A 225,889-nucleotide genomic window follows, 5' to 3' on the forward strand; every position below is an offset into this window, starting at 1 on the left:
GCTGCAACGCCAGCTCAACGACCCCTATGTCAAACGCGCCAAGGCCGACGGCTATCGCAGCCGCGCGGCGTATAAATTGATCGAGCTGGACGAGCGATTCGGCTTTCTCAAGGGCAAGAAGCGCGTGCTCGATCTGGGGCTGGCGCCGGGCGGGTGGAGCCAGGTGGTGCGGCGGCAGGCGCCTAAGGCGGCGATCGTCGGGATCGATCTGCTGCCGGTCGATCCGATCGACGGCGTCGTCATCCTGCACATGGATTTCATGGACGATGCCGCGCCCGACCTGCTGATCGCCGAGCTGGGCGGCGCACCGGATCTGGTGCTGTCGGACATGGCGGCGAATACGGTGGGCCATCCGCAGACCGATGCGCTGCGCACGCTGGGGCTGGTCGAGGCGGCCTTGGCGTTCGCCATCGAGGTGCTGGAGCCCGGTGGGGCGTTCGTGTCGAAAGTGTTCGCCGGCGGCGCGGATTCGGAGCTGGTGGCGGAGATGAAGCGCAATTTCACCACGGTGAAGCATGCCAAGCCCCCGGCCAGCCGCAAGGGATCGGTGGAGTGGTTCGTGGTGGCGCAGGGGTTCAAGGGCCGGCGAGCGGTCGTTGAGGCGGAAGCCGACTAGGCTCCTCCCCGGTACGGGGAGGGGGACCATTTGCTCCTTTAGCAAATGGTGGAGGGGGGCCTCCGCATACACCACGGTTGCGTTGCCGGCCCGGCCCCTCCGTCAGCCTTCGGCTGCCACCTCCCCGTGCCGGGGAGGACTAAAAGAAAAGCCCGCCGATTGCTCGGCGGGCTTTTCTTTTGGGGCAGCGCCGCGGCGGAGCCGCGTCGTCGGTCGGGCTTGCAGCCCGCCGGCCGGACTAAGGCCGAGACACGGATTAGCTTGGGCTAATCCGCTGCCTTAGCCTTCATAATCCGCGCCAAGATTCTGGTTCCGCGGCGGGGCGGCGGCGGTGAGGCGCAATGCCTCGGCCGACTGCGCCAGGTTGCCGACGGCATCTGCCTCGTCCTCGTCGTCGACCTGCACGCGCTGTAGGCCGGAAATCACCGATTCCTCGAGATGCGCGGGCTTGACGTTCTGCTCGGCGATCTCGCGCAGCGCGACGACCGGGTTCTTGTCGCGGTCGCGGTCGAGCGTGAGGTCGGCACCGCCGGAGATCTGGCGGGCGCGCTGGGCGGCAAGCAAAACGAGATCGAAGCGGTTGGGAATCTTGTCGACGCAATCTTCGACGGTGACGCGCGCCATGAATGGCTTCCTTCGGTAAACGGCAGGATAGATGAAGCGTCGCGCTGTATGACCGTCGCCTCAAAGAGTCAAGGAATCGCCTTGCGCGCGCTGCCCCGCCCGGCCATCACGCGCGGCGATGACCGAACCCGCCCCGCAGCCGAGCTTCACCATCGACGGCGATCGGCTGACCATGCTCGATACCGGGCCGCGCCGGCTGGCGGCGCTGATCGCGTTGATCGACAGCGCCCAACACTCGCTACGCATCCTCTATTACATCTATGTCGACGATACCGCCGGGATGCGCGTGCGCCAGGCGATGATCGATGCCGCGGCGCGCGGCGTGACCGTGTCGGTGATCCTCGATGGCTTGGGCAGCGGGCCGGCGGCGAACGAGAAATTCTTCGATCCGCTGGTCGCGGCCGGGGCCTCGGTGTGCCGGTTCGAACCGCGGCTCGGGCGGCGTTATCTGCTGCGCAACCACCAGAAGTTCGCGCTGGCCGATGGCGACAGCGAGACGGCACGCGTCATCATCGGCGGGTTCAACATCCAGGATTCCTATTTCGGCACCCCGGCCGAACAAGCGTGGCGCGATCTCGGGCTGCTGGTCGAGGGGCCCTCGGCGGCCGCCCTGACCGGCTATTTCGATACGCTCAAGCGCTGGATCGAGACGCCCAAGGCGCCGATCCGCGCGCTCCGTCGGTTGCTTGGGCAGTGGAGCCAGCATGAGGGTCACACGCGCTGGCTGTTCGGCGGGCCGACGCGGCATCTGAGCCCCTGGGCCAAGGCGGTGCGTGCCGATCTCCGGCGGGCGAAATCGTTCGATCTGATCGCCGGGTATTTCGCGCCCAACCCGGCGATGCTGCGCCGGCTCGACCGGCTCGGGCAGCGCGGGCGGGTGCGCATCGTGCTGCCCTCGAAGAACGATCACGAAGGCGCGATCTGGGCGTCGCGCTTCACCTATGCCGGACTGTTGCGCAAGAAAGTCGCGATCTACGAATATCTGCTGACCAAGCTGCACACCAAGCTCTTCGTGATCGACGACGTCGTCTATGTCGGCTCGGCCAATTTCGATATTCGCAGCATGTTCCTCAATCTCGAGATCATGTTGCGCATCGACGATGCCGCCTTCGCGGCGCATGCACGGGCCTATGTCGAGGGCGAGATCGCGCAGTCCGAGCTGATCACGCCGGCGCTGTACAAAGCGCGCACCACGCCGTGGCGCCGCGTGAAGCAGGCGGCGGCGTATTTCGTGATCACCGTGCTGGATTATAACGTGACCAAGCGGCTGAACTTCGGGCGCGAGCGGCGCTAGCACAAGCCACAACGTCACCCCCGCGGAAGCTGGGGTCTCATGCGGATGGCGCAGGACAGGAGCCGCTTGAGATCCCAGCTTCCGCTGGGATGACGATGGGTCCCGCTCGTGCGTATTATTCTTTCCAGGCCCAATAGAGCTGTGCCGGGGGCACGTTCCACCATTCCATCTGATGCTCGACCTTGGGGATGTAGGGCTCGATGAAATCGCGGCACTTGGGCGAATATTGATAGACCAGGAAGGCGCCGCCCGGGCGCAGCACGTCGGCCGTCGCCTGCCCGATGGCGTCGCCGACCCCGGCGGGGAGCGTCGAGAAAGGCAGGCCCGACAGCACGTAATCAGCTTTTTCATGGCCGTGATCGGCGACGATCTCGATCACGTCGGCGGCCGATCCCAGCACCGCGGAGAAGCGCGGATCGACGATGTCGTGGCGCAGATAGCGGATGAAATCCTCGTTGGTGTCGATCGCGATATAGCTCGCGTCGGCAGGCAGCGCATTGAGGATCGCGCGCGAGAAGGTGCCGACGCCCGGGCCATATTCGACAAACACCTTGGTGTTAGCCCAATCGACCCGGCTGAGCATGCGCTTGACCAGCTGGCCCGACGACGGGACCAAGGCGCCGACCATCACCGGATGCTTGAGGAAGCCCTTCAGGAACATGCCCCAGGGAGAGGGGACACCGGCAGCCTGTCGAAGCTGGCGGCGCTGGCGCCGCGTGGCGAGGGTAGAAACTGGCACTGGTTATCCTTGATCTGGCCCTCGGCCGGGCGTCGCGACGGTGTTTATCAACTCCCGTCGCAAACTTGTAACGAACATTCAAGGATCGGGTTGCGTCGCGGCGTCCGGCGGGTTTGCGCGCGCGCCCAAAACCCGTAAGTCCCGTCCATGGATGAGGAACCAACAGCCGGCGCAAGCCCGGCGACCGCCCCGTCGAGCAAGGGGCGCATCGAGCGCGATTTCCTGCTGCTGTTCGTGGTGATGCTGACCATCGCTGCCGGTAACACCGCGATGCAATCGGTGCTCCCGGCGCTCGGCCGCTCGCTCAACGTGCCGGACAGCGCGGTCGCCGCCGCCTTTTCCGTCTCCGCCCTGCTCTGGGTGATCTCCGCGCCGTTCTGGGCCAATCGCTCTGATCGGCACGGCCGGCGGGCGATGATCCTGCTCGGCATGGGCGGGTTCACCGTCTCGTTGCTGCTGTGCGGGATCGCGCTGACCGCGGGGATCAACGGCTGGATCGGCGGCACCACCGCATTCCTCGCATTCATCCTCGGGCGGCTCGTCTATGGCAGCTTCGGCTCGGCCGCACCGCCGGCGGTGCAAGCCTTGGTCGCTGGGAGCACCAGTCGCGCGGAACGCACGCGCGCGCTCACCCTGCTTGGCTCGGCGTTCGGATTGGGGACGATCTTGGGACCGGCGATCGCGCCCTATCTGACGCTCGGCCATATCGGCGGGCTCGAGATCGGGCTGGCCGGTCCGGCCTTTTTCGCCGCCATCTTCGGCGCGTGCATTTTCGTGGCGGTGCACCGCATGCTGCCCAACGACCGCGTCGCCAAGCTCGGCGCGCCCGATCCCGACAGTCACGGCGCGGCGCAATCCTACCCCTCCGTCGGCGGGCAGTCGTCCGGCGCCAGCGTTACCGCGGCGACGCATCTGGTCGGCGAACGGGTCGGCTATCTCGATCCGCGCATCCGCGGCTGGATGATCATGGGGCTGCTGATGGGCCATGCCCAGGCGATGACCGGGCAGGCGATCGGCTTTCTCGTCATCGATCGCTTGGGCGTGGCGCCGATCGAAGCGCTCAAACCGACCGGGCTGGTGCTGATCATGGGCGCGGGCTCGGCCTTGCTGGTGCAATGGGGGCTGATCCCGATCCTCAAGCTCGATCCCAAACGGCTGGTGCTGGTCGGGTTGGTGCTGTCGGCGATCGGTTGCGCGCTGACCGGGCTGGCCACGTCGCTCTACGGGATCGCATTGGCCTATGCGCTTGCCTCGGCCGGGTTCGGCTTCACCCGCCCTGGCTTCACCGCCGGTTCATCGCTCGCGGTCGGGCCGGCGGCGCAGGGCTCGGTCGCGGGCAAGGTGACCAGCGTCAACGGCGCGAGCTTCGTGCTCGGGCCGTCGATTGGCGTCGGGCTATACGAGGCGCAGCATGCACTGCCCTATCTGGTCGCCAGCGGCGTGTTGGTCGCGTTGATCTTCTACGCCTGGAAAGCGCTCAAGACGCCGGTAATCCAGGCTGATCCGCTACTTTAGCCTGGCGCGCTGCCGCCCGGCTGCCGATCACCATGCCGGTCGCGTAGATTGCCAGCGCGATCCAGATCAGCGCGAACGCCGCCCATTCCACCGGGCGCAGCCGCTCGCCGTAAACCGCGACGGCGAGCACGAGCTGCAGCGTCGGGCCGATATATTGCAACAGGCCCATGTCGCTATAGCGTACGCGCTTGGCCGCCGCCGCAAACAGGACGAGCGGGATTGCCGTGACCACGCCCGCTGCGGGCAGCAACGGCCAGGCCGGGCCGGCGGCGAGCGAGGTGCCGGCGATCAGCAGCCAGGCGAGCGACGGTGGGGACAGGATCGCGGTTTCGACCAGCAGGCCGTCGAGCGCATCGACCGGGGTGAGCTTGCGGATCAGCCCGTAAAAAGCGAACGAAAAGGCTAAGGTCAGCGGGATAACCGGCACGCCACCTTGTTCATAGGCGAGGAAGACAACCCCGAGCGCGGCCAGCGCGATCGCCACCGTCTCGATCCGGCCCAATCGTTCGCGCAGCACGAGCACGCCCAACGCTACGTTGACCAGCGGGTTGATGAAATAACCGAGGCTCGCCTGCGCGACGTTGCCGCTGTTGACCGCAACGATATAGCATAGCCAGTTGACCGCGATCAGCGTCGCTGAGGCGGTCAGCGCGAGCATCAGCCGCGGCGTGGTAACGATGCGTTTGAGCGCGGGGCCATGCTTCAGCGCGATCGCCAGCCCGGCGAGCAGCAGCAGCGACCACAGGATGCGATGCGCCAGGATATCGGGCGCGGGCAGCGGCTTGAGCAGCTTGAGGAACGCCGGGAGCAGGCCCCAGATCGTATAGGCGATGACGGCATAGAGGATGCCGGGGTTGATCCTGCGGGTCATGAGCGCCCCGTGCGGGGTTTGGATGTCACCGTCAATCGCCCACCGCCACAAGCGTCATCCCAGCGCAGGCTGGGATCTCAAGCGGCAAGGGCAGGACAGGAGCCGCTTGAGACCCCAGCCGGCGCTGGGGTGACGATTTCCCCTATTGCTGCTCCCGCCCGCGCAACTGGCCCGGCGAGACGAAACCAATCGGCTGCAGCGCCGCCGCATCCTGCTTCAGCTGCGCGGCAATCTGCTGGTAATCGCGCTCCATGTCGGGCGTCACCGAAGCGCGTGAATCGGTCAGCGCTTCCTCGAAATGCGCCATCGTCACCTGCTCGACCGACAGCGACTGGCGCAGCGCGATCAGGCCCGCGCGGCGCACCAGGTCCTCCAGATCCGCCCCGGTGAAGCGATCTGCGCGGGCTGCCAGCCGTTCAAGATCGACATCGCCCGCCAGCGGCATTTTCGCCGTCTGGATCTTGAGGATGCGCGCGCGGCCCGGCGCATCGGGCAGGCCGACATAGATCAGTTCGTCGAACCGGCCCGGGCGGAGCAATGCCGGATCGATCAGATTGGGCCGGTTGGTCGCGCCGATCACGACGACCGATTGCAATTCCTCCAGCCCGTCCATTTCGGCCAGGATCGTGTTGACCACGCGCTCGGTGACCTGCGGCTCGCCCATCCCGCTGCCCCGCGTGGGCACCAGCGAGTCAAGCTCGTCGATGAACAGCACGCAGGGCGCAACCTGCCGCGCCCGGCTGAACAATCGGGCGATCTGCTGTTCGCTCTCGCCATACCATTTGCTCAGTAGGTCGCTCGATTTGGTGGCGATGAAATTGGCCTTGGCCTCGCGCGCCACTGCTTTGGCGAGCAAGGTCTTGCCGGTGCCGGGCGGGCCATAGAGCAGGAAGCCCTTGGCCGGGCGGATGCCGAGCCGGCGGAACGCATCGGGGTCCTTCAAGGGCAGTTCGACGCCTTCCTTGAGCCGCGCTTGGGCGCTGTCGAGCCCGCCGACATCCTCCCAACGCACCTTGGGCGCCTCGACCATCACTTCGCGCATCGCGCTCGGCTGCACGCGCTTCAGCGCATCGAGGAAATCTTCGCGAGTCACTGCGAGCTCGTCAAGCACCTCCGGCGGAATCGTGCCTTCGGACAGATTGAGCTTGGGCATGATCTTGCGCACCGCCTCGATCGCCGCCTCGCGGGCGAGCGCGGCGAGATCGGCGCCGACGAAGCCGTAGGTCGTGCTGGCCAGCTCATCGAGATCGACCTTGTCGCCCAAGGGCATGCCACGCGTGTGAATGCCCAGGATCTCGCGCCGGCCGCGCTCGTCCGGCACGCCGACGACGATCTCGCGGTCGAACCGGCCGGGGCGGCGCAAGGCTTCGTCGATCGCCTCGGGGCGGTTGGTGGCGGCGATCACGACGACATTGGCGCGCGCCTCCAAGCCATCCATCAAGGTCAGCAATTGCGCGACGAGGCGCTTCTCCGCCTCGCCCGACACTTGCCCCCGCTTGGGGGCGATCGAATCGATCTCGTCGATGAACACGATCGAGGGCGAGGCCTTCTCGGCTTCCTCGAACACCTGGCGCAGCCGTTGTTCCGATTCGCCGTAGGCGGAGCCCATGATTTCGGGCCCGTTGATCAGGAAAAACTCGGCCGCCGATTCGTTGGCCACGGCGCGCGCGAGCCGCGTCTTGCCGGTGCCGGGGGGGCCGTAGAGCAATACGCCCTTGGGCGGATCGACGCCCAAACGCTGGAACAGTTCGGGGTAACGCAGCGGCAGCTCGACCATTTCGCGCAGCTGGTCGATCGTGCCGGCCATGCCGCCGATATCGTCATAGGTCACGTCGGCACGGCGCGCTTCCTTGGGCTCCTCATATTCGGGGCGCAGCTCGATCTCGGTATTTTCGTCGACATGGACGACGCCCTTGGGGGTGGTCGCGATCACCGCGAGGCGAATCTCCTGCAGCGCATAGGCTGGCGCGCGGAGGAACTGCTGCACCCCTGGCGGCATGTCGTCGACGCGCTGCTGGCCCGCCGTCGCGACGACGTCGCCCTGGGTGAGCGGCCGGCCGAAAAAGGTCCGCTTCAGCGCCTGGGAGGAACCCTGCAGCCGCAGGTTTTGCTGCGCCGGGGCGAACACCACGCGTGTCGCGGCCTTGGATTCGACTTTCCGCACCTCGACGAAATCGCCCGAACCGACCCCGGCATTGGCGCGCTGCAGGCCGTCGATGCGAACGATCTCCAGCCCCTCATCCTCGGCATAAGGCGCGACCGCGCGGGCCGGCGTGGAGGATTTGCCGACCACTTCGATGACATCGCCCTCGATAAGCTGCAGTGCCGCCATGAGTGAGCGCGGGACGTGCGCCAGGCCGCGGCCGCTATCTTCGGGGCGCGCATTCGCAACCTGCAATTTCCGCACGGGATTTTCGCTGTCGGCCATCAATTCTCTCTTCAACCGCTGAAGTGTCAGCGCGGGAGATAGGGGGCCGGTGGCGGTTATGCGAGGCGCGGGGCGCCATTCGGTCGGGCTGCAGCCGGCGCCCGAGACAAAAAAAGGGCCAGCCCCGGAGGACTGGCCTGTAAAGTTTTAGGAGAGGATGCCTGAAAGGCACACCCTGATTGCCGCCGAATCGTATATTGTGCAAGTGCGAACGGAACCGTCGCGGTTGCAATTTATGCAACCATCGCCAAAATAGTACGGAAGTGAAATGATCGGTTCGGGTTAGGGGGGATATTGGTGCGGCGCACAAAGCGCCCACGAAGGAGTGACGATGCGCAGACTGCCGCCCCTTACCGCGATCGAAGCGTTCGTGCAGGTTGCGCGCCTGGGCTCGATCAAGGCCGCGTCGCAGGAACTGGCGCTGTCCCCGCCCGCGCTCAGCCGCCGCGTGCAGGCGTTGGAACGCTTTATCGACAAGCCGTTGTTCGAGCGCCGCCACCAGGCGCTGGTGCTCAACATGGACGGCGAACGGCTGCTTGCGCAGATCGCGCCGGCGATCGACGCCTTGTCCGATGCGGTCGAGATGATGACCAGCGGTACCGAAGTGTTGCGGCTGCGGCTCGGCATCCTGCCGCTTTATGCTTCGCAACGACTGTTTCCCAAACTGCCCGAATTGCGCGCGAAACATCCCGAACTGCATCTCGATATCGACACCGCCGGCCACGGCGTGGCGCGGTTGGGTGACGGGCTCGATGCGGTGATCGCGCTGGCGCGCGAGATCGATCCCGGCCTGTATGCCAAGCGACTGGATCGCAATTCGGTCTATGTGATCGGCGCGAAGACGCTGCTGCAGGGGGCCAATCCGGTCACCCGCCCCGAGCAACTCGCCGGGCTGACCGCCTTGGTCCATCGCGAAATGCCCGACACGTTCACCGCGTGGCGCAAGGCGGCGGGCTTGCGCGATCTCGAGCCGCTGGCGATCGACCATTTCGATTCGGGTGCATTGATGCTGGAGGCCGCGGCGCAGGGGCTCGGCGTCGCCTTCATGCACGAAAGCCATTTCGAGGATGCGCATGACGATCGGCTGGTGCGGCTGTTCGATATCCCGGTGGAAAGTCCGTACAGCTATTGGTTCGTCTGCCGCCCGCGTGCGCTGACACAGAAACCGGTCAAGCTGTTCCACGATTGGCTGATCGAGGCGGTGGCGGATCCGGGGGTGTAACCGTGTCTGACGGCGGTAACGAACATCCGCCGACCCCTGTATATCTGTTTGCGGCGGTCGATCAGGCCGTCGATTCAGAGGAGAAAAGCTAATGTCGTTTGGCGACTTGTGCCTTTTCCTTGCGGCGCTGTTCGCCTTTGCCACCTTGATCCTCAAGGTGGTCGAGGTAGCCAGCCGTAAGTAGGCATCGGGAGGGGGTTGGGCTGGCACCCAGCCCCCGAACGCCATTTAAAGTTGAACCCCCGCCACTGGCATGACGGGGGTTCGGATTCAAAGGCAAAAGCCAATGTCGTTTGGCAAATTCTATATACGCGAAACGCGTGTACAATTCAACACTATCGTCGTCAGGCTTACTCAGCCTTGGCGGAGACGATCTTGCCCGGCGTGCGCGGCGGCTCGCCCTTAGGGAGCGCGTCGACTGCGTCCATGCCGTCGGTCACTTCGCCCCATACGGTGTACTGGCCGTCCAGGAAACGCGCGTCATCGAGGCAGATGAAGAACTGGCTGTTGGCCGAATCCGGGCTCTGCGCACGCGCCATCGAGGCGACGCCGCGCTTGTGCGGCTCCTTGGAGAATTCGGCCGGCAGGTTCGGGTGGTTCTTCGAGCCGTGCATGCCGGTGCCGGTGGGATCGCCGCCTTGCGCCATGAAGCCGGCGATCACGCGGTGGAACACCACGCCGTCATAGAAGCCGGCATTGGCCAGCTCGGCGATGCGCGCGACGTGCTGCGGCGCGAGATCGGGGCGCAGCTTGATCTTCACCTCACCGGTGTCGAGCGTCAGGGTCAGCGTTTCGAATGTATCGGCCATGGGGGGCTCCTGGAATGGGGAGGCAGTGAGGTAGCGATGCTGGTCGTCAGTTGCAATGTCGCGTCCCCCGGGGATGACGCGCGCGAAGCGCTGGTCTAGGGCGGGCGTCATACACGACGGCTGGAGGTCCATATCATGAGCGAGACCGACCTGCTCCCCCCCGCGGAAGACGCCACGCAGCTCGATGAAGACGATCGGCTAAAGCCCGAATTCGTCCGCAAAGTGCTCGATGCCGTCGAAGATGGCGACCACGAAGCGGCGCGCGCCTTGGTCGAGCCGCTGCATCCGGCCGATATCGCCGATCTGTTCGAGCTGACGCCGAACGATCGCCGCGCCGATCTGGCCAAGGCGATCACCGACCTGCTCGACGGTGACGTGTTCGCCGAGATGAACGATTATGTCCGCGAGGATCTGATCGACGCGCTCGAGCCGCACGAAGTCGCCGATATCGCCTCCGAACTCGATACCGACGATGCCGTCGCGATCATCGAGGATATGGAGGAGGACGACCAGCGCGCCGTGCTGCGCGCGCTCGACCCCGACGACCGCGCCGCGATCGAGGAAGCGCTGTCCTACCCCGAGGAATCCGCCGGCCGCCTGATGCAGCGCGAGCTGATCGCGGTGCCCGAGCATTGGAAAGTGGGCGACGCGATCGATTATCTGCGCGGGCATGAGGAACTGACGACCGATTTCTGGGAAATCTTCGTCGTCGATCCGACGCACAAGCCGGTCGGCACGGTGCAATTGTCGTGGCTGTTGCGCACCCCGCGCAGCATTCCGATCGGCGATGTGATGCAGCGCGAACAGACCCTGATTCCGGTCGATATGGACCAGGAAGAGGTTGCGCTGCGTTTCCAGAAATACGCTTTGATCTCGGCTGCCGTGGTCGATCCCAATGGCCGGCTGGTCGGGATGATCACGGTCGACGATATCGTCCACATCATTTCCGAGGAAGCGGGCGAGGATACATTGCGCCTGGCCGGCGCCGGCGATGGCGACATCAACGAGCCGCTGCACCTGACCATCCGCACGCGCATCACCTGGCTGGTGGTCAATCTCGGCACGGCGATGATCGCCGCCTCGGTGGTCGGGCTGTTCCAGGGCCAGATCGCGCGCTTCGCCTTGCTTGCGGTGCTGATGCCGATCGTCTCGGGCATGGGTGGCAATGCCGGCACGCAGACGCTGGCGGTGGTGGTGCGCGCCATGGCGACCAACCAGCTGACCAGTAGCAATACGGCCCGCATGATCCTGCGCGAATTCCGCATTGCCGTGGCCAATGGCCTGATGCTGGCATTGTTGATCGGCGGTGGCACCTGGCTGGTGTTCGGCAATGGCGATCTGGCGATCGTCATCGCGCTGGCGATGGTGATCAACAATATGGTCGCCGGGCTGGCCGGGGTGCTGGTGCCGGTGACGCTGGAGCGCGCCGGAGTCGACCCCGCGGTCTCCTCCGCGGTGTTCGTGACGACCAGCACCGATGTGATGGGTTTCCTGTCGTTTCTGGGGCTGGCCAGCCTGTGGGGGCTTGGCGCTTAGCGCCGCCCTCCCCAAATCAGCCGCATGCCGCTTCATCTGACCAAAGTTGCGTTCGGCGCGTTAAGCGTCGAGCATCTCGCCGAGCGATTGCACATGCGGGGGCAGGAAGGCCCCGTGTTCCTCACCACGCGCTATCTGCCAAAGCGGCATGAGGAAGTGGCCGGGCCCAATGTCACCGGGGGCTCGATGTTCTGGATCCTCAAGCACCAATTGGTCGCGCGATCGCCGATCATCGGCTTTGGCGAAGCCGAAGGCGGGCGCGTGGCGATCCATATCGATCCAGCCTTGGTGCTGGTGCAGGGGCGGCCGAAGCGCGCGCATCAGGGCTGGCGTTATCTCGAAGGGGTCGACGCGCCAGGCGATCTCGGCGAGGGCGCGGAGATTGACGAGGCCATGCCCGCGGGGCTGATCAGCCGGCTCTCGGCGCTGGCGTTGCTCTAGCGGCTCAGTGCTGGCCCGGCTTGACCGCCATCAGCATCGCAGCCCGCGCCTTGAACGCGCGCAGCTTTTCGCCGGACAGCACCGCCACGCTGGCAAAACTGAACGCGCGCGGGTTCACCGCGACGCCATTCTTCCACACCTCCCAGTGCAGGTGCGGACCGGTCGACATGCCGGTCGAGCCGACCATGCCGATCTGCTGGCCACGCGCCACGTGTTGGCCAGGGCGCACCAGGATGCGGCTCATATGGCCGTAACCGCTGGCAATGCCGCCGCCATGATCGAGTTTCACGAAATTGCCATAGCCGGCGTTGCGCCCGGCGATCCGCACCACGCCGGCGATCGCGGCATAGATCGGCGCGCCCCAGGGAGCGCCGATATCCAGCCCCTTGTGCATCCGGGCATAACGCAGCAGCGGATGGACGCGCAGCCCGAAGCCCGAGGTGATGCGGCCGCTGACCGGCATGCCCATAAAGCCCTGACGCTGCGTCTGGCCATGAGCGTCATACCAGGTGCCATCGTCCCATTTGACCAATTGCGTCTTTTTGGCCGGCTGGTTGAGCCCGGCGAACATCAATTGCCCAAGCTGGACTTCGCCGGTCGCGGCGCGCGCCTGTTGCAGCACGAAATCGAAACTGTCGGACGGCGCCACCGCGCCGATCGAGACGCGCGAGGCGATCGCCTTGATATAGGCCTCGACCGCTTTGGCGGGCGCGCCGGCGGCGCGCGCGGAACGGTACAGGCTGGAGCCGGCCAGCCCTTGGATGCGCAGTGGCGTATTGTCGATGGCGATCGGCTGGCGCGTCATCGCCAGCGTGTCGCCAGTGCGCGTGAGCGCGAGATTTAGGTCGAAACGGGCGCGGAAGGCGAGATTTTCGAGCGGACGGGCAACCGTACGATTGGGGCGGCGGCCGAGCGTGATATCCATGCGCGTGCCGGGGCGCAGTTGCTCCAGCGGCACCGCGCCGGCGACCAGGCCAGCGGCACGCGAGGCATCGACCGACGACACGCCGGCGCGTTGCAGCAAGCGCGTGAAATCGTCGCCGCTGCCATACGTGGCGGTGAGTTCGATGATCGGGCGTTCGGGTGTCTGCGTGAGCGGCGCCACGAGATCGTTGGCGGCCATGCGGCGCCCGGTATCGGCGCCCCAGGCAAGCGGCGCGATCGATTGCGCATGCGCCTCTTCCCACTGGTCGCCGGCGAGCGGCGCGGCGACGCTACCGGTGATCGTGCGATCGAAGCCCGGCGACAGATAGCAGCTCGCGGCGATCAGCCCGGCGCAGCTGAGCGCGCCGCGCCACCAATCGCGCGATCCGATGCGCGATCCGAGATCAGGCGCCCAATCGGTGCTGGCCATGCGCGCGCGCAGCTTTTCGGCGACAGAAAGCTGAATCGGGGGGGCGATCGCGCGGCCGAACGATATCGTGGCGGTGCCACCCGCCTGGTCGTGTCCATGATCGGTACGCAGGAACAAGGCGAAAAGCCCTCACACAATCGTCGCGCGCCGAAGGCCCTTCGGCGTGGGTCGGAGCAGTGTGGCCGCAAGGTGCTAAAGTCAAATTAACCCCGGGGGCTGGACGGCGATGTTCGGGTGAGGCGGTGCGATGCCAAGGCGAGCCGATAATTCGCGATGGAACCACAAATGATCTGAAGGGTTTGGCGCGAGAATCGTCATCGCACCGGTTGCGCCGGAGGCTGCGCGCGCCGATGTTGCTCACGACATGCCCGTACACGATGAACGCCCGGTCACTGCGGTGTTGGGCCCGACCAACACCGGCAAGACGCATCTCGCGGTCGAGCGGCTGTGCGGCCATTCCAGCGGCATGATCGGCTTCCCGCTGCGGCTGCTGGCGCGGGAAGTTTACGACCGCGTGGTCAAGATCAAGGGCAAGAACCAGGTCGCCTTGATCACCGGCGAAGAGAAGATCGTGCCCAAGGACGCGCGTTGGTTCCTGTGCACGGCGGAGAGCATGTCGCTGGCCAAGGACCTGGCTTTCGTCGCGCTGGACGAAGCGCAATTGGGCGCGGATCGCGAGCGCGGTCATGTCTTCACCGACCGCATCCTGCGCGCCCGCGGTCGCGAGGAAACGATGATCCTCGGCTCCGAGGCGCTGCGCCCGATGCTGAAGGCGATGGTGCCGGGCATCGACATCCTCAATCGGCCGCGTTTCTCGACGCTTTCTTATGCCGGCGCCAAGAAGATCAGCCGGCTGCCCAAACGCTCGGCGATCGTCGCGTTCAGCGCCGAGGAAGTGTATGCCGTGGCCGAGATGCTGCGCCGCTTGCGCGGCGGCGCGGCGGTGGTGATGGGCGCGCTTAGCCCACGCACGCGCAACGCGCAGGTGGCGATGTTCCAGGCCGGCGAGGTCGATTATCTCGTCGCCACCGATGCCATCGGCATGGGTCTCAACATGGATGTGGCGCATGTCGCCTTTGCCAGCCTCAACAAGTTCGATGGCCAGCGTACCCGTCGCCTGACGGTGGCGGAGATGGCGCAGATCGCCGGGCGCGCCGGGCGGCACCAGCGCGACGGCACGTTCGGCGCGCTGGTCGCGGAAGGGCCGGGGGCGTTCACGCCGGAGGAAGTGCTGGCGATCGAGGAGCATCGCTTTCCCAAGCTCGATCATTTGTTCTGGCGCGAGGGCGAGCCCGATTTCTCCAGCGTCGACGATCTGATCGCCAGCCTCGAAGTGCGCCCCGCGGCACGCGAACTGCGTGCCGCGCCGAAAGCGCTCGACCTGCTGGTGCTCAAGCGGCTGGTGGAGGAAGGCTGGGTGCGCGATCGTGCGCGTGGCCCCGCGATGGTCGCGCGGCTGTGGGCGGCGTGCGGCGTGCCCGATTTCCGCAAGGTTGGGCTCGATCCGCATGGGCGCTTCGTGGCCAAGCTGTTCGGCTATCTCAGCGAAGGTCAGGGACATGTGCCGCACACCTGGTTCGCCGAGGAGATTGCGCGGCTCGACAATGTCGCTGGCGATGTCGAGACGCTCGCCGGCCGGATCGCGGCGGCGCGCAGCTGGGCCTATATCGCCAACCGCGCCGACTGGCTGGCCGATCCGGCTTTATGGGCGGCGCGCGCCGGGGCGGTGGAAGAGCGCTTGTCGGACGCCTTGCACCTGAGCCTGACGCAACGCTTCGTCGACAAGCGCACGACGATGCTGTTGCGCCAGATCGGCGCCAACACGCAGGATCTGCCGGTGACGATCGGGGCGGAAGGCGAAGTGATGGTCGAGGATCATGCCATCGGGCATCTCCACGGCTTCGCCTTCACCGTCGCGCCCGATGCGCGTGCCACCGACCGACGCCTGCTGCTCGCCGCCGCCGAACGCCGGCTGGGCGAGGAGCGCGCCAAGCGAGGCACCGCGCTGGCACAAGCCGACGATGCCGCGCTGACCCTGCTGGCCGAGGAAGGGGTGCCGCCGGCCTTGGCGTGGGACGGACTGGTAGTGGCAGCGCTCAAGCAGGGCAGTTCGCTGGCGCGCCCCAAGATCCAGCTCGATCGCGCGCTCGATTGCCTCGAGGTCGCGCTGCGCGACCGGGTCAAGGCGCGGCTGACCGCCTGGCTCGACCGGCAGATGGCCAAACATGTGCCGGCTTTGGTCGCGCTCGATGCCACGACGCGCGAGGCGGCGGCGGGGCCGGCGCTGCGTGCGATCGCTGCCGCCCTGGTCGATCATGGCGGGCTGCTGCCGCGGATCGATCACCAGATCGCGGTCGATGGGCTGGATCCACCCGCGCGCAAACGCTTGCGCGCGATCGGGGTGACGATCGGCGCGCTCGATCTGTTCGATCCGCGGCTGATGAAGCCCGCCGCCGCGCGCTGGCGTCGAGCCTTGGTCGCAGCGCGCCACGGCAGCCCGATCGCCGCGGCACCGGCGGATGGCGCCACCGTGCTGCCGCGCACCGCGCCCGGCGCGCAGCTGGCGCAAGGCTATCGCGCGATCGCGCTGCAAGCGGTGCGCGTCGATCTGGTCGAGCGCATTGCGCGGGCGGCGCACGATGCGCGCGCCGGGCGTAAGCCATTTACGCCCGATCCGGCGCTGGCCATTTCGATCGGCGTGCATCCCGCCACGTTGGAGCGGCTGATGGCCGGGCTCGGCTTCAAGCTTGCCCGGGCGGAGGACGCCACCCCGCGTTGGGTGTGGCGTGGCCGTGCGCCAGTGCGCGCGGTGCCTCCGCCGCGCGACAATGCCTTTGCCGCTTTGGCCGAGCTCGATCTGCGCCATGGTTGAGCAGCGGGGGGGTGAAGGCGCGATGCGGCTCGATCGGTTCCTGTGGTTCGCACGGCTCGCGAAAACCCGTAGCGCCGCGCAGGCCATCGCCACGCATACCCGCCTGCGCATCGACGGCCGCGCGATCGACCGTGCGCACGCCCCGGTCAGGCCGGGCAATGTGCTGACCTTCCTGTGCAATGATCGCGTCCGCGTAATCCGCATCGAGGCACTGCCACCACGCCGCGGGCCGGCGCCGGAAGCGCGCGCTTGCTATTCCGAGCTCGGTGAGAATGTCTCGCAGAGCCCGCATCCGATTGACGCAACGGGCATGCGCGCATAGCAGGCAGGCGTTCGTCGCCTTCAGGAAACTCTTACCATGACCTATGTCGTCACCGACGCCTGCATCAAGTGCAAGTATATGGACTGCGTCGAGGTTTGCCCGGTGGATTGCTTCTACGAGGGCGAGAACATGCTGGTGATCAATCCCAGCGAGTGCATCGATTGCGGCGTGTGCGAGCCCGAATGCCCGGCCGAAGCGATCCTGCCCGATACCGAATCCGGGCTCGAGCAATGGCTCGAACTCAACAATACCTTCTCGGCGCAATGGCCCAACGTGACGCGCAACGCCAACCAGACGCCGGCCGATGCCGATGCGTTCAAGGGCGAAGAGGGCAAGTTCGACAAATACTTTTCGCCGGAGCCCGGCGCTGGGGATTGACGGGGGCAGGCGCGGCCGCGCCCGCGCCGATGCGGCACCGCCGCAGCGCCCGGCACGGCCGGCGGACGGGGTGAAAGCCTAATCCGGCCGACGGCTCTGCCGTCGGCGTTGCTCTGCACCCTGCGCCCATCACAACGCGCTGCCCCGGTGAAGACTGGGGCCCAGCCGCGCTGACCGATGGAACGACGCGCAACGCCCGATAACCGTCGTTCCGCGACTGGACCCCGGCTTTCGCCGGGGAAGCGCTTCAGGGATGAACGGCAGGACATTGTCGCCAGAATCGCGCGCAATCGTCCCATTCTCAGCCCTTAGGCTGCACATAGCATGACGATCCGCTGGTAATTTTATTACGACTCTGCTATACAGGCGAGGACGGAAGCCGCCCCGCGTGGTTTTCGATCTGGAGACGTACCCAAAACCCCAATCCCCGTATCGCGCGCCGCGCCGGCTAGTTCAAGCCTCGCAGCGCTTCCACTGGGGACCAGTTCACGGAAAGGCTCAACGGAATGGCTGCTAAGGCGCTGTCCTTCGACGTCGGCGATTATGTCGTTTACCCCAAGCACGGCGTGGGCCGTGTGATCGAACTGCAAAAGTCGGAAATCGCCGGCATGCAGCTGGAACTCTATGTCCTGCGTTTCGAGAAGGAGCGCATGACGCTCCGTGTCCCGACCAACAAGGCGGAAAGCGTCGGCATGCGCAAGCTGTCGAGCGACAAGACGTTGCGTGAAGCGCTCGACACGTTGACCGGCAAGCCGCGCGTCAAGCGCACCATGTGGTCGCGTCGCGCGCAGGAATATGAAGCCAAGATCAATTCGGGCGACCTGGTGTCGATCGCCGAAGTGGTCCGCGATCTGTTCCGCGCCGAGGACCAGCCCGAGCAGAGCTATTCCGAGCGGCAGATCTTCGAAGGCGCGACCAGCCGTCTGGCCCGCGAACTCGCCGCCATGGAGCAGGTCGACGAACCGGCCGCCCAGGAGAAGATCCTGGACATCCTGCGCAAGGCTGCGGCGATCCACAATAAGGACAAGGTTGCCGTCTGATCGGCGATCCTAGCAGATGAGGGGGCGGCCGGTGACGGTCGCCCCTTTTTCGTTGCGCCGTATGTCACTGTGTGTTATCTATGCAATACACACTGGAGGCTCGTATGCGCACATTCGCTTTGGTCATCGCGGTACCGCTGTTGCTGACGCCGCTGGCTGCCTGTTCGTTCGGCGGATCGGACACGGAGTCGAAACCGGGCCTGCCAGCGTCGGGCAGCGGCACGACGCGGACCTTTGCGGCGGCCGATTTCACCGCGGTCGAGCTGCGCGGCGCGGACGATGTCGATGTGCGCGTCGGCACCGGTTTCTCGGTCCGCGCCGAAGGGCCGGCGGCGGAACTGGACAAGCTCAAGATCGAGCGTGACGGCGATACGCTGAAGATCGGTCGGGTCACGTCGCACGGCATCAGCTGGGGCAGCAAGAACAAGGTCATGGTGTATGTCACCATGCCGCGCATTGCCGAGGGCAGCGTGGCCGGCTCGGGCGACTTGACGATCGATCGCGTCGAGGGCCAGGAATTTGCCGGCAACCTGGCGGGATCCGGCAACATCACGATCGCGGCCTTCAGCGTGCAGAGCGCCAAGTTCGCGATCGCCGGGACGGGCGACACCAAGGTCGCCGGCACCGCCAAGCGGTTGAAAGTCGAGATTGCCGGGACGGGCGATCTCGATGCCGCCGCCCTTAAGGCGGAAAGCGCCGACGTGTCGATTGCGGGCACGGGCAGCGTGCGCGCCGAGGTCAACGGGTCGGCTAACGTCAATATCCTCGGCACGGGCGATGTCGATCTGGGCAAGGGCGCGACATGCTCGACCAGCAAGATGGGCACGGGCGAGGTGCGCTGCGGCTGATCTTGCGTCCCGGCAGCGGAAGGTGGATGCAGGGCGGCATGAAACGCCTCCTCGCATTCCTTTGCCTGTTGCCGCTGGCCGTTCCGGCGCCGGCGGCCGAGCGTAACTATTCGGTGGGCAATTTCGATCGGCTGCGGATCTACGGGCCGTATCGGATCGTGCTGACCACCGGCCAGCCGCCGAGCGCGGTGGCCGAAGGTGACGCGCGCGCCACAGACCTGCTCGATATGCGTGTCGAGGGAGACACGCTGACCGTGCGGGCGGGGCCCAATGCGTGGGGCGAGCAGCCGGCCTCGACCGGCGGCACGCCGGTGATCCGGCTATCCACGCGGACACTGCGCGGCGTGATGCTGATCGGCAGCGGTGATCTGACGATCGTTGGGCCGGTGCGCGGCCAGAAGATCGATCTGGCGCTATCGGGAAGCGGTGCGCTGCGCGCCGACGCGATCGATGCCGATCAGTTCAGCGCGACCACGACTGGATCGGGCCGCATGACGCTGGCCGGCCGCGCCGCCAAAGCGCGGCTGTCGAACAATGGCCCGGGCGGGATGCAGGCCGGCGGGCTGGTCGCCGGCGATCTGGCGCTGAGCGCCGATGGCGGCGGCGACATGGTGGCGCAGGCGAAATTCACCGCCACGGTGGCGGCGCGCGGCATCGGCGCGGTGACGGTATATGGCGCGCCGGCCTGCACCTTGCGCGGCACGCCCAACGGTCCGGTGACGTGCGGCGCAGCGCTTCCGCCGACGCCGTAAGGGCCTAGCGCCCCTGCGAGCGCCAGCGTTTGATGGTGCGTTCGATGATCTCGGGCTCGCCGCCGGTCTGGCGCCACAGATCGGAAAAGAGCGGATCGTCGGAAGCGGGGCGCTTATTGTCGTCGAGGCTATCGAACGACACGCGAATGGGAATCGCCACGCCTTCGCCGCAAATGATGCATTCGCGGTTGCGGAGCGCCGGGATCGAATCGAGGAAGCCGCGCGCGCCTTCCGGCATGGCCGCGCGGACGAAGGCCTGATCGCGATCATTGTTGAGCCGCATGGCCAGGATCGTGCCGCATTGCGACAGCACGCCTTCGGCCAGATCGGACGGGCGCTGCGTGATCAGGCCCAGCGAGACGCCGTATTTGCGGCCTTCCTTGGCGATGCGCCCGAGGATGCGGCCGACCGAGGAGGCGTCGGCATTGCGTTCGTTGGGGATGTAGCGATGCGCTTCCTCGCACACGAGCAGGATCGGGCGCTGCGGTTCGTTGCGGCTCCAGATGGCGAAGTCGAACACCATGCGGCTGAGCATCGCCACCACCACCGAGGTGATCTCGCTCGGCACGCCGGACACGTCGATGATCGAGATCGGTTTGCCGTCGCCGGGCAGGCGAAAGATGCGGGCGAGGAAATCGGCCATCGTATCGGCCACCAGCATGCCGCTGAACATGAAGCCGTAGCGCGGATCGGCCTTGATCTCCTCGATCTTGGTCTTGAGCCGGAGATACGGCGCGGTATCGCCGGCGCGGTCCATCTTGCCCATTTCCAGGCTGATCAAATTGGTCAGGTCGCTGAGCAGATAGGGGATCGGCGCATCGACGGTGAGCTTGCCGATCTCCTGCCCGAGCCGGCCTTTGCCGCGCGCCATGAGCAGGCATTTGGCAAGAATGTCCGAATCGATCTGATTTTCCGAGCCATCGCTGGTGATGAACACCTCGCAATGTTCCTCGAAGTTCATCAGCCAATAGGGCATCTGGAGGTTGCCGACGTCGTAGAGCGCGCCATTGGTCTTGAACGCGGCGCTATATTCGCCGTGCGGATCGATCATCACGATATGGCCCTGCGGCGCCAGCTCGCAGATCTTGTGAAGGATCAGCGCGGCACTGGTCGATTTGCCGGTGCCGGTACTGCCCAATAGGGCGAAATGCTTGCCCAGCATGGCATCGACATACAGCGAGGCGCGGATATCCTTGGTCGGATAGACCGTGCCGATCTCGATATTGGCGCGATCCTCGGCAGCGTAGATCTGCTTCAGGTCGGCGGTCGAGACCGGATAGACCGTGCAGCCCGGGACCGGATAGCGCGTCACGCCGCGGCGGAATTTGTACAGCTTGCCGGTCAGTTTCTCCTCATCGCCTTCGCCGAGGAAATCGACCTGCGCGACGATGCGATCCTCCGCGCCCTCGACCAGCCGCAGCGAACGGATATTGGCGATCAGCCAACTCGCGCCGACGCGTAGCTTGATCTGCGTGCCGACCGATCCGGCGCTGGCCACGACCGGATCGGCATGACCGACCAGCGCGTCGAGCGCTTGCGGATCGAGCACGACCTGGCTGCTCGAGCCGGCAATCTCCAGCACGATGCCGATCGGCGCGCCCGACAGCAACGGCGCCAGCGCGGGCGTCGCGCGGGCGAACGTCTCGCTGCCCTGCATTTCGGTCATTCGGGATCGTCCTTCGGGAAGTGCTGGGCTGCCAACCCTGGACGACAAGCGTAAAGATTGGGTGTGCCGGCGCTTAAAGGCGGCGCGCGACCCAGCCGGCCGCCCAGCCGAACAGCACCGACAGGCCCACCGCGACCAGCCCGTAGAGGATCGAATGATTGTCCGCCGAGCGCGCGACGAAGCGCTCGAAGCCCGATTTGCGGATGTCGATATCGCGCGTCGCCGCTGCCAGCACGCGGCCGTCGCGGATCAGGAAGGTCTCCGCGGTGAAGCGCCCGACCGGCACGCGCGCGGGAATCGTCACGCGCGCGCGGTACAGCACGCCATCGGTGATCTCGACCGCGCCCGGCGCTTCGTAATACAGGCCGGAGCGGCGCTTGAGATCGACCAGCCCGCGCGCGAAGCGGTCCTGATCGGCCGGCGGCGCGTTGCTCGCCGGCGACAATTGCAGCGAATCGAGCCCGATCTCGTAGATCGCCTGGGTGCGATCATCGACCAATTGCTTGATCGGCCGCGACGACGCGATGGCATAGAAACTCGGCGCCGACCGATAGCTCAAACGCGCGGCATTGACCCAGATGCCGGCGACCTTTTCCTTTTCGCGCACCAGGATCGATTGCACCGGGCCCTTGACCACGATCACGACATCGGTCGGTTTGGCGTCGTCGGGCAAGCGCCCGCCGGGATAGAGGATCGCGCCGAACAGCAGCAATTCCGCGCCGGTGAAGCTGTAGGCAATCTCGATTTGGCGCTGCGATACGTCGGGCACCAGCACCGGCTTGGGCGCCGGTTTGCCCTGCGCCATCAGCAATGGCGCGAGCAGCAGCGCCAGATACCGATTCACGACAGTTCAACCGAATAGATTTCGTCCGGCCGCCAGCCCAGGCCGATCGCCACGCGCAAGCCGACCAGCAGCACGATCACGGCAAGCGCGAGGCGCAGATATTCCGGCTTCACCTTGTTGGCGAAACGCGCACCGACCTGCGCGCCGACCACCGAGCCGAGCAGCAGCAACCCCGCCAGCACGATATCCACGGCCTTGGTGGTCAGCGCATGGACCATCGTCGCGCTCGCCGTGACGAACAGGGTCTGGAACAGCGAGGTGCCGACGACGACCTGCGTGCCCATGCCGAGCAGATAGAGCATCGCCGGGATCATCACGAACCCGCCGCCGACACCGAGCAGGATCGTCAGGATACCGGTGAAGAAACCGAGCAGCAGCGGCGCGAGCGGCGAGATGTACAGGCCGGAGGCATAGAATCGCGTGCGGAACGGCAGCGCCGCGACCAACGGATGATGCCGTCGCTTGCGCGGTCGCGGCGGCCGGCCACCGCGCGTGGCGAGTATCGTCGTCACTGATTCGTGCGCCATCAGGGCGCCGATCGAGCCGAGCATCACGACATAGAGGATCGCGATCACCGTATCGATCTGCCCGCTCGCCTGGAGCAGCCGGAACAGCCAGGCGCCGGCCAGCGACCCGACGATGCCACCGGCGACCAGCACGCCGCCCATCTTGAAATCCACCCCCTGCCGCCGGACATGCGCGAACACGCCGGACACGCTGGCCCCGGTCACCTGGCTCGCGCCCGAGGCGGCGGCGACGGTCGGCGGGATGCCGTAGACGATCAGCAGCGGCGTGGTCAGGAACCCGCCGCCAACGCCGAACATGCCCGAGAGCATGCCCACCCCGCCGCCGAGCAGCACGATGACGATCGCGTTGACCGACAGATTGGCGATGGGCAGGTAGATGTCCACAGCCCCGGCGTTACCGCGAAGTCGCGCGGGGCGGAAGCGTTAGCGCGTTGTGGGGGCGGTAGAATCCACGCGCATCGACGGCACCGGCTGTGGCTTGTGGGATCGATCGTGATCGGCCTGAAGTTCGGGAAGTGCGGCCCGCCGGGCTTGATGTCGCATTTGCCATGCTCAACGTCGGAAAGCGGGTGGTTAGCTGCCTTTGGCTGAAGGTGTGTGAACGACGTGGATGTCGAAATAATATCCTGCCAGCAATACCGAGCCTGCGAACAGGAAAGCCAGACACATCATCCGCGTCACACTGCGATCGCCCTCTCCGTTCCGGTTCGTCACTATGTCGGGAAAGAGCGTGCCAAAAGCACCGAAGCCGGCTGCAATCCATGCGGCAAACACGCCTCGCGACGAGTGAACATGACCAGGGCTGCCCTGCTCCAGACACCCGCTCAACAGAACCACGACGAGGACAGCCAAAGCGGATCGCGAAATAATCATCCGGCGACTATAGCTGCAGTCATTGAAGAAACTGGCACACGCTTCGTCCTCTTTTGGGTGTTAGCCGACCGGCATTCGTCAGCCACGTGCCAGGCACAGCGCGGCGGCAATTAGGGTTTCGGTCGGCGCCTGAGAGGGCGGCCGTATCCGTTAAGCCTAACTTGTATGGCGATGGCCGCGATTGGGCGCCTCCTGATCGTCCGCTGGCAGGGTCCGCTCTGCGATCGTGAACGGCATGGTCTTGGTGCTAATTGGACGGGCTTTAGGAGAGAGATCGACGATAGCTGTCTTACTGCAGCCGAGACGTTCGCCTGCAAACGATCCGAAACGAGAGACAGGTCGAACGGATCGTCGCCCTATTTGATAGCCGCCTTCACTGCAGCAAAAGCGCGGTCGGCATATTGACCCACCACTCCCTTTTGGGCGCGGTAGTCGATCCCCTGCACTACACTTACCGTTGTGTTGCCTACGGCGATGCATTGTACAACGAAGGCGCCAGCCCCCGCGCGGCCGCCCTTCACGATCACAAGCTGGCCTGGGAAGCTTTGCATATCGACGCTCAGCTTCGATCGACGCGCAACCTGCGCCACCGTGTTCCCACAGGTCGCGAGGCTAAGCCGCGCCGTCGGTGTTCGCTCAACATGGTATGTAAGGTTGAAGTCGCTGCCCTGCGATAGGGCAGGTGAAGCGAGACCAAGACAGGCAAGGGCAATCGGCAAACTTACTTTCATCTTCGACCTTTCATCGGGCATCGCTTCACGGACTGAACATGGCGAATGCGGCCGAGGGTGACAATTGGCCTCGGGGCCTCTGGCAGCGGTGAAGGGTTATTTCGTCGCGTTCTAAGCTCGCTTCAAGGTCTGCAACGTGTGCTTAGCCAACGTTATAGATCGCGAAGCAGGCCGTACTTCCGACAATTGGCCCTGATGTGTTGCTTACCCAGACGCCGTCAAAGCGCCTCCCCAGAAGCTCGGTGCTGCATCGCGTATATGAAGGCCCGGTTCAGGCAGCGCGAGAGCCAAGCCTAATGACCGACTGTCGGCGATCCCTGAGCCGTCATGCCGGCTTGAGGGGTAACGACTTACGATGGTTCAGCGCCACCGCTCTCGTCCGGCTCTCGCGTCGATTCACCCCAGCGGCTCAAAAATCAGCCCCCATCGTCACCACCGGGCCCGAGCCCGGCGCGGCATTGCCCGCCACGCGCTGGCGCCAGTCCAGCGACACGCGCACCGGCTGCCGGCCAAGCGGCACCGTCGCCGATAGCGAGGGGCCAAGATCGAGCCGCGTCGCGCCCTTCTGCGCCGCCCCCCAGGCGCCGCCGCCGAGATCGAGCCGCGTGCTGCCCAGCCGCACGATCGGCCGTGCCATGCGCACCGCGCCATCGGCATAGCCCTCGCCGCCATCGCGGCCGATGATCCCGGCCTGTGCATAGCTTTCCAGCGTGAACCCCGCCGCTATCGGCACCGGCCCGACCCCGCCGACCGCCGCCAGCGTCGGGCCGCCGCGCCCACCGCCCAGCGCGAACCGGTGTTCGGCGACGAGCCGCACCGGCAGGCGGGTGGGTTGCCATTCCACGCCGAGCGCCAGTTCGCGCATACCGTCGCCAAGCGGCGAGCTCGCGCGCGCGGCCAGCGCCAGGCGCCGGTTTTCGGTCAGCGCATAGGCCAGGCGCAGCCCGGCTTGCGAGCCGCCCAATTGCGCGACGGGGATGCCGTTCGCGGCCCCGCTGCCGCCCCGCACGAACAGCCAGGCGCTGCCGAACAGGCGCGAGCGCGCCGCCGTGGCGGGGGACAGGGTGGCGGGCAGGCCGGCGACGATGCCGGGCGGTGACGCCTCGACGGGACGTTGCATGACCGCCGGCATCCGCGGCGCCGGGGCGAGCCTCGCGACAGCCGACGGCGCGATGGCCGTAGTGACCAGCGCGGGTGGTGTGTGCTGCACGGCTGCTGATCTGGTCGAATAGGCCTGCGGCACAGCAACGCTTGGGGGGCGGAGCAGCTCGGCGGGTGCGGCCGCGATCGATCGCGGAATGACCGCGCGCTCCGCCGCCGCGACGGCATCGTGCGGCCACAGCATGACGGCGCGGACACCGATCCAGCCGCCTATGATGATGGCCAGGAAACGCAGCGGCCGCCCGGCGCCGGTCACCGCACATGCTCCGCGAGATGCTTGGGGAACAGATGGTCGGTCTTGTCCCAGCGCGGCGCGGCGCCCCGCAGCATGCCGACATAGCGCAGCAGCGCGCGCTGCGCCGCGACCATCGCGACGATGTTGCCGACGAACGCGCGCGGCACCGACCAGGCCGCCTGGCGCTTGCCATAGGTCCGCCAGGTAAAGGCCGCGCGCACGCTTAGCCGCCATAGCAACAGGCTGGCATTGACGCTGAGCAAGGTCGGCAAGGGTTCGATGAGCGGCGGGATCGAGACCCCGCTGGCGCCGTGGAGCGCGGCGCTCAGCAGCCACAAGGTCGCCGCAAGATAGGCGGCGACCAGCACCAGCACCGCCAGCGGGGCGCGGCGATCGCGCATGCGCATCCAATGGTCGCGCCAGTCGCGCGCGTGGCTCCAGCCGATACGGTCCCAGCCGGCCAGGGCGATGCCGATCATCCAGCGTGTCTTCTGCCGGATCGCGGCCTCCAGTTGCGCAGGAAAATAGGCGCGCACCGCCACCGGCAGGCCGCCGGGCGTTTCGGCAATGCGCGCGAATATGCCCGTCCCGCCGAGCGCGGCGATCTGCAGGCCGAGTTCGTAATCCTCGGTCAGGCTGACGCCGTCGAACGGCGCGCCGCCCCGCGCGGCAGCGATACGCCCGAGACAAGCGCGCTCGATCGCGCAGCCGACGCCGGCCAGCGGCAGCCCCGCGCCCAATGCCTGGCGCACGACCAGCGACTTGCCATGCATCTCGGCAAACTCGTCGGCATAATGGCCCGAGATCAGCCGCGCCGCGGGATCGACCAGCGGCAAGACGGGCAATTGCACCACCCAATGGTGCTCGATCAAGGCATCGAAGATGCGCAATTCGCCGGCATGCACGACGTCCTCGGCATCGTGCAGCACGATCGCCTTGGCGCGCACGCCGTCCGCCGCTTCGTCGCGCAACAGCGCGCGCCAAATGGCGTTGAGGCAGCCCGCCTTGGTCGTCGGCCCGGGCGCGCTGCCGATCACCAGCCGGATGCGCGCGTCGCTTTCGGCGACCGACGCGACCGCACCGATCGTGGCGGGATCGTTTAGATAGCAGCCGACATAGATGCGGTAATCGGGATGATCGAAGCGCACCAGCGCGGTGCGCAGCATCGCGCCGATCACCGCGGATTCGTCCCACGCGGCGACGAACACGGCGAGGCGACCGGGGCGATCGGCGACCGGATAATCGGCCAGCGTCTCGCCCGGGCCGGCGCGCGTCAGCAGGCGGCGGCCGCGGTGGAGCAGATAGACGAGATCGATCGCAAAATCGTCCAGCCCGCCGATCAGAAAGCCGATCGCGGCGAACAGCATCGCCTCGCGCGAGACGATGTCGACGACGGCAATGACATCCCCCCAGCCGCCCATCGCCATCCCCTGCGAGTCGCGTCGGGCCATTGTTTCGGATGCAGCGGTGTTGCGCAAGGTGGCGCCGCGTGCGGCAAACGGTGCTGGACTTGGGCTACGCAAAGCCTCTAGCCTCGCGCCGTTACGGGGGAGTGATCACATGAAGCTCGCATTGCGTGTGGCGCTGCTCGCGCTGGCCATCGCGCCGGTCGCGGCGTTTGGCGATAATTCCCCGCAAGTGATCATGGCCACGCCCGGCATCGGCGGCGGCGCGATCGAACGTTTTACGGTGCGCTTCAGCCAGCCGATGGTCGCGCTGGGCGATCCGCGCGCGACCGGGCCGTTCGACGTCACCTGTGCAGTGGCGGGCAAAGGTCGTTGGGTCGATCCACAGACCTTCGTGCATGACTTCGATGCGCCGCTGCCCGGGGGCACGGTGTGCGAGTTCAAGATCAAGGACGGGCTGAAGAGCGTCTCGGGTTATGCCGTGACCGGCCAGCAGAGCTTCAAGGTCGATGCCGGCGGGCCGGTGGCGCGCGCGGTGCTGCCGGCGCAATATGATGGCGAGATCGAGGAGGATCAGGTGTTCCTGGTCGCCGCCAATCTGCCGGCCACGCGCGCCTCGATCGCCGCCAACGCCTATTGCGCGGTGGACGGCGTGGGCGAGAAGATCGCCGTCGACGTGCTGCCTGCCGATCTGCCGGGCAAGTTGCTCGGCGAGCTCGGCACGACCAGCTGGAACGTGCGTAGCTTCCTGGAGAGTGGCGGGTTGCCGGCGACCATTCCGGCCTCAGCCGAGGACCGTACGAAGGCGCTGGCCGGCGTTACCGCGCTCAAATGCCGCCGCCCGCTGCCTGCCGGGCGCGAAATGGCCTTGGTGTGGGGCGCGAACATTGCCGGCGCGGGGGGCAAGATCGCCGGCGCCGACCAGCGCTTCGATTATACCGTGCGCAAGCCGTTCACCGCGCGGTTCGAATGTTCGCGCGTCAATGCGCAGGCGGGCTGCTCGCCGGTCGAAAAGGCCTATGTCCGCTTTAACGCGCCGATCGCGCTGAGCGCCGCGCAGGCGATCAGCATCACTACGGCCGACGGCAAGACGATCGCACCGGTGTTCAGCGACGAGGAAAAGAAGAAGGCGACGATCAGCGACATCAGCTTCGCCGCGCCCTTGCCGACCGCGACCACCGCCAAGCTGACGATTCCGGCCGGGATCAAGGATGAGAGCGGCCGCCCGCTGTCCAATGGCGAACGCTTTCCGCTCGATGTGCGCTTCGACGAAGCGCCGCCGCTGGTGAAGTTCGCGGCGAATTTCGGCATCGTCGAGGCCAAGGAAGGCGGCGTGCTGCCGGTTACCGTGCGCAATGTCGAAGAGGCGTTGCAGGGCAATAACCTTGCCATCGACGGCCAGCGCCTGCGCGTCGACGGATCGGACGGTGCGGTCGCGCAGTGGCTGCGCACGGTCGAGAAGGCCGGCGAATATGCCAGCCATACGATCAAGCGCGGCGGCGAAGACGTGACGATCAACGATACCGGATCGAAGCCGATCCTGGGGGCGGGGCAGGGCGGCGGCAATGGCTTCAAGCTCGGCCTGCCGGGCAAAGGCAAGCAGTTCGAAGTGGTCGGCGTGCCGCTGACCAAGCCCGGATTCTATGTCGTCGAACTGGCCAGCCCGGTGCTCGGCCAAGCGTTGCTCGGGCGCAAGGCGCCGCGTTACGTCGCGTCGGCGGCGCTCGTCACCAACATGGCGGTGCATTTCAAATGGGGCCGCGAGCGCAGCCTGGCCTGGGTGACGTCGCTCGATACCGGCAAGCCGGTGCCCAATGCCGAAGTGCGCGTCAGCGATAGCTGCTCCGGCCGCTTGCTGGCCAAGGGCGTGACCGACAAAGCCGGCGGACTGTTCGTGCCGCCGGGCCTACCCGAAGTGCAGACCTATGGCAGCTGCGACGAGGGATCGACCACGCCGCCGCTGATGATTTCCGCGCGCGCCGGCGACGATTTCAGCTTCACGCTGACCAGCTGGAGCGACGGCATCCGGCCGTACGATTTCGATCTGCCCTACGGCTATGACGATCGCAGCGAGATCCTGCACACCGTGTTCGATCGCGCACTGGTCCGCCAGGGCGAGACGATCCACATGAAGCATATCGTGCGCAAACCTTTGGGCGAGGGCTTCGCCATGTCGCCGGCGTTCAGCGGCACATTGCGCCTGTCGCATCGCGGATCGGATACGCAGTTCGACATGCCACTCAATGTCGACGCCAACGGCATCGGCGAATCGACCTGGACCGCGCCGCAAGGCGCGCCGATGGGCGATTACGATGTGCAGGTGATCGTTGGCGAGCGGACCATCTACACGTCGCAATCGTTCAAGGTGGACGAGTATAAATTGCCGACGATGCGTGCCAGCGTCACCGGGCCGAAGGAAGCGGCGATCCGGCCCAAGTCGCTGCCGCTCGACCTGTTCGTCGGATATCTCTCCGGCGGTGGCGCGTCCAATCTCGCGGTGGATCTGCGCGTCGGCTATTTCGGGCGCACGAGCACGCCGGATGGCTATGAAGCCTATACGTTCGGCGGCGATGCGGTGGCCGAGGGGGTTAAGCCGCTCAACGGCGATGGCGAGGAAGACACGACACCCTTGCCGCCGACGCAGACCTTGCCCGCCACGCTTGGCGGAGACGGGACCGCGCGCAGCACGATCGAGGTGCCGCAAGGCATCGACTCCAATGCCGATATGCTGGTCGAGATGGATTATCAGGACGCCAATGGCGAAGTGCTGACCGCCTCGCGGCGCATTCCGATCTTCACCTCGGGCGTGCAATTGGGCGTGAAGACCGATGGCTGGCTGATGAAGCAGGACGATCTGCGGCTGCGCTTCGTCGCGCTTGATACCGAGGGCAAGCCCAAGGCCAATCAGAAGATCTCCGTCGCGCTGTACAGCCGCCAGGTGCTGACCGCACGGCGCCGGCTGATCGGCGGCTTCTATGCCTATGACAATCAGATGCGCACGGCCAAGCTCTCGGGCAGTTGCACCGCCACCACCGACGCGCAGGGCCTAGCGCAATGCGCGGTCGATCCCGGCGTGTCGGGCGAGGTCTACGCCGTGGCCACGACCGAGGACGCCAATGGCAATATCGCGCGCGCGACGCGCAGCGTGTGGCTGGCGGGCGACGACGATTGGTGGTTCGGCGGCGACAATGGCGATCGCATGGACATCGTGCCCGAGAAAACCAGCTACAAGGCCGGCGAAACCGCGCGCTTCCAGGTGCGCATGCCGTTCCGCGATGCCACTGCGCTCGTCACGGTCGAGCGCGAAGGCGTGTTGTCGAGCTTCGTCACCGAACTGTCCGGCACCGATCCGGTGGTCGAAGTGAAGATGCCGGGCAGCTATGCGCCCGACGTGTTCGTCTCGGTCATGGCAGTGCGCGGCCGCGTGCAGAGCGGCTTCTGGAGCTGGATGACCAGTATCGGCCAGAAGATCGGCCTGACCAGCGGCCCGCCGATCAGCGAACCGACCGCGTTGGTCGATCTCGCCAAGCCCGCCTACCGCCTGGGCATCGCCAAGGTGAAGGTCGGCTGGGAAGCGCATCAGCTGCAGGTCGCGGTCAAGGCGGACAAGCAGCGTTACGCCGCGCGCGATACGGCGCAGGTCGATATCCAGGTGAAGGGCCCGGACGGCAAGCCGGCCGCCTCTGCCGATGTCGCCTTCGCCGCGGTTGACGAAGCGCTGTTGCAGCTTGCGCCCAACGAATCGTGGGACGTGCTGACTGCGATGATGGGCGAACGCTCGCTATCCGTGCTGACCTCGACCGCGCAGATGCAGGTCGTCGGCAAGCGCCATTACGGGCGCAAGGCGGTCGAGGCCGGCGGCGGTGGCGGCGGCGATCTCTCCGGGCTGAACCGCGAGAATTTCCAGCCGGTATTGCTGTGGAAGGGCCGCGTCGCGCTCGACGCGCAAGGGCGCGCGCGTGTGCCGGTGGTGCTGTCCGACGCGCTATCGTCGTTCAAGCTGGTGGCGATCGCCACCGATGGCGCGCAATTGTTCGGCACCGGCATGGCCAGCGTGCGCACCGCGCAGGACCTGTCGATCTTCGCCGGCATGCCGACCTTGGTACGCTCGGGCGACTATTATGCCGCCGGCTTCACGCTCAGGAACGGCTCGGACAAGCCGATGAAGGTCACCGCCAGCGTCGACGTCTTCCCGCGCATCGCACAAGGTAAGCCGCTGACCGTGACGATCCCGGCCGGCGGCGCCGCGCCGGTGGCGTGGAACCTGACCGCGCCGGGCAATGTCGCTGCCTTGCGCTGGCAAGTGAAAGCGGTCGCCGATAACGGAAAAGCGAGCGACCAGATCACGGTGAGCCAGGACGTCATCCCGGCGATCCCGGTCGAAGTGTGGGCGGCGACGCTGACGCAAATCGGGCCGAACAGCACGATCCCGATCGCGCGCCCGGCCGGCGCCCTGCCCGGCTGGGGGACGGTGGATATCCGGCTCGACGACACGCTTGCCCCGCCACTTGCCGGCGTGCGCGCCTATATGGCGGCCTATCCCTACACCTGCTTCGAGCAGCGCTTGTCGACCGCGGTGGCGCTGGGCGATGCCGGGGCGTGGACGCGGCTGGCGGGCGAAATGCCGACCTATCAGGCGCCGGACGGGCTGTTGCGCTACTGGCCGTCGGACAGCCTGACCGGATCGGAAGCGCTGACCGCTTACGTCCTGTCGCTGACCGCCGATGCCGGGCTGCCGATCCCCGAGGGACCGCGCGGGCGCATGATCGAGGCGATGAAGGCCGTGATCGACGGGCGGCTGCGCCACGAAGATTATGGCGACGTTCGCCTGCAGCGTGTCGCGGCCTTGGCGGCGCTGGCGCGGCAGGGTGCGGCGACGCCGCAGATGCTCGGCCAGATCGGCATTGCACCGAACGAGATGCCGACCGCGACGCTGGCGGATTACATCGTCGCGCTCGATCGCATCGTCGGCCTCGCCAACGCGCAGGCGTTGAAGACCGCGGCCGAGAATACGTTGCGCACGCGGCTGGTGTATGAAGGCACGCGGCTCGATCTGTCCGACCAGAGCAATGCCAGTTGGTGGCTGATGTCGTCGGGCGACGAGGCGGCGATCAAATCGGTCATCGCCACACTCGGCCGGCCGGGCTGGCAGGACGATGCGCCGAAGATGATGGTCGGCGTCAGCCTGCGCCAGCAGCGCGGTCATTGGGACACGACCACCGCCAATGCCTGGGGCACGATCGCGGCGCGCAAATTCGCCGGCCTGTATCCGGCCAGCGCGATCCAGGGGCCGACGACCTTGTCGCTGGGCGCGCAGACGATCGTGAAGTCATGGCCGCTTGCAGCGGACCAACGCCAGGCGAGCTTCCCGCTGCCCGCTGGTCAGACGCCGCTGCGTTTGTCGCAAGCGAGCGGGCTCGGGCCCTGGGCGATGATCGCGGTGTCCGCCGCAGTGCCGCTGCAGCAGCCGCTGTTCGCCGGCTACAAGATGACTAAGAAGGTCGATGTGGTGCAGGCGCGCAATCCCGGCACGCTGACGCGCGGCGACGTGCTCAAGGTGACGATCACGGTCGAGGCCTCGGCCGAGCGCAATTGGGTGGTGGTCAGCGATCCGATCCCGGCCGGCGCGACGATCGTCGGCGATCTCGGCGGGCAATCGTCGATGCTGGCGCAGGTCACCGGCACGGACGGCGTGCAGCCGAGCTATGTCGAGCGCAAGCGCGAGGCGTGGCGCGGCTATTTCGCCTGGGTGCCACGCGGGTCGTTCACCGTGGCGTACACGATGCGGCTGAACGGTGCCGGGCGGTTCAGCCTGCCGCCGACGCGGGTCGAGGCGATGTATTCGCCGGCGATCCGCGCGCAGGTGCCGAATGCGCCGGTGACGGTGGCGCAACGGTGATGTGTGGACGTGGGTGACTCTTTTCCCGGTGATGAGGGAGCCGCTGCAAAGTCCGTCATCCCAGCGGAAGCTGGGATCTCAGGCGGCAAAGACGGGACAGGAGCCGCACGAGACCCCAGCTTTCGCTGGGGTGACGGATGGGGACGGCTGCAGAATTTTCGCGTCCGTAAGGGGCCGGCGGCGCTTGCGGCTTTAGCGCTGGGCCTGCTCGCCTTCGCCGGCATCGATTACGCAACCCTTCCCCCACCGCTCCCGAGTTACGCACAGACGCGTGCCGGCTGGCATCCATCAGAGGCCTGGCTGTACGACCGCCATGGCCAGCTGATCGATTCCGCGCGCGTCGATTTCGCCGCGCGCCGGCTGGCCTGGACGCCGCTCGATGCGGTCTCGCCGGTCACGCGCGAAACGATCGTGGGCGCGGAGGATCGGCGGTTTTATAGCCATGGCGGGGTCGACACCCTCGCTATGCTCGGTGCGCTGCGCGATCGCATTCGCGGCAAGCGCCATCGCGGCGCGAGCACGCTCTCGATGCAGCTTGCCGGCTTCCTCGCCCCCGATCTTGCCGCGCCGGGTGCGCGTGGCTGGTGGGACAAAATTCGCCAGATGCGCGCCGGCTGGGCGGTGGAACGCGGCTGGAGCAAGGACCAGATCCTCGAAGCCTATCTCAACCTTGCCGGTTTCCGCGGCGAAGCGCAGGGGATCGGGGCGGCGGCCCTGGGCCTGTTCGGCAAGACGCCGGACAGCCTCGCGCGCGACGACGCCGTGTTGCTCGCCGCCTTGCTGCCGGACCCGCAGGCCCCCGCCGCTACCGTCGCGCGCCGCGCCTGCGCGATGTCGCGCAGCCAGGATTGCACGCGCTTCCCCGGCGAGGCGGCGTCGATGCTCGGGCCGGCGCGCAGCCTGGCGCTCGATCCTGGCCTTGCGCCGCATCTTGGGCAGCGGTTGCTGCTCAAGGCGGGCATGAAAGTGACCACCACGCTCGACGCACGGGTGCAGCAGGCGGCGATCGTCGCGCTCAAACGCCAGTTGCAGGGGCTGGGCGGGAGCCGCGCGCGCGATGGCGCGGTGGTGGTGGTAGACAATGCCAGTGGCGACGTGCTGGCCTATGTCGGCGGAATCGGGGGCAATTCCACGGCCGCCGCGGTGGATGGTGCGAACAGCTATCGCCAGGCCGGCTCGACGCTCAAACCCTTCCTCTACGCGCAGGCGATCGAGCGCGGCTATCTCACCCCGGCCTCGATCCTGGACGATTCGCCGGTGCAGCTCGACACGGCGTCGGGCCTGTATGTGCCGCAAAATTACGACCATGCCTTCAAGGGGCTGGTTTCTGCGAGAAGCGCGCTCGCCGGGTCGCTCAACGTGCCCGCGGTGCGCACGCTATTGCTGGTCGGGGTCGAGCCGTTTCGCGACCGACTGTGGGACAGCGGCTATCGAGGCCTTACCGAAGACGGGCAATATTACGGCTTCAGCCTGGCGCTCGGCTCGGCCGAAGTGACCTTGCTCGAACAGGCCGACGCATACCGCGCGCTGGCCAATGGCGGGCAATGGACGCCGCTGCGCCTCACCGCAGACGCGCCGCGTGCCGCGCCACGCCGGGTTACCAGCACGCAGGCGGCCTGGCTCGTCTCCGACATGATCGCCGATCCCAATGCGCGTGCCGCGACGTTCGGGCTGGATAGCGCGCTGCGTCTGCCGTTCTGGGCGGCGGTGAAGACCGGCACGTCGAAGGCGATGCGCGACAATTGGTGCGTCGGCTATTCCGATCGCTACACCGTCGCGGTGTGGGTTGGGAATCTGGAGGGCGATCCGATGCGCGCCGTTTCCGGCACCAGCGGCGCGGCGCCGGTGTGGCGCGATCTGATGCTGGCATTGCATGCCGGGCGGGCCGGCCAAGCGCCCAGGCGGCCGGGCGGGATCGAGCAGCGCCTGGTCAGCTTCGGCGGCGGGATCGAACGCGCGCGGCCGGAATATTTTCTTGCCGGCACCGGTCAGAGCCAGATCGCTGCCGCGCCTGCAGCGGCGCGGCGCCCGCGGATCGTCAATCCCGTATCGGGCAGCGTCTATGCGCTCGATCCGGATATCCCGATCGAGCGGCAACGCTTGGCAATCGGCGTGTCGGGCGAGGTGACGGCGCATCGGCTAATGCTCGACCGCCGCGATCTGGGGCCGGCGGATGCGCACCCGCTGGTGCTGGCGGGGCCGGGCAAGCATCAATTGCGGCTGATCGATCTTGCCGGGCGGGTGATCGACCAGGTCGTGTTCACGATTCGCTAGCGCCTGCCCTTCCCAATCCGTCATCCCAGCGCAGGCTGGGAGCTCAGGCGGCAAGCGCAGGACAGGAGCCGCGACAGACGCCAGCTTGCGCTGGGGTGACGACGTAAAGAGGAAGCGAGGGCAGCAAAAAACCCGGGCGGCTCGCGCCGCCCGGAAGTGACTACCGGGAGCTTACCAGTAGAAGTTGCGGATCACGTCCATAACGATGCCGCGGCGGGTATCGACCAGCAGCACGTCGTTATAGTGGCGCACCCAGCGCTGGTTGTAGCCAACGTTGCGCAGGCGATAGCGACCCGGATCGGTGATGTAGTAACGCGAACCGTAATAACGCGGCGCGATGCGGATGCCGCTGCGGAACTGCGTGTAGCGGAACGGCGCGCGCCAATTGCCGCGGGCATAGACCGCACGGTTGTTGTTGCGATAGCCGCGCCAATCGTCACGCCCGTAATTACGGTTGCGATCGCGCCGGTCTTCGCGCAGCTCCTGCCGCGCTTCACGCACGTCGCCGCGCTCGTCGCGGATGTCGCGCCGGTCGCCGCTGCGCTGGGCGCGGTTCAGCTCGCGCTGTTCCTGGCGCAGGTCCTGTTGGCTACGGCGGACTTCGCCCTGCGATTGCGCGCTGGCGATGGCGGGGAACGCCATGGTCGCCATCAGCGCGGTGATGATCAGTTTACGCATCTTCATCTCCATTCATTGCCCGGTGGCCTTATCGGCCGCCGTTGAATGGTCTTATGGCGCTGCGCTACTGAACGATGCGCGAACGGATCGGTCAGCTAAATGAAAGGCGGGCCTTATGGCTCGTCGCGATTGCCGCCCTGGCCACCCTGGCCACCGATCGCACCGACCGTGCCGATATTGCCGAACAGTTCGTCGAACAGCCCGCGCTTGCGGCCGAGCGTAGGCGTGCTCTTCTTGGAGGGGTTGATCGAGGCGACTTGCGTCTGATCGCCCTTGGCGATGCCAGTGACCACGCCGCGTGGATCGAAGCTGATGCGGATCGTGGTCTGATCGCGCACCTTGGGATTGTTATAGGCGAAATTGCGCGCATCGCGCGAAATATAATACCAGTCGCCCTCGTTGAACTGGCTGGTGAAGCTCGGCTTGCCCAGCACCTGCAGCACCGAGGTGCGGTTATCCACGCCGGGCTGGACCGAATTCACCAGATCGGCATCGATGATATAGCCCTGATGTGATTTGAGCGGGGTGCAAGCGCCCGCAGCGACGCAGGCCAGGGCCAGCGCGGCGGTCGTCAGGAACCGGTTCTGAAATACGCTCATCACATTCTCCCGAGGGCATTGAGATATGCCGCCCGCATTGGCCATCATTGCATCACACGTCGATCGCCTCAATATGCCGAGCTTGATGGCCAAACAAGGGCCGTGCTGGAGCAGATATGGGTTGGCTGGGAAGACTGTTCGGCGAGAAGAGCGACGAGGCGTTGCCATTATACACGGGCGTGGTCGCGCGCGCGCGCCAGCCGCATTGGTATCTGGACGGGCAGGTGCCTGATACGATTGACGGCCGATTCGACATGATCGCCTGCATCCTGGGCTTCGTCGTGCTGCGCTTGGAGGAAGAGGAAGCCGGCGCGGCGCTCAGCGCGGTGCTGACCGAACGCTTCGTCGATGACATGGACGGGCAGCTACGTGAACAGGGCGTCGGCGACGTGGTGGTCGGCAAGCATATCGGCAAGATGATGGGCATGCTCGGCGGGCGTCTCGGCGCCTATCGCGATGGGCTGGCGGGTGAGGGGATCGACGCCGCCTTGGTGCGTAATCTGTATCGTGGTGATAGGCCGGCGCCTGCCGCGCTGGCGCATGTCCGCAATGGCCTGCTGGCGTTCCGCGCGGCGCTGGCCGCCACGCCGATCGCCACCGTGGCCGAAGGAAAAATACCGTGACCCCACCCGAATTCTCCCGCCTGCAGCGCCGCGACACGATCGGATCGACCGAACATACGGTGTCGATCAGCGCGACCGAGGCGGAGCGCGCGGCGCTGGCCAAGCGATTCGGGCTGATCGGCCTTAACAGCCTCGAGGCGACTTTGCGCATCCGCACCGAGGCGGCGGGAATCGTCGCCCGCGGCACGGTTTCCGCAGCAGTGGTGCAGGCCTGTTCGGTGACCGACGAGCCGCTCAAGGTGGCGGTCAACGAAGACATCGCCGTGCGCTTCATCGAAGAGGATGCGGTCAACGAGGAAGAGATCGAACTGTCCGAGGATGCGCTCGATACGATGTTCTATTCGGGCGGCGGGATCGATCTCGGCGAGGCGGCAGCGGAGACGGTGGCGCTGGCGATCGATCCGTTCCTGCGCGGGCCCAATGCCGCGCGGGTACTGAAGGCGGCGGGAGTGATCAGTGAGGACGAGGCCAAGCCGGCGGGCGCGCTGGCGGGACTTAGGGATTTGCTGGGCAAAGGGTGAGGGCTGGCCCACCCCTGTTCGCGTTCCCAGGCGAAGGCCGGGGCCCAGTCGCGATGGCCGAGGTAGTTGCGCGCCACGCTCGCCAACGTCTGCTTCTCGCCTGGGCCCCGGCCGTCGCCGGGGAACGGGTTGACGTTTAGTCCTTGTCCGGGCCCAGCGCCGGATCGAGGTCGCGCGGGCGGATGAAGCGGGTCAGCGTCGCGGCGTTCGCGGCGACATCCGCCCAGGCGCCGTCGAAGGTCATTTGCGCGGTGCTGGCGGTGGGGAATTTTTCTTCGAGCGTGTCGCGCAGACCATCGTCCGCCGCCTCACCCGTCTTGTCGGGCACGAGCATCAGCACGAGATCCTCGAGCCCCGGATTATGCCCGACCATCAAGACATGCTCGGCATCCGCCGGCAGATCGTGGATCACGTCGAGCAAGGTCACCGCCGAGGCGAGATAGATGCGCCGATCCACCACCGGCGCGAGATCGGTGCCATAGCCCGTGACGAGATGCGTGAGCGTCTCGTGCACGCGCACCGCGGGCGAGGCGACGACATGATCGAAAGCGAGGCCGAGCCCACGCCAATGCTTGCCGACGGCAGCGGCGGCGCGCTTGCCCTTGCCGTTGAGCGGCCGATCGACATCGCGCGTGACGGTATCGTCCCAGCCCGATTTGGCGTGGCGGAGCAGCGTCAACGTCTTCATGGGCTCTCCGTCAGGCGTCCAGGCGGCTCTCTTGCACCACTGGCGCGGGCGAAGGAAGACGCGATGCGCGCAGCACCGCCTCGTCGAGCGTGACGCGCTCGATTTTCACGCCTGGCGGAAACGCGCTGAGCAAGCGCGACGGCATCGCCGCCGAGAGCAATACGAACATACCGCGATCGTCGGCGCGGCGTATCAGCCGCCCGAACGCTTGCGCCAGGCGCGCGCGCACGATGCGGTCGTCATAGGCGCTGCCCCCGCCGGCCAAGCGCCGCGCCGCGTGCAGCACGGTCGGCTTGGGCCAGGGCACGCCCTCCATCACCACCAGGCGCAGCGAATCGCCGGGCACGTCGACGCCGTCGCGCAATGCATCGGTGCCGAGCAACGAGGCGCTGGCGTCATCGCGGAAAATGTCGATCAGCGTGCCGGTGTCGATCGGATCGACATGCTGCGCGTAGAGCGGCAGCCCGTCACGCGCGAGCCGATCGGCGATTCGCGCGTGTACGCCGCGCAAGCGCCGGATCGCGGTGAACAGGCCGAGCATGCCGCCATGGCTGGCGCAGCCGAGCCGCGCATAGGCATTGGCTAATGCGCCCATGTCGCCGCGCTTGACGTCGGTGACGATCAGCACTTCGGCCTGGGCGGCATAATCGAACGGCGACAGCGCCTCGAACCGGCTGGCGCCGCGCAGCAGATGGTTGGCGCCGGTGCGCGCCTCGGCGACCTCCCACTCGCCGCCGCCCCGTAAGGTCGCGGAGGTGACCAAAGCGCCGTGTGCCGGCTTCAGCACCGTCTCGGCGAAGGGCTTGCTCGGATCGAGCCAGTGGCGGTGCAGCCCCATGTCATATTCGCGTCCCTCGACGCGATCGACCGCCAGCCAGTCGACGAAATCGGGCGAGGCCGGCCCGCCGACCCGCGCGAGTAGCGAGACCCACGCCGCCACCGTCTCCGCACGCCAGCCGATCGAGGCGATCGCGCCTTCGATTCGGGCCCGCGCCGGCCCGTCCATCCAGTCGGGTGCTTCGGCCAGCACCGCTTCCAGCCGCCGCCCGAGCGTGACCAGCGGCCGGACAAGCGCATCCAGCGCATGCGCCGCCGGGCCCGCCGCCTCGACCAACGCCGGATCGGGCTCGGCGAGCTCGGTTTCCAGGCCATAGCCGGCATCGCCCGCCGCCTCGGCGCGGGCATAGGTCAGGCCGCGCACCGCCGCGAGCAAGGTCTCGATCGGCCCGAACGGTGCGCCTTCGCCGACCCGCTGCAGCCAGCCGTCGGCGGCCAGCGCCTGCGCTGCGATCACCGCCTCGGAAATCGCCCGCGCGCCGCCTTCGTCATAGCTCGCCACATCGGACAGGCGCGCCTGCAGGCCGCGGCGGCGGCCGCGCCCGCCGGATTCGGGGCCGAGGATCCAGCGCCGTATCTCGATCGTCTCCTGCCCGGTAAGCGCGGTGGAGAACATCGAATCCGCCGCGTCGAAGATATGATGGCCTTCGTCGAACACGTAGCGCGTCGGGCGTGTGGTGAGTTCGCGGCCGCGTGCGGCGTTGACCATCACCAAGGCGTGGTTGGCGATGACGATATCCGCTTCGCTGCTTGCCCGCGCGGCGCGCTCGATGAAGCATTTGCGGTAATGCGGGCAGCCGGCATAGACGCATTCGCCGCGCCGGTCGGTCAGCGCGGTCGATCCGTTGCGGCGGAACAAGGTGGGCAACCAGCCGGGCAGATCGCCGCCGACCATGTCGCCATCCGCGCTATACGCCGCCCAGCGCGCGACGAGTTGCGCGAGCACCGCGGCGCGGTTCTGGAAGCCGCCCTGCAGCGCATCCTCGAGATTGAGCAGGCACAGGTAATTCTCGCGGCCTTTGCGCGTCACCACTTTCTGCTTGCGGATCGCGGCATCGGGGAACAGCCGCGCGCTTTCCTGGCCCAATTGGCGCTGCAGCGCCTTGGTGAAGGTCGATACCCATACCGCGCCGCCGGCCTTTTCTGCCCACAGCGACGCCGGGGCGAGATAGCCCAGCGTCTTGCCGATCCCGGTGCCGGCCTCGGCCAGCACCATATTGGGCGATTCGCGCACCATGCGGGGGGAGAAGGCATCCATCGCCGCCTGCGCGAAGGCGCGCTGCCCCGGGCGTTGCTCGGCGGCCGAGCCGGTGAGGTGCGCGAGGCGTGCCTGCGTCTCTTCGCCGTCCAACGTGATCGTGCGCGGCTGCGGGCGCGGCGCGGCTTCGGACCATTCGGGCAGTTTCGAGAACAGCCAGCGCTCGGCCTCGGCTGGCTTGACCAGGTGATCGCCGATCACTGGCGCCCAAGGCCAGCGCAGGCGGAACAGCGACTGCGCGGACATCCACGCGCCTTCCTTTTCCGGCCAGTCCTGCTTGGGCAGATCGAGCAAGGCTTGTGCGGCGGCGCGCAGGAAGGCGGCGACATCCTCGTCGCGCGCCGGCGTCTCCAGCCCCGTTGCGCGCGCCAGCCCGCGCGGCGTCGGCACCATGAAGCGCGCCGGGCACATGAAGGCGAACAGTTCGAGCACGTCGAGCCCGGCCAGATCGGCATAGCCGAGACGTTGCCCAACCAACGCGGCATTGAGCACGATCACCGGCGTGTCGGCGGCGATGCGGATCGCCTCGCCGCGCCCGATCGGGCGCGTGCCGTCGTCACTGGCGATCCAGATGCCGCTATGGCTGGCGTGCAGGGCAGGATAGCGCAGAATCGTCACGCCGCGACAGTGGCGCGCGTGGAACGAAATGGCAACGCCTACAGTGCTCCTGCGCGCCCATTCGTCACCCCAGCGAACGCTGGGGTCTTTACGGGGCGGGTGCAGCACCTGCCCCCTACAGACCCCAGCTTTCGCTGGGGTGACGGTATTGGCTGGGCAACGGCAATGGTTGGGGTGACGAAAACGCCCATTCCCGTTAGAGCCGCCGCATGACGACTGACCTGCGCACCGCCGCCCTCGACTCCAAAGCCTGGCCCTATGAGGAAGCGCGCAAGCTGCTCAAGCGCTATCCTGATGGCGCGCCGGCCAAAGGCCATGTGCTGTTCGAAACGGGCTATGGCCCGTCGGGCCTGCCGCATATCGGCACGTTCAACGAAGTGCTGCGCACGACGATGGTGCGGCGCGCGTTCGAAACCTTGTCCGACATCCCCACCCGGCTGATTGCGTTCAGCGACGATATGGACGGGCTGCGCAAGGTGCCCGACAATGTGCCCAACAAGGAGATGCTGACCGAGCATCTGGGCAAGCCGCTCAGCCGCATTCCCGATCCGTTTGGTACGCATGAGAGCTTTGCCGCGCATAACAATGCCACTTTGCGCGCATTTCTCGATCAATACGGCTTCGACTACGAATTCGCGTCTTCAACCGACTATTACGCCAACGGCACCTTCGACGAGAAGTTGCGCGAAGTGCTGCGTCACTATGATGATATCATGAAGGTGATGTTGCCGACGCTGCGTGGAGAGCGTCAGGCGACTTATTCTCCGGTTCTACCGGTCAGCCCCAAATCGGGGGTCGTCTTACAGGTACCGGTAGAGGTGCTCGACGCCGAAACCGGCCTGATCGCGTTCATGGATGGCGGAGAGCGGATCGAGCAGTCGATCCTCGGCGGCCTCGCCAAATTGCAGTGGAAGCCCGATTGGGGCATGCGCTGGGCTGCGCTCGGCGTGGATTACGAGATGCATGGCAAGGATCTGATCGACTCGGCGCAGCTTGGTGGCCGGATCGCGCAGATCCTCGGCGGTCGCAAGCCCGACGGGCTGATCTATGAACTGTTCCTCGATGAGAACGGCCAGAAGATCTCCAAGTCCAAGGGCAACGGCCTCAGCCTTGAGCAATGGCTGACCTACGGCCCCGAAGACTCGGTCGCTTTCTACGCCTATCGCGAGCCCAAGAAAGCCAAGCAGTTGCACATGGGCGTGATCCCGCGGGCGGTGGACGAATATTGGCAGTTCCGCGAGAAGTATCCGCATCAGCCGGTCGAGCAGCAGCTCGGCAATCCGGTGCATCATATCCATAACGGCCCGCCGCCGGCCGAGACGCTGCCGGTGACGTTCGGGTTGCTGCTTAACCTGGTCGGCGTGATGGGCGATGCGAGCAAGGAGCAGGTATGGGGCTATCTCGCCAATTACGTGCCCGATGCGACACCTGAGGCCTATCCCGCGCTCGACGATCTGATCGGCTATGCGCTGGCTTATGGCCGCGACTTCGTCACCCCGACGCTCAAGCGCCGGGCGCCCGAGGGCATTGAAGTGGCGGCGCTGGAACGGCTGGATGCCGATCTGGCCGGGCTGGCGGCGGATGCCCGGCCCGAGGATATCCAGAACATCGTCTATGAGATCGGCAAGAGCCAGTTCGGAGACGCTGGCGGATTCGAGAATCTGCGCGACTGGTTCAAGGCGCTGTACGAGACGTTGCTGGGGTCCGAGCAGGGGCCGCGCATGGGCAGCTTTATCGCGCTGTACGGGATCGACAATACGCGCAAGCTGATTGCGGAAGCGCTGGGGCGGTAACACCCCCGGCGCTCCCCGGCGCTTTCCCCGGCGCAGGCCGGGGCCCAGTCGCGAAGGTCGACGTAACGGCGCGCAACGCCCGATTACTCATGTGTCGCAACTGGGCCCCGGCCTTCGCCGGGGAAGCGCCTGTGATGGATAGTGTTTACCCCGTCGCCAACCCAGCCAGAAACCCGCGGATCGCGTCGGAAATCGCCACCGGCCGGTGCGTCGCCAGATCGACATTCACGCTGACCATCTGGATCACGCAGTGCAACGCGCCGGTGACCGCATGGCACAGCTCGAACCGCTTGGTGATGCTCGTGCCGCCGACCTTGTCGACGCGCACGAACGCCTCGATCTCGTCGCCCCACACGAAGGGTTTCAGATAATCCACTTCGCTACGCCGCACGTGGAACTCGGTCGTCTGCCACTCGGGCAGCGCGTCTGCGATGCCGGTCCACGACCAGAACTCGCTGACCGCGACATCGGCATATTCGAGATAACGTGAGTTGAAGACGATCTTCTGCCCATCGATCTCGGCATAGCGCACCTTGAACCGCGTCGAGAACGCAAAGCCCTCCCTCACGCGGGCGTTCCTGGTGATCCGGCTTGCGCCGGTTGGCCGGCGGCAAACCGCTCCATGATCCACAGTTCCGCATCGTTCCAGTCGTCGATCCGGGCATGCGCCGCCGGCGCCTTGGGCACGTGCGGGGCGAGCGCCGGTTCGGACACCATGTGCAGCCGGTGTACGCCGGGGGCATGCTCCGCCACCGACTGGTGATGCACCGCGAGATCGTCGACGAACACGGTGACCGGATTGCCGTGCTCGGCGACCAGTTCCGCCACCGGCGTGCCCTTGCCGCCCTGATTGCACTCGACGCGGTGATCGATGCCGAACTTGGCCAATTGTTCGATGCGGGGCTGGCGGCACTGGTCCTGCAAATTGGTCAGGATGACGATGTCGGCAGCTTTGCTCAGCGCGGCCAGCGCCTCGCGCGCATGCGGCACCAAGGTCTGGCGATCCATTTCGCTGGGGAAGAAGCCGTCGAGCATGCCCCACATATCCTCGCGCGTCAGCGCGGCGCCGCCGCCGCGCCGGGTCATGCTGTTGGCGAAATCGCCGCCGGCAATGGCGAAATCGATATCGTGCGTCTCGCCCAGCCACGTGCCGAAATGCCGCACCATGTGCAGCAGCACCTCGTCGCAATCGCAGATCAGCAGCGGCCTCATGCCTCGAACTCCCCGCCGCCCAAAGTACGGGCGGCCGTGACCAACGCTGCGGGAGCGACCTCCAGCCCCTCGGCGCAGGCGATCAGGTCGGGCTCGTAATTCTCCAGAAAGCCGAGCACGGCTCCCAGCACGGCGGGTTCGCCGGCGCGGGCGCGCAGGTCCTGCGGATCGAGCCCGGTCATGTCGAGCAGCCGCTGCGCGCGATCTTGGTCGCCTAGCGTCCAGACCAGCGCGCGCAGCGCCAGCTGTTCCGCGTCTTCATTTGTCTCGCGCGCGCGCATTGCCTATCACTCTTGTCATGACGGTACGGGATGACGCGGACGTGGCGAAAAAGGTGCTCGTTGTCGAGGACAATGAACTCAACCTAAAGCTGTTCTGCGACCTGCTGCGGGCGCACGACTATCTTGCGGAAGGGGTGCGCGACGGCCGCGAAGCGGTGGCCCGCGCGCGCGATTTCGCGCCCGATCTGATCATCATGGACATCCAGCTGCCGCATGTCAGCGGCTTCGAACTGATCGGGCATCTGAAGGCGGACGAGACACTAAACACGATCCCGATTATGGCGGTCACCGCTTATGCCGGCCGCGAGGATGAGGAGCGGATTCGCGCGGTCGGGGCGGATGCCTATGTGTCGAAGCCGATCTCGCTGGCGCGGTTCGTCGAATCGGTGCGGGGGCTGCTCTAACGACGCTGTATCTGCTCCCCTGCGAAAGCAGGGGCCCAGAACCACGAGCGCTGCGGTCGGCGCCACCGTTCTCCTGTGTGCGCAGGAGAACAGTGGCACACATGCTCGAAGGGCTATCTGCCGAACAAGTCCGGGATGCCGCGCGGCGCGGACACGCAAAAAGCCGCGAGGGGTATCCCCTGCGGCGGCTTGCGACCGGCCATGCCGGGATCAGGTAACCCGCAAAAGCGGCTTACTTGATCTTGGTTTCCTTGAAGTCGACATGCTTGCGCACGACGGGGTCGTACTTCTTGAACGACAGCTTCTCGGTCTTGGTGCGCGGGTTCTTCTTCGTGACGTAGAAGAAGCCGGTGTCTGCCGAGCTCAGCAGCTTGATCTTGACGGTTGTTGGCTTGGCCATGAGCCCAGTTCCTGAATCTGTAAAAAAGCAAAGAGCGGCGAACAAGCCGCCGCTCACAAGCCGCGTCCGTTGGCCCAAAGGCTTGGCCAAGTCAAGCAGAAGGCGCATTTAAGCGCCTGTTTACCACTGCGGGCGCACTTTGCCGTATAGCGGAAGGCGGGCCATGGTCGAGGATATCAAGAACGAATTGACCGCGCGACTCGGCCGGATTGCCGGACGTGATAGCATCGACCGACCGTCGGAGCTGGCGCGGGAGATCGATTCGATCCGTGCGCTGGCGCACCGTGCTGGCCTGCGCCCGGCCGTGGCGGTCGCGCAGGCACTGGAAATGGCGCTGGCGCGCGGCGAGCGCGGGCCGCTGGTCCATGCCTGGCTCGATCTGCTGCGCGATGCGGTCGGCGGCGACCGGCACGATGCGGCGGCGTGCGACAGCTATCGTGCCGCCTGCGCCGTGCGGATGTTCGGATAATTCCATGGATGCATTGATGGCGGCCCTGGTCGCGGCGTTGCTGGCCCAGGTCAGCGACCGCACGCCGTGGCTCGCGGCGATTCTCGGCGACCGTTATCGCCCGATCGCCGTGATCCTCGCCACGGCGCTCGCGCTGGCGCTCGGCAACACGATCGCGGCGATCGGCGGCACGCTGATCGCGCACGAAATGTCGCCCAATGCCAAGGACCTGTTCCTGGCGGTGGCCTTGATCTTCGCCGGCATCGCGGCTTTTTCCGCGATCAAGCCGCCCGATCGCCTGACCGGCTGGAAGCTTGGCGGCTTCGTCACCAGCCTGCTTGGCATTTTCGTGCTGGCGCTGGGCGATCGCAGCCAATTCCTTACGGCAGCGATCACCGCGCGCAGCCCGTCGCCGGCCCTGGCCGCGATCGGCGCGACGATCGGTGCGCTGGCCGTGAACGTTCCCGCCATCCTGGCCGGCGAAGCGGCGCGCAAGACACTGCCGATCACCGCGGTGCGCATCGCCATCGGCATCCTGTTCGTGCTGATCGGCAGCTACATGGCGCTTGGCGCAATCAGACTGATCTAGATTTTCGTTGGCGGCGGGCGGAGCGTTTGCGCTACTCGAATCGTTACCGCAACGAACCGCATCAGGAGATATCGCCATGGCCGACCCAGCAGCCCCGCTAAAGACCCCGACCGACATCCAGAGCAATGCCGCCAAGTCGGTTGCCGAGGCCTTGAACGGCATCCTTGCCGACAGCTTCGCGCTGTATTTCAAGACCAAGAATTTCCATTGGCACGTCTCCGGCCCGCATTTCCGCGACTATCACCTGATGCTCGACGACCAGGCGACGCAGATCCTCGATACTACCGATGCCATTGCCGAGCGCGTGCGCAAGACCGGCAACACCACGTTGCGTTCGATCGGCGACATCGCGCGCCATCAGACGATCAAGGATAACGACGCCCCGTTTGTCAGCGCGACCGACATGCTGGTCGAATTGCGCGAGGACAATCTCAAGCTCGTCGAAGCGCTGCGCGAGGCCAAGGATATCGTCGACGAAGCGAAGGACAACGCCACCAGCGGTATCCTCGACGACTGGACCGATCTCGCCGAAGAGCGCGCCTGGTTCCTGTTCGAGGCCAGCCGCAAGGGTTGACCTCGACAAATCACTCCCGCCGTTTCAGCGTGTCGCGAAACGGCGGGGGGGTGATGCGATGTACTATCTGCTTGCGCTGATGATGGCGGTGATGGCCGCGCCGGCGGTAGCGCAGGAAACGCGGCAACTGCCGCCGGGCGGCGTGTCGCCGCCCGCGACGATCGACCAGCTCGCCTGGTTGGCCGGCGAATGGCGTGGCGAGGGGATCGATGCTCCCGCCACCGAAGTCTATTCGACCGCGCAGGGTGGCCAGATCGCCGGCCATTTCGTGCAGACCGACAAGCAAGGTGGCGTCGCCTTTCAGGAACTCGTGCAGATTTTCCCGCGCGGTGGCTCGCTGGTCTATCGCGTGCGACCACTTCAACGCCGATCTGACGGGCTGGGAGGATAAAAGCGGTCGTTTCGTTGAATTCCCGCTTGTCGCTCTCGCGCCGAACGCTGCCTATTTCGCCGGCCTGACGGTGCGCCGCGATGGCGACAAGCTCGTCTCGACCGTGCTGATCCGAGAAAACGGCAAGGCCGAGGAAATTTCTTTCCGCTACACCCGCGTGAACCGCTAACGATCCCGGAACAACGCCTGCCATCCGGTTGTTTCTCCTCCACATACGGAAGGGAAATCACATGCTGCGTTGGGCCATCATCTTTCTCGTCATCGGGCTCGTCATGTCCGTGCTCGGCTTTGGCGGCGTCGGCGGGGCGTTCGTAGGGATCGCAAAGATCCTGTTCTTCATCGCCATCGCCATCTTCGTCGTCTTGCTCGTGCTCGGCCTGCTCGCCGGCAAGGGCATCAAGAACGCGATCGACTAAGCTACCGCGCCGCCGGGCCGAGGGTTACCACCCACAGGTCCGGCGGCACGTTCCACCGGATCGGCAATTCGCTGGTGCCGAGACCGGCCGTGACCAGGGTGGTGAGCCCGGGATCGCGGACCACGCCGCAGCGATAGTGCGCCGACACTACGTCGATCGGCGGGCCGATAAAGGGCAGATCGATCTGTCCGCAATGCGTATGCCCGGCGAGCAACAGGCTGGCCGGGGCCAGCTGCAGCCGGTGCAGCTTGCGCGCCATATCCGGCGAATGCGCGACCAAGATGCGCGCACCCTTTAACTGGGCCAGCGCCTGGGCCGTTTTCTGCACATTGTCATGCCGACCGGTATCGTCATCGATACCGCCGATCGCCAGCGGGCCGCGCGCGACGGCCTGATTGCGCAATACGGTGATCCCGGCGGCGCGCAGCGATCGCAGCACGTCGGGCGCGTTGGTCGAATAATCGTGATTGCCCAGCACCGCGACGACGCCGAGCGGCGCCTGCAAGCCGCGCAATGCCTCGATCAGAGCCGGCGCGACGCGCGCCGGCTCTTCGACATTATTCCCCTCGATAAAATCGCCCGCCAGCACGATCAGATCGGGGCGCAATGCGTCGATCTGTGCGACGATGCGCGTCAGCCGCGCGCCATCCATCGTCGCGCTGCCGATATGGATATCGCTGGCCAGCAGCAGCCGCACCGGGCGGGCGCCACGTGGCCAATCGGCCAGCGGCAGGCGCAATTGGCGCACCACCGGATCGGCGCGGGCATTGTCGTAGGCCATGGTCGCGACGAACGCGGCCAGGGCCAGCAGGATCACGACCAGATATTTCATAAAGCGCATCGCCTTTCCCTAGCGGGAGCCAGCGGGCCACGCCATGCGTTGGCGCATCATGCGCGCCTTTGCCGACCTGCTCGATGCCCTGATCTACACGCGTTCGCGCAATGCGAAGCTCAAGCTGATCGGCGATTACCTGCGCGTCACGCCCGATCCCGATCGCGGCTGGGCGATCGCGGCGCTGACCGGCGATCTCGATCTGCCGGGGGTCAAGCCGGCGGTGATCCGCGCGCTGATCGAGGCGCGCGTCGATCCGGTGTTGTACCGGATGAGTCGTGACTATGTCGGCGACAGCGCGGAAACGATCGCCTTGCTATGGCCCAACCCGCCTGTGCCGCCGCCCGAGGCCGAGCCGCTGACCATCAGCCAGGCAGTCGAGACGCTGAATGCGCTGTCGCGCTCCGATGCGCCGGCAGCGCTGGCCGGGATGCTCGACCGGCTCGATGCCGAGGAACGCTTTGCCTTGCTCAAGATGGCTACCGGTGCGCTGCGCATCGGTGTCTCCGCGCGGCTTGCCAAGACGGCGTTGGCCACCGCTTTCGGCATCGATGTCGAGGCGGTCGAAGAAGTGTGGCACGGCATCGACGCGCCATATCCCAGTCTGTTCGCCTGGGCCGAGGGCAGGGGGGCGCAACCGACCTCCGCCGACGTGCCGGTGTTCCGCCCGTTCATGCTCGCCCATCCGCTGGACGATCTGCGCGTCGACCTTGCCGATTATGCGGCGGAGTGGAAGTGGGACGGGATCCGCGTGCAGATCGTTCACGTCGCTGGCGAAACGCGGCTGTTCAGCCGCACCGGCGATGACGTGACCGGCAGTTTCCCGGATGTCGCGCGCGCCTTCTCTACGCCTGGCGTCATCGACGGTGAGTTACTGGTCAAGGGCGAGCATCAGGGCGGCGGCCGAGAGGATGGCGGCGGTGCGGCGAGCTTCAACGCGCTGCAGCAGCGGCTCGGGCGCAAAACCGTCTCGGGCAAGATGCTCACCGATTATCCCGCGTTCGTCCGCGTCTACGACATCCTGTTCGATGGTGCGGAGGATTTGCGCGAGCTGCCCTGGACGCAGCGCCGAGCGCGGCTCGAAAGCTTTGCCCAGCGGCTCGACCCAGACCGGTTCGATCTCAGCCAGGTGATCGAGGCCAGCGATTTCACCGAACTCGAGGGCATCCGCGCCGGCGCGCGCGATGCGGCGATCGAGGGCGTCATGCTCAAGCGGCGCGATTCGCCTTACGTCACCGGGCGGCGCGTCGGGCTGTGGTACAAATGGAAGCGCGATCCGCTGACCGCCGATTGCGTGATGATGTACGCGCAGCGCGGCTCGGGCCGCCGCTCGTCTTTCTATAGCGATTATACCTTCGGCTGCTGGACCGAGGAGGGGGAGCTGTTGCCCGTCGGCAAGGCCTATTCGGGCATCACCGACGAGGAACTCAAATTGCTCGACAAGTTCGTGCGCAACAATACGCTCAACCGCTTTGGCCCGGTGCGCGAGGTCGAGCGCAGCATGGTGCTCGAAATCGCCTTCGACTCGATCCACGAATCGAAACGCCACAAATCCGGCGTCGCCATGCGCTTCCCCCGCATCGCCCGCATTCGTACTGATAAGCCGGCGGCGGAAGCGGATACCGTCGCCGCGCTGAAGCGGCTGATCGTTTGAGCATGATTGGGTCGGGTCGAACCATCTACATCGTCACCCCGGGCTAGACCCGGGGCCCAGCTTCTTCTTTCCCACGGCCGAGGAAGAAGCTGGGCCCCGGGTCTAGCCCGGGGTGACGGTTTAGGGTCAACGCCTTGCGCACCATACTCTGCTGGGCCGCAAACACTCCGCGCATCTGCGCGAACCAAATCTACACCTGCCGCGATGCCTCGCCGGTTACTTAACCCACTGCGCCAGCCAGTCCGCCAGCCCCTGCGGGCTCATGCTGCGCGCATCGGCCAGCGCTGCAGTGCGGCCGGCGTTGAGCAGTTTGTCGTTGCGCGGGTCGACGATCAGCAGGCTGGGCACGCCCTCCAATCGTTTGGTAATGCCGTATCGCGCAGGGATGGCCAGGTTCTTGTCGAACCGGCCGACATCAACGGTGACGATCTCGTAATGCCGGGCGAGAAACGCCTTGAGCGGGGCGACGTCCATCGCGCCGGCAAGCAATCGGCAATCGAGGCACCAATTGCCGCCGAGATCGATCAGCAGCAATTTGTGGCCGGCCCTGGCGCGCGCCTTGGCCGCCGTCACCTGCTGCGTGGCGTTGGCTTGCGCGTCATAGGGGAGCGGCAAGGGCGTGGCGAGCTGCTCGAAGCTGGAGATCGGCATGCGCGGCGCGGGGGCAGCGGCTAGCGGCGCCGCCAGGGCCGAGATGGCAAACAGGGTTATAAGATAGCGCATGACAGCTCCTCCGTGGAGCTGGTGCGCTAGCATGGCGGACCAGGGGATCGCCCCGGCGAAAGACTATGCGCGCACAAAGAAAAACCCGGCATGCCTAGGACATACCGGGTTTTTCTAAACTCGAACCGGGGTCGCTTACGCGATCGAGGTCAGGTTCACCGCTGCATGCTTGCCGCGACGATCGACTTCGAGCTCGAATTCGAGCCGGTCGCCTTCGTTGAGGCTGGTCATGCCGCCGCGTTCGACCGCGGAGATGTGCACGAACGCATCGGGCTGTCCGTCATCGCGCTGGATGAAGCCGAAGCCCTTCATCGCGTTGAAGAACTTGACCGTGCCGGTCGCCTTCTCGCCGGTCAGCTGGCGCTGCGGTGCGCCACCCGGGGCAGCGCCACGCGGGCCTGCACCACCGGGAGCCGCGGCGTCACGCTCGCGCGGCGGGCCGCGGTCGGTGACGGCCATCGGCTCGCCGTCGATCTTGAGATCGGTCGCCGAAATGCGGCCGCCGCGATCGACCAGCGTGAAGCCCAAGGGCTGACCCTCGGCCAGACCGGTCAGCCCGGCTTGCTCGACCGCGCTGATGTGCACGAACACGTCTTCGCCGCCGTCATCACGGACGACGAAGCCGAAGCCCTTTTGACCGTTGAAGAACTTGACCACGCCGGTGCCTTCGCCAACGACCTGGGGGGGCATGCCGCGCCCAGCGCCGCCGCCACCGGGCGCGCCGCCGAAGCCGCCGCCGCCGCCAGCAGGCCGGAAGCCACCGCCGCCGCCGCCACCACCGCCGAAGCGATCGCCGCCACCGCCGCCGCCGCCACCGAAGCGATCACCGCCGCCGCCGAAACGGTCGCCGCCACCGCCACCGCCGCCGAAGCGATCGCCACCGCCGCCGAAGCTGCTGCCGCTGTTAAAATCATCGCCGCCGAAACCGTCGCGCTTGTCGCGGCCACGCCCACCGCGATCCCCGCGGCGTCCTTTATCGAAACTCATGCCCTGTTCGTCTTCCCGGTTCGTCCAAACTTGCCTGTAGAAACCGCATCGCCGGACGAATAGCGCGGGTCTCCGGACACCAAACCGATCGTGCCACCGAATCGGTCTACCCTAAAAAGACCAAGTCGGCGAATAAATTCGTCCAAATTGCGGCATAGTTTGAATCGCTCGCTTGCAAGGCGGGATTTGGCCCGGCAATTTGGCGCTTATGGCCATCCTCCAATTGTTATCCGAGCCCGCCACCTGGGCCGCACTGGCGACCCTGATCGTGCTCGAGGTCGTGCTCGGGATCGACAATCTGATCTTCATTTCGATCCTGTCGAACAAGCTGCCGCCGGAGCAGCAGAACAAGGCGCGCAAGCTCGGCATCGGCCTGGCGCTGGGCCTGCGGCTCGTGTTGCTGTCGATGATCGCGTGGATCGCAGGGCTTACCCAGCCGGTATTCGATCTCGGTCTCCAGGGCGCGGTCGGTGCGCATGGCGAGCCCGGCTTCGAGACGGCCTTTTCGTGGCGCGACCTGATCCTGATCGCCGGCGGCCTGTTCCTGTTGTGGAAGGCGACCAAGGAAATCCACCACACGATGGACCCGACCGAATCGGGTGAACAAATGGACAAAAAGGGTCGCACCGCGCTCAGCTTCGGTTCGGCTATCGCGCAGATCCTGGCGCTCGACATGGTCTTCTCGATCGATTCGATCCTCACCGCGATCGGCATGACCGACGATCTGCCGGTGATGGTCATCGCGGTGATCGTCGCGGTCAGCGTGATGCTGGTCGCGGCCACGCCATTGGCCAACTTCATCGAAGCCAACCCCACCGTGGTGATGCTGGCGCTCGGCTTCCTGCTGATGATCGGCGCGGTGCTGATCGCCGATGGCTTTGGCGTGCACGTGCCCAAGGGCTATATCTACGCCGCGATGGCCTTCTCGGCGGGGGTCGAGACGCTCAACATCCTGGCGCGCAAGCGCCGCGAGAAGCGCGAGGCGGCTGCAACGCGCCATTGAGCGTTCATCCGTTCCCCGCTAGGCGCAATGGATGACCGTATATCTCCACGAAGAAGACATTCCCGCCGATCTGTTCGCCGACGGCGTCGACATTGCCGTCGATACCGAGACGATGGGCCTACTCACCCCCCGCGATCGGCTGTGCGTGGTGCAATTGTCGGATGGCGGCGCGGACGAGCATCTCGTCCGTTTCTCCCCTGCCAGTGAATATGAGGCGCCCAATCTCTGCGCGCTGCTGGCCGATCCGGGGCGCGTGAAACTGTATCATTTCGGCCGCTTCGATCTGGCCGCGATCGAGCATTATCTCGGCGTCACCGCCGCGCCGGCCTATTGCACCAAGATCGCCTCGCGCCTGGTGCGCACTTATACCGACCGGCATGGCCTGAAGGAGCTGGTGCGCGAATTGCTGCAGACCGATATCTCCAAGGCGCAGCAATCGTCCGATTGGGGCGGCCCGGTGCTGAGCGACGCGCAGAAAGATTATGCCGCGTCCGACGTGCGCTATCTGCACCGCTTGCGCGAGGAGCTCGATCGTCGCCTGGCGCGTGAGGGCCGCACCGAGCTGGCGCAGGCCTGTTTCGATTTCCTGCCACACCGGGCCGCGCTGGATCTGGCCGGCTGGCCCGAAACCGATATCTTCGCCCATGTCTGAGGTCGCGGCGCGGGTCCGCTCCGAACGCCAGGTGTGGGCCGCGCCGGGCAGCAGCCACGATCGCTTCGTGCGCTTTTCTGCGTTCTCGCTCCCCGTGGCGATCGGCGTGCTCGCCGCCTTTCTGGTGATGGCGCCGCTGACCACGCGCGGCGACGTCTCCTTCCTGCTCGACAAGAACAAGGTCGAGGTCGCCAAGGAGCGGCTGCGGCTGCAAAGCGCGCGCTATCGCGGCGAGGATAATGAGCGCCGCCCGTTCACGTTGACCGCTGGCTCCGCCGTGCAGCGCAGCGCCAGCGAACAGGTCGTGCAGCTCAACGCCTTGTCCGCCGAACTGGCCATGCCCGAGGGACCCGCGACCCTGGTCGCCGACAAGGGCCATTACAACATGACCAGCGAGCAGGTGAAGGTCGATGGCCCGGTCCATTTCAGGGCCGCCAATGGCTATAAGATCGATACCAAGGACGCGACGGTCGATCTCATGACGCGCAAGCTGCTGAGTGGCGGCGCGGTGACCGGCACGGTGCCGCAGGGCACGTTCAGCGCCAACGGCATGAAGGCCGATCTCAACACGCATGTCGTGACGTTGGACGGCAACGCCCGCTTGCGGATCGTCCCCGGAAGGAACAAATAGGCGCGATGAACACGTCCGTCCGCCTTGTTGCGCCCGTCGCTCTCATCCTCGCCCTTGCCACGTCGGTCGGCACATCGGCGCAGACGCGGCACAATTCGAATGCGCCGATCGATTTTGGCGCCGATCATATCGAGTTGCAGGACAAGGCCAATCGCGCGGTGCTGGCCGGCAGCGTGACGGTGCGCCAGGCGGAGATGACGCTCAGGGCGGCGCGCATGACGGTCGCCTATACCGGGCAAGTGGTCGATGGCAGCCCACAGGTCTCGCGGCTGGACGCCTCGGGCGGTGTGGTGGTGACGCGGCCGGACCAGACCGCGCGCGGCCAATTCGCGGTCTACGATCTCAACCGCCGCGTGGTGACGATGCTCGGCGGCGTGTCGCTCGTACAGGGTGGCAATACGGTCAATGGCGGGCGGCTGACGATCAATCTCGACAGCGGTCGCGCGGTGATCGACGGTTCGTCGGTCGGCAGCGCCCGCACCGGTACCGATGGCAGCACCACCGCCGCGCCGGGCGGACGGGTGACGGGGCGCTTCTCGGTGCCGAAGCGTAACTGATTACCTACTCCCCTCCCTTCCAGGGGGGAGCAACAAGCCGCTCAACTGCCGCAACACGCCGTCCGCCGCTTCCTGCTTTCAACTGCCCCCGGTCTGGGGCTATATACATGCACGAAGCCTGCCAGTTTACTCTGGCCAAGCTTCCGCCAACCCTATGATTGCGAGCACGGGCCTTCCATGACCGACACCGCGACCCTCGAGGCGATGCCGCCGATCCACGAAATGCCCAGTGGCACCGGCCTGTCGGTCGTGTCGATCGCCAAATCGTACGATAAGCGCGTGGTGCTTACCGACGTGTCGGTCACGGTCGGCCGCGGCGAAGTGATCGGGCTGCTCGGCCCCAATGGCGCGGGCAAGACGACCTGCTTCTATTCCGTGATGGGGCTGGTGAAGCCCGATTCGGGCCGCATCATGCTCGACGGCGACGATATCACCGGCCTGCCAATGTACCGCCGTGCGATCCTGGGCCTGGGCTATCTGCCGCAGGAAACCAGCATCTTCCGCGGACTCTCGGTCGAGAAGAATATCCTCACGGTGCTCGAACTGTCCGAACCCGACAAGACCGCGCGGGCGGCGCGGCTCGAACAGTTGCTTGGTGAATTCGGCCTTACCCGGCTGCGCGACGCGCCCGCCATGGCGCTGTCCGGTGGTGAACGGCGCCGGGCGGAAATCGCTCGCGCGCTGGCCGCCGATCCGTCGATCATGCTGCTCGACGAACCGTTTGCCGGCATCGATCCGATCTCGATCTCGGACATTCGCGATCTCGTCTGCCAGCTCAAGGATCGCGGCATTGGCGTGCTGATCACCGATCACAACGTCCGCGAGACGCTCGACATCGTCGATCGCGCGTACATCATCTATGACGGCCGCGTATTGTTCACCGGTTCGCCGGCCGAACTGGTCGCCGACGAAAGCGTCCGCCGGTTGTATCTCGGCGAGGGCTTCTCGCTCTAGCGGCCATGAGCCTCGCCCCGCGCCTCGACCTCAGGCAATCGCAATCCCTGGTGATGACGCCGCAGTTGCAGCAGGCGATCCGCCTGCTCGCGCTGTCCAACCTCGAGGTCGAAGGCTTCCTCGCCGAGGAGATCGAGCGCAACCCCCTGCTCGAAGCCGCCGCGCCGGACGATGACGGCCCCACGCTGGAGCGCGAGGCGCCGGCCGAGACCAGCGCTGACCCTGCCACTGCCGATCAATTGCTGATGGGCGGCGAGGCGACTGGCGAAGCCTCGCTCGACGTGGATTTCTCCGCCGAGAGCTTCCACCATGACAGCCCGTCGGACGGCGCCGGCATGGATGGGGCGCTGGGCCTGTCGGGCGCGAGCAGCGGCGGCCTGGGCGAAGACGGCCCCGATTTCGATGCCTTTGCCAGCGCCGATACCAGCCTGGCCGATCACCTGATGGCGCAGGCCGGCCCGGTGCTCGACGGCGCCGATCTGATGATCGCTGCGCACCTGATCGATCAGATCGACGATTGCGGCTATCTCACCGTGCCGTTGCTCGAACTGGCCAACCGGCTGGGCGTGCCGCTTGCCCGGATCGAATATGTGCTGGGCGTGATCCATACGTTCGAGCCGACTGGCGTCGGGGCGCGCGATCTCGCCGAATGCCTCAAATTGCAGGCGATCGAGGCCGATCGCTACGATCCGTGCATGGCGCGGTTGATCGACAATCTCGATCTGCTCGCGCGCGGCGAGCTCGGCCGCTTGAAGCGCCTGTGCGACGTCGACGACGAGGACATGGCCGACATGATCCGCGAACTGCGCGGCTATGATCCCAAGCCCGGTTGCCGCTTCGGTGGCGAACCGGCGCAAGCGGTGACCCCCGATTTGTTCATCGCGCGCCGTACGATCGGGGGCAAGACCGGCTGGGGCATCGAGATCAACGCTGCGACCTTGCCGCGCCTGCTGGTCAATCGCGGTTATTATGTCGAGCTGTCGGGCGGCGAGCAGGACAAGGCCAGCAAGGCGTGGCTCGGTGACATGCTGGCCAGCGCCAATTGGCTGGTCAAGGCGCTCGACCAGCGCCAGCGCACCATCATCAAGGTCGCGACCGAGATCGTCAAACAGCAGGAAGCCTTCTTCCTCCACGGCGTCGCGCATCTCAAGCCGATGACGTTGCGCCAGGTCGCCGACGCGATCGAGATGCACGAATCGACCGTCAGCCGGGTGACGAGCAACAAATATCTGTCCTGCGCACGCGGGCTTTATGAGCTGAAATACTTCTTCACCTCTGCGATCCAGTCTTCGGAGGGCGGCGATGCGGTGTCGGCACAAGCGGTGAAAGCCGCGATCCGCGCGCTGATCGGCGCGGAGGGGGCCAAGATTTTGTCCGACGATACGTTGGTCGAGCAGCTCAATGCCAAAGGCTTCGACATCGCCCGGCGGACGGTGGCGAAATATCGCGAGGCGCTGGGCATCGGCAGCTCGGTCCAGCGCCGCCGGGCCAAGGCGCTGGAGGGCGCGGGCTAGCGCCGTTCGGTCAGAAGGGCAGCTTTAACCGCATCATGAGCCGGTTGCTGACCTGCCCGCCAAGCAATGTCGCGCTCTCCACCTCCGCCGCGCCCTTTAGCCCGCCGCCGAGGGCGATCTCCGCCTTTTGGCCGTCGCGGTTGGGCTCGAACCGTGCACTATCCAGGCGCGGCAGGCGATAACGCTGGTCGTCGCGCTTGCCACACACCACGATCGCATCGCCCACCTCCTCGGCGCAACCGCGCGGCAGGACGGGATCGAGCCGGACGGCAGCGGGCGGTGGGGCAACGGCGCCGCCTTGCAGCATCAGCATAGCCAAGATCTGCACTGCCGGTCCCCGCTATGCCGCCGTCGTTGCCCGATGCTGTCAGGACAAGGTGGCGCGATTATGGCCGGACGCATCAGTCGTCCTCATCCTCATAGCCGACCAAAGCCAGCGCGCGGGCCTTGATCTGGCGCGTCATGCACCAATGGACCAGAGCATCCTCGCGGCCGTGCGTCACCCACACTTCCTTCGGCGCGATCTCGGTCAGCGTGCTCGTCAGCTCGTCCCAATCGGCATGATCACTGAGGATCAGCGGCAGCTCGACATTGCGCTGTACGGCGCGCTGCCGCACGCGCATCCAGCCGCTGGCCATCGCCGTGATCGGATCGGGCAGCCGCCTCGACCAGCGATCGTTGAGCGCGCCCGGCGGCGCCACTATTACCTTGCCCATCAACTCCGCCTTGGGCGTGTCCGCCACCAGCCGGAGCTCGCCGAGATCGACGCCCAGCTCAACATACAGGTCGCACAGCCGCTGCACAGCGCCGTGGAGATAGATCGGATCGTCATGCCCGCGGTCGCGCAATTCGCGGATCACGCGCTGCGCCTTGCCCAGCGCATAGGCGCCGACCAGCACGCAGCGCGTCGGGTTGGCGCGCAGCGCGGCGGTCAGTTTGTCGATCTCGTCGCCCGTTTCGGGATGGCGGAACACGGGCAGGCCAAAGGTCGCCTCGGTGATAAACACGTCGCATTTTACCGGCTGGAAGGCGGTGCAGGTCGGATCTGCCCGACGCTTGTAGTCGCCCGACACGACGATGCGCTCGCCACGATGATCGAGGATGATCTGCGCCGATCCCAGCACGTGGCCGGCGGGGACGAACGTCGCCTCCACGCCGCCGCCACAATCCACCGTCTCGCCATAAGCGACCGGAATGCCCGCCTGCGGGCCATAGCGCACGCCCATGATCGCCAGCGTCTCGGGCGTCGCCCATACCGCTTCGTGGCCGCCGCGGGCGTGATCGGCGTGACCGTGCGTGACCAAAGCGCGCGGCACCGGGCGCGAGGGATCGACCCAGATATCGGCGGGTTTGACATAGATGCCATGGGGTTGCGGATCGATCCAGTCGCCGAGCTTTGCCATCGTCCCTATATGGTTGGGATGACGCGAAGTTCCCACAGTTGCAGCGATAGCAATGCCACTCTGCCAATCTCCCTCTCGCTTTGGGAGAGGGAAGGGGCCCGCGGCGAAGCCGTGGGAAGGGTGAGGGTGACCGGATCGCGCACCGTTCGCGTCACCCTCACCCATCCGCCGCTTCGCGGCTCCCTCCCTCTCCCAAAGGGAGAGGGAAAGGGCGCGCGCCTTTGACCGTCCAACTCCCTGCCCCGCTTGCCGCCTGGTTCGCCACGCGCGGCTGGTCCCCGCGCCGTCACCAGCTTGCCATGCTCGAGGTCGGTCGCGCCGGGCATCACGGGCTGCTCGTCGCCGCGACCGGCGCGGGCAAGACGCTCGCCGGCTTTCTTCCCACGCTGACCGAGCTGATCGAGCACCCGACAGAAGGCCTGCACACGCTCTACGTTTCCCCGCTCAAGGCGCTCGCCGTCGACGTGCAGCGCAACCTGATCAACCCGATCGAGGAAATGGCGCTCGACATCCGGGTCGAAACCCGCACCGGCGATACGCCGAGCGACCGCAAGGCGCGCCAGCGCGTGCGCCCGCCGCACATCCTGCTTACCACCCCCGAATCGCTCAGCCTGCTGCTCAGCTACCCGGACAGCAATCTGATCTTCGAGAACCTGAAAACCATCGTCGTCGACGAAGTCCACGCCTTCGCCACCGGCAAGCGCGGCGACCTGCTCGCGCTCTGCATGGCCCGCCTGCAATGCCTCGCCCCCGGCCTGCGCCGCGTCGCCCTCTCCGCCACCGTCGCCGATGCCGATGGCTATCGCGCCTGGCTCGCGCCCGATGGCGATATCGATACGGTCGATCTGGTACAGGGCGAGCCCGGCGCACCGGCCAATATCGATATCCTGCTGCCCGAGGGCCGCGTGCCCTGGTCTGGCCATTCGGGCCGCTACGCTGCCGAACAGGTCATGGCCGAGATCGAGACGCACAACACGTCGATCGTGTTCTGCAACACGCGCTCGCTCGCCGAATTGATCTTCCAGGATCTGTGGAAGGTCAATGCGATGAGCCTGCCGATCGGCATCCATCACGGCTCCCTGTCGCTGGAAGCGCGGCGCAAAGTCGAATCCGCGATGGCCGACGGCAAGCTGCGCGGCCTCGTCGCCACCGCCAGCCTCGATCTCGGCGTCGATTGGGGCGATGTCGATCTCGTCATCCAGATGGGTGCGCCAAAGGGCTCGTCGCGGCTGCTGCAGCGCATCGGCCGGTCGAACCACCGCATGGACGAGCCTAGCGAAGCGGTGATCGTCCCCGGCAACCGCTTCGAATATCTCGAAGCGCGCGCGGCGCTCGATGCGGTCGATGCCGGCGAACTCGATCCCGATATCTTCCGCATGGGCGGGCTCGACGTGCTGGCGCAGCACATCATGGCCTGCGCCTGCGCCGCGCCGTTCACCAGCGCGGACATGCTCGATGAAATCCGCTCGGCCTTGCCCTATTCGGCGCTGACAACGGAAACGTTCGATCGCGTGCTCGGCTTCATCCGCGACGGCGGCTATGCGCTCAAAGCCTATGAAAAATTCAAGCGACTGACGCAGGACGCAGATGGTCTGTGGCGCGTCAGCCACCCCAAATTCGTCACCCAGCACAGGCTTAACGCCGGGATCATCGTCGAGGCGACGATGCTTACCGTGCGCTTCAAGAACGGCCGCAGCCTGGGCAAGGTCGAGGAAGCCTTTGCCGCTACCCTGATGTCCGGCGACACCTTCTTCTTCGCCGGCATGAGCCTGGAAGTGATGGGCGTCGATCACGAAGACCTGATGGTCCGCGCTACCGCCCGCCCGGCGCGCATCCCGACCTATGGCGGCGCGCGCATGGCCATGTCGACCAACCTCGCCGACCGCGTCCGCGGCTTCCTCGCCGACCCGTCGCAATGGTCGCGCTTCCCCAATGACGTGCGCGAATGGCTCGAAGTGCAGACGCGCCGCTCGACCCTGCCCAATCCCGGCCAGCTGCTGGTCGAGACGTTCCCGCGCGAAGGCCGGCATTACATGGTCGCCTACAGTTTCGAAGGCTGGAACGCGCACCAGTCGCTGGGCATGCTCGTGACGCGCCGGATGGAGACGCTGGGGCTGAAACCGATGGGCTTCGTCTCCAACGATTATGCGCTCGCCTGTTATGGGTTGGAGCCGATCACCGATCCGCAATCCTTGTTCTCGCCCGACATTCTCGAGGATGAGTTCGTCGATTGGGTGCAGAGTTCGGCGTTGCTCAAGCGCGCGTTCCGCGAGGTCGCGGTGATTGGCGGGCTGGTCGAGCGCCAGCATCCCGGCAAGCGCAAGACTGGCAAGCAGGTCACCTTTTCCACCGATCTGATCTACGATGTGCTGCGCAAATACGAACCCGGCCATCTGCTGCTGCAAGCCGCCTGGGAAGACGCGCGCGCGAGGATGACGGACGTGGGTCGCCTCGCCAGCCTGCTCGACCGCGCGGTGGATACGATGCTGCACGTAGATCTCGATCGCGTCTCGCCATTGGCCGTGCCCGTGCTCACGCTGATCGGCCGCGAAAAGATCGCCACGGGCCTGGCCGACGACGCGCTGCTGATCGAGGCGGAGGCGCTGGCGGCGGAAGCCATGCGGCTGGATTAATTCTCCCCGTGCCGGGGAGGATTGCAAAAGGTCCGTATCGGGCGCACCGTCTTGCCATGCCGCTTATAGCCGCCCTGTCCCTCGCGTTACTGGCTCCCGCAACATCGCAAGCGCCGCCCGATCCCGTCACCGCGCCTGAACCCGAAGCCGCCCCCAGCGAGCTCGATTTCGCCACCGAGCAGGATCGCATGACGCTCCCGGTCCACATTGCCGACTCAGGGCCCTACGCCTTCATCGTCGACACCGGCGCGCAACGCACCGTCATCTCGCGCCAATTGGCCGTGGCGCTCAAGCTCAGCCCCGGTCGCAACGTGCGCATGACCGCGATGACCGGCACCAGCACGGTCGCCACCGCGATTATCCCGCTGATCACCGTCGGCAGTTCGCCCGGCGCGCTCGGCGGCAGCCGGATCGAGGCGCCGATGCTGGAGGCGCACCATCTCGGCGCCGATGGCCTGCTCGGGCTCGATACGTTGCAGCATCGCACGCTGACCATCGATTTCGATGCCCAAAGGATGACCGTCACCGCCGCGGCCAAACGCCGCCGCTCGCCGCGCGCCGCGTCCGACGAGATCGTGGTCACCGCGCGCAGCGTGCTCGGCCAGCTGGTCGTCACCGATGCGCTGTATCGCGGCACCAAAATCCGTGTCGTGCTCGATAGCGGCTCGGCGGTGACGATGGGCAATCTCGCGCTGCAGCGCCGTATCGGGCCGCGTGCCTTGGCCCCGATCACCGTGACCAGCGTCACCGGATCGGTGCTGCACGCCGGCTATACGCAGGTCGAGGAAGTCAGCGTCGGCGGGATCAAGTTCCAGAACTTGCCGATCGCCTTTGCCGATGCCGCGCCGTTCGCGCGGTTCGGCCTGCAGAAGCGCCCGGCCTTGTTGCTCGGCATGGACGCGCTGCGGCTGTTCCGCCGCGTCGATATCGATTTCGCCAATCGCGAAGTGCGCTTCGCATTGCCCAAGGGCACGCGCCGCATCTGAGCCGTTGCGCGGCGCGCGCGGTCCGTTACGTTGCGCCATCAACGATTTGGGGGGCGCGACGATGCGGACGACGAAGCTGGCGACATTGGGCTTGACGACAGCGCTCGTGCTGCAGCCCGCTCTGCTCTCCGCACAAACGCTCAGCCCCGACCAGCAGGCCTTTTTCGGTCTGTACAAGGAACTGGTCGAGACCAACACGACGCTGTCGGCCGGTTCGTGCACCCAGGCCGCCGATCAGATCGCCACGCGCCTGAAGGCGGCCGGCTATGGCGATGCCGAGATCACCAAATTCTCCGTCCCCGATCATCCCAAGGAAGGTGGGTTGGTCGCGATCCTGCCCGGCAGCGACAAGAAACTGAAGCCGATGCTGTTGCTCGGGCACATCGACGTGGTCGAGGCCAAACGCGAGGATTGGGTGCGCGATCCGTTCAAGCTGTCGGAGGAAGACGGCTATTATTATGCGCGCGGCACGGTCGACGACAAGGCAATGAGCGCGATCTGGGCGGACAGCATGATCCGCTTCAAGAGCGAAGGCTATAAGCCGAAACGCGCGATCAAGCTGGCGCTGACCTGCGGCGAGGAAACTACGTTCGCGTGGAACGGCGCGCAGTGGCTGGCCAAGAACAAGCCCGATCTGATCGCCGCGCAGTTCGTGCTCAACGAAGGCGGCGGCGGGCGGATCGATGCGCAGGGCAAGCGCCAGGTGCTGGCCATGCAGGTCGGCGAAAAAGCCGCGCAGAACTATACCTTCGCCGCGACCAATCCCGGTGGGCACAGTTCGCAACCCGTGCCCGATAATGCGATTTACGAGCTGGCCGACGCGGTGGAAGCGGTGCGTGCGTACGAATTCCCGGTCAAATTCACCGACACGACGCGTGCCTTCTTCACCGCCACGGCCAAGTCGGTGCCCGGACCGGTATCCGCCGCGATCACGCAATTGCTCACCGATCCGAACGACGCCGCAGCCGACAAGATCGTCAGCCAGGACAAGACGTTCCACTCCACGCTGCGCACCACATGCGTGGCGACCTTGCTGAACGCTGGCCACGCCGAAAACGCGCTGCCGCAACGCGCCACCGCCAACATCAATTGCCGTATCTTTCCCGGCGAGACGGTGGAGGCGACATTGGCCAAATTGCAGGAACTCGCTGGCCCCAAGGTGAAGGTCAGCATCAACCAGCCGATCCGCCCGACCGCGATCCCGACGCCGCTCGATCCCAAGATCCTCGGCCCGGCCACAACGCTCGCGGCGAAGCACTTCCCCGGCGTGCCGGTGGTGCCACTAATGTCTACCGGCGCGACCGACGGCATCTTCTTCCAGGCCATCGGCATGCCGGTCTACGGCGTGCCGGGCATCTTCATCGACAGCGATTTCAACGGCGTGCATGGCCTCAACGAACGCATCCGGGTCAAATCGCTGTATGACGGGCGGGCGTATCTCTACGATCTCGTCAAAGTTTACGCGGGATAGCCAACCATCGTCATCCCAGCGAAAGCTGGGATCTCAACGAGGAGCGCGCAGCCCCCGCCCCACGGAGACCCCAGCTTTCGCTGGGGTGACTCCAGAGCGGGCTGCACTGCTCAGACCGTCACCTGTTCCCCGAGCTCCAGCACCTTGCCCGGCGGAATCTTCAGGAAATCCGTCGGGTCGCTGGCATTGCGCTGCAGGAACATGAACAGATGGTCCTGCCATAACGGCATGCCTTGGTTGGCCGCCGCCTTTAACGTGTTGCGGCCGATGAAATAGCTCGTCTTGGCGGGATTGAGCACCTTCTTGTGCGCCGCCGCCTGCAGCCCAAGATCGGCCGGCACATCGGGCTGTTCCATGAAGCCATAGGTCAGCATGACGATGGCGAAATTGTCGTCGAGCTTCTCCAGTTTCACGCGGTCCTCGTCCGCCGCCACCGGCCGATCGGTGGTGCGAATGCTGACCACCAGATTGCGTTCGTGCAGCACCTTGTTGTGCTTGAGATTGTGCAGCAACGCCCCCGGCGCATTGGCCGGATTGGCGGTAAGGAACACCGCAGTGCCCTCGACACGCTCTGGCGGCCGCCGCGCCAGGGCCGCTGCGAGATCGGCGAGCGGAATGCTCTGCCGCTCCTCGAACCCGCGCACGATGCCGCGCCCGCGCACCCAGGTGTAGATCAAAAGCCCGATCAGCGCCGCCACCACCAAGGGCACCCAGCCGCCCTCGATCACGCGCAGGATATTCGCCCCGAAGAACACGCAATCGAGCGCCAGGAAGGGCAGGATCACCGCCAGCGCGAGCGGGCGGTTCCAGTTCCAGCGATGCCGTACGACGATATAGGCGAGCAAGGTCGTCACCACCATCGTGCCGGTGACCGCGATGCCGTACGCCGCCGCCATCGCCGAGGACGAGCGGAACTGCGTCACCAGCACCAGCACGCCGGTCAAGAGCAGCCAGTTGATCGCCGGCAGATAGATCTGCCCGGCATGATGCGCCGAGGTCTGGCGGATGCGCAGGCGCGGCAGCAGCCCCAATTGGATCGCCTGCTGAGTCAGCGAATAGGCCCCGGTAATCACTGCCTGGCTGGCGATCACCGTCGCCAGCAGCGACAGCCCGACCAGCCACGGCCGGAATGCATCCGGCGCCATCAGGAAGAACCAGTCCTGGTTGACGAAGGCGGTGCCGGCCGCGTCCGCCGTCTCCAGCGCGGCCAGCGCGAACGCGCCTTGCCCGAGATAATTGAGCGACAACGCCGGAAACACCAGAATGAACCAGCCGAGCCGGATCGGCGCCCGCCCGAAATGCCCCATGTCCGCGGTCAGCGCTTCCGCGCCGGTCACGGTCAGGAACACGGCGCCGAGCACGAACAGCCCGGTCACCCCGTGGTCGAACAGGAACAGCACGCCATAATGCGGCGAGAAGACGCGCAGAATCGTGGGTTCGTCGGCGATATGCCACAGCCCCAGCCCGCCGATCGCCACGAACCAGACGACGCAGACCGGCCCGAACAAACTCGAGATGCGCGCCGTGCCGTGCGCCTGCGCCATGAACAGCGCCACCAGGATGACGATCGTCAGTATCAGGATGGTGCGCTGGTCGATCGCCTGCTCAAGCCCCGGAATGGTGCGCAGCCCTTCGACTGCCGACAATACCGACAATGCCGGAGTGATGATCGCATCGCCATAGAAGAGCGACGCGCCGCTCGCGCCGAGCACGATGGCGATCAGTGAGCGCTTGCCCAGCGCGCGCCGGGCCAAAGCGGTCAGCGCCAGCACGCCGCCCTCGCCCTGATTGTCCGCGCGCATCAGGAACACGACATATTTGAGCGTCACGACGATGATCAGCGACCATAAGGCCAGGCTGAGCACGCCGAGAATCTCGCTCGCGTCGATCCCGCCCGCCTTGGTCTGGCCCAAGGCTTCACGAAAGGCGTAAAGCGGGCTGGTCCCGATATCGCCGAACACCACGCCGATCGCGCCGACGGTCAGCGCGATCAGGGCAGGGTGCGGCAGCGAGACCTGCCCGGGCGTTTCAACGGCGGATGACATGGGCATTGGCCTGTGATGAAGCAGCGCGCGCTCTACGCTCGTTGCAGTGCAGCGCAAGGGAATTGAGCACGGCCTTGCTACACGCCTATTTCATACTGAACCATTGATCGATCCGCTAGCGCGCGCCATAGCCGGCGCATGGTTCCCTTTTCGTTCGCCGGTCACGCTCTCTGCGCGCTCCCCCAAGGGGCACTGTATTGGCCTGCGCGGCGCGCCCTGCTGGTTGCCGATCTGCATTTCGAGAAGGCCAGTTGGTTCGCGCTCCGCGGGCAGATGCTGCCGCCGTACGATTCGCTCGCCACGCTGGCCGATCTCACCGCCTTGGTCGCCGCCACCGGCGCCCGGGAAGTGTGGTGCCTCGGGGATAGCTTCCACGATTCGGCCGGCTGCGATCGCCTGCCGGCGCAGGCGCAGGATATGCTGCGCGCATTGACCGGCAGCACGCGGTGGATCTGGATCACGGGCAATCACGATCCGCGCATCGACCGCTGCGGCGGCGAGGTGATGGACGAAGCGGAGGTCGATGGCTTGGTGTTGCGCCACGAAGCCGACCCGGCCGAAACCCGCCCCGAACTGTCCGGCCATTTCCACCCCAAGCTCCGCCTGCGCGTCCGCGGTCGCCTCGTCTCGCGCCGCTGCTTCGTGATGACGCCGAGCAAGATGATCTTCCCGGCATTCGGCTCGCTGACCGGCGGGCTGGATGCCGGTCACCCGGAGATCGTCCGCGCCGTGGGTGCCGGCGCGCAGGCGTTGATCGCGGTCGAGGACCGGCTGCTGCGGTTTGCCGTGGCGGCGTGATCCGCTAAAAGCGCTGTTACCGCGCCAGTGTCGGAAATCCCGCCTTGAACGCCGCCACCTTGGGCTTGTCCCACCGCACGATATACGGATGCGTCGGGTTACGATTGAAGAAATCCTGGTGATACGCCTCGGCCGGGTAGAACGCGCCACCCTCCAGCCTGGTCACGATGGGCTTGGGGAACACCTTGGCCTGCCCCAGTTGCGCGATATAGGCTGCAGCCGCCGCTTTCTGCGGGGCGCTCTGCGGGAAAATGGCGGAGCGATAGCTTGGGCCGCTATCCGGCCCCTGGCGGTTCAGCTCGGTCGGATTGTGCGCGATCGAGAAATATACCCGCAGCAGCGTGCCGTAGCTTACCTGCTGCGGATCATAGACCAGTTTCACCGCCTCGGCATGGCCGGTCGTCTCGGTGCTGACCGCGTCGTAATTGGCCGTCGCCCTGGTGCCGCCGGCATAGCCCGCGGTCACTGCCTTCACGCCTTTGACGCGTTCGAACACCGCTTCCAGCCCCCAGAAACAGCCGCCGGCGAAGATCGCGGTCTGCAAGCCGGGCGCCTTGGGCACATCCAGCTTGGCCGCGGGGATCGGCACGGCGCGTTCGGCCTGCGCGCTGCCGCAGGCGGACAGGGTGGCGGCCACTAGCGTCGCTGCGATGAGCTTGTTCATGGAATCTCGGCCTCGACAAGAGCGACGCCGGATACGCAGGCGCCAACTAGATACCGAATATAGGGTGGCGGAAATCGTCCGCCAGATGCGCGGTACTTAGCGTGCCTGCTGGGTGGTCGCGAACGGGCTGGCGACCGTATCCGCCGGAGTGAGCGTGACCATGCCGAGCGCGCCGAGCGCAAAGCCAACGGCGAATTGCCAAAGAAAGGTCGATTTGAGAATACGCATTGTCTTACCTCGCGGGTCGATCGCTATGGGCTATCGACCATTGATTTCCGTCTGATGTCCGTTGCCAGCGCAGATCGTGCTTCGACCTGTCATCGACAAGATCGTTTTACGAAACGCTCGGTTGACCGTGGCTGAAGCGGTCGTTCATCGGGGGGATAGGTGCCTCGAAGAGCCATCACTCCCCGTCATCCCAGCGAAAGCTGGGATCTCAAGCGGCTGGTGTGAGACAGGAGCCGCACAAGACCCCAGCTTTCGCTGGGGTGACGGCCAATTACCGAAGTGCTGCGCACGCCGCCTGAATGCGCGAGCATGCCTCACGCAGCAGCGCATCCGACGTGGCATAGGAAATGCGCATTGCCGGTGACAGGCCGAACGCTGCGCCCTGCACGGCGGCCACCTTGGCGTCGTCGAGCAGATAGCCGACGAAATCCTCGTCGGTGGCAATCAGCCGGCCGTTAGGCGTGGTCTTGCCGATCAGCGCGGAGAATTCCGGATAGACGTAGAACGCGCCCTCCGGCGTCGGGCAGGTCACGCCCACCGCGTCGTTGAGCATGCCCACGACCAGATCGCGCCGCGTCTGGAACAATGCCGCATGATCCTTGAGGAAGCCCTGATCCGCGGTCAGCGCAACGACGCTGGCCGCCTGTGCAATCGAGCACGGGTTGCTGGTCGATTGCGACTGCAGCTTGGACATCGCCTTGATCAGCCACGGCGCGCCGCCGGCAAAGCCGATCCGCCACCCGGTCATGGCATAGGCCTTGGAGCAGCCATTGGCGGTCAGCGTGCGCGCGTACAGCGACGGGCAGACCTGCGCGATGGTGGTGAATTCGAAATCGTCGAACACGATATGCTCGTACATGTCATCGGCGAAGATCCACACGTGGGGATGCCGTTCCAGCACTTCGCCCAGCGCCTTCAGTTCCGCAAGGCTATACGCGGCGCCGGTCGGGTTGGACGGCGAGTTGAGGATCACCCATTTGGTGCGCGGCGTGATCGCGGCTTCCAACTGCTCCGGGCGCAGCTTGTAATTCTGCTCCGCGCCCGCCGCGACGAACACCGGCGTGCCATTTGCGAACAAAACGACATCCGGGTAGCTTACCCAGTAGGGTGCCGGGATGACGACTTCGTCACCGGCATCCAGCGTCGCGACCATGGCGTTGAACAAGGTATGCTTGCCGCCGGCGTTGATGGTGATCTGGTCGCGCGTGTAGGTCAGGCCGTTGTCGCGCGCATATTTCAGGATCACGGCATCCTTCAGCTCGGGCGTGCCGTCGACATTGGTATATTTGGTCTTCCCGTCGCGGATCGCCTTGATCCCGGCTTCCTTGATGAAGTCGGGCGTGTCGAAATCCGGCTCGCCCGCGCCCAGGCCGATCACGTCGACGCCCTGCGCCTTCAATTCCGCGACACGCGAGGTAATGGCCAGCGTCGGCGACGGCTTGATGCGGGCGAGCGCGGCGGAGGGCTGCATGACGAGGGGTTCCTGACGTTAGGGAAGCGCCGCGGCTATAGCCCCGAGGGCGATCCATTCGCAACCGCAACAATCGCGGGAAACGTGCCGCGCAAGGCATTGCCGAGCAGGAAACCGGCGCTCAGGTCGCTGGGCGACAAATCGGCCTCGATCGCCTGGCCGGTGGCCAGTAATTCGGCGCGCAGCACGCCGGGCAGCAGCCCGCGCGCCAAGGGCGGGGTCAGCAGCACGCCGTCCCGTTCGACGAAGATGTTCGTAAAGCTGCCTTCGGTGAGGAAGCCTTGGGCGTCGACGAACAGCACTTCAGCTGTGCCGGCGCGGCGCCGCGCGTCGTCATAGAAAGCACGATCGCTGGTCTTGTGGCTCAAGCGGAAATCGTCGTTCGCCACCGGCAGCGGGACGATTGCCACCGGCACCGGCGCGGTGAACGGCGCGGGCAGGGGCGCGACCTCGATCGCGATCGCACCGCTCCGCGCGAGCAACAGCCGCAACCGCCGGCCGCTGCGCAGCCGGAAGGTCGCCGCCTGCAATTCGTTGCGCACGGCATGACGGTCGAACGCGAAGCCGAACAGCGCCGCGCTGGCCTTGAGCCGGGCGAGATGGCGTTCGAGCAGCACCAGCCCGATTTCCGGGTCGAACGCCATGGTCTCGATCAGATCGAAGCCGGTTTGCCCGGCAGTCAGGAAGGCGCCCTTGGCCAGTGTCTCGTCCCATTCCTCTGCGCTGCGCGAATCGGCCACGATCCCGCCCCCTGCGCCGAACGTGGCATAGCCGTCGCCGTTCCGCACCGTCAGCGTGCGGATCGCGACGTTGAACAGCGCGCTGTGGCCTGCCGGGCCGGCCGCATCGATGCGGCCGATCGATCCGGTATAGGCGCCGCGCGGCGTGCCTTCGATCGCGCGGATCGCCTGCATCGCGCGGATCTTCGGTGCGCCGGTGATCGATCCGCACGGGAACAGCGCCGCCAGCACGTCGATCGCGTCCTTGTCGGGCGCTAGCGAGGCGGTGACGGTCGAGACCATCTGGTGCACCGTCGGATAGCGCTCGACTTCGAACAAAGTGGGCACTGCGACGCTCCCGGGCACGGCCACGCGCGACAAATCGTTGCGCATCAGATCGACGATCATCAGGTTTTCCGCGCGCTGCTTGGCGTCGCTGCCAAGCAAAGCGGCGAGCGCCGCATCCTCCGCCGGCGTGTCCCCGCGCCGCGCCGTTCCCTTCATCGGCCGGGAGGTGAGGGCGTCGCCGTCCAGGCGGAAGAACAATTCCGGCGACAAGGACAACAGCGCCTCCGCACCGGTCCACACGAAGGCGCCATACCCCGCTTTCGCCCGTGCGCGCAGTTGCGCATACAAAGCCAGCGGGTTGCCCGCGATCTTACAGGTGGCGCGGTAGGTCAAATTGGCCTGATACAGATCCCCCGCCGCGATCAGCTCCAGTACGTGCGCCAATTGCGCATCATAGGTCTCGCGCGTGATCGACGGAGACGGCGTGCCGATCCATGCGCCGGCCTGGTCGGGCAGCCAGTCGCCGAGATTGGCGATCGTCTCGTAGCGCTCGAACACCCCGAACCACAGCAGTGGCGCGCCGGAATCGGCCGGTTCCAATGCCGGCTCCAGCCCCGCTCCCGCCTCATAGCTGAGGAAGCCGACCACATGCGCCGCCGCCGCCGCGCGCATCGCGTCCAGCGCGGCACCGATGTCGCTTGTCCGGTGCGCCGCAATGATGCGTTGCGGATCGCGATACAGCCGCGCCCCCGCGCCGCCGTCGCGCGCATCGTCGAGCAATATGAAGGGAAGGTCATCCAGCGCCAGCATTGTCGCGTCTCAGATGCCGCGCACGCGTCGTCACGGCAAGCGAAGGTTGCCGCCGCCCACTGCGCCGCCTATTTCGCTCGGCATGGCCAATCCCCCGCTCCGCGCTGCAATCATCCCCGTCACGCCGTTGCAGCAGAATTGTACGTTGCTCTGGTGCACGGAGACGATGCGCGGCGCGTTCGTCGATCCCGGCGGCGATCTGCCCAAGCTCACGGCGGCGGCCGCACAGCATAATGTGACGATCGAGAAGATCATCCTCACGCACGGCCATTTCGATCATTGCGGCGAAGCCAAGCCGCTCGCCGAGCAATTGAACGTGCCGATCGAGGGCCCGCACGAGGCCGATCTCTTCCTGCTCGAAACGCTCGCCGAAGACGGCAAGCGATTCGGCATCATGGGCGGCAAGGCCTTCGTGCCCGATCGCTGGCTGGTCGAGGGCGACACGGTAACGGTCGGTAACCTCACGCTGCATGTCTACGAAACGCCCGGCCACACGCCCGGCCACGTCATCTTCCACCATCCCGAATCGAAGCTGGCGCTGGTCGGCGACGTCTTGTTCCAGGGCTCGGTCGGCCGCACCGATTTCCCGCGCAGCAGCCATGCCGATCTGGTCGACTCGATCGTCACCAAGCTGTGGCCGCTCGGCGACGATACCACGTTCCTGCCCGGCCACGGCCCGACCAGCACGTTCGGCCACGAACGCAAGCACAACCCGTTCGTCGGCGAGGGCGCGACGGGGTAGGGCGGCTCACCCGGCCGCGGGGACCGCCTCCACCGCGCCGCGTGGCGCGCCATAATGGTCGATCAGCGGCAGCGCGATGGCATAGCCGCCCAGCGCGAGCAGCAGCAGGAAGGTGATCAATATGCCGATCATCCGCGCGCCTTTCAGCCCGTCCATGCCCAGCGGATGCAGCACACGCGCCACCAGAAACAGAATCGCCGCGATCCACAGCCAGGTCGAGCTGCCGGTCGTAAATTCCAGCACCGCAATCAGCGCGACGATGAACGGCGCATATTCGACGTAATTGGCCTGGGCGCGCATCCGCGCGATCAGCATGGCATCGCCGCCATCGCCGATGTCGACCTTCGCCTTGGCGCGTGTCTGCCCCGCGCGCAGCCCCAGCCACAGGGCGATGATCGCTGCGCCGCCGGTCGTCGCCAAGGTGATCGGTAAGGTGATGGTCTGCATGATTTTCCCCCAGATATGTCTCGCCCGCCATCCTGGCGATTGCCGCAGCGGCTTGCAACGCCGGCAGGAATCGCTATAGGCGCAACGCTTCGCGAGCGTCCGGCCGCTGATGCCATTGCGGCCGACTTAATGTCGGTTGCGTGGAACCCTCGACCGGTTGGCGCAATATACACCGATCAAGCACAAGGTTTCGCCGAAATGGCCGTCCCCAAAAGAAAAACCACGCCGTCCAAGCGCGGCATGCGTCGTTCACATGATTCGCTCACGGTAGCGTCGTTCCAGGAATGCCCGAATTGCGGCGAACTGAAGCGCCCGCACAATCTGTGCGCGTCGTGCGGCCATTATAACGGTCGCGAGATCATCTCGGTCGAAGGCTGAGCCAGCTCAGGAACGGAATCGACGTGACCGATAGTTCCCGGATTGCCGTCGATGCGATGGGCGGCGACAAGGGGCTGGCGGTCATGCTGGCCGGTGTCGCGCGCGCGCGTCACAACTTCCCGGACATGCGCTTCATCCTTGTCGGGGATGAGGCGCAGATCCGCGAAGGCCTGCAGTCGCATCCCAACCTGACCGCCAATTCCGAGATCGTCCACGCGCCGGAAGTCGTCGGTTCGAGCGACAAGCCGAGCCAGGCGCTGCGGCGCGCGAAGACGACGTCGATGGGCATCGCCATCGATCTGGTGAAGCGCGGCAAGGCCGGCGCTGCCGTGTCCTCGGGCAATACCGGCGCGCTGATGGCGATGGCCAAGCTGTCGCTGCGCATGTTGCCGGGCATCGATCGTCCGGCGCTCGCCGCGATGCTGCCCACGCTTGGCGACAATGACGTGGTCGTGCTCGATCTCGGCGCCAATACCGAGTGCGACACGCGCAACCTGGTGCAGTTCGCGGTGATGGGCGCGGCTTATGCCCGCACCACACTGGAGCTCGCGTCCCCGCGAGTCGCCTTGCTCAACATCGGCAGCGAGGATCAGAAGGGCACAGACGAGATTCGCGATGCCGCGCAGGCGCTGAAGGCCGCGACGCATCTGCCGATGACCTTCACCGGCTATATCGAGGGCGACAAGCTCTCGCGCGGCGATGTCGATGTGATCGTGTGCGACGGCTTTTCCGGCAATATCGCGCTGAAGACGGCCGAGGGCACGGCGCGTTTCGTCGCCGATCTGCTCAAGCGCGCGTTCAGCTCGTCGATTCGCTCGAAGATCGGTTTCCTGATCTCCAAGCCGGCAACCGATCTGCTGCGCCACCATCTCGATCCCAACGTCCATAACGGCGCGGTCTTTCTCGGGCTCAACGGCATTGTCGTGAAAAGCCATGGCGGCGCCACCGAACTGGGCGTGGCCACCGCGATCGCCGCCGCTGCCAAGATGGTGCGCGATGATCTGACGCGGCGGATCAGCGAAGATCTCGGCAATTTCGAAGCGGAAGCGGGCATGCTCGTTCCCAAGGCGGCGGCATGATTCGTAGCGTGATTATCGGTACCGGGTCGGCGCTGCCGGCGCGGCGCGTGTCCAATGCCGAACTGGCCGAGACCGTCGATACGACCGACGAGTGGATCGTCGAGCGCACCGGGATCCGTTTCCGCCATATCGCCGGCCCGGACGAGACCACCGCGACGCTGGCCGCCGATGCGTGCAAGGCGGCGCTGGGCGCCGCCGGCCGGTCGGCGCAGGACGTCGACCTGATCGTGTTGGCCACTGCCACGCCCGACCAGACCTTCCCCGCCAGCGCCACTAAGGTGCAGGCGATGCTCGGCATTGACGATTGCGTCGCGTTCGACGTCGCCGCGGTCTGCTCCGGCTTCCTTTATGCGCTGCAGGTCGCCGACAGCATGATTCGCGCTGGCGGGCATAAATGCGCTTTGGTGATCGGCGCCGAGACGTTCAGCCGCATCCTCGACTGGGAGGATCGCACCACGTGCGTGTTGTTTGGCGACGGGGCGGGTGCGGTTTTATTGGAAGCGCAGGAAAGCGCTGACAGCGACGGGCGCGGCGTGCTGGCGACCAAGTTGCACGCCGACGGCCGCCATAACGAACTTCTGTATGTCGATGGTGGGCCGTCGACCACCGGCACGGTCGGCAAGGTGCGCATGAAGGGCCGCGAGGTATTCCGCCACGCGGTGACCAATCTGGCCAATGTGATGGGCGAATCGCTCGCCATTGCCGGGCTCAGCGCGGATCAGGTCGATTGGGTCGTGCCGCATCAGGCCAATGCCCGCATCCTCGATGCCACCGCGCGTAAGCTCGGGCTGGCGCCCGGCAAGGTCGTGGTGACGGTCGATCAGCACGCCAATACGTCCGCTGCGTCTGTGCCGTTGGCGCTCGACACGGCCGTGCGCGACGGGCGCATCAAGCCCGGGCAACTGATCGTGCTGGAAGCGATGGGCGGCGGTTTCACCTGGGGCGCCAGCGTCGTCCGGTTCTGATTCGGGCCGTCGCGCATCCCCTCAGCTAGGCTCTTCACGACAATACCGTCATTGTGTTAGGCAGTGTCTCTGCCACGTTTGCGATAAGGGGGAGCGCATTGGCGTCCGCGGGTACTTTGACGAGAGCCGATCTGGCTGAAGCGCTGCATCATCAGGTGGGGCTGTCGCGCGCCGATTCGTCGAAGCTGGTCGAAGATATCCTCACCCATATGTGCGAATCGCTGTCCAAGGGCGAGAACGTCAAGATTTCCGGCTTCGGCACGTTCGTGCTGCGCGACAAGGGCGAACGCGTCGGCCGCAATCCCAAGACCGGTATCGAAGTGCCGATCGCGCCGCGCCGCGTGCTGACGTTCCGCGCCAGCCAAATGATGCGCGATCGCATCGTCAGCGGCGGCTGACCGTGGCGTTGCCCGGCGCACCCGACAAGGCGGCGGGCGCGTTCCGGACGATCGGCGAACTGTCGCGCGAGACGGGCTTGCCGCAGCATATCCTGCGTTATTGGGAAACGCGCTTTCCCGAACTCCGGCCGCTGCAGCGCGCCGGCAATCGGCGTTATTATCGCCCCGCCGATGTCGCCCTGGTGCTGCGCATCAGCAGCCTGCTCGGGCCGGAAGGCTATACCATTCGCGGCGTCCAGAAACTGCTCGCCGCCGAACGTAAGCGCCCCATCGCCGGCGCGGCGAAGGCGGTGGATGTCGAGGCGTTGCAGGCGCTGCGCGATGATCTGGCCGACGCACTGGACAAGGACCAGGCGTAAGCCACCCGTCAATCAGCGCGCGCCAATGCCGTTGGCCAGCATATCGGCCACCGTATCCGCGACATCCTCCGCCGATACATCGTCGGACCACACCCCATAGCGTAACCCCAGGAACACGTTGATCCCCATCAGCGCCCAGGCGTGCACCTCCGACACATCGGCGCGGATTTCGCCCCGCGCGGCGCCGGCGGTCAACCGCGCGGCGATGCGCTCCGCAGTGGTGGCGTAATGGAGCCGGAAACTGTCGGGATCGACGAACTCCGATTCGTCGATGATGCGGTACAATTCCTTGTGGTCGCGCACGAAGCCGATGAAATCACGCAGGCCGGCATGTTCGGCGGCAAGCTGGTCCGGCGCGGCACGGATGCCGGGCGCGACATGATCGCGCACCTGATCCGACATGTCGCGCACCAGGGCGCGGAACACCGCGTCCTTGGAATCGAAATAGGTGTAGAAACTGCCCAGCGCGACGCCGGCGCGCCGCGTGATGCCGCTGATCGACGCGTCATGAAAACCGCGCTCGCCGAATTCCAGCGCGGCGGCGTCGAGAATGGCGCGCATCGTCCGACGCCCGCGCTCGGTGCGCGGCGTCTTGCCTTCCCCCGCCGCATCGTCCCGATCACGGGGCGGCAGCGGCGGGTCGATACCCTCCTGCGACATTATTTCGATCCCTCCCCAAAGCCAAGTTGAAACCTGGTTCAGGTTTCAGTATAGTCTGATCCAACAGCGCACAACCCGGATCACCGGCCGCACGTCAAGCGGGGCGCCTATTGGGGAGGATCATCATGTCACGTCATACGTCCGCGCGCCTGCTGCTCAATGCCAGCGTCGCCTTGCTCGCACTCGGCGCGCTACCGGCCCGGGCGCAAGACGCGCCGGTCGATGCGCCCGTCAGCGTCGACGATGCGGCGACCGATGGCGATATCGTCGTGACCGCGCGCCGCCGCGAGGAACGGCTGATCGACGTGCCGGTGGCGATCACGGCCTTTTCCGGCGCTCAACTGGAAGCCGCCGGATCGATCGACATCACCGACATTGCCAGCGTCACCCCCAACGTTACGCTGGAAGTGTCGCGCGGCACCAACTCCACGCTCAGCGCCTTCATCCGTGGCGTCGGCCAGCAGGATCCGGTCGCCGGGTTCGAAGCGGGCGTCGGCATCTATCTCGACGACGTCTATCTCAATCGTCCGCAGGCCGCGGTGCTCGATATCTACGACGTCGAGCGGATCGAGGTGCTGCGCGGCCCACAGGGCACGCTGTATGGTCGCAACACGATCGGCGGCGCGGTGAAATATGTCACGCGCCGTATCGGCGACGATCCCACGCTCAACGTGCGCGCCAGCTATGGCAGCTATAACCAGGCCGACGGCGTAATCAGCGCGAGCACGCCGCTGGGCAATTCCGGCTTCAAGATCGGCGCGGCGGTGGCGCGGCTCAGCCGTGGCGGGTTCGGCGACAACCTCACCACGGGGCAGGAGAATTACAACAAGGATCTGTGGGGCGCGCGCGGCACGCTGCAATATGATCCCAGCGACAGCGCCTTCTTCCGCCTGTCCGGCGACTATACCAAGGACAATAGCAACACGCGCGGCGGCCACCGCCTGATCCCGGCGCTCAACAGCGCGTCCTTCCCGGTGCTGGACGATGTCTATGACAGCCGCGGCGCCCTGGTCGCGCCGAAACAATCGGTCGAGGCCTATGGCGGGTCGCTGTTCGCCGAGGTCAAGCCGAACGACTGGCTGACGTTCCGCTCGATCACCGGCTATCGCAAGGATGACAGCGCCACGCCGATCGATTTCGATGCGCTGCCCGCCGTCGATGTCGACGTGCCCGCTTTCTACAATAACAAGCAGTTCAGCCAGGAAGTGCAATTGCTGGTCGATACCGGCCCGTTCAATCTGCTCGCCGGCCTCTATTATCTCGATGCCGAAGCGACGACCGTGTTCGACGTGCGGCTGCCCGGCACGGTCACTGCGCTGACCTACGGCGATGTGCGCACCGATACCGTCGCGATCTTCGGCGACGCGACTTACGATATCACGCCGCAATTGAGCGTCTCGGTGGGTGGGCGATATACGTGGGATACGCGCCGTTCACAGGTCCAGCGCAACGTCTATCTCGGCGCCTCGCCATATTTCGGCGGGACCAGCGCGCCGATCGCGCGGCAGACCGATTTCCGCGGCACGGCGGATTTTGCCAAATTCACCCCGCGCGCCTCGATCAGCTTCAAGCCGGCGCAGGATCATCTGCTCTATGCAAGCTATGCCAAGGGCTTCAAGGGCGGCGGCTTCGATCCGCGCGGCGTGGGCACGGCGGCACCCGATCTCAACGGCAACGGGATCAACGGCGCAGGGGGCGATCAGGACGATATCTACAATTTCCTGTCGTTCGATCCCGAGACGGTCGAAAGCTACGAGATCGGCTATAAGGCATCGATGTTCGATCGGCGGCTGACGCTGGCGCTGTCGGGCTTCCATTCCAAATATAGCGACGTGCAGGTGCCGGGCTCGGTCGGCCAGACGGTCGGCGGGGTGCAGACCTTTATCGGCATCACCACCAATGCCGGGCGGGCCCGGATCAACGGGGTGGAAGCGGAAGCGAATCTCGTCGTGCTGCGCGGCGCCGATGGCCAGCGGCTGAGCCTAGCCGGCACGGTCGGCTATCTCGATGCCAAATATACGCGGTTCATCGATGCGCGCGGCATCGACGTCGCGTCGCGGCGGAAATTCCAGAACACGCCGGATCTCACCGCCAGCGGTACGATCGCCTTCACCCAGCCGATCGGCGAGGGCTCGGTCGATCTCAGCTCCACGCTGTCGTACCGCAGCGATTCGCAGCAATTCGAACTGCGCACGCCCGGCCTCGACCAGCCTGGCTACGCGCTGCTCGACGCCAACATCGTGTACAATATCAACGATCGCTTCTCGATCGGCGTCCACGGCAAGAACCTGACGGACAAGCAATATATCGTCTCGGGCTATAACTTCCTGGCGCAGAATCCCGATACCGGCGATTTCCTGCGCAACGGCGCCGGCGCGCTGGTGCCGACACTCGGCGGTGCCGGCGTGCTCACCGCTTATTACGGCAATCCCCGCCAGGTGTTCGCGACCTTCACCGCGAAATTCTGAATGGACGGCCGCAGGGCCGCCCGCCATGAAGGGTTCGGGCGCGGCAACGATCCGCGCCCGGACGATCGCCCGGGAGAGCGCTTGATGACCGATACCGCAATGCCAGCAGCCAAACCGACTGCGGGGTATAGCGCGCTCGTGCTGGCCATGCTGCTATTGGTCTACACGTTCAACTTTCTCGACCGGCAGATCCTCGGCATCCTGGTGCAGCCGATCAAGGCCGAACTGGGCCTCAGCGATACGCAATTGGGGCTGCTCGGCGGCACGGCGTTCGCGATCCTCTATTCCACATTGGCCATCCCGCTGGCGCTGATCGCCGATCGCACCAGCCGTTCGTGGGTGATCACCATCAGCCTGACGGTGTGGAGCCTGTTCACCGCTTTGTGCGGCGTGGCGACCAATTTCACGCAAATGTTCTTGTTCCGCCTGGGCGTCGGCGTTGGCGAGGCGGGCGGGGTGGCACCGTCCTACGCGCTGATTGCCGATTACTTTCCGCCCGAACGCCGCGCGCGGGCGCTCGGCATCTATTCGATGGGCATTCCGATCGGGCTCGCCGCAGGCACGTTGCTCGGCGCATTCATCGCCACCTATGTCGATTGGCGCGCCGCGTTCATCGTGGTCGGCGTGGCCGGCATCATCATCGCGCCGATCTTCCGCTGGATCGTGAAGGAACCGCCGCGCGCAGCAGCGCCGGTCGGGCGCGCGCCGGTCAGCGCGGTGTTCGCGATCCTGGCCAAGAAGCCGAGCTTCTGGCTGATGGCCTTTGCCGCCTCAATGAGCAGCCTGGCAGGCTATGGCCTGGCCTTCTGGGTGCCCTCACTGCTGATCCGTTCCTATGGCTTCGATCTGCCGACCACATCGCTCTACTTCGCCTCGCTGCTACTGATCGGCGGGGCAAGCGGCGTGTTTCTGGGCGGTGTGCTGGCCGACAAGCTGGGCGGCGATCGCGGCAATTACGCCAAGCTGCCGGCGTTTGCCTGGCTGATCACGGGGCCGCTGTTCATCGCCGGCTTCCTGTCGCCCTCACCGTGGATCGCCTGGGCCTTCCTGCTCATCCCCAATGCGCTCAACATATTGTGGCTCGGCCCGATCACGACGGCCGTGCAGCATCTCGTGCCGCCGCATATGCGCGCGACTGCCTCGGCAAGCTTCCTGCTGATCAACAATCTGATCGGGCTGGGGGTGGGATCGTTCGCGATCGGCGCGTTGTCCGATGCGCTGAAAGTGAGCTTTGGGGCGGATGCGCTGCGCTATTCGGCGGTGGCGGTGGCGTGCTTCTACATGCTGGCGACGATCCTGGCATTCCTGGCGGTGAAACCGTTGCGCAAGGATTGGATCGACGAGCCGGCGGCCTAAGATTCCCGCTGCTCGTCATTCCGCGCAGGCGGGAACCCATATCGGCTGCCGTCGCGCCGCCATTCCGGTGGCGAAGACGATGGGGCCCCGCCTGCGTGGGAATGACGGGTTGGTCGTAGCCTACCGTTCCCGTGTCGCCGCGAACTTCACTTTCGGATAGCGATCCGACACGTACCCCACGTCCCAGGCGGTGCGCGCCATATACACCGGATTGCCGTCGCGATCCTTGGCCAGCTGGTTGCGGTTGATGTCTACGAATGCCTTCAAATCGGCGGGATCCTCCGCCGAGACCCAGCGCGCGGTGTCGTATGGCGCCATTTCCAGCCCGGCATCGACCTTATACTCCGCTTCCAAGCGGCTGAGCAGAACCTCCAGCTGCAGCTGCCCGACCACGCCGATGATCCAGTTCGATCCGATCTCGGGATAGAAGACCTGCGTCACGCCTTCCTCGGCCATGTCGTCGAGCGCTTTGCGCAACTGCTTGGTCTTGGTCGGATCCTTCAGCGCGACGCGGCGCAGGATTTCGGGTGCGAAATTGGGCAGGCCGGTGAAGCGCACATCGGCGCGCTCGCTCATCGTATCGCCGACGCGCAACGTGCCGTGATTGGGGATGCCGATGATGTCGCCGGGAAACGCCTCGTCGGCCAGCTCGCGATTCTGCGCGAAGAACAGGATCGGCGAGTGAATTGCGATCGGCTTGCCGTGGCCCGTCGGGGTCAGCTTCATGCCGCGTTTGAACACGCCCGAGCACAGCCGCATGAAGGCGATGCGATCGCGGTGATTGGGGTCCATATTGGCCTGGACCTTGAAGATGAAGCCGGTGACGTCGGCACGGTCCGGGGTCACCGGGGCGGGCTCGGCCGGTTGCGGGCGCGGGCCGGGGGCGTGCGTGCCCAGCGCCTCGATCAGCTCGGCGACGCCGAAATCCTTGAGCGCCGAGCCGAAATAGACCGGCGTCAGGTCACCGGCGCGATAGCGCTCGACATCGAATTCGGCATAGCCGCCCAGCGCCAGCTCGGATTCGTCGGTGAGCGTCTTGAGCCCGGCGGCGGAGATCGTCGCCGCCAGCTTGGGATCGTCCATCCCGCTGAACGCGATCGACTTGCCCATGAACTCGCGGCTCGGCCCCTCGGGCTGGCTCAGCGTGTTGGCGTGAAGATCGTACACGCCCTCGAAATCGCTGCCCATGCCGACCGGCCAGCTCATCGGCGTGACATCCAGCTGCAGGATATCGGCGATCTCGTCGAGCAGTTCGAACGGCGGGCGGCCCTCGCGATCGACCTTGTTGATGAAGGTGATGATCGGCACCGAGCGCAGCCGGCAGACCTCGAACAATTTGCGCGTCTGCGCCTCGATGCCGCGCGCCGCATCGATCACCATGACGGCGGAATCGACCGCCGTCAGCGTGCGATACGTATCCTCGGAAAAGTCCTCATGGCCCGGTGTGTCGAGCAGGTTGAAGGTCAGCCCGTCTTTCTCGAACGTCATCACCGAGGAGGTGACGGAAATGCCGCGCTGCTGCTCGATCTTCATCCAGTCGGAGCGCGCACGGCGATTCTGCCCGCGCGCCTTGACCTCGCCGGCGAGATGGATCGCGCCGCCGAAATAGAGCAGTTTCTCGGTCAGCGTGGTCTTGCCGGCATCGGGATGGGAAATGATCGCGAAGGTGCGGCGGTCTGAGCTTTGGGTCATCGTCAAGCGCCCTAGCGGGTAGGGCCAGTTTGCTCAACCTGACGGCGTGGCATGTGGGACAGCATGATTGGTTCGCGCAGAGGCGCGGAGGACGCAGAGATGGCGCACCAGACCCGCTGTCGCGCGGAACACCTCTGCGCTCTCTGCGCCTCTGCGCGAACCCGTCTTCAGGGGTTCAGGGTAACGCGCATCGTAATTGCCTTATCGGCCCCGGCAGCGATCTCGAACACGCCGGGCTTGTCGCGGAATTCGCCGGCATACCCTGAGGGATCCGCCGTCCCGTGCCACGGCTCGATGCACACATAGGCCGCGCCGGGCTTGGTCCAGATGCCGAGCGACGGCGTGTCGGGGAAGGCAATGTCCAGCGTCGGGCCGCCGAACGCGCCATAGGTGACCGTCGAGGAAGCGACCGGGTCCCAGACCAACGCATCGTCGCTGAACAGATCGTCGCGCAAGCGCAGCGAGCGGCCGTCGAGTGGGCTTTCGCGGCTGTCGGAAGCAATCGTCCCGTCCTTGGCGATGCGCTTGAGCGCACCCGGCTCCTGCTTGCCGAACAAGATACGGTGCGCCTCGCGTGGTTCGCCATAAGGAAGCGGCCAGGCGAAAGCGGGGTGAAAGCCGAAACTCGCCGGCATCGGCGCATCGCCACGGTTGACGATCTTGGCGGTGACGGTGAGCGTGGCGCCTTCCAGCGCATAGGTCAGCTCGAGCGCGAAGGCGAAGGGATAGGATTTGCGCGTCTTGTCGCTGTCGGTGAGGCGGAACACGGCATGGTGCGCCTGAACGTCGACCACTTCAAAGTCGCTGCGGCGGGCAAAGCCGTGCTTGTCCATCTTGTAGCTCTTGCCATCGACGCGCAGCGTATCGCCGGCCAGCGCGCCGACGATCGGGAACAGGATCGGGGCATGGCCGGTCCAGAACGCCGGATCGGCATCGGTCATCAGCTCCTTGCCCTGCCGGTCGGTGAGCGAGGTCAGCTCGGCGCCGAAAGGGTTGATGCGGGCGGTGAGCTTGGGGGATTTGATGGTGATGAGGTCGGCTGGTTCGGTCAAAGAAAGCTTATCCAATGCTGTTCGGAAACGATCGAGATAGGAATGCCATCGTCGCGCCATTCGCAGGCCTTGAGGATTTTGTTGCCGAAGGAAGAATGCTTCCAGGATTCGGTCGCATAGAGGCCAATTACCAAAACGTCGGTCTTTTTCGTCAATGATCCCGCTCTAGCGCCCCGGCTGATGACACTCCCCTCGCATTCCTTGCGTCCGCCGTAATTAAACGTTCCCGTAAAACAATAGCTGCGCCCGTCGAAAAACAGTGAGGGCGCAGGATTGCACACCGGCAGCGTCGTCGCCTTCAGCACCTCCCCGAGTTCGAAATCTCGGTTCGAAAAGCTGTTGAGAGTGTCGAGTAGATCGCGTGCCTCGTCGGCCTCAAGTATGCCATCGCTGAGAACGTCATTGATCCGCGCATAGAGCGTGCGCACGACAGGTTGGTCGCTTATGTCCAAATTAGCGGCTAGCCACTTCTGAAGAAATTCAGCTTCTGTTTGGTTGAGTGCTCCGTCGGCAGCGATACCCCGAGCAATGCCGATCAACTCATCGATTTGGCGAGCTGCGATGCGCACTCCCCCTGCCTGATTACAGAATTGCTCGCTCATGACGATCTCCCAATCACGTCAGCAAACTGACGTGATTGGGCCCCTAAATCTAGCCCCTCAGCGCCGCCCCAAGTTTTGCTGCGGCCGTTACCACCTTGTCGGCAATCACTTTCAGCTCGGCGTCGGTGAAGCTCTTTGCCGTCGGCTGCAGCGTCACTTCGATCGCCAGGCTCTTCTTGCCTCCCTCGACACCAGCCCCGGTAAACACGTCGAACAACCGCGCGCCAGTGATCGCCGTCTTGTCGGCACCCTTCGCCGCGCGCACCAGCGCATCCGCCGCCAGATCGGCCGGCACCAGGAAGGCGAAGTCGCGCGTCACTGCCTGCAGTGCCGGCGGCGTGTAAGCGGGGCGCATGAAACCAGACGCGCGCTTGGGCGGGATAGCGTCGAGATAGAGTTCGACCGCAGCGACGGGCGTATCAAGATCGAACGCCTTGAGCACGCTCGGATGGACCATGCCGAACGCGGCGAGCACGGTCTTGGGCCCCAGCCGCAGCGTGCCGGACTGGCCGGGATGCCAGCAATCGCCCGCTTCCCCCATGACCTGCAGATTATCGACCGGCGCGCCCGCGGCGGCGAGCAGGGCGAGCGCTTCGGCCTTGGCGTCGAACGCATCCGCACTCGTCGCCTTGCCACCGCGCCAGCCGCGCGGACGCGCGGCGCCGGCGAGCACCAGCCCCAGCGTGGCGCGCTCCTTGTCGGCCAGGTAGCGGCGGCCGAGCTCGAACAGGCGCACGCTGGTCGCGCCGTGCTTGAGATTGCGTTCGGCTGCCGAAAGCAGGCCGGGCAATAAGGACGGGCGCATCACCTTGAGCTCTTCGCTGATCGGATTGGCGAGCGTCCAGGCGCCAACGCCGAACGGCGCGGCCTGCGCTTCGGACAGGAAGCTCCAGGTGACCGATTCGTCGAGCCCGCGCGCGGCGGCGGCGCGGCGCACGCGGCGTTCGAGCTTCTGTTCGGGCGTGGCGGTCGGTTTGGCGACGCCGGGCAGGCGCGGGAGTGGCGTAGAGGGCACGTTGTCGATGCCCTCGATGCGGATCACTTCCTCGACCAGATCGGCGGGGCCGTCGACATCGCGGCGCCAGCTGGGGATCGTCACCGACCAGTCGGCGTCGACCACGAAGCCGAGCCGTTCCAGGATCTCCTGCTGGCGCTCGGCTGCGATGGCCAGGCCGCCGAGCGTTTCGGCAAGCGCCGGATCGTAGGTGATGTTGCGCGGCGCAACTGGCGGGCTGCCGGCGCGAGTCACTTGGCTGGCGGTGCCGCCGCAAATGTCGCGCACGAGCGCCGTGGCGATAGCCAGGCCGTCGTCGAGGAAGGCCGGATTGACGCCGCGCTCGAAGCGCTGGCGCGCATCGCTGGTCAGCGCCAGCTTCTGGCCGCTGCGGGCGATCGCGTCGGGATCGAAATAGGCGCATTCGATCAGCACGTCGGTGGTTGTTTCTGACACGCCCGAATGCTCGCCGCCCATGATGCCGCCGATATCATGGACCTGCGCGTCGTCGGCGATCACCGTCATCGTCTCGGCGAGCGTATACGTCTTGCCGTTGAGCGCGAGCACCTGTTCGCCGGCCACCGCTTTGCGCGCGACGAGGCCGCCGCTGAGCTTGGCGCGGTCATAGACGTGCAAGGGGCGACCGAGATCGATCATCACGTAATTGGTGATGTCGACCAAGGCGGAGATCGGCTTCTGGCCGATCGCGGTAAGCCGGCGGCGCATCCAGTCGGGTGCCTCGCCATTGGTGACGCCGCTCACCGACTGCGCGTAGAACGCGGGGCAGCCTTCGGGATCGTCAGTGCGCACGTCGGGGCCGGTGCCCTCGCCCATGACGACGGGGACATTCAGCGCAATGAGCGTGCCGAGACCGGCCGCGGCCAAGTCTCGCGCGATGCCGTACACGCCCATGCAATCCTGCTTGTTGGGCGTGATGCTGACGTCGATGACCGGATCGGTGAGCCCGGCATAATCGGGATAGGAGGTGCCGATCGGCGCGTCGGCGGGCAGCTCGATGATGCCGTCATGATCCTCGCCGAGCTCCAACTCGCGCGTCGAGCACATCATGCCGTTGGACACCACACCGCGAATCTCCGCGACCTTCAGCGTGATGTCGCTGCCGGGGACGTAGGCCCCCGGCGCACCGAACACGCCGACCAGCCCGGCGCGGGCATTGGGCGCGCCGCACACGACCTGCATCGGGCCGTCACCGGCATCGACCGACAGGATCTGCAGCTTGTCGGCCTGCGGGTGACGTTCGGCGCTGAGCACCTTGGCAACCTTGAACGCGGCGAGCTTGGCGCCGGGATTCTCGACGCCTTCGACTTCGAGGCCGATGCGGGTTAGCGTGTCGACGATCTCGTCGAGGCTGACATTGGTGTCGAGGTGCTGGCGGAGCCAGTCGAGGGTGAACTTCATGACAAAATCCCGTCACCCCAGCGAAGGCTGGGGTCTTTGTGTGGCTGGGCGTTGCACGCGCCAACGGTGAGACCCCAGCTTTCGCTGGGGTGACGATGGGGGGCGGGGTGACGTGTCGGGTTTTGCATCATGCGCCCACCCCGCCGGACAGCGTCGGCACGTCGAGCGCGGAGAAGCCATAATGCTTCAGCCAGCGCACATCGCTTTCGAACACCGGGCGCAGATCGTCGATGCCGTATTTGAGCATCGCCAGGCGATCGATCCCGCAGCCGAACGCGAAGCCCTGCCATTCGTTGGGATCGAGCCCGCACGCCTCGATCACCTTGCGGTGGACCATGCCGGAGCCGAGCACTTCCATCCAGCCATCGGAACCGCCGATCACGCGCTTGCCCTTGTCGAGGCTGAAGCCGACATCGACTTCGGCCGAGGGCTCGGTGAAGGGGAAATAGCTCGGCCGCAGGCGCAGCACGACATCGTCGCGCTCGAAGAAAGCGCGCAGGAACGTCTCGAGCGTCCATTTGAGATGGCCGAGCGTGATCCCCTTGTCGATCACCAGCCCTTCGATCTGGTGGAACATCGGCGTGTGCGTCGCATCCCAATCGGAGCGATAGACGCGGCCCGGCGCGATGATGCGGATCGGCTCGCCCGCATTCCCCGAGCGGCGTGCGACTTCGACCATGGTGCGGATCTGCACCGGCGAGGTGTGCGTGCGCAGCACCATCGGCGGCTCATGCTCGCCGGCGAGATAGAAGGTATCCTGCATGGCGCGCGCGGGGTGCGTCTCGGGAATATTGAGCGCGCTGAAATTGTGCCAGTCGTCCTCGATCTCGGGGCCGGTGGCGACGGCGAAGCCGAGATCGGCGAAGATCTCCGCCAATTCGTCCATCACCTGGCTGACCGGGTGGATCGTGCCGGCGGGCGGCACATCGGCGGGCAGAGTCATGTCGAGCGTCTCGCGCGCCAGCCGCGCATCGAGATCGGCCCGCTCCAGCGTGTCTTTACGCTCGGCGACCGCCTCGGTGACCGCTTCGCGCAAGCCCTGGATGATCGGACCCTGCACCAGCCGTTCCTCGGGCGACATCTTGCCCAATGTCTTGAGCAACACCGTCACCGCGCCCTGCTTGCCGAGCGCATGCACGCGACACGCCTCCAGCGCGTCGAGCCCGCTGGCGGTCTGGATCGCGGCGACGAGGTCCGTCTTCAGCTGGTCGATATCGGTCACTTGCTACTCCGTCCCCGCGAAGGCGGGGATCCATAATGACGTTGGAGATAACGAAAAGGGCGCGGGTGGCCTAGACCACCCGCGCCCCCGATGTCGCTTGCTCGCAGATCGCCTTAGGCGGCCTGGGGCAGAGCCGCCTTCGCCTGCGCAATGATGGCGCTAAACGCAGCCGCCTCATGCATCGCGAGATCGGCCATGACCTTGCGGTCGAGTTCGATCCCGGCGAGCTTTACGCCGTGCATGAACGTGCCGTAGGTCAGGCCTTCCATGCGGACGGCAGCGTTGATGCGCTGGATCCACAATGCGCGGAACGAGCGCTTCTTAACCTTGCGATCGCGATACGCATACTGGCCGGCCTTTTCGACGGCCTGCCGCGCGATGCGGATCGTGTTCTTGCGGCGGCCGTAATAGCCCTTTGCCTGCGAGAGAATCTTCTTGTGCTTGGCGTGGGTGGTTACACCCCGTTTGACGCGTGCCATATTCTATTCCTTTCCGCTCAGCCGAGACCGTAAGGCGCCCACGCCTTAACGGTTGCCGTATCGGCCTTGGACAGCACTTTCATGCCGCGATTCTGGCGGATATACTTGCCATTGTGATGCAGCAGGCGGTGACGCTTGCCGGCGACGCCGTGCTTCAGCAGCCCGGTGGCAGTGAGCTTGAAGCGTTTTTTGACGCCGCTCTTGGTCTTGAGTTTGGGCATTTTCGTCCTTTCAGTTTCGCGGAGCGTTTATGAACGGCCACGGCAGCCCATACCGGCCGGGCAGTTCCTCTATACTCGCGGAAGAGCGGGGCGCATAACCGCCGGATGCACGAAATGCAAGGCGCCAAGTTGGATGGGGGAACGATTCGCTTTGGTCGCCGGTTGCAGCCGCTATGGCGATTGACATACCCGTAACGACCCAATCCGAGCCGGCACCCGAACCTGCGGTCACGCCGCCCGCTGCGACACCCTGGCACCAGCGCCGCTATGGCAAGCATACCCCTTGGGGCTGGCTCAAGCGCATCCTGCTATGGCTGGCGATCGCGATCTTAGCGGTATGGGCGATCTTGTTCATCACCAAGGGGCGGTTCCTCAAGCACACGTTTGAATCGGTCGCGGGCAAGCTGACGCATCGCGAGGTGAAAGTTGGCGGCGATTTTCAGCTCTATTTCGCGCCGTTCGATATCAAGCTGCTGGCCGAGAAGATCAGCGTGTCGAACCCCGATTGGGCGCAGAAACGGCATCTGTTCGAAGCGGCGCGAATCGACACGCGGATCGCCCCCCTGTCGTTGCTGTTCGGGCGGCGGCGGCTCCACTGGCTCGACCTGACCGACGCGGCGATCGATCTGGAATGGAATGCGGCGCATGATCGCAACACCTGGACGTTCAGCGAGACCAAGGGCGGCAAGCCGTTCGAATTGCCGCTGATCGGTCGCGCCACCGTGGCCGGCACGACGCTGCGTTATCTCGATACGCAGCTGTTGCTCGATACCACGCTGGCGTTCGAGACGATCAAGTCGCGCGCCACGCGAATCGAGGATGCGGTGCGCTTTACCGGCAAGGGCGTGGTGCGCGGTACGCCGTTCCGGCTGACCGGGGCATTGCTCTCGCCTAACCAGACGGCGGCGCGCGGCGCCAACAAGCTCGAACTGCGTGCCTTTGCCGGGCGTAACCAGATCGACATGACCGGCACGCTGCCGAGCGTCGCCGAGATCGAGAACGTGCCGCTGGCGGTCACCGCGCGCGGGCGCAACGTGGCCGAGCTGCTCGCCATCCTTGGTGTGCTGACGCCCGACACGCGCGCCTACCGGCTCAACGCGCAGCTGGTGAAGACCGGCATCGACTATAAGTTTACCGGACTGAAGGGGCGGTTTGGCGACAGCGATATCGCCGGGCGCTTCACCGTCCGGCAAAGCCAGCCCAAGGTGCATATCGAGGCGGCGTTGACCACGCGGCGGCTGGATATCGTCGATGTCGCGCCGTTCATCGGCTACAATCCGGATATCGTCGCATCACGCGGGGCGATCGCCGCCGCTGCCGCGACCGGCGCGGCGCCGGCGCGCGTATTGCCCGATGCGCCGCTCAACGTCGCGGCGATGAAGGCGTTCGATGCCGATGTCACTTACCGCGTCGGGCAGGTGCGGTCGCGGAGCGTGCCCATTTCCAACATCGCGCTGACGCTGAAGCTCAAGGATGCGGTGCTGACGCTGTCGCCGCTGACCATGACCATGGCCCGCGGCAAGGTTGCCGCCGACGTGGTGATCAACACGCGCCGCCGCCCGGCACTGACCGATTACGATATCCGCCTGGCGCCGACGCCGATGGGCGTGCTGCTCGCCGGTTGGGGGGTCGAGGAAGCGGGCACGACCGGCACCGTGAAGGCGCGGGTCAAGCTCGTCGGGCGCGGCGATACGGTGCACGATTCGCTCAGCACCGCCAATGGGCGGATCGCCATCATCCTGCCGCAGGGCAGCTTCTGGGCGCGCAATATCCAGCTCTCCGAACTCGATGTCGGCACCTATGCGCAGCGCCTGTTCCAGGGCAAGTTGAAGGAGCCGGTGCAGATCAATTGCGGGCTGATCGGCTTTACCGTGCGCAACGGCATCGCGGCGGCCGATCCGATCCTGATCGATACGCGCAAGAACGTGATGATCGGGCGCGGCGGGTTCAGCTTCAAGAACGAGGCGCTCGATCTCGCCTTCCGCGCCGACAGCAAGAAGTTCAGCGTGTTGGCCGGGCAATCGCCGGTCGGAATCAACGGCTATTTCTCCAAGCCGGGGATCAGCGTAGTCAGCAATCAATTGCTCGCCCGCGCCGGCGTCGGTCTGGGGCTTAGCCTGGTGGCCACGCCGCTCGCCGGCATCCTGGCGTTCGTCGATGTCGGCGACGCCGAAGGTGCGGCATGCGGCCCGATCCTGGCCGGGGCGACTGCCAAGGGACAGCGCACCAAGGATGGCAAGCCGCGCGACGATGTCGGCAAGGGCACGACGGCCAAGGCCGAGGACGGCAAGAAGACCAAAGACGAGCGCAAGGGCCAGAAGAAGAAGTTCCTGGGGATTTTCTGAGCCGGCCCGTCACCCCAGCGAAAGCTGGGGTCTCAATGGGGCAAGGGCGGCCCGCGCCCCAGCTTTCGCGGGGGTGACGGTGGCGGAAGGTCGAGCCCTCAATGCCCCCGGCAGTCGAGCGCTTCCATGATCTCCTCGATCCGCGCCGGATCGCCCGCCGCGATCACTTCGCCGATGCTGTCGGCGGTCAGCGGATCGCCCGCCCAGTCGCACATCCGCCCGCCCGCGCCTTCGACCACCGGCACCAGGGCGGCGAAATCGTAGATTTTGAGGTTCGCCTCGACGACCACGTCGAGCCAGCCGCTCGCCACGCAGCCATAATTATAACAGTCGCCGCCCAGCACGGTGCTCATCGTCGCCGCGTCGAGATGTTCGAAGGCATGCAATTGGCGGTCGTCGAATGCCGCGGGCGAGGTCGTGCCGAGCAACGCCTTGCCCAGATCGGCGCAACGCCGCGTCGCCGCCGGCTGGCCGTTGAACGTGGTCGGCTTGCCCACCGCGCCGACCCAGCGCTCGTGCAGTATCGGCTGGTCGATCACGCCGAGCATCGCCCAGCCCTCGACCATCAGCGCGACGAGCGTGCCGAAGGTCGGCCGCCCGGAAATGAACGCGCGCGTGCCGTCGATCGGATCGAGCACCCAGGCGCGGCCGGACGTGCCGTCTTTCACGCCATATTCCTCGCCGATGATCGCATCGTTCGGATAGGCCTGTTCGATCAGCGTCCGCATCGCTGCTTCGGCGGCGCGGTCGGCCAGCGTGACGGGGGACGAATCCTCCTTCGCTTCCAATCCGTGAGGCTGCCGGAAATAGGGGCGGATCGCAGCGCCGGCGGCGTCGGCCAGGCGGGCGGCGAAGGCGATGTCGGTTTCGGTGATGCGCATGGCCCTGCCTAGCCAGCCGCGCCGCGGCATGCCAGCCCGAAGGCACGCGGTGCGACGCGCAACCGTAACGATGCGCTGGCATCACGCGGTGATGCGCATGTTATTCCTTCTCGCCACCGGCGCGCTGGTCGCCGCCATGCCCGCCGCCGCGCAGTTGCGCCCGCTGGTCGAACCGCCGGCGTCCGCCGCCGTGGCGCAGGGCGCGGGGGTCGCGGTGTTCCTGATCAATGAAGGCGCGATCGACCTGCCCGCGATCGGGCCAGCGGAACTTGACACGGTGGCCAAGGACGGCACGCCGTTGCGGCTGGTCGCGGCGCCCGATGGCGCGCCGATCGTCCGCGCGGGCAGTTTCGTGCGGTTGCAATACCGCTTGGCCGTGCAGCGCGTGGCGGCAGACGCGCCCGTCGCGCCGTCCGCCGTCGCCGAAAGCGTCACCGTCGCGTCGCGCGGCGAATCGCGCGGCCTGCTCGGGCGCTTCACCACGCACGAGCCGACCTATGGAGTGTTCGGGCTGCAGGATGCCGGCGCCAAGCTGCAATTGAGCTTCGCCTTTCGTGCGCTTGGTCGCGACGACGGGCCCCGGCTGACCCTGGCCTATACGCAGAGCATGTTGTGGGCGATCGATCAGCCGTCGGGGCCGATCGTGCCGACGACCTATAGCCCGGAAGTGTTCGTCGATGTGCCGCTGAGCGAGTCGTTGTTGGTTGGCGGCGGATACCGCCATGATTCGAACGGCGCCGGGCCGTTGCACTCGATCGACGCCAACCGCATTTTCGCCCGGGCGACCAAATCGTTCGACCTGGGCGGCGGGTGGCGCGCGGACGTTACGCCGCAGGCGTGGTTCTATCTTGGGCCGCAGGGCGTCGCCCCCGATCTCGATCGCTATTGGGGCTATACCGCGCTCACCGCCTCGGTGGGCAAACAGGATGGCATAAAGCTCGCCGCCATGCTGCGTGGCAATCCGGGCACCGGCAAGGGCGCCGGCGAGCTGTTCCTATCCTATCCCCTGACCAGGCTCGGATTGCCCGGCGTGTATCTCCTCGCGCAAGGTTTTACCGGATATGGCGAGGCGCTGAGCACGTATGATCGCCGCGATCGCCATGTGCGGCTGGGCATTGCCTTTACGCGCTGATCGATCAGCAATGGACCTTTTCCGCCACATAAACACCGCTTGTTAGCAGTTCGGATCTAACGCTCATCGCATTGGAAGAGCGGTCGAGCGTTGCTCCTATATCGGGGCAGGAAAGGGCGGAGCGGAAGGCGCGGTATGTCGGGGGCGAATGCACGGCGGGCGGCGGAAAGCGCAGATGCGGGCGATCTGTTCGACCGGGTCGGCGCGTTCCTGCGCGATCACCGCCTGAGCCCCGATCCGGCGCATTATGCCTTTGCCTATCGCGTGCTGACCCAGCCCGACAGCGTCGCCGCCCGTACCATGCAGTGCCTGTCGGCAGACGGCATCCGACTATCGCGGCGTGATATCGAAGCGCTCGGCGGGCGGGTGCATGAAGGCGCGCCGACCGGCACGACCGCGGCGCCCGATGCGACATCGACCGTGCGTGACGGGCTGGTCGCGCAAACGCAGATGCAGGTCGACGGATTTTCCGACATGGTCCAGGCGATGCGCGCCGAGGCGGAAGATTTCGGGCGCGATCTCGCCGCCAGTGCCGATGCCATGCGGCAGGAGGATATGCTGGCGATCGACGACGTCATCCGGCTGACCGGCACGATGATCGATCGCGTGCGGACGGCGGAAACCCGGCTCGACGCCGCGACGCGCGAGGCCAACGAGCTGCGCGCCAAATTGGAGGAAGCGCGCGACAATGCGCGGCGCGATCCGCTGACCGATCTGCCCAATCGCCGCGCATTCGAGGAGGCCTTCGCCCAAGCCGTGGCGAACGGGCAGCGCGTTTGCATCGCGGTGTGCGATGTCGATCGCTTCAAGACGGTCAACGATCGCTTCGGACACGCCGTGGGCGATCGCGTGTTGAAAGCGATTGCCGAGGCGCTGTCGCAGGCCTGTGGCGGGCATCTCGTCGCGCGTTATGGCGGCGAGGAATTCGCCATCCTGTTCGCCGATCTCGATCGTCCGGCGGCGCAGCGCACGCTGGATGGCGCGCGCCAGGCGGTGGCGGCGAAACGCTATCGCGTGCGCGGGTCGGACGAGCCGCTCGGCGAAGTGACCTTCTCCGCCGGGCTGACCTGCGCCGCGCCGGGCGAACCGCTGGCGGCGGCGTTCGGTCGCGCCGACACACTGCTCTATACCGCCAAGAACGCTGGCCGGAACCAATTGCGCATCGGCTGATCCAGCATCGCTAAAGGTTAGCGAAAATTGCCACCTGGATTCGCCCCGTTTGCCATCGCGAACCCACGCATTTAAACATATCCAAGCATCTCAGGGGCTTAGGAGTTTGGCACAGTCCCTGCAATTGTCCTGGCATCGGCGGACGGATGGTCCGGATCGCCGCCAAGCACAGGGAATATCGCCATGACCGTTCGTTTCGAAGCTCTCCAGCGCGCCGCTTTCTCCGCCGTCGCCGCTCTGTTCGTCGCCACGCTGATGATCAGCGCTGCCGTTCCCGTGTTGCCGATCGCCTGATCGGCAACACCCAGGAGTTTCCGACCATGAACCGTAGCATTGCCCTTGGCATCGCCTCTTTCGCGATCACCATCCTCGCCCTGATCGGCCAGCACGCCGCCTTCGCCTCCAGCGCCATCGGCTGAGGCCGACGGCTCAGGCCGGCAGCGCGCTGCCGAGCGACCCGACCTCGCTTAATTCGCCACGCGAATAGGTGCCGATTAGCAATCCGGCGCCCACCACATGCCCCGCCATCGCCTGCACCAAGGCGGCACGGCCCGGCGTCGCGCCCGGATCGGCAACGCCCGCATCCAGCGCGAACAATTGGAACGCATAAGCGTGTTCGCCATGTCCGGTCGGTGGATCGGGCGGCAGCCAGCCTTCGCTGAAATAGGAATTGCGCCCGACATCGCCGCTGTCCGCCGCGCCCGTGCCATCGGCCATGATCGCGCCCTCGGCGATGCGCCCGGCGTCGGCGGGCAAGCCCCACACGATCGCATGCACCAGTGGCGACAGCGCCGGGGCGTCGGCATCTTCGACCAACAGCGCCAGCAACGCCGTGCCCGTGGGCACCGGCCCCCATACCAAGGGCGGCGACACGCCGTCGCCATCGGCGGTGAAGCGTGGCGGCAAGCGGCCCTGATGGCCGAAGGCCGGGCTCGACAGATCGATCGTCGCCGCCGCCTGCAGATCGTCCTGCGCGATGGCCAATTTGTCCGCGCCGGCGCGCAGGCCGTGCAGCGCGGCGCCGAGCCAATGGGGGACGTGTTCCAGCATGGGCATTCTCCTGTCATTCCCAAGCGCCGAACGCGCGGCAAGTTCCGAATCCTCGCGCCACACGGCGAAATCGTGCCTATACTCTTCCCACGGGCATGCCGCCCGGCGAGGAAACGGCCATGGCGAAGAGCCAGAAAAAGTCGAACAAGGAAGTCCGCAAGCCCAAAGCCGAGAAGGTCAAGACGATCGCGGCCAACAGCTCGACCAAAAACAAGACCGTCGACATGGTCACGATCAAGAGCTGATGCCGGATACCGATGACAGCTTCGTCTATGACGAGGTAAGCGGGGAATGGCTCAGCGCGGCCGATGCGGCGGCGGCGCCGGGCGAGTCCGGTGTGGTGGTGCGCGATTCGGTCGGCAATGTGCTGGCCGATGGCGATCAGGTGACCTTGATCAAGGATCTGACCGTGAAGGGCGCGGGGCAGACGCTCAAGCGCGGTACGCTGATCAAGTCGATCCGGCTGACCGGCGACGCGCAGGAGATCGATTGCCGCTTCGAGGGCATCAAGGGCCTCGTGTTGCGCGCCGAGTTCGTCAAGAAGCGCTGAGTGCTGGAGCTCCCGCAAGGCTGGCGCACGGCGCTGGGCGGCATCGATCTGACGCCGCTCGACACGTTCCTCGCGGCGGAAGCGGCGGCGGGCAAGCAGATCTTCCCCGACGCCGCCGATCGCTTCCGCGCGCTCGCGCTGACGCCGCCCGATCGCGTTCGCGTCGTATTGCTCGGCCAGGATCCGTATCATGGCGCGGGGCAGGCGCATGGCCTGTCCTTTTCGGTCCGGCCCGGCGTGCGCACGCCAGCCTCGCTGCGCAACATCTACCGGGAATTGGCCAGCGACCTCGGTATCCCCGCGGCGCCACACGGCTTTCTCGACCATTGGGCCGAGCAGGGCGTGTTGCTACTCAACACCGTGCTGACGGTAGAAGCCGGCAAGGCGGGATCGCACCGCAAGCGCGGCTGGGAGGGCTTTACCGATGCCGTGATCGCGCATGTCAGCGCGCATGCGCCGCCGAGCGTGTTCATGCTGTGGGGCAATCCAGCCAAGGAGAAAGCCATCTTGATCGACGATATCGCGGCTGGCGGCCGACATTTGGTGCTCACCGCGGCGCACCCGTCGCCGCTGGCGCAGGGCAAGTTCTTCGGCTCGCGGCATTTCTCGCAGGCCAATACGTTTCTGGAAGCGCATGGCCGCGGCGCGATCGACTGGGCGTTGCCGGCGCGATGAGCCTGGACCGCTTCCTCGACGCCCAACGCGACAGCTATGCCACCGCACTGGCCGAGCTGCGCGCCGGCAGCAAACGCAGCCATTGGATGTGGTTCATCTTCCCGCAGAGTGCGGGCCTCGGGCAAAGCCCGACCGCGCGTTTTTACGCGATCCGCGATCTCGATGAAGCGCGCGCGTATCTGGCGCATCCCTTGCTGGCCACGCGGCTGGGCGATTGTACCGATGCGATGCTTGGCTGGGCAGGTAAGCGCTCGGCCGAAGCCATTCTCGGCGGGATCGATGCGGTCAAGCTGCGCTCGTCCTGCACCCTGTTCGAGGTGGCGGGCGACGACGCGCGGTTCGGTCGGTGTCTCGATGCCTTTTACGCTGGAGCGCGCGATGCGGCGACCTTGGCGCTGCTCGACTGACGGAGCCAAGCCGCGCATGGCACGTTCTGCTTGTCGATCGAGGAGAGACCAATGCCCAAGACCCTGAACGACATTGCCGAAGCGATGAAGGACATCGATTTCACCATGCTGTCGACGCATACCGCGGATGGCGCAATCGGCGCGCGGCCGATGAGCAATAATCGCGAAGTCGATTATGATGGGAACAGCTGGTATTTCACCACCGACGATACGCGCATGGTGAGTGATATCGCTGCCGATGCCAATGTCTCACTCTCCTTCCAAAGCACCGCAGGCTTGCTCGGCTTGCGCCCATTCTTCATCGCGATCGAAGGCCGCGCGGTGTTGGTGCGCGACAAGACCGCCTTTGCCGACCATTGGACCAGCGGACTCGATCGCTGGTTTCCGCAGGGCGTCGACACGCCGGGCCTGGTGCTGGTGAAGGTCGAAGGGGTCCGCGCACATTATTGGGACGGCGAGGATGAGGGCGAACTGGTGCTGAAGCCCGGCGTCGCCGCATAACAGGGGGGAGCGGGGGTATGTTGCGATCATGGCTCCAGCGGTTGGTCGGCCAGCCGCTATCGTCTGCCGCCCCTGCGCCGGCCATGTCGACCGAAGGAGATGTTGCGGCGGAGATGCGCGCGCATATCGACCGCGCGGTCGCAACCGGCTTTGCCGATCAGGACGATATCCTTCAGGCGACCATCGATGCCTTTTCCGACGAAGCCGATGCTGCCGCGATCGAGCGGCAGGCGCCGGACATGATCCGGCAGGCGTTCGCGCGCCATCGCGCCCAGCAACAGTCATGGCCCGTCCTCACCGATTGCGACCGGCTCGATGCGGCGTTCGCCGCGCTGGAGGATGACGGGGTCATCGCCCGACAGAATTTCAGCTGTTGCGGCAATTGCGCCTCTACCGAAATCTGGGCCGAGATCGATGACGCGCGGGATGCCGGTCGACCCGCGCGCGGCTATGCCTATTATCACATGCAAGACACCGAATCGGCGGCCGAAGGGTACGGCCTGTATCTCGGTTACGGCGCTTGTGCCGAGGGCGAGGCCGCGGCCTTGGACGTTGCCCGGGAGATTATCGCGCAACTTTCCGCGCACGGCCTGCACAGCGAATGGGATGGCAGTATCACTCGGCGCATCGCCGTGCCGCTCGATTGGAAGCGACGCCAGACGGCGTGATGCGATGCTGCGCGCAGTAATCCGGACGGCCGATCTTTTTCTTACAATCGCGCCCGCCGCGCCGCAGTTGACCCTGGCTTTGGGCGCGTGCGCCGTGCCCTGCCCGCAATTGCGCTATTCTTAATCGTTGCGGCTCGTTATTGCCGGCCCGCGCGGCGAACCAGGCGACGCGGCCAATCTTCGAGGAGTGCGAATGACCGATAGGCAGACTGTTGCCGTTGTGGGGCTGGGCTATGTCGGCCTGCCCCTGGCCGTTGCATTGCAGCGCTCCTCCGACGTGATCGGGCTCGACGTCGATACCAAGCGGATCGAGGAACTCAAATCGGGCTATGATCGCACCGGCGAGATCGATGCCGATCGCCTCGCGGCGTGCGGCATCACGCTGACCGCGACGCCCGAGGACGCCCGCGGTTGCGCGGTCTATGTCGTCACCGTGCCGACGCCGGTGGATGCCAACAACCAGCCCGATCTGTCGATCGTGATGGCCGCCACGCGCACCGTCGCCGGTTTGCTCGACGGCGCCAACAAGCCGCTGATCGTGTACGAAAGCACGGTCTATCCCGGCGTGACCGAAGAGATTTGCGGGCCGGAGATCGAACGGATCAGCGGACTCGTCTCGGGGGTCGATTTCTTCCTCGGCTATTCGCCCGAGCGGATCAATCCGGGCGACCGCGAACATACCGTCGACAAGATCATGAAGGTCGTGTCGGGCCAGACGCCCGAAGCCCTGGAGCGCGTCGCCGCGCTCTATTCGCCGGTCACCACCGGCGGCGTGTTCCGTGCCGCCTCGATCAAGGTTGCCGAGGCGGCCAAGGTAATCGAAAACGCCCAGCGCGACATCAACATCGCCTTCATGAACGAGATCGCCTCGATCTTCGCGCCGCTCGACATGTCGGTGTGGGACGTGCTCGCCGCCGCCAACACCAAATGGAACTTCCTGCCCTTCCGCCCCGGCCTGGTCGGCGGCCACTGTATCGGCGTCGATCCCTATTATCTCGCCTTCCGTGCGCAGCAATTGGGCTGCGACCCGCAGGTCATCCTGGCCGGGCGCGGCACCAATGACGGCATGGCCAGCTGGGTCGCCGGGCAGATCGATCAGGCCAATGTCGGCGCGCAGGGCGGCACGCGCGGCACGGCGCTGGTGCTGGGCCTGACCTTCAAGGAAGACGTGCCCGATCTGCGCAATTCGAAAGTGGTCGACATGATCGCCGCGTTGGAGACGCTCGGCTATGCCGTCAGCGTCACCGATCCGCTGGCCGATGCGGCGGAAGCGCTGCACGAATATGACATCACGTTGGTCGAGGACCTGCCGGCCGGCGAAACCTACGACGTGGTGGTGCTCGCCGTGCCGCATGCCGACTATCGCGCGTTCGACGCCGCGCGTATCACCGCCTTGCTCGCCGAGGGCGGCCTGTTCGCCGATCTCGGCAATTCCGTCGCTCCCCGTCTGGCCGATAGCGGCCTGCGCATCTGGACTCTGTAATCATGGCTCAAACTATCCTCGTCACCGGCGTCGCCGGCTTTATCGGGTCGAGCGTGTCGCGCCGCCTGTTCGAACGCGGCGACAAGGTCGTCGGCATCGACAGCCTCAACGATTATTATTCGGTCCAGCTGAAGCGCGATCGCCTCGCGGAACTGGAGCGCCTGGGCGGCGCCGACTTCACTTTCATCCAGGTCGATTTCAGCGATCATGCCGCGCTCGAAGCGGCCTTGGCCGGCGTCAAGTTCGACCGCATCGTCCATCTCGGCGCGCAGGCCGGCGTGCGCTATTCGATCGATAACCCGCGCGCTTATGTGCAAGCCAATCTGGTCGGGCATCTCAACATGCTCGAAATCGCGCGCCACCGCGGCACCGCGCACATGGTCTATGCCTCGTCGTCGTCGGTCTATGGCGGCAACAAGCAGATGCCGTTCAGCGTCGACGACCGCGTCGATCATCCGCTCTCGCTCTACGCCGCGACCAAGAAGGCCGATGAGCTGATGAGCGAGACGTACTCCCATCTCTATCGCCTGCCGCTGACAGGTTTGCGCTTCTTCACCGTCTATGGCCCATGGGGCCGGCCGGACATGGCGATGTGGCTGTTCACCAAGGCGATCTTCGCGGGCACGCCGATCAAGGTGTTCAACAACGGCAACATGCAGCGCGACTTCACCTATATCGATGACATCGTCACCGGCGTGGTCGCCTGTCTCGACAATGCGCCGACCGACAACAATGCCACCAAGGCCGGCGGCAGCGTCTCGCCGCATGCGGTGTACAATATCGGCAACCATCGCAGCGAAGAGCTGGGCCATATGATCGAACTGATCGAGCAGGCCTGCGGGCGCGAGGCGATCAAGCAGTATGAGCCGCTGCAGGATGGCGACGTGCCGGCGACCTATGCCGATATCGCCGCGATCCAGACCGATCTCGGTTTCGAGCCCAAAACCACGATCGACGTCGGCGTGCCGCGCTTCGTCAATTGGTATCGCGATTACCACAAGATCTGACGGCGGCGCCGGTCACCGGCAGCGCGGATATGAAAACGGCACGATGGTCGCCCATCGTGCCGTTTTGCTTTGGCGATAACGCCGTTGTTCAGCCGTTAGGCTGCCGCGGCCTTGGCATTGGCCTTGCTCTCGGCCATCACGGTCAGCTTCTCGTCGGTGGCCTTTTCCTCGGCCAGCGTCTCGGCGAACAGTCCGGCCGCTTCGCTATGACCGAGCTCCTTGGCCCAGGCGATCAGCGTGCCGTAGCGCGTGATCTCGTAATGCTCGACCGCCTGGGCCGCCGCGATCAACGCCGCGTCGAGCACCGCCTTGTCGGAAACCTCGCCGGCAATCTCGTTGGTTTCCTTGATGATCCCGTCGATCGCCGGGCAGGTCACGGCCTTGGCCTTCTGGTCGAGCGACGCGAACACGCGCTCGAGCCGCGCGATCTGGCCTTCGGTTTCCTTGAGATGCGTCTCGAAGCCCTTCTTGAGCGCCGGCGACGTCGCCTTGTCGATCATCTTGGGCAATGCCTTCATGATCTGATGCTCGGCATAATAGATGTCCTGCACGGTATGCAGGAACAGGTCGTCGAGGGTGGCGATGTCTTTGCTGAACAAACCCATGATCATTCTCCTTGCTGAAATTGGACGAGAAAGGTGGCTGTCAGTCGTCGGCGGTGCCAGGTTCGGCCATCTTGCGATGCTGCTCGGCCAGGATCGCGTTGGGCGTGACGTTCGCCACGGCCGATTGGATCTTGTTCTTGAGCCCCGAAACGACGCTCGCCTTGCCCGACATCAACGCCTCCCAGCCATTCTTGGCGGTGTCGGCAGGATCTTCCTTGTTCGGATCGGTGCCGACATCGGTATCCATCATGTCGCCGCGCTCGAAGAAGTCGGTGTCTGTCGGCCCGGGCATCAGATTGGTCAGCGTGACCCCGTCCGCATCCTTGATCTCGTTCTGCAGCGCCGCGACGAAGCTGTCGACGAACGCCTTGGAGCCATTATAGACTGCCTGGAACGCGCCCGGGATATAGCCGGCGATCGATCCGGTGACGAGCACCTTGCCGTCGTTGCGCGACACCATCGTGGGCAGCACTTTCTGCAGCAGATAGGCGGTACCGACGATATTGGTGTCGACGACATGCTTCCACGCGGCCGGATCCTGCTCGAGGAAGGCGCGACCCAGGCCATGCCCGGCATTGGCGCAGAGCAGATCGATCTGGCGGCCGCCGGCGGCTTCCAGCAAGCGATCTACACCCTCGAAGGTCGACAGGTCGACATCTAGCGTCTCGGCATTGGCAACGGTGTCGGTAAACGGCGTGTCGGCGGCGAGCAGCAGCTCATAGCCGTCGGCGGCGGCGAGCTTGGCGAGTTCCGCGCCGATGCCGGCGGATGCGCCGGTGATGATGGCGAATTTGGCCATGGGAAGATCCTTCTTGGCTCCCCTCCCTGGAAGGGAGGGGTAGGGGGTAAATTGGTATGGGGTGGTCACAACGCTCAACTAGAGCAACCGCCCCCGGGCCCCTCCCTTTCAGGGAGGGGAGGTTTGCGTCAGCGCCCGAGACCAGGTTTCAGCACGACCTTGGTCACATTGTTCTGGTCGTTCTTGAACATGTCATAGGCCTTGGGCGCATCCTCCAGGTCCATGCGGTGCGAGATCAGGAAGGTGGTATCGATCTTATCTTCCATGATCGCGTTGAGCAGCGCCGGCATGTAGTGCTGCACATGCGTCTGCCCGGTCTTGAGCGTCAGCCCCTTTTCCATGAACGCGCCCAAGGGGAACTTGTCGACGAACCCACCATAAACGGCGGGCATCGACACGCGGCCGCCCTTGCGGCAGGCGATGATCGCCTGCCGGATCGAATGGATCCGGTCCGTGCCAAGGAACGTCGAGGCCTTGATCTGGTCGATCACGTTATCGACGAAAAGGCCGTGCGCTTCGAGCCCGACCGCATCGATCACCGCATCCGGGCCGATCCCGCCGGTCATTTCCATCAGCGCCTCATAGACCGCGCTTTCCTCGAAATTGATCGTCTCCGCGCCGAACTTGCGCGCCAGTTCGAGCCGCTTGGGGAAGTGGTCGATGGCAATCACGCGCTCGGCGCCCATCAGGAAGGCCGATTGCACCGCGAACAGCCCGACCGGCCCGCAACCCCAGACGGCGACGGTATCGCCGGGTTCGATCTGGGCATATTCCGCCGCCTGCCAGCCGGTCGGCAGGATGTCCGACAGGAACAGCACCTTGTCGTCCTCGACGCCGTCGGGAATGACGATCGGGCCGACATCGCTGAACGGCACGCGGACATATTCGGCCTGGCCGCCGGCATAGCCGCCGGTCATGTGGCTATAGCCGAACAGGCCCGACATCGGCTGGCCGTAGATGGTCTGCGCGATATCCTGGTTGTCGGCGGGCAGGCCGTTGTCGCAGGCCGAATATTGGTGCTTGCCGCAATGATAGCAGCTGCCGCACGCGATGGTGAACGGTACGACGACGCGCTGGCCCTTTTTGAGCGTCGATTTGGCGCCCACCTCGACCACTTCGCCCATGAATTCATGGCCGAGAATGTCGCCGGCCTGCATCGTCGGGATATAGTGATCGTAGAGATGGAGATCGGAGCCGCAGATCGCGGTCGAGGTGACCTTGATGATGCAATCGCGCGGGTTGATGATTTGAGGATCGGGCACCGTATCCATGCGGACGTCGTGCTTGCCGTGCCATGCCAATGCGCGCATCAGTTACGCTCCTCGTCGAGTTGTTCGTGGGTGAACGCCGCGGTGGCGATTTCACCCGTTTCCATCAGCTGCTTGAAGCGCCGCAAATCGCGTCGCGCCTGGATCGCCGGTTCGCGCTGGAACAGCTTGGCGATGACCTTGCCGACCACCCCCATCGGCGGATCGTACATGATCGTCGCGGTGACGACGGTGCCACGCGCACCGGCATCGCGGAAATCGATCCGCCCGCTATTGGGCACATCGGCACCTTCTTCCGACGCCCAGGCGATGAAGCTGTTCTCGGCTTCTTCCGTCACGACTGCGTTCCATTCGACGGTCTTGCCTGCCGGCGCCTTGACCACCCAATGCGAGCGCTTGGCATCGAGCGTCTCGATCGAAACGACGTTTTCCATGAACGATGCGAGGTTCGAAAAGTCGCGCCAATAGGCATAGAGCTCGGCGACGGGGCGGTTGATCGTCACGGCGCGACCGACGAGACTGTCGCCGGTCGGTTCGATCAGGGTCTGGCCGGCCTGCTCGGCGGCATGCTTGTCCTTCGACGCCGTGAGCGGTGCGTCGTCGCTGGTAGCAAATTCGTTGGCCATGGGATCCTCCGGTCTTGCTGGTCGGCCGCTCAAGCAAATGGCGGCGTCTTAAGTTCCGGGTTGTTTCACGCGCGAAACCAAAGAGTTCCGAGAAGTGTGCGATCGATTAGTGCCGCTCTGTTCCCCGGCGGAGGCCGGGGAACGGCTAAGCAGCAAGCTAGCCGCGCCACTCCCGCATCGCCGCATCATACGTATCGGCCAGTTGATCGCGCTCGTTTTCCAGCGCCGATTGCTCCTCGCGCTGCTCCCGCACCAGCGCCTCTCGCTCGGTCTGCAATGCGGCGATACGCGCATCGATCTCCTGTCGCGCCTTATCGTGTCGCTTGGCGGTCGCGCCGATCGCCGCATCGGCATCGTCCAGCGCGCTTCGATCCGGTCGCGGCTTGGGTTTAGGCTTAGGCGCGGGTTTCGGCGCGGCCTTTGCCTTGCGCCTGGCCGGCGCTTCCTCAACCTCCGCCGCCACCGCCCGGCGCGGCGGGTCCGGGGGCAGCGCGGCGATCTGCTCCGCCGCCGTGCCGCGCGATCGTTTGATCACCACGCCGGGTTCGGCCAGCGGCGCTGCCATCAAGGCCGGATCGGTGACCAGCTCGGCCGCCCCCCGCGCGAACAGGTCCTTGGCGCTACCCCAGGCGCGCAGCGCCGCTTTCTTGCTCGGCGCGGCGACATAGGCGTCGTGGAAGCCGATTGGCGTGCGATACACTTTCAGGGTCGGCATGGCGCTTACAATCCTTGGCCGCCGCGCGTTGTTCCGGCGCCGACCCGCCCCATATCCAGCGCATGACCGCCGCTCAGTTCGATATGTTTGCCGGTGCTCCGGCGCTGCCGGCTGGGCTCAGCTGTGCCGATGACGTGCTGAGCGAAAGCGAGGAAAGCGCGCTGCTAGCGCAGTTCGCTACCGTCGCGGTCACGCCGTTCAAGTTCCAGGGCTGGCTCGGCAAGCGCGAGACCGCCTCGTTCGGTTGGCGCTACGATTTCGAGGATGCCAGCTTCGGCCCGACCGAAGCGATCCCCGACTATCTGCTGCCGTTACGCGCCCGCGCCGCTGCCTTTGCCGATGTGCCCGAGGACGATCTCGTCCAGGCCATGGTCACGCGCTACGATCCCGGCGCGGGGATCGGCTGGCACCGCGATCGCCCGGTGTTCGACCATGTCATCGGCATCTCGCTCGCCAATGCCGCGACGTTGCGCCTGCGCCGCCGCACGCCCGACGGGTTCGAGCGCGCGCATCTGCCGTTGCCGCGCCGCTCGATCTACCGGCTGAGCGGCGCGGTGCGGCACGCTTGGGAGCACAGCATCGCCGCGATGGACGTGCCGCGCTGGTCGATCACTTTCCGCACGCTGTCGGACAAGGGGCTCAAGGCGTTCGAGCGGCGGCTAGCCGGGCCAGATCGTCCGGCCGGTTGATGTTGGGGATATCGCCCGCGGCGTCGATCGCGGCCGCACCGATCAGCGCGCCCCAGCCGCGGACGGATCGATCGCTGTAGCCGGCGAGATGCTGCGCCAGCGGCGCGGCCAGCGCCACCGGCCACCAGCCGACGATCGGCATCTGCCGCACATAGCAGGCGCTGCTCATGGCGATGAGCGCGTCGAGCAACGCCAGCGGCATCGCCGGCGTGTCGCAGCCAATGGTGAGGACCGCGCCATAGTTATTGGCTTTCGCATAGTGCAGCGCGCCGCATAGCCCGCCCAAAGGGCCAAGTCTGGCCGCGGGCAGATCGGCGATCGTAGTTAGATCGTCAGGCGCTGCCTGCCGGCCGCACACCACGACATCGTCGCATTTGCTGCGCAATATAATCGCAGCATGGTCGATCAACGTGCGCCCTTCCAGTACCGCCAAAGCCTTATCGCTACCAAAACGTCGCGCCTCGCCGCCGGCCAAGATCGCGCCGAGCAGCGTCATCGATCGCGCCCGGACGGGCCCGGTCGGCGATCGACCGTGACTTCTATTCTATCCTTCCCCGGCGAAGGCCGGGGCCCAGTCGCGAAACAGAAGTTCATCGAGCGCACCGCCCAGTTACCAAAACCTTCGCAACTGGGCCCCGGCCTTCGCCGGGGAAGCGCAAAGCAAGAGCGGCATGCATCTGCATCATTCGCCCGCCACCTTTAGCATCGCATCCGCCCGCGCCAGCATGATCAGCCGCACGCCTGCCTCCCGCGCCCGCGCGATCGCCAGGTCGGTCGCGGCGGAGATCGTCACCAGCAACGGGCAATCCGCCAGCGCCGCTTTCTCGACCAGTTCGTACGAGCAGCGCGACGACAGCAAGGCAAAGCCGCCATCCCAGCCGCGCCCGTCCCGCGCCATCGCGCCGATCAATTTGTCGAACGCATTATGCCGCCCGACATCCTCACGCACGATCAGCACCTCGCCTTGGGCCGAACACAAAGCCGCGGCATGCACTGCGCCGGTCGCGCGGTTGAGCGGCTGGTGCGCCCGCAAGCCGGCCAGCGCGCGAAACACCGCCGCGTCATCTGCCGCGCTTACCGACGATATGCGGGGCAGGGGGCGCAGCGCCTGTTGCAGATTCTCGATCCCGCACAGCCCGCACGACGATTCCGACACGCGGTGCCGCACCCGCTCCAGCAGCCGATCGCTGCACGCCGCTGCCAGCGTCACGCGCACCACCTCGCCAGTGGCTGCCGCATGTACGTCGACATCGAGGATCGACGTCGCGCTCTCCGCCAGCCGTTCGCTCAAGGCAAAGCCGGTGACGAAATCGCGCAAATCGGCCGGCGTCGCCATCATTACGGCATAGCCAATGCCGTTGAACTCGATCGCGATCGGGCGCTCCACCGCAATCTCGCGATCCAGCGCGACCGCCGCGCCATCAGGCGTCACGCGCGCAAAGGGAAACGGCAGGGAAATCATCCCTGCCGTTCTACAGCATCCGCCGCCTACGCCAACTCGCTCACCGCACCCGGCTCATGAATTGGGCAGCCATTGAACTTCGCGCGATAGCCGGCGGAAAATTCATACGGCTCTTTCCGCGCCCGGTTCACGCCGCCGAGGGGCTGGTGCGCCGCCAGTCCGTGCCATGGGGAGAATGACAGCGCGTCCTCGGTCTTTTCGCTCGCGCCATTTTGCCACGCGGCTTGCGGTTCGGCGGTCAGAGTCGCCACGGTGCGGAACGGGCTTTCCTTTTCATCCCACAACACGCTGGGGTCCTCGATCGGCATCGTCTCGAGATCGGTGCAGAGCTGGACTTGCAACTCCCACACGCCGCCCTGTTCGATCAGCAGCTCGTTGACCGCCTCTCGGATCGCGTCCGGGCGGCCGCTGGCGTTGACCGTCTCGTCGGCGAATTCCTTGATGCCGGAGACGGGCTTCAACGCGAATTTCGCGATATAATAGCCATAGCGGAACGGCGTCTGTGCGTAATAGGTGGCGCCGAGCGGATGCACCGGCTTGGCGCCGCCGAGCGTGGTCAGCAGCGCGGATTGCCCACCAACGGCTTCCAGCGTTGCTTCGGCGGCGCGCAGCACGGAGGACAACAGCTTCTTCGCGCCCTCCGCTTTGTCGGTGGTCTTGGCGAGCAGTTTGAGATTGCCCAGAAACGCCTTGGGATTGGGCGCGGCGAAGGTCGGCCCGTTGACCATCACGAAATCCTGCGTGCTGCCGGCAGTGCCCGGCAAGCGCTCGCCCGGCACGCCCATGATCTTCAGCGCGGCCCCGCGCGGCAGCGAGATCGCGTCGTCGAGGATATCGCCGGCATTGGTCGACAGTCGCAATACCGCGTCATACGTCCCGGCCTGCGCGAACAATCCCTGCGCCAGCTCGGGCGGCAAGCCCTCCGCAATGGTCAGCGTGGCGCGCGCGATGCCGTGGCCCTTGGCGTGCACCGATCGCACGGCATGGCCGTAATCCGCCGATGTCGTGTCGAGGATGATCTTGAACTGATCCTCCAGCCCCCGGATCGTCTCGGCCTCGTCCGGCTCGGCATGTTCGACGGACGGGGAGAAGCGCACGGGAGACGACATAGCAAATTCCTCACATTGGAATTTGGTGATGAACCAATTGGTTGCCGTGCCGTTCCGCCAAGCGCAGGGTTCAACGCGCACGAACCCGATGTCGCGTAGGAAGATCATGGCCAAGCAGCATTCCGACAAGCCCGAGATCACGCCGTTCATGGGCCCGGCGGGGGGCTGGGGTTCGGTCCGCTCGCTGGCCGAAATCTTCCCGCGCGAACGTATCCCGCCCGAAGCGCTCAAGGAATTGGCGCGGCAGAACAAGCCCGACGGTTTCCAGTGCGTTAGCTGCGCCTGGCCCAAGCCGGCCGATCACCACCCGGCGGAATTCTGCGAGGAAGGGGCCAAGGCCACGGCCTGGGAATTAACCACCTATCGCACCACCCCGGAATTTTTCGCGCAGCACACGCTGACCGAGCTGCGCAGCTGGAAGGATTACGATCTCGAACAGCATGGCCGGCTGACCCACCCGTTGCGCTACGACGCGGCAACCGACAAATATGTCGCCTGCGCGTGGGACGAGGCGTTCGCCGAGATCGGCGCTACCTTACGCCCGCTCGATCCCAAGTCCGTCGTCTTCTATTCCTCCGGCCGCACCAGCCTGGAGGCGTCGTACATGTACGGGCTGATGGCGCGCATGTACGGCAACCAGAACCTGCCCGACAGCTCCAACATGTGCCACGAATCCACCTCGGTCGGCCTCAAGGCGGCGATCGGCGTCCCCGTCGGCACGACGCGGCTCGAGGATTTCGAGCATTGCGACGCGATCCTGTTCTTCGGCCAGAATGTCGGCTCGAACGCGCCGCGCATGCTCCACGATCTGCGCAGTGCGCGCAAACGCGGCGTCGAGATTATCACCTTCAACCCGCTGAAAGAGCGCGGGCTCGAACGCTTTACCGATCCGCAGAACCCGATCGAGATGGCCACGCTCGGCGAGACGCAGATCTCCACGCAATATCACCAGGTGAAGGCCGGCGGCGATATCGCGGCGATGATGGGCATCGCCAAATTCCTGGTCGAATGGCACGACGCGGCGATCCTCGCCGGTAAGCCCGCCGTGCTTGATACCGCGTTCATCGAGGCGCACACCCACGGCTTCGAGGATTTCGTCGCCGCAGTGCGGGCGGCGGATTGGAACGCGATCGTGCATGAGGCTGGCTTGGCCAAGGCCGAACTGGAACAATCCGCGCGCATCTATGCCAAGGCCAAGGCAGTGATGGCGATCTACGGCATGGGCCTGACGCAGCATGTGAAGGGCGTCGAAAACGTCCGCATGGTCGTCAATTTGCTCCTGTTGCGCGGCAATATCGGCAAGCCCGGCGCCGGCCCCACCCCGGTGCGCGGCCACAGCAACGTACAGGGCCAGCGTACCGTCGGCATTACCGAGAAGACCGAACTCGTGCCCGTGGAGAAGCTCGAAGCGCAGTATGGCTTCAGCGCGCCGCGCGAAAAGGGCCTCGATACGGTCGAGAGCTGCCGCGGCGTGATCGATGGCTCGGTCAAGGCGTTCGTCGCGCTTGGCGGCAATTTCCTCCGTGCCGTGCCCGAGACGGGGCCGATGGAAGCCGCCTGGACCAAGCTCGATCTCTCCGTGCAGATCGCCACCAAGCTCAACCGCAACCACCTGTTCCCCGGCACGGTCACCTATCTGCTGCCGTGCCTCGGCCGGATCGAAACCGACGTGCAGGCCAGCGGCCCGCAGGTCGTCACGGTCGAGGATTCGACCAGCTGTATCCATGCCTCGCGCGGCAAGGCCACGCCGGCCAGCGAGCATCTGCTATCCGAACCGGCGATCGTCGGCGCGCTGGCCAAGCAGATCGTGCCGCCCAACCCGAACGTCGATTGGGATGCCTGGGTGGCGGATTATTCCACGATCCGCGATGCGATCGAGCAAACCTATCCGCTCGTCTTCCCCGATTATAATGCGCGGCTGTTCCAGCCAGGCGGCTTCTGGAAGGGCAACAAGGCGAGCGAACGGATCTGGCAGACGGAAAGCGGCAAGGCCGAGTTCCTCACCCCCACCGGCCTGTCCGCCACCGGCTTCGCCGACGCCGCCGGCCGCTTCCGCCTGATGACATTGCGCTCGAACGATCAGTTCAACACCACCATCTACGGCTATCACGATCGCTTTCGCGGCGTGAAGGGCACGCGCGACGTGCTGTTCATGCACGAAGCGGACATCGCCGCCGCGGGCTTGAAGGAAAATCAGATCGTTGCGCTGGAAAGCGACGCCGGGGATGGCATCGTCCGGCGGCGCGACGGCCTGATCGTCACGCCCTACAGCATCCCGCGCGGCTGCCTCGGCGCTTATTATCCCGAGTGCAACGTGCTCATGCCGGTCGAGCATTTCGCCGAAGAAAGTCACGTGCCGGCGGCGAAATCGGTGCCGGTCAAGATCGTCGCCTAGTATTGCGTCACCCCAGCGAAAGCTGGGGTATCAAGGGGGAGCGCACGGCACCGCCCGATAAGACCCCGGCTTTCGCTGGGGTGGCGCAGGCAAGCGAACGGAGACCGACGATGGACATCAAACGCACCGGCTACGCCCCCTCCGCCAACGGCTCGGCAGACTATTTCACTGGCACGGTCCGGATCGACGCGCCGTTCAGCGGCAGCGGCACTTTGAGCGGTGCGACGGTAACCTTCGAGCCTGGCGCGCGCACCGCATGGCACACCCACCCGCGCGGCCAGACCTTGCTTGTCGTCTCCGGCCTGGGTCGCGTCCAGCGTGACGGCGGCAGGATCGAAGAGATCCGCCCCGGCGACGTGATCTGGTTCGCGCCAGGCGAAAAGCATTGGCACGGCGCGGCGCCCGACTGCGCGATGAGCCATATCGCCATTGCCGAAATGCAGGACGGCAAGGCGGTCGAATGGCTGGAGCAGGTCAGTGACGCGGACTATAACGCCTAGCCCGTCAGGCCGCGCGCAAGCTCAGCGGGTCGGGAGCGCAATATCCCAACGAATACAGTGCGATGATAGTCAATCGCAATAGGCACATTCACTCGCACACGACGTTGTCCTGTATTAAACCTAGCAAAATTCGGCCGTCCACGGCCCGTCATCAAGGAACGATATTGCCATGAGCGATAGCGGAGAATTCGAAATGTCCCGTCGCGGCCTATTGGGTGCTGGCGCCGCATCGGTCGCGGTGACCGCCGTGCCGGCCGGCGCGGCGCCGGGCGGCAAGCCCGCGCAACCGAGCACTGCCAAGCTCGCCTTCGAGGTCAACGGCAAGCGGCGCACGCTGCAGGTCGATACGCGCACCACCTTGCTCGATGCGCTGCGCGAGAACCTGCAGCTCACCGGCACCAAGAAAGGCTGTGATCATGGCCAGTGCGGCGCTTGCACCGTGCTGGTCGACGGCATCCGGATCAATTCCTGCCTCAGCCTCGCGGTGATGCACGAGGGCGACAAGATCACCACGATCGAGGGCCTGGGCCAGCCCGATAACCTGCATCCAATGCAGGCTGCCTTCATCAAACATGACGGCTATCAATGCGGCTATTGCACGCCGGGCCAGATCTGTTCCGCGGTCGCCGTGCTCGGCGAGATCAAGGCCGGCATACCGAGCCATGTCACTGCCGATATCACTGCCCGCCCGACCGCCTCGAATGACGAGATGCGCGAGCGGATGAGCGGCAATATCTGCCGCTGTGGCGCCTATTCGAACATCCTCGAAGCGATGACCGACGTCGCGGAGAAAGTCGCATGAAGCCGTTCACCTATCAGCGCGTCAAAACGCCCGCCGAGGCGGCGTCCGCCGCAGTGCGCACGCCGAACGCGAAGTTCATCGCCGGCGGCACCAACCTGCTCGATCTGATGAAGTTGCAGATCGAGGTGCCGGCGCATCTGATCGACGTCAACGCGCTGAAGCTCGACAAGATCGAGGACCTGCCGGACGGCGGCCTGCGCGTCGGCGCTTTGGTCACCAACACCAATCTCGCCTCGGACACCCGCGTGCGCCGCGATTATGGCGTGCTCAGCCGCGCGATCGTCGCCGGCGCCAGCGGCCAGCTGCGCAACAAGGCGACCACCGCCGGCAATCTGCTGCAACGCACGCGCTGCCCCTATTTCTACGACACCAACCAGCCGTGCAACAAGCGCCAGCCCGGCACCGGCTGTTCGGCGATCGGCGGCTATAGCCGCCAGCTCGCCGTGATCGGTACCAGCGATGCGTGTATCGCCACCTATCCCGGCGACATGGCGGTGGCGCTGCGCCTGCTCGATGCGACCGTCCAGACGATCAATCCCGAGGGCGTCGCGCGGACCATCCCGATCGCCGATTTCCACCGCCTGCCCGGCGCCACGCCGCACATCGATACGGTGCTGCAGCGTGGCGAGCTGATCACCGCGGTGTCGCTGCCCAAGCCGCTCGGCGGCACCCATCTGTATCACAAGGTCCGTGACCGCGCGTCTTACGCCTTCGCTCTGGTCTCGGTCGCGGCCGTGGTGCAGCCTGATGGCACCGGTCGCGTCGCCATCGGCGGCATCGCGCCGAAGCCGTGGCGCGTCGAAGCGGCCGAGGCGGAGCTGCCGCGCGGCGCCAAGGCGGTCACCGCCAAATTGCTCGCCGACGCGCGCCCGACCGACGATAATGCATTCAAGGTGACCCTGGTCGAGCGTACGCTCGGCGCGGTGCTCGCCGAAGCGAAGGGGTAACCCCATGAAGTTCGACACCCCCGCCGGCCAGAACCCGATCGATCAATTGAAGGTCATCGGCAAGCCGCACGACCGTATCGACGGCAAGTTCAAGACCACCGGCACCGCGCCTTATGCCTATGAACGGCACGATGTCGTCGCCAACCAGGCGTACGGCTATATCGTCGGCTCGGCGATCGCCAAGGGCCGGATCAACGCCATCGATCTCGCCGAAGCCAAGGCGGCGCCAGGCGTCATCGCCATCGTCACGGCGGAGAATGCCGGCAAGCTCGCCAAGGGCAATTTCAACACCGCCAAATTGCTCGGCGGGCCGGAGATCGAGCATTATCACCAGGCGGTCGCCCTGGTCGTCGCCGAGACGTTCGAACAGGCCCGCGCCGCCGCGCAACTGGTACGGGTCGATTATGCGCGCGCCAAGGGCAAGTTCGATCTCGCCGCCGCCAAGGATGGCGCCACCAAGCCCGCCGCTGGGGGCTTCGGCGGTGAAGCGGATTCGAGCTATGGCGATTTCGCCGGCGGCTATGCCGCCGCGCCGATCAAGCTCGACGCGACCTACACGACGCCGGATCACAGCCATGCGATGATGGAGCCGCACGCCTCGATCGCCTCGTGGAGCGGCGACAAACTGACCTTGTGGACGTCGAACCAGATGATCGCGTGGAGCAAGGGCGACGTCGCCAAGACGCTCGGCCTGAAGCCCGAGCAGGTCCGGCTCGATTCGCCCTATGTCGGGGGCGGGTTCGGCGGCAAATTGTTCGTGCGCTCGGATGCGATCCTCGCGGCACTGGGCGCCAAGGCGGCAGGCCGCCCGGTCAAGGTCGCGCTGCAGCGCCCGCTGATGATCAACAACACCACGCACCGTCCGGCGACGATCCAGCGCATCCGCATCGGCACCGACAAGAAGGGCAAGATCACCGCGATCGGGCATCAGAGCTGGTCGGGCGATCTGCCCGGCGGCGGGCTGGAAACCGCGGCGGCGCAGACCAAGATCTTCTATGCCGGCGCGCACCGCATGACCCAGCAGCGGCTCGCCGTGCTCGATCTGCCCGAGGGCAATGCGATGCGTGCGCCGGGCGAGGCGCCCGGCCTGATGGCGCTGGAAATCGCCATGGACGAGATGGCCGAGAAGCTTGGGCTCGATCCGGTCGAATTCCGCGTGATCAACGATACGCAGGTCGATCCCGAAAAGCCGCAGCGCAAATTCTCGCAACGCCAGCTGATCGAGTGCCTGCGCATGGGCGCAGACAAGTTCGGCTGGGACAAGCGCGTCGCCAAGCCGGCGTCCGTGCGCGATGGTGCCTGGCTGATCGGCACCGGCGTGGCGGCGGGCTATCGCGGCAACATCCTGACCAAGTCGGCCGCGCGCGTGCGGCTCGATGCCAAGGGCGTGGTCACGGTCGAAACCGACATGACCGATATCGGCACCGGCAGCTACACTATCATTGCGCAGACCGCAGCCGAGATGATGGGCATCGAGCTCGACCGGGTGAAGGTGACGCTCGGCGATTCGGATATGCCGGCAGCGGCTGGCTCGGGTGGGCAATGGGGCGCCAACAACGCCACCTCCGGCGTCTATGCCGCTTGCGTGAAATTGCGTGAAGCGGTGGCGCAGAAGCTCGGTTTCAATTCTGCCGACGTCACCTTTGCCGACGGCAGGGTGCAGTCGGGCAATCGCAGCGCCAAATTGGGCGACGCGGCCAAGGACGGCGAGCTCGTCGCCGAGGATGCGATCGAATATGGCGATCTCGACAAGAAGTATCAGCAAGCGACCTTCGCCGCGCACTTCGTCGAGGTCGGCGTCAACGCTTATACCGGCGAGACGCGCATCCGCCGCATGCTCGCGGTGTGCGCGGCGGGGCGGATCCTCAATCCCAAATCGGCGCGCAGCCAGGTGATCGGCGCGATGACGATGGGCGCGGGCGCGGCGCTGATGGAGGAGTTGGCGGTCGACAAGCGCTTCGGCTTCTTCGTCAATCACGATCTGGCGAGCTACGAAGTGCCGGTCCATGCCGATATCCCGCACCAGGAGGTGATCTTCCTCGACGAGGTCGATCCGATCTCCTCGCCGATGAAGGCCAAGGGCGTGGGCGAGCTCGGCCTGTGCGGCGTCGGCGCGGCGATCGCCAATGCGATCTACAATGCGACGGGGGTGCGCGTGCGCGATTATCCGATCACGCTCGACAAGCATCTCGACAAGCTGCCCGAGATGGCCTGACCGCTCATAGCATGCGTCACCCCGGGCTCGACCCGGGGCCCAGCTTCTTCTTCATCGCCGCAGAAGCTGGGCCCCGGCTCAAGGCCGGGGTGACGGTATCTCATGGGCTAGCCCTTGGCCCGCTGCCCAGCTATTCCCCGCGCCAAGAGGAGAAGCCGGTGGAAATCGTCGCAGTCGATATCGGGGGCACGCACGCGCGCTTCGCCATCGCCGAAGTGGAGGCCGGCCGCGTCGTCTCGCTTGGCGAGGCGGTTACGCTGAAAACCGCCGAATATGCCAGCGTGCAATCCGCTTGGCAGGCGTTCGGCGCACAGGCCGGTCGCGCGCTGCCGCGGGGCGCGGCGATCGCGGTCGCCTCGCCCGTTGGCGGCGAGGTGATCAAGCTGACCAACAATCCCTGGATCATCCGCCCGGCGATGATCCCCAGCCGGCTCGAGGTCGACAAGTTCAGCCTGATCAACGATTTCGGCGCGGTCGGCCATGCCGTGGCGCAGGCCCCGGCGAGCGATTTCCTGCATCTCGCCGGCCCGGACGTGCCGTTCAAGGACCGCGGCGTGATCACCGTCTGTGGCCCAGGCACGGGTCTCGGTGTGGCGCAGGTCTTGTGCACCGATCACGGCTATCATGTGCTGCCGACCGAAGGCGGGCACATGGATTTCGCGCCGCTCGATCGTCTGGAGGACGCGATTGTCCAGCATCTCCGCCCGATCTACCGCCGCGTCTCGGCCGAACGCATCGTTTCCGGCCCCGGCATCGTCGGCATTTACGAAACACTGGCGTCGATCGGTGGCCAGGCCGTGCCGCGGCTCGACGACAAGGCGATTTGGACGATGGCGCTGGCCGGCACCGACAGTCTGGCGCTCGATGCGCTGGATCGCTTCTGCCAGGCGCTCGGCGCGGTGGCGGGCGATCTCGCGCTGGCGCATGGCGCGATGGGCGTGGTGATCGCCGGCGGGCTGGGCCTCCGGCTCAAGGATCATTTCCTCAGCAGCGGCTTTGCCGAGCGCTTTGCCGCCAAGGGCCGCTTCGAGGCGATGATGGCGTCGATCCCGGTCAAGCTGATCGTCCATCCGCAACCGGGGCTGTACGGCGCCGCCGCCGCTTTCGCGCAAGAGCATGCGCGCTAAGGCGAGCTCCACTCGCAGTCACGCTTCCCCGGCGGAGGCCGGGGCCCAGTCGCCACGGCGGAGGTAGGTTAGCGCAGCGCCCGCCAACTTCTGTTTCGCAACTGGACCCCGGCCCCCGCCGGGAAAGCGCGAAAAAAGCGCTGTCCTACAAGAAACCAAATAGGTTATCTCTCCGCGACTCGCCGCATTCGTACGGCGTGCGGAAGGGAAGCATCATGACCATCCTCGACAACATCATTGGCCCGATCGCCACCCTGATCGACAAGATCATCCCCGATCCCAAGGCGCGCGACGCGGCCAAGCTGGAATTGCTGCGCTTGCAGGGCAGCCAGGAACTCGACCAGCTCAAGGCACAGATGTCGGCGATCGTCGCAGCAGCGCAGTCCGCCGATACCTGGACCAGCCGCGCCCGGCCGAGCTTTCTCTATGTGATGTATGCGCTGCTGCTATGGTCGATCCCGATGGGCCTGATCGCCGCCGTCCGCCCAGCCATGGCGCGCGACATTGCCGCCGGCATGAACGCCTATCTCGCCGGCATCCCCGAACCGCTCTACGCGCTCTTCGGCACGGGGTATCTTGGCTATACCGTCGCGCGCAGTTGGGGGAAGGCCAAGGGCGTCGAGAAGTGATTTAGGCCTAACCTTAGCCTAACCTTCCGCCCCGCGGACCCCGCTGCCGGCAACCGCGTGAGAAAATGTTGCTCGAAAGCCGCTGGGCCGGCAGGCGATTGCGCCACCGCCCGGTCGCTCCCATATCTCGCCGATGAGCGAAAAACTGACGTGGCACGGCACGACCATTCTTTCCGTGCGCCGCAATGGACGCGTCGTCGTCGCCGGCGACGGCCAGGTGACGCAGGGCCAGACCGTGATGAAGCCCAACGCCAAGAAGGTCCGCCGCCTCGGCGACGGATCGGTCATTGCGGGATTTGCCGGCGCGACGGCGGATGCCTTCACCCTGTTCGAACGCTTAGAGCGCAAGCTGGAACAGCATCACGGCCAGCTGCTCCGCGCCGCGGTCGAGCTGGCCAAGGATTGGCGGACCGACAAATATCTCCGCAACCTGGAAGCGATGATGATCGTCGCCGACAAGGATGTGACGCTGATCCTGACCGGCAATGGCGATGTACTCGAGCCCGAGGCAGGCGTCGCGGCGATCGGCTCGGGCGGCAATTACGCCCTCGCTGCGGCCCGCGCCTTGGTCGATTACGAGCAGGATGCCGAGACGATCTGTCGCAAGGCCATGGCGATCGCCGCCGAGGTCTGCGTCTACACCAACGACCGGCTGACCGTGGAGAGCTTGGAAGCTTCTGCCTGACCGTCACCCCTGCGAAGGCAGGGGCCCATGTCTGTCGGTAGCGGCGCGACCTCCCCAAACAGTGATAGGCCCCTGCCTTCGCAGGGGTGACGAAAGAGAAACATGAACGACGCCCTCACCCCCAAAGCCATTGTCGCCGCCCTCGACGAACATATCATCGGCCAGACCGACGCCAAGAAAGCCGTCGCCGTCGCGATGCGCAACCGCTGGCGCCGCCAGCGGCTCGGCGCCGATCTGCGCGACGAGGTCAGCCCCAAGAACATCCTGATGATCGGGCCCACTGGCTGCGGCAAGACCGAGATCAGCCGGCGCCTGGCCAAGCTCGCCGATGCGCCGTTCATCAAGGTCGAGGCGACCAAGTTCACCGAGGTCGGCTATGTCGGCCGCGACGTCGAGCAGATCGCCCGCGACCTGGTCGAGGAAGCCGTGCGGCTGGAGAAGGAGCGCCGCCGCGTCGCGGTCAAGGACAAGGCCGAGGATGCGGCAATGATCCGCCTGCTCGATGCGCTGACCGGCAAGGGCGCCAGCGAAGCCACGCGCGAAGCGTTCCGCCAGCGCATGCGCGACGGGCATCTCAACGACACCGAGATCGAGATCGAAATGGAGGCCCCGCCCGCCATGCCGTTCGAGATCCCCGGCGGCGCGCCGCAGATGATCAACCTGTCCGAGATGATGGGCAAGGCGTTCGGCGGGCCGCAGCTCAAGCGCCGCAAGCTCACCGTCCCCGCCGCGTGGGAGAAATTGGTCGAGGAGGAAGCCGATAAGCGGCTCGACCAGGAAGAGGTCAGCCGTGCCGCTTTGGCCGATGCCGAAGCCAACGGCATCGTGTTCCTCGACGAGATCGACAAGATCGCCGTATCCGGCCAGCATGGCGGTTCGGTCAGTCGTGAAGGCGTGCAGCGCGATCTGCTGCCGCTGATCGAGGGCACGACCGTCGCGACCAAATACGGGCCGATGAAGACCGACCATATCCTGTTCATCGCCAGCGGCGCATTCCACGTCGCCAAGCCCAGCGATCTGCTGCCCGAACTGCAGGGGCGCCTGCCGATCCGCGTCGAGCTCAAGGCGCTGACCGAGGCCGATTTCGTCGCCATCCTCAGCGACACCAAGGCCAGCCTGTTGCAGCAATATACCGCGTTGATCGGCACCGAAGGCGTCACGGTGACCTTCACCGAGGACGGCATTGCGGCGGTGGCCAAGATCGCCGCCGACGTGAATGGCGAGATCGAGAATATCGGCGCGCGCCGGCTGCAGACGGTGATGGAGAAACTGCTCGAGGAAGTCAGCTTCAACGCCGAGGATCGCGGTGGCGAGACCGTGACGGTCGACGCCGCTTATGTCGAGACGCAGCTGGCGAGCATCGCGCGGAATACGGATCTGAGCCGCTTCGTGCTGTAACCCGCCCCCTCGTCACCCCGGCTCGAGGCCGGGGTGGCGGGTTAGGGCGTACGCGCCAGACGCGTAACATGCCCCATCTTGCGCCCGGGGCGGATATCCTTGCCGTACAGGTGCAGATGCGCGCCCGCCTCGGCCAGGATCTCCGCCCAGCGCTCGGCATCCTCGCCGATCAGATTGTCCATCGCCACGCCGGGCGCGGTCAGCGCGGTATCCCCGAGCGGCAAGCCGCAGATCGCGCGGATATGATTCTCGAATTGCGAGGTCACCGCGCCCTCGATCGTCCAATGCCCGGAATTGTGCACGCGCGGCGCCATTTCGTTGAACACCGGCCCGTCGGCGCCGACGAAGAACTCGCACGCCAGCACGCCGACATAATCGAGCGCCTCGGCGATGCGCACCGCCAGCGCGGTCGCTTCCTCGGCCTGCGCCAGCACCGCGGCCGGTGCGGGGAGGGTGGAGCTACGCAGGATCGCTGCCTCGTGCACGTTGTGCGGCACCGGGTAACGGGCCAATTCCCCGTCCGCGCGGCGCGCGATCAGCACGGAAAATTCATGCTCGAAGGTGATGAACGCTTCGAGCACGGCCGGCCCGCCGATCGCCTCCCAGGCGGCATCTGCGTCCGCTGGCGTTGCGATCACCATCTGCCCCTTGCCATCATAGCCGAACCGCGCGGTCTTGAGCACCGCCGGCGTACCGGTATGCGCGAGGCCCGCCTCGAGCTCCTCGCGACTGTTCACCGCCGCCCAGCGCGCCGGGCGCCCGCCCAGCCCCTCGACAAACTGTTTCTCGGCCACCCGCTCCTGCGACACGCGCAATGCCTTGGGGCCCGGATAGACCGGCACATGGCTCGCCAGCCATTCGACCGGCACGACATCGATATTCTCGAACTCGTACGTCACCACGTCGCACGCCGCCGCGAAATCCTTGAGCACGATGCGGTTGTGATAATCCGCGCGGGTCAGGCTCGAGGCGGTCTGCGCCGCGACGCTCTGCCGGTCAGGCGCCAGCACATGCGTGCGATAGCCGAGCTCCGCCGCCGCGCTGGCCAGCATGCGCCCGAGCTGGCCGCCGCCAAGGATACCGATCGTCGAACCCGGTGGCAGCGTCTTCATGCCGGATCGTTCGCCACGCTGTCGGTCTGCGCCTGGCGCCACGCCTTGAGCCGTTCGGCCAGGATGGCGTCCGATGTCGCCAAAATCGCCGCCGCGAGCAGCCCGGCATTCTTGGCTCCAGCCGGGCCAATCGCCAGCGTGCCGACCGGGATGCCACCCGGCATCTGCACGATCGACAGCAAGCTATCCATGCCCTTCAGCGCCTTGCTTTCCACCGGCACGCCAAGTACCGGCAGATGCGTCATCGACGCCGCCATGCCGGGCAGATGCGCTGCGCCACCAGCGCCGGCGATGATCACCTTGAGGCCGCGCACACCCGCCTGCTCGGCATAATCGTACAGCCGATGCGGCGTGCGATGCGCCGAGACGACGCGCGTTTCGTAGGGCACCGAGAGCGCATCGAGCGCCTCGGCGGCATGCCGCATCGTCTCCCAATCGGAAGTGCTGCCCATGATGATGCCGACAAGGGGGTGCGTCATGCGTGGGGGTTAGCGGGGCAGGGGGGCGAGGGCAACGGCGATGTCGTGCTTTCGCAAGGCGCGCGCCCTGACCGTCACCCCGGAACAAGTTCGGGGTGACGGTAGCTTGCGAGGGCTACCGCTCGCTCAAATAATACCGATCCGTCGCGTTCAGCTCCGCATCCAGCTCGTACACGATCGGCTGCCCGGTCGGGATCTCCAGCGAGGTGATCTCGTCATCCGGAATGCCCGACAGATGCTTGACCAAAGCGCGCAGCGAATTGCCATGCGCCGAGATCAGCACGCGCTGCCCGTCCTTCAGCGCCGGTGCGATGCGGCCCTCCCAATAGGGCAGGACGCGCGCGATTGTGTCCTTCAGGCTTTCGGTTTCGGGAATGGCGATGCCGGCATAGCGGCGGTCCTGCGATAGGTCGTATTGGCTGCCGGCTTCCAGCGGCGGGGGCGGGATGTCGAAGCTGCGGCGCCAGATATGCACCTGCGCATCGCCATGCTTGGCTGCGGTCTCGGCCTTGTTGAGCCCGGTCAGTCCGCCATAATGCCGTTCGTTGAGCCGCCAGTCCTTCTCGACCGGCAGCCACAACCGCCCCATTTCCTCGAGTGCCAGGTTCAGCGTCTTGATCGCGCGGCTCTGCAGGCTGGTGAAGGTCTGGTCGAAATCCAGGCCCTTTGCCGCCATCAGCCGCCCGGCGGCGCGCGCTTCCTCGATGCCCTTGTCGGTCACATCGACGTCCCACCAGCCTGTGAAGCGGTTTTCGAGGTTCCAGCTGGACTGGCCGTGGCGGATCAGGACTAAGGTGGGCATATTTTCTTCCTTCGTCATCCCAGCGCAGGCTGGGATCTCGTGCCGCGGGGGCACGCTTCGTTACCGCGAGACCCCAGCTTTCGCTGGGGTGACGGATTAGATTTCATCGATCACGTCGGCGAGCACTTCCAAGCAGCTATGCGCAAGCTGCTTGCTCCGCTCCGGCGACCAGCCGAATTCGGCATCCGCGTTCAGGTCATGATCCTTGAACGGCATCTCCAGCGTGAAGGCCGGCGCGCCGAAGCGATTGGCGACCTGGTTGGTCGACATGGTGAGATTGGCCTTGCCCGGCGCCGATTTGCCATAACCCTGCGCGGTTTGGAAATCGCGCGTATGCGCTTCCAGCCGACGGCCGTAATCGTAGAATTTCGCGCCGAGCTCATCCGTCCAGGTGGGAATGCCTTCGAAACCGGCGAAGAAATTGGCTGGGATCGCCTCGTCACCGTGAACGTCCATGGCGAACGCCACGCCGGTCGCATCCATCGCATCACGCACGCACAGCACTTCGGGGCTGCGCGCTGCGGTCGGTTCATGCCACTCGCGGTTGAGGTTCACGCCGGCGGCATTGGTGCGCAGATGCCCTCGGCGCGTGCCGTCGGGGTTCATGTTGGGCACGACATGGAACGTCGCCTTGGCCAGCAGCGCCTGGGTGATCGGATCGGCCGCGTCGGTCAGCCGCTCCAGCGCGCCTTCCATCCACCATTCGGCCATCGATTCGCCGGGATGCTGGCGGGCATAGAGCCAGACCGGCTTGGGGCCGCTGCCGATGGTCAGGCAATCGATCGCCTGCCCGTCGAGCGACACGCCAAGTTCACGATGCGCCACGCCGGGCAACGCTGCCGTGCGTGCCACCAGCGCCTCGTGCTGCTCCATCGTATATGGCGCGAAATACGCGAACCAGACGAGCTCGTCGGAGCCCGTCCAATCCCATTCGAGCACGCCGTCGGCATAGCGCGTGGCCGTCTGGCGCCACGCCATCCGGTCGGTCGAGGCGCGCGTGCTGTAGCCGGGCCAGCCCTGCGGATAGGCCGATTCGCCCGCATTTAGGATGCGGAAGGTCAGCTTGCGACCGGCCGCGCCGGCGACGCGGAAATAGAACCACTGGTAGAAGTCCGATTCCCGGTCGCGGCGGATATTGAGGTCGACCACGTCGCCGTTGACGGAAACGAGGTCGATATTGCCGCTGTCGAAGGCGGCGTTGACGGTGATGCTCATCTCACCGTGATAGAACGGCCCGATTCTCCCGGAAACCCCTGGAACAGCGCACGGGCCAATTTACCCGCCGCGACGTTTGCCTGCGCTTCCGGCGCGGTCACTGGTGCGTCGGTCTGCGCGCGGCCTTCCCAGATCACCGTACCGTCGGTGCGGCGGCGGATCTGCACGGCGAGTTCGGAGGCAACCGCTTCGCGCGCCTTGGCCTTGCCGATCGGGAACGAGATGCCGCCGCCCAGGCCGACGCCACCACCACCGCCGCGCCGTCCACCGCCGCCGGTGAACCCACCACCGCCAAGACCGATCGATACCGGCGAGCGGCGCGGCTCGATCTCGCGCGCCGTCCGCGCAAAGCTGACGACGGCGAGATACTGCGCCGGGCCGGCCGCCGGCGCGGTATAGCCGGATGCCAGCAACTGCTCACGCACCACATCGGCATAGGTCTGGAATTCCAGGCTGGGGCCGGCGCCGCCGGGCAGGGGCTCGACCGTCACCGAACCGCGCTCGAGCGGTGCGCCGAGATGGAAACGCGTCACATCGACGGGACCGCTGGCCGTCGTCGTGGTACAACCGGCCAACGTCGCTGCCGCCAAAGCCAAACCTAGTGTCGCAATTTTCATCGTCTTAAAGCTCCGGCAGGCAATCATGTTGCTGTGATGTAAACGCTCGATCCCGCGCGACGATCCGTGGGGCACGCGGGTTGACTTGATGTCGCCCCGACTATAGGCGCACACGTCATTTCCGAACACCAGAATCAAGAAGCGATTTCAGATCATGAAGATTCGTAACAGCCTGAAGTCCCTCAAGGACCGCCATCGCGACAACCGCGTGATCCGTCGTCGCGGCCGCACGTACGTGATCAACAAGACCAACCGTCGCTTCAAGGCACGCCAGGGCTGATCTTGCCCCGGCCGTTGGCCGTCGTCTTCGACGTCGGTAACGTCCTGTATGCGTGGAACCCCAGGGTTCTGTACGAGCGCCTGATCGATGATCGGGCGCTCGATGCATTCCTGCGCGATGTGACCACGCTGGAGTGGCATTTCCAGCATGATGCCGGCCGCCCGTTCGCCGAAACCTCGGCCGAGCTGGCCGCAGAATATCCCCAGCATGCCGATCTGATCGCGCGCTGGGGATCGCATTTCGGCGACAGTATTACGGGCATGATGCCGGGCATGCGCGATCTCGTGGCCGATCTCGATGCGGCGGGCGTGCCGCTCTATGCGATCACCAATTTCTCCGGCGAGTTCTGGCAGCCGTTTCGCGCCCGCGAGGCGGACGTGTTCGATCGCTTCCGCGACATCGTGGTATCGGGCAATGAAAAGCTGACCAAGCCGGACGCAGCGATCTATCGCCTAGCGCTGGAGCGATTCGGGCTGGCGGCGGAGCAGGCAGTGTTTGTCGACGATCGACTCGATAACGTCGACGGTGCGAAGGCCGTCGGCATGCACGCGCTGCTCTTCACCGATGCCGATACGCTGCGCCGCGATCTGGCCGATCTGGGCATTCTTGCCTGAACCGGCCGATTTGTGTACAACGCGTACACAATCTGGAGTCGGCCGATGAAGATGTCCGTCCGCGAAGCCCGCGCCAATTTCGCCCACGTGCTCGACGCGGCGGAGCGCGGCGAACAGGTTTCGATCACGCGCAACGGCAAGACGATCGCCGAGCTTGGGCCACCGCCGAAGAAGATCGGGTTCGATTGGGAACGCGCGGCGCTTGTCCGAACGGAACTTGGTCTGGATAGCTTCGAGAGTGGACCGGACGAGGAGACTCCGTTCACCGGGCCCGAATGGACACGTGAAGTCTGGGGCGAATATCTCGACAATCTCGACAAAAAATTCGCCGACGGGTGAGGCTGCTGCTCGATACGCATTTCGTGCAGCGGCTCGTCGCCGAGCCGAACAAGATAACGCGGCAGGAACACATGTTGATGTCGCGCAACGACCTTGTCGTCTCGTCGGTTTCGATCTGGGAATTTCGCATTAAGTGGGACAAGCACGGTGCCAATTCCCAGCGCCGCGACCTGCTAGATCCCGCCACGGCGATGCGATTCATCACGCAAAATGAGGTGGAACTCGCTCCACTGACCGGTACGGATTGCTCGGCCGTTCTCGCTGTGCCGATCGAGCATCACGATCCGTTCGACATCATGTTGCTGGTGCACGCGCAATGTCTCGACGCCAGGCTGCTGACCCGGGACTCCGTACTGCTCGATCACTCGCTGGCGATCTCCGCTTAAGAGTCGCGGCCCTTCAGTTCGTCGCCGATGATGCGCACGACGTGCAGCACATTGGTCGATCCCGGCGTGCGGAACGGCACGCCGGCCATCAGGATCACCACGTCGCCGGGGCCCGCAAGATTGTGCCGCAGCACCATGCGCTTCGATTTGGCGACCATATCCTCGAACGATTCGACATCGCGCGTGTGCACCGCATGCGTGCCCCAGAGCAGCCCCAGCCGCCGCGCCGTCTCCAGCTTCGGAGTCAGCACCATCAGCGGCACGCCCGGCCGTTCGCGCGCCACGCGCCGCGCGGTCGAGCCCGATGTCGTGAAGCACACGATCGCCTTCGCCCCCACCGTCGCTGCGATATTCTTCGCTGCTTCGGCCAGCGCATCGGCGGTGGTCGGATCGGCTCGCGTGATGGTGAAGTGCACACGGTCGCCATGCGTCGGATCGCTTTCCACCGACTTGCCGATCGAATTCATCATCGCCACCGATTCGATCGGCCAAGCGCCCGCCGCGCTTTCCGCCGACAGCATGATGGCATCCGCGCCGTCATAGATGGCCGTGGCCACGTCGGACACTTCGGCGCGGGTGGGCGAAGGGGAAACGATCATCGATTCGAGCATCTGCGTCGCCACCACCACCGGGCGGCCGAGCCGGCGCGACACTTCGACGATGCGCTTCTGCAGCGGCGGCACCGTCTCGGGCGGCAATTCGACGCCGAGATCGCCACGCGCCACCATCACGCCGTCACAGTGCTCGATAATCTCTTCCAGCCGCTCGATCGCCGACGGCTTCTCGATCTTGGCGAGCAACGCCGCCTTGCCGCGGATCAGCGTGCGCGCTTCGGCGAGATCTTCCGGCCGCTGCACGAAGCTGAGTGCGATCCAGTCGACCCCCTGATCGACCGCAAAGGCGAGGTCGCTGCGATCCTTCGGCGTCAGCGCGGCCATCGGGATCACTACGTCGGGCACGTTCAGCCCCTTATTGTTGGACAGCGGCCCGCCGACTTCCACCCGGGTCACGATCCGGTCGGCGTCATGGTCGGTCACGCGCAGCACGAGCTTGCCGTCGTCGAGCAGCAACCGCGCATTGGGCTCGATCGCGGCGAAGATTTCCTTGTGCGGCAGTTCCACCCGCGTCGCGTCGCCCGGCGTCTCGTCGCGATCCAGCGTGAACATGCTGCCGGTCACCAGCTCGACCTTGCCGCCGGCGAACTTGCCGACGCGCAGCTTGGGCCCCTGCAGATCGGCCAGGATCGTCGTCGGCCGGCCATAGACCTTTTCGAGGCTGCGGATCGCCTGGATCACCGCGACCTTCGATTCCTGGTCGCCATGGCTCATGTTGACGCGGAAGGCATCGGCGCCGGCTTCGAACAGGCGGCCGATCATTTCGGGGGTGCTACTTGCCGGTCCCAATGTCGCGAGGATGCGCACTTTGCGCGAACGCGGGCTGATTGCCTTGGTCATGAACTGGTCCTCGCCTTGCCGCGCCGGCTCTAAAGCCTATCTCGGCGCGATCAACCTCGGAGACGCAAAAATGGTCACGCTCGACACGATCGACGATAAGGTCGCCGCTGCGGCGTTCCGCCGGCTCGTCCTGCACCTGCGGCACCGCGACGATGCCGAGAATATCGATCTGATGGGGCTGGCCGGCTTCTGCCGCAACTGCCTGTCGGAATGGACGCAGGAAGCCGAACCGTCGCTGAGCAAGGACGAGGCGCGCGAGGTGATTTACGGCATGCCCTATGCGCAGTGGAAGGCCGAGCACCAGGCCGAAGCGACGCCCGAGCAGCTCGCGCGGATGGCTGAGAGCATGAAGAAAAACCCGGCGTAACTTCCTCCTTCGTTCCCCGGCGGAGGCCGGGGCCCAGTCGCGAAGGTCGATGTAACGGCGCGCACCGCTCGATCACTTCTGCTCCACGACTGGGCCCCGGCCTTCGCCGGGGAAGCGCCCGCCGGTGAAGGTGCCCTTGACCCACTTCCCCGCCCGCGCGACACCCGTCGCCAACAGGGGAGCAATCACATGAAATTCGCCATACTCGCGGCGCTCGCGCTGCTTCCGACCACGGCCGCCAGCGCTCAAAGCGCGCCAGCAACCACCGGCGCCAAACCTATCGTCACCTATATCCACGCTGGCACGCTGCTCGATCGCCCGGGTGAAAAACCCCGCGGCAACAGCACGATCATCGTCCGCGACGGCAAGGTCGCGGAAATCCGCGACGGCTTCGCGCCCCCCGAGGCTGGCGCCGCGCTGGTCGATCTGTCGCGCAAATTCGTCCTGCCCGGGCTGATCGACGCGCATGTCCATCTGTGGGGCATCGGTGGCGATCCGCTGCGTGCGCGGCTCGATGCGCTCAATCGCGATCGCTTCGACGACATGATGACTGCGGTGGTCAATGCGCGCACCACGCTCGATGCCGGCTTCACGTCGGTGCGCGATCTCGGCGGCGATCCACGCGGCATCCGCAGCTTGCGCGACGCGATCGACGCCGGCGACGTCGAAGGCCCGACGATCACCAATGCCGGCGAGATGGTATCGGTCACTGGCGGGCATGGCGATGGTGGCAATGGGCTGGCGGAAACCTTTGCCGATGCGGTCCACAAGACCGAGATCAACCTGTGCGACGGTCCGGACGATTGCCGCCGCGCGGTCCGCGCGCAGATCGCGTTGGGCGCGAAAGTGATCAAGTTTGCCGCCACGGGCGGGGTGCTTTCCAACGTCGCCGGCGGGCTGGGCCGCGCCATGACGCCAGAGGAGATGAAGGCGATCATCGATACCGCGCACGCCATGGGCCGCAAGGTCGCCGCGCACAGCCATGCCGCCGAGGGCAGCAAGGCGGCGCTGATCGCGGGGGTCGATTCGATCGATCACGGCACGTTCCTCGATGACGAAGCGATCGCTTTGTTCAAGCGGACCGGCGCCTATCTCGTCATGACCGAGATGGCACCGGTCGCCGCCCTGGCCCAGGCGCGCAGTGGCGCGCTGCCGCCCGCGACGATTCCGAAGGCCGAAGCGGCCGCCGCGGCGATGCTGGCCAGCCACAAAAAGGCCATTGCCGCCGGGGTCAAGATCGCCTTCGGCACCGATACCGGCGTGTCGAAACACGGCGACAATGCGCAGGAATTCGCGCTGATGGTGGCCGCGGGCATGACCCCGATGCAGGCGATCCGCGCCGCCACCGTGGGCAGCGCCGATCTGCTCGGCCGCACCGATGTCGGCACGCTCGGGATCGGCAAAACGGCCGACATCATCGCCGTGGCACGCTCGCCGCTCGATGATGTCCGCGCGCTCGAGCAGGTCGATTTCGTCATGCACCGCGGTGTCGTCGCCGTGTCGAAGTGACGGTTGAGCGCAGGCCCCGAACCGCCTAGAGGCTCTGCCCAACCAAATTCGGAGACCATGATGAGTGACGTTATCGGTGCGGAGCAGCTGCGCCTTCTGATCGAGCGGATCGAGCGCCTGGAAGAAGAGAAGAAGGGCATCGCCGACGACATCAAGGACGTCTATGCCGAATCGAAATCGAACGGCTACGATACCAAGACGATGCGTGCGATCGTGCGCCTGCGCCGCATGGAAAAGCACCACCGCGACGAGGCCGAGGCCTTGTTGGAAACCTACAAGGCAGCGCTCGGGCTCGCCTGAACGTGCAGAAATAGATAGAGACGGACGATGGCAGGCCATTCAAAATTCAAAAACATCATGCACCGCAAGGGTGCGCAGGATAAGAAGCGTTCGTCGCTCTTTTCCAAGCTCAGCCGCGAAATCACCGTCGCGGCGAAGATGGGCCTGCCCGATCCGGACATGAACCCGCGGCTGCGCATGGCGGTCAACGCGGCCAAGGCGGCGTCGCTGCCCAAGGACAATATCCAGCGCTCGATCGACAAGGCGAGCCGCGGCGATGCCGAGACCTATGAGGAAATCCGCTACGAAGGCTTCGGCCCCGGCGGCGTGTCGCTGATCATCGAGGCGCTGACCGACAATCGCAACCGCACCGCCACCAACGTGCGCACCGCGGTGGCCAAGAATGGCGGTAATCTCGGCGCCGGCGGTTCGGTCAGCCATGCCTTCGATCGCCTCGGGCTGATCAACTATCCGGTCGGTGCGGGCGATGCCGACGCGGTGTTCGAAGCGGCGCTCGAGGCGGGCGCGGACGATGTGACGTCGAGCGAGGACGGCCATGAGATCTGGACGTCGAACGAATCGCTGCACGAAGTGGTCAAGGCGCTGACCCCGGTGCTCGGCGAGCCGGACGGTGCGAAGCTCGCCTGGCGCCCGCAGATCATGGTCGACGTCGCCGAAGGCGATGCCGCGACCCTGTTCAAGCTGCTCGATACGCTCGACGATGACGACGACGTGCAGACCGTGTGGGGCAATTACGAAATCTCCGACGAAGTGATGGAGAAATTGGGTTGATCCCTAACTCCTCCCCGGAACGGGGAGGGGGACCGCTCGGCTTCTTCAGCCGAGTGGTGGAGGGGGACCTCCCCAAGCGGAACGTTGCCGGCCCACCCCCTCCGTCAGCCCTGCGGGCTGCCACCTCCCCGTACCGGGGGGGAATCAGGTTATGATCATCCTCGGTCTCGATCCCGGTCTCGGCACCACCGGCTGGGGCCTGATCCGCGCCGACGGCAACCGCTTGTCGCACCTCGCTAACGGCAAATTGAAGACCGACACCACTGCGCCGCTTGCCCGCCGCCTGTCGCATCTCGACACGATGATCGCCGCCTTGATGGCCGATCACGCGCCCGATGGCGCCGCGGTCGAGGAAGTGTTCGTCAACACCAACCCGCAATCCACGCTGAAGCTCGCCCACGCCCGCGGCGTTGCTTTGTGCGCCATCGCTCGCCACGGCGTCGAGCCCGGTGAATATGCCGCGCGGCTGGTCAAGAAGGCGGTGGTCGGCACCGGCGCGGCGGAAAAGGCGCAGGTCCATGCGATGGTCGCGCGGCTGCTGCCCGGCGTGAAGATCGACGGCGCCGATGCGGCGGACGCGCTGGCAGTGGCGATCTGCCACGCGCATCACATGGCCAGCGCCCGGCGCCTCCCCTGATTTCGCTTTCCTACAGGCACATGTTCCTGATAGGTTCCGGGTTGTGAGTCTATTCCCTTTACCCCGCGGCAATTGCCGCCAGTTCGGTCCCGCCAGTGACGCGTTTTGGCCTAACCTTAGCCTAACCTTCCGATGATCGCGCATCTCAAGGGTATCCTCAGCGCGACCGATATCGACCATGCGGTGATCGATGTCGGCGGGGTCGGTTATCTCGTCGGCGCCTCGTCGCGCACTCTGTCGGCGATCGGCCCGGTCGGCGAAGCGTGCATGCTGCACACCGAGATGCTGGTGGCGGAAGATTTCATCCGCCTGGTCGGCTTCGCCAGCGCCGCCGAGCGCGACTGGTTCCGCCTGCTCACCGGCGTTCAGGGCGTCGGCGCGCGCGTCGCGCTCGCCATCCTCTCCGCGCTCGAACCCGCCGATCTCAGTCGCGCGATCGCCGCGCAGGACAAGGCCATGGTCGCGCGCGCCAACGGCGTCGGCCCCAAGCTCGCCGAACGCATCGTGCGCGAGCTGAAGGACAAGATCGGCGGCGTCTCGATCGGCACCCCCGGCTTGCCCGCACCGAGTGGCGCCGGCGCCGACGCAGTGTCGGCGATGCTCAACCTCGGCTTTCGGCCCGCCGAAGCCAATGCAGCAGTGGCAGCGGCCGAAGAAGAGCTGGGCAGCGGCGCGACGCTCGACGCACTGGTGCGGCTGGCGCTGCGCAAGGCCGCCAAGTGACCCGGGCGTTGGCCTTAGAACACTCAAAGGATATAGTTGGGCCATGACACAGCTTTCGATCTCCATGCCGCCGGCCTTGCAGACTTGGGTCGATGCGCGTTTGTCAGAAGGCAGCTATGCCGACGCCGCGGATTATCTGCGCGATCTGGTGCGCCGTGATCAGGCGGATGCGGCGGGCGATCGGCAATGGCTCAAGGCGATGATCGATGAGGGGTTCGCCTCGGGGGCGATCGATCGCGACCCCCGGGATGTAATCGATGAGCTCCTCGATGAGGACCCCGACCTCCGTGCCTAGCGCGCGCGTCGCTACGGCGGCGCTGAGCGATCTGCGGGACATCCCGATTTACAGCAAAGCGGCCTTCGGTGCGGCGACGGCGCGCGCGTATTTGCTGGGGTTGCGCGAAGCGTTCGACGTCATCGCCGAGCAGCCGTTGATCGGTATTGCCGAACGTGATTTGGGCGATGGCGTGCGCAGCTATGCATACCGATCGCACCGCATTTACTACCACCTCGATCAAGCTGGCATTTTGGTAGTTCGAATTTTGCATCACGCCAGAGACGTACCGCGTGCCATGAGTGCTCATCGTGACTGACACTGACCGCCTCCTCACTCCCGCGCGCACGCCCGACGATGTCGATGCGGCGCTGCGCCCCAAGAGCCTCGACGATTTCGTCGGGCAAAAGGCGGCGCGGGAAAATCTGCGCGTGTTTATCGCCGCCGCCAAGGCGCGCGGCGATGCGCTGGATCATGTGCTGTTCTTCGGGCCCCCCGGCCTCGGCAAGACCACGCTGGCGCAGATCGTGGCGCGCGAAATGGGCGTCGGCTTCCGCGCCACCTCCGGCCCGGTGATCGCCAAATCGGGCGATCTGGCGGCGTTGCTGACCAATCTCGAGGATGGCGACGTGCTGTTCATCGATGAGATCCACCGCCTCGCACCCGCCGTGGAAGAAGTACTGTATCCGGCGATGGAGGATCGCGCGCTCGATCTGATGATCGGGGAGGGGCCCTCGGCGCGCTCGGTGCGGATCGATCTGCCGCGCTTCACCTTGGTCGGCGCCACCACGCGGCAAGGCCTGCTGACCACGCCGCTGCGGGATCGTTTCGGCATCCCGGTGCGGCTGCATTTCTACACCGTCGACGAACTGGTCCGCGTGGTTACCCGCGCCGCCGGCCTGCTCGGCCTCGGCATTACGCCTGACGGCGCACAAGAGATCGCCCGCCGCGCGCGCGGCACGCCACGCATCGCCGGGCGCTTGCTGCGCCGCGTGCGCGATTTCGCGCATGCCGCGGGGCATGACCTGGTCGACGCTAAGGCAGCGGACATCGCGCTCAACCGGCTCGAAGTCGATTCGCTCGGCCTCGACGCGATGGACCGGCGCTATCTGATGATGATCGCCGATATCTATCGCGGCGGCCCGGTCGGGGTAGAAACACTAGCGGCGGGCCTCAGCGAACCGCGCGACACGGTCGAAGAAGTGATCGAACCCTATCTGATCCAGCTCGGCCTGATCGCCCGGACGGCACGCGGGCGCTGCCTCAATGCGCAGGGCTGGAAGCATCTCGGGCTCAATCCGCCGGCGGGCAGCCAGGAGGGCTTGTTCGATGGTTAGGAGAAGAACCCGCTTTGGGACGGAACAGAATTGCTTCTGGGGCTATGTAATAGCTCCCCGTCCGCCAATCTGTTAGCCCTCATCGATGCCCTCCGCCGTCGCCTCCGCTCGTGAAATCCTGGTTCGACTGCACGACGTGATGGCGTCGCGCACGCCGGCCCAGTCCAAGCTTAATGCCGTGGTCGGGATCGTCGGCGAAGCGATGTCGAGCGAGGTCTGCTCGATCTATCTGCTGCGCGATGGCGTGCTCGAACTGTACGCCACGCGCGGCTTGGCCGAGGAGGCGGTGCACGTCACCACCTTGGCGCTGGGGGAAGGGCTGGTCGGGACGATCGCCGAACAAGGTGAAACGCTCAATCTCGACGAAGCCGCCAGCCATCCTGACTTCGCCTATCGCCCGGAAACCGGGGAAGAGAAGTTCCACAGCTTTGCCGGCGTACCGATCATTCGCCGCGAGCGGTCGGTCGGCGTGCTGTGCGTGCAGCATGCCGATCCGCACAAATATGACGATGTCGAGATCGAGGCGCTGCAGACCGTGGCGATGGTGTTGAGCGAGCTGATCGCCAATGCCGATCTGGTCGATACCAGCGCGGCGGCCAATCTGCGTCCGCAATCCACCGCGACGATGCGCATTCCCGGTCTCAAGCTCGTCGAGGGCATGGCCAGCGGCTATGCCGTCTATCACCAGCCGCGCGTGACGATCGAGCATACCGTGGCCGACGATACCGAGGCCGAGCGCCAGCGCGTCTATGCCGCGTTCGCCAAGATGCGCGAGCAGATCGAGCGCTTCGCATCCCAAGCCGAATTCGGCGCCGGTGGCGAGCATGACGAGGTGCTCGAGACCTACAAGATGTTCGCCTATGACGAGGGCTGGGCGCGGCGCATCAATGAGGCGATCGATTCCGGGCTGACCGCGGAAGCGGCGATCGAGCGCGTCCAGCAACGCACCCGCGCCCGCATGCGCCAGATCGACGATCCGCTGCTGGCGGATCGGATGCACGATCTCGAGGATCTGTCGAACCGCCTGCTGCGCATCGTTTCGGGCCAGATGGGCACCGCCGCGCAAGGTGGGCTGCGGCAGGACACGATCTTGATCGCGCGCAACCTCGGGCCGGCCGAACTGCTCGAATATGATCGCCGCCGCCTGAAGGGCGTGGTGCTCGAGGAAGGCTCGCTTACCGCGCACGTTACGATCGTCGCGCGTGCGATGGGCGTGCCGGTATTGGGGCGCGTCAAGGGCGTGCGTCGCGCCGTCGCCGAAGGCGATCTGCTGCTGCTCGACGTGACCGCCGGCAATCTGCTGGCGCGGCCGGCGGCGGGTATGGAAGAAGCGTTCGAGGCCAAGCTCGATCTGCGCCAGAAGCGCCGCGCGGTATTCGCCGCGCTCAAGGGCGAACTGCCGATCACCTTGGACGGCCACCGCGTCACGGTGATGGTCAATGCCGGCCTGCGCGATGATGTCGCCGCGCTCGACGTCACCGGGGCGGACGGCATCGGCCTGTTCCGCACCGAATTCCAGTTCCTCGTCTCCGCGACTTTACCAGCCAAGGCGCAGCAGCAGCGGCTGTACAAGGAAGTGCTGGATGCCGCTGGCGATCGCCCGGTAATCTTCCGCACGGTCGATATCGGCGGCGACAAGGCCTTGCCCTATCTCAACCGTGACGACGAAGAGGAAGAAAATCCCGCCATGGGTTGGCGCGCGCTCAGGCTCGCGCTCGATCGCGGCGGGCTGATGAAGGTGCAGGCGCGCGCCTTGCTCGAGGCGGCGGCCGGGCGCTCGCTCAACGTGATGTTCCCGATGGTCTCCGAACCGTGGGAGTTTGACGAGGCGCAGGCCTTGTTCGAGTCGCAGCGCGATTGGATGCGCGCGCGCGGCAAGAGATTGCCCAACGAAATCCGCTATGGCGCGATGCTCGAAGTGCCAGCCCTGGCCGAGATGCTCGACGTGTTGTTGCCGCGGCTCGATTTCCTGTCGATCGGCACGAACGATCTGACGCAATTCCTGTTCGCCGCCGATCGCGCCAATCCCAAGCTCGCCGAGCGTTATGATTGGCTGAGCCCGGCGATCTTGCGCTTCCTCGCGCGGGTCGAGGCGCCGGTGCGCGTGGCCGGCAAGCCGCTCGCCGTGTGCGGCGAAATGGGCGGGCGGCCGCTGGAGGCGATGGCGCTGATCGGGCTCGGGATCGAGCGCTTGTCGATCACCCCGGCGGCGGTCGGCCCGATCAAGGCGATGGTGCGCTCGCTCGATCGCGCCGCGCTGATGAGCTATATGGCGGGTCTGCTCAAGGATCCTCCGCGCGACATGCGCGCGGCGCTGACCGGCTGGGCGGCAGACAATGGCGTCGAACTGGCCTGATCGCGTGATGCGCCGCTCAGTCGGGGCGTTGACAGCACGGTCCCCCTTTGAGACACGAGCGGCCAAGAGACGCAGGACCAATAACGGGTCGTACCCTTCCTGCCGGAGAGCTTCATGACCGATCCCGTCCCGGCCGACGACGCCACGCTGTTTCCCAAATCGGTGGGGGAGCGGCTGCGCGAGGCGCGCGAGGCGCAAGGCGTGTCGCTGGCCGAGATCGCCGCGCGGACCCGCGTGCCGCTGCGCCAGCTGGAAGCGATCGAAGCGGACAATTATTCCGGCCTGCCCTCGGTCACCTATGCGGTCGGCTTTGCCAAGGCCTATGCCCGTGCGGTGGGCGCGGACGAAGTGGCAATCGCGCGCGACGTGCGCGCCGCCAGCGATCAGACGGTGCAGCGCACCAATTACGAGGCCTATGAGATCGACGATCCCAAGCGCACGCCGAGCGGCGGCGTGCTGGTCGGCAGCCTGATCGTCGTCGCATTGCTGCTGGTCGCGGTCGCATTGTGGTACGGCACCAGCTTGTTCCGCGGCGATGACGGCACGGCGGCGGCGGTCACCGCAAACGAGATCGCGCCGCAGGCCCCGGTCGAGCAGACGATCGTGCCTGCGCCGACCACCGGCCAGGTCGTGCTGACCGCGACCGACGAAGTGTGGATGCGGGTCTATGACGCGGCCGGCAAGACGCTGTTCCAAAACACGCTGAAGCCGGGCGAACGCTATGAAGTGCCGAGCGACGCCAATGGCCCGATGATCAATGTTGGCCGTCCCGACAAGTTGCAGGTGACGCTCAACGGTTCCGCCGTGCCGGCGCTGGGCGACGGCCGCCTGGCGATCAATGATGTCGGCGTCAGTGCGGCTGCGCTGACCGGCCGCAGCAGTGGTACGGCGCCCGCTCCGGCGCCGACCGCGCCCGCCGCAGGTTCGCCCGGTACGCGCTCGGGCGAGGGTGTGCCGCCGGCGTTCCGCGCTCCGGCCGCCCGGCCCCAAAGCGAGCGTCGTACGGCACAGCGCCAGAACACGCCCGACGCGTCCGCGGCCGTCACGCCGCCGCCCGGCGTCAGCGCGCCTGCACCCGCGCCGACGTCGGCGCCGACGCCTTAAGGCTGGCGACAGGATGGCCATGTCACTTAGAGTATCGTTCATTTGCACCGGGGGGCGTCATGCGTAAATTTCTGACGATCGCGACGTTGTTGCTCGGCACTGCGGGCCTGGCTGGTCCGTTGGCGGCGCAATCCGGCGTCGAGGTGCGTGTCGATCGACTCGAGGGGCAGATGCGCGCGGTGCAGCGCAAGGTGTTTCCCAGCGCCGGCGGCAAACTGGTCCAGCCCGAAATCACCGGCACCGATGCGGTCAGCGATATCGGCAGCCCCTCCGACAGCGCGGTGACCGATCTGACCGCGCGCGTCGATGCGCTCGAATCGCAGCTTCGCACGATCACCGGCCAGGTCGAGCAGAACCAGTTCAAGCTGCGTCAGGTGGAAGAGGGGTTCGCCGCTTATAAACGCAGCACCGATGCCCGGCTCAAGGCGCTGGAGGACACGACCGCTTCGACCGGCCCGCGTCCGCCCATCGCCAGCGACGATGCGGACGAGCCGGCGCCGATCGCCCGGCCGACGCCGCGCCCCGCGACGACGCGGCCGGGCTCCGGCGGCGCCACCCCGCCGGTGGTCGCCACCGGCCGCGATCCGGCACGGGCGCAGCGCGTCGCCGCGATCGAGAAGCCGTCGACCGACGATGCCGGCGAGGACACGTACAATTACGGCTACCGACTGTGGGAGGCGAAATTGTATCCCGAGGCGGAGACGCAGTTCAAGGCGCTGGTCAAGACCTATCCCCAGCATCGCCGCGTTAGTCGCGCACAGAACATGCTCGGCCGGTCCTTGCTTGACGAGGGCAAGCCCAACCTGGCGGTGCTCGCTTTCTACGACAATTACCGCGCCAACCCGAAGGGCGACCGCGCGCATGAAAGCCTCTATTATCTGGCGCAGGCCCTGACCGTGCTGAAGAAGCCGTCGAGCGAGATCTGCAAAGTCTATGACGAGCTAACCGACGTCTATCCGGACAAATTGTCCGAACCGATGAAGGCCGGCGTCGCCAAGGGGCGGACGGCGCAGAAATGCACCAAGTGACGCCGCACGTTGCGGCCTGAGGCCAGCGGGTGCGGATGCCGGACGATGCCGCCCAGCGGTTTCGCCGCGATTGGGCGACGGCGCTCGGGCGTGAGGTTGCCGCGGGTGAGGTGATTGCGATCGCCGTTTCGGGCGGGCCGGACAGCATGGCCTTGCTGGCGCTGGCGGCAAGCGCCTGGCCGGGGCAGGTGATTGCCGCGACGGTGGATCACGGATTGCGCGCGGAGGCGGCGGACGAGGCGGCAATGGTCGCGGGGTATTGCGCGACATTAGACCAAAATTCTTCCCTCCCGACCACCCCGGCGAAGGCCGGGGCCCAGTCGGGAGACGATGGTAACGACGCGCAGCACTCGCCAACGGCAACTTTTCCGACTGGACCCCGGCTTTCGCCGGGGTGGGGCTCTGTGGGTGGGAAGGACCTGGAAGCCATCCCCCACACCACGCTAACCCCCGCCACCCGGCTCGCCACCACCAACCTCCAAGCCACCGCGCGCACCGCGCGCTACGCCCTATTGACCGAATGGGCGGCCGCCCAAGGCGCCACGATCCTCGCCACCGCGCATCACGCCGATGATCAGGCGGAAACCTTCCTAATGCGCGCCGCACGCGGCTCGGGTCTCGCGGGCCTTGCCGGCATCCGACCGTGCCGTCCGCTTAGCGACACGCTTACCCTGCTCCGCCCGTTGCTCGCTTGGCGCGGGGCAGAGTTGCGCGCACTTGCCGAAGCGGCGGCGCTTCCCTTCGTCGACGATCCCAGCAACACCAGCGAACGCTACGACCGCACCCGCTTCCGCGCCTTGCTCAACGACACGCCATTGCTCAATGCCGCCCAGCTCGCCCGGGCCGCCGGTTATCTCGCGGACGCGGACGCCGATCTGCGCGCGCTCGAAGCCTGGCTGCTCGATACGCGGCTCCAGCCTGCCGAGCCGGGTAATATGGCGATCGACGTCACTGGCCTGCCGCGCGAAGTGCGCCGCCGGCTCGCCCGTGCGGCAATCGGGCGCGTCCGCCTGACCCAAAATATTAATGCGCCCTTTTGGAGCGACGCCGCCAATGTCGAGGCGTTGCTTGATGCATTGGACGCCGGCAGTGGAGCCACCCAGGCCGGCGTGATGGCCTCGGCCAAAGACAAAATCTGGCATTTTCGCGCCGCGCCGCCGCGCCGGACGGGCTAGCGGGCGCAATCTCGATTCTGTTCCATTGCCATTAACCCGCACGTGCCTATCTTGTTGGGGACGAAAGGTACGTGAAACCTCATGAACGATAACGACAAGCCGCAGCCCGGTCCGGACGGGAACGCTCCCAATCCGTGGATGAAAAGCCTGCTGATCTGGGTCGGCATCTTGCTGGCGCTGGCGATGTTCGTCGCGATGTTCGATTCGCCCGGCCGCCAGGCCAGCGGCACGGCGATCGCCTACTCGTCCTTCCTCGACAAGGTCGAGGAAGGCACGGTGCGCGAAGTGAACGTGTCGGGTGACGTCATTTCCGGCGTGATGACCGACGACAATCGCTTCAAGACCTATGCGATTGCCGATCCGCAGCTGATCGATCGCCTGCGCGCGAAGAACGTGATCATCACCGCCAAGCCCGAAGAGGGCCCGGCGATCTGGCAGGTAATTATCGTCCAGTCGCTGCCGTTCCTACTTTTCCTTGGCATCGCCTTCTTCGTGCTGCGCCAGATGCAGAAGAATTCCGGTTCCGGCGCAATGGGCTTCGGCAAGAGCCGCGCAAAGATGCTGACGCAAAAGGAAGGTCGCGTAACCTTCCAGGACGTCGCCGGCATCGATGAGGCGCGCGAGGAGCTGGAGGAGATCGTCGAGTTCCTCAAGGACCCGACCAAATTTGCGCGCTTAGGCGGCAAGATCCCTAAGGGCGCGCTGCTGGTGGGCTCGCCAGGCACCGGCAAGACGCTGCTCGCCCGCGCCATCGCGGGTGAGGCGGGCGTGCCGTTCTTCACCATCTCCGGCTCGGACTTTGTCGAAATGTTCGTCGGCGTCGGCGCGAGCCGCGTGCGCGACATGTTCGAACAAGCCAAGAAGTCGGCGCCGTGCATCGTGTTCATCGACGAAATCGACGCGGTCGGCCGCCATCGCGGTGCGGGCCTCGGCAACGGCAATGACGAGCGCGAACAGACGCTCAACCAGTTGCTGGTCGAGATGGATGGCTTTGAAGCGAACGAAGGCATCATCATCATTGCCGCGACTAACCGTCCTGATGTGCTCGATCCGGCTTTGTTGCGTCCGGGTCGCTTCGATCGCCAGGTGGTCGTGCCGCGGCCGGATATCGAGGGCCGTATCAAGATCCTCGAGGTGCATATGAAGAAGGTGCCATTGGCGCCGGACGTCGACGGCCGCGTCATCGCGCGCGGCACGCCGGGTTTCTCGGGTGCCGATCTCGCCAACCTCGTCAACGAGGCGGCGTTGCTCGCTGCGCGCAAGGGCAAGCGTCTCGTCGCGATGAGCGAATTCGAGGAGGCCAAGGACAAGGTCATGATGGGCGCCGAGCGGCGTTCCATGGTGATGACCGACGACGAGAAGCGCATGACCGCCTATCACGAGGCCGGCCATGCGATCGTCTCGGTGCACGAGGCGGCGTCGGATCCGATCCATAAGGCGACGATCATCCCGCGCGGTCGTGCGCTGGGCATGGTCATGCGGCTGCCGGAGCGGGATTCGTATAGCTATCATCGCGACAAGATGTATGCCAACCTCGCCGTGTCGATGGGCGGCCGCGTCGCCGAGGAAGTGATATTCGGCTATGACAAGGTGTCGTCCGGCGCCTCGTCGGACATCCAATATGCCACCAATCTGGCGCGCGACATGGTCACGCGTTGGGGCATGTCGGATGTGGTCGGGCCGCTCGAATATGGCGAGCCGGAGGGCGAGAGCTTCCTCGGTTACTCGTCAGGTCGTCCGGCACGCATGTCGAACCAGACCGCCGAGTTGATCGACGGCGAGATCAAGCGCATCGTCGAGGGCGGGCTCAATCGCGCCAAGGAGTTGCTCAACAAGCATCTCGATCAGCTGCATCTGCTGGCCGAAGCATTGCTCGAATATGAGACGCTGTCGGGTGACGAGATCAAGGCGCTGATCGCCGGCGAGCCGCTCGACCGCGACAGCGGACCGAAGGCGCCGATCGTGTCGGCCGGCGGTACCTCGATTCCCAAGACGCGGCGGCCCAAGGGTCCGTTTGGCACACCAAGCCCGCTCGGCGCCTGATCCGCTCACTCCCGGTTCAGGACCGCTTTCATAACCCTCTCGCGACAGTCGTTGCGGGAGGGTTTTTGATGAAGCGTATGATGATGCTCGGTGTGGTGCTTGCCTTGCCGACCGCGGCCACCGCGCAGGCCCGCACGCCGATGAGCGTGCAGACGTTTCTGAACAAGGTCGAGGCGCTCAAGGGCAAGGGCATGATGGCGATGTTCTCGTCCGACGTGAAGTTGATCAAGGCAGAGATGGCGACTGCCGCGGCGCAGCTTCAGGCCGAGAAGAAGGCGCGCGAGGCGGCCGGTCGGCCGCCGCTCGCTTGCCCGCCCAAGCCGGATGGCAAGAACAAGATGGGCAGTGAGGAATTCCTCACCACGTTGAAGACCATCCCGCCGGCGCAACGTGGCATGAGCCTGAAGGACGGCCTGTCGCGCGTGATCGTGGCGAAATATCCCTGCCCGCGCGGATGATCGGCGTCAGCCGCTCAGCCCAACCGCCAGCAGCAGGACGACGAACGTCATGAGCGCCAGCCACGCAAAGGTCAGCAGGGCAAGCGTGCGCCACAGAGCCGAACGCTTGCGCAGTTCGTAGGCGCCACGCAATTGCGCGAACATGTGCACCGGCGGCAAAAGAAGCGCGATGCTGCTGACCAGGTTCTCGGGCGCGTTGATCCGCATCATCAGGCTCAGCACGACGACCATGATCATCATGAAGGCGAGCGAATAGGTCACGAAGATGGCGTGGTCGTACAATTTGTACCGCCGCCGCCATAGGAACAGCAGCGCCACGAACGGGGTGGAGATCGGGATCAGCGCCCAGCAATATTTGTAGGCGCTCGATTGCAGCTTGTAGAGCATCAGCCCGGGATTGGCGTTTGCCTTCGCCACGCCCTTGTCCAGCGCATGCCACCCGGTCGTCATGTTGGTGAAGGTAAAATTGCTTTCGCCGGGCGTGCGCGTACCGCTCATCACGTCGCGCGCGGTGGTCAGGCCGGTGAGTTCCTTTTGCAGGTCACCCACCGTTTCGCCGCTGCTCGTCGGCGCGGCGCGCACCTGCGCCAGCCGCGCCTTGGTCTTGGCGATGTCGGCGTCGATTTTTTTGACCGCCGAGGCGCGCGCCGCGGGCGGCATGCCGCCGGTCAGATCCCCGCTGAACGTATGGATCGAGGCGAACATCAAAAACACCATGAACAGGAACAGCGCCAGTGGCGACACGAAGCGCGCGCGTTCGCCGGCGATATAGCGCCGTGTCAATTCGCCGGGACGGAACACCAGCATCGGCAGCGTGCGCCAGATCTTGCCTTCGAAATGGAACACGCCGTGCAGCAAATCGTGCCCGATCGAACCGAGCGTGCGGTGCACATGTTCGGATTGCCCGCAGGCGTGGCAATAATCGCCGATCAAGGCCGTGCCGCAATTGAGGCACAGGCCGTGTTCGGCATGCGCTGCCTGCATATCGCCCGCCCGCGGCTCGACCGCCCGGCCAAGCATGGTGCCGGTGGCGATATCGCACGCCGCCTCGATTTCCCCCGTCATGGGTGTAACGACTATCACTCCGACATGATAAAGCGATAGCCCTTTGGCGTGCTGCGTGCGGCGTGATACCAAATACTTCATGACCGAAACGATCGACCCGCACGCCCTGATCGCCGACCTGGGGGCACGCGCACGTGCCGCCGGCGCGAGCGTCGTTAGCATGCCGAGCGACGCGCGACGGGCGGCATTGGCTGCGGCGGCGCGGCGCTTGCGCGATGCGGCGCCGACGATCCTCACAGCCAATGCGCAGGACATGGCGCACGCGCGCGAAATCGGACTGTCGCAAGCACTGCTCGACCGACTGATGTTGGATGACGCGCGGATCGAGGCAATGGCCGCCGGCGTCGCGGCGATCGCCGATTTGCCCGATCCGGTCGGCACAGTGATCGATCGCAGCGAACGGCCCAACGGCTTGCAGCTATCGCGCGTGCGCGTGCCGATCGGCGTGATCGGCATCATCTATGAAAGTCGTCCCAACGTCACCGCCGATGCCGCCGCGCTGTGCGTCAAGGCCGGCAATGCGGTCATTCTGCGAGGCGGATCGGAAGCGCGGCACAGCAATCGTGCGATCCATGCGGCGTTGGCGGCTGGCTTTGCCGAAGCGGGCCTTCCCGCCGATATCGCGCAGCTCGTGCCGACCACCGATCGCGCCGCGGTGGGTGCCATGTTGACCGCCGCCGGCGTGATCGATCTGGTCGTGCCGCGCGGCGGCAAGAGCCTGGTCGCGCGGGTGCAAGCGGAGGCCCAGGTACCGGTGCTGGCGCATCTTGACGGGATCAACCACGTCTATGTCGATGGCTCCGCCGACGCGGCGATGGCCGAGGCGATCGTCATCAACGCCAAGCTGCGCCGCACCGGGGTTTGTGGCGCGATGGAGACACTGCTGATCGACCGGAGCTATCCCGAGGCGCAGAGTTTGATTAGCGCTCTGGCCAATGCCGGTTGCGAGGTTCGTGGGGACGTCGGCGCGATAGCGCTCGATCCGTCGATCGCCGCTGCCGATGACGCCGACTGGGATACAGAATATCTCGACGCGATCGCCTCGGTCGCGCTCGTCGATGGCGTGGACGCCGCGATCGCACACATCGCCGCGCACGGATCGCACCATACCGACGCGATTATCGCCGAGGACGGGGCCGTCGCCGAGCGCTTCATCGCCGCCGTGGACAGCGCGATCGTGCTGTGGAACGCCTCGACGCAATTCGCCGATGGCGGCGAGTTCGGTCTGGGCGGCGAAATCGGCATCGCCACCGGCCGGCTGCACGCCCGCGGGCCCGTCGCGCTGGAAGGGCTGACGACGTACAAATGGGTCGGGCGGGGTACCGGGCAGGTCCGGCCTTGAAGGCCGCGCCAAGCAGGCGTATCCTTCCACTATGAACCATCCGGCGCCTGTGACATCGACGATCACTGCGGACATCGACGCTGCCACTTTGGCGTTGCTCGAACGGGTGGCGAAGAAGCGTGGTATGACCCCAGCGACGTTTGCCGCCCAAGCGATCCGTCGTGTCGCCAAACACGAAGCGGATTTTGATGCGTTCATACAGGAAGGTATCGACGATCTCGACGCAGCGCGAACCGTTCCCAATGAGGTTGTCATGGTCGAGCTGGACGCGATGGTCGCCAAGCATGAAGCCAGATGCCGCGACTGATCTGGTCTGAGGCTTCGCAACGCGACATCGTCAAAATCGATCGCTTTCTAGATGAGCACAATCCGCGGGCAGCCGCTCGGATCGCGCGCGCGATCCGCGCAACCGCAATAAGATTGGTCGAGTATCCGCGCATCGGGCGTCCCTTCGACGGGCAGTTGCGGATTCTCGGGGTCCGCAGAACGCCCTATCTGGTGTTCTATCGCGTCCGGGAGGAGGTAGTAGAAATTGCGCGTATCCGTCACTTCAGCGAAGATTGGGCTGGCCTAAGTTTACTGGACAGACCTGAGATCGAACCTTGAAACGCATCGGCCTGCTCGGCGGCTCGTTCAATCCGGCGCATTTGGGGCATCGCGGGATCAGCCTGGCCGCGATCCGGGCGCTGGGACTCGACGAAGTGTGGTGGCTGGTGTCGCCGGGCAATCCGTTGAAGGTCGGTGCGACGGACATGGCGCCGCTCGCCATCCGGCTGGCTTCGGCGCGCGCGATGAGCCGCCATGCGCCGATCAGGCCGTCCGATATCGAGACGCGGTTGGGCACGCGCTACACGATCGATACACTGCGCAAACTGGTCCAACTCTACCCCGATAATCGCTTCATCTGGCTGATGGGCGGCGACAATCTCGCGCAGTTCCACCAGTGGCGCGACTGGCGCGGAATCGCCCGCGAGGTTCCGATTGCGGTTATCGCGCGTCCGGGCTATGAGCATGCGGCCCACGCGGGCGTTGCGATGGGTTGGTTGCGGCGCTGGCAGCGGCCCGCACACCAGGCGAAGAGCTGGACGACGTGGAGACTGCCGGCCCTCGTGCTGTTGCGATTCCGCCTTGACCCGACCTCCGCGAGCGGCCTGCGCAGGGCCGATCCCGCCTGGCAGCGGCGTTTCATGCTGACAACCGATTGAACTAGGAATCGTCTTTGGCCTCAACTTTACCTGTTATTCGTGCGACTGATCCAGCCGAAGTGGCGGCGCTGCATGCGCTGATTCTCGCCAGCCTGGACGACGACCAGGCGGTCGAGACGATTTCGATCCCGCTCGCCGGCAAATCCAGCATCGCCGACTTCATGGTCATCGCCAGCGGTCGATCGACCCGCCAGGTGGCCTCGATGGCGCAGAAGCTGCAGCAGAAGATCAAGGCCGATCTCGGCCGCCAGACGCGCATCGAGGGCCTGCCGACGGCGGACTGGGTGCTGATCGATGCCGGCGACGTGATCGTTCACTTGTTCCGCCCGGAAGTGCGCAGCTTCTATAATCTTGAGCGCATGTGGGCGTTCGGCGACGCACCTGAAGCACCGGCCACGCCGGCCAAGCATGAAGACTATGCGGCGTTTGAAGACGACGATTCCGACGACTGACGGTGTCGGACCATGCTGATCCATATCGTCGCGCGGGGGCGGATCGGGCGTAGTCCGGAGGCGGAACTGGTCGAGCGCTATCTCAAGCGTGTGCCTTGGCCAACGAAGATCACCGAACTGCCTGATAGCGGCGGGAAAATGCCCGCACTCGAGCCGCAGACCCGGATCGTGATGCTCGACGAGACCGGCGACGTGCTACCCTCAAAAAGCTTCGCCGAGAAGATCGGGCGGTGGCGCGACGATGGCGTGCGCGAGCTGCGCTTCATGATCGGTGCGGCGGACGGGTTCGACTACGCCGATCGCGCGAACGCCGATCTGCTGCTGTCGTTCGGCCGGGCGACCTGGCCGCACATGCTGGCGCGGGCGATGCTTGCCGAGCAGCTGTGGCGTGCCGCCAGCATCCTCGCCAACCACCCCTATCACCGCGAAGGATAGCGGCATGGGCGGGGGGGCGAAGCGGTGCATGGGGATCGCGCTGGCCGGCGCCGCGGGGCTGATCGCCGTATCGTCGCCCGCGCAGGACCAGCAGCAACGATTGGCCGACGCCAAGGCGCAGTCGGTCGCCGCTGCGGCGCGTTCCGCCGCCCTCGACCGGCAAGCGGCAGGCGAGCGCGATCAGGCCCGCCAGGCACGCGCGCAAGAAGCGGCTGTCGCGGCCCGGATCCAACAGGCCGAGGCCGATATCGCCGCCGGACAGGCGCGGATCGCGATCATCGATCGGCTGATTGCCGAACAGCGCCTGCGGCTCGATCAGAAGCAGGGGCCGATCGTCCGGCTGATCGCCGCGTTGCAATCGTTCGCCCGCCGTCCGGTGCTGATCAGTATCGTCCAGCCGGGCTCGCTCAGCGACATCGTCCATGTCCGCGCCGTGCTCGCCAATACGCTGCCGGTGATCCGGGCGCGCACTGCCGATGTCCGTGCCGGTCTGGCCCGGTCGCGGCAACTGCAGGCCGACGCCGCGCTGGCAAGCGGCAACCTGGCCACCGCGCGGGCCGAGCTCGAGGCGCAACGCCTCGCACTGACTCGGCTCGAAGCGGCGCACCGGCTGCGCTCGCGGGCGCTGGGGCGCGAATCCCTGTTCGAATCCGACCGGGCCATCGCGCTTGGCGAGCGCGCGCGCGATATCGTCGATCTGATGGGCCAGCTGGACGATCAGGCCAATGTGCGCGAACGGCTCGCCTCGCTGCCCGGCCCGCAACCGCGGCCGCCGCGCCCCGGCGAAGTCGCGTCGCCGGTCGATAGCGTGCCGTGGACGGCAGGCTCGCCGCCGTACCGCCTGCCGGTGCTGGGCAAGGTCGTCACGGGCCTGGGTGAACTATCGGCCGCCGGCGTGCGCTCGCGCGGCCTGACGCTGGCCACTGCCGCCGCGGCGACCGTCGTCGCGCCGGCGGCGGGGCGCGTGGCCTATGCCGGGCCATTTCGCGGTTATGGTCGGATCGTCATCCTCGATCATGGCGGCGGCTGGACCTCGCTCGTCTCCGGCCTCGGCGCGACCTCGGTCAAGGTCGGCGAGACGATCGGGCAGGGCGGGCCGATCGGACGCGCGCCCGATGCCGATAGCCCGCGCGTAACCGTCGAGTTGCGGCGCAGGGGGCGGGCGATGGATATGACCCCGCTGATCGGCTGATCTCGCTCATCCGCCGTTCACCACCGATCCGCTTTGATCGCGGCGCATAAGGCGCTACGGTCGCGCCCTTAACGCTTCACAGGTAACCACCCGACATGGCTCGTCCCTTACTCCAGGCCAGCGCGATCGCTTTGGTGCTGGCGCTTGTCCCCGCCGGCACCGCGGCGATGGCGCAAGTGGATACCAACGCCTATCGCGAGCTCGACCAGTTCATGGATGTGTTCGCCCGGATCAAGGCGACCTATGTCGACAAGGTCGACGACAAGACGCTGATCAAGGGCGCGATCGACGGCATGCTTGCTGCGCTCGATCCGCATAGCGGGTTCGAGGCGGGCCTCGATTACGACAATCTGCGCATCCAGACCTTGGGCAGCTATGGCGGGCTCGGCCTGACCGTCACGGCAGAGGATGGCGCCGTGAAGGTGATTTCGCCGCAGGAAGATACGCCGGGCTATCGTGCCGGGATCAAGTCGGGCGATTACATCACGCATATCGACGGCAAGCTGATCTATGGCCTGACGCTGGACGAGGCGATCACGCAGATGCGCGGGCAACCCGGCAGCAAGATCAACCTGACGATCGTCCGCCCGGGGCGCGACAAGCCGATCGAACTGTCGATGGTGCGCGAGAAGATCGTCCAGCGCCCGGTAAAGTGGGAAGTGAAGAACGGCATCGGCATCCTCAACATCAACACCTTCTCCGAAGGCACCGGTGCTGCGGTAAAGGCCGGGATGATGAGCGTCGAAAAGTCGCTTGGCCGTGCGCCGTTGGGGTGGATCGTCGATCTGCGCGACAATGGCGGCGGGCTCCGCGACGAGGCGATCACCGTCTCCGACCAGTTCCTCAACTATGGCGAGATCGTCTCCGAGCGCGGCCGCGAGAAGAACGATATCGAACGCTTCTACGCCAAGACCGGCGATCCGTCGCGCGGCCTGCCGACGATTGTGTTGGTAAATTCCGGATCCGCCTCGGCCTCGGAAATCGTCGCCGGCGCGCTGCAGGATCATCACCGCGCGCTGGTGATGGGCGTCAAATCGTTCGGCAAGGGATCGGTGCAGACCGTGCTCGATCTCGGCAACAATACCGCGCTGCGGCTGACCACGTCGCGTTACTACACGCCGTCGGGCCGTTCGGTGCAGGAAGGCGGGATCGAGCCGGATATCCGCGTGCCGCAGATCACCGATCCCGATTTCAAGACGCGGCCCGTGTTCCGCGAGGCCGATCTGCGCCGCCACCTGATCAACGAGGTCAAGGCCGACGACAAGGTGCTCGAGGAAGACACCAAGGACGATCCGCGCTTTGCCGCGACGCCCGAGCAATTGAAGGCCAAGGGCGTGGAGGATTTCCAGCTCGATTATGCGCTGAAAACGTTGGCGCGGCTGGGCCCGGCGGTGAAGACGGCGGCGAAGTGATGGTGTACCCCTACCACCGCTTCCCCGGCGCAGGCCGGGACCCAGTCGTGAAGGTCGATGTAACGAAGCGCAGCGACAGTTACCTTCTGTCTTCCGACTGGGCCCCGGCCTGCGCCGGGGAAGCGGTATTGGTTGGGGTGGCAATTTGACGCGCAACTTCACCACCGCCCGCCTGGTCGCCCTCCTGCTCCCCGCCACGCTCCTGGCCGGGGCATGGGGATCGCAGCTGATCGGCCATCTCTATCCGTGCGAAATGTGCCACTGGCAGCGTTGGCCGCATTACGCGGCGGTGGCGCTCGCCGCGCTCGCTTTCGTGGTGCCGGGCATGCCCGCCAAACGCGCGCTGGTCTTCTCCGCCGCCATCGCCATCGCAGTGAGCGGCGCGATCGGCGTGTTCCATGCCGGCGTGGAATATCATTGGTGGGACGGCATCACTGCCTGCACTTCCACCGTCTCGGGCAGCGGCGGCAGCGCGGAGGACATGCTGGCGCGGATCATGAATGCGCCGATCGTCCGTTGCGATGTCGCGCAGTGGAGCCTGTTCGGCATTTCGCTCGCCGGGTTCAACGCGATCCTGTCGCTGGGCGGCGCGGCGACCATTCTCACGCTGCTGTTCGGGGGGCGCAAATGACGCGGTGGAAACCTGGTGATCCCAAGCGCGTGAGCGCGCCGATGGTGCGTGTCGACCAGGCCGGCGAATATGGCGCGATCCGCATCTATGGCGGGCAATTGGCGGTGATGGGCGATCGCATCCCGGCGGCGCGCGAGATTGCCGGCATGGCCGTGCAGGAAGAGCGCCACCGGGCCTTTTTCGATGCCATGATGGCGCGGCGCGGGGTGCGCCCGACGCTGTTGCAGCCGGCCTGGAAGCTGGCCGGTTTCGCGCTCGGCGCGGTGACCGCGGCGATCAGCCCGGCGGCGGCGATGGCATGCACGGTCGCGGTCGAGACCGAGATCGACAAACATTATGCCGATCAGCTGGTCGCGCTCGGCGATAGCGATCCGGAGCTGAGCGCCGCGATCCTCGATTTCCAAGCCGAGGAAGTCGAGCATCGCGAGACGGCGCTGGCCGCGGGCGCGGAAACCGCGATCGGCTATCCGATCCTGAGCGCGGTGATCCGGTTGGGCTGTCGGGTGGCGATCGCCACGGCGCAGCGGATATGACGTGCGGTGGACATAGCGGCGGCGCTCGTGCGTTGTCGGGCAGGATGGGAGTAATGACATGAAGATCACGATCGGCGGCGGCCTGGCCGCGACCCTGTTGGCCGGCTTGCTCGGCGCCGGTACGGCGCTGCCAGCGGCGGCGCAAAATGCCGCGCAAAACGGCGTGCTGGTGATCTACGGCACGCAGAAATGCCCGACCACGCAGAATGGCGAGGAAATCGTCGTCTGCGTCCGCCGCAACGCCAGCGAACAGTTCCGCATTCCCAAGGAATTGCGCGAAATGGAGATCACGCCGGAGAATGAAAGCTGGGCGGTGCGCGCGCAGGGCACCGACGCGGCAGGCGCTAGCGGCATCGGCAGTTGCTCGACCGTCGGCGTCGGCGGTGCCAGCGGCTGCATGGAACAGCGCGCCGATCTGTGGCGCGCCGAGAAGAAGAAGAAGGCAACGGACGCCAAGGCGGTTCAGGACGCGCTGCCCTGATCGGGGATGATCGGCGCTTCGATATCGGAATGGTGCCACGGTAGCGTCCGCTCCACCGTACGGTTCCCCTGCGAAAGCAGGGGCCCAGAGTACCAAACGCAGCGCTTGTGACCCTGGGCCCCTGCTTTCGCAGGGGAACTGCTAAGATCAGAATGCTGCAACGCGGCGCTTTTGCGGGGACACATGGCGATAATAACCACGGCACCCGTGCCAGCCACCGGTGCAGCGTCCCCGACCGTGCGCGGGCCGCACGCGGTGGCGCTCGGCCTGTTCTTGCTGGTGTGGCTCTCCTGCATCTGGTTCGGATCGAACCCGTATAATCCCAATACGGCGACGCGACTGTTCGCGGCGATCTCGCTGGTCGAGGATGGCGATGCCACGATCGACCAGTTCCAGACCGATACGCTCGACAAGGCCGAGTTCAACGGCCGCATCTATAGCGATAAGAATCCCGGCGTGACGCTGATGGCGATGCCGGCGGTGTGGATCGCCGACCGCGTGACCGGCGAGCGCGCGCGGGATCACACCCTGGCATTCTACAATCGCGGCCTGGCCCGCTACATCGATATCCGGTTGCAACTGGCCGTCGCGACGTCCAGCGCGCTTCTGCTCGGCCTGGCCAGCGTGCTGCTGCTCGATCTGGCCACGGGGATCACCGGCAACCCCCGCGCCGGGCTGGTCACCGCCTTGGCCTATGCCCTGGGCACGCCGGCCTGGGGCTGGTCCACCACGCTGTTCGGGCACGCGCCGGTCGGGGCGCTGCTGGTGATCGCTGCCTGGGCGGTGTGGCGTGGCACCAGCGGCATGCGCGAACTGGCGCGCTGGCGCTATCCGTTGTTGCTTGGCCTGGCGCTCGGCTGGGCAATCGTCATCGAGCTGGCCGCAGCGTTGCCGGCCGCGGTGATCGGGGCCTGGGCGATATGGTGCACGCGCGGACTTGCGCCGGCGCAGCGCTGGCGGCTGGCGGCGATGACCGCGGCGGCGGGCATCGTCGCGCTGCTGCCGATGCTGGCCTATAACCAGATCGCCTTCGGCAGCTGGTTCAAGCTCGGTTATCAGGGCGTGGTCGGCTATGACGGGATGAAGCGCGGGCTGTTCGGCCTGACCTATCCGCACGCCGCCGTGTTGGGCGAGATCCTGGTCGGGTTGCGGCGCGGCTTGGTGTTCGTCGCGCCGATCCTGCTGCTTGCGCCGATCGGGCTGGTGCAGCTGATCCGCCGCCCGGCGACGCGCGATCTTGGCATCATGGCCAGTGCGCTGGCGGTCACCCTGCTGCTCTACAACGCGTCCTATTTCTACTGGGACGGCGGCTATTCGACCGGCCCGCGTCACGCCATGCCGGCCATGGCGTTCCTGGCGCTCGGCATCGCGCCGCTGTGGCAAAGTTGGGGCCGGAACGGGCGGCGCACGATCGCGGCACTGCTTGGCCTCAGCATCGTGCTCAATCTGGCGATTGCCGCCGCCGATGTCACTGCGCCGGCGGCATATGCTTTTCCGATTGCCGATCCGATCCTGCGCAAAGTCTTCGATCTGGAAATCCGTACCTTTGCCAGCGACTGGTGGGGCTGGCCCACCTGGCGCGGGCTGGCGCTATATCTCGTTGTCGCGCTGCCGCTGACCTGGTTCCTGTTTCGCGCGACGAGCTTGTCGGAGCGGCGTGGCCGGCCTATCCAGGCAACGGTCGCGTGACTGGCGAATCGTGGGGCACCACAAGGGAGCGCCGACCCTATAACGCCGTTCGCCTGGGCACCCCTCCCGCTTGAAGGAGTGCCCGCATGCCCGAACTGTCCCCGATCCGTGTCGCCTTCCTGCTCTTCCCCGATGTCACGCAACTCGATCTGACGGGGCCGGCGCAGGTCTTGTCGCGGCTCGGCAATGCCACGATCGACCTTGTCGCCAAGACGCTGGATCCGGTGATGACCGATGCCGGCTTCGCGCTGCTGCCCACCGCCACGTTTGCGACCGCGCTCCAGCCCGATATTCTCTGCGTGCCTGGCGGGATGGGCGTGAATGACGCAATGGAAGACTTCGAGACACTTGCCTGGGTGCAGCGCGCCGCCGCAGGGGCGGAGTGGATCACCAGCGTGTGCACCGGATCGTTGCTGCTCGGCGCGGCGGGCTTGCTGGAAGGCTATCGCGCCACGTGCCATTGGGCGCAGCATCACCACCTCGCCGCATTCGGCGCCATCCCGGTCAAGCAGCGCGTGGTGATCGATCGCAACCGTGCGAGCGGGGGCGGGGTGACGGCGGGAATCGATTTCGGCCTGTCGCTGCTCGCTGCGATCCGCGGCGAGGCGCATGCGCGGTTCGTGCAACTGAGCCTGGAATATGATCCCGCGCCGCCGTTCGACAGCGGGTCCCCGGCGCGCGCCGATGCCGCTACGCTGGCGCGCTATCGGACGATGGCAGCGCAGCGCGCGCCAGCGCGCGATGCGCGGACACTGGCGGCGGCGGAACGGCTCAGGAGCGCTTCGCCTTCTTGATCGCGCTGATGCGGTGCCACACGTATAAGACGATGGCGAGGACCAGCACCACGCCGATCAACGCATCCGCGCTGTGAAACGCCGCCTTCACGCGCGGATCGCTGTGCCAGGCTTCGCCCAGTTTCATGCCGAGCCAGGTCAGCGCGAAGCAGAACGGCCAGGAGCCGGCGAAGGTGTAGAGGTGGAACGGTACCAACGGCATGCGCGCGACGCCGGCGGGGAAGGCGATGAAGGTGCGGATCACCGGCAGCAGCCGGCCGATGAACACGGCGGATGCGCCCCAGCGCACGAAGAAGCGGTCGGCGGCGTCGAGCTCGTCGGGACCGATCAGCAGATATTTGCCCCAGCGCTCGACCAGCGGGCGCCCGCCGCGCTTGCCTGCCTCATACGCCACGATCGAGCCGAGATTGCAGCCCAGCGCACCGGCGGTGGCGGCGAGATACAGGTTCATCTTGTCGATCGAGACGAGATAGCCGGCAAACGGCATGATCAGTTCGGAGGGCAGCGGCACGCACATGCTCTCGATCGCCATCAGCAGCATCACGCCGAGATAACCGGTGGCCTCGATGATCGAGATGACGAAGGTGGCGAGGATGCCCAGGATGTGTTCGACCATGGGCACGCCAAATGCGCGATGCGGGCGATGAAGGGAAGCTGAAAACGTGAGCGAGCATGGCTATGGCAATGATTCGTCACGACAGGTTCAGGCCCGGATGGGCAGGGTGGCCAGGTGAGCGAACGATATGGCGATCGAGATCGGCGCGAGCGCTGGATCGCCGGGGCGGGCGTGGTGCTGGTGCATGGCGCCATCGGCTGGCTGCTGGTGGCCGGGCTGGCGCCGTCGTTGGTGCGCCAGGCCTCCGAAAGCCTGCAGATATTCGACCTCCCACAGCCCCCGCGACCACCACCGCCCGAGCGGTCCATGCCAAAACCGGCAGCGGACCCGCGCAAGAGCGGCGCGGCGGCTCCGGCCAATCTCGATGCGCGGCCAACCGAGATCGTTGCCCCCATACTGCCACCGCCGCTGCCGCCGCCAGTGATCGCCGCGCCCGTGGCGGGGCCGGACGTGGCGGCACGGGCGGGCGCGGCGCCGGTGCCTGGGCCTGGCACGGGCGGCGGCGGGGCGGGCGTGGGGACCGGTAGCGGTGGTTATGGCGACGGGCAGGGAGCCGGCGGGCGCGGCACGTTCGCGCGCAAGATCGCCGGGCAGATCCGCGACGGCGATTATCCCAAGGCGGCGGCGCGCGCCGGGATCGGCGGGACGGTGTGGGTACGCTATACCGTTACGGTGAAAGGCCGGGCGGAGGATTGCCGCGTGACGCGGAGCAGCGGCAATGCCGAGCTCGACGCCGTGACGTGCAAGCTGGTGACCAAGCGCTTTCGCTATCGCCCGGGGACGGATGCGGCGGGGCGCTTCGTGTCGTCGGTAGTGGAGGAGGATCACGTTTGGGTGATCGACGATCCGGACGAAGACTATTGAGTTGCCACGGCCGCTCCCCGGCCCAGGCCGGGGTCCAGTCGAGAGACGGCGGTTGATAAGCGTTGCGCCTAGTTACCTCTGCCTTCGCGACTGGGCCCCGGCCTTCGCCGGGGAACAGGAACGGGAGTCAGTCCGCCTCAACCCGTCCAGCCGCCACGCGCAGGTCCTCCACGAACCGCGCATATTCCTCTGCCCGTGCCGCTTCGTCCGGCAACCTGAGCAGGAAGCTCGGATGCACCGTGATCCATGCTTCCCCGCCCCCATCCGGTAGTTCCAGCGCCCGCCCGCGTTCGCGCCCGATCGTCACCACGCGCCCGAACAGGCTGCGCGCCGCGGTCGCGCCCAGCGCCACCGTCACCTTGGGCTTTACCAGCATGCGCTCTTGGTCGATCCACCAGCGGCATGCCTCGATCTCGCCTGCACCTGGCTTGGAATGGATCCGCCGCTTGCCGCGTTGTTCGAACTTGAAATGCTTGACCGCGTTGGTGACATAGACTTGCGCGCGGTCGATCCCCGCCTCCGCAATGGCGCGATCGAACACTTGCCCCGCCGGGCCGACGAACGGCCGGCCGGCCAGATCCTCCTGATCGCCGGGTTGTTCGCCAACGAACATCAGCCGTGCCTCAACCGGCCCTTCGCCGAACACCGTTTGCGTCGCCGGCTTGTAAAGCGGGCAGCGCGTGCAGCCAGCCGCCTCGTCGCGTAAAGCCTCCCAGGCGAGCTGGATATTGCCGCCCACCGCGTCCCGCGCAGTCGTGATCATGCCTGCCTCCCGCGCCTGTGCACCGGCGATCAGCCCGGGCACCAACGCCGTTTCGGGCATGTTCTTCCAGTAACGCCGCGGCATTTCCTTGAGCATCGCGCCGACCTTGAGCCGAGCCGGATTGAAGATCGAGGCGTAATAGGTCTTCCACACATCCTCGATCGGATCGCCGCCGGGCGCGTCGCTTTTGGCGGCACCGGGACCTTCCTCGAGCTTCTTGCCGTCCCAGTGGATCGAGACATCGGGCGTCAGGATCGACCAGTGCATGCTGGCGAAGCGATCGATGAAGAACGAGGCGTTGGCCCGGACGATGTGATGATCGGGTTCGAACCAGGCGACGAAGCGTGGACGTTCGCCGTCGTCCAGCTCGCGGAAACGCACGAAGGCGCGCATCTTGTGAATGTCGCGGCGCACGTCCTTGGCCAGCAGGTCGAGCCGGCGCAGCAAGGGATCGGCGCGGTCCTCCATCAATTTGGGTTCGGTGCGCAGCCGCGCGAGCAGGGTATAAAGCAGGCTGAAGCGGGTTGGGTCGCTATGCAGCACGACGCTGCGCGCCAGATCGAGGAATGCGCGGGGCACGGAAAAGCCGCCGGTTGCGGGCGCGGCGGGGGCTGGCGCGCTGTCGGCGGCGAACAGATCGCCAGGGCCTTCGCCGACTTGCCAGACAACATCGGCGGCGGGGACGGCTTCTGCCGCGAGGCCACGGGCGGCGTCGCGCCAGCCGTCGAAATCGTCTTCGTCGGTGAGGGTTACCAGTCTCATTGCCTACCCGTCACCGCCGCGGTGGCAAAAGGTCGCCAAACTCTCGTCACCCCTGCGCAGGCAGGGGCCCATCGCTTTATCCCCTGGCGCTACCGCTTGTGGAGACAGCGATGGGCCCCTGCCTGCGCAGGGGTGACGGGCATTGTGGGCCGTCACTCGCGCTCGTCGCCACCCGCCGGTTCGGCTTCGGCGCGTTCCAGTTCCGCTGGCTTGCGCTCCTCGAACACCTGCGCCAGCTTCGCTTCCTCCTCATCCGTCAGCTCTTCCGCGGCGGCGGGGAACATCTCTTCCTCTTCCTCGCCGATATGATGTTCGTAGCGGTGGCGCATTTTGTCGAACGTCTTGCGCCAAGTGTCGCTGGCCGAGTCGAGCTCGGCGAGGTCTCCGAAGAAATCGTCGATCTCCTTATGCTCGGAGACCGAGTGGCGCGCATCGTCGCGCAGATCGGGCTTGCCGAGCATCATCGCGTAAAGCGATTCCTCTTCCGCCGCGGCATGGGCGGAGACTTCGATGCGGAATATTTCGAACAGGCGGTCGCGCTCGGCATCGCCGGGGGCGGTGCTGGCGATCTGCGCGAGCAACTCGCGGTGGCGGTCGTGATCGGCCTTGAGGTCGGCGAAGATGCGGGCGTCGGCCATGATAAGCTCCTGTGGTTGGAGACAGAACCGATCGTCGCCGCGCTTGTTTCAGTTGCGACTCGTTTTCACGCGAACAGCTCGAGCTGCTCCTTCTTCGGCGCGACCACGGGGCGCAGATCGGCGCGATCCGACAGCGCCACCGGGCGCCAGTCATCGGCGATCAGGAACGGGCGCACCTTGGCGATCGACGCGGTCAGCCGCCCGACATCGGCCAGGCTCAGGCGCCGCCAGCGCCGCGCGGCGAGAATGTTGCCCACTGCCTTCACGCCGAGCCCCGGTACGCGCAGCAGCATTTCACGCGGCGCTCGATTGACATCGACCGGGAAGGAGCCGCGGAACTTCAGCGCCCAGGCGAGCTTGGGATCGATATCCAGCGGCAGCATGCCAGTCGCCTGGTCGGTCGCCGCGACCACGTCGGCCGGCGTGTAATCGTAGAAGCGCATCAGCCAGTCAGATTGGTACAGGCGATGTTCGCGCATCAGCGGCGGGCGCTTCAAGGGCAGGATCGCGCTGGCGTCGGGGATTGGCGAGAAAGCGGAATAATAGACCCGACGCAGGCCGAAGCGATCGTACAGGCCGGACGCCTTGGTGACGATGTCGCCGTCGGTCGCCGCATCCGCGCCGACGATCATCTGCGTCGATTGCCCGGCAGGCGCGAAGCGCGGAGCGGACTTGTAGCGCTTCTTGGCATCCGCCGTATCGATGATCGCGGTCTTCATTTCCTTCATCGCCGTCTCGATCCGGCCTTCGGACTTTTCCGGCGCGAGCCGCTTGAGTCCGGACGCGGTCGGCAGCTCGACATTGATAGACACGCGATCGGCATACAGGCCGGCCTGATGGACCAGCTCCGGATCGGCATCGGGAATCGTCTTGAGATGGATATAGCCGCGAAAATGGTGATCCTCGCGCAGGCTCCGCGCGACCTCGACGATCTGCTCCATCGTGTAATTCGACGAAGCGATGATGCCGGAGGAGAGGAACAGCCCCTCGATATAATTGCGGCGGTAGAAAGCGAGCGTCAGATTGACCACTTCCTGCGCGGTGAAGCGGGCGCGGCGCACGTTGCTGCTCTTGCGGTTGATGCAGAAATGGCAGTCGAAGATGCAGGAGTTGGTCAGCAGGATCTTGAGCAGGCTGATGCAGCGCCCGTCGGGCGCATAGGCATGGCAGATGCCCATCCCGCCATCGGTCGACCCGATGCCCTTGCCGTCGCGCGAGGTGCGTTTCGACGTGCCCGAGGAGGAGCAGGAGGCATCGTATTTGGCCGCATCGGCGAGAATTTCGAGCTTTTGCTGAACGTCGAGTTGGGCCATCCGTTCGGCATATGTTCTATATGGCCTACTGTCGATAGATTAGGCTCAAGCCGGCCCGAAACGATCGGGCCGGCTTGAAGACATCAGAACGGCAGCATGCCGAAATATTTGAGCACGCCGATCGCCACGATCAGCACGGTGATGGCGAGGATGATGTTGGCAACGTTGAAGCTGCTCTTGGCGACGACGACGCGTTCGTCGGAATTGATCTCGGACATGATGGTCTCCCAGGGCTGGTGAAGCGTCAACCGGTGAACGCGAAATGTTGTTCCGTCTGGGAAATGATTTACGCGCGGTGGTCGGCTATCATCACCCCGGACTTGTTCCGGGGTCCGCCGTGCCGCAAAGGAAACGGGATGGTGGAGCGTGGCGAAAGCCGCCGGGTGGACCCCGTAATAGGTCCGAGGTGACGGATAGGGGGAATGCCAATGAACACGACCGACCGGGCGCGCCACCCCTATCTGATCCTCAGCATTACGTGCCTGCTCGGTTATCTGTTCAAGGCGCAATGCGGCGTCGCCTGGATCGATGGCATCCAGTACATTACGGGCTGCTATAGCGACGCCGTGCCGTTCTGGGGCCTGCGCGGCGTGGCGGACGGGGCCTTGCCTTATGTACAGACGCCGATCGAATATCCGGTACTGACCGGTGCGGCGATCTGGCTCGAGGGTGCATTCGCCCGCGCGCTCGGCGCCGCCGGCGGCAACGCCATGCCGTTCCTGTTGGTCGTCAGCGCAGTGAATGCGGCGCTTGCGTTTGCCGTGCTGCGCCTGATGGAGCGTGCCGGGGTGGATCGGTTGCGGCTCTACGCCTGGGCCGCGGCGCCACCGTTGTTCCTGTATCTCGGGCATAATTGGGACATGCTGGCGGTCGCTTTGGCCGTCGCGGCGGTACTGGCGGTACGGCGCGGCGCGGCATTCCGTGCGGCGCAATTGGCGGCGGTCGGCGCCGCGGCCAAGCTGTTCCCGGTATTGCTGCTGCCGTTGATCGGGCTCGGCGCCTTGTTGCGCCGCGATCGTGCGTGGCGCGACCGCATCGTCACTACCGCATTGCTCGCGCTCACCGCGATCCTCGTCTGGGGTGCGATCAACCTGCCGGTGGCGCTGGTCGCTTTCACCAACTGGTCTGAATTCTATGTATTTTCGAGCACGCGCAGCGGTACGATCGCTTCGGTGTGGGAATTATTGGCCACGTTCGGGATTTGGGTATCGCCGATCCCGGCCCGTAACCTGGCCAGCTTTGCTGCCTTCGCGATTGGCGCCGCGGCGATCGTTGCGCTTGGCTGGCGACGCCATGGCGCGCAGCCATGGCTGCTGTTCACGCCCGTGCTCGCCTGGTTCCTGCTCACCAACAAAGTGTATTCGCCGCAATTCGATCTCTGGCTATACCCGTTCCTGGTGCTGACCAGCTATCGGCTCTGGCCACTCGCCTGGTTCGTGATTGGCGATATCGCGGCCTATTTCGCGGAATTCTGGTGGTTCGCCGGGCTGGAGGGCCGCACGCCCTCCGCTACTACGACAGACATCGCCATCGCCGTCGCCATCCGCGGCGCGGCGATGCTGTGGATCATCGTCGCCGCGCTGCGCCAGCCGGCGCCGGACTGGATCACGCGGCCAGCAGACTCTCCGCCCCACCCAGATCGACCGATACCAATCGGCTGACGCCCTGTTCGATCATCGTCACGCCGAACAGGCGGTGCATGCGGCTCATCGTCACCGCATTGTGCGTGACGATCAGGTAGCGCGTCTGCGTCTCGCGCGTCATCGCATCGAGCAGGCCGCAGAAGCGCTCGATATTGGCGTCGTCCAAAGGCGCATCGACCTCGTCGAGCACGCAGATCGGCGCGGGATTGGTCAGGAACAGGCCGAAGATCAGCGCCACCGCGGTCAGCGCCTGTTCGCCGCCCGAGAGCAGCGTGAGCGATTGCAGGCGTTTGCCGGGCGGCTGGGCCATGATCTCCAAACCGGCCTCGAGCGGATCGTCCGAATCGATCAGTTCGAGATGCGCGGCACCGCCGTTGAACAGGGTCGTGAACAGCCGCTGGAAATGGCCGTTGACCGCCTCGAACGCGGCGAGCAGCCGTTGCCGTCCCTCGCGGTTGAGCGTGCCGATCGAGCCGCGCAGCCGGTTGACCGCCAGGCCCAGTTCCTCGCGCTCGGCGGCGTTGCCGCTGCTCGCCGATTCGAGTTCGGCGAGCTCGCTTTCCGCAACGAGATTGACCGGCCCGATCCGTTCGCGATCGAGCGACAGGCGGTCGTGCGCCTGACTTTCGTCTTGTGGCTCCCGCACGCTATCGACCGCGAAACCGACGCGTTCCGGCAGCACCGGGGCTGGGCAGGCGAAGCGCTCGCCGGACAGGCGGCCCATCTCGACGCGGCGCACTTCCTGGTTTTCCGCACGGGCCAGCGCCCCGGCGCGGATTTCGCGCGCTTGCGCCAGCGCTTCGTTGGCCATGCGCGCAACGGTTTCGGTTTCGCGCACCACGCTCTCCGCTGCACGCTCGGCCGTCTGCGCCGTGTCGGCCTCGGCGCGCGCCGCCTGATGCGCGGCATCGAGCGTGGCGATGGCGGTGTCGATCTCGGCTGGTTTGTCGGCCAGCGCGGCGATCTCCTGCGCCAGCGCCGCCTCGCGCTTGTCCATGTCGGTGATGCGCCGCGCCGCCTCGCCAGCACGCGCGCGCCAGCCCTTGGCCTCGCCCGATCCACTGGCCAGCCGATCGCGATCCTGCGCCAGTGCACGATCCAGCGTCGCGCGGTCGGCGCGTGCCGTGGCGACGGCGGCGCGCCGGGCCTCGGCCTGCGTGGACAGGGTGGCGACGCGGTCGCGCGTCGCGCTGCCATCGGGCAAGGCGGCCTTGGCCTGAACCGCCGTGTCGAGCTCGCCTTGTGCCTCGGTCAGATCGACCGCGATGCGCGCCTGCCGCGCCTCGAGATCGGCGCGCTGCGCGGCGAGGCGTTCCAGCGCGGCGCCGGCGCGGTCCTCCGCTTTGGCAGCCTCGCGCGCTTGCGCCTCGGCAGTGTCGAGCGCGCGGCGCGCGTCGCTGGCGAGCCGCTTGGCGGTGGCGATGGTGGCATCGATGCGCGCCAGCTCGGCCTCCGCCGCCGCCACGGCTGCCGTTGCCGCGGGCCGCTCGGCCTCGATTCGGCGCAGGCGGTTGAGCCGTTCGAGCCGCTCCGCCGCCGCCGCGCCCCCTGATTTGGCGACATAGCCGTCCCACCGGCGCAACACGCCGGCGCGGGTCACCAGCCGCTGGCCGACGGCAAGCGCCTGGCCGTCATCCGCCTCGGCAACGAACACTTGCGCCAGCCGCCGGCCGAGCACCTCCGGCGCGGCGACATGACCGCCAAGGGCAATCGTACCCGGCGGCGCGGGTGGGTCGCCGGGCAGCGCCTCGGCGCCGGCCCAGAAACGCTCGGCGGCGGCATCGAGCCCGGCCTCGAGATCGTCGCCCAAGGCGGCGGCCAGCGCGCGTTCGAAACCGGTATCGGCGCGCAGGTGATCGAGCAGCCGATCGCGCCCGCTGCGCTGCGTCGCGCGCGTCAGTGCGGCGGCTTCGCTGTCGAGCGCGGAGAGATCGGCGCGTGCGGCGGCGCGCGCCGATTGGGCGCCGTCACGCGCGTCGACCGCCGCGCGTTCCTGCGTCTCGGCGTCGGCAAGGGCGGCTCGCGCCGTTTCGCTATCGCGCACTGCTTGCGCCCGTCGCGCCGCTGCGGCCGCCCGTTCGCTGGCCAGCGGCGCCGCATCGCCGATCGCCGCCGCTTCCGCCGTCACGCGCGCCAGATCGCGCTCGCTGCGCTCGACCCGCGCCCGCGCCGCGGCCAGCGCGGCTTCGGCAACGCGGGCCTCGGCCGCTTCGCTGGCCTGTGCGGCGAGCGCTTGCGCCAGCGCGACCTCGGCATCGCGCCCGGCGCGTTCCGCCTCGGCCAGCGCCGCATCCATGCCCGGCACTTGCGCCGCCGCCGCGGTAATGCGCGCCTCCAGCGCCTTCGCGTCCTCGGCGAGCCGTGCCAGCGCCTCGGCGGCATCGTGCGCCAGCGCGCCCTCGCGGTGGCGATCGTCGGCCAGCCGCGTGCGGCTCTCGTGCAACTCCCGCAACCGGCGGTCTATGCTGGCGCGCTCGGTGCGCAACGCGGCCAATTGGTGCCCCGCCTCGCTCGCCCGATCGCGCGCCGCCAGTGCCGCCGCGCGCGCGCTGCCAAGATTTTCCGCCGCCTGGTTTTGATAGGCCGCCGCCGCGCGCTGCTGCTCGGTCGTCTCGGTCACGCGCGCTTCCGCCGCCGCCGCCTCGGCCTTGGCAGCGTCTGCTGCCGCCGCCGCATCGCGCCAGCGAGCGAAAATCATCCGCGCTTCGGCGACGCGGATCTGATCGGATAAGGTACGATAGCGTTCCGCCTGCCGTGCCTGGCGCTTGAGCGCGGCGGCGCGGGCGTCCTGATCGGCGATCACTTCGTCGAGCTTGAGCAGATTGGCTTCGGTGGCGCGCAGTTTCTGCTCGGCATCCTTGCGCCGCACGTGCAGCCCGGCAATCCCCGCCGCTTCCTCGAGCATGGCGCGCCGCTCGGTCGGCTTGGCCGAAATCACCGCGCTGATGCGGCCCTGGCTGACCAGCGCCGGGCTATGCGCGCCAGTCGCCGCATCGGCGAACAGCAAGGCGACATCCTTGGCGCGCACGTCGCGCCCGTCGATGCGGTAGGCGGAACCGGCGCCGCGTTCGATGCGGCGCACGATCTCGGTTTCCTGCGCATCAGCGCCTTCGATCAGCATCGACACTTCGGCGAATTCGCGCGCCGGCCGGGTCGCGGTGCCGGCGAAGATCACGTCTTCCATCCCGGCGCCGCGCAGCGACCGCGCGGAGGTCTCGCCCATCGTCCAGCGCAACGCTTCGAGCAGGTTCGATTTGCCGCAGCCATTGGGGCCGACAATCCCGGTCAGCCCGGGCTCGATGCGCAGATCGGCGGCGTCAACGAAGCTCTTAAAGCCCGACAATCGAAGCCGCTTGATCTGCACTGCCCGCGCCCCCGCTCAGCGTCGGTAGATCAGCCGCCGGCGGCCTTGAGCAACGGTTCGAGCTGGGCCCAGCCAACCGCATCGGCCTTGGTGCCGTTGATCAGGAAGGTCGGCGTGCCCGTCACGCCGCCGTCCTGCGTCGCGGTGTCGCTGAACTTGGCCAGCGCATCGGTCTTGGCCTTGTCGGTCAGGCAGGCGCGTGCCTGGCTCTCGGAAATGCCGCGCTGCTTGACGAAATCGATCATGCCCATCTGCTCGGCCAGCGAGGTCAGCTGCTGGCTCGGCGTCTGCGCCTGCAATTGCGCCTGCACCGCGGACGACATGCTTTGCAGCTTGTCGAGATACGACGATTGGTTCTGGTACATCTGTTCGAGCAGCGGGAAGAAGGTCTGCGGCCCTGAGCAATTGCCGAGCAGGCCGAGCGCCAGATCGGGCGCGCCATGGACGAAGAAGTCGCGGAATTCGTAACTCACCTTGCCGGTCTTCACATAGTTTTCGATCAGCGGGCGCATGCCCTCGCGACCGAACGCGCCGCAGGTCGGGCAGGAGCGCGAGCCATATTCGATCAGCTTGATCGGGGCGTTGGGGTTGCCCATGACATGCCCGCCCTCGGGCGTGGCAACGACCGCTTCTTCCCAATTCTGACCGGCCGGCGCAGGCACGGCGGCAACCGGCTTGGCCGGCGACCCGGCGGAGACATTGCTGCTGCTGTCGTCGCCGCAGGCGGCGAGAGCGAACGGCAGGATAAGGCAGGCGATAGGCAGTTTCATCGGGGACTACTCCAGGGGAATCATTTGGCGCCGGCGGCGCGGAGGATCTTTTCGAGCCCGGCCCAGTCGAGCGTGGCATAGGGCTTGCCGTTGACGACGAAGGTCGGCGTGCCCCCCGGCTGCGGCGCCGAGGCCGCGGCGATCGCCTTCCAGCTCTTGTCGCTCATCGCGGCAATCCGCAGCAAGGCGGCATCGTCGTCGAAACAGGTGGCCAGCGCGGCATCGCTCAGGCCACGCGCCTTGCCGATATCGGCCAGTCCCGCGCCATAGGCCAGCGCGCGAAGCTGCGCGCCTTGCGGATAGAGCGCCATGCGCTGGGCGTTGGTCTGTTCGAAGCGCAGGCCCTGCGGATACCAGTCGTCCTGCTTGGCGAACACTTGCTCGCTGGCGCCGACAAACCCGGCCGGCCCGCCGCAGCGCGCGACGATCGTCGCAGCGAGATCGAGCTTGTCGCGCGTGGCATGGCGCAGCTCGACACTGGTCGAGCCCGAACGAATGAACTTGTCCCGCAAGATCGGGGCGGATTGCTCGGCATAATGCGCGCAGTGCGAGCAGGTATAGCTGAGATATTCGACCAATTTCACTTTCGCCGCGGGATTGCCGATGCGGTACGCGCCATCGGCAGTGCGGGTGACGGTCTTGGTCCAGTCGCGCGGCGCGGGGGCGGCGCTCACCAGCAGCGGCAGCATCAGGAAAGCGAGCAGCAAGCGGATCATTCGTCGTGATGTCCAGTCAGGGGGGCGATGACGGGGGGACCGCTGGTGGCGGCGACACCGGCGGCCAGCGCCTCCAGCACGGCCTTCAGCTCGGGATCGGCGATCGTGCGCAGGCTTTCACCGAGCTCGGCCGGGATCGGTTTGAGCGATGGCGGCGCGGCGCGGACGCGCGGCGCGGGCACGTCGCCCTGGCGCATCTGTACGCGCGCGATCGCGGCATAGCCGAAGAAGCGATTAACCCGCTCGATGATCTCGGGCGCGATATGCTGCATCATCGTGCCATGCGCGCCGCGCACCACCAAGTTCAGCGTGCCCTCGGCGCGTTTGCCCGGCGGGAAGCGGATCGATTCGGGCGCCGACACGCCGGCATAACGCGGGCCGACGATCTCGGCCCAGCGCGTCACCACCGCGCTCTGCACGAAGCCGAATCGGCGGAAGGCGGCGCGCCCGGCATCGGGCAGCAGCTCGGCCACGCTGCGCGCACGGCCACCGCGGACATGCTCGGGCTTAGGGGGAGGAACGGCGCGCTTGCTCATCCTGTCCCCCATGCCATAGCGGCACCGTGCCCGCAAAGCCCCGATCCATCTCTGTTGCGTTGTTGACCTGGTACGATGCGCATGCCCGTATCCTGCCGTGGCGTGCGCCGCCGGGCAATGCGGCGCCGGACCCGTATCGCGTGTGGCTGTCGGAGATCATGCTGCAGCAGACCACCGTCGCCACGGTGCGTCCCAAATTCGAGATGTTCACGACCCGCTGGCCCGATTTCGTCGCGCTGGCGGCGGCGGACGAGCACGACGTGATGACCGCCTGGGCGGGGCTTGGTTACTATGCCCGCGCACGCAATTTGATAGCCTGCGCCAAGGTGGTGGTCGCGCAGCATGGCGGGCACTTTCCGGACACGGAGGCCGAACTGCGCACGCTCCCGGGAATCGGCGACTACACTGCGGCGGCGATCGCCAGCATCGCCTTTGGCCAACGCGCGGTGGTGATCGATGCCAATGTCGAGCGCGTGGTGGCGCGGTTGTTCGCCATTGCGACGCCGCTGCCGTCCGGGCGCCCGGCGATCCGCGCGGCGGCGGAAACGATCGTGCCGGATCTGCGTTCGGGCGATTTCGCGCAAGGGTTGATGGATCTGGGATCGAGCATCTGCACGTCGCGCGCACCCAAATGCCTGGCCTGTCCGCTCAATCACGATTGCGACGGCTTCGCCAGTGGCGCGCCGGATGCCTTTCCGGTGAAGGCGGCGAAGGCGGCGAAGCCGCAACGCTATGGCACGATTTTCTGGGCCGAACGCGACGGGGAGGTGCTGCTCGTCCGGCGCCCGCCACGCGGATTGCTCGGCGGGATGCGCGCCTTGCCGACCGGGCCTTGGGCGGACGCCGCGCCCGGCCTCGCCGATCCGCCGCTCGATGCCGACTGGCGGACGCTGGACGGTGGCGTGGCGCATGTTTTTACGCACTTCCGGCTCGAACTGGCGCTTGCCGTGGCGCGCGCGGACAGGCATTCGAACGCCGGGGAATGGTGGCCCATCGCCAACATCGAATCGGCAGGGCTGCCGACCGTTTTCGCCAAGGCCGCCGCCGCCATTCGGGGCGCGGGATCGGGAGAGTGACATGACACGCTTGAAGCTTTTGGTATCGGCCGGCGCCCTCGCCACCCTGCTTGCCGGCGGCGCCATCGCGCAGCAGGCCGCACCGCAGACGCAGACGGCCCCGCAACCGCAAGCCGGGCTCAAGCCGCAGCGCGATCCCATCACCGCCGTCCCCTCGCTGCTGCCGACGACGCAGGCAGTGCTCGATGGCTATGTCCGCGACAACAAAATGCCTGGCATTACCGCGGCGTTCGGCGTGGCGGACATGCCGACGATCTTCCTCTCCGCCGGCAAGATCAATGACGACGCCAACGGCGCGAAGGCCGGGCCGGACAGCCTGTGGCGGGTCTATTCGATGACCAAGCCGATCACCGGCATGGCGGCGATGATGCTGGTCGAGGATGGCAAGATCAAGCTCGACGATCCCGTCAGCAAGTTCATTCCCGCTTTCAAGAACATGACCGTGGTGGATGGCCCGGACAGCCTGAAGAGCCATCCGGCCAAGACCCCGATCACGATCCGCATGCTGCTCACACACAGTTCGGGCCTGGGCTACAATATCATCACCAAGGGCGCGCTCTTGGGCGAGTATAACCGGCTCGGCATCAACCCGGCGCAGGTCAACAACCAGTTCGAGGCCGAGGCGCGCAAGACCCGTCCGGCCACGTTGGAAGCGTTCGCCAATGCGGTCGCCAGCGTGCCTTTGGTCTACGAACCCGGCACCACATGGAGCTATTCGATCGGGCTCGACGTGATGGGTCGGGTGATCGAAGTGGCGTCGGGCATGAGCTTCGACGGCTTCGTGCAGCAGCGCATCTTCGATCCGCTGGGCATGAAATCCTCCTACTGGACCGTGCCGGCGGGCGAGATACCGCGCTTCGCCACCAACTATGCCTTCACCAAGGCGAGCATGGCGCAGATCAACCCGGCGTTCGACACGTCGAAGATGGACGCCAAGGCGCGCATGCCGCTCGATGCGGCGGCGACCTCGGTGTGGCTCAAGGCGCCGAGCTTTCCCTATGGCGGCGCCGGCCTGGTCATGTCGGCGCGCGATTACGACGCCTTCCTGCACATGCTGCAGAATTATGGCGAGCTGGGCGGCAAGCGCGTGATGAAGGCAGAGACGGCCAAGCTGGCCATGTCCAACCTGCTGCCCGCCGGCGTGGTCTTCTCCGGCACGGTGGCCAGCACCGGCGGCAATACGGCCGGCCCCAAGATGGGCTTCGGCGCGGGCGGCTCGGTCTATCTCGAGGATTTCGCCGGTGGCGCTGGCAAGGGCACCTATGGCTGGGGCGGGGCGGCCGGCACGGTGGCGTTCGTCGATGCCGGGCGGCGCACGCGCGGCACGATCATGGTCAATTACTTCCCCGGCGAAACCTATCCGCTGCGCCAGGAAATACTGCCGGCCCTGCTCACCGATCTGGCGCGCTACAAGAAGTGATCGGCTTTACCGGCAACACGCTCGACCGCGCCGACGGCCTGCGCCACGACGCGGAGGCCTTTGCGGCGGCGGCGGGCGACTGGCGGGCGCCGCTGCTCAAGCTGGATGGACTGCTGCCAGAGATGACCGATGACGGGCGGCTGGCATGGACGACGCTTGCCGATCTGCCCGACGATGGCGTGCCGATCCTGCTCGGCCTGGCTGATGGCCGTCCGCATTTCGCGGCGTATCTGCCCGGCTTCCAACCGAGCAATGCGCCGGCGATGCGCAGTCCCGCGCTGATGGCCATGCTCGCCAATCTCGCGCCCGGCGAGGCGGCGATCTACGCCGCGGCGCGCAGCCTGATCGACTGGCATGCGCGGCATGGTTTCTGCGCCAATTGCGGCACCGCGACCGACATCTTCCGCGCCGGCTGGGCGCGCAAATGCCCGAATTGTGCCGCGGAGCATTTCCCGCGCGTCGATCCGGTGGTGATCATGATCGCCGAACATGATGGGCGTGCCTTGCTCGGCCGCGGTAAGAACTGGCCGGCCGGTCGCTATTCCGCGCTCGCCGGCTTCCTGGAGCCCGGCGAATCGATCGAGGAAGCGGTGGCGCGCGAGATCCACGAAGAGGCCGGGGTGCGCGTCAGCGAAGTGCGGTACATTGCCAGCCAACCTTGGCCGTTCCCCTCCTCGTTGATGATGGCCTGCGTCGCGGTGGCCGAGGACGATGCGATCACGCTCGACACCAACGAACTGGAAGACGCGATCTGGGTGCCGCGCGAGATGGTTCGTGCGGTGCTGGCGGGCGAGGAGGGGCCGTTCATCGCCCCACCGCCTTATGCCATCGCCTATACGCTGCTGACCGAATGGGCGAAGGGATAGCGCTCGCGCTGCGCACGGCGTCGCCGCATCAGCGGCGGGCGCGCAGCAGGATCCAGGGTACGCGATCGGCGGAAAACATCGATCGCTGCTTGCGGTCGTAAAAGGGGGGGCGGTGATCGCCCACGAGCAGAATGTCGGTGGCGGGAAAGTCTGCCGCGGTAATTTCCCGCGCGAGATTGGCGAAGATGCCGTCCCAAATCTCGAACATCCGGCACGCCATCGGCGCTGTCTTGGCCAGCGTCGGATCGAGCCGCTCGCAGCCGTCGGTGTGCAATTCGGCGAGCTGCGGCACCGGGAAATGCGAGTTCAGCGTCACCCAGTGGACGAATTGCGGTTGGCGCGCCTGCTGCAACTGGCGGGCAATGATCGACGGCACGTCGCGATCGCACGCGCCGGGAAATAGCCCCGGGCATTTGCCCGCGCCCTGCGCCACCAGCTCGGTGCGGAACAGCATCCGTTGGAAGCCGGCATTGGGATACCAGGTGGCGCGATCGTAAAAGTCTGGCGTGAACCCGTGCATCGCGGTGGTTTGATAACCCTGCCGGCGCAGCCGCATCGGCAGGCAGGTCGGATCGGGGCGCCGCAGCAGATCGTCATAGCCTCCCCAGCGGCCGCACAATTCGCGGATCTCCGACGTGACCGTCGAACCATTTAAGACGGTGGCGCCGGTCTCGATGGTGAAGCGGGTTCGCACGCGCGCGGTGGTGAGCTGTCTGAACAGCATCCGCTGCAGGGCTGGGTCGGTGGGCATCCCCATCGCCTCGACATCGATCAAAACGAGATGGCGACCGCTGCTGGCGGCGCGGGCAAAGCCGCTGCGCTGCGCCGCGGACTGGAATTCGGCGTCGCTCGGCGCGTCGCGCTGGTAGCTGCCCTGATTCAGGATCGTCACCGTCTCGTCGACCAATGCCCAGCTCGCCGTCAGGCCAAGCGCGATGGCCAGCGATCCGCCCGACCTGAAGGCCATATCACGGCCCGCTACGTGCCATCCGAGCACGATAAGCGCTCCCAACATGGCGAGCGCGAGGAGATATTCGGGGGCAGCCGTCAGGCGCATCTCGGGCAGGATATCGAGCGAGGAAAGGATCGCCAGCGGTGACAGGCTGAACAGCTGCGAGACGAAGACGAAGACGGAATATAATAAGGTGACGATGAACGCCGAGCGCTTGGCCATGGGCGACATCGAGCGGACCAACAGCCCGGCCGCAGTGGTCACCAAGATGACCACCAATCGCGGCGGGCTGCCGACGATCCACAAGAGCGAAAGCCCGATATTGGATAGCAATACCCACAATAGCAGCCACGACGTCAGCTGTGCCAGTTCCCGTTGCGCAGGGCGGAGGTCACTTGTGTGGCACCCTCCGGGGAGACCGCTTGTGGATAGCCCAACAAATGCAGCTTTATCAGCAGCGCGTGTCTCATGCATGACTATAATACCCCCAATTCGGGTTGATATAGTAGTCAGCAGCTTAAGCGATAATAAATATCGAAGTAAAAGGACGTAGATATCGATCTGTACTAAGTTGATCTACAGCAAAGCCAGTACTTATTACCACCTATATTGTTGATGCAGGTTATTCCGTCAGAAAACAAATGTTAGCTTGCGATCGAGGATGTATAAATGCGGAGGACAGCGTTCGCACGCGTCGCCGCCTGGACGTTAAGCCGCTAGCGCCGCGCCGCGGCCGCGATCAGCCCGACTTGGAGATCTGCCCGTCATTCATCGCGCGTCGGCGGCGATGCAGCGCCAGCATAATCGTCAGAATCGCCGGCCATAACAAGGTGTTAACGATATCCTCGATCGTCGGCCCCGGCGTCCACGGCCAGCCGGACAGCGCATACCGCGCGAAATCGATCAGCTCATTGACGCCCTCCAGGCCGGCGACCAGCAGCAGCGGCGCCCATGGACGCCGCCGACCGATGGTCAGCGCCAGCAGCAGGAAGGCGAGCAGGCCGAAATGGATGTGAAGTTCGGCGTGCGAGACGTGCAGGCCATGGGCCAGCCAGTCCTTCATCACACCCCAGTCGACGATATAGGTGAACATGCCGCCCGCATGCCCGATGGCGACGGGGATGGCGAGCCTGGCGGAGCGGAAAGCCGCCGCAATTGCACTTTGCCGTGCGCGCAGGGATACAAATGGCCCGCGCAGCGCTCAACCGGCATGGTCCGTGCGATGGCGCGCAGACCCCAGGTGAAGGTGCCCATCGCTTATGCAAGCTGCCGAGGTTTTCACGACGCTCGATATCGAACTCAAGCCGGATCCGTCACGGACCGTCATTCGCCCGTTCGGCTTCGCCTATCCCGAGGCGTTCCGCGCCGGCCGTCCGTCTCGCGCGCACGCCGTGCTGCAGCGGATCAAGGCGCTCGACCCGGCGATGCGCACGCGCATGCTCGGCCTGATGCAAGGGGCGATGCGCGAACGCCATCGCAACAGCGACCAAGTGTTTCAGCGCCGCTTCGAGGAAATGCGCGAAGAACTCGGCAGCCCGCAGGTGGACGAGACGATACAATTGCTCATCGGCGCCTATTTCAGCCAGGAATATGCCTTCGAATCCGCCGCCTTGTTCAACCCCAGTATCGTGCGCTTGCCCGATGCCGAGCCGACGACCCCCGGCGGCGTGCGCTTCCTGCTGTCGCTGCGCGGCATTGGCGAAGGGCATATCTCTTCGGTCACGCTGCGCACCGGCGAATGGGCCGCCGACGGCACGGTGACGATCGATCCGGCCAGTGCCAACGGCGTAACGCCGCGCATCGATCGCCATGATGACGGCTGGGTGCGCTTGGTATGCGAAAGCAGCGAGGACGTGTCGGAGACGGTGATCTTCCCGGTCCTGCCCAGCCAGCGGCAGGGCGTGGAGGATCTACGCCTGGTCAATTTCACCGATCATGACGGCGTCGAGAGCGTGATCGGCACCTACACCGCGTTCGACGGCAAGGATGCGCGGCAGGAATTGCTTCGCGGCGTCGACATGCGCACGTTCGAAATGCGCCCGCTGACCGGCGCGATGACCGGCTATAAGGGCATGGCGCTGTTCCCGCGGCGCATCGACGGGCAGTTCGTCATGCTCGGGCGGCAGGACAATGAGAATATCTGGCTGCTCCGTTCCGACGATCTCTACACCTGGGAGCGCGACGAGGCCGAGCCGATCATGGGCCCCAAATATCCGTGGGAATTCGTCCAGATGGGCAATTGCGGCTCGCCGATCGAGATTGACGAGGGCTGGTTGGTGTTCACCCACGGTGTCGGCATGGTGCGCGGCTATTGCATCGGCGCATGCCTGCTCGACAAACAGGATCCGCGACGCGTGCTGGCGCGCACGCCGTCGCCATTGCTGTTCCCCAGCGCCGAGCAACGTGGCGGCTATGTGCCCAACGTCACCTACAGTTGCGGCGGGCTATTGCACGGCCGGCGCGTGCTGCTGCCCTATGCGATCGGCGACGAATATAGCGCCTTCGCGGTGGCCGAAGTGGACGATCTGCTGTCGGTGATGGTGCCGGCCTGAGGGTGTAGTGCCTGTGCTTTGGACGCGTATATGTCAGCACCTAGCCAAATCTCGCGTCACCCCTGCGCAGGCAGGGGCCTATCGCTATCTCCACAGGCGGTAGTCGCTGACGTGAAAGCGATGGGCCCCTGCCTGCGCAGGGGTGACGGGGTAGTGACTACCTAAAGGAGGAGGCTTCCCGCTGCCCGCCTCAGTTGCTGGTGGAAAGCCCGCTGCGGCGGTGCTTGCCGCCGTAGCGCGTGCCGATATAGCCGCCGATCCGCGCCATTTCGCTGGCAGCGCCACTGGCGGCCGTTTCGCTGCACGGGAATGGCGCGCTCTCGCACTGCTTGGCGCGCGCCGCCACGCGGTCGCATAATTCCTCGATATCGGCGCGCGTGAGCAGGTTCTTCTCGCGCAACAGGCACAACAGGGTCTGCAGGATCACCAGACTTTCGTCGCCGGCATTAGCGTGGCCCGAAGTCGAAGGTACGTCGAGGATGCCCATCGTCTGTCTCCTGTTGCGACGACAGCCTATGCCTTTCCTGACATACCGCAAGTTTATTGCAGGCCGCCGCCGAGCGTCCGGTACAGGGCGATCAGGTTGCTGGCGCGCGCCAGCCGCGTGGTGACGAGCGCTTGCTGTGCGGCATAAGCAGTGCGCTGCGCGTCGAGCGAGACCAGGAACGAATCGACCCCGGCGCGGTAGCGCGCGTCCGACAGCCGCGCGGCGACTTGGGCCGAGGTGGCGCGCGCGGTCTGCGCGGAAACCTGTTCGTCGATCGTGCCGCGCTGCGCCAGCGCATCGGCGACTTCGCGGAACGCGGTCTGGATGGCCTTTTCATAGGTCGCCACCGCCACCTGTTGCGAGGCGCGGGCATAATCGAGATTGCCCTTGTTACGCCCGCCATCGAACAACGGCAGGCCGATGCTCGGGCCGGCGCTATAAGTGAAGCTGCCGCTGCCGAAGAGCCCGGACAGCGCGGTCGACAGCGTGCCGAGCGTGGCGGTCAACGAGATGGTCGGGAAGAAGGCGGCACGCGCCGCGCCGATATTGGCGTTCTCGGCGATCAGTTGATGTTCGGCCTGCAGCACATCGGGCCGGCGCAACAGCACTTCGGACGAGACGTTGCCCGGCAGCGCGTCGATCGTGGCGTTGCCCGCACCCAGGCCATCGGGCAGTTGCGCAGGCGCGACGGTGGCGCCGACCAGCAGGTTGAGCGCATTCTGGTCCTGCGCGACTTGCGTCTGCAGCGTGGCGATGTCGTTGCGCGCGGACTGGTAATTGGTATCGGCCTGGCGCGCCTCGAGTTCGGATGCGATGCCGATGCGGAATTGCGCGCTGGTCAGGCGCCGCGTTTCTTCGAACGCGCCGAGCGTCTGGCGCGACAGTTTGAGCTGTTCCTGATCCGACGCCATGGTCAGCCAGGCAGTGGCGATCTCGCCGATCAGGCTGATGCGCGTGGCGCGCTGGGCCTCTTCGGAAGCGAAATATTGTTCCTGCGCGGCGCGGCTGAGGTTGCGCACGCGGCCGAACAGATCGACCTCGAACGCCGACACGCCCAAGCCGAGCTGGTAGATTTCGAGATTGCTCGATCCGCCGCTCGCCGTGGTGCCGGTGCTGCTGCTCGTGCTGTTGGTCGCGGTCGCGTCGCCCGACGCGCTCAGCGTCGGCAGCAGATCGGCACGCTGGACGCGCACTTGCGCGCGCGCCTGCAGCACGTTGCCGGCGGCGATGCGCAGGTCGCGATTGTTGGCCAGGCCGGTTTCGATCACGCTGCGCAGCCGGGGATCGGTGAAGAAATCGCGCCACCCGATGCGCGTCAGATCGGGCGCGTCGCTCGGCGCGGCCGGATAGATGCCGCCCTGGGGCAGGGTGGCCGGCACCGCGCCGAGCGGGCGGACATAGGTCGGCGCGAGGTTGCAACCGGCCAGCGTGGTGGACAGCGCCAGCGCGGCGAGGATCGGGCGGGAAAGGGTCTTCACAATCAGGCTCCCTGGGTGGCGGGGGCGCCATCCGGATGGTCGTGCGTCTTGGGGTCTTCGGTCTTGTGGCCGCCCTGGCCGAACAGCTTGAGGACGACGACGAAGAACATCGGCACGAAGAAGATCGCCAGCACGGTCGCCGACAGCATGCCGCCGACCACCGCGCGGCCGATCGCATTCTGCCCGCCGGCGCCGGCGCCGGTCGAAATGGCCAGCGGCATCACGCCGAAGATAAAGGCCAGGCTGGTCATCAGGATCGGGCGCAGGCGGACCTTGGCCGCTTCGATCGCGGCGTCGAACGCGCTCATCCCTTCGGCCATCCGTTCTTCGGCGAATTCGACGATCAGGATCGCGTTCTTGGCCGACACGCCAATCGTGGTGATCAGCCCGACCTGCAGATAGATGTCGTTGTTGAGCCCGGTCAGCCACGCGGCGAGCACCGCGCCGAGCACGCCCAACGGCACCACTAGCAGCACCGAGATCGGCACCGACCAACTTTCGTACAAGGCGGCCAAGCACAGGAAGACGATCAGCAGCGACAGGCCGTAGAGCGCCGGCGCCTGCCCGCTGGACAATTGCTCCTCATAGCTCAGCCCGGTATATTCCAGCGCCGTGCCGGGCGGCAATTTGGCGTGCAGTTCCTTGAGCGCGGCAAGCGCATCGCCGCTGCTGATGCCGGCCGCTGGCGCGCCCTGGATCTGCATCGCCGCCTGGCCGTTGTAGCGCGTCAGCTGCACCGGCGCGTTGATCCATTCGAGCGTTGCAAAGGCGGTGAAGGGCACCATCTGGCCATTCTCGCCACGCACGAACAACGTGCCGATATCCTCGGGTTTCAAACGATACGGCGCATCGGCCTGGATATAGACGCGCTTGACGCGGCCGTGGTCGATAAAGTCGTTGACGTACGCGCCGCCCCAGGCGGTGGCGATGGTCGAGTTGATCGAGGTGAGGTCTACGCCGAGCGCGCGTGCCTTGTCCTGGTCGATATCCACTTTCAGCTGTGGCGCATCGTCCAGGCTGACCGGGCGGACCTGCGCCAGCCGCTTGTCCTGCGCGGCGAGCCCGAGCAGCATGTTGCGCGCGGCGAGCAATTTGTCGTGACCGAGACCGGTCTCGTCGACCAACTGCACGTCGAATCCGGTGGCGTTGCCCAATTCCTGCACCGCCGGGGGCACCAAGGCGTAGACCGTCCCATCCTTATATTGCGAGAACGGCCCCATCGCGCGCGCGGCGATCGCCTGCGCCTTGTTGGCGGCGCCCGAACGGTCTTCCCAATCCTTCAGGCTGACAAAGGCGAGGCCGGCATTCTGGCCCTGCCCGGCAAAGCTGAAGCCGTTGATCGTGAAGACCGATTTCACATTGGCCTTTTCGGCGTTGAGGAAGTGATCGCGGACCAGATCCAGCCCCTTGTCGGTGCGCGCGGTCGTCGCACCGGACGGCCCCTGGACGAGCGCGATGATCGAGCCCTGATCCTCGTCGGGCAGGAAGCCCGAGGGCAGGCGGAAGAACACGAACACCATCCCGGCGACGATCAGCAGATAGACCAGGATCGAGCGCTTCCAGCCGCGCGCGGTGCTGCGCACGCCACGTTCGTATTTGCGCTGCCCGCGGTCGAACTTGTCGTTGAACCAACGGAAGAAGCGCGCAAGCGGGCCGTTGCCCTCCGCCTTGTCGGGATTATGCGGCTTGAGGATCGTCGCGCACAGCGCCGGCGTCAGCACCAAGGCGACGATCACCGACAGCACCATGGCCGAAACGATGGTGATGGAGAACTGGCGATAGATCACGCCCGTAGACCCACCGAAAAAGGCCATCGGCAGGAACACCGCGGACAGCACCATGCCGATGCCGATCAGCGCGCCGCTGATCTCGTCCATCGATTTGCGCGCCGCTTCCTTGGGGCTGAGATGCTCGGTCTGGATCAAGCGTTCGACATTCTCGACCACCACGATCGCATCATCGACCAGCAGGCCGATCGCCAGCACCATGCCGAACAGGGTCAGGGTGTTGATCGAGAAGCCCGCCAGCGCCATCACCGCGAACGTTCCAAGCAGCACCACGGGCACCGCGATGGTCGGGATCAGCGTGGCGCGGAAATTCTGCAGGAACAGGAACATGACGAGGAAGACGAGCACGACCGCCTCGATCAATGTCTCGATCACCTGCTTGACCGACAGGCGCACGAACGGCGTCGAATCGTAGGGGTAGGCGATCTTCACATCGGCCGGGAAGGTCTTGGCGATCTCCTCGACGCGGGCCTTGACCGCGTCGACCGTGGCCAGCGCATTGGCGTTCGGCGCGAGCTTGATGCCGATGCCGGAGGCGGGCTGACCGTTATAGCGCGGATCGAAGCCGTAATTCTCCGCGCCTAATTCGACCCGCGCGACGTCCGACAGGCGCACCACGGCGCCGCCGACATTGGTCTTCAGGCGGATCGCACCGAATTGCTCCGGCGTCTGCAGGCGCGATTGGACCGAGACGGTGGCGTTGAGCATCTGCTCCTTGGGCGCCGGCTGCGCGCCGATCTGGCCGGCCGAGACCTGCGCGTTCTGCGCGGTGACGGCGGCGGTGACGTCCGCCATGGTCAGCTGCACGGCGTTCAATTTCAGCGGATCGACCCAGATGCGCATGGCATATTGCGCGCCGAACACCTGCGTGTCGCCGACGCCGGCGACGCGGCTCAGCGGATCGGCGATGCGCGCCGCGACGATATCCGACAAATCGTTGGCGTCATGCGAGCCGTCGGCCGAATAGACGCCGACGATGAGCAGGAAATTGGCCGACGATTTGGCCACGCGGATGCCCTGCTGCTGCACTTCCTGCGGCAGCAGCGGGGTAGCGGCCTGCAGCTTGTTTTGCACCTGGACCTGCGCGATGTCCGGATCGGTGCCCTGTTCGAACGTCAGGGTGATCGTCACGCTGCCGGCCGAGGACGACGAAGACGAGAAATAGCGAAGGTTGTCGATGCCCTTCATCTGCTGCTCGATGATCTGCGTCGTGGTGTTCTCGAGCGTCTGCGCGTCGGCGCCGGGATAGGTCGCGCTGATCGTCACGCCGGGTGGCGCGATCGTCGGGAACTGCGCGATCGGCAGCGAGCGGATGGCGATCGCACCGGCCAGCATCAGCGCGATGGCGATGACCCAGGCGAAGATCGGGCGGTCGATGAAAAAACGGGACATGGCTGGTTACTTCGCCGCTGCCGGCGCCGCGGCGGCGGGCGCCGCCGGCTTGGCATTTGGGTTCCACGCGACCGCTTTCACGGCCGCGCCGGGGCGCAGCATCGACGCGCCTTCGACGATCACCTTGTCGCCGGGCTTGAGCCCCGCAGTAACCAGCCATTGATCGCCCACGGTGCGCGGCGCGGTCAGCACGCGCAGTTCGATCTTGCCGCCCTGGCCGACCACCAACACGGTCGGCTTGCCTTTTTCGTCGCGGCTTACCGCGCGCATCGGCACCAGGATCGCGGCGGATTCGGTCCCCTCGACCAGCTCGGCGCGAACATACATGCCCGGCAGCAACAGCCCGCGCGGGTTGGGGAAGCTGGCGCGGATGGTTTGCGTGCCGGTCGCCGGATCGACGCTGACATCGGTGAATTGCAGCGTCCCCTCGATCGGATAGGTGCTGCCATCCTCGAGCTTGAGGCGCACGCGCGCCGCTTGCCCGCCGCGGGAGAGGTCGCCGGCCATGATGCGCTGGCGCAGCCGCAGCACATCGGCACTGGCCTGGCTGACATCGACGAAGATCGGATCGAGCCGCTGGATCGTGGTCAGCGCGGTGGTCTGCCCGGCGGTGACCAAGGCCCCGGTCGTCGCCACCGACAGGCCGATCCGGCCGCTGATCGGCGCGGTGATCGTGGTGCGCGACAGATCGAGCTGCGCGGCGTTCAGCGCCGCCTGCTGTGCGGCGACATCGGCGGTCGCCTGCTGCGCCGTGGTGATGGCGTTTTCATAATCCTGCTTGGCGATGGCGTTGATCTTGACCAGTTCGCCATAGCGGCGTTGCAGGTTGGCGCTCGACGCGATCGAGGCGCGCGCGCGGGCCAGCGCGGCGCGCGCGCTGGCGACCTGCACGACATAGGGCTGCGGATCGATGCGATAGAGTGGCTGGCCGCGGCGTACCAGATCGCCTTCCTGGAACAGGCGGGCGAGGATCAGGCCGGCGACCTGGGGGCGTACTTCCGATGTCTCGAACGCGGTCGTGCGGCCGGGCAATTCGCTGCTCAGCGTTACCGCCTGGCGCTGCACCGTGATCACGCTGACCTGCGGCGGACCGGCCAGCGGCTGTTGCTGCGCGTCCTGAGAACCGCCACAGGCTGCCAGCAAGGAAAGCAGCGTCGCTGCAGCAAATTTTGCAAAAGACATGGAGTTCTCACCGGACACGTGTATGTGAGTGATCGTTCACTCACTTTTGCTGCTAGTGCGAAGAAAAGGGGCCGTCAAGCTTGATCGACCGTAAGGATAGCCCGAACGAGGTTACCAACTCTTCCGACCCCGTGCCGTCGTCGCGCGCGGAAATCCGGCGCGGCCGCATCATCGCCGCGGCGCGCACGTTGTTTTCGGAAAACGGCTTTCACAACACCGGCATCGCCCAGATCGCCAAACTGTCCGGTGTACTGGTCGGCCAAATCTACCGCGATTTCGCCAATAAGGAGGAGATCGTCGCCGCGATCGTCGAGCGCGATCTCGAGCCGTTCCTGCTCGATGCGACGCTCGGTTCGGCGGTGGCCAATGGCGATGTCGATGGCGCGCTCGGCTGGATCGCGCATGTCATCGCCGGAGAGCCGGATCATGATGCGCGGCTGGTGGCGGAAATCATCGCCGAATCGTCACGCAACGATCGCATCGCCGCGATCTTCCAGTCGGTGCAGGAACGGTTGCACGATAGCATCATCTCCGCGCTGACCATGCTGGCGCCGGCGCCGGCGCATGACCGCCGCCGGGCGATCCTGGCCGATGTCATCCTCACCGTCTCCGCCGGGGTGTTCCAGCGCCGCATGGGGCAGGTCGCGGCGATCGACCCCGATATGGTCGCGGCGCTGACCGACATGGTCCTCCGCGAAATTGCCCGGCTGCGTGAGCAAACAGGCTAGCGGCCAGCGATCAGACGAGTGCCGCATGGTGCGGCAGCGGCCGCCCGTCGGCGTCCACTGCAACCATCGTGAAGGTGGCGGAGGCGGCCTGCGCGCGCCGGCCGGTAAGCAGATTTTCCGCGCGCAGCTCGACCTGGATCGAGACCGAGCTGCGCCCGGTCATGCGCACGCGCGCGATACATTCGGTCATGTCGCCTTCGCGGATCGGCGTGGTGAAGTCGATCCGGTCGGACGCGGCCATCACCATGATCGCGCGGGCATGGCGGGTCGCTGCGATGAACGCGGCGCGCCCCAGCATCTTCAGCGCGTCGCCGCCATAGAGCGTGCCGTAATGGTTGGTCTGCGACGGGAAGACGATGTCCACCATATGCAGCGCGCCATCCGCTGGCGTGGCGACCACCGCATCGATCGGCGGTAGCGGCAGGCGCGTGTCGGGCCCCTTGATCGCCACCAAGGTGAATAGGCCGCGCGTGCACAGCCGCCGATCGCCGCTGATCAGTTCTTCAGCGACCAATTCCACCTCGACATCGACCGAGCTGTTGCCCACGCGGACGATCCTGCCGGTCGCCTCGCTCAGTTCGCCCAACCGCGCTGGCGCGGTGAAATCGATCCGCTCGCACGAGGCGGTGACGAACGGCGCCCGGCCATGGCGCGCGGCGGCAAGGAACGCGACCTTGTCCATGTGCGCCAGCGCCACGCCGCCGAACAAGGTGCCGTGATGGTTGGTGTCGCCGGGGAAGATCATATCGATCAACTGAACGGAGCCGCCGGCGATCGTCGTCATGCTGTCTGTCATGGCGGCGCGCATAGCGTGCTGGCCGCGCCATATAAAGAATTCTTTATATGATGGGGTAACGCGACCTTAGACGTAGCGCGGTATCGGCCCCCATTGCGGCGTCTGGTCGGGCAGATCGATCTCAATCTCGTCGACATAGCACCAGCCCCACCCCTCGGGCGGATCATAGCCTTCGATGATCGGGTGATGCGTGGCATGGTAATGCGCGGTGGCATGGCGGTGCGGCGAATCGTCGCAGCAGCCGACATGGCCGCAACTGCGGCAAAGGCGCAGATGCACCCAGGCGCTGCCGATCTCGAGACACTCCTCGCACCCCTTGGCGCTCGGGGTGACCTGATTGATGGTCGCGCTATGGGTGCAGCGGGTCATGCGGCTTCCTTGGTTGGTTCGACGTTGCGGGCCTGCTCGGCGATCTTGGCGTGGATCTGGGCGACCACCGCGGCGCCTTCGCCGACGGCCGCGGCAACACGCTTGGTCGATCCCGCGCGCACGTCGCCGATCGCGAACACCCCGGGCACGCTGGTTTCCAGCGACAATGCCCCCTTGCCGGTGACGATGAAGCCGTGCGCATCGGTTTCTGCGCAGCCGCGCAACCAGGCGGCATTGGGATCGGCGCCGATGAACAGGAAGACGTGGCGCAGGTCGCGCCGCACTAACGCGCCGTCGGCGCGGTAGCGGAACGTGGCGGCCGACAGGCCGGTCGCGGCATCGCCTTCCAAGGCGGCAATCTCCGCCCCGACATGGATTTCGACATTGGGCAAGGCGGCGATGCGGTCGACCAGGTAGCGCGACATCGTCTCGCTCAGGTCGCGGCGCACGATCAGGTGCAGATGCTTGACCTGCGGCGCCAGGAACACGACCGCCTGGCCGGCCGAATTGCCGCCACCGACCAGCGCGATCTCTTCGCCGGCGCACAAACGCGCCTCGATCGGCGACGCCCAATAGGAAATGCCCGCCCCTTCGAACATGGCGAGATTGTCGATCGCGGGCCGGCGGTAACGCGCGCCGGAAGCAACCACGACCGCCTTGGCGCGCAGCTGGCGGTCGCCGGCAAGCTCGAGCACCAACGGCGCATCGGTGCAATTGAGGCATTCGACCTGCAGCGGCACGGCGATCTCCGCGCCGAACTTGAGCGCCTGGTTAAACGCGCGGCCGGCCAGCGCTTGGCCGGAAATACCGGTCGGGAAACCGAGATAATTCTCGATCCTGGCCGACGCGCCAGCCTGGCCGCCCATCGCACGTTCGTCGAGCACGATCACCGACAGGCCCTCGGACGCAGCATAGACGGACGCGGCCAACCCGGCCGGCCCGGCGCCGACGATCGCCACGTCGTACAGCGTCGCGGGATCGAGCTCGGGCGTCATGCCGAGGCATGCAGCGACCTCCACGTCGCTCGGACTCTTGAGCAGATGCCCGTCGGGGCAGACGACCAGCGGCAATTCCCCGGGCAGCACGCCGATCCGCTCGACCAGCGCGCGGCCTTCCGCGTCGGTGGCGGCGTCGAGCACCAGATTGGGATAGCCGCTGCGCGTGAGAAAGCCCTGCAGCCGCACGATCGCCGGGCTGCCGGGCACGCCGATCAGGATGGTGCCCGCGCCGCCTTGTTCGATCAGCCCGACGCGGCGCAGAATCAGGGCGCGCATGATGATCTCGCCGACATCGGCCGAACCGACCATCAACGCGCGCAGATGCGCCGCGTCGAACGGCAGCGCGGTGCATCCTTCGGGCCCGGCGCGACCGCCGGCGATCGACGGGCGCCCGGCGAGCTGGTTCACCTCGCCGGTCAATTGCCCGATGCCGTGCGTGGTGATCGGCGCTTCATGGCTGAGGCCATCGCGGCGCACCACGTCGATCGTGCCCTGCAGCACCAGCCAGGCGCCCGCATCCTCCTGGCCGATGGCGTAGATCGTCTCGCCTGGCGCGAAGCACCGCTCGGGCCCGCTGGCAAAACGTCGCGCGGTGTCGATCTGAGTCGAATCCAGCACGGGAAACATTTGATGCTCGCGGGTGCCGAGAAGGCTCATGGTCAAAACCCCGTGGGTGGCCGGTCCATTGTCGTTCTAGCATTACCGCACCGCGACAGGAAACGCCCGATTTGAATGTTTACGCGCGCTGCGCTGTTTTGCCGCGCTGCGGCATCCTACATGCGCCGGACAATCGATAGGATGGGTGCGATGACGGCGGTGGTGGAGACGGTAGCAGTGGCGGACAAGGGGCTCGGGCGCGGGTTGACGCTCGCGCTTGCCGTGGCGGCTGGTGCGGCGGTGGCCAATATCTATTATAATCAGCCGATGCTCGGCATGATCGAGCGCGATCTGCCTGGCGGCCTCACCGGGCTAATCCCGACCGCGACGCAGCTAGGTTATGCCGCCGGCCTGTTCCTGCTCGTGCCGCTCGGCGATCTCGTCGAGCGCAAGCGGATGATCGTGTTGCAGTTCGTGCTGCTGGCGCTCGCCTTGGTCGCCGCCGCGCTCGCGCCCAACGCCGGCCTGCTCATCGCCGCGTCCCTGCTGCTCGGCATCGCCGCCTCGGTTGCGCAGCAGATCGTGCCGTTCGCCGCGCATCTGGCGGATCCCGAGCGGCGCGGCGCGACCGTCGGCACGGTGGTGGCGGGGCTGCTCGGCGGCATCCTGCTCAGCCGCACGCTGGCCGGATTCGTCGCCACGCATGGCGGCTGGCGCGAGATGTTCTGGCTCGGCGCGCCCATCGCGCTGGCCGGCGCGGCCGGCATGGCGGTGATGTTGCCGCGCAGCCAACCAAGCAGCGACCTGCGCTACGGCGCCTTGCTCCGATCGCTCGGCGGGCTGTGGCGCGACTTCCCGGTGTTGCGCCGCGCGACGATCACCCAGGCCTTGTTGTTCGCCTCGTTCACGTCGTTCTGGACGATCCTGGCACTGCATCTGCAGGAGCCGCGTTTCGGCCTTGGCGCCGATATCGCCGGCCTGTTCGGCATCGTCGGTGCGGTCGGTATCCTCGCGGCGCCGATCGCCGGCCGCATCGCCGACCGGCGCGGCCCGCAGGGCGTGATCGTGCTCGGCGCGGTGCTGGCCTTGCTGTCATGGCTGATCTTCGGGCTGTGGAGCACTATCGTCGGGCTGATCGTCGGCGTCATCCTGCTCGACTTCGCGGTGCAGGGCGCGCTCGTTTCCAACCAGACCATGGTCTATGCCCTGCGCCCGGAGGCGCGCGCACGGCTCAACACGATCTTCATGGGCGGGATGTTTCTGGGCGGCGCCGCCGGCTCCGCCGCCGCGACGCAGGTCTGGCAGCACGGCGGGTGGAGCGGTGTCGCGATGCTTGGCGGCACGCTCGCGGCGCTCGCCACGGCGCTGCAACTCGCCGGCCTGCCGCGCAAAGCGTGACCGGTCGCCGCAGCGACCGGTCACTCCCCGTCACGCGCCGCGCACGAACGCTAGCAGATCGGGGTTGAGCACGTCGGCGTGCGTCGTCAGCATGCCGTGGGGCAAGCCCTTATAGATCTTGAGCGTGCCGTGCTGCACCAGCTCGACGGTGAGCGGTGACGAATCCGCAATCGGCACGATCTGGTCGTCGTCGCCATGCGCCACCAGCACTGGCACACTGATCTTCTTCAGATCCTCGGTGAAATCGGTTTCGGAAAAGGCCTTGATGCCTTCGTAATGCGCCCAGGCGCTGCCCATCATGCCTTGGCGCCACCAATTATCGATCACGCCCTGCGACACTTTGGCGCCGGGCCGGTTGAAGCCGTAGAACGGGCCGGCGGCGACATCGATATAGAATTGCGCGCGATTGGCGGCCAGGCCCTGGCGGAAGCCGTCGAACACCTCGATCGGCAGCCCGCCCGGATTGGCCGGCGTCTTGAGCATCAGCGGCGGCACCGCGCTGACCAGCACCGCCTTGGCCACGCGCCCCGGCGCGGCCTGCGCGACATACCGCGCGACTTCGCCGCCGCCGGTCGAATGGCCGATATGCACGGCATTCTTGAGGTCGAGCGCATCGGCCACGGCCGCGGCGTCCGCGACATAAGTATCCTGTCGTTGCCCAGCGCGGTCTGGCTCGAACGGCCATGCCCACGGCGATCATGCGCCACCACGCGGTAGCCTTGCGCCAGGAAATACAGCATCTGCCCGTCCCAATCGTCCGCGCTGAGCGGCCAGCCATGGTGGAACACGATCGGCTGCGCATCCTTCGGGCCCCAATCCTTGTAGAAAATCTCGGTGCCGTCCTTGGTCGTGACGAATGCCATCTGTCGGTCTCCTTGGGCTTTAATGGGGCAGCACGGCGTGCCGTCTGCATCGGCATGGTGAAGGGGCAACGCCGGCCAGCGCGGCGGCCCGACAAGAATATCGCGGCGCGTGGCGGCCGCGCGGGTCATCGGCAGGATCGACCGGCATCGTCGTCGCTACTCCTGGCTATGATGCTGCCGAACCCGTTGCTGGCGACGGCTATATAGCCTTGCGCCGCAGCGCCGAAAAGTACTCTTTGGGGAGTTCGATGGGGCGCACGCATGGCGTTTGCCGATTCACGCAGCGCGTCAAACCGGCCGCCCGTCGCAACCCCGCCGTATCCGCGTGCACCGGGCCGGATGTCCGTCCGGCCCAGCCTGGCTCAGAACTTGGCGCCGGCCCGGATCCCGATCGTGCGCGGGGTGGAGACCACCGTATAGTTGCGCACGTTGCACACGCTGCAGGCCTGGTAGCGGGACAGTTCGGCGCGCTCGTCGGTCAGGTTCTGCACGAACAGCTCCAGCGTGAAGCGCGTGAAGTCCGCCCCGACCGAGAGATTGGCCGTGGTATAGGCATCGAGCCGCCCGAGCACCGCGGCCGGCGCGACGCGAATATCGGTCGAGGCCGACCCCTGATAGGCGATCAGCCCCTGAACGTAGGCCCTGAAGTCGCCGACCGGCACCGCATAGCGCGCGGTGGCGTTGAGCTTCACCTTGGGCGTGATGGGCAGGCGCGTGCCCTTGGGCGCGAGGATGAAATTGTCCTCGCCGGTGCAGGCGAAGGTCGCATCCGCCGCGTTGCAGATATTGTTGCGTGTCTTGGCATCGGTGTAGGAGCCGCTCGCGGTCAGCGACAGGCCGGCGAACGGCTGCCAGTTGAGATCCGCCTCGACGCCCTTGATCCGCGCATTCGAGCCGTTCTGAATCTGCGTCAGGCTGTTGAGCCCGAGGAAGGAGAATTGGAATGCCTTCCAATCCTGCATGTAGAAGGCGGCGTTGAAGCGTAGTCCGGGGAAGGGTGTGGTTTTGAAGCCAACTTCGTAGTTGGTCAGGTAATCGGGCGCATAAGGCGGCAGCGTGCCTTGGCGGTTGATCCCGCCCGGGCGGAAACCGCGCGACCAGGTGCCGTAGAGCAGCAGCCCGTCGCTCGGCTTCCAGGTCAGGTTGAGCCGGTGGGTGAAGCCCTGGCCATCGGCGGTTTTGGGATCGACCCCGCCGGTGCTGTAATTGTACACGCCAAGGTTGGTGCACGGGCTGCCCGCCACCACCGGCGGCAGCACGGCGCCACCCGGATTGTTGCGCACCGTTTCGCCGCTCGCGGTGAAGCACGCGGCGACGCCGGTGCCGCCACTGCCGACGCCATTATACGGTTCGCCCGCCGGATTGCGGCCAAAGCCATAAAAGCCGATCAAGGTATTGTCGTAGATGAACGCGCGGCCACCGGCGGTGAGCGTGAGATTGGGCAGGATATCGAAGCTCGCTTCGCCGAACATCGCATAATCCTTGTCCACGCGGCGCTGCTGCGTCAGCCACAAGGTGCCGGCAAAGCCGTTGACCGACAGTTCCGGCGCCAGGTTGGCGACCTGATAATCCTGATGGATCAGGTTGCTTTGGCGCTGGTAGAACAGGCCGGCGACCACGCGGAAACGCTCGTCCTGCGGCGAGGCGACGCGAAACTCCTGGCTCATTTTCTTGAAGTGATCGGAGGCGACCACGTACTGGCGGGAATCGATCGTCTGGCCGGCGGCGTTGAGGAAATATAGCGCGCTGGCCACACCGCCTTCGTAGAAGGAATCATAGGCTTCGGCATAATCGGTATAATCGGTCGCCGAATGCGTCGTGCGGTCGAGATAGGCGCCGGCATAAGTGGCGTCCCAATTGCCGATCTTGCCTTCGATCGTCAGCGCCGCCTGGACGAAGCGCTCGCGGCGCTTGTCGGGAAAGAAGCGTTGCACCTGCAGGTCGCCGACCGTCTTGTCATAGCCGAAAATGCCCTTCGACTTCATTTCCTGGTAGATCACCGTCGGCGTGACCGTCCAATTGTCGTCGAGATCGATCTTCAGCGCGGCCCGGCCGCCATAGACTTCGTTGGTGTTGAAATCCTGGTCGATTAGCGCTGCGTTGGTGACCGTGCCGGTATAGCCGGGCGCGAGCGGCGCGGCCGGGGCGGAGACGTCGAACGTGCGCGTGCCCGCGACATTGTCGATATAGCCCGCGTCGCGCTGGTAGAAGCCGACCACGCGCAACGCCATCATGTCGGCGATCGGCAGGTTGATATAGCCTTCGAGCTTGCCGCCCTGGCCGCCATGCGCGACCGTGTTGAGCTCGCCGTCGATGCGGCCGGAGAAATCGTTGAGATCGGGCTTGTTGGTGATGATGCGGATCGTGCCGGCCTGGCTCGACGCGCCGTACAACGTGCCCTGCGGCCCGGCGAGGCTCTCGATCCGCGCAATGTCGTAGATATGCACGTCGAGCGTGCCGCCGATCGTGGTGACCGGCTGTTCGTCGAGATACACGCCGACCGAGGGCAGCGAGCCCGAATGGTTGCCGTCGCCGCCAGAAGCCACACCGCGCATATACACGGTGGTGACGCCCGGCTGCGCGCTCTGGAATGCGACCGACGGCAGCAACTGCGTATATTGCGCGAAATTGCTGATGTTGAGCTGGTCGAGCCGGCGCGTGCCGATCGCCTGGATGCTGATCGGCACATCCTGGAGGTTTTCCTCGCGCTTCTGCGCCGTGACGACGATGTCGTCGCCGTCATTCTCGATCGCCGTTGCGGTGTCGGCGGCCGGCGCGTCCTGCGCCTGCGCGGGCAGCGCGAATGCTGCCGAGGCCAAGAGAGCGGCAAGTGCGGCGCGGCGCTTAGTAACGAACATCGTGATCCCCCCGATACGTGGCGGACAAGGTGTTCGTGGGTGCAACATCCGTCAACGAGCGTTTGGGCCACGCATCATTTCGCTGCCGTCACGTGACGGTTTTGCAACAGTCATATCGCCGGCGGCGCTGCCGGGTAATAATCTAACACATCGCCCAGCGCCATCTTGAGCGGATCGAGCCAGCGCTCGAACGGCTGCCACGCCTCGGTGCCGTCGCGGAAGATCGGCTGTCGCACCTGTTCCGAACTGGCCGTGCGCACCGCGCGGTCGGTCTTGTGGAAGTCGAGACAGGCCGGGTCGAAATCGAGCCCGCAGGCGGCGAGCAAGGCGCGCACCTCGGTCTCGGTATCATCCACCATCCGCTCATAAAGCACACGGTACACGCGCCCGGGCAGTACCGTATCGATGTGCGCGAGCAGGCGGACATAATCACGGTAATAGCGCCCCATATCATCGAGCGCGTAGCTGAACGCCTGGCCGCGCGCGAAATGTTGCTTGTAGTTGGAAAAGCAGCAGCCGAGCGGATGGCGCCGCGCATCGATGATGGTGGCGTTCGGCAGGATCAGGTGGATGAACGGCAAATGCGCCCAGTTGTTGGGCAGCTTGTCGATGAAGAATGGGCGATCGGTGCGGCGCTGGATGCGCGTGCGGGCGAGATAGTCGTCGCCCAGCGCGCGCAATTGCTCCGGTGGCAGCGCGGCCAGATCGGCCCCGCTCTGGCGCGCGAGCACGGGGATGTCGGGCAGTTCCGACGTCCCCTCAACCAGCGGATGGCTCGCCAGGATCTGTTCTACCAAGGTGGAGCCGGCGCGGGGCATGCCGAGGATGAAGATCGGGTCGTCCGCAGCGCTACCCGCGCCTGCGCGCGCCGCGAAGAAGTCCGGCGTGAACAAGGCGATGCTGCGTGTCACCAGCGCCTGCGTCTCGTTGGCGTCATAGTCGATCTTGGTCCGGCGCAGCGTATTGCCGGCGGCATAATGCGCAAACGCCCGGTCCGCCGCGCGCCGATCCTCGAACGCCTTGCCGAGCGCGAAATCGAGATGGAAGCGGTCTTCGTCGCTAATCTCGCGGCGCGCGAGTTGCGCCTCCATCGCGGCGATATCGGCAGCGTCGAATTTCACCGTCTTGAGATTGGCCAGGCTCCACCACGCTTCGCCCAGCTCGGGCGCGATCTCGATCGCGGTGCGATACGCGGCAATGCCGTCCGCCTGACGCCCCACCGTTTTGAGCATATGGCCGAAGCTCATCCACACCTTGGCCTGGCGCGGCGCATCCTTGAGCACCTGCTCGTACAGCGCGATGGCCTCGTCGAAGCCGCCGATCCGGCCCAGCGCCGCCGCCTTGAGATTGGCGTGGCCGGGATTGTCGGGATCGTCCTCCAGCACGCGATCGAGCTCCGCGATCGCCTCGGGCGCGCGGTTCTGGCGATACAGCACGATCGCCAGATTGGCGCGCGCGGCGGTGAAATCGGGCGACAGTTCGATCGCGCGGCGCAACAGATTCTCGGCATCCCTGTACCGCCCGATCCGCCCGGCCAGTTCGGCCAGCATGCGCATCGCGCGGACGTCGAACGGATCGGCCTTGAGCTGGCGTTTGAGCAATGGCTCGGCGTCGGACAGGCGGTTGTCATGCAGCGCGAGCGCGGCATCGATCAGCGCTGGCGGATAATGACGATGCGGCAGCGTGACGATGGGGGGTTTGGGGGCCATGTGCGATAGTCTTAGCGTCGAAAGGCACGGCGTGCCTAGACTGCGGCATGAACACGGACACCCGCCCCTTCGGTTTCTGGACCGCCACTGCCTTGATCGTCGGCGGGATGATCGGATCGGGCATCTTCCTGCTCCCCGTGGCGCTCGCGCCGTACGGCTGGATCGGGGTGATCGCCTGGATCGTCAGCATCACCGGCGCGGTGATGATCGGATATGCCATTGCGCGGCTCGGTCAGCTGATGCCCGAACAGACCGGCGCGGTGGCGATCACCGCCGCGGTCCTGGGGCCGCTCACCGGCGTGTTGGTCGGCTGGGCCTATTGGATCTCGACCTGGGCCACGATCGCGGCGATTTCCGGCGCGGCGGTAAGCTATTTGGGGGTGTTCGCGCCGGCCCTGATAGCCACGCCGCTCAATGGCGCGCTGGCGACGGTGGCGTTGATCTGGCTGTTCACCGCGACCAATTTGCTCGGCGCGCGCGCGGCGGGCCGCGTGCAGGTGGTGACGACGTTGCTCAAACTGTTGCCGCTGGTCGCGGTGGTGGCGATCCTCGCCTGGCTCGGCGCGACCGGCAAGGCGCACGCCCCGGCCTGGCCGGGGACGAGCGCGGGCTATGCCGGGCTGACCGCGGCGGTGACGCTGACGCTGTTTCCGCTGCTCGGCTTCGAAGGGGCAGGCATGATTTCGGAGCGCGTGCGCGATCCCGCGCGCACCGTGATGCGCGCGACGATGGTCGGCACGGTCGTCACCGGCTTGCTGTACATCCTCGTCAACTCCGGGATCGCCTTCGCCATTCCGGCCGACCGCGTGGCGGCATCGTCGGCGCCCTTTGCGCTGTTCGTCGAGACGTTCTGGGGGCGCGGGGCGGGGCTGCTCGTGGCGGCCTTCGCGGCGATCGCGGCGATCGGCGCGCTCAACGGCTGGGTACTACTACAGGGCGAAGTGCCGCTCGGCATGGCGCGGGCGGGGTTGCTGCCGGGGTGGTTCGGGCGGGTCAATGCGCGCGACGTGCCGGTGCGCGTGCTGGTCTTGTCGAGCCTGCTGTCGAGCCTGCTGGTGCTGTCGACGGCGAGCCGCTCGCTCAGTGGCGCTTTCCAGTTTGCCGCGTTGCTGACCACCTGCACGACCTTGTGGCTATATGCCGCGGTCTGCGCGGCGGCGCTGGCGCGGCGGGTGGCGCTGGTGCCGGCGGCGCTAGGGCTGGCCTTTACGATATGGGCGATGTGGGGCGCCGGGCTCGAAGCGAGCGGCTGGGGCCTGGCGCTGACGCTGACCGGCGTGCCGATCTATTGGTGGGCGCGGCGGGCTCCGCCTAGCGCCTCTCCCACCGCCCCGTCATCCTGACGAGAGTGGGAGGTAGCTTCACATTAGCGACAGGAAGGTTTCGGGCGGCTCGCGCGTTGCAGAAGGTCCGCAGTACCAGCGGGGTAAGGCGGTGACCGGCAAGCCGTGCGACGGGGCCTGATGCGGATGGCGTTCGGCCTTCCTACATATGCACGATGACTTCCCTCACCGTATGGCACGATGGCGCGTGCCCCCTATGCGCGCGTGAAATCGCCGCGATGCGGCGGCTCGATCGGCGCGGCGCGATCCGTTTCGTCGATGCTGCCGACGGCGACACGGTCTGCCCGATCGATCGGGCCGAACTGCTGGCGCGCTTCCATGCGCGTGAGGATGGTGTGATGTTGAACGGCGCGGCGGCGTTTGCCGCGATGTGGCGTGCCATTCCGATCCTGCGGCCACTCGGGCTGGCGGCTCGATCGCCTTGGGTGCTGGCCTTGCTCGACCGCGGCTACACGGGCTTCCTGCGCGTGCGGCCAAGACTGCAGCGCCTTGCCGCCCGCTGGTCGCGCGCATGACGCCGCGCCCCGATCCCACCCGCCCCGGGCAAGAAAGCGTGTGGTCGTTCCCGCGCCCGGCCATCGCCGAACCCTGTTCGGCGCACATCGTGATCGAACATCGCGGCATCATCGTCGCCGATACGCGCGCCAGCATTCGCACGCTCGAGACCAGCCATCCGCCAAGCTACTATATTCCGCGCGACGATATCGCGCCCGGCGTGCTGCGCCCCGCCCCAGGCACCTCGTTTTGCGAGTGGAAGGGCATCGCGGCCTATTGGGACGTGACGATCGGCAATGTCGTGCTGGCCAGGGTCGGCTGGAGCTACGCCGCGCCGAGCCCGGCCTTTGCCAGCTTGCGCGATCATGTCGCTTTCTATGCCGGGCCGTTCGATCGATGCAGCGTGGATGGCGAGACCGTTACGGCGCAGCCCGGCGGCTTTTATGGCGGCTGGATCACGAGCGCGGTGGCCGGCCCGTTCAAAGGCATTGCCGGCAGCACAGGATGGTAAGCGTTTGACCGATGATGGAACGAAGGGCCGTACAGTGCCGAGCGGGCGACTGTCGCGGTTCGGCCAGTTCGGCCGGCTGGCCGGTGGCGTCGCCGGCGGTATGCTGGCCGAGGGCGCACGTCGGCTGGCCGATGGCGAGCGGCCGCGGCTGCGCGATATGGTGCTGACGCCGGGCAATGTCGGGCGCATCGCCGATCGCCTGTCGCATCTGCGCGGCGCGGCGATGAAGCTCGGGCAGATGATCTCGATGGACGCCGGCGACATGCTGCCGCCCGAGCTGGCCGAGATCATGGCGCGGCTGCGACAGAATGCGCAGCGCATGCCGCCGCAACAATTGCAGCAGGTGTTGGCAGCACAATGGGGCAAAGACTGGCGCGCGCGGTTCACGCGCTTCGACGCGACACCGATCGCCGCCGCCTCGATCGGCCAAGTCCACCGGGCGCAGACCCGCGACGGCCGCGATCTGGCGATCAAGGTGCAATATCCCGGTGTGCGCGAGAGCATCGATGCAGATGTCGACAATGTCGCGACGCTGTTGCGGGTCTCCGGCCTATTGCCGCGCGAACTCGATATTGCGCCGTTGCTGGTCGCGGCCAAGGAGCAGTTGCGCGAAGAGGCCGATTATGTCCGCGAAGGCGAGCAGATGACGCTGTTCGGCCGCTTGTTGGCGGACTGCCCCGATTATGTCGTGCCGGCATTGGACGCGGAATTCACCACGAGCACGGTGCTCGCCATGCGCTATGTCGAGGGGCACCCGATCGAAAGCCTGGTCGACGCGCCACAGGAGCAACGCGATGCCGCAACCCGCGGGTTGATCGCCTTGGTGCTGCGCGAACTGTTCGAGTTCGGCGTGATGCAGACCGATCCGAACTTCGCCAATTACCGTATCCAGCGGGATACGGGGCGGCTGGTGCTGCTCGATTTTGGCGCATCGCGGCCGGTCGCGCAGGCGACGGTGGAGGGCTATCGCGATCTGCTGCGCGCGGCGCTGGCCGGCGACCGAGACGGCGCGCGCGCAGCGGCGCTGGCGGCGGGCTTTGTCGGCGCCGGCGCGGTGGCGCGCCATGGTGCGCAGCTCGATCAGATGATCGACATCATCATCGGCGAAATGCGGCGGCCTGGTGCGTTCGACTTTGGCGACCGGCGCTTTGTCGGCGTGTTGCGCGATCAGGGCATGGACGTCGCCGCCGATCAAGCGGCGTGGCACATCCCGCCGGCCGATATCCTGTTCGTCCAGCGCAAGATCAGCGGCACCGCCTTGCTCGCCGCGCGCTTGCAGGCGCGGGTCGATGTGCGCGCGATGCTTCAGGCATACCTCTAGCCGGGGGATCGGTGCGTGCCCCCGGCGTGGGAGGGGCTCTCGTGCCATGCCGGGATTGCGCTTCCCGCGCCCGCGCCCTAGCCTCGACCCAATAATCAAAACGGGGAAGCAGTATGCGTCTATTGGCATTGGCGACGGCGATCGCGCTCACGACCGGCGTTCTGACGGTGAGCGGGGCGCAGGCCGCCGACACCAAGCAGGCCGAGGCGCAGGCGCTCGACATCGCCAAGCGCGCGATCGCATTCCGCTCGGTCAGCGGCCCCGGCAACCAGACGCCTCAACTGGCCGCCTATCTCAAGAGCCAGCTCGTCGCCGGCGGGTTCAAGGATGCGGACGTGACGATCACGCCGGTCGACGACACTGCCTATCTGATCGCGCGTTACCCGGGCAAGAATGCCAAGGCCAAGCCATTGGTCATCTCCGGCCATATCGACGTGGTCGAGGCCAAGCCCGCCGATTGGCAGCGCGATCCGTTCACGCCAGTGGTGGAGAATGGCTATCTCTACGGCCGCGGCGCGACCGACATGAAGCTCGACGCCGCGATCGTCATCGCCACGCTGATCGATCTCAAGCGCCAAGGTTATGTCCCCAACCGCGACATCATCCTCGAATTCTCCGGCGACGAGGAGACGGCGATGAAGACGTCGGCGCTGATCGCCGAGCAGCTCAAGAATGCCGAGCTGGTCATCAACATCGATGGCGGCGGCGGCGCACTCGACGAGAAGACCGGCAAGCCGCTGTATCTCACCTGGCAGGGCGCCGAGAAGACCTATGCCGATTTCCAGCTCAGCGTCAGCAATGCCGGCGGGCACAGTTCGGCACCGCGCAAGGACAATGCCATCGTGCAATTGTCGCGCGCGCTGGAGCGGATCGGCGCGTACCAGTTCAAGCCCGAGCTCAACGATCTGACGCGCGGCTATTTCACCAGCGCGGCCAAGTATGAAGATGCCGAAACCGGCGCGGCGATGCGCGCCTTCGCCGCCAATCCGGCGGACAAGACGGCGATCGCCACGCTCACCGCCAATCCCAGCATGGTCGGGCAGATCGGCACGACCTGCGTGGCGACGATGGTGAATGGCGGCCACGCGCTCAATGCGCTGCCGCAGCGCGCCACCGCCAACATCAATTGCCGCATCTTCCCCGGCCACCAGCCCGCCGCGATCATGGCCGAATTGCAGAAGGTCGCCGCCGAACCCGCGGTGCAGTTCAAGGATGTCAGCGAAGGCGCGGTGCCCAACGATGCCTCGCCGCTGCGCCCCGATTTCGTCGCCGCGGTCAGCAAGGCGATGGCGCCGATCTATCCCGGCGTGCCGATCTTCCCCGGCATGTCGGCCGGCGCCAGCGACAGCATGTGGTTCCGCTATCACCATGTGCCGAGCTATGGCGCGAGCCCGGTGTTCATCAAGGGCTCGGACAATTTCAGCCATGGCCTGAACGAGCGCACGCCGATCGCCAACATCGCCCCGGCGCTGAATTATTACCGTTCGCTGTTCACCAGCCTGGCGAAATAGTGGCGCACCGTTTCGCCGATCTCACGCCCGAGGCCGATCCGGACGCCGATTGGAGCCTACCCGGCTGGCTCTATACCGACGCCGAATATCACGACGTCGAAGTAGCGCGCGTGCTGCGGCCGTCGTGGCAGATCGTCTGCCATGTCAGCGATATCCCCGCGCCGGGGGATTACCACACGCTGGATTATATCGGCGAAAGCGTCATCGCCGTGCGTGGCGACGATGGCGCGGTGCGTGCCTTCGCCAATGTCTGCCGCCACCGTGCGATGCGGCTGGTGGAAGGCCCGGCGGGCTGTGCTAAGAAGCTGGTCTGCCCGTATCATGCCTGGGCCTACGAGCTTGACGGGCGGCTGACGGGCGTACCGATGCGCGGCGATTATCCCGCGCTCGACATGCAGCAGATGGGGCTGGTGCCGGTCGGCCTCGAGCTGTGGAACGGCTTCGTCTTCGTGCGGCTGGAGGATGATGGCGGGCCGTCAGTGGCCGACATGATGGCGCCCTATTCGCCGGAGATCGCGCCGTACCGGTTCGAGGAATTGCGCGCGATCAGTCCGCTGCGCACACGGACGCGCGCGGTGAATTGGAAAAATGTCGGCGATAATTATTCCGACAATCTGCACATTCCCGTCGCCCATGCCGGGCTCACCCGCCTGTTCGGCAAAAGCTATGCGATCGAAGCACAACCCTATGTCGACAAGATGTCCGGTTATCTCGCCGATCGCCCCTCGGCCGATCCGTGGGAGCGGTTGTACCAGGCGCATCTGCCGCCCGCGCCGCACTTGCCGGACAGCCATCAGAAGCTCTGGCTCTATTACAAATTATGGCCGAACATGGCGTTCGACATCTATCCCGATCAGGTCGATTTCATGCAGTGGCTACCGCTGACACCAACCACGTCGCTGCTGCGTGAAATGACCTTCGCCTTGCCCGATGCGCGCCGCGCGATGAAAGTGGTGCGCTATGCCAACTGGCGCATCAACCGCACCGTCAATGCCGAGGACACCTGGCTGATCGAACGCGTCCAGCAGGGTATGGCCTCGCATAGTTATGCGGCGGGACCGATCGGGCGCAGCGAAGTTTGCCTGCGCAGCTTCGCGCGGAAGATTCGCGAGCGGATTCCGGAGGCGCGGCTGCACCGGGCGCCGGCGGCGGGGTGGAGTAAATCCCCCTCCCGCTTGCGGGAGGGGTTAGGGGAGGGCCTGTCCACGGTCACCACACTCTCACAGGCCCTCCCCCAGCCCCTCCCGCGAGCGGGAGGGGAGCAGTCATGACCAAGCAATATGACGCACTGATCATTGGCGGTGGCCATAACGGCCTGGTTTGCGCCTTCTACCTCGCTCGCGCCGGGCTCAAGGTGCGCGTGCTCGAGCGGCGCCATATCGTCGGCGGCGCGGCGGTTACCGAGGAATTCGCCCCCGGCTTCCGCAATTCCACCGCCAGCTACACGGTCAGCCTGCTCCGCCCCAAGGTGATCCGCGACATGCGGCTGCACGAGCGCGGCTGGCGCATCATCGAGCGTACGATCAGCAATTTCCTGCCGCATGACGGGGGCTATCTCAAACTCGGCGGCGGCAAGACCCAGGCCGAGTTCGCCCGCTTCAGCCAGCATGACGCGGACATGGTCCCGAAATACGAAGCCGCGTTGGAACGCGTCGCCGGCGTGCTGCGCGACATGGCGCTGAAAACCCCGCCCAATGCCGGCGGGGGCTTGCGCGCGCTGATCGCCGCTGCCGCGCAAGGCAAGCGCCTCGCCGGCATGGGGATCGAGGCGCAGCGCGACACGATGGACCTGTTCGTCAAATCGGCGCGCGACTTCCTCGATCACTGGTTCGACAATGAGTATGTGAAGGCGGCGTTCGGCTTCGACGCGGTGGTGGGCAATTATGCCAGCCCCGACACGCCGGGCAGCGCTTATGTGCTGCTCCACCACGTGTTCGGCGAAGTGAATGGCAAGCTCGGCACGTGGGGCCATAGCGTCGGCGGCATGGGGGCGATCACGCAATATATGGCCGAGGCGTGCGAGGAAGCGGGCGTCGAGATCAGCCTCGATGCGCCTGTCGCCAAGGTGCTGGTCGACGGTAACAAGGCCGTCGGCGTGCGCCTCGAGTCCGGCGAGGAGATCGCCGCCAAGATCGTCGCCGCCAATGTCGGGCCGGCTCTGCTGTTCCGCCAGCTCGTCGATCGCAGCGATCTGGCGCCCGATTTCGCGCGCCGCGTCGATGGCTTCAAGGCGGGGTCGGGCACGTTCCGCATGAACGTGGCGCTGAGCGAACTCCCGGATTTCACCGTATTGCCGGGCAAGGAGCGCGCCGAGCATCACACCGCTGGCATCATCATCGCGCCGACGCTCGATTACATGGACAAAGCGTTTACCGATGCGCGCGCCAAAGGCTGGTCCGACGATCCGATCGTCGAGCTCAAGATACCCAGCTCGGTCGACGACAGCCTTGCGCCGCCGGGACAGCATGTCGCCAGCCTGTTCTGCCAGCAATTCGCGCCAGTGCTACCCAATGGTCGGTCATGGGACGAGGAGCGCGAGGCCGCCGCCGAGACGATCATCGCCACGGTGACCAAGCACGCGCCCAATTTCCGCGCTTCGATCATCGCCACGCAGATCCATTCGCCGGTCGATCTCGAGCGCAAGTTCGGGCTGATCGGCGGCGACATCATGCACGGCCATATGTCGCTGGATCAATTATGGGCGGCGCGGCCGATGCTGGGCCACGGCGATTATCGCAGCCCGATCAAGGGCCTCTATATGTGCGGCGCGGGCACGCATCCTGGCGGCGGCGTTACCGGCGCACCGGGGCACAATGCTGCACACGAGATTTTGCGTGATCGGAGCTTGGTAGCGCGGGTGTTCGGGTAGCGCCGCTCGCCCCGTCATCCCGACGTATGAAGCGCGGAGTTCACAAGCAAGGTGCGACATCGGCCTAGGGTGTGGCGATGGCGGGGAGATGCAGCCAGCTGGCTTGCAGGACGGTGGGGAGTGGCCAGCCAACCTATAAGTAGCGCGCCCTCGCTCAGGACGGCCAGGATCACGGGGGCGACGACCAGTTCCACCATACCCATCTAGGCCAAGCCGCCAAACGGACCGGACGAGGCAGCTGATGTGCGGAAACCACTCCCCTGTCTGCGGTCCGCCGCAGAGAGAAAGTGATCGGACCCACTAAGACATCCTACAGTCTCGTCTCGTGGGATCGCCCTCTGCACACCAAGACCCACAGGGCCAGACCCACTTACGCATTGATGTCGCGATCGGGAACCCGCTAACAGTGTTTTACCGCATCAGACTGACGATCTAGCCGTCATCGCGCGTCGCCAGGCGGTCGGTGCTTTGCATGCCGCCCAGTAGCAGATGGCTACGCGGTGACATGAGCACTATCTATGTCGACGATGATAACGACACCGCCCGACGATCCTAAGCGCAATCCCCTCCATGCGGCATGGCAGCGCCGCCATGACCTGCGGCACGAGATCGACCTGCTCCGTAACCAGACCGACGTGGCGATCCTCGCCATGGCGCGGTCCGTTCCCGGCTTCGAGGAGCTGGAGCGCATCTACGGCTTCGGGATCGACCGCTGGAACCCGGACACGCTGCAGCTTAGTTTCGGGCACCGGTCGATGTTCCGGCCAACCGTCGACCGGAAGCGGACGGCATCGGAGACAGGGCCGACGCTCGTCTACAGCTTCGGCGACGCGGGGATCGTAACGGTCCTTTATCCTGCGAAATCTGACTTGGCACAGGTTCACGAGGATCATCTTTTCCTGCAAATCGGGGCGACGAGTGGCAGCATTCTGCTGGAGGGGATGCGCCGCGACGTCCAGGTTCTTGTAGCCTACGCGGAGGTTACCAGCATCGATCTCGCTGCGTTATGGCGCGCGCGCCTGCGGATCTGGATCCTCCAACTGCTCTGCGCCAGGTCACAGAATGGTAAGTTCAGGAAGCCGCCCCTATGGGGCAAGCTTGTCGGTCTGGTCGGCTTTGGTTCACGAACGCTTGCCACGGCTTCATTGCTGTCGGTGCTAAAGCCGCTGGGGCTCGCGATCCTGATTGCGCTCCTCGCGAAGTGCGGGCTCGACTGGCTCAAACCGGCCTGATCGCCGGCGCGGCAAAGGACGGCGGCTCGCTGGCGAGCGCCGCCTCCGCAGGCGGCCGTTCCCAATCCAGTTGCACGAAGCGGATGGGCCGTCCCGCACCCTTAATGCCTTGCGGGCATCCCTTTTGGTGCCCGCCTACACCGGATGAGGGCCTCCCTACCGGATATCAGTTCCGACGCGCAGCAGAGATTAGCGGTGCGGTCGTAGATGCTGTCGACCGGCACGGGCGCCCTAATCAGGCGCAATCGCTCAGATGGCGTCGAGCGATGATGCGTCCACGATCTTCCTGAATTCTCCCACGATGTCCGGATGGTGGTCATCGAGGTGACTGGCCACTGTCGTGTTTGCTATCAGTCGGCCTAGGTATTTCGACGCCAGGACCAGTTGCAGAACGTCGTCCCCAAACGTCGCCTCGGTCGCCCGGACCAGCCTTGCGCCGGAAGAAGCGCGTGCGCTCGCGCTGATGGCGAGCCGTCCTGCGATCTGTGACGCGGTACGCCAGGTGGTGCGTGTTTCGGAAAGCGATGCCGACGCGATTGTGAAGTTTCTAACCTTCCAGTTCCAGACCGGCGGCACTAAGAAGGAGGCGGGCAACAAGGGGCTTTGGGCGGCGCCGTTGGTGCCGATCCCGGGGACCGACGACATGGCTTTGCCCCTCCCGGTGCTGACCACAAGCAACCCAGCGCGCCGTGCTGAAGCATGGCTGGAGAAGGGGGGCATCAATGATAGCAATCCGCTCGGGAGCCGTGGAGATCGATACGAAGCTCTCTACCGCGAACGGGCGTGCGAGGCCGTGGCGGGAAACGGGAAATTCAAGCAGGCGCACTGTGCGGCAAAGGAGATCAAGAAGTCGAAGGTCTTCCCCGAGCAGGTCGATTTACTGGTCGCCTTTGGAGGGCTTTGCCTGGTCGGCGAGGTAAAGTTCTTCCTGATGCCCGCCGACCTGCACGAGCGCGACCGCTACGACACCAAGCTGCGCGGCGCGGCCGCGCAGGCGAAGCGCAAGGCGGTCGCGCTCGAAGGCCGGCGGGACATCGTGGCAAGCAATCTTGGTATCAGCCGGACGGAGGCAGAAGCACTCAAGCTACTGCCACTGATCGTCACCGCCCAAGGCTATGGATTTTCGATATCGGTCGATGATGTGCTCGTCGTCGAAGCGGAGTTCTTGCGACTGTACTTGAGCGGTGACGACCTCGTCACCGGGCGAGCGCTCAACCCCGCCACCGGCCGATCGACCGATGTTAGTACCCAACTCTATGGCAGCGAGCAGGCTGCCGCGTTTAATTTCGAAACGATCATGCGAGCGCCCTTCGTGTTGACGCGGTTCCTCGACCGAGTGGAATGGGGAGAGACGACATTCCCGAGCTTAACGCACGCCGATACCGTAATTGAGGTTCCGCTTTTAAGCGATCTCAAAGGTTTCGAGCGGATGCAGGCGGAAGCGATGCGGGCCGAGTTGGGCTGAACCGTCGCCCGGTCAGAAATTTGTTCCGGCGATGCGCCGTCTCTATCCACCAGCCACTTTCGCAGCATTAGCCGGATAAGCTGGTTCAGAATCTGGTATTGCTGGACCTCGTCGCGATTTGCGGGATGCAGCATACTGGGTCGACGTGCCGACAGCGCCGCGATGCTTTATTCGTAGTAGCTGTCGGTATCCACTTTCACCTCGACGTCGTTGGCAGTGATGGCCAACGGTTCAGTGATGGGGACCTCGGCCCGCGCTTCGTACGGATAGCTGTCCCGTTCCATGTATCCGATGTCATTGCGAACGTCAGAGCCCGAACCGAATTGCAGTTCCACTGCAGCCTCGCCAGTGACCAGATAGGAGATCGTCGCCGCGTCCATCTTCTCGACCTCAATGCGATCGATCATGTGGTAGTCAATCGTCGTGTGGGTCGAAAGCTCGTCGAGCTCCTGGATTGCCTCGCCGATCAGCTTCTCGAACACAGCGTTGTGAAGCACAACCCCGACCGCCTCCTCAACCATCCGCCGGCTATCCTGCGCGGCGTCGAGAAGGGCGTCGAGCCCCGTCACCACATCGATGAACAGCTGGCGGATCGTCGGTCCGTGCGTCAGTATCGTGTTAGGTCGGACGTGCGTCGCTTTGTTAAGTCCTTCCACCATCGCGGTGAGTTCATCCGCAGACGCCTTTACATCGAGCCCCAACTCGTTCCGGACGAAATCGTCTGTCAGGCCCGCCTTGATAATGTAGCTGACACGCTGGGCTCGGGTGACTGTAGCGGTGTCCCTAGCCTGAACGAACCATACGCACGCACGGACCTGATGGTCGGGTGACAGCTTATGTAGGATGTGCCCGAACGCTTCGCGTAGACCCGTGGCAACGAGGTTGCCGCGTATCGGATTGTTGCGGCTCTTACCCACGTTGATGCATCCCGCGAACACAACCTTGAGGAACTTGTCCCCAGGAAAGGTGGCCCTTGATTGAGGAGCGGCCTGATGTTCGTCTGCCAAGCCACCCCCGGGGGGCTCTTCCACATCAAATCGCTGGTGCCATTGAGACACCTTGCTTCTGGAGCAGTCACCGCCGCTGAGATGCTTGGCCTGACTAACGGTAGTTTCGATATTGCCGGGCATTATACCGAATGGCTGACATTGGGCGCGTAGCTGCCGTTGAGCGAGCACTGATCGAAGAGCGGCCTACGCCATCTAAGCACCCGAAAGCAGCCATGCCGCTTTCCACCTGTGTCCGTCAAATTGCCTGACTAATCACCAGTCTCGAGATCGGCTATGAACTCGCCGAACGACCCACATAAAGGTGCGGTCGTTTCGCGAGGCCGCCGCAGCCATCGCACGAGTCGTATTCACGGTATTTTCAAGCGTGTTGGCTGTCAGACCGACCGGACTAACGGGTCGGCTAAGACACAACTATTCTTAATAGCGTGTGTAGGCACCTTAGCTGGTCGGAGCCGCTGTTCCAGCGGGTCCGATCAGAAAGGAGTGGTGCCCGAGGGCGGGTCGGCAAGCCAAGCCCAGAAACCGCAGAAAACCGTGACTTTTATGTGTCCCAGACGGCGTTGATGTACCGTGCTGCTGTACCGTTATCGCCGTCCGCTGCTAGACGCAAGCGAAGCTCAGGCGCAGTGAGCGGGGAGGCGTCGCCAGTCGCACCGGGCGTTCGCCAAGAATAGTTGTTACGATTGTGGATAGTCTACAGATGTGGCCTAATAGTTCGCATCGTTGCTAGGAATTATGAGTTGATTATAAGAATAGCGATTCACTTGTCGCTCAATTAGATTCATAGCGGGGGTGGCCCATGATCGGGCGAGGGGACATTCCATGACTGCTTTCACCGCCGATACCATCGCAACTGAGCTGCCAGCCGCGTGCGTCCTCTTGCAGCTACCGGACGGTATCGCAGTACCCCGCATGGGGGACGGCATCGTCGCCGTAGATCAGCGCGACGACGCGGGGAAGCTGCAGCGCGTCATACTGACCGAGGAGAGCTTGCGGGACATGCTGGCCTGGCTGGACTGACGGGCGCTGCAGCACGCGAGCCGGAGAGCTCCGGCCTCGGGTCCCTCTGGCCCTATGCGGGCGGCACGGCCTATCATCACCGGACTGGCAGCGCGGCCCTGGACGGCGATAAGTGGTGGACAGCGGTCCGGCAGCTTACAGGAACGCCGGATCAGTTAGCGGACGTTATCTCGCGGGTGAGCCGCGCTCATCCAGCTTGGTATTGCCTCCGCGAAGACGCCGTATCGCAATGACCTTTCCGCCAGCGAGGTCGTAGGCCACCGCGTCGTAGGACCAGCAACAATGTGCTGGAAGGTTGCCGCCCCAGCTACCGGCTGAATTGAAATACTCGATAAACAGGAGGCGTCCTGAGGACGAGAATCCGGGAGTCATTTTGAAAACAACACCGTCAGCGGACAGCTTTTTCCCAAACGTTTCCATCCAGTCTGTCTTGCTGCGAGCGACCTCTTTGCCGTCCTCAGATACATGCACGGCGTCGGACAGAAGCGCTCCATAGGCAGCTATGTTTTTCGTTTCGATTGACCGAACCAGTTCCTCGCTCAGCCTATCTTGGCCCGGCAATGATGGCGGAGGTGGGACCTGTGCGTTGCTCGGAAGCGACGCTGTAATAATCAAAGTAGCGCCAACTATCTTGCCAAGCATCGCTCTCGCCTCCTCATCTACCGACCGCTTCTAGGCGCTCGGGCCGACGCGAGCAAAGGGCTAGGATTGCGCGTTCGCCGACCGTCCGCTTATGGGGACCGCTTCCCGGTTGCACCTCCGCCACCAATTGACGAAAAAAGAACCCCAGCGCCTCCCTACATGACCTTGCGGTGACATGGGGAGGCGAGGGGTTTCTAGGGCGGCCTGGGAGGGCCGTGGAGCCGCTTAACGGGGCCTGCGGTACATCGGGGCCAGCAGGGCGGGGGCGGGGCTGTATGGGGCCTCAAGGGGCTCCGTTTCGTCATCCTCCCACAATACCGGATCGGTGCTCTGTCCAGCGGCCTGGAGCGTGCCGATAGCGGCGAGCTTGGCGGTCCCTTGGTAGAGGGCTCCACTCCTCGCTTGGTCGGTGGCCGGGCGGCTCGACAGTGCCCCCATGGCTCGTCTGACCTCGCGTGGAGAGCTTGCGGTTAGCAGGGAGGCTGTGTGGTCCTGGACGTCCTGCCGGAACCGGGCCGTCCCCTTGGGGTTCCCGCGAAGCGCCGCCGTGGCCAGAGCTGCAAGCGGGCGGCCCGAGGCCACTTTGCGGGCGATGTCCACCACCGTGCCGAGCTGGCCTGCGGTATCGTCGTGGCTACCGCCCGAACGGCCTGAGCTGCTGACTGCGGCGAAGGTTCGGAAGGCGTCATCCTCCGCCCCCAGGCGATCGTCCAAGCTGCGGAGCACCCCAGGGCGTCCTGACATGTTTTCAATCGCAGCTTGCTTGATAACGTCCCCCGTGGAGGAGGCGCTCCCCGCTCCCGATAGGCCCAGGCCGGACCTCAGGGCCGGGACAGTGTTCGCCGTGGGCCGCAGTGCGGAGTTGGTGACGGCGTCTGCCAGAGCGGTGCGAGCGCCCACCATCCAGCTTTCCTGGGCGTGCTGGGGCATCGCGCGGCGTTGCGCTTCGATCTCGGGGCCGGAGAGCTTTCCGACATCCGCGCCCCGCTCCAGTCCTTCCCGCAATGCCATCTCATCGGCATAGTTCGCCGTCACGTCCGCGTAGGCTTGGTTCTGCGATGACAGAGCCCCGCGAAGGTCCCGCGCCCGGTTGTTGATGTGGACCGAGTTGGTGGTGTCGACCGGGCGGAAGCCGGAGGGGCGCATGGCCGCCTGCCCGCTGTCCCTCATGGCCCGGATGACCTGGTCGAAGCCCTCGGTGGATAGGGTCTCAACCCCGCCGATGTTCCCGTCAGCGTCTAGGGCGAACCCAAGGGCCTGAGGGTCCCGCTGGGCATTGCGGATGTTACGGACGGCCTGGGGGACGGCGTCGCGGAACGCTGGGGTCTGCATGATGCTGGCGATCTCAGGGGTGACCACCACCGGCTGCGCATAGGCGGCGCGATAGCCGGGCTCCGATGCTGCCGAGGCGCGGGCGCGGATTGCCTCCACCTCTGCGAGCGGGTCCACGGTGGGGCCCAGTTGGTCCGTGATGTGCTGGCGGACCCTGGGGCCTTGCTGGGCCTGCCGGGCGTACAGGACGCCACGGGAGCGGGTCGCCATCGTTCCCTTCCCCTGCAGGGCCCAGCCCGCCGCGCTGCGGAGAGGTTCGCTTACGTCGGCGGGCATGGCTGGCGTGCCAAGGGCCCCGCGCCGGTTGACCTCTGCGGCGACGTTGGCCGGTGTCGCTGGGACGGTCCCGGTGCCCATGCCGGTCGCGATCGTGGCGTCCTTCATCTCCCTATTTAGGATGCGTTCGGCCTGGGCTTCGGCGGCGGCGGTGGCCGGAATGAGCGGCTGGCCAAGGACGCGACGGGGAAGGTTTTCCATACTGGATAGGACCCCATTGACGCCGGGGATGTTGCGGCGGGCTGTTGCGACTGTCTCGCCGACATAGCGGGCCACTGGGGCTGCAGCGCCACCGAGGACGCCACCGAGGGCCCCGCCGTTAACCGCATTGGCCACGCGGCCTTCGCCGGTGTCGTTCAGAGCGCCTGAGAGCACGCCGTATCCGACGCCGTTGATTGCTCCGTTACCGGCCCCTGCGAGGACGCCGCCCCCCTTTAGGACCTTGGCGGCGGGGAGGAGGAAACTGGAGCCGAACCCTGCCCAGCCTGCCGCACTGGCGATGTCGGGGTGGTCGGCTTCCAGCCGGGTCTGGTCGCGACCGTTGGCGGCGGCTTCCTCATCATAGGCTTGGCCAGGGTGCCAGTCGGTCATGCCGAGACCGGCAGCAATGGTGTTGCCAAGGGCCCCGCCAGCGCCTGCCAGGAACTTGCCGGAGCCTGGGAGCAAGCCATCCATGAACTCGCCTGCCGTAGCGGATGTGCCTTCCAGGATGGTGTTCGGCTGGGCTTTGGGGGGATCGGCGGGGGCTGCAGAGACGTCGGGGGCCGGGGCCGCCTTGTACAGGAGCCCGCCGCCTACGTTGGGGTTGCGGGAGCGGGCGGCGATGAAGTCGGCGGCGTCTTGGTCCGTTACGTCGAACCCGCGCGAACGCGCGAAGCCCTGGAGGGACGCGGCGGTCGACCGAGGGTCCTGAGCAAGTGACGTGTACACGGCCTCATCATCGGGGGACATGTGGCCACCGCGAAGGTCCTGCGCCGTTGTTCCTTCAGAGGCGATGTAGGTTTCTATCTCGGCTTCGGTGGCCCCCTGGTCGATCATGGAGGCGATGTTGAATTTGATCCTGGTGGGATCGGACATTGGTTATTCTCGTGGTTGAAGGCGCGGCAGCGCGGTGCGAGCGGCCCGTTGCAACGGTCGCGCTCTGGGCCATCCTGGCCAGCCGGGTGCCGTGGTCGCGAGGTCCCTGCCGGAACGTCATGGCCACGACGGCGGGGGCGGACGGTATGTAGTAGGTGGCAGTAAAGGCCTGCCGGGCCTGGGCCGGGCGGGTGATGCCCATAAGGTGGGACTATCACTAGGTCGGACTAAGTCAGCGACGGGAGCCCGCAGCGGGCAGATGGGACCCTGAGGGGGACGTAAGGGACCCAAGTTGGCCAGATGGGACCCGGAGGCCGAAACGGTCCCCCAAGATAATCGGGCAGCGTTTCCGGCGTTCCGGGGGAACCGTTGCGTGCGTCAGGGTCCGAGTTGCAGCGCGGGCGGTCGAGCGAAGCCGCCAGTTTCGAATGGGATTGCAGCGAGGCCAGCGGGTCCCCCTGTAGGGGCCGGGAGGGGACCCAAGGGACATAGGCCGATTGCAGGGCGCGGAAGTCCTGGGGTGCGGCAGGCGGGGCGATCGGGGCGGCCTGTCACCCGGTCTGTGCCGGTAGGGACCGGCAGGGTCTGGGGGCTGGCAGAAAGGATTAGGCCAGGTTCGGTTGGGGTGGAGAGGTAAAGGGACATTCAGGCGACATTAGCCGAGCGACGCAGTGTATTGGTATGATAATACAGTCGACGCGTTAAGGCGCGATCGTGGGGCCTGCAGCACTACCGGCCCAGGCCGCCCCCCGCCGTCCCATGCCGCCCTTACAGATACCGCTTGCCATGCTGTACAATACGGCCTAACGCTCGTTACTCGGTATTGAACACCTGGAATTGCATCATGCGCGTCGTCCTCTATTTCCGCGTCAGCACCGCCGCCCAAGGTCGCTCGGGCCTCGGCTTGGAAGCTCAGCGTACAGCCGTGGAGACGTTCTGCCGCCAGAGGGACTGTGAGGTCCTGGCGGAGTTCGTGGAGGTCGAGAGCGGCAAGCGCGACGATAGGCCGGAGTTGGCCAAGGCGCTGCGGCGGGCAGATGTGACGGGTGCAACTCTCGTCGTGGCGAAGTTCGACCGACTGAGCCGCAATGTCGCCTTCCTGGCCACCCTGCAGGACAGTGGCATGAAGTTCATCGCTGCCGACACGCCAGAGGCTAATGAGCTGACCATTCACATCCTTGCTGCAGTTGCCCAGGCGGAGCGCAAGGCGATCGGGACGCGGACACGGGAGGCCCTTGCCGCAGCGAAGGCGCGGGGCTGTAAGGCGGACGGCACGCCCTACAAGGCCGGTCGCCTGGGTAATCCGAACGGGGCCGATGCACTCAAGCGGGCCGGTAAGGGCAACACGGCGGCTCTGGAGGCCGTGAAGGACCGCGCGGATCGTCATGCGGCGAAGCGGGCGGAAGCCATTGCCGATCTGCGGGCGCAGGGTCTTACCTCTCTCAGAGAACTGGCGGACGGCTTGAACGCGCTGCGGATTGAAGCGCCGCGTGGCGGCCTGTGGTATGCCAGCTCCATCCGAAACCTGTTGGCCCGGCTGTCCCCTCCCGTCGCTGCGGGTGCCCATGGGGATGCGGCGTGACCCTGCCGGGCCGACAGTGGCAGGCGATGGACCTGCAGTTGGCTGAGGTGCACCGGCATCCGTCCTTCCAGATGCGGGCTAAGGGCGTTGATCGGGCCCACGCTAATCGGCTCTTGAAGGTGCTGCTGGGCGGCGGGGACCTTCCGGCCATCCGGGTCGCTCGGGTCGGCAAGGCCCTGTACGTGGTAGACGGCTTCCACCGCATGGAGGCGCACGAGGCGGCGGGTCGCGTCGCCATCAAGGGCCTGGTGGCCAAGATGAGCCTCAAGGAGGCGCAGGAAGAGGCCCGGCTGGCGAACACCACGCACGGCAAGGGACTGACCGCCGCCGACAAGGCTAAGGCGTTCGATGCCATGATCGCGGCTGGAGGACATCTAGACGCCCACGGGGCCTTGAAATCCTCCCGCACCATCGAAGCGGAGATGAACCATGGCGGCTACAGCTATGAGACCATCCGCAAGAGGCTCAAGGCGCTGGGGTTAGAGCTGGAAGAGGCCACCGAGTTCCCGAAGGGCTTCAAGCCGTGGCGCGGCGGGGCCGTTGAAGAGGATGAGGAGCAGTTAGCCGAAGAGTTGACTGCCGCCGCGTGTGGGCACTTGAGGGCCTTCCATAATCTCTACTTTGATCTGCCAGACGACGACCAGCGGGACCTGCTCGGTGCTGCTCGGGAACTGGTGGGAGCCCTTGAGCGCGGCGAGCGTGCTGAGCGGGCCGTAGAGGTCGAGCTGGACATTTAGGGATCGGAAGGGCGTTCCGGGTGTTGCCGTGAAAACCCTAGGATTTCTGCGGGTCACGGCGGCATGGAGTGTCAAGTTTGACATGTCGGGGAAAGGGCCGCTTGACGGCGGGTGGGTGATGCCGTTCTATCATTGAAACAGGAGAGAATGATGAGCGGTTCCAAACCAGGTTGCAACGAGAACAAGGGGACGCCGCAGCGCCCTGACGATCGCCAAAACATCGGGAACGACGGGTACGGCCAGAAGAGCCAGACCCCAGGGCGTGTGACGACAGACCAGGCTCCCCCTCCTAGGCCGAAGAAAGGTTGACGCAGGACGAGCTTGAGGAATGTCGGTGGCGTCTCCTTTATAGCGCCGAATACTCTTCGCGTTATCATCGTCGGCGAGCGGCGTTCCTAACTAACCTTGACACTTTTCTTACTCTGCTAACTGTGGTGGCGGGGGCGTCGGCTTTTGGCGATCTGGTCGCTGGCTCTCCGACTTGGCTCTCAAAGGTTGGCGCGGCCACGGTTACTATCATTTCGCTGGTACAGGTGGTCCTGAGGCTCGGCTCGGCGGGAACTGTACATGCCCAATGGCTGAAGAGGTGGAACCGCCTTAATGCTTCTATCTCGCTCAACACCACGCCTACCGCCGCTGACGTCGCCCAATGGACCTCCGAACGCGCCGCGATCGAGGAGGAGTGCGTGGCCGAGCTGAGGGCGCTGACGCTTGATTGCGAAGATGCCGCCGCCCGCGTCCTGGAAATACCGGGGAGACAGCACCGCATCCACCCAGTCCAGCGCTTCCTCATCCATTTTGGAACCTTCCAGCAGACATTTCCGTATATGCCGGATACCTCCCCACCCGTCGCGGATCAAACGGCGAGCACGCCGTAGTGGGGGAGTTTGGCCACAACTCCTCTACTGCCTCGGCGGGCAGCAAGCAGAAAGCAGCGGAGCCCAAAACGCGCGATAGTGAACATTGCATCATATCGACTGCTGAGGCACATCCTTTCTTTAGATGAATGTTTAGGGTGGGTAAATGTCGGAATACGATCTCATACCGGAGGAACCGTATGATAACCTGCCTCAAGAGCCCAACGACCAGTTCGCAGTTCTTGTCCGAATTGCCCAAAGAAATCTAGGGAGGCTGCTAGACAACTCGAACTCAAATGACTTTTCCGTTGAAATTCGATCTCAATTTATCAGTATCGTCTCTGGGATAGCTGATGCTCTCGGCATTGAAGGTCTCCCGCCGATTGGAAAGGACCTCGCCGACTACAATCAATACCAAATGTTTCAGGTATATCTTGCGGGATTAGTAGCAAAGGTCCGCCTGCAAGGCCAGTTGGTAGCGCGTCCCCTTTCGGTAGAGCTTGGCCGCGTTACCAAGGCAAAAATACAGCAGCAAATTGACCAGCTACGGCGGTCAATAGACGATTCCGACCTCGACGATACGAAAAAGGCCGCTTTGAGCGACAAGCTTGATGATCTGCAGGCTGAACTTGATAAAAAGCGGTTGAGCTTTGCGCGTACAATGGCGATTGCGGCATCAATCATGACGATTGTTGGCGGTGGAACCGCAGCACTTGCAAATGGCCCAAAGGCCGCAGAAACTGTAATGGATATTATCCGGTTGGTCGGTGAAGATAAGGAAAAAGAAGAGCAAGAGAGGTTGCGGCTCTTGCCACCGCCAAAAGCTCTTCCAGACTATTCCGTTGCCGCTGTCGAACCGGGGCGGTCGTCGTTTGTCGATGATCTCGACGATGATGTACCGTTTTGATAAGCGCTACTCCTCCACCAACTTTTGCTTTCGACCGCGCGGATCGCCCTTCCCGAGGTGACAGGTCGCCGAAGCCGACCCGAAAGCCGACCGGTACAAAAGCAGTCGGGCAGGAATCGCCCAATTGCCGCCATCCGCATCCTGTGACAGGCTGCACGGATGAAGCGGTCGTTTATCATTCTGGCATTCGGTCTTGTCGCCTGTTCCAGCGCAGCCGAACGTCAACACAGTCAATTGATGCAGCAAGTCGAGGAGCAAGTGCAGCTTCCGAAAGGCGCAGAGAGACTTGAGCATTATGCCCGCTACTACGCCAAAGACGGACATCGCATCGTCGCCACTTATATAAAGATCGTTGACCCCACGAACCGCTATTACGATCTGCCGGTAGGTCAGCAACGGTGGCTTGATGACCATCGTAATCTTCCCGCTATTTCCGACGGAGGATGTTCGATTGTCAGCGTGATCTATGATCCGAAGGCCCGCAGCGTGCCGCAAGCGTTCTGCAACGGGGTGGCCTGAACGTCCGCTTCCCACCCACAAATTGCCGTTCCGCCCTCATCTGCGAACTTCGTCATGTCCAGGGACTGCAGTCGCGGCAGGGCGTGATTGCGCCACAATCAAAATGTCCGGTTCGTCGGGCAAAGCATTCTCCAGCCGCTCGATTACCCGTTCTCCCGCAGGGGTCAGCCTGTATAGGAAGCGCGAGCCGAAAGGGGCGTCCCGGTAGCGCTCTATTAGCTTCCTACCGGGCCTGCCGTGCCTATCGATTTCTGCAAGGGCCATGAGGTCGGTGTGAATGGTCGAATCTGGTCCGTCGACTTCGTTTCCCACTTCGAGCCGGGAGATACCTGGGCAACTCGCTACCGACAGAAAGACCATCGCCCGACGTAGGGGAGCGCGACGCCCGATAGAATCCTGCAGCACTTCGGATGCGACCTCTAGTTGAGCAAGCGCGTGCGGCTCCCGCTCCGACAGGGAAGCCCCCTGCGTGACCATCTGTTCCATCGTGCAATCCCCCCGCGCCGAGGTGGTCGGCAGCGCATGCTGTATAGGTGCCCCCTGTAATGCGGTCGACGGGGGTTTACCTTTTGGGAATGTCCCGCGTTGCAGCGCTCGGCGGCGTCCAGCGCCGTACCCCCGACACGTCCAGGCCCGCGTAGGTGTGCTGGTCGATCGCGAGGCCTAGCGAAGCTGTCTCACCATACTCTTCGTTGGCGGTGGCGTTCCGGGGGCGGTGGCCCATAAGGTATTCGCGGGCATCACGCGGCAGCAGCGACTTGCGGGCGGCGGTCGACCAAGAATGTCGGAACTCACGCGACGGCTGGCGGCCCTCCCCAGCGGGCTTCACTCCCTGCTCCTCCACATACTTGCTCCACCATTCGCCGAAAGTCGGGAACAGCAAATTGCGGGCGTTTTTGATGGTGAGCCTTGGGAACAGTGCGACCGTGCCGGAGCCCCTTAGCCAAGTCACGTAATCGAGGAAGCCAAGGTCGATAAGGGGCTTGGGGACCGGGAATGTGCGGACGCCAGAATCCTTCTTCGAGGTCTTTAGGCTCTGCTGCCCCTTCACAGGGTGCACCCCCGCGTCTGTAATTGTCATCATCCACCGATCGCAGTCCGGGTCACATGCGATGTCCGCTACCAGCATCTGTGCGACCTCTTCAGGCCGCGCTCCAGTCCAGAGCAGCATTAGCGGTATCCAATAGCTCGCCTCTCCGCGCCCCCGCACAGGACGTTCGCCGTGCGTGAAAATCGGCAGCGTCAGGAACGCCTGTATCTCCGCCAGGCTGAAACCTATGACCTTGCGGCGCTTGCTGCTCTGGGGGGAAGTTCGTGCCTTGAATGGGTTGGGCAACTCTTCTGGAATGTCGCCAGCGGTGGCCGCCTTTGTCCATAGGGTCGCCAATGCGCCGACGTGCCGGTCAAGCGTGACGGGTGATAGGCGAGGCACATCGGGACGGTAGGCGTACAGCGCCGCCAGTTCCTGTAGCGACGCCGTACGATGAACACGCGGGACCTTGGCGGGCCGCTGGGCCAGGAGGTTCAGCAGGTCCGTGACCGCTCGCCTAGTGAGCGCTGCAGGCGTTACCGGGCCTAGTGCCTCGCGCAGGAACCGCAGAGCAGTCTGGGCCCCTTGGCGCGTGGTCGGGCTTATGGCCTGGTAGGCGGCGTCCAGCAGCGCTGTAGCGATTGTCTCAAAGGTCTCTTCCAAGGCCGTTTCGCGAGGGGCTTCGACGACTACCGATAGGCGGGCCGGGCGCTGGGGGTCGGCGGGGGTCGGCAGCACGGCACCCGTTTGGCGTTCGAGGATCGTCCCGCTGGCGAGGATGGCTGCGTCATTAATCGCTCGGCATAGTTGACGATAGGCGAGCGCGGTCGTGTCGAAGAGATAGCCCTTGAGGGCCGCTAGACGCGCCGCCGTACCGGCCCACTCCGAACAAATGCCCTCTAGGTCTGCAAGGGCCCGCAGCGCCTGCCAGTAGGCCATGTCGCGCGTCGTGCGGGTCTCGGTAGCCACCGCGCGTGCCAGATGCCCATTGGGGGATTTTCGAGCCACAAAGGCCGTGCTGCTCCCTGGGGTCCATCGGGCGTATTCGTCGTTAGCGAGCATCTCTACGCGGTAGGCCTCTGCAATGAAGGCTATCGTTGGCGTGTCCAGGGGATCGAACGTGCGCGTGGAGGCCTTCCGCGCAAGCGCTACCGTTCTATCATACATCGCGGCAGCTTCCCGGTAACGCTCCAGCGCCCCCGGCGTGTCAATCTTGGTAGCTGCGAGCGACCGCTTGAGCTGGGAGTTTGGCGGCGGGATGAACGGGCGCAAGGCGATCGGATACACGCGCCGATAGATCAGGCGGCTCGTTTTCGGGTCGCGTTCGACGTGGTCCAAGGCTGCTCCCATGCTATTCGATGCCCCTCGCAATGTACCGTCCGGGGCTTACGAAGTCACTGTAATCTGGGATTATTTAGGCTTTCCAGTCCCCTAGTAGGAGAGTGGTGCCCGAGGGCGGGTTCGAACCACCGACACCACGATTTTCAATCGTGTGCTCTACCAACTGAGCTACTCGGGCACACGGCGCGTTGCCGCACCGGAAGCGCGCTCTTAGTCGGGGTCCTGGCGGCTGTCCAGCCCATCTGGCCCGCGATCGACCAGACTATCCGATTCATCGCGCTCCGCCGGCCCCGCCGGAATGCGATAGCCTTCGCCGAGCCATTGCAGCAGATCGCGGTCGCGGCAGCCCTGGCTGCAAAAGGGCTTGTGCGCCGCGCTCGCGGGTTTGCCGCAGATCGGGCAGGAATCGGTCTTGGCCATCAGTCGGTCTCGAATTGGGCGTCGACGCCGGTGCGGCGGGCGAACTCGGCTGTCCATGTGGGGTGCGCGCGGAGAGTGGCAAGCACGCTCTTGCTCACGCGGTGCTGGCGCGGCGCCGGCGGCGGCACGCGCTCCAGCTGGCGCAGCAGGGCGCGGGTGCGCGCGGCGGGATCGCTGCGCAGCAATTCGGGCAGCGAGGCATGGAGCCGCGGGCGGACGATCTGCAGGAAGCCGAAGCCGTTGACCGCGGTGCGCTCGAACGGCTGGGGCAAAGCGGCGTCCAGCGCGGCGGCGACTGCCTGGCGCGGGGCCTTGCCGGTGATGGTGGGGAAATCCACCCCGATCGAACCGCCAATGGCGTGGCGCACGATGGCCTGGGCGATCGCGGTGGCGGCGGCGATCGCCAGCGGCTCGAGCGGGCCGACGCCGTCGACGTCGAACAAGGTCATCGCCGGGGTCGGCGTCATGCGCAGCGCGCCGCCGGCAAAGGCGATTTCGCCACTCAGCGCTTCCTCCAGCACTTCCGACCAGCCGGCCTGTTCCAGCGCATCCGCCTCATGCGGGCGCAGCGTGCGCACCGGCAGCCCGCTGGCGGTGATGCGGGCGAGCAGATCGGGGCCTGGGGCCGGTTGCTCGTCGGTCGGCGCTGCCTTGGGGCGCTTGGGGCGGCCGGCCTCGGGAATCGCCTCGCGCACGATCCTGACCGTCAGGCTTGACCCTTGCGTGATGCCGGGGGGCAGCGGGGACAGCGTCGCCTCGCTGCCACCCTCGAGCGTGAGGCGGGCTTCGCGGCCCTTGGTGGTGATCTCGACGATCCGCGCCCGGGTGACGGTGCCGAGCCGCGGGCCGGTATCGTCGGGTTCGATCAGCGCCTGCACAATGCGGTCGCCCTCGATCAGGGCGGCGCGGGCCTCGCCGATGCCGGCTTCATAGAGCCACTCAGGCAATCGGAATGCCCGCAGTGGTGAGCAACGCCCGGGTCTCGAACAGCGGCAGGCCGACGACGCCGGAATGGCTGCCCGACAGGAAGCGCACCCAGGCCTCGGCACGGCCCTGGATGGCATAGCCGCCGGCCTTGCCCATGCCTTCGCCGCTGGCGACATACGCATCGATCTCAGCGGCATTGAGCGGCTTGAACGCGACGATCGTGTCGCTCAGGCGGGTGCGGGGTTTGCCGTCGCGGCCGATCACGCACACCGCCGACAGGCAATGGTGGCGGCGGCCGGAGAGCAGCCCGAGCATGCGGCGCAAATGCGCCTCGTCGGCGGGCTTGCCGAGGATGCGGCGGCCGACCGCGATGGTCGTGTCGCCGGCCAGGATCACCTCGTCCGGCGCCCGCTCGACCGCCAGCGCCTTGGCCAGCGCGATGCGCAGGACGTAGGGGCGGGGCTCCTCGGCCTTCAGCGGATCCTCATCGATGTCGGGCGCGGCGATGCGACTGGGCGTGACGCCGATGCGCGCAAGCAGTTCCAGCCGGCGCGGCGACGTGGAAGCGAGGACGAGGTTGGGGATCATGTCTTACCTTGTGCCCCGGCACAGGCCGGGGTCCAGCCGGTCAACCGTCCGCGCGGCAGCGCGGCGATCGACGCTACGCGTCGCGTCTGGACCCCGGCGCGGGTCCCAGCAAAATAGTACTTTGCTGGGTTCCCTGCCGCCGGGCGCAATCACTTGAAGCGGTACGTGATGCGGCCCTTGGTCAGGTCGTACGGCGTCAGTTCGACCAGCACTTCGTCGCCCACCAGCACGCGGATGCGGTTCTTGCGCATCTTGCCGGCGGTGTGGCCGAGAATTTCGTGATCGTTTTCGAGCTTCACGCGGAACATGGCGTTGGGCAAAAGCTCCACCACCTGGCCGCGCATTTCGAGCAATTCTTCCTTGGCCAAACAAACCTCTAGCAAATATCGGGAAATCGTGAACGCGGCCCTTAGCGGATCATGCGCGCAAAGGGAAGCGGAGTGGAAGGTTAGGCTAAGGTTATGCCAAAACGCGTCGCGGCGGGCGGCGGGCGGCGGGCGTCGCGGAAGGTTAGGCTAAGGTTAGGCCTGCGTGGCGCTTTGCCGGGCAGGCGGTGGTGACGCCGGGCGGGTGTGGGCAATGGGAAAGAGCGAGTCGGGCCGCGATCGTAGCGGGTGGCGGGCTTGTAGGACAGGGGCGCGTGTCCAACAAAATGCTGATCAGATCTCGTGGAAGAACGCTTCGTCGATGCTGATCTCATAGGTGGTGACGGGGCGGACGACGACGCCGAGATTGACCTCGCGCAGCAGATCGCACAGCGCCTCGTTCAGATCGATCGCGGGTGCACCGTCGAGACGTGGTCGGGAAACTTCAGATAGCTTCGTCCCCCACGACATCTTGTCGTGATGATATTGTCGCCGCTGGTCGGGTAGCTCGTATCGAGCACCGAATCTGCGAGCCATTCTGGTGGCTGGTGCGGGTTTCCACGACCACGGCCTTCTTCACCATGCTGATCAGCGGCGGCAGTTTCGGGCGGTGGTCGTGCGCCAGTTCGACGAGCGTGACGATCTGCAGCGCGGAGAAGCGGCCCCATAGGGTTTCAATCGTTGGGCGGCTGGCAGCTTCGTCACGCATCTTCTGGCACGGCTCAACCTCCTCCTGTCTTTTCGAGTTCAATAATGCGTGCGGCCAGTTGCTCCTCGAACTTGTAGAGATCGGTGAGCGCCGAGATGCTCTGCCGCGTCTCCTCCTTGCCCGCGAAGGTGCCCAGATAACGTGTGGTCGGGCTATTGAAGTGCAGCCGCACAAGCGTCTTGCGGTTATTGTCGTCGAGAAGAATCGCGCAATAGGATTTTGAATCGCGGATCACGATCCGTTTCGGATCGATATGACGCGCGCCCATCGCCTGAATGATGCGGAAGCCGGCAATTTCGTCATCTGTTGTGATGATGCCATCGCCTTCGGACATGTCGTCCGAACCACCTTCCTCGATCATGGTCGGAGCTGGGTTGGCGACGTTCAGTGCACTGGTCAGGCGATCGTTGACGCGGTCACGGATGATTGCGGCGATCGACCCGGCGAGGATTGTCTGGAACTGTTCCTTGATCGAGGCGGTCAACCGGCCGGATTGCACACGAGCCGCCATCAATCTGACGAACTCTTCGGAGGGGCTTGCGAACTCCTTCTCAAGTTCGATTCTGATCGAGGACTGGAGCTTGAGCCGCCCCGCTTCGGCCACGATGCCTTCGATGCTGAACTGCGATTTCGAAAAGCGCTCCAGCGTGGCGGGATCGGTTCGCCTTATCGAGTCCATCGAGAAAACGAAGAACGGCTTATCGTCCATCTTGTTAGGCTGTTCGATGTCGGAATAGAATTGATACACGACACCGTTGGTCAATACCGCGACGCGGGCCTCGGTTGTCGAGAAATAGCGATACAGCTGAGACGCATGCTTCAGGTCGAGATCGACCGATGACGGCTTGCATTCAATGAGAATGCTAACTTTGCGATCGATACACAAAGCGTAATCGACCTTCTCGCCTTTCTTTATGCCGACATCGGCTGTGAATTCCGGAATGACTTCGGAAGGATTGAACACGTCATAGCCAAGCGCTTGTAAGAAAGGCATGACTAAGGCAGTTTTTGCTGCCTCTTCGGTGAGCAGCAATTCTCGGTGTTCCGACGTGCGCTTTTCGAGTTCAACGAGTTTTGTGGCCAAATCCATTTGTATACTCCCCCGCCCGTACGGTGCCGATTTTCTCGGCTATTTCAATGACAAAAGCAGATCGCATTTTGCTCAACTCGAATCCTGGCACATAATCTGCATTCTGACGAGATCGACGCTGTGGTCCGCGATCGCATTGTGCAGCACTTCGAGATTGTCGCCGTAATAAAGCCGGTTGGTCATAGAGGCCCCTGGAACGCATCGGGAACGTAGCGTCGTGCCGCACGTTTGTGGCTCGTTACCCGTGTTTCCAGAGGAGACGTGTGATGGCCGACAAGAAGACCTCCCCCAAGGCCGCCAAGGCGGCGTCCAAGACGCTTAGCGACGGACGGACGGCGAAGGATTCCAAGACAGCGGCCGGTTCGGCGCTAAGCCAGACGCCGGCGGGGAAGAAAAAATCCAAGAGCTGATGCTGGCAGAAATTCCTCCGGTACGTTATATTGGAGTCGAATGGATGTGAGCACCATGACAGCTAAGAAGACTTCTTCGATGGCAGGCCCTGCCGCCTCGAAAGCACTGAGTGACGGACAGTCGGTCAAACACGGCAAGACCGCTGCTGGGTCCGCTTTGTCGCAGCGTGCCATGTCGAAGCCGGGTAAGATAACGTACCGGCAAGCGGATCGGGCGGTCAGCGATTATCTTTCTGGGAAGCGTGCCTGACATCGGATGCCGAAGACGGCACCCAACGTCTTCGTAAACTGCGCTTTCGACGCGGATTTCGCTGAATCGTTTCGGGCAATCGTTTTTGCAGTCATTGCTTGCGGTTTCATCGTGCGTTGCGCACGCGAAATGGATGATGCGAGCGAAACCCGTATCGACAAACTGTACCGCATCATCGAGGAAAGCCGCTTCGGTATTCACGACTTGTCCCGAACTGAACTCGATTCCGTGCATGGTTTGCCGCGCTTCAACATGCCCTTGGAGCTAGGCATGTTCCTCGCGGCCAAGCGGTTCGGCGACGAAGAGCAGAAGCTCAAACGGTGCCTGGTGATGGACATCGAGCGTTACCGCTTCCAGCGTTTCGTTTCCGACCTCGCGGGCATGGACATTCAGCCGCATGATTCCGAACCGCGACAAATGGTAGGCCGCGTGCGAGACTGGCTGGTAGCCGTATCCAGGCAGCGAAAGATACCAACGACCGCCGCAATTCTCGAAAGCTACGATTTGTTTGTCGAGGCTCTGCCGCAGATTGCGCGCAATGCGGGTTTCCAGATGGCGGACTTAAGTTATCCAGATTTCGAACGACTGACGCTTTCCTGGGTGCGGCGCCGCCGCAGATAAACCGTGCCTGCCAGGCGCAGTTTATGGCAACAGCGTGCCATATCCAGGAGATTGTGGCGAAAAACAGAAGCGGCGTGCTGGCGGAGCCACGCCGTCGGCCGGATCGGGCGGCGATCCCGCCCGTCCGCCGGGGCCACCCCGCAAAGTCGTACTTTGCGGGGACCCCTCGGCCGGCATTCGGCTGGTCGGGGATTAGCTGCGCTCATCCCTGCCTCATGCTTGCCTCAGGCCGGATTGTTCACCTTCAGGAACGCCTCCAGCTCCTGCAAGAATTGCAGCCGGTCCGCGCCCTGCGAGAAGTGGTGGTCGCCTTTGGGTTGCTCGACATAGCGGAACGGCTTGCCGGCCGCCTTGAGCTTGCTCGCCATGTCGCGCGATTGATCGACCGGCACGACGGTGTCGGCCTTGCCGTGGACCATCAGCAAGGGAATCGAGAAGGCGGCGGCGTGGTTGATCGGCGAGACGCTTTTGAGATCCGGGGCCTGCGCGCGGAGATAGTCTTTCGAGCGGTTGCCGTTGAGGAAGCGGCCGTCATAGCGCAGCATCGCCGGCATGTCGGACACGCCGGCAAACGACACCGCGCAGCGATACACGCCGGTATCGCGCTCGGCGGCGCGCAGCGCGGCATAGCCGCCATAGGAAGCGCCGACGATGCACACGCGCTTGGCGTCGGCCAGGCCGCTGTCCGCCGCCCATTTTACGGCGTCGGTCAGATCGTCCTGCATCTTGAGGCCCCATTGGCCCTTGCCCATGTCCTCGAAGGCGGTGCCGTAACCGACCGAGCCGCGATAATTGGGCTGCAGCACGGCATAGCCGCGGCTGGCGAGGAATTGCGTCCACCAATCCCAGCTTTCGTCGTCGCGCGCCGCCGGGCCGCCATGCGGCATCAGGATCAGCGGCAGGTTCTTGGCCGCGCGGCCCTTGGGCACGGTCAGCACGGCGGCGATCTCAAGCCCGTCGCGGGCCTTGTAGGTGATCGTCGAGACGGGGGCGTAGGCGGCGGGCGGCAGCAGGTTGGCGGTGTGCGCCAACAGCTTCATCGTGCCTTCCGCCGGGCGATAGACGTAATAACTGCCGGGGCGGTCGGCGCCGCCGACCAGCACCATCAACGTGCTGAAATCGCGGCTCCACGAGACGATCCGCGCCCGCCGCGTGCCGACCGCTTTGTCGATCTCGCTCTGCACCCGGGCCAGTTCGGGATCGAACCAGTGGGTGCGCGCGGCGGTATCGGTATAGCGCACGCCGATCGCGCGGCCGCCGGCCGCGTCGGTGATGATCCCGCCAATGTCATAGCCCGGCTTGCCGAACAGCTTCTTGCCGGTCTTGAGCGTGGCGAGATCGAATTCGTACAGCGCGTCGAACCCGTCATCGTCGCTGAACGCGATGCCCTTGCCCGGTTCGGCAAGAAACATCGCCGGCACGTCGCCGAGCGAGGCCATGGTGCCGCGCGCCTTGGCGACGGTGCGGAAGGATTGCTCGGCGCGGTCACGGTAGAGCAGGCGGTAGCCGCGCGACGTGTCGTCATAGGCGATGCCGAGCCGCACAATGCCGCCGCCATCGGCATACCAGTCCATGACCTTTTCGGTCGGGCGCAGCACGGTCGTGGCGCGGCCGGTCGACACGTCATATTCGCGCACCATCGGCCAGAAACCGGGCTCGTTGCTGTAGATCGAGGTCTGCAAGGCCATGCGGATGCGCGGCGTGCCGTCGCTGGCGATCCACAAGATGTCGTCGGCATTCTGCCCCGCATCCTTGGCCAGCGGGACGGTCTTGGTGCCGTCGGCCTTGATCCCGACGGCGCGGCGCAGATACCATTTGTCGCCCTGCACGCCCTGCGTACCGCCGACCCGTGCGACCAGCCAATCGTCATTGACCCAGGTCCAGCTGTTGAGATCGTTGGTGCCGGTGCCGAGCCCGACGATCTTGCGCCCGGGCTCGAGCGGGATGATCGCCAGCGCCTGCTTGCCGTTGACCGAGACGCGCGCGGCGACCTGCGTGCCGTTCGGCGACACGGTGGGCGTGGCCATGAAGGGCAATTCGGCGAACGCCTCGATCGGCGGCGGGGCCTTGGCCGCGGCGCTTGGCGGATCTGCCGGCGGCGCCGCAGCAGCGGTAAGCACCAGCGCCACCGCGCAGGTGATGAGTCGATCGGTCGTCATGGCCAGCCCCCCGGTTGAGTGGAGATGCTAGCCTAGTCGGCAGGGTGCGGAAAGTGGTTGTTTATCAAGGAAAAGAGGTTGGCGCGTCCACCTTATCGTCACCCGGGCTCGACCCGGGGCACCGCTTCTTCCTCGCCAGAAGCAAGAAGCTGGGCCCCGGCTCGAGGCCGGGGTGACGGATGTTGGGTATTGGCTTTAATGCGCCGCCAGTGCCGCAAGCAGCAGCAGCGCGACAATATTGGTAATCTTGATCATCGGGTTCACCGCCGGGCCCGCCGTATCCTTGTACGGGTCGCCCACCGTGTCGCCGGTCACCGCAGCCTTGTGCGCTTCGCTGCCTTTGCCGCCGTGATTGCCGTCCTCGATATATTTCTTGGCATTGTCCCATGCGCCGCCGCCGCTGGTCATCGAGATGGCGACGAACAGGCCGGAGACGATCACGCCGAGCAGCAGCGCGCCGAGCGCCGCGAAGGCGCTGGCCTGGTCGGATACCGCCTTGATCACGAAATACACCGCGATCGGGGCGAGCACCGGGAGCAGGCTGGGGATGATCATTTCCTTGATCGCGGCGCGGGTGACGAGATCGACGGTGCGGGCATAGTTCGGGCGGCTGGTGCCGGCCATGATGCCGGGATTGTCGCGGAACTGCGCGCGGACATCCTCGACCACCGCGCCCGCCGCGCGCCCCACCGCGGTCATGCCGAACGCGCCGAAGCTGAACGGCAGCAGCGCGCCGAGCAACAGGCCGACAATGACATAGGGGTTGGAGAGGCTGAAATCGACGTTCAGATCGGGGAAGAACTCGGCCAGATCGGTGGTGTAGGCGCCGAACAGGACGAGCGCGGCGAGCGCGGCGGAGCCGATGGCATAGCCCTTGGTTACCGCCTTGGTGGTGTTGCCGACCGCGTCCAAGGCATCGGTGCGGTGGCGGACGTCGTCGGGCAGGCCGGCCATTTCGGCGATGCCGCCGGCATTGTCGGTGACCGGGCCATAGGCGTCGAGCGCCACGACCATGCCGGCCAGCGCGAGCATCGCGGTGGCGGCAAAGGCGATGCCGATCACGCCGGCCAATTGGTAGCTGGCGATCACCGCGACCGAGATGACCAATGTCGGCAAAGCGGGGCTTTCCAGGCTGACCGCGAGGCCCTGGATCACGTTGGTGCCGTGGCCGGTTTCGCTGGCCTTGGCGATGCTGCGCACCGGGCGATAATTGGTGCCGGTATAATATTCGGTGATCCACACCAAAGCACCGGTCAGCGCGAGCCCGATCATCATGCACCAGAACAGGTCCATGCCGGTGAACGAGGCGCTGGTCGCAGTGCCGGCGAGCGCTTCGGCGGTGAGATTGTCGGAGGCGGCATCGAGGAAGCCGGCGCCGCCGATCACAGCGTGCATGTCGCCGATCGTGTACTGCGTGGCGAGGTAGATGGCGGGGATCGACAGGATCACCGTGGTCCAGAAGCCCTTGTAGAGCGCGCCCATGATCGACTCTCCCTTGCCGAGCCGGACCATGTACGTGCCGATGATTGAGGTGATGATGCACACGCCGCCGACGATCATCGGCAGCGTCATCAGCTTGAGCAGTTCGGCGGTGTCGGCCTTCACCAGCAACGCGATCGACACCATCGTCACGCCGAGCGTCACGACATAGGTTTCGAACAGATCGGCGGCCATGCCGGCGCAATCGCCGACATTGTCGCCGACATTATCGGCGATGGTCGCGGGGTTGCGGGGATCGTCCTCCGGGATGCCGGCCTCGACCTTGCCGACCAGATCGGCGCCGACGTCCGCCGCCTTGGTGAAGATGCCGCCGCCGAGGCGCGCGAAGATCGAGATCAGCGACGCGCCGAACGCCAGCGCGACCAGTGAATCGATCACGATGCGGTCATTGGGGGCATGGCCGGCGGGGCCGGTGAGATACCAGAAGAAGCCGGCGATCGCGAGCAAACCGAGCCCGGCGACGAGCATGCCGGTGACCGCGCCGGAACGGAACGCCATGGTCAGGCCGCCCTGCAGCGAGGTGCGCGCGGCTTCCGCCGTGCGGACATTGGCCTTCACGCTGACGTTCATGCCGATGAAGCCGGTGATGCCGGAGAGGATCGCGCCGATCAGAAAGCCGGTCGCCGAAACGAGCCCGAGGAAATAGGCGACGATCACCGCCATGACCACGCCGACGATGGCGATGGTGCGATATTGCCGGCCGAGATAGGCGCGCGCGCCTTCCTGAATGGCGGCGGCGATATCCTGCATGCGCTCGTTGCCCGGGCTGGCGGACATGACCTGGCGGCTGGTGACGATCCCGTACAATACGGCAATCAGGCCGCACACGATGGCGGCATAGACGATCTGCATGCTCTCTCCCTTGGCTCAAGGTGGCGAGGGAGCCGATGCTTTGCGCCGTGCCCCCACGGTTGGCCGGAAGGTATAGGGCAGGTGGGGGCAGCGCAAGCCGCGCTAGCCGGCGTGCTGGAAGCCCAGTTTTGCCGGTAGCAGAAGGGCTTGGTCGCCATGTTTGAGGGAGAGGCCGGCGCCGGGCGTGAACTGGCCGACGCGCGTGGCGGGGACCGGCGCGGCGAAGTCGGCGGGGGCGGCAAAGAGCAGTTGGTAATCGTCGCCGGCGGTGGCGGCCGACAGGCGGGCGGCCCGATCGCTGCCGACGAAAGCGGCATAAGCGGGGGAGAGCGGGATGGCGGCGAGGTCGATCGTCACCGCGAGGTTGCTGGCCTTGGCCATGCGCTCGGCGTCGATCAACAGCCCGTCCGACACGTCCATCATGGCGTGGACGTGGGGCGCGAGCGCCTGGCCGTCGGCGAGGCGGGGGGTAGGGCGGCGATAGGCGGCGAGCAGGGCGGCGGGGCCGTCCGCTCCTTGCGCGATGGCCAGGCCGGCCCCGGCGTCACCGATCGTGCCCGTGACGTACAGCGCATCGCCGGCGCGCGCGCCGCTGCGCGGCGGGGCGGGGGCGTTGCCGCCGATCGCGGTAAGCGTGATGACGCGCGGCGCGTGCGCAGGGAGCGAGACGGTGTCGCCGCCGAGCAGGGGGCAGGCGAAGTGGGTGAGCGCGGTGGCGAGGCCGGTGAGGAAGGCGGCGTCCCAATCTGGCTCCTTCCCCGGCGAAGGCCGGGGCCCAGTCGCGACGGTAGACGTTACGTCGCGCGGTGTTTCGTCATGCTCGTTTCCCCACTGGGCCCCGGCGTCCGCCGGGGTGGTCGTGAGGGAGGGCGCGCGCAGCGGATAGTTGAGCAGCACGCCGACCAGGGTCGCGCCCTTGGCGGCGAGATCGGAGAGGTTGGTGGCGAGCAGTTTCCACGCAACGTCCTCGGGCGGATCGCCGGGGAGATAGTGGACGCCTTCGACCAACGTATCGGTGGTCAGTGTGTAGCCGCCCAGCGTCGCGGTGTCGTCGAGCAGGCCATGTGCGCCGGGGTGCAGCGGGAGCGTGCGCAGGCGGGCAAGGAAATCGGCTTCGGTCACGGAGGCGTGATAGCGGGTGAGGCGCCTGCTGTCGTGCACCACCGTGCTCCTGCGCACGCAGGAGCCCAGATTGAAGAGCGCAGCATTTGTAACCCTGGGCCCCTGCTTTCGCAGGGGAACAGTGATCAGCGCGCCGCCGCTGCCTCGGCCTCGGCGATTTCGGCCAACTGCGCGGCGCAGGCGGTCCAGCCTTCCGTGAAGCCCATCGTGTCGTGCTCGTCGCGCGCTTCCGCGGTCCAGTGCCGTGCGCGCGCGGTGTAGCGGGTCTTGCCGTCTTCCTCGGCGAACTCCCACAGGCCGGTCATGAACGGCTTTTGCGGCACCCAGCCGACAGCAAACGCGTCGGTGGTGATGAAATGCTTGCCCGGCACCACTTCCAGGAACACGCCTTCCAGCTCGTGCTTCTCGCCATCCGGGCCGTGCAGGATCATCGCCGAGCGGCCGCCGGGGCGCCACTCCTGCGCGATGATCTCCGTGGTCCAGGGGCGGGGGCACCACCATTCGGTCAGGCGCTCGGTGGCGATCGCCCAGACCGCGCCCGGCGGCGCGTCGATCAGGCGGGTGACGGAGAGTTCGTACGCGTCGGTCATGGCAGGCTCCGGTCAGTCGCGGTCGGGCGCGCCGGGCGGGAACCAGGCGCGATACGGACGCGCCTCGTCGACCGCGCGGGCGACCGAGGGGCGGGCGAGCAGGCGGGCGCGATAGGCGCGCAGATCGGCATGCGCGGGATCGATCTGCTGGACCCAGTCGGCGTAGAACAAAGCTGGGGCGGCGGCACAGTCGGCGAGGCTGAAATCGCCCGCCGCCCAATCGCGCCCAGCGAGATACGCGTCGAGCCAGGCATAGGCCTTGTCGAGCGCTGCTTTGGCCTCCTGCACCTCGATCGTGTCGCGTCGATCAGGCGGGTGACGGAGAGTTCGTACGCGTCGGTCATGGCAGGCTCCGGTCAGTCGCGGTCGGGCGCGCCGGGCGGGAACCAGGCGCGATACGGACGCGCCTCGTCGACCGCGCGGGCGACCGAGGGGCGGGCGAGCAGGCGGGCGCGATAGGCGCGCAGATTGGCGTGCGCGGGATCGATCTGCTGCACCCAATCGGCGTAGAACAAGGCGGGGGCGGCGGCGCAGTCGGCGAGGCTGAAATCGCCCGCCGCCCAATCGCGCCCAGCGAGATACGCGTCGAGCCAGGCATAGGCCTTGTCGAGCGCCGCTTTGGCCTCCTGCACCTCGATCGTGTCGCGCCGTTCGGGCGGGCGCAGCGCATCGTTCACCACACGCTGCATCTGGCTCATGACGTGATTATCGAAGATGCGATCGAGCAGGCGGACCTGCAGTGCCGCATCCGGATCGGCCGGGATGAAGCGCACCGCGCCGGGGTGATACTGTTGCAGATGCTCGATGATGATGGAGGATTCGATCACCGGCCGACCGTCGTCGAGCAGCACCGGGAATTTGCCCAGCGGCCATGCTTCGGCCAGCGCCGCGCCATTGTCGGGCTGGTCCGGGCCGATCTGACGGTAGGTGAAGCGCGTGTCGTTCTCGTACAGCGGGATCAGCACCTTCCAGCAATAAGACGAGAAGGGATGCGCGAAGAGTTCGAGCATCAGCCCTTGCCCGCCAGCGCACGCTCGATGCCGGCAATGTCGATCTTGCGCATCGTCATCATCGCTTCCATCGCGCGGCGGGCGGCGGCCTTGTCGGGGTGGGTGGTCGCCGCCATCAGCGCGCGCGGGGTGATCTGCCACGATACGCCCCAGCGATCCTTGCACCAGCCGCAGGCGCTCTCCGCGCCGCCGTTATCGACGATTGCGTGCCACAGCCGATCGGTCTCTTCCTGATCGTCGGTATAGACCATGAAGGAGACCGCTTCGGTCTGCGGGAAAGTCGCGCCGCCGTTGAGGCCGAGGAAGCGCATGCCGCAGACGGTGAACTCGACGGTGAGAACGTCACCCCGCTGGCCGTTGGGATAATCGGTCGGCGAGGTGTTCACCGCATCGACCGAAGAATCGGGGAACGTGGCGGCGTAAAAGCGCGCCGCCGCCTCCGCCGTCCCGTCATACCAGATGCACGGCGCGATCTTGTGGCTCATTGCGTGCCTCCCGCCGGGGCGACCACGCCGAACATCACGCCGTGCGGATCGCTGGCGACGATGATGCGGTCGCCGCCCGGCACGTCCATCGGCCCGGCATGCACCGTGCCGCCGTTCGTCGTCACCTGCTCCGCCGCCGCGTCGATATCGGGCGTGCGGAAATAGAATTGCCAGGCGGGCGGCGGGCCCGACGGCGCGGTCATGGTCGCGCCGATCGTCTCGTCGCCGACCGCGATGAACATGTAATCGCCCATTTCGCCCATCGCCATCTTGTCAGGATAGGTCCAGCCAAACATGTCGGCATAGAAAGCGTTCGCGCCGGCCTGGTCCGGCGTCATCAGCTCGTTCCAGTTGCACTTGCCCATGCCAGTGCGCTGCCAGGCTTTGCTGTCCTGATCGCTGGCGCCCCGCATGACGTAGAACGGGATGCCCTGCGGATCGGCGACCAGCGCCATGCGGCCCACGCCGGGGAGATCGATCGCCGGCATGCGCACGCTGCCGCCGGCCGCGCTGATCTTGGCCACGCTGGCATCGACATCGTCGACGCCGATATAGAACAGCCAGCCGGGCTTGGCGCCGCCGCTTTGCATCTCGGCGGTCAGCGCCATCAGGCCGCCGGCAAAGTCGCCCTCGCCGGCATCGATCATGCGATAGTCCATGCCGCCGGGGTCGGCCGGGTGGACGGTCCAGCCGATCACGGTCTCGTAGAATGTCTTCGATGCCTCGGCATCGGGGGTAAGCAATTCGTACCAGATCGGGCTGCCATGCGGATTGGTCATGGGACGTCTCCTATCGGTCGAGGATCGGGGCGAAACCGCCGAAGATCATGCGCTGGCCGTCGAACGGCATGTCGGTGGGCGGGGTTTGCTGCGCCACCTGCTTCATGCCGGCGTCGCGAATGGCCTTGTCGGGCCATTCGACCCAGGAAAAGACCACATTCTCGCCCTCCGTGGCATGCACGGCGCGAAAGAAGTCGGTGACCTCGCCGGCCGGCACGTCGTCACCCCAGGCCTCGACCAGACGGGTCGCGCCGTTTTCCAGGAAGGCCGGCGCGACGTGGCGCGCCATATCGAAATAGGCCTGCTTCTTGTCCGGTGCGACCGGGATCAGGAAGCCATCGACATAGCCGGTCGCACCGCCGGGGCCGGTATCGATCTCGGGCGCGAAGCCGGCGAAGATCATGCGCCGGCCATCGAACGGCATCTCGCCCATCTCCGCCATGCGCGGATCCTCCATCATGCGCTTCATGCCGGCCTGGTAGACCTCGCGCGACGGCCATTCGCACCAACTGAACAGCACCGTCTCGTCATCCTTGGCCTGCACCGCGGTGCGGAAATCGTTCAGCTTGCCGACCGGCACGTCGTCGCCCCACGTCTCGACCATCCGCGTCATGCCGAATTCACGGAAGATCGCGACCGCCTTGGCGGCATGTTCGACATAGGCCTGCTTGTTGGCGCTCGGCGCCGCCAGCACGAAACCCTGGATATAGCTCATCGTCTCTCTCCTGTCGGGCTCAGGCGGCGGCCGGTTCGGGCTCGAAATCCGCCAGATGATCGGCCAGCGCCTTTTGATAGGCCGGCCGGGCTTCGCCGCGCGCGACATAAGCGGCGAGGGTGGGGAAGTCGTTCAGCAGCCCGCTGTCGTGCAGGCCGCGCAGCACCGAGACCATGGTCAGGTCGCCGACGCTGAAATCGCCATCGAACCAGTCCTTGTCGCCGAGCGCGGCGGACAGATCGGTCAGCCGCGCGCGGATATCCTCGATCACGCTCGGGCGACGTGCGGCCGACCATGGGCGATCCGCCTCGAAGATATCGACGATGGCCAATTGCATGATCGACGGTTCGACCGAATTGAGCGCGGCGATCACCCATTGCTCGGCGCGCGCCTGCCCCGCCGGGTCGGCCGGCAGCAGGCCCGGCGCCGCCCGCGCGATGTGCAGCGCGATCGCGCCGGATTCGAAGATTTCGACCGTGCCGTCGCGGTAGGTCGGGAGTTGCCCGAACGGCTGGAAGCGCCGATGCGCCGGGCTCTTGACGACATCGTGGCCGATCACGTCGACGGCATAAGCCTGCCCGGTTTCCTCGAACGCCCAGCGCGCGCGCATGTCGCGCACATAGGAACGGGCGAAATCCGGCACCCAGTTGAACGCGGTGATGGTCGGCGTCATGATCCTCTCCCAAAACGCTGCGTGCGGAGTCAGGCGGTGGCCTGGGCCATCTCGCCGGGGCCGCTCTCGACAGCGGCCGGGTCCATCCACATCACTTCCCACAAATGCCCGTCGGGATCGGCGAAGCTGCGGCCGAGCATGAAGCCGTGATCCTGCGTCGGCGTGACATCGGTGGTGCCGCCATGCGCGCCGGCCTTGTCGACCAATGCGTGGACCGCATCCTTGCTCGGCTGCGCGATGCACAGAAAGGCGCCGACCGCGGCGTGCGGATCGGCGACCGCATAGCCCGGAATGAACCCGGCAAAGCGTTCGCGGCTGAGCAGCATGACGTGGATATGGTCGGACAGGACGATGCACGACGTGGTGTCGTCGCTGAATTTCGGGTTCCTGGTCGCACCGAGCGCTTCGTAGAAGGCGGTCGCCCGGGCCACGTCGGTGACCGGCAGGTTGATGAAAATCATCTCGGTCAGGCTCATCGTCTTCTCCCCCTGGAAACCGTTCGTTGTCGAATCGCTGTTTGACGATGATGCCCCGGCCAGTTACTAAAAACAACTATGAAGTTAGAAAAAGTAACCGAGTTGATCGAGGGGCGGGACAGGAAGTGGTATGACGATGCCTGCGGCACGGCATTGGGCATGGAGTTGGTCGGCGAACGCTGGTCGCTGCTGATCGTGCGCGAGCTGTTGCTCGGGCCGCGGCGGTTCGGCGATCTGCGCAATGGCCTGCCGGGCATCAGCGCTAATGTGTTGACCCAGCGGCTCGAAGGACTGGCGGCGGCCGGGATCGTAACGCGCGACCATCTGGCCGCACCGGCGCGGACGCCGGTTTACGCGCTGACCGACTGGGGCCGCGAATGCGAGCCGGTGGTGCTCGGGCTGGGCCGCTGGGCGCTGCGCTCGCCGCGGCACGATCCGCAACTGCATTTCTCGCCCGCCGCGCTGATCTTGTCGTTGAAAATGCTGCTGGTCGCCGACCGGGTCGGCGATCTCGTCGCGACGATCGGCTTCCGGCTTGGTGGCGAGGATTATCGCGCGCAGGTTGCGGCCGGCGCGATCGGCGTGGCGCGGGCGCCGGTCACCGGAGCGGATGCGGTGTTGGCGGGGAGCACGAGCGCGTTCCTGCCGGTGTTCTACGGCGCCATGCCGCTGGACCATGCGGTGACCGCGGGCGCCCTCACGCTGTCGGGCGACGTGGCGACGGCGACGCGCTTCTCGCGGCTCTTCGCGCTGCCGGAAAAAATCAGCTGATCGGCAAAACTGATCGCAAGCGGTTGAGTAGGCGGCGCTGCATGTCCTAAGGCGTTGGGCCAGACACGAGGCGCACGTACATGACCGATATCCCCAACATCCAGCCCGACAGCCGCGAGACGACGATTCTCGATGCGCCCGATCGCATGATCAAGGTGCGCGACCTGTTCGGGATCGATTCGGACATGGAGGTCCCGGCCTTCTCGGAAGCCGACGAGCGCGTGCCCGACCTCGATCCGGCCTATGTGTTCGATGCCGATACCACGCTGGCGATCTGCGCTGGCTTCGCGTTCAACCGCCGCGTGATGGTGCAGGGCTATCACGGTACGGGCAAGTCGACGCATATCGAGCAGGTCGCCGCGCGCTTGAAATGGCCGTGCATCCGCATCAATCTCGATGCGCATATCAGCCGTATCGACCTGGTCGGGCGCGATGCGATCGTGCTCAAGGACGGCAAGCAGATCACCGAATTTCGCGAAGGGCTGCTGCCCTGGGCGCTGCAGACGCCGACCGCTTTGGTGTTCGACGAATATGATGCCGGGCGCCCGGACGTGATGTTCGTGATCCAGCGCGTGTTGGAGACCGAGGGCAAGCTGACCTTGCTCGATCAGAATCGCGTGATCCGCCCCAACCCCAATTTCCGCCTGTTCGCCACCGCCAACACGATCGGCCTGGGCGATACCAGCGGCCTGTATCACGGCACGCAGCAGATCAACCAGGGCCAGATGGACCGCTGGAACATCGTCGTCACGCTCAACTATCTGCCCGCCGCGGTCGAGGCGCAGATCGTGCTCGCCAAGTCCGGCGAATATGACAAGCCCGAGGGCAAGGCACAGGTCGACAACATGGTCCGCGTGGCGGACCTGACCCGCAAGGGCTTCATCAACGGCGACATCTCGACCGTGATGAGCCCGCGCACGGTGATCACCTGGGCGCAGAATACGCTGATCTTCAAGGATGTCGGCTTCGCCTTCCGCCTGTCGTTCCTCAACAAGTGCGACGAGGCGGAACGCAGCCTGGTGGCGGAATATTACCAGCGCGTGTTCGGCAAGGATCTGCCCGAGAGCGTGGTGGGCAAGGCTTGAACCAAGGGGTGGGCTAATGTATTAGTCCATCCGGAGGTGGGTAATGGCCGATGCCGATCCGCAGACGACGTTCAACGTCCACGATGCCAAGACCAATCTGTCGAAACT

Annotated in this window: 223 protein-coding genes, 1 tRNA gene, 1 pseudogene and 1 riboswitch (2 of these 226 running past the window's edge); of the genes and pseudogenes, 124 read left to right on the top strand and 101 right to left on the bottom strand. The window is 65.7% G+C overall.

Annotated elements, in window-relative coordinates:
- Positions 1-616, top strand: partial view of an RlmE family RNA methyltransferase gene (locus tag U1739_RS09210; RefSeq protein ID WP_332706970.1) — the 3' portion only. 74 nt of this gene lie to the left of the window's left edge; the window shows 616 of its 690 coding nt (coding positions 75-690); the start codon falls outside the window, past its left edge; its stop codon occupies positions 614-616.
- A gap of 279 nt (positions 617-895) precedes the next feature.
- Here U1739_RS09210 and rpoZ read toward each other — a convergent pair whose 3' ends face one another.
- On the bottom strand, positions 896-1,240 hold the full coding sequence (rpoZ, locus tag U1739_RS09215; protein WP_332706973.1) for a DNA-directed RNA polymerase subunit omega: 345 nt from the start codon (positions 1,238-1,240) through the stop codon (positions 896-898).
- 118 nt (positions 1,241-1,358) lie between these two features.
- On the opposite strand from rpoZ, the gene U1739_RS09220 reads away from it, so the two are divergent.
- Entirely contained in the window at positions 1,359-2,534 is a 1,176-nt protein-coding gene (locus U1739_RS09220) for a phospholipase D-like domain-containing protein (RefSeq protein WP_332706976.1), read from the top strand.
- A 115-nt stretch (positions 2,535-2,649) separates the two neighbouring features.
- Here the strand turns inward: U1739_RS09220 and U1739_RS09225 are convergent, their stop codons facing one another.
- Positions 2,650-3,273 (bottom strand): class I SAM-dependent methyltransferase, encoded by a 624-nt coding sequence (locus tag U1739_RS09225; protein WP_443025527.1) that lies wholly within the window; start codon positions 3,271-3,273, stop codon positions 2,650-2,652.
- A 147-nt stretch (positions 3,274-3,420) separates the two neighbouring features.
- Here U1739_RS09225 and U1739_RS09230 point away from each other — a divergent pair, with 147 nt between their 5' ends.
- Positions 3,421-4,788, top strand: a complete 1,368-nt coding sequence (locus tag U1739_RS09230) for an MFS transporter (RefSeq protein ID WP_332706979.1) — start codon at positions 3,421-3,423, stop codon at positions 4,786-4,788.
- On the opposite strand, the gene rarD is transcribed toward U1739_RS09230, so the two are convergent.
- Together rarD and U1739_RS09240 are read right to left on the bottom strand one after the other, a co-directional pair.
- A complete protein-coding gene (rarD, locus tag U1739_RS09235) occupies positions 4,751-5,659 on the bottom strand; it encodes an EamA family transporter RarD (protein ID WP_332706982.1) in 909 nt (302 codons plus the stop codon). The genes U1739_RS09230 and rarD overlap by 38 nt on opposite strands.
- 142 nt (positions 5,660-5,801) lie before the next feature.
- The gene (locus tag U1739_RS09240; protein WP_332706985.1) at positions 5,802-8,087 is read right to left on the bottom strand and encodes a CDC48 family AAA ATPase; all 2,286 of its coding nucleotides are present in this window, start codon (positions 8,085-8,087) and stop codon (positions 5,802-5,804) included.
- A 331-nt stretch (positions 8,088-8,418) separates the two neighbouring features.
- Here U1739_RS09240 and U1739_RS09245 point away from each other — a divergent pair, with 331 nt between their 5' ends.
- Positions 8,419-9,309 carry a LysR substrate-binding domain-containing protein gene (locus U1739_RS09245; RefSeq protein ID WP_332706988.1) on the top strand — a complete coding sequence of 297 codons (891 nt, stop codon included), beginning with the start codon at positions 8,419-8,421 and terminating at the stop codon, positions 9,307-9,309.
- A 350-nt stretch (positions 9,310-9,659) separates the two neighbouring features.
- On the opposite strand, the gene U1739_RS09250 is transcribed toward U1739_RS09245, so the two are convergent.
- A complete protein-coding gene (locus tag U1739_RS09250) occupies positions 9,660-10,118 on the bottom strand; it encodes a peptidylprolyl isomerase (RefSeq protein ID WP_261295063.1) in 459 nt (152 codons plus the stop codon).
- A 135-nt stretch (positions 10,119-10,253) separates the two neighbouring features.
- Between U1739_RS09250 and mgtE the strand changes: the two genes are divergently transcribed.
- On the top strand, positions 10,254-11,654 hold the full coding sequence (gene mgtE / locus U1739_RS09255) for a magnesium transporter (RefSeq protein ID WP_332706991.1): 1,401 nt from the start codon (positions 10,254-10,256) through the stop codon (positions 11,652-11,654).
- Between the two features lie 24 nt (positions 11,655-11,678).
- A complete protein-coding gene (locus U1739_RS09260; RefSeq protein ID WP_332706994.1) occupies positions 11,679-12,095 on the top strand; it encodes a DUF1489 family protein in 417 nt (138 codons plus the stop codon).
- A 4-nt stretch (positions 12,096-12,099) separates the two neighbouring features.
- Here the strand turns inward: U1739_RS09260 and U1739_RS09265 are convergent, their stop codons facing one another.
- Positions 12,100-13,566 (bottom strand): M23 family metallopeptidase, encoded by a 1,467-nt coding sequence (locus U1739_RS09265; protein WP_332706997.1) that lies wholly within the window; start codon positions 13,564-13,566, stop codon positions 12,100-12,102.
- Between the two features lie 247 nt (positions 13,567-13,813).
- Between U1739_RS09265 and U1739_RS09270 the strand changes: the two genes are divergently transcribed.
- The 6 genes from U1739_RS09270 to U1739_RS09295 all read left to right on the top strand — a co-directional run bounded on the left by U1739_RS09270 (position 13,814) and on the right by U1739_RS09295 (position 19,661).
- Positions 13,814-16,321, top strand: a complete 2,508-nt coding sequence (locus U1739_RS09270; protein WP_332707000.1) for a helicase-related protein — start codon at positions 13,814-13,816, stop codon at positions 16,319-16,321.
- A complete protein-coding gene (locus U1739_RS09275; protein WP_332707003.1) occupies positions 16,314-16,643 on the top strand; it encodes an RNA-binding S4 domain-containing protein in 330 nt (109 codons plus the stop codon). Before U1739_RS09270 ends, U1739_RS09275 begins: the two co-directional genes overlap by 8 nt.
- Positions 16,644-16,679: 36 nt before the next feature.
- The gene (gene fdxA, locus U1739_RS09280; RefSeq protein WP_332707006.1) at positions 16,680-17,021 is read left to right on the top strand and encodes a ferredoxin FdxA; all 342 of its coding nucleotides are present in this window, start codon (positions 16,680-16,682) and stop codon (positions 17,019-17,021) included.
- A gap of 506 nt (positions 17,022-17,527) precedes the next feature.
- A complete protein-coding gene (locus U1739_RS09285) occupies positions 17,528-18,061 on the top strand; it encodes a CarD family transcriptional regulator (RefSeq protein WP_261295058.1) in 534 nt (177 codons plus the stop codon).
- Positions 18,062-18,165: 104 nt separating this feature from the next.
- Positions 18,166-18,909, top strand: a complete 744-nt coding sequence (locus U1739_RS09290; protein WP_332707009.1) for a head GIN domain-containing protein — start codon at positions 18,166-18,168, stop codon at positions 18,907-18,909.
- 38 nt (positions 18,910-18,947) lie between these two features.
- Positions 18,948-19,661: a head GIN domain-containing protein gene (locus U1739_RS09295; RefSeq protein ID WP_332707012.1), complete on the top strand. Its 714-nt coding sequence runs from the start codon at positions 18,948-18,950 to the stop codon at positions 19,659-19,661.
- Positions 19,662-19,665: 4 nt separating this feature from the next.
- Here the strand turns inward: U1739_RS09295 and U1739_RS09300 are convergent, their stop codons facing one another.
- The 7 genes from U1739_RS09300 to U1739_RS09330 all read right to left on the bottom strand — a co-directional run bounded on the left by U1739_RS09300 (position 19,666) and on the right by U1739_RS09330 (position 27,149).
- The gene (locus U1739_RS09300; RefSeq protein WP_332707015.1) at positions 19,666-21,327 is read right to left on the bottom strand and encodes an ATP-binding protein; all 1,662 of its coding nucleotides are present in this window, start codon (positions 21,325-21,327) and stop codon (positions 19,666-19,668) included.
- A 73-nt stretch (positions 21,328-21,400) separates the two neighbouring features.
- Positions 21,401-22,132, bottom strand: a complete 732-nt coding sequence (locus U1739_RS09305; protein ID WP_332707944.1) for a TIGR02186 family protein — start codon at positions 22,130-22,132, stop codon at positions 21,401-21,403.
- A 35-nt stretch (positions 22,133-22,167) separates the two neighbouring features.
- Positions 22,168-23,082 carry a sulfite exporter TauE/SafE family protein gene (locus U1739_RS09310; RefSeq protein WP_332707018.1) on the bottom strand — a complete coding sequence of 305 codons (915 nt, stop codon included), beginning with the start codon at positions 23,080-23,082 and terminating at the stop codon, positions 22,168-22,170.
- 189 nt (positions 23,083-23,271) lie between these two features.
- Complete coding sequence (locus U1739_RS09315) at positions 23,272-23,550, bottom strand: hypothetical protein (RefSeq protein ID WP_332707021.1); 279 nt, start codon at positions 23,548-23,550, stop codon at positions 23,272-23,274.
- 377 nt (positions 23,551-23,927) lie between these two features.
- Positions 23,928-24,302, bottom strand: coding sequence for a DUF6180 family protein (locus U1739_RS09320; RefSeq protein ID WP_332707024.1), 375 nt, complete (start codon positions 24,300-24,302; stop codon positions 23,928-23,930).
- Between the two features lie 409 nt (positions 24,303-24,711).
- Positions 24,712-25,719, bottom strand: coding sequence for a hypothetical protein (locus U1739_RS09325; RefSeq protein ID WP_332707027.1), 1,008 nt, complete (start codon positions 25,717-25,719; stop codon positions 24,712-24,714).
- Positions 25,716-27,149: a glycosyl transferase family protein gene (locus U1739_RS09330; protein ID WP_332707030.1), complete on the bottom strand. Its 1,434-nt coding sequence runs from the start codon at positions 27,147-27,149 to the stop codon at positions 25,716-25,718. The genes U1739_RS09325 and U1739_RS09330 overlap by 4 nt, the downstream gene beginning before the upstream one ends.
- 109 nt (positions 27,150-27,258) lie before the next feature.
- Between U1739_RS09330 and U1739_RS09335 the strand changes: the two genes are divergently transcribed.
- Positions 27,259-33,003, top strand: coding sequence for an alpha-2-macroglobulin family protein (locus U1739_RS09335; protein WP_332707033.1), 5,745 nt, complete (start codon positions 27,259-27,261; stop codon positions 33,001-33,003).
- Positions 33,004-33,201: 198 nt separating this feature from the next.
- Complete coding sequence (gene pbpC, locus U1739_RS09340) at positions 33,202-35,277, top strand: penicillin-binding protein 1C (RefSeq protein WP_332707946.1); 2,076 nt, start codon at positions 33,202-33,204, stop codon at positions 35,275-35,277.
- Positions 35,278-35,448: 171 nt separating this feature from the next.
- Here pbpC and U1739_RS09345 read toward each other — a convergent pair whose 3' ends face one another.
- Positions 35,449-35,955, bottom strand: coding sequence for an RcnB family protein (locus U1739_RS09345; RefSeq protein ID WP_332707036.1), 507 nt, complete (start codon positions 35,953-35,955; stop codon positions 35,449-35,451).
- Positions 35,956-36,068: 113 nt separating this feature from the next.
- Positions 36,069-36,554, bottom strand: a complete 486-nt coding sequence (locus U1739_RS09350) for an outer membrane protein assembly factor BamE (RefSeq protein WP_332707039.1) — start codon at positions 36,552-36,554, stop codon at positions 36,069-36,071.
- A 116-nt stretch (positions 36,555-36,670) separates the two neighbouring features.
- Between U1739_RS09350 and U1739_RS09355 the strand changes: the two genes are divergently transcribed.
- Positions 36,671-37,177 (top strand): ubiquinol-cytochrome C chaperone family protein, encoded by a 507-nt coding sequence (locus U1739_RS09355; RefSeq protein ID WP_332707042.1) that lies wholly within the window; start codon positions 36,671-36,673, stop codon positions 37,175-37,177.
- Positions 37,174-37,698: a YceD family protein gene (locus U1739_RS09360; protein WP_332707045.1), complete on the top strand. Its 525-nt coding sequence runs from the start codon at positions 37,174-37,176 to the stop codon at positions 37,696-37,698. The genes U1739_RS09355 and U1739_RS09360 overlap by 4 nt, the downstream gene beginning before the upstream one ends.
- Before the next feature lie 136 nt (positions 37,699-37,834).
- Here the strand turns inward: U1739_RS09360 and U1739_RS09365 are convergent, their stop codons facing one another.
- Both U1739_RS09365 and U1739_RS09370 read right to left on the bottom strand, forming a co-directional pair.
- Complete coding sequence (locus tag U1739_RS09365; RefSeq protein WP_332707048.1) at positions 37,835-38,386, bottom strand: SixA phosphatase family protein; 552 nt, start codon at positions 38,384-38,386, stop codon at positions 37,835-37,837.
- A gap of 10 nt (positions 38,387-38,396) precedes the next feature.
- Positions 38,397-41,099: an ATP-dependent DNA helicase gene (locus tag U1739_RS09370; protein WP_332707051.1), complete on the bottom strand. Its 2,703-nt coding sequence runs from the start codon at positions 41,097-41,099 to the stop codon at positions 38,397-38,399.
- 209 nt (positions 41,100-41,308) lie between these two features.
- Here U1739_RS09370 and U1739_RS09375 point away from each other — a divergent pair, with 209 nt between their 5' ends.
- Positions 41,309-42,892, top strand: a complete 1,584-nt coding sequence (locus U1739_RS09375) for a lysine--tRNA ligase (protein WP_332707054.1) — start codon at positions 41,309-41,311, stop codon at positions 42,890-42,892.
- A 145-nt stretch (positions 42,893-43,037) separates the two neighbouring features.
- Here the strand turns inward: U1739_RS09375 and U1739_RS09380 are convergent, their stop codons facing one another.
- From U1739_RS09380 to U1739_RS09390, 3 genes are read right to left on the bottom strand one after another with little or no spacing between them, the layout of a single operon-like run.
- Complete coding sequence (locus U1739_RS09380) at positions 43,038-43,460, bottom strand: acyl-CoA thioesterase (protein ID WP_332707057.1); 423 nt, start codon at positions 43,458-43,460, stop codon at positions 43,038-43,040.
- Entirely contained in the window at positions 43,457-44,104 is a 648-nt protein-coding gene (locus U1739_RS09385; protein ID WP_332707060.1) for an HAD family hydrolase, read from the bottom strand. Before U1739_RS09385 ends, U1739_RS09380 begins: the two co-directional genes overlap by 4 nt.
- Positions 44,101-44,385, bottom strand: a complete 285-nt coding sequence (locus tag U1739_RS09390; RefSeq protein ID WP_332707063.1) for a DUF3572 domain-containing protein — start codon at positions 44,383-44,385, stop codon at positions 44,101-44,103. Before U1739_RS09390 ends, U1739_RS09385 begins: the two co-directional genes overlap by 4 nt.
- 41 nt (positions 44,386-44,426) lie before the next feature.
- Between U1739_RS09390 and U1739_RS09395 the strand changes: the two genes are divergently transcribed.
- Complete coding sequence (locus tag U1739_RS09395) at positions 44,427-44,789, top strand: response regulator (RefSeq protein WP_332707066.1); 363 nt, start codon at positions 44,427-44,429, stop codon at positions 44,787-44,789.
- Positions 44,790-45,021: 232 nt separating this feature from the next.
- Here U1739_RS09395 and rpmG read toward each other — a convergent pair whose 3' ends face one another.
- On the bottom strand, positions 45,022-45,189 hold the full coding sequence (rpmG, locus tag U1739_RS09400; RefSeq protein ID WP_260596693.1) for a 50S ribosomal protein L33: 168 nt from the start codon (positions 45,187-45,189) through the stop codon (positions 45,022-45,024).
- Positions 45,190-45,352: 163 nt separating this feature from the next.
- On the opposite strand from rpmG, the gene U1739_RS09405 reads away from it, so the two are divergent.
- The 6 genes from U1739_RS09405 to U1739_RS09425 all read left to right on the top strand — a co-directional run bounded on the left by U1739_RS09405 (position 45,353) and on the right by U1739_RS09425 (position 47,607).
- Entirely contained in the window at positions 45,353-45,658 is a 306-nt protein-coding gene (locus U1739_RS09405) for a hypothetical protein (protein WP_332707069.1), read from the top strand.
- A 4-nt stretch (positions 45,659-45,662) separates the two neighbouring features.
- Positions 45,663-46,226 (top strand): TMEM165/GDT1 family protein, encoded by a 564-nt coding sequence (locus tag U1739_RS09410; protein ID WP_332707071.1) that lies wholly within the window; start codon positions 45,663-45,665, stop codon positions 46,224-46,226.
- A 76-nt stretch (positions 46,227-46,302) separates the two neighbouring features.
- A complete protein-coding gene (locus U1739_RS09415; protein ID WP_332707074.1) occupies positions 46,303-46,800 on the top strand; it encodes a Dps family protein in 498 nt (165 codons plus the stop codon).
- Positions 46,801-46,858: 58 nt separating this feature from the next.
- On the top strand, positions 46,859-47,191 hold the full coding sequence (locus U1739_RS09420) for a DUF6265 family protein (protein ID WP_332707076.1): 333 nt from the start codon (positions 46,859-46,861) through the stop codon (positions 47,189-47,191).
- Positions 47,130-47,360 carry a DUF6265 family protein gene (locus U1739_RS21165; protein WP_443025528.1) on the top strand — a complete coding sequence of 77 codons (231 nt, stop codon included), beginning with the start codon at positions 47,130-47,132 and terminating at the stop codon, positions 47,358-47,360. The genes U1739_RS09420 and U1739_RS21165 overlap by 62 nt, the downstream gene beginning before the upstream one ends.
- 61 nt (positions 47,361-47,421) lie before the next feature.
- Complete coding sequence (locus U1739_RS09425) at positions 47,422-47,607, top strand: DUF1328 family protein (RefSeq protein WP_332707079.1); 186 nt, start codon at positions 47,422-47,424, stop codon at positions 47,605-47,607.
- Position 47,608: 1 nt separating this feature from the next.
- Here the strand turns inward: U1739_RS09425 and U1739_RS09430 are convergent, their stop codons facing one another.
- Positions 47,609-48,448, bottom strand: coding sequence for a metallophosphoesterase (locus U1739_RS09430; RefSeq protein WP_332707082.1), 840 nt, complete (start codon positions 48,446-48,448; stop codon positions 47,609-47,611).
- Between the two features lie 49 nt (positions 48,449-48,497).
- Here U1739_RS09430 and U1739_RS09435 point away from each other — a divergent pair, with 49 nt between their 5' ends.
- Positions 48,498-50,093: a cisplatin damage response ATP-dependent DNA ligase gene (locus U1739_RS09435; protein ID WP_332707948.1), complete on the top strand. Its 1,596-nt coding sequence runs from the start codon at positions 48,498-48,500 to the stop codon at positions 50,091-50,093.
- Positions 50,094-50,309: 216 nt separating this feature from the next.
- Here the strand turns inward: U1739_RS09435 and U1739_RS09440 are convergent, their stop codons facing one another.
- A complete protein-coding gene (locus tag U1739_RS09440) occupies positions 50,310-50,816 on the bottom strand; it encodes a thioredoxin family protein (protein WP_332707085.1) in 507 nt (168 codons plus the stop codon).
- 135 nt (positions 50,817-50,951) lie between these two features.
- The gene (locus U1739_RS09445) at positions 50,952-51,803 is read right to left on the bottom strand and encodes a cold-shock protein (RefSeq protein WP_332707088.1); all 852 of its coding nucleotides are present in this window, start codon (positions 51,801-51,803) and stop codon (positions 50,952-50,954) included.
- Between the two features lie 208 nt (positions 51,804-52,011).
- Between U1739_RS09445 and U1739_RS09450 the strand changes: the two genes are divergently transcribed.
- The 6 genes from U1739_RS09450 to rpoN all read left to right on the top strand — a co-directional run bounded on the left by U1739_RS09450 (position 52,012) and on the right by rpoN (position 57,114).
- Entirely contained in the window at positions 52,012-52,806 is a 795-nt protein-coding gene (locus tag U1739_RS09450; RefSeq protein WP_332707091.1) for a TerC family protein, read from the top strand.
- A gap of 31 nt (positions 52,807-52,837) precedes the next feature.
- The gene (locus U1739_RS09455; protein ID WP_332707094.1) at positions 52,838-53,458 is read left to right on the top strand and encodes a ribonuclease D; all 621 of its coding nucleotides are present in this window, start codon (positions 52,838-52,840) and stop codon (positions 53,456-53,458) included.
- Positions 53,451-54,089 (top strand): LPS export ABC transporter periplasmic protein LptC, encoded by a 639-nt coding sequence (lptC, locus tag U1739_RS09460; RefSeq protein WP_332707097.1) that lies wholly within the window; start codon positions 53,451-53,453, stop codon positions 54,087-54,089. The genes U1739_RS09455 and lptC overlap by 8 nt, the downstream gene beginning before the upstream one ends.
- Positions 54,090-54,094: 5 nt before the next feature.
- The gene (locus U1739_RS09465) at positions 54,095-54,646 is read left to right on the top strand and encodes an LptA/OstA family protein (RefSeq protein WP_332707100.1); all 552 of its coding nucleotides are present in this window, start codon (positions 54,095-54,097) and stop codon (positions 54,644-54,646) included.
- 177 nt (positions 54,647-54,823) lie between these two features.
- Positions 54,824-55,600, top strand: coding sequence for an LPS export ABC transporter ATP-binding protein (gene lptB / locus U1739_RS09470; RefSeq protein ID WP_332707103.1), 777 nt, complete (start codon positions 54,824-54,826; stop codon positions 55,598-55,600).
- Between the two features lie 5 nt (positions 55,601-55,605).
- Complete coding sequence (rpoN, locus tag U1739_RS09475) at positions 55,606-57,114, top strand: RNA polymerase factor sigma-54 (protein WP_332707106.1); 1,509 nt, start codon at positions 55,606-55,608, stop codon at positions 57,112-57,114.
- A gap of 10 nt (positions 57,115-57,124) precedes the next feature.
- Here rpoN and U1739_RS09480 read toward each other — a convergent pair whose 3' ends face one another.
- Both U1739_RS09480 and U1739_RS09485 read right to left on the bottom strand, forming a co-directional pair.
- The gene (locus U1739_RS09480) at positions 57,125-57,442 is read right to left on the bottom strand and encodes a hypothetical protein (RefSeq protein WP_332707109.1); all 318 of its coding nucleotides are present in this window, start codon (positions 57,440-57,442) and stop codon (positions 57,125-57,127) included.
- Between the two features lie 73 nt (positions 57,443-57,515).
- Positions 57,516-58,517 (bottom strand): ligase-associated DNA damage response exonuclease, encoded by a 1,002-nt coding sequence (locus tag U1739_RS09485; protein WP_332707112.1) that lies wholly within the window; start codon positions 58,515-58,517, stop codon positions 57,516-57,518.
- Between the two features lie 221 nt (positions 58,518-58,738).
- Here U1739_RS09485 and U1739_RS09490 point away from each other — a divergent pair, with 221 nt between their 5' ends.
- The 3 genes from U1739_RS09490 to U1739_RS09500 all read left to right on the top strand — a co-directional run bounded on the left by U1739_RS09490 (position 58,739) and on the right by U1739_RS09500 (position 63,607).
- Complete coding sequence (locus U1739_RS09490; protein ID WP_332707116.1) at positions 58,739-61,150, top strand: ligase-associated DNA damage response DEXH box helicase; 2,412 nt, start codon at positions 58,739-58,741, stop codon at positions 61,148-61,150.
- Between the two features lie 56 nt (positions 61,151-61,206).
- Complete coding sequence (locus U1739_RS09495) at positions 61,207-62,136, top strand: aspartyl protease family protein (RefSeq protein WP_332707119.1); 930 nt, start codon at positions 61,207-61,209, stop codon at positions 62,134-62,136.
- Between the two features lie 61 nt (positions 62,137-62,197).
- Positions 62,198-63,607, top strand: coding sequence for a M20/M25/M40 family metallo-hydrolase (locus tag U1739_RS09500; RefSeq protein ID WP_332707122.1), 1,410 nt, complete (start codon positions 62,198-62,200; stop codon positions 63,605-63,607).
- A 110-nt stretch (positions 63,608-63,717) separates the two neighbouring features.
- On the opposite strand, the gene U1739_RS09505 is transcribed toward U1739_RS09500, so the two are convergent.
- Positions 63,718-65,652 (bottom strand): potassium transporter Kup, encoded by a 1,935-nt coding sequence (locus tag U1739_RS09505; protein ID WP_443025529.1) that lies wholly within the window; start codon positions 65,650-65,652, stop codon positions 63,718-63,720.
- A 138-nt stretch (positions 65,653-65,790) separates the two neighbouring features.
- On the opposite strand from U1739_RS09505, the gene pdeM reads away from it, so the two are divergent.
- Positions 65,791-66,450 (top strand): ligase-associated DNA damage response endonuclease PdeM, encoded by a 660-nt coding sequence (gene pdeM / locus U1739_RS09510; RefSeq protein WP_332707128.1) that lies wholly within the window; start codon positions 65,791-65,793, stop codon positions 66,448-66,450.
- Positions 66,451-66,466: 16 nt separating this feature from the next.
- Here pdeM and msrA read toward each other — a convergent pair whose 3' ends face one another.
- The 4 genes from msrA to pabB all read right to left on the bottom strand — a co-directional run bounded on the left by msrA (position 66,467) and on the right by pabB (position 70,630).
- Positions 66,467-67,114 (bottom strand): peptide-methionine (S)-S-oxide reductase MsrA, encoded by a 648-nt coding sequence (msrA, locus tag U1739_RS09515; RefSeq protein WP_332707131.1) that lies wholly within the window; start codon positions 67,112-67,114, stop codon positions 66,467-66,469.
- Between the two features lie 96 nt (positions 67,115-67,210).
- On the bottom strand, positions 67,211-67,342 hold the full coding sequence (locus U1739_RS09520; RefSeq protein WP_332707134.1) for a hypothetical protein: 132 nt from the start codon (positions 67,340-67,342) through the stop codon (positions 67,211-67,213).
- A gap of 271 nt (positions 67,343-67,613) precedes the next feature.
- The gene (locus U1739_RS09525) at positions 67,614-68,813 is read right to left on the bottom strand and encodes a pyridoxal phosphate-dependent aminotransferase (RefSeq protein WP_332707137.1); all 1,200 of its coding nucleotides are present in this window, start codon (positions 68,811-68,813) and stop codon (positions 67,614-67,616) included.
- A 35-nt stretch (positions 68,814-68,848) separates the two neighbouring features.
- Entirely contained in the window at positions 68,849-70,630 is a 1,782-nt protein-coding gene (gene pabB, locus U1739_RS09530) for an aminodeoxychorismate synthase component I (protein WP_332707140.1), read from the bottom strand.
- Between the two features lie 82 nt (positions 70,631-70,712).
- Between pabB and U1739_RS09535 the strand changes: the two genes are divergently transcribed.
- Positions 70,713-71,372: an MBL fold metallo-hydrolase gene (locus U1739_RS09535; RefSeq protein WP_332707143.1), complete on the top strand. Its 660-nt coding sequence runs from the start codon at positions 70,713-70,715 to the stop codon at positions 71,370-71,372.
- A gap of 6 nt (positions 71,373-71,378) precedes the next feature.
- Here U1739_RS09535 and U1739_RS09540 read toward each other — a convergent pair whose 3' ends face one another.
- Positions 71,379-71,819 carry an MAPEG family protein gene (locus U1739_RS09540; RefSeq protein WP_332707146.1) on the bottom strand — a complete coding sequence of 147 codons (441 nt, stop codon included), beginning with the start codon at positions 71,817-71,819 and terminating at the stop codon, positions 71,379-71,381.
- Positions 71,820-72,017: 198 nt separating this feature from the next.
- Between U1739_RS09540 and rpmF the strand changes: the two genes are divergently transcribed.
- The 5 genes from rpmF (at position 72,018) to U1739_RS09565 (ending at position 74,998) form a co-directional block, all read left to right on the top strand.
- Entirely contained in the window at positions 72,018-72,197 is a 180-nt protein-coding gene (gene rpmF / locus U1739_RS09545) for a 50S ribosomal protein L32 (protein WP_261293657.1), read from the top strand.
- A 23-nt stretch (positions 72,198-72,220) separates the two neighbouring features.
- Complete coding sequence (gene plsX, locus U1739_RS09550) at positions 72,221-73,276, top strand: phosphate acyltransferase PlsX (RefSeq protein WP_332707148.1); 1,056 nt, start codon at positions 72,221-72,223, stop codon at positions 73,274-73,276.
- A complete protein-coding gene (locus U1739_RS09555; RefSeq protein ID WP_332707151.1) occupies positions 73,273-74,241 on the top strand; it encodes a beta-ketoacyl-ACP synthase III in 969 nt (322 codons plus the stop codon). Before plsX ends, U1739_RS09555 begins: the two co-directional genes overlap by 4 nt.
- 98 nt (positions 74,242-74,339) lie before the next feature.
- Positions 74,340-74,639: an integration host factor subunit alpha gene (locus U1739_RS09560; RefSeq protein ID WP_332707154.1), complete on the top strand. Its 300-nt coding sequence runs from the start codon at positions 74,340-74,342 to the stop codon at positions 74,637-74,639.
- 2 nt (positions 74,640-74,641) lie between these two features.
- Positions 74,642-74,998 (top strand): MerR family transcriptional regulator, encoded by a 357-nt coding sequence (locus U1739_RS09565; protein ID WP_443025530.1) that lies wholly within the window; start codon positions 74,642-74,644, stop codon positions 74,996-74,998.
- A gap of 12 nt (positions 74,999-75,010) precedes the next feature.
- Here the strand turns inward: U1739_RS09565 and U1739_RS09570 are convergent, their stop codons facing one another.
- Positions 75,011-75,658: a TetR/AcrR family transcriptional regulator gene (locus U1739_RS09570; RefSeq protein ID WP_332707157.1), complete on the bottom strand. Its 648-nt coding sequence runs from the start codon at positions 75,656-75,658 to the stop codon at positions 75,011-75,013.
- A gap of 125 nt (positions 75,659-75,783) precedes the next feature.
- Between U1739_RS09570 and U1739_RS09575 the strand changes: the two genes are divergently transcribed.
- Together U1739_RS09575 and U1739_RS09580 are read left to right on the top strand one after the other, a co-directional pair.
- Positions 75,784-78,126, top strand: a complete 2,343-nt coding sequence (locus tag U1739_RS09575) for a TonB-dependent receptor (RefSeq protein WP_332707160.1) — start codon at positions 75,784-75,786, stop codon at positions 78,124-78,126.
- 84 nt (positions 78,127-78,210) lie between these two features.
- Entirely contained in the window at positions 78,211-79,482 is a 1,272-nt protein-coding gene (locus U1739_RS09580) for a spinster family MFS transporter (protein ID WP_332707163.1), read from the top strand.
- Positions 79,483-79,602: 120 nt separating this feature from the next.
- On the opposite strand, the gene U1739_RS09585 is transcribed toward U1739_RS09580, so the two are convergent.
- From U1739_RS09585 to rpmI, 7 genes are all read right to left on the bottom strand, one after another.
- Positions 79,603-81,174 carry a peptide chain release factor 3 gene (locus U1739_RS09585; RefSeq protein WP_332707166.1) on the bottom strand — a complete coding sequence of 524 codons (1,572 nt, stop codon included), beginning with the start codon at positions 81,172-81,174 and terminating at the stop codon, positions 79,603-79,605.
- Positions 81,175-81,341: 167 nt separating this feature from the next.
- Entirely contained in the window at positions 81,342-82,226 is an 885-nt protein-coding gene (locus tag U1739_RS09590; protein ID WP_332707169.1) for an aldose 1-epimerase family protein, read from the bottom strand.
- On the bottom strand, positions 82,223-82,828 hold the full coding sequence (locus U1739_RS09595; RefSeq protein ID WP_332707172.1) for a BRCT domain-containing protein: 606 nt from the start codon (positions 82,826-82,828) through the stop codon (positions 82,223-82,225). Before U1739_RS09595 ends, U1739_RS09590 begins: the two co-directional genes overlap by 4 nt.
- Before the next feature lie 49 nt (positions 82,829-82,877).
- On the bottom strand, positions 82,878-85,241 hold the full coding sequence (pheT, locus tag U1739_RS09600; RefSeq protein ID WP_332707175.1) for a phenylalanine--tRNA ligase subunit beta: 2,364 nt from the start codon (positions 85,239-85,241) through the stop codon (positions 82,878-82,880).
- Between the two features lie 127 nt (positions 85,242-85,368).
- Positions 85,369-86,463: a phenylalanine--tRNA ligase subunit alpha gene (pheS, locus tag U1739_RS09605; protein WP_332707178.1), complete on the bottom strand. Its 1,095-nt coding sequence runs from the start codon at positions 86,461-86,463 to the stop codon at positions 85,369-85,371.
- A gap of 113 nt (positions 86,464-86,576) precedes the next feature.
- Positions 86,577-86,942, bottom strand: coding sequence for a 50S ribosomal protein L20 (rplT, locus tag U1739_RS09610; RefSeq protein WP_261293861.1), 366 nt, complete (start codon positions 86,940-86,942; stop codon positions 86,577-86,579).
- A 17-nt stretch (positions 86,943-86,959) separates the two neighbouring features.
- Positions 86,960-87,163: a 50S ribosomal protein L35 gene (gene rpmI, locus U1739_RS09615; protein ID WP_261293860.1), complete on the bottom strand. Its 204-nt coding sequence runs from the start codon at positions 87,161-87,163 to the stop codon at positions 86,960-86,962.
- Positions 87,164-87,336: 173 nt separating this feature from the next.
- On the opposite strand from rpmI, the gene U1739_RS09620 reads away from it, so the two are divergent.
- Positions 87,337-89,508, top strand: a complete 2,172-nt coding sequence (locus U1739_RS09620; protein WP_332707181.1) for an AsmA family protein — start codon at positions 87,337-87,339, stop codon at positions 89,506-89,508.
- A gap of 98 nt (positions 89,509-89,606) precedes the next feature.
- Here the strand turns inward: U1739_RS09620 and hisN are convergent, their stop codons facing one another.
- Positions 89,607-90,389, bottom strand: coding sequence for a histidinol-phosphatase (gene hisN, locus U1739_RS09625; RefSeq protein ID WP_332707184.1), 783 nt, complete (start codon positions 90,387-90,389; stop codon positions 89,607-89,609).
- Between the two features lie 49 nt (positions 90,390-90,438).
- On the opposite strand from hisN, the gene U1739_RS09630 reads away from it, so the two are divergent.
- Complete coding sequence (locus U1739_RS09630; protein ID WP_332707187.1) at positions 90,439-91,521, top strand: phospholipase A; 1,083 nt, start codon at positions 90,439-90,441, stop codon at positions 91,519-91,521.
- Between the two features lie 135 nt (positions 91,522-91,656).
- Complete coding sequence (locus U1739_RS09635; RefSeq protein ID WP_332707190.1) at positions 91,657-92,691, top strand: GGDEF domain-containing protein; 1,035 nt, start codon at positions 91,657-91,659, stop codon at positions 92,689-92,691.
- A gap of 429 nt (positions 92,692-93,120) precedes the next feature.
- Here U1739_RS09635 and U1739_RS09640 read toward each other — a convergent pair whose 3' ends face one another.
- The gene (locus U1739_RS09640) at positions 93,121-93,741 is read right to left on the bottom strand and encodes a YbhB/YbcL family Raf kinase inhibitor-like protein (protein WP_332707193.1); all 621 of its coding nucleotides are present in this window, start codon (positions 93,739-93,741) and stop codon (positions 93,121-93,123) included.
- 119 nt (positions 93,742-93,860) lie between these two features.
- Here U1739_RS09640 and U1739_RS09645 point away from each other — a divergent pair, with 119 nt between their 5' ends.
- The 8 genes from U1739_RS09645 (at position 93,861) to U1739_RS09680 (ending at position 99,032) form a co-directional block, all read left to right on the top strand.
- Positions 93,861-93,986 carry a hypothetical protein gene (locus tag U1739_RS09645; protein ID WP_332707196.1) on the top strand — a complete coding sequence of 42 codons (126 nt, stop codon included), beginning with the start codon at positions 93,861-93,863 and terminating at the stop codon, positions 93,984-93,986.
- Positions 93,986-94,291 (top strand): alkylphosphonate utilization protein, encoded by a 306-nt coding sequence (locus U1739_RS09650; protein WP_332707199.1) that lies wholly within the window; start codon positions 93,986-93,988, stop codon positions 94,289-94,291. Before U1739_RS09645 ends, U1739_RS09650 begins: the two co-directional genes overlap by 1 nt.
- On the top strand, positions 94,292-94,966 hold the full coding sequence (gene ung, locus U1739_RS09655; protein ID WP_332707202.1) for a uracil-DNA glycosylase: 675 nt from the start codon (positions 94,292-94,294) through the stop codon (positions 94,964-94,966).
- The gene (locus U1739_RS09660; RefSeq protein WP_332707205.1) at positions 94,963-95,373 is read left to right on the top strand and encodes a DUF1810 domain-containing protein; all 411 of its coding nucleotides are present in this window, start codon (positions 94,963-94,965) and stop codon (positions 95,371-95,373) included. The genes ung and U1739_RS09660 overlap by 4 nt, the downstream gene beginning before the upstream one ends.
- Before the next feature lie 51 nt (positions 95,374-95,424).
- Positions 95,425-95,874, top strand: coding sequence for a pyridoxamine 5'-phosphate oxidase family protein (locus U1739_RS09665; RefSeq protein ID WP_332707208.1), 450 nt, complete (start codon positions 95,425-95,427; stop codon positions 95,872-95,874).
- Between the two features lie 17 nt (positions 95,875-95,891).
- A complete protein-coding gene (locus U1739_RS09670; protein ID WP_332707211.1) occupies positions 95,892-96,542 on the top strand; it encodes a DUF6891 domain-containing protein in 651 nt (216 codons plus the stop codon).
- A 193-nt stretch (positions 96,543-96,735) separates the two neighbouring features.
- Positions 96,736-98,025 (top strand): nucleotide sugar dehydrogenase, encoded by a 1,290-nt coding sequence (locus U1739_RS09675; protein ID WP_332707214.1) that lies wholly within the window; start codon positions 96,736-96,738, stop codon positions 98,023-98,025.
- 2 nt (positions 98,026-98,027) lie between these two features.
- Positions 98,028-99,032: an SDR family NAD(P)-dependent oxidoreductase gene (locus U1739_RS09680; protein WP_332707217.1), complete on the top strand. Its 1,005-nt coding sequence runs from the start codon at positions 98,028-98,030 to the stop codon at positions 99,030-99,032.
- Positions 99,033-99,127: 95 nt separating this feature from the next.
- Here the strand turns inward: U1739_RS09680 and U1739_RS09685 are convergent, their stop codons facing one another.
- The 5 genes from U1739_RS09685 to U1739_RS09705 all read right to left on the bottom strand — a co-directional run bounded on the left by U1739_RS09685 (position 99,128) and on the right by U1739_RS09705 (position 103,045).
- Positions 99,128-99,637 (bottom strand): YciE/YciF ferroxidase family protein, encoded by a 510-nt coding sequence (locus tag U1739_RS09685; protein ID WP_332707220.1) that lies wholly within the window; start codon positions 99,635-99,637, stop codon positions 99,128-99,130.
- A gap of 40 nt (positions 99,638-99,677) precedes the next feature.
- Positions 99,678-100,436: an SDR family NAD(P)-dependent oxidoreductase gene (locus tag U1739_RS09690; protein ID WP_332707223.1), complete on the bottom strand. Its 759-nt coding sequence runs from the start codon at positions 100,434-100,436 to the stop codon at positions 99,678-99,680.
- A gap of 128 nt (positions 100,437-100,564) precedes the next feature.
- Positions 100,565-101,746: a zinc-dependent alcohol dehydrogenase gene (locus tag U1739_RS09695; RefSeq protein WP_332707226.1), complete on the bottom strand. Its 1,182-nt coding sequence runs from the start codon at positions 101,744-101,746 to the stop codon at positions 100,565-100,567.
- Positions 101,746-102,330 (bottom strand): SRPBCC family protein, encoded by a 585-nt coding sequence (locus U1739_RS09700; protein ID WP_332707229.1) that lies wholly within the window; start codon positions 102,328-102,330, stop codon positions 101,746-101,748. The genes U1739_RS09695 and U1739_RS09700 overlap by 1 nt, the downstream gene beginning before the upstream one ends.
- A gap of 157 nt (positions 102,331-102,487) precedes the next feature.
- Positions 102,488-103,045 (bottom strand): hypothetical protein, encoded by a 558-nt coding sequence (locus U1739_RS09705; RefSeq protein ID WP_332707232.1) that lies wholly within the window; start codon positions 103,043-103,045, stop codon positions 102,488-102,490.
- Positions 103,046-103,107: 62 nt separating this feature from the next.
- Here U1739_RS09705 and U1739_RS09710 point away from each other — a divergent pair, with 62 nt between their 5' ends.
- Positions 103,108-103,734, top strand: coding sequence for an alpha-ketoglutarate-dependent dioxygenase AlkB (locus U1739_RS09710; protein ID WP_332707235.1), 627 nt, complete (start codon positions 103,108-103,110; stop codon positions 103,732-103,734).
- Here the strand turns inward: U1739_RS09710 and mobA are convergent.
- The 3 genes from mobA to U1739_RS09725 form a co-directional block, all read right to left on the bottom strand.
- Positions 103,685-104,230 carry a molybdenum cofactor guanylyltransferase gene (gene mobA, locus U1739_RS09715; protein ID WP_332707238.1) on the bottom strand — a complete coding sequence of 182 codons (546 nt, stop codon included), beginning with the start codon at positions 104,228-104,230 and terminating at the stop codon, positions 103,685-103,687. The genes U1739_RS09710 and mobA overlap by 50 nt on opposite strands.
- Before the next feature lie 186 nt (positions 104,231-104,416).
- The gene (gene fdhD, locus U1739_RS09720) at positions 104,417-105,196 is read right to left on the bottom strand and encodes a formate dehydrogenase accessory sulfurtransferase FdhD (protein WP_332707241.1); all 780 of its coding nucleotides are present in this window, start codon (positions 105,194-105,196) and stop codon (positions 104,417-104,419) included.
- Positions 105,197-105,222: 26 nt separating this feature from the next.
- Positions 105,223-106,305, bottom strand: a complete 1,083-nt coding sequence (locus tag U1739_RS09725; protein ID WP_332707244.1) for a catalase family protein — start codon at positions 106,303-106,305, stop codon at positions 105,223-105,225.
- A gap of 106 nt (positions 106,306-106,411) precedes the next feature.
- On the opposite strand from U1739_RS09725, the gene U1739_RS09730 reads away from it, so the two are divergent.
- The 9 genes from U1739_RS09730 (at position 106,412) to hslU (ending at position 117,003) form a co-directional block, all read left to right on the top strand.
- Entirely contained in the window at positions 106,412-108,700 is a 2,289-nt protein-coding gene (locus tag U1739_RS09730; protein ID WP_332707954.1) for an FdhF/YdeP family oxidoreductase, read from the top strand.
- A gap of 110 nt (positions 108,701-108,810) precedes the next feature.
- The gene (locus U1739_RS09735; protein ID WP_332707247.1) at positions 108,811-109,200 is read left to right on the top strand and encodes a (R)-mandelonitrile lyase; all 390 of its coding nucleotides are present in this window, start codon (positions 108,811-108,813) and stop codon (positions 109,198-109,200) included.
- A 169-nt stretch (positions 109,201-109,369) separates the two neighbouring features.
- The gene (paoA, locus tag U1739_RS09740; protein WP_332707250.1) at positions 109,370-110,002 is read left to right on the top strand and encodes an aldehyde dehydrogenase iron-sulfur subunit PaoA; all 633 of its coding nucleotides are present in this window, start codon (positions 109,370-109,372) and stop codon (positions 110,000-110,002) included.
- The gene (locus U1739_RS09745) at positions 109,999-110,949 is read left to right on the top strand and encodes an FAD binding domain-containing protein (protein ID WP_332707253.1); all 951 of its coding nucleotides are present in this window, start codon (positions 109,999-110,001) and stop codon (positions 110,947-110,949) included. Before paoA ends, U1739_RS09745 begins: the two co-directional genes overlap by 4 nt.
- 4 nt (positions 110,950-110,953) lie before the next feature.
- Entirely contained in the window at positions 110,954-113,164 is a 2,211-nt protein-coding gene (paoC, locus tag U1739_RS09750) for an aldehyde oxidoreductase molybdenum-binding subunit PaoC (protein ID WP_332707256.1), read from the top strand.
- A 158-nt stretch (positions 113,165-113,322) separates the two neighbouring features.
- Entirely contained in the window at positions 113,323-114,291 is a 969-nt protein-coding gene (glk, locus tag U1739_RS09755; protein WP_332707259.1) for a glucokinase, read from the top strand.
- A 215-nt stretch (positions 114,292-114,506) separates the two neighbouring features.
- Positions 114,507-114,920, top strand: a complete 414-nt coding sequence (locus U1739_RS09760; RefSeq protein WP_332707262.1) for a holin family protein — start codon at positions 114,507-114,509, stop codon at positions 114,918-114,920.
- A 133-nt stretch (positions 114,921-115,053) separates the two neighbouring features.
- Positions 115,054-115,605: an ATP-dependent protease subunit HslV gene (gene hslV / locus U1739_RS09765; RefSeq protein ID WP_332707265.1), complete on the top strand. Its 552-nt coding sequence runs from the start codon at positions 115,054-115,056 to the stop codon at positions 115,603-115,605.
- Between the two features lie 102 nt (positions 115,606-115,707).
- The gene (gene hslU, locus U1739_RS09770) at positions 115,708-117,003 is read left to right on the top strand and encodes an ATP-dependent protease ATPase subunit HslU (RefSeq protein ID WP_332707269.1); all 1,296 of its coding nucleotides are present in this window, start codon (positions 115,708-115,710) and stop codon (positions 117,001-117,003) included.
- A gap of 41 nt (positions 117,004-117,044) precedes the next feature.
- Here the strand turns inward: hslU and U1739_RS09775 are convergent, their stop codons facing one another.
- The 5 genes from U1739_RS09775 to U1739_RS09795 form a co-directional block, all read right to left on the bottom strand.
- The gene (locus U1739_RS09775; RefSeq protein ID WP_332707272.1) at positions 117,045-118,115 is read right to left on the bottom strand and encodes a 5-(carboxyamino)imidazole ribonucleotide synthase; all 1,071 of its coding nucleotides are present in this window, start codon (positions 118,113-118,115) and stop codon (positions 117,045-117,047) included.
- Positions 118,112-118,594 carry a 5-(carboxyamino)imidazole ribonucleotide mutase gene (purE, locus tag U1739_RS09780; protein ID WP_332707275.1) on the bottom strand — a complete coding sequence of 161 codons (483 nt, stop codon included), beginning with the start codon at positions 118,592-118,594 and terminating at the stop codon, positions 118,112-118,114. Before purE ends, U1739_RS09775 begins: the two co-directional genes overlap by 4 nt.
- Before the next feature lie 115 nt (positions 118,595-118,709).
- Positions 118,710-119,396, bottom strand: a complete 687-nt coding sequence (gene gpmA, locus U1739_RS09785) for a 2,3-diphosphoglycerate-dependent phosphoglycerate mutase (RefSeq protein WP_332707278.1) — start codon at positions 119,394-119,396, stop codon at positions 118,710-118,712.
- 96 nt (positions 119,397-119,492) lie between these two features.
- Complete coding sequence (locus U1739_RS09790; RefSeq protein WP_332707281.1) at positions 119,493-120,611, bottom strand: M14 family metallopeptidase; 1,119 nt, start codon at positions 120,609-120,611, stop codon at positions 119,493-119,495.
- Positions 120,608-121,228: a DUF4136 domain-containing protein gene (locus U1739_RS09795; protein WP_332707284.1), complete on the bottom strand. Its 621-nt coding sequence runs from the start codon at positions 121,226-121,228 to the stop codon at positions 120,608-120,610. The genes U1739_RS09790 and U1739_RS09795 overlap by 4 nt, the downstream gene beginning before the upstream one ends.
- A 154-nt stretch (positions 121,229-121,382) precedes the next feature.
- On the opposite strand from U1739_RS09795, the gene ykgO reads away from it, so the two are divergent.
- From ykgO to U1739_RS09815, 4 genes are read left to right on the top strand one after another with little or no spacing between them, the layout of a single operon-like run.
- Entirely contained in the window at positions 121,383-121,508 is a 126-nt protein-coding gene (gene ykgO, locus U1739_RS09800; RefSeq protein ID WP_003046794.1) for a type B 50S ribosomal protein L36, read from the top strand.
- Positions 121,509-121,510: 2 nt separating this feature from the next.
- On the top strand, positions 121,511-122,122 hold the full coding sequence (locus tag U1739_RS09805) for an HAD family hydrolase (RefSeq protein ID WP_332707287.1): 612 nt from the start codon (positions 121,511-121,513) through the stop codon (positions 122,120-122,122).
- 45 nt (positions 122,123-122,167) lie between these two features.
- Positions 122,168-122,461, top strand: a complete 294-nt coding sequence (locus U1739_RS09810; protein ID WP_332707290.1) for a type II toxin-antitoxin system Phd/YefM family antitoxin — start codon at positions 122,168-122,170, stop codon at positions 122,459-122,461.
- Positions 122,458-122,847 carry a type II toxin-antitoxin system VapC family toxin gene (locus U1739_RS09815; protein ID WP_332707293.1) on the top strand — a complete coding sequence of 130 codons (390 nt, stop codon included), beginning with the start codon at positions 122,458-122,460 and terminating at the stop codon, positions 122,845-122,847. Before U1739_RS09810 ends, U1739_RS09815 begins: the two co-directional genes overlap by 4 nt.
- Here the strand turns inward: U1739_RS09815 and pyk are convergent.
- Positions 122,844-124,301, bottom strand: coding sequence for a pyruvate kinase (pyk, locus tag U1739_RS09820; RefSeq protein WP_332707296.1), 1,458 nt, complete (start codon positions 124,299-124,301; stop codon positions 122,844-122,846). The two genes, U1739_RS09815 and pyk, sit on opposite strands and share 4 nt — an antisense overlap.
- Before the next feature lie 70 nt (positions 124,302-124,371).
- On the opposite strand from pyk, the gene U1739_RS09825 reads away from it, so the two are divergent.
- The 15 genes from U1739_RS09825 to U1739_RS09895 all read left to right on the top strand — a co-directional run bounded on the left by U1739_RS09825 (position 124,372) and on the right by U1739_RS09895 (position 138,383).
- Positions 124,372-124,668: a DUF1244 domain-containing protein gene (locus tag U1739_RS09825; protein WP_332707956.1), complete on the top strand. Its 297-nt coding sequence runs from the start codon at positions 124,372-124,374 to the stop codon at positions 124,666-124,668.
- Between the two features lie 189 nt (positions 124,669-124,857).
- Positions 124,858-126,177: a metal-dependent hydrolase family protein gene (locus tag U1739_RS09830; RefSeq protein ID WP_332707299.1), complete on the top strand. Its 1,320-nt coding sequence runs from the start codon at positions 124,858-124,860 to the stop codon at positions 126,175-126,177.
- A 60-nt stretch (positions 126,178-126,237) separates the two neighbouring features.
- A complete protein-coding gene (locus U1739_RS09835; RefSeq protein ID WP_260597666.1) occupies positions 126,238-126,477 on the top strand; it encodes a DUF2312 domain-containing protein in 240 nt (79 codons plus the stop codon).
- Positions 126,478-126,504: 27 nt separating this feature from the next.
- Positions 126,505-127,248, top strand: a complete 744-nt coding sequence (locus U1739_RS09840) for a YebC/PmpR family DNA-binding transcriptional regulator (protein ID WP_332707302.1) — start codon at positions 126,505-126,507, stop codon at positions 127,246-127,248.
- 151 nt (positions 127,249-127,399) lie between these two features.
- Positions 127,400-127,885, top strand: coding sequence for a crossover junction endodeoxyribonuclease RuvC (gene ruvC, locus U1739_RS09845; protein ID WP_332707305.1), 486 nt, complete (start codon positions 127,400-127,402; stop codon positions 127,883-127,885).
- A gap of 132 nt (positions 127,886-128,017) precedes the next feature.
- Positions 128,018-128,608, top strand: coding sequence for a Holliday junction branch migration protein RuvA (ruvA, locus tag U1739_RS09850; RefSeq protein WP_332707308.1), 591 nt, complete (start codon positions 128,018-128,020; stop codon positions 128,606-128,608).
- Between the two features lie 43 nt (positions 128,609-128,651).
- The gene (locus tag U1739_RS09855; RefSeq protein ID WP_332707311.1) at positions 128,652-128,903 is read left to right on the top strand and encodes a ribbon-helix-helix domain-containing protein; all 252 of its coding nucleotides are present in this window, start codon (positions 128,652-128,654) and stop codon (positions 128,901-128,903) included.
- Entirely contained in the window at positions 128,878-129,201 is a 324-nt protein-coding gene (locus tag U1739_RS09860; RefSeq protein WP_332707313.1) for a type II toxin-antitoxin system RelE/ParE family toxin, read from the top strand. The genes U1739_RS09855 and U1739_RS09860 overlap by 26 nt, the downstream gene beginning before the upstream one ends.
- A complete protein-coding gene (gene ruvB / locus U1739_RS09865) occupies positions 129,194-130,219 on the top strand; it encodes a Holliday junction branch migration DNA helicase RuvB (RefSeq protein ID WP_332707316.1) in 1,026 nt (341 codons plus the stop codon). The genes U1739_RS09860 and ruvB overlap by 8 nt, the downstream gene beginning before the upstream one ends.
- Positions 130,220-130,304: 85 nt before the next feature.
- Positions 130,305-132,575 (top strand): phosphoenolpyruvate--protein phosphotransferase, encoded by a 2,271-nt coding sequence (gene ptsP, locus U1739_RS09870; protein WP_332707319.1) that lies wholly within the window; start codon positions 130,305-130,307, stop codon positions 132,573-132,575.
- Between the two features lie 114 nt (positions 132,576-132,689).
- Positions 132,690-133,679, top strand: a complete 990-nt coding sequence (locus tag U1739_RS09875; RefSeq protein WP_332707322.1) for a helix-turn-helix domain-containing protein — start codon at positions 132,690-132,692, stop codon at positions 133,677-133,679.
- Positions 133,680-133,738: 59 nt separating this feature from the next.
- On the top strand, positions 133,739-134,707 hold the full coding sequence (locus tag U1739_RS09880; RefSeq protein ID WP_332707325.1) for a tetratricopeptide repeat protein: 969 nt from the start codon (positions 133,739-133,741) through the stop codon (positions 134,705-134,707).
- A gap of 35 nt (positions 134,708-134,742) precedes the next feature.
- Complete coding sequence (gene tilS / locus U1739_RS09885) at positions 134,743-135,882, top strand: tRNA lysidine(34) synthetase TilS (RefSeq protein ID WP_332707328.1); 1,140 nt, start codon at positions 134,743-134,745, stop codon at positions 135,880-135,882.
- 81 nt (positions 135,883-135,963) lie between these two features.
- Positions 135,964-137,925 (top strand): ATP-dependent zinc metalloprotease FtsH, encoded by a 1,962-nt coding sequence (gene ftsH, locus U1739_RS09890; protein WP_332707331.1) that lies wholly within the window; start codon positions 135,964-135,966, stop codon positions 137,923-137,925.
- Between the two features lie 68 nt (positions 137,926-137,993).
- On the top strand, positions 137,994-138,383 hold the full coding sequence (locus U1739_RS09895) for a hypothetical protein (protein ID WP_332707334.1): 390 nt from the start codon (positions 137,994-137,996) through the stop codon (positions 138,381-138,383).
- A gap of 6 nt (positions 138,384-138,389) precedes the next feature.
- On the opposite strand, the gene U1739_RS09900 is transcribed toward U1739_RS09895, so the two are convergent.
- The gene (locus U1739_RS09900) at positions 138,390-139,448 is read right to left on the bottom strand and encodes a DUF3667 domain-containing protein (protein ID WP_332707338.1); all 1,059 of its coding nucleotides are present in this window, start codon (positions 139,446-139,448) and stop codon (positions 138,390-138,392) included.
- Between the two features lie 79 nt (positions 139,449-139,527).
- On the opposite strand from U1739_RS09900, the gene U1739_RS09905 reads away from it, so the two are divergent.
- From U1739_RS09905 to U1739_RS09965, 13 genes are all read left to right on the top strand, one after another.
- Entirely contained in the window at positions 139,528-140,790 is a 1,263-nt protein-coding gene (locus U1739_RS09905; protein ID WP_332707958.1) for a glutamate-5-semialdehyde dehydrogenase, read from the top strand.
- Positions 140,791-140,821: 31 nt separating this feature from the next.
- Positions 140,822-141,097 carry a CopG family ribbon-helix-helix protein gene (locus U1739_RS09910; protein ID WP_332707341.1) on the top strand — a complete coding sequence of 92 codons (276 nt, stop codon included), beginning with the start codon at positions 140,822-140,824 and terminating at the stop codon, positions 141,095-141,097.
- On the top strand, positions 141,085-141,396 hold the full coding sequence (locus U1739_RS09915; RefSeq protein ID WP_332707344.1) for a type II toxin-antitoxin system RelE/ParE family toxin: 312 nt from the start codon (positions 141,085-141,087) through the stop codon (positions 141,394-141,396). The genes U1739_RS09910 and U1739_RS09915 overlap by 13 nt, the downstream gene beginning before the upstream one ends.
- Positions 141,393-141,995 (top strand): nicotinate-nucleotide adenylyltransferase, encoded by a 603-nt coding sequence (locus U1739_RS09920; protein ID WP_332707347.1) that lies wholly within the window; start codon positions 141,393-141,395, stop codon positions 141,993-141,995. The genes U1739_RS09915 and U1739_RS09920 overlap by 4 nt, the downstream gene beginning before the upstream one ends.
- Before the next feature lie 14 nt (positions 141,996-142,009).
- The gene (gene rsfS / locus U1739_RS09925) at positions 142,010-142,447 is read left to right on the top strand and encodes a ribosome silencing factor (protein ID WP_332707350.1); all 438 of its coding nucleotides are present in this window, start codon (positions 142,010-142,012) and stop codon (positions 142,445-142,447) included.
- A gap of 12 nt (positions 142,448-142,459) precedes the next feature.
- Positions 142,460-142,882: a 23S rRNA (pseudouridine(1915)-N(3))-methyltransferase RlmH gene (locus U1739_RS09930; protein ID WP_332707353.1), complete on the top strand. Its 423-nt coding sequence runs from the start codon at positions 142,460-142,462 to the stop codon at positions 142,880-142,882.
- A gap of 28 nt (positions 142,883-142,910) precedes the next feature.
- The gene (locus tag U1739_RS09935) at positions 142,911-144,074 is read left to right on the top strand and encodes a murein hydrolase activator EnvC family protein (RefSeq protein ID WP_332707356.1); all 1,164 of its coding nucleotides are present in this window, start codon (positions 142,911-142,913) and stop codon (positions 144,072-144,074) included.
- A 95-nt stretch (positions 144,075-144,169) separates the two neighbouring features.
- The gene (locus U1739_RS09940) at positions 144,170-145,486 is read left to right on the top strand and encodes a S41 family peptidase (RefSeq protein WP_332707359.1); all 1,317 of its coding nucleotides are present in this window, start codon (positions 144,170-144,172) and stop codon (positions 145,484-145,486) included.
- A gap of 145 nt (positions 145,487-145,631) precedes the next feature.
- Positions 145,632-146,117 carry a disulfide bond formation protein B gene (locus tag U1739_RS09945; RefSeq protein WP_332707362.1) on the top strand — a complete coding sequence of 162 codons (486 nt, stop codon included), beginning with the start codon at positions 145,632-145,634 and terminating at the stop codon, positions 146,115-146,117.
- Entirely contained in the window at positions 146,114-146,650 is a 537-nt protein-coding gene (locus tag U1739_RS09950; protein ID WP_332707365.1) for a demethoxyubiquinone hydroxylase family protein, read from the top strand. Before U1739_RS09945 ends, U1739_RS09950 begins: the two co-directional genes overlap by 4 nt.
- Before the next feature lie 58 nt (positions 146,651-146,708).
- Positions 146,709-147,131 (top strand): hypothetical protein, encoded by a 423-nt coding sequence (locus U1739_RS09955; protein WP_332707368.1) that lies wholly within the window; start codon positions 146,709-146,711, stop codon positions 147,129-147,131.
- 183 nt (positions 147,132-147,314) lie between these two features.
- The gene (locus U1739_RS09960; RefSeq protein ID WP_332707370.1) at positions 147,315-148,820 is read left to right on the top strand and encodes a hypothetical protein; all 1,506 of its coding nucleotides are present in this window, start codon (positions 147,315-147,317) and stop codon (positions 148,818-148,820) included.
- Positions 148,807-148,886: riboswitch (ZMP/ZTP riboswitch) on the top strand. It overlaps the preceding gene by 14 nt.
- Positions 148,887-148,906: 20 nt before the next feature.
- Positions 148,907-149,614: a DJ-1/PfpI family protein gene (locus tag U1739_RS09965; protein WP_332707373.1), complete on the top strand. Its 708-nt coding sequence runs from the start codon at positions 148,907-148,909 to the stop codon at positions 149,612-149,614.
- Here the strand turns inward: U1739_RS09965 and U1739_RS09970 are convergent.
- Complete coding sequence (locus U1739_RS09970) at positions 149,592-150,230, bottom strand: DedA family protein (protein WP_332707377.1); 639 nt, start codon at positions 150,228-150,230, stop codon at positions 149,592-149,594. The two genes, U1739_RS09965 and U1739_RS09970, sit on opposite strands and share 23 nt — an antisense overlap.
- Positions 150,231-150,344: 114 nt before the next feature.
- On the opposite strand from U1739_RS09970, the gene U1739_RS09975 reads away from it, so the two are divergent.
- A complete protein-coding gene (locus U1739_RS09975) occupies positions 150,345-151,094 on the top strand; it encodes an energy transducer TonB (RefSeq protein WP_332707379.1) in 750 nt (249 codons plus the stop codon).
- Between the two features lie 127 nt (positions 151,095-151,221).
- On the opposite strand, the gene U1739_RS09980 is transcribed toward U1739_RS09975, so the two are convergent.
- The 4 genes from U1739_RS09980 to U1739_RS09995 all read right to left on the bottom strand — a co-directional run bounded on the left by U1739_RS09980 (position 151,222) and on the right by U1739_RS09995 (position 154,788).
- Positions 151,222-152,619: a UdgX family uracil-DNA binding protein gene (locus U1739_RS09980; protein ID WP_332707382.1), complete on the bottom strand. Its 1,398-nt coding sequence runs from the start codon at positions 152,617-152,619 to the stop codon at positions 151,222-151,224.
- A gap of 152 nt (positions 152,620-152,771) precedes the next feature.
- Positions 152,772-153,257: a hemerythrin domain-containing protein gene (locus U1739_RS09985; protein WP_332707385.1), complete on the bottom strand. Its 486-nt coding sequence runs from the start codon at positions 153,255-153,257 to the stop codon at positions 152,772-152,774.
- 65 nt (positions 153,258-153,322) lie between these two features.
- Positions 153,323-154,570, bottom strand: coding sequence for a putative DNA modification/repair radical SAM protein (locus U1739_RS09990; RefSeq protein ID WP_332707388.1), 1,248 nt, complete (start codon positions 154,568-154,570; stop codon positions 153,323-153,325).
- Between the two features lie 83 nt (positions 154,571-154,653).
- The gene (locus tag U1739_RS09995; protein WP_332707391.1) at positions 154,654-154,788 is read right to left on the bottom strand and encodes a hypothetical protein; all 135 of its coding nucleotides are present in this window, start codon (positions 154,786-154,788) and stop codon (positions 154,654-154,656) included.
- 210 nt (positions 154,789-154,998) lie between these two features.
- Here U1739_RS09995 and U1739_RS10000 point away from each other — a divergent pair, with 210 nt between their 5' ends.
- Positions 154,999-156,231, top strand: a complete 1,233-nt coding sequence (locus tag U1739_RS10000; RefSeq protein ID WP_332707394.1) for a glycosyltransferase family protein — start codon at positions 154,999-155,001, stop codon at positions 156,229-156,231.
- On the opposite strand, the gene U1739_RS10005 is transcribed toward U1739_RS10000, so the two are convergent.
- From U1739_RS10005 to U1739_RS10020, 4 genes are read right to left on the bottom strand one after another with little or no spacing between them, the layout of a single operon-like run.
- Positions 156,176-159,577 carry a chromosome segregation SMC family protein gene (locus U1739_RS10005; protein WP_332707397.1) on the bottom strand — a complete coding sequence of 1,134 codons (3,402 nt, stop codon included), beginning with the start codon at positions 159,575-159,577 and terminating at the stop codon, positions 156,176-156,178. The two genes, U1739_RS10000 and U1739_RS10005, sit on opposite strands and share 56 nt — an antisense overlap.
- 29 nt (positions 159,578-159,606) lie before the next feature.
- Entirely contained in the window at positions 159,607-160,347 is a 741-nt protein-coding gene (locus U1739_RS10010) for a thioredoxin domain-containing protein (RefSeq protein WP_332707402.1), read from the bottom strand.
- Positions 160,348-160,367: 20 nt separating this feature from the next.
- Complete coding sequence (locus tag U1739_RS10015) at positions 160,368-161,063, bottom strand: thioredoxin domain-containing protein (RefSeq protein WP_332707405.1); 696 nt, start codon at positions 161,061-161,063, stop codon at positions 160,368-160,370.
- Positions 161,060-161,611: a DUF721 domain-containing protein gene (locus U1739_RS10020; RefSeq protein WP_443025533.1), complete on the bottom strand. Its 552-nt coding sequence runs from the start codon at positions 161,609-161,611 to the stop codon at positions 161,060-161,062. The genes U1739_RS10015 and U1739_RS10020 overlap by 4 nt, the downstream gene beginning before the upstream one ends.
- A gap of 47 nt (positions 161,612-161,658) precedes the next feature.
- On the opposite strand from U1739_RS10020, the gene U1739_RS10025 reads away from it, so the two are divergent.
- Genes U1739_RS10025 through nudC form a run of 3 tightly spaced genes read left to right on the top strand, consistent with a single transcriptional unit; the run spans position 161,659 to position 164,961 of the window.
- The gene (locus tag U1739_RS10025; RefSeq protein WP_332707960.1) at positions 161,659-162,675 is read left to right on the top strand and encodes an A/G-specific adenine glycosylase; all 1,017 of its coding nucleotides are present in this window, start codon (positions 161,659-161,661) and stop codon (positions 162,673-162,675) included.
- Between the two features lies 1 nt (position 162,676).
- Positions 162,677-164,095, top strand: a complete 1,419-nt coding sequence (locus U1739_RS10030; protein ID WP_332707411.1) for a serine hydrolase domain-containing protein — start codon at positions 162,677-162,679, stop codon at positions 164,093-164,095.
- Entirely contained in the window at positions 164,092-164,961 is an 870-nt protein-coding gene (nudC, locus tag U1739_RS10035) for an NAD(+) diphosphatase (protein WP_332707414.1), read from the top strand. Before U1739_RS10030 ends, nudC begins: the two co-directional genes overlap by 4 nt.
- A gap of 28 nt (positions 164,962-164,989) precedes the next feature.
- Here the strand turns inward: nudC and U1739_RS10040 are convergent, their stop codons facing one another.
- The gene (locus tag U1739_RS10040; RefSeq protein ID WP_332707417.1) at positions 164,990-166,177 is read right to left on the bottom strand and encodes a sulfatase-like hydrolase/transferase; all 1,188 of its coding nucleotides are present in this window, start codon (positions 166,175-166,177) and stop codon (positions 164,990-164,992) included.
- 475 nt (positions 166,178-166,652) lie between these two features.
- A complete protein-coding gene (locus tag U1739_RS10045; RefSeq protein ID WP_332707420.1) occupies positions 166,653-167,006 on the bottom strand; it encodes a hypothetical protein in 354 nt (117 codons plus the stop codon).
- 166 nt (positions 167,007-167,172) lie between these two features.
- On the opposite strand from U1739_RS10045, the gene U1739_RS10050 reads away from it, so the two are divergent.
- The gene (locus U1739_RS10050) at positions 167,173-168,465 is read left to right on the top strand and encodes a glycoside hydrolase family 130 protein (protein WP_332707423.1); all 1,293 of its coding nucleotides are present in this window, start codon (positions 167,173-167,175) and stop codon (positions 168,463-168,465) included.
- A gap of 190 nt (positions 168,466-168,655) precedes the next feature.
- On the opposite strand, the gene U1739_RS10055 is transcribed toward U1739_RS10050, so the two are convergent.
- The 4 genes from U1739_RS10055 to U1739_RS10070 are packed head-to-tail and all read right to left on the bottom strand — an operon-like array spanning position 168,656 to position 174,791.
- Complete coding sequence (locus U1739_RS10055; RefSeq protein WP_332707426.1) at positions 168,656-168,952, bottom strand: hypothetical protein; 297 nt, start codon at positions 168,950-168,952, stop codon at positions 168,656-168,658.
- A 53-nt stretch (positions 168,953-169,005) separates the two neighbouring features.
- Positions 169,006-170,433 (bottom strand): efflux transporter outer membrane subunit, encoded by a 1,428-nt coding sequence (locus U1739_RS10060; protein ID WP_443025540.1) that lies wholly within the window; start codon positions 170,431-170,433, stop codon positions 169,006-169,008.
- Positions 170,433-173,609 (bottom strand): efflux RND transporter permease subunit, encoded by a 3,177-nt coding sequence (locus U1739_RS10065; RefSeq protein ID WP_332707432.1) that lies wholly within the window; start codon positions 173,607-173,609, stop codon positions 170,433-170,435. Before U1739_RS10065 ends, U1739_RS10060 begins: the two co-directional genes overlap by 1 nt.
- 6 nt (positions 173,610-173,615) lie before the next feature.
- Positions 173,616-174,791 carry an efflux RND transporter periplasmic adaptor subunit gene (locus U1739_RS10070; protein ID WP_332707435.1) on the bottom strand — a complete coding sequence of 392 codons (1,176 nt, stop codon included), beginning with the start codon at positions 174,789-174,791 and terminating at the stop codon, positions 173,616-173,618.
- Between the two features lie 80 nt (positions 174,792-174,871).
- Here U1739_RS10070 and U1739_RS10075 point away from each other — a divergent pair, with 80 nt between their 5' ends.
- A complete protein-coding gene (locus U1739_RS10075) occupies positions 174,872-175,519 on the top strand; it encodes a TetR/AcrR family transcriptional regulator (protein WP_332707438.1) in 648 nt (215 codons plus the stop codon).
- A 10-nt stretch (positions 175,520-175,529) separates the two neighbouring features.
- Here U1739_RS10075 and U1739_RS10080 read toward each other — a convergent pair whose 3' ends face one another.
- The 3 genes from U1739_RS10080 to U1739_RS10090 form a co-directional block, all read right to left on the bottom strand.
- Positions 175,530-176,315: an acyl-CoA thioesterase gene (locus U1739_RS10080; protein ID WP_332707441.1), complete on the bottom strand. Its 786-nt coding sequence runs from the start codon at positions 176,313-176,315 to the stop codon at positions 175,530-175,532.
- A 66-nt stretch (positions 176,316-176,381) separates the two neighbouring features.
- Positions 176,382-176,684, bottom strand: a complete 303-nt coding sequence (locus U1739_RS10085; protein WP_332707444.1) for a UBP-type zinc finger domain-containing protein — start codon at positions 176,682-176,684, stop codon at positions 176,382-176,384.
- Entirely contained in the window at positions 176,681-178,339 is a 1,659-nt protein-coding gene (locus tag U1739_RS10090; protein ID WP_332707447.1) for an FAD-dependent oxidoreductase, read from the bottom strand. The genes U1739_RS10085 and U1739_RS10090 overlap by 4 nt, the downstream gene beginning before the upstream one ends.
- A 150-nt stretch (positions 178,340-178,489) precedes the next feature.
- On the opposite strand from U1739_RS10090, the gene U1739_RS10095 reads away from it, so the two are divergent.
- A complete protein-coding gene (locus tag U1739_RS10095) occupies positions 178,490-179,677 on the top strand; it encodes an MFS transporter (RefSeq protein ID WP_332707450.1) in 1,188 nt (395 codons plus the stop codon).
- Between the two features lie 30 nt (positions 179,678-179,707).
- Here the strand turns inward: U1739_RS10095 and U1739_RS10100 are convergent.
- The 3 genes and pseudogenes from U1739_RS10100 to U1739_RS10110 all read right to left on the bottom strand — a co-directional run bounded on the left by U1739_RS10100 (position 179,708) and on the right by U1739_RS10110 (position 185,107).
- Positions 179,708-180,540: pseudogene (locus tag U1739_RS10100) on the bottom strand (alpha/beta fold hydrolase).
- Between the two features lie 362 nt (positions 180,541-180,902).
- Positions 180,903-183,398, bottom strand: a complete 2,496-nt coding sequence (locus tag U1739_RS10105) for a TonB-dependent receptor (RefSeq protein WP_332707453.1) — start codon at positions 183,396-183,398, stop codon at positions 180,903-180,905.
- Between the two features lie 110 nt (positions 183,399-183,508).
- Positions 183,509-185,107 (bottom strand): tetratricopeptide repeat-containing sulfotransferase family protein, encoded by a 1,599-nt coding sequence (locus U1739_RS10110; protein WP_332707456.1) that lies wholly within the window; start codon positions 185,105-185,107, stop codon positions 183,509-183,511.
- Between the two features lie 47 nt (positions 185,108-185,154).
- On the opposite strand from U1739_RS10110, the gene U1739_RS10115 reads away from it, so the two are divergent.
- The 9 genes from U1739_RS10115 to U1739_RS10155 all read left to right on the top strand — a co-directional run bounded on the left by U1739_RS10115 (position 185,155) and on the right by U1739_RS10155 (position 195,854).
- Complete coding sequence (locus U1739_RS10115) at positions 185,155-186,450, top strand: amino acid permease (protein WP_332707460.1); 1,296 nt, start codon at positions 185,155-185,157, stop codon at positions 186,448-186,450.
- 155 nt (positions 186,451-186,605) lie between these two features.
- Positions 186,606-186,965, top strand: a complete 360-nt coding sequence (locus U1739_RS10120; RefSeq protein ID WP_332707463.1) for a thiol-disulfide oxidoreductase DCC family protein — start codon at positions 186,606-186,608, stop codon at positions 186,963-186,965.
- Positions 186,962-187,456 (top strand): DUF427 domain-containing protein, encoded by a 495-nt coding sequence (locus tag U1739_RS10125; RefSeq protein ID WP_332707466.1) that lies wholly within the window; start codon positions 186,962-186,964, stop codon positions 187,454-187,456. The genes U1739_RS10120 and U1739_RS10125 overlap by 4 nt, the downstream gene beginning before the upstream one ends.
- Positions 187,457-187,460: 4 nt before the next feature.
- Complete coding sequence (locus U1739_RS10130) at positions 187,461-188,777, top strand: ABC1 kinase family protein (protein WP_332707470.1); 1,317 nt, start codon at positions 187,461-187,463, stop codon at positions 188,775-188,777.
- A gap of 113 nt (positions 188,778-188,890) precedes the next feature.
- Positions 188,891-190,288 carry a M20/M25/M40 family metallo-hydrolase gene (locus tag U1739_RS10135; RefSeq protein WP_332707473.1) on the top strand — a complete coding sequence of 466 codons (1,398 nt, stop codon included), beginning with the start codon at positions 188,891-188,893 and terminating at the stop codon, positions 190,286-190,288.
- A complete protein-coding gene (locus U1739_RS10140; protein WP_332707476.1) occupies positions 190,288-191,559 on the top strand; it encodes an aromatic ring-hydroxylating oxygenase subunit alpha in 1,272 nt (423 codons plus the stop codon). Before U1739_RS10135 ends, U1739_RS10140 begins: the two co-directional genes overlap by 1 nt.
- Positions 191,556-193,157 (top strand): phytoene desaturase family protein, encoded by a 1,602-nt coding sequence (locus U1739_RS10145; protein ID WP_332707479.1) that lies wholly within the window; start codon positions 191,556-191,558, stop codon positions 193,155-193,157. Before U1739_RS10140 ends, U1739_RS10145 begins: the two co-directional genes overlap by 4 nt.
- A 518-nt stretch (positions 193,158-193,675) precedes the next feature.
- On the top strand, positions 193,676-194,389 hold the full coding sequence (locus tag U1739_RS10150) for a hypothetical protein (RefSeq protein WP_332707481.1): 714 nt from the start codon (positions 193,676-193,678) through the stop codon (positions 194,387-194,389).
- 340 nt (positions 194,390-194,729) lie between these two features.
- Positions 194,730-195,854, top strand: coding sequence for a hypothetical protein (locus U1739_RS10155; protein ID WP_332707484.1), 1,125 nt, complete (start codon positions 194,730-194,732; stop codon positions 195,852-195,854).
- Between the two features lie 167 nt (positions 195,855-196,021).
- Here the strand turns inward: U1739_RS10155 and U1739_RS10160 are convergent, their stop codons facing one another.
- Complete coding sequence (locus U1739_RS10160) at positions 196,022-196,861, bottom strand: pPIWI-associating nuclease domain-containing protein (protein WP_332707487.1); 840 nt, start codon at positions 196,859-196,861, stop codon at positions 196,022-196,024.
- Positions 196,862-197,686: 825 nt separating this feature from the next.
- On the opposite strand from U1739_RS10160, the gene U1739_RS10165 reads away from it, so the two are divergent.
- Positions 197,687-197,884, top strand: a complete 198-nt coding sequence (locus U1739_RS10165; protein ID WP_332707490.1) for a hypothetical protein — start codon at positions 197,687-197,689, stop codon at positions 197,882-197,884.
- A 165-nt stretch (positions 197,885-198,049) separates the two neighbouring features.
- Here U1739_RS10165 and U1739_RS10170 read toward each other — a convergent pair whose 3' ends face one another.
- Together U1739_RS10170 and U1739_RS10175 are read right to left on the bottom strand one after the other, a co-directional pair.
- Entirely contained in the window at positions 198,050-198,526 is a 477-nt protein-coding gene (locus tag U1739_RS10170; RefSeq protein WP_332707493.1) for a hypothetical protein, read from the bottom strand.
- Between the two features lie 225 nt (positions 198,527-198,751).
- A complete protein-coding gene (locus tag U1739_RS10175) occupies positions 198,752-201,211 on the bottom strand; it encodes a hypothetical protein (protein WP_332707496.1) in 2,460 nt (819 codons plus the stop codon).
- 844 nt (positions 201,212-202,055) lie between these two features.
- On the opposite strand from U1739_RS10175, the gene U1739_RS10180 reads away from it, so the two are divergent.
- The 5 genes from U1739_RS10180 to U1739_RS10200 all read left to right on the top strand — a co-directional run bounded on the left by U1739_RS10180 (position 202,056) and on the right by U1739_RS10200 (position 205,813).
- Positions 202,056-202,793, top strand: a complete 738-nt coding sequence (locus U1739_RS10180) for a recombinase family protein (protein ID WP_332707499.1) — start codon at positions 202,056-202,058, stop codon at positions 202,791-202,793.
- Positions 202,790-203,530 (top strand): hypothetical protein, encoded by a 741-nt coding sequence (locus U1739_RS10185; RefSeq protein ID WP_332707502.1) that lies wholly within the window; start codon positions 202,790-202,792, stop codon positions 203,528-203,530. The genes U1739_RS10180 and U1739_RS10185 overlap by 4 nt, the downstream gene beginning before the upstream one ends.
- A gap of 305 nt (positions 203,531-203,835) precedes the next feature.
- Positions 203,836-204,408 (top strand): hypothetical protein, encoded by a 573-nt coding sequence (locus U1739_RS10190; RefSeq protein WP_332707505.1) that lies wholly within the window; start codon positions 203,836-203,838, stop codon positions 204,406-204,408.
- Positions 204,409-204,553: 145 nt separating this feature from the next.
- Positions 204,554-205,294: a hypothetical protein gene (locus tag U1739_RS10195; RefSeq protein WP_332707507.1), complete on the top strand. Its 741-nt coding sequence runs from the start codon at positions 204,554-204,556 to the stop codon at positions 205,292-205,294.
- A gap of 159 nt (positions 205,295-205,453) precedes the next feature.
- Complete coding sequence (locus U1739_RS10200; protein ID WP_332707509.1) at positions 205,454-205,813, top strand: hypothetical protein; 360 nt, start codon at positions 205,454-205,456, stop codon at positions 205,811-205,813.
- A 562-nt stretch (positions 205,814-206,375) separates the two neighbouring features.
- Here U1739_RS10200 and U1739_RS10205 read toward each other — a convergent pair.
- The 9 genes from U1739_RS10205 to U1739_RS10245 form a co-directional block, all read right to left on the bottom strand.
- On the bottom strand, positions 206,376-208,181 hold the full coding sequence (locus tag U1739_RS10205) for a hypothetical protein (RefSeq protein WP_332707512.1): 1,806 nt from the start codon (positions 208,179-208,181) through the stop codon (positions 206,376-206,378).
- 105 nt (positions 208,182-208,286) lie between these two features.
- A tRNA-Phe gene (locus U1739_RS10210) sits at positions 208,287-208,362 on the bottom strand.
- Between the two features lie 32 nt (positions 208,363-208,394).
- On the bottom strand, positions 208,395-208,604 hold the full coding sequence (locus U1739_RS10215; protein WP_332707515.1) for a DNA gyrase inhibitor YacG: 210 nt from the start codon (positions 208,602-208,604) through the stop codon (positions 208,395-208,397).
- Positions 208,604-209,551, bottom strand: coding sequence for a ribonuclease (locus U1739_RS10220; protein WP_332707517.1), 948 nt, complete (start codon positions 209,549-209,551; stop codon positions 208,604-208,606). The genes U1739_RS10215 and U1739_RS10220 overlap by 1 nt, the downstream gene beginning before the upstream one ends.
- On the bottom strand, positions 209,544-210,119 hold the full coding sequence (locus U1739_RS10225; protein WP_332707520.1) for a Maf family protein: 576 nt from the start codon (positions 210,117-210,119) through the stop codon (positions 209,544-209,546). Before U1739_RS10225 ends, U1739_RS10220 begins: the two co-directional genes overlap by 8 nt.
- 149 nt (positions 210,120-210,268) lie before the next feature.
- Positions 210,269-210,487, bottom strand: a complete 219-nt coding sequence (gene infA / locus U1739_RS10230) for a translation initiation factor IF-1 (protein ID WP_010162480.1) — start codon at positions 210,485-210,487, stop codon at positions 210,269-210,271.
- 291 nt (positions 210,488-210,778) lie between these two features.
- Positions 210,779-210,955 carry a hypothetical protein gene (locus U1739_RS10235; protein ID WP_332707523.1) on the bottom strand — a complete coding sequence of 59 codons (177 nt, stop codon included), beginning with the start codon at positions 210,953-210,955 and terminating at the stop codon, positions 210,779-210,781.
- The gene (locus U1739_RS10240) at positions 210,930-211,193 is read right to left on the bottom strand and encodes a hypothetical protein (protein WP_332707526.1); all 264 of its coding nucleotides are present in this window, start codon (positions 211,191-211,193) and stop codon (positions 210,930-210,932) included. Before U1739_RS10240 ends, U1739_RS10235 begins: the two co-directional genes overlap by 26 nt.
- A gap of 13 nt (positions 211,194-211,206) precedes the next feature.
- The gene (locus U1739_RS10245; RefSeq protein ID WP_332707529.1) at positions 211,207-212,283 is read right to left on the bottom strand and encodes a type I restriction endonuclease; all 1,077 of its coding nucleotides are present in this window, start codon (positions 212,281-212,283) and stop codon (positions 211,207-211,209) included.
- Positions 212,284-212,549: 266 nt separating this feature from the next.
- Between U1739_RS10245 and U1739_RS10250 the strand changes: the two genes are divergently transcribed.
- Together U1739_RS10250 and U1739_RS10255 are read left to right on the top strand one after the other, a co-directional pair.
- Positions 212,550-212,693 carry a hypothetical protein gene (locus tag U1739_RS10250; protein WP_332707532.1) on the top strand — a complete coding sequence of 48 codons (144 nt, stop codon included), beginning with the start codon at positions 212,550-212,552 and terminating at the stop codon, positions 212,691-212,693.
- 256 nt (positions 212,694-212,949) lie between these two features.
- Positions 212,950-213,564 carry a hypothetical protein gene (locus tag U1739_RS10255; RefSeq protein WP_332707535.1) on the top strand — a complete coding sequence of 205 codons (615 nt, stop codon included), beginning with the start codon at positions 212,950-212,952 and terminating at the stop codon, positions 213,562-213,564.
- A gap of 224 nt (positions 213,565-213,788) precedes the next feature.
- On the opposite strand, the gene U1739_RS10260 is transcribed toward U1739_RS10255, so the two are convergent.
- The 11 genes from U1739_RS10260 to U1739_RS10315 form a co-directional block, all read right to left on the bottom strand.
- Positions 213,789-215,723 carry an alpha/beta hydrolase family protein gene (locus U1739_RS10260; RefSeq protein ID WP_332707538.1) on the bottom strand — a complete coding sequence of 645 codons (1,935 nt, stop codon included), beginning with the start codon at positions 215,721-215,723 and terminating at the stop codon, positions 213,789-213,791.
- A gap of 195 nt (positions 215,724-215,918) precedes the next feature.
- Positions 215,919-218,075, bottom strand: coding sequence for a sodium-translocating pyrophosphatase (locus U1739_RS10265; protein WP_332707541.1), 2,157 nt, complete (start codon positions 218,073-218,075; stop codon positions 215,919-215,921).
- 102 nt (positions 218,076-218,177) lie between these two features.
- Positions 218,178-219,197 carry a thiamine-phosphate kinase gene (locus U1739_RS10270; protein WP_332707962.1) on the bottom strand — a complete coding sequence of 340 codons (1,020 nt, stop codon included), beginning with the start codon at positions 219,195-219,197 and terminating at the stop codon, positions 218,178-218,180.
- Positions 219,198-219,322: 125 nt separating this feature from the next.
- On the bottom strand, positions 219,323-219,787 hold the full coding sequence (locus U1739_RS10275; RefSeq protein WP_332707543.1) for an SRPBCC domain-containing protein: 465 nt from the start codon (positions 219,785-219,787) through the stop codon (positions 219,323-219,325).
- 12 nt (positions 219,788-219,799) lie between these two features.
- Complete coding sequence (locus tag U1739_RS10280) at positions 219,800-220,177, bottom strand: glutathione S-transferase family protein (protein ID WP_443025541.1); 378 nt, start codon at positions 220,175-220,177, stop codon at positions 219,800-219,802.
- Entirely contained in the window at positions 220,144-220,797 is a 654-nt protein-coding gene (locus tag U1739_RS10285) for a glutathione S-transferase family protein (protein WP_443025534.1), read from the bottom strand. Before U1739_RS10285 ends, U1739_RS10280 begins: the two co-directional genes overlap by 34 nt.
- Positions 220,797-221,282: a VOC family protein gene (locus tag U1739_RS10290; protein ID WP_332707546.1), complete on the bottom strand. Its 486-nt coding sequence runs from the start codon at positions 221,280-221,282 to the stop codon at positions 220,797-220,799. Before U1739_RS10290 ends, U1739_RS10285 begins: the two co-directional genes overlap by 1 nt.
- Complete coding sequence (locus tag U1739_RS10295) at positions 221,279-222,061, bottom strand: VOC family protein (RefSeq protein ID WP_332707549.1); 783 nt, start codon at positions 222,059-222,061, stop codon at positions 221,279-221,281. Before U1739_RS10295 ends, U1739_RS10290 begins: the two co-directional genes overlap by 4 nt.
- Before the next feature lie 10 nt (positions 222,062-222,071).
- Entirely contained in the window at positions 222,072-222,776 is a 705-nt protein-coding gene (locus U1739_RS21170; protein ID WP_443025535.1) for a DUF1428 domain-containing protein, read from the bottom strand.
- 19 nt (positions 222,777-222,795) lie between these two features.
- A complete protein-coding gene (locus tag U1739_RS10310; protein ID WP_332707552.1) occupies positions 222,796-223,449 on the bottom strand; it encodes a glutathione S-transferase family protein in 654 nt (217 codons plus the stop codon).
- Between the two features lie 29 nt (positions 223,450-223,478).
- Complete coding sequence (locus U1739_RS10315) at positions 223,479-223,925, bottom strand: VOC family protein (protein ID WP_332707555.1); 447 nt, start codon at positions 223,923-223,925, stop codon at positions 223,479-223,481.
- Positions 223,926-224,003: 78 nt separating this feature from the next.
- Here U1739_RS10315 and U1739_RS10320 point away from each other — a divergent pair, with 78 nt between their 5' ends.
- The 3 genes from U1739_RS10320 to U1739_RS10330 form a co-directional block, all read left to right on the top strand.
- Positions 224,004-224,696 carry a winged helix-turn-helix transcriptional regulator gene (locus tag U1739_RS10320; protein ID WP_332707558.1) on the top strand — a complete coding sequence of 231 codons (693 nt, stop codon included), beginning with the start codon at positions 224,004-224,006 and terminating at the stop codon, positions 224,694-224,696.
- An 80-nt stretch (positions 224,697-224,776) separates the two neighbouring features.
- Positions 224,777-225,781: a cobaltochelatase subunit CobS gene (gene cobS, locus U1739_RS10325; RefSeq protein ID WP_332707561.1), complete on the top strand. Its 1,005-nt coding sequence runs from the start codon at positions 224,777-224,779 to the stop codon at positions 225,779-225,781.
- A 43-nt stretch (positions 225,782-225,824) separates the two neighbouring features.
- Positions 225,825-225,889, top strand: the beginning of a protein-coding gene (locus tag U1739_RS10330) for a type II toxin-antitoxin system Phd/YefM family antitoxin (RefSeq protein ID WP_332707564.1). The gene runs 211 nt beyond the window's last position; only the first 65 of its 276 coding nucleotides appear in the window; the start codon lies at positions 225,825-225,827; its stop codon lies off the right edge, out of view.

This window comes from Parasphingomonas puruogangriensis, from assembly GCF_036663635.1.
Classification (GTDB): Bacteria; Pseudomonadota; Alphaproteobacteria; order Sphingomonadales; family Sphingomonadaceae; genus Sphingomonas.

What these genes read in the sequence shown, in the direction of transcription:
- rpoZ (WP_332706973.1), bottom strand. Translation starts at nt 1,240, where the DNA reads ATGGCGCGCGTCACCGTCGAAGATTGCGTCGACAAGATTCCCAACCGC.
- U1739_RS09220 (WP_332706976.1), top strand. Translation starts at nt 1,359, where the DNA reads ATGACCGAACCCGCCCCGCAGCCGAGCTTCACCATCGACGGCGATCGG.
- U1739_RS09230 (WP_332706979.1), top strand. Translation starts at nt 3,421, where the DNA reads ATGGATGAGGAACCAACAGCCGGCGCAAGCCCGGCGACCGCCCCGTCG.
- rarD (WP_332706982.1), bottom strand. Translation starts at nt 5,659, where the DNA reads ATGACCCGCAGGATCAACCCCGGCATCCTCTATGCCGTCATCGCCTAT.
- U1739_RS09240 (WP_332706985.1), bottom strand. Translation starts at nt 8,087, where the DNA reads ATGGCCGACAGCGAAAATCCCGTGCGGAAATTGCAGGTTGCGAATGCG.
- U1739_RS09245 (WP_332706988.1), top strand. Translation starts at nt 8,419, where the DNA reads ATGCGCAGACTGCCGCCCCTTACCGCGATCGAAGCGTTCGTGCAGGTT.
- U1739_RS09250 (WP_261295063.1), bottom strand. Translation starts at nt 10,118, where the DNA reads ATGGCCGATACATTCGAAACGCTGACCCTGACGCTCGACACCGGTGAG.
- mgtE (WP_332706991.1), top strand. Translation starts at nt 10,254, where the DNA reads ATGAGCGAGACCGACCTGCTCCCCCCCGCGGAAGACGCCACGCAGCTC.
- U1739_RS09260 (WP_332706994.1), top strand. Translation starts at nt 11,679, where the DNA reads ATGCCGCTTCATCTGACCAAAGTTGCGTTCGGCGCGTTAAGCGTCGAG.
- U1739_RS09270 (WP_332707000.1), top strand. Translation starts at nt 13,814, where the DNA reads ATGCCCGTACACGATGAACGCCCGGTCACTGCGGTGTTGGGCCCGACC.
- U1739_RS09275 (WP_332707003.1), top strand. Translation starts at nt 16,314, where the DNA reads ATGGTTGAGCAGCGGGGGGGTGAAGGCGCGATGCGGCTCGATCGGTTC.
- fdxA (WP_332707006.1), top strand. Translation starts at nt 16,680, where the DNA reads ATGACCTATGTCGTCACCGACGCCTGCATCAAGTGCAAGTATATGGAC.
- U1739_RS09285 (WP_261295058.1), top strand. Translation starts at nt 17,528, where the DNA reads ATGGCTGCTAAGGCGCTGTCCTTCGACGTCGGCGATTATGTCGTTTAC.
- U1739_RS09290 (WP_332707009.1), top strand. Translation starts at nt 18,166, where the DNA reads ATGCGCACATTCGCTTTGGTCATCGCGGTACCGCTGTTGCTGACGCCG.
- U1739_RS09295 (WP_332707012.1), top strand. Translation starts at nt 18,948, where the DNA reads ATGAAACGCCTCCTCGCATTCCTTTGCCTGTTGCCGCTGGCCGTTCCG.
- U1739_RS09300 (WP_332707015.1), bottom strand. Translation starts at nt 21,327, where the DNA reads ATGACCGAAATGCAGGGCAGCGAGACGTTCGCCCGCGCGACGCCCGCG.
- U1739_RS09305 (WP_332707944.1), bottom strand. Translation starts at nt 22,132, where the DNA reads ATGGCGCAGGGCAAACCGGCGCCCAAGCCGGTGCTGGTGCCCGACGTA.
- U1739_RS09320 (WP_332707024.1), bottom strand. Translation starts at nt 24,302, where the DNA reads ATGAAAGTAAGTTTGCCGATTGCCCTTGCCTGTCTTGGTCTCGCTTCA.
- U1739_RS09330 (WP_332707030.1), bottom strand. Translation starts at nt 27,149, where the DNA reads ATGGCCCGACGCGACTCGCAGGGGATGGCGATGGGCGGCTGGGGGGAT.
- U1739_RS09335 (WP_332707033.1), top strand. Translation starts at nt 27,259, where the DNA reads ATGAAGCTCGCATTGCGTGTGGCGCTGCTCGCGCTGGCCATCGCGCCG.
- U1739_RS09345 (WP_332707036.1), bottom strand. Translation starts at nt 35,955, where the DNA reads ATGCGTAAACTGATCATCACCGCGCTGATGGCGACCATGGCGTTCCCC.
- U1739_RS09350 (WP_332707039.1), bottom strand. Translation starts at nt 36,554, where the DNA reads ATGAGCGTATTTCAGAACCGGTTCCTGACGACCGCCGCGCTGGCCCTG.
- U1739_RS09355 (WP_332707042.1), top strand. Translation starts at nt 36,671, where the DNA reads ATGGGTTGGCTGGGAAGACTGTTCGGCGAGAAGAGCGACGAGGCGTTG.
- U1739_RS09365 (WP_332707048.1), bottom strand. Translation starts at nt 38,386, where the DNA reads ATGAAGACGTTGACGCTGCTCCGCCACGCCAAATCGGGCTGGGACGAT.
- U1739_RS09375 (WP_332707054.1), top strand. Translation starts at nt 41,309, where the DNA reads ATGACGACTGACCTGCGCACCGCCGCCCTCGACTCCAAAGCCTGGCCC.
- U1739_RS09385 (WP_332707060.1), bottom strand. Translation starts at nt 44,104, where the DNA reads ATGAGGCCGCTGCTGATCTGCGATTGCGACGAGGTGCTGCTGCACATG.
- U1739_RS09390 (WP_332707063.1), bottom strand. Translation starts at nt 44,385, where the DNA reads ATGCGCGCGCGCGAGACAAATGAAGACGCGGAACAGCTGGCGCTGCGC.
- rpmG (WP_260596693.1), bottom strand. Translation starts at nt 45,189, where the DNA reads ATGGCCAAGCCAACAACCGTCAAGATCAAGCTGCTGAGCTCGGCAGAC.
- U1739_RS09405 (WP_332707069.1), top strand. Translation starts at nt 45,353, where the DNA reads ATGGTCGAGGATATCAAGAACGAATTGACCGCGCGACTCGGCCGGATT.
- U1739_RS09410 (WP_332707071.1), top strand. Translation starts at nt 45,663, where the DNA reads ATGGATGCATTGATGGCGGCCCTGGTCGCGGCGTTGCTGGCCCAGGTC.
- U1739_RS09415 (WP_332707074.1), top strand. Translation starts at nt 46,303, where the DNA reads ATGGCCGACCCAGCAGCCCCGCTAAAGACCCCGACCGACATCCAGAGC.
- U1739_RS09420 (WP_332707076.1), top strand. Translation starts at nt 46,859, where the DNA reads ATGTACTATCTGCTTGCGCTGATGATGGCGGTGATGGCCGCGCCGGCG.
- U1739_RS09425 (WP_332707079.1), top strand. Translation starts at nt 47,422, where the DNA reads ATGCTGCGTTGGGCCATCATCTTTCTCGTCATCGGGCTCGTCATGTCC.
- U1739_RS09430 (WP_332707082.1), bottom strand. Translation starts at nt 48,448, where the DNA reads ATGCGCTTTATGAAATATCTGGTCGTGATCCTGCTGGCCCTGGCCGCG.
- U1739_RS09435 (WP_332707948.1), top strand. Translation starts at nt 48,498, where the DNA reads ATGCGCGCCTTTGCCGACCTGCTCGATGCCCTGATCTACACGCGTTCG.
- U1739_RS09440 (WP_332707085.1), bottom strand. Translation starts at nt 50,816, where the DNA reads ATGCGCTATCTTATAACCCTGTTTGCCATCTCGGCCCTGGCGGCGCCG.
- U1739_RS09445 (WP_332707088.1), bottom strand. Translation starts at nt 51,803, where the DNA reads ATGAGTTTCGATAAAGGACGCCGCGGGGATCGCGGTGGGCGTGGCCGC.
- U1739_RS09450 (WP_332707091.1), top strand. Translation starts at nt 52,012, where the DNA reads ATGGCCATCCTCCAATTGTTATCCGAGCCCGCCACCTGGGCCGCACTG.
- U1739_RS09455 (WP_332707094.1), top strand. Translation starts at nt 52,838, where the DNA reads ATGACCGTATATCTCCACGAAGAAGACATTCCCGCCGATCTGTTCGCC.
- lptC (WP_332707097.1), top strand. Translation starts at nt 53,451, where the DNA reads ATGTCTGAGGTCGCGGCGCGGGTCCGCTCCGAACGCCAGGTGTGGGCC.
- U1739_RS09465 (WP_332707100.1), top strand. Translation starts at nt 54,095, where the DNA reads ATGAACACGTCCGTCCGCCTTGTTGCGCCCGTCGCTCTCATCCTCGCC.
- lptB (WP_332707103.1), top strand. Translation starts at nt 54,824, where the DNA reads ATGACCGACACCGCGACCCTCGAGGCGATGCCGCCGATCCACGAAATG.
- rpoN (WP_332707106.1), top strand. Translation starts at nt 55,606, where the DNA reads ATGAGCCTCGCCCCGCGCCTCGACCTCAGGCAATCGCAATCCCTGGTG.
- U1739_RS09485 (WP_332707112.1), bottom strand. Translation starts at nt 58,517, where the DNA reads ATGGCAAAGCTCGGCGACTGGATCGATCCGCAACCCCATGGCATCTAT.
- U1739_RS09495 (WP_332707119.1), top strand. Translation starts at nt 61,207, where the DNA reads ATGCCGCTTATAGCCGCCCTGTCCCTCGCGTTACTGGCTCCCGCAACA.
- U1739_RS09500 (WP_332707122.1), top strand. Translation starts at nt 62,198, where the DNA reads ATGCGGACGACGAAGCTGGCGACATTGGGCTTGACGACAGCGCTCGTG.
- U1739_RS09505 (WP_443025529.1), bottom strand. Translation starts at nt 65,652, where the DNA reads ATGTCATCCGCCGTTGAAACGCCCGGGCAGGTCTCGCTGCCGCACCCT.
- pdeM (WP_332707128.1), top strand. Translation starts at nt 65,791, where the DNA reads ATGGTTCCCTTTTCGTTCGCCGGTCACGCTCTCTGCGCGCTCCCCCAA.
- msrA (WP_332707131.1), bottom strand. Translation starts at nt 67,114, where the DNA reads ATGAACAAGCTCATCGCAGCGACGCTAGTGGCCGCCACCCTGTCCGCC.
- U1739_RS09520 (WP_332707134.1), bottom strand. Translation starts at nt 67,342, where the DNA reads ATGCGTATTCTCAAATCGACCTTTCTTTGGCAATTCGCCGTTGGCTTT.
- U1739_RS09525 (WP_332707137.1), bottom strand. Translation starts at nt 68,813, where the DNA reads ATGCAGCCCTCCGCCGCGCTCGCCCGCATCAAGCCGTCGCCGACGCTG.
- pabB (WP_332707140.1), bottom strand. Translation starts at nt 70,630, where the DNA reads ATGCTGGCGCTGGATGACCTTCCCTTCATATTGCTCGACGATGCGCGC.
- U1739_RS09535 (WP_332707143.1), top strand. Translation starts at nt 70,713, where the DNA reads ATGGCCAATCCCCCGCTCCGCGCTGCAATCATCCCCGTCACGCCGTTG.
- U1739_RS09540 (WP_332707146.1), bottom strand. Translation starts at nt 71,819, where the DNA reads ATGCAGACCATCACCTTACCGATCACCTTGGCGACGACCGGCGGCGCA.
- rpmF (WP_261293657.1), top strand. Translation starts at nt 72,018, where the DNA reads ATGGCCGTCCCCAAAAGAAAAACCACGCCGTCCAAGCGCGGCATGCGT.
- U1739_RS09555 (WP_332707151.1), top strand. Translation starts at nt 73,273, where the DNA reads ATGATTCGTAGCGTGATTATCGGTACCGGGTCGGCGCTGCCGGCGCGG.
- U1739_RS09570 (WP_332707157.1), bottom strand. Translation starts at nt 75,658, where the DNA reads ATGTCGCAGGAGGGTATCGACCCGCCGCTGCCGCCCCGTGATCGGGAC.
- U1739_RS09575 (WP_332707160.1), top strand. Translation starts at nt 75,784, where the DNA reads ATGTCACGTCATACGTCCGCGCGCCTGCTGCTCAATGCCAGCGTCGCC.
- U1739_RS09580 (WP_332707163.1), top strand. Translation starts at nt 78,211, where the DNA reads ATGACCGATACCGCAATGCCAGCAGCCAAACCGACTGCGGGGTATAGC.
- U1739_RS09585 (WP_332707166.1), bottom strand. Translation starts at nt 81,174, where the DNA reads ATGACCCAAAGCTCAGACCGCCGCACCTTCGCGATCATTTCCCATCCC.
- U1739_RS09595 (WP_332707172.1), bottom strand. Translation starts at nt 82,828, where the DNA reads ATGAGCGAGCAATTCTGTAATCAGGCAGGGGGAGTGCGCATCGCAGCT.
- pheT (WP_332707175.1), bottom strand. Translation starts at nt 85,241, where the DNA reads ATGAAGTTCACCCTCGACTGGCTCCGCCAGCACCTCGACACCAATGTC.
- rplT (WP_261293861.1), bottom strand. Translation starts at nt 86,942, where the DNA reads ATGGCACGCGTCAAACGGGGTGTAACCACCCACGCCAAGCACAAGAAG.
- rpmI (WP_261293860.1), bottom strand. Translation starts at nt 87,163, where the DNA reads ATGCCCAAACTCAAGACCAAGAGCGGCGTCAAAAAACGCTTCAAGCTC.
- U1739_RS09620 (WP_332707181.1), top strand. Translation starts at nt 87,337, where the DNA reads ATGGCGATTGACATACCCGTAACGACCCAATCCGAGCCGGCACCCGAA.
- hisN (WP_332707184.1), bottom strand. Translation starts at nt 90,389, where the DNA reads ATGCGCATCACCGAAACCGACATCGCCTTCGCCGCCCGCCTGGCCGAC.
- U1739_RS09635 (WP_332707190.1), top strand. Translation starts at nt 91,657, where the DNA reads ATGTCGGGGGCGAATGCACGGCGGGCGGCGGAAAGCGCAGATGCGGGC.
- U1739_RS09640 (WP_332707193.1), bottom strand. Translation starts at nt 93,741, where the DNA reads ATGCTGGAACACGTCCCCCATTGGCTCGGCGCCGCGCTGCACGGCCTG.
- U1739_RS09645 (WP_332707196.1), top strand. Translation starts at nt 93,861, where the DNA reads ATGGCGAAGAGCCAGAAAAAGTCGAACAAGGAAGTCCGCAAGCCCAAA.
- U1739_RS09650 (WP_332707199.1), top strand. Translation starts at nt 93,986, where the DNA reads ATGCCGGATACCGATGACAGCTTCGTCTATGACGAGGTAAGCGGGGAA.
- U1739_RS09660 (WP_332707205.1), top strand. Translation starts at nt 94,963, where the DNA reads ATGAGCCTGGACCGCTTCCTCGACGCCCAACGCGACAGCTATGCCACC.
- U1739_RS09665 (WP_332707208.1), top strand. Translation starts at nt 95,425, where the DNA reads ATGCCCAAGACCCTGAACGACATTGCCGAAGCGATGAAGGACATCGAT.
- U1739_RS09670 (WP_332707211.1), top strand. Translation starts at nt 95,892, where the DNA reads ATGTTGCGATCATGGCTCCAGCGGTTGGTCGGCCAGCCGCTATCGTCT.
- U1739_RS09675 (WP_332707214.1), top strand. Translation starts at nt 96,736, where the DNA reads ATGACCGATAGGCAGACTGTTGCCGTTGTGGGGCTGGGCTATGTCGGC.
- U1739_RS09680 (WP_332707217.1), top strand. Translation starts at nt 98,028, where the DNA reads ATGGCTCAAACTATCCTCGTCACCGGCGTCGCCGGCTTTATCGGGTCG.
- U1739_RS09685 (WP_332707220.1), bottom strand. Translation starts at nt 99,637, where the DNA reads ATGGGTTTGTTCAGCAAAGACATCGCCACCCTCGACGACCTGTTCCTG.
- U1739_RS09690 (WP_332707223.1), bottom strand. Translation starts at nt 100,436, where the DNA reads ATGGCCAAATTCGCCATCATCACCGGCGCATCCGCCGGCATCGGCGCG.
- U1739_RS09695 (WP_332707226.1), bottom strand. Translation starts at nt 101,746, where the DNA reads ATGCGCGCATTGGCATGGCACGGCAAGCACGACGTCCGCATGGATACG.
- U1739_RS09700 (WP_332707229.1), bottom strand. Translation starts at nt 102,330, where the DNA reads ATGGCCAACGAATTTGCTACCAGCGACGACGCACCGCTCACGGCGTCG.
- U1739_RS09705 (WP_332707232.1), bottom strand. Translation starts at nt 103,045, where the DNA reads ATGCCGACCCTGAAAGTGTATCGCACGCCAATCGGCTTCCACGACGCC.
- U1739_RS09710 (WP_332707235.1), top strand. Translation starts at nt 103,108, where the DNA reads ATGACCGCCGCTCAGTTCGATATGTTTGCCGGTGCTCCGGCGCTGCCG.
- mobA (WP_332707238.1), bottom strand. Translation starts at nt 104,230, where the DNA reads ATGACGCTGCTCGGCGCGATCTTGGCCGGCGGCGAGGCGCGACGTTTT.
- fdhD (WP_332707241.1), bottom strand. Translation starts at nt 105,196, where the DNA reads ATGATTTCCCTGCCGTTTCCCTTTGCGCGCGTGACGCCTGATGGCGCG.
- U1739_RS09725 (WP_332707244.1), bottom strand. Translation starts at nt 106,305, where the DNA reads ATGTCGTCTCCCGTGCGCTTCTCCCCGTCCGTCGAACATGCCGAGCCG.
- U1739_RS09730 (WP_332707954.1), top strand. Translation starts at nt 106,412, where the DNA reads ATGGCCAAGCAGCATTCCGACAAGCCCGAGATCACGCCGTTCATGGGC.
- U1739_RS09735 (WP_332707247.1), top strand. Translation starts at nt 108,811, where the DNA reads ATGGACATCAAACGCACCGGCTACGCCCCCTCCGCCAACGGCTCGGCA.
- paoA (WP_332707250.1), top strand. Translation starts at nt 109,370, where the DNA reads ATGAGCGATAGCGGAGAATTCGAAATGTCCCGTCGCGGCCTATTGGGT.
- U1739_RS09745 (WP_332707253.1), top strand. Translation starts at nt 109,999, where the DNA reads ATGAAGCCGTTCACCTATCAGCGCGTCAAAACGCCCGCCGAGGCGGCG.
- paoC (WP_332707256.1), top strand. Translation starts at nt 110,954, where the DNA reads ATGAAGTTCGACACCCCCGCCGGCCAGAACCCGATCGATCAATTGAAG.
- U1739_RS09760 (WP_332707262.1), top strand. Translation starts at nt 114,507, where the DNA reads ATGACCATCCTCGACAACATCATTGGCCCGATCGCCACCCTGATCGAC.
- hslV (WP_332707265.1), top strand. Translation starts at nt 115,054, where the DNA reads ATGAGCGAAAAACTGACGTGGCACGGCACGACCATTCTTTCCGTGCGC.
- hslU (WP_332707269.1), top strand. Translation starts at nt 115,708, where the DNA reads ATGAACGACGCCCTCACCCCCAAAGCCATTGTCGCCGCCCTCGACGAA.
- U1739_RS09775 (WP_332707272.1), bottom strand. Translation starts at nt 118,115, where the DNA reads ATGAAGACGCTGCCACCGGGTTCGACGATCGGTATCCTTGGCGGCGGC.
- purE (WP_332707275.1), bottom strand. Translation starts at nt 118,594, where the DNA reads ATGACGCACCCCCTTGTCGGCATCATCATGGGCAGCACTTCCGATTGG.
- gpmA (WP_332707278.1), bottom strand. Translation starts at nt 119,396, where the DNA reads ATGCCCACCTTAGTCCTGATCCGCCACGGCCAGTCCAGCTGGAACCTC.
- U1739_RS09790 (WP_332707281.1), bottom strand. Translation starts at nt 120,611, where the DNA reads ATGAGCATCACCGTCAACGCCGCCTTCGACAGCGGCAATATCGACCTC.
- U1739_RS09795 (WP_332707284.1), bottom strand. Translation starts at nt 121,228, where the DNA reads ATGAAAATTGCGACACTAGGTTTGGCTTTGGCGGCAGCGACGTTGGCC.
- ykgO (WP_003046794.1), top strand. Translation starts at nt 121,383, where the DNA reads ATGAAGATTCGTAACAGCCTGAAGTCCCTCAAGGACCGCCATCGCGAC.
- U1739_RS09810 (WP_332707290.1), top strand. Translation starts at nt 122,168, where the DNA reads ATGAAGATGTCCGTCCGCGAAGCCCGCGCCAATTTCGCCCACGTGCTC.
- pyk (WP_332707296.1), bottom strand. Translation starts at nt 124,301, where the DNA reads ATGACCAAGGCAATCAGCCCGCGTTCGCGCAAAGTGCGCATCCTCGCG.
- U1739_RS09825 (WP_332707956.1), top strand. Translation starts at nt 124,372, where the DNA reads ATGGTCACGCTCGACACGATCGACGATAAGGTCGCCGCTGCGGCGTTC.
- U1739_RS09830 (WP_332707299.1), top strand. Translation starts at nt 124,858, where the DNA reads ATGAAATTCGCCATACTCGCGGCGCTCGCGCTGCTTCCGACCACGGCC.
- U1739_RS09835 (WP_260597666.1), top strand. Translation starts at nt 126,238, where the DNA reads ATGAGTGACGTTATCGGTGCGGAGCAGCTGCGCCTTCTGATCGAGCGG.
- U1739_RS09840 (WP_332707302.1), top strand. Translation starts at nt 126,505, where the DNA reads ATGGCAGGCCATTCAAAATTCAAAAACATCATGCACCGCAAGGGTGCG.
- ruvC (WP_332707305.1), top strand. Translation starts at nt 127,400, where the DNA reads ATGATCATCCTCGGTCTCGATCCCGGTCTCGGCACCACCGGCTGGGGC.
- ruvA (WP_332707308.1), top strand. Translation starts at nt 128,018, where the DNA reads ATGATCGCGCATCTCAAGGGTATCCTCAGCGCGACCGATATCGACCAT.
- U1739_RS09855 (WP_332707311.1), top strand. Translation starts at nt 128,652, where the DNA reads ATGACACAGCTTTCGATCTCCATGCCGCCGGCCTTGCAGACTTGGGTC.
- U1739_RS09860 (WP_332707313.1), top strand. Translation starts at nt 128,878, where the DNA reads ATGAGGACCCCGACCTCCGTGCCTAGCGCGCGCGTCGCTACGGCGGCG.
- ptsP (WP_332707319.1), top strand. Translation starts at nt 130,305, where the DNA reads ATGCCCTCCGCCGTCGCCTCCGCTCGTGAAATCCTGGTTCGACTGCAC.
- U1739_RS09875 (WP_332707322.1), top strand. Translation starts at nt 132,690, where the DNA reads ATGACCGATCCCGTCCCGGCCGACGACGCCACGCTGTTTCCCAAATCG.
- U1739_RS09880 (WP_332707325.1), top strand. Translation starts at nt 133,739, where the DNA reads ATGCGTAAATTTCTGACGATCGCGACGTTGTTGCTCGGCACTGCGGGC.
- tilS (WP_332707328.1), top strand. Translation starts at nt 134,743, where the DNA reads ATGCCGGACGATGCCGCCCAGCGGTTTCGCCGCGATTGGGCGACGGCG.
- ftsH (WP_332707331.1), top strand. Translation starts at nt 135,964, where the DNA reads ATGAACGATAACGACAAGCCGCAGCCCGGTCCGGACGGGAACGCTCCC.
- U1739_RS09895 (WP_332707334.1), top strand. Translation starts at nt 137,994, where the DNA reads ATGAAGCGTATGATGATGCTCGGTGTGGTGCTTGCCTTGCCGACCGCG.
- U1739_RS09900 (WP_332707338.1), bottom strand. Translation starts at nt 139,448, where the DNA reads ATGACGGGGGAAATCGAGGCGGCGTGCGATATCGCCACCGGCACCATG.
- U1739_RS09905 (WP_332707958.1), top strand. Translation starts at nt 139,528, where the DNA reads ATGACCGAAACGATCGACCCGCACGCCCTGATCGCCGACCTGGGGGCA.
- U1739_RS09910 (WP_332707341.1), top strand. Translation starts at nt 140,822, where the DNA reads ATGAACCATCCGGCGCCTGTGACATCGACGATCACTGCGGACATCGAC.
- U1739_RS09915 (WP_332707344.1), top strand. Translation starts at nt 141,085, where the DNA reads ATGCCGCGACTGATCTGGTCTGAGGCTTCGCAACGCGACATCGTCAAA.
- U1739_RS09930 (WP_332707353.1), top strand. Translation starts at nt 142,460, where the DNA reads ATGCTGATCCATATCGTCGCGCGGGGGCGGATCGGGCGTAGTCCGGAG.
- U1739_RS09935 (WP_332707356.1), top strand. Translation starts at nt 142,911, where the DNA reads ATGGGGATCGCGCTGGCCGGCGCCGCGGGGCTGATCGCCGTATCGTCG.
- U1739_RS09940 (WP_332707359.1), top strand. Translation starts at nt 144,170, where the DNA reads ATGGCTCGTCCCTTACTCCAGGCCAGCGCGATCGCTTTGGTGCTGGCG.
- U1739_RS09950 (WP_332707365.1), top strand. Translation starts at nt 146,114, where the DNA reads ATGACGCGGTGGAAACCTGGTGATCCCAAGCGCGTGAGCGCGCCGATG.
- U1739_RS09955 (WP_332707368.1), top strand. Translation starts at nt 146,709, where the DNA reads ATGAAGATCACGATCGGCGGCGGCCTGGCCGCGACCCTGTTGGCCGGC.
- U1739_RS09960 (WP_332707370.1), top strand. Translation starts at nt 147,315, where the DNA reads ATGGCGATAATAACCACGGCACCCGTGCCAGCCACCGGTGCAGCGTCC.
- U1739_RS09965 (WP_332707373.1), top strand. Translation starts at nt 148,907, where the DNA reads ATGCCCGAACTGTCCCCGATCCGTGTCGCCTTCCTGCTCTTCCCCGAT.
- U1739_RS09970 (WP_332707377.1), bottom strand. Translation starts at nt 150,230, where the DNA reads ATGGTCGAACACATCCTGGGCATCCTCGCCACCTTCGTCATCTCGATC.
- U1739_RS09980 (WP_332707382.1), bottom strand. Translation starts at nt 152,619, where the DNA reads ATGAGACTGGTAACCCTCACCGACGAAGACGATTTCGACGGCTGGCGC.
- U1739_RS09985 (WP_332707385.1), bottom strand. Translation starts at nt 153,257, where the DNA reads ATGGCCGACGCCCGCATCTTCGCCGACCTCAAGGCCGATCACGACCGC.
- U1739_RS09990 (WP_332707388.1), bottom strand. Translation starts at nt 154,570, where the DNA reads ATGGCCCAACTCGACGTTCAGCAAAAGCTCGAAATTCTCGCCGATGCG.
- U1739_RS09995 (WP_332707391.1), bottom strand. Translation starts at nt 154,788, where the DNA reads ATGTCCGAGATCAATTCCGACGAACGCGTCGTCGTCGCCAAGAGCAGC.
- U1739_RS10000 (WP_332707394.1), top strand. Translation starts at nt 154,999, where the DNA reads ATGAACACGACCGACCGGGCGCGCCACCCCTATCTGATCCTCAGCATT.
- U1739_RS10010 (WP_332707402.1), bottom strand. Translation starts at nt 160,347, where the DNA reads ATGAAACTGCCTATCGCCTGCCTTATCCTGCCGTTCGCTCTCGCCGCC.
- U1739_RS10015 (WP_332707405.1), bottom strand. Translation starts at nt 161,063, where the DNA reads ATGATCCGCTTGCTGCTCGCTTTCCTGATGCTGCCGCTGCTGGTGAGC.
- U1739_RS10020 (WP_443025533.1), bottom strand. Translation starts at nt 161,611, where the DNA reads ATGGGGGACAGGATGAGCAAGCGCGCCGTTCCTCCCCCTAAGCCCGAG.
- U1739_RS10030 (WP_332707411.1), top strand. Translation starts at nt 162,677, where the DNA reads ATGACACGCTTGAAGCTTTTGGTATCGGCCGGCGCCCTCGCCACCCTG.
- U1739_RS10045 (WP_332707420.1), bottom strand. Translation starts at nt 167,006, where the DNA reads ATGTTCACCTATATCGTCGACTGGGGTGTGATGAAGGACTGGCTGGCC.
- U1739_RS10050 (WP_332707423.1), top strand. Translation starts at nt 167,173, where the DNA reads ATGCAAGCTGCCGAGGTTTTCACGACGCTCGATATCGAACTCAAGCCG.
- U1739_RS10055 (WP_332707426.1), bottom strand. Translation starts at nt 168,952, where the DNA reads ATGGGCATCCTCGACGTACCTTCGACTTCGGGCCACGCTAATGCCGGC.
- U1739_RS10065 (WP_332707432.1), bottom strand. Translation starts at nt 173,609, where the DNA reads ATGTCCCGTTTTTTCATCGACCGCCCGATCTTCGCCTGGGTCATCGCC.
- U1739_RS10070 (WP_332707435.1), bottom strand. Translation starts at nt 174,791, where the DNA reads ATGTCTTTTGCAAAATTTGCTGCAGCGACGCTGCTTTCCTTGCTGGCA.
- U1739_RS10080 (WP_332707441.1), bottom strand. Translation starts at nt 176,315, where the DNA reads ATGACAGACAGCATGACGACGATCGCCGGCGGCTCCGTTCAGTTGATC.
- U1739_RS10085 (WP_332707444.1), bottom strand. Translation starts at nt 176,684, where the DNA reads ATGACCCGCTGCACCCATAGCGCGACCATCAATCAGGTCACCCCGAGC.
- U1739_RS10090 (WP_332707447.1), bottom strand. Translation starts at nt 178,339, where the DNA reads ATGAGCCTTCTCGGCACCCGCGAGCATCAAATGTTTCCCGTGCTGGAT.
- U1739_RS10095 (WP_332707450.1), top strand. Translation starts at nt 178,490, where the DNA reads ATGACGGCGGTGGTGGAGACGGTAGCAGTGGCGGACAAGGGGCTCGGG.
- U1739_RS10105 (WP_332707453.1), bottom strand. Translation starts at nt 183,398, where the DNA reads ATGTTCGTTACTAAGCGCCGCGCCGCACTTGCCGCTCTCTTGGCCTCG.
- U1739_RS10110 (WP_332707456.1), bottom strand. Translation starts at nt 185,107, where the DNA reads ATGGCCCCCAAACCCCCCATCGTCACGCTGCCGCATCGTCATTATCCG.
- U1739_RS10115 (WP_332707460.1), top strand. Translation starts at nt 185,155, where the DNA reads ATGAACACGGACACCCGCCCCTTCGGTTTCTGGACCGCCACTGCCTTG.
- U1739_RS10120 (WP_332707463.1), top strand. Translation starts at nt 186,606, where the DNA reads ATGACTTCCCTCACCGTATGGCACGATGGCGCGTGCCCCCTATGCGCG.
- U1739_RS10125 (WP_332707466.1), top strand. Translation starts at nt 186,962, where the DNA reads ATGACGCCGCGCCCCGATCCCACCCGCCCCGGGCAAGAAAGCGTGTGG.
- U1739_RS10135 (WP_332707473.1), top strand. Translation starts at nt 188,891, where the DNA reads ATGCGTCTATTGGCATTGGCGACGGCGATCGCGCTCACGACCGGCGTT.
- U1739_RS10145 (WP_332707479.1), top strand. Translation starts at nt 191,556, where the DNA reads ATGACCAAGCAATATGACGCACTGATCATTGGCGGTGGCCATAACGGC.
- U1739_RS10150 (WP_332707481.1), top strand. Translation starts at nt 193,676, where the DNA reads ATGTCGACGATGATAACGACACCGCCCGACGATCCTAAGCGCAATCCC.
- U1739_RS10165 (WP_332707490.1), top strand. Translation starts at nt 197,687, where the DNA reads ATGACTGCTTTCACCGCCGATACCATCGCAACTGAGCTGCCAGCCGCG.
- U1739_RS10170 (WP_332707493.1), bottom strand. Translation starts at nt 198,526, where the DNA reads ATGCTTGGCAAGATAGTTGGCGCTACTTTGATTATTACAGCGTCGCTT.
- U1739_RS10175 (WP_332707496.1), bottom strand. Translation starts at nt 201,211, where the DNA reads ATGTCCGATCCCACCAGGATCAAATTCAACATCGCCTCCATGATCGAC.
- U1739_RS10180 (WP_332707499.1), top strand. Translation starts at nt 202,056, where the DNA reads ATGCGCGTCGTCCTCTATTTCCGCGTCAGCACCGCCGCCCAAGGTCGC.
- U1739_RS10195 (WP_332707507.1), top strand. Translation starts at nt 204,554, where the DNA reads ATGTCGGAATACGATCTCATACCGGAGGAACCGTATGATAACCTGCCT.
- U1739_RS10200 (WP_332707509.1), top strand. Translation starts at nt 205,454, where the DNA reads ATGAAGCGGTCGTTTATCATTCTGGCATTCGGTCTTGTCGCCTGTTCC.
- U1739_RS10215 (WP_332707515.1), bottom strand. Translation starts at nt 208,604, where the DNA reads ATGGCCAAGACCGATTCCTGCCCGATCTGCGGCAAACCCGCGAGCGCG.
- U1739_RS10225 (WP_332707520.1), bottom strand. Translation starts at nt 210,119, where the DNA reads ATGATCCCCAACCTCGTCCTCGCTTCCACGTCGCCGCGCCGGCTGGAA.
- U1739_RS10235 (WP_332707523.1), bottom strand. Translation starts at nt 210,955, where the DNA reads ATGTCGTGGGGGACGAAGCTATCTGAAGTTTCCCGACCACGTCTCGAC.
- U1739_RS10240 (WP_332707526.1), bottom strand. Translation starts at nt 211,193, where the DNA reads ATGCGTGACGAAGCTGCCAGCCGCCCAACGATTGAAACCCTATGGGGC.
- U1739_RS10245 (WP_332707529.1), bottom strand. Translation starts at nt 212,283, where the DNA reads ATGGATTTGGCCACAAAACTCGTTGAACTCGAAAAGCGCACGTCGGAA.
- U1739_RS10250 (WP_332707532.1), top strand. Translation starts at nt 212,550, where the DNA reads ATGGCCGACAAGAAGACCTCCCCCAAGGCCGCCAAGGCGGCGTCCAAG.
- U1739_RS10255 (WP_332707535.1), top strand. Translation starts at nt 212,950, where the DNA reads ATGCCGAAGACGGCACCCAACGTCTTCGTAAACTGCGCTTTCGACGCG.
- U1739_RS10260 (WP_332707538.1), bottom strand. Translation starts at nt 215,723, where the DNA reads ATGACGACCGATCGACTCATCACCTGCGCGGTGGCGCTGGTGCTTACC.
- U1739_RS10265 (WP_332707541.1), bottom strand. Translation starts at nt 218,075, where the DNA reads ATGCAGATCGTCTATGCCGCCATCGTGTGCGGCCTGATTGCCGTATTG.
- U1739_RS10275 (WP_332707543.1), bottom strand. Translation starts at nt 219,787, where the DNA reads ATGACCGACGCGTACGAACTCTCCGTCACCCGCCTGATCGACGCGCCG.
- U1739_RS10285 (WP_443025534.1), bottom strand. Translation starts at nt 220,797, where the DNA reads ATGCTCGAACTCTTCGCGCATCCCTTCTCGTCTTATTGCTGGAAGGTG.
- U1739_RS10290 (WP_332707546.1), bottom strand. Translation starts at nt 221,282, where the DNA reads ATGAGCCACAAGATCGCGCCGTGCATCTGGTATGACGGGACGGCGGAG.
- U1739_RS10295 (WP_332707549.1), bottom strand. Translation starts at nt 222,061, where the DNA reads ATGACCAATCCGCATGGCAGCCCGATCTGGTACGAATTGCTTACCCCC.
- U1739_RS21170 (WP_443025535.1), bottom strand. Translation starts at nt 222,776, where the DNA reads ATGAGCTATATCCAGGGTTTCGTGCTGGCGGCGCCGAGCGCCAACAAG.
- U1739_RS10310 (WP_332707552.1), bottom strand. Translation starts at nt 223,449, where the DNA reads ATGACGCCGACCATCACCGCGTTCAACTGGGTGCCGGATTTCGCCCGT.
- U1739_RS10315 (WP_332707555.1), bottom strand. Translation starts at nt 223,925, where the DNA reads ATGAGCCTGACCGAGATGATTTTCATCAACCTGCCGGTCACCGACGTG.
- U1739_RS10320 (WP_332707558.1), top strand. Translation starts at nt 224,004, where the DNA reads ATGAAGTTAGAAAAAGTAACCGAGTTGATCGAGGGGCGGGACAGGAAG.
- cobS (WP_332707561.1), top strand. Translation starts at nt 224,777, where the DNA reads ATGACCGATATCCCCAACATCCAGCCCGACAGCCGCGAGACGACGATT.